The sequence below is a fragment of the Streptomyces sp. NPDC038707 genome, from assembly GCF_040636485.1.
GTDB lineage: Bacteria > Actinomycetota > Actinomycetes > Streptomycetales > Streptomycetaceae > Streptomyces.
Genome location: NZ_JBEZUP010000004.1, coordinates 70,240 through 298,866 on the forward strand (window position 1 = coordinate 70,240; position 228,627 = coordinate 298,866).

Annotated in this window: 196 protein-coding genes, 2 tRNA genes and 6 pseudogenes (1 of these 204 only partly in view); 109 read left to right on the forward strand and 95 right to left on the reverse strand. The window is 73.2% G+C overall.

The window, feature by feature from the left end; translation table 11 throughout:
• The first annotated feature begins 350 nt into the window (after positions 1-350).
• On the forward strand, positions 351-1,973 hold the full coding sequence (gene groL, locus AB0E62_RS07290; RefSeq protein ID WP_362189398.1) for a chaperonin GroEL: 1,623 nt from the start codon (positions 351-353) through the stop codon (positions 1,971-1,973).
• A 567-nt stretch (positions 1,974-2,540) separates the two neighbouring features.
• Here groL and AB0E62_RS07295 read toward each other — a convergent pair.
• From AB0E62_RS07295 to AB0E62_RS07310, 4 genes are all read right to left on the reverse strand, one after another.
• Positions 2,541-4,097, reverse strand: a complete 1,557-nt coding sequence (locus AB0E62_RS07295; protein ID WP_362189401.1) for a polysaccharide deacetylase family protein — start codon at positions 4,095-4,097, stop codon at positions 2,541-2,543.
• Positions 4,094-4,252 (reverse strand): hypothetical protein, encoded by a 159-nt coding sequence (locus AB0E62_RS07300; RefSeq protein ID WP_362189403.1) that lies wholly within the window; start codon positions 4,250-4,252, stop codon positions 4,094-4,096. Before AB0E62_RS07300 ends, AB0E62_RS07295 begins: the two co-directional genes overlap by 4 nt.
• On the reverse strand, positions 4,249-5,661 hold the full coding sequence (locus tag AB0E62_RS07305; protein ID WP_362190117.1) for a glycosyltransferase: 1,413 nt from the start codon (positions 5,659-5,661) through the stop codon (positions 4,249-4,251). Before AB0E62_RS07305 ends, AB0E62_RS07300 begins: the two co-directional genes overlap by 4 nt.
• A gap of 62 nt (positions 5,662-5,723) precedes the next feature.
• Positions 5,724-7,097 (reverse strand): nucleotide sugar dehydrogenase, encoded by a 1,374-nt coding sequence (locus tag AB0E62_RS07310; protein WP_362189406.1) that lies wholly within the window; start codon positions 7,095-7,097, stop codon positions 5,724-5,726.
• Positions 7,098-7,317: 220 nt separating this feature from the next.
• On the opposite strand from AB0E62_RS07310, the gene AB0E62_RS07315 reads away from it, so the two are divergent.
• The gene (locus tag AB0E62_RS07315; RefSeq protein ID WP_362189409.1) at positions 7,318-8,445 is read left to right on the forward strand and encodes an NADH:flavin oxidoreductase; all 1,128 of its coding nucleotides are present in this window, start codon (positions 7,318-7,320) and stop codon (positions 8,443-8,445) included.
• 7 nt (positions 8,446-8,452) lie between these two features.
• On the opposite strand, the gene AB0E62_RS07320 is transcribed toward AB0E62_RS07315, so the two are convergent.
• On the reverse strand, positions 8,453-9,025 hold the full coding sequence (locus tag AB0E62_RS07320) for a hypothetical protein (protein ID WP_362189411.1): 573 nt from the start codon (positions 9,023-9,025) through the stop codon (positions 8,453-8,455).
• An 89-nt stretch (positions 9,026-9,114) separates the two neighbouring features.
• On the opposite strand from AB0E62_RS07320, the gene AB0E62_RS07325 reads away from it, so the two are divergent.
• Complete coding sequence (locus AB0E62_RS07325) at positions 9,115-9,798, forward strand: class I SAM-dependent methyltransferase (protein ID WP_362189414.1); 684 nt, start codon at positions 9,115-9,117, stop codon at positions 9,796-9,798.
• Between the two features lie 370 nt (positions 9,799-10,168).
• Here AB0E62_RS07325 and murQ read toward each other — a convergent pair whose 3' ends face one another.
• Both murQ and AB0E62_RS07335 read right to left on the reverse strand, forming a co-directional pair.
• On the reverse strand, positions 10,169-11,092 hold the full coding sequence (murQ, locus tag AB0E62_RS07330) for an N-acetylmuramic acid 6-phosphate etherase (protein WP_362189417.1): 924 nt from the start codon (positions 11,090-11,092) through the stop codon (positions 10,169-10,171).
• Between the two features lie 46 nt (positions 11,093-11,138).
• A complete protein-coding gene (locus tag AB0E62_RS07335) occupies positions 11,139-12,044 on the reverse strand; it encodes a MurR/RpiR family transcriptional regulator (RefSeq protein WP_362189420.1) in 906 nt (301 codons plus the stop codon).
• A 55-nt stretch (positions 12,045-12,099) separates the two neighbouring features.
• On the opposite strand from AB0E62_RS07335, the gene AB0E62_RS07340 reads away from it, so the two are divergent.
• Positions 12,100-12,483 carry a hypothetical protein gene (locus AB0E62_RS07340; protein ID WP_362189423.1) on the forward strand — a complete coding sequence of 128 codons (384 nt, stop codon included), beginning with the start codon at positions 12,100-12,102 and terminating at the stop codon, positions 12,481-12,483.
• Positions 12,480-12,752 carry a DUF4031 domain-containing protein gene (locus AB0E62_RS07345; protein ID WP_362189426.1) on the forward strand — a complete coding sequence of 91 codons (273 nt, stop codon included), beginning with the start codon at positions 12,480-12,482 and terminating at the stop codon, positions 12,750-12,752. The genes AB0E62_RS07340 and AB0E62_RS07345 overlap by 4 nt, the downstream gene beginning before the upstream one ends.
• Before the next feature lie 16 nt (positions 12,753-12,768).
• On the opposite strand, the gene AB0E62_RS07350 is transcribed toward AB0E62_RS07345, so the two are convergent.
• Both AB0E62_RS07350 and AB0E62_RS07355 read right to left on the reverse strand, forming a co-directional pair.
• The gene (locus tag AB0E62_RS07350; RefSeq protein WP_362189429.1) at positions 12,769-13,872 is read right to left on the reverse strand and encodes a GNAT family N-acetyltransferase; all 1,104 of its coding nucleotides are present in this window, start codon (positions 13,870-13,872) and stop codon (positions 12,769-12,771) included.
• A gap of 26 nt (positions 13,873-13,898) precedes the next feature.
• Positions 13,899-14,543 (reverse strand): hypothetical protein, encoded by a 645-nt coding sequence (locus tag AB0E62_RS07355; RefSeq protein ID WP_362189432.1) that lies wholly within the window; start codon positions 14,541-14,543, stop codon positions 13,899-13,901.
• Between the two features lie 137 nt (positions 14,544-14,680).
• Between AB0E62_RS07355 and AB0E62_RS07360 the strand changes: the two genes are divergently transcribed.
• Positions 14,681-15,379: a copper homeostasis protein CutC gene (locus tag AB0E62_RS07360; protein WP_362189435.1), complete on the forward strand. Its 699-nt coding sequence runs from the start codon at positions 14,681-14,683 to the stop codon at positions 15,377-15,379.
• Here the strand turns inward: AB0E62_RS07360 and AB0E62_RS07365 are convergent.
• Positions 15,376-16,092, reverse strand: coding sequence for a hypothetical protein (locus tag AB0E62_RS07365; RefSeq protein WP_362189438.1), 717 nt, complete (start codon positions 16,090-16,092; stop codon positions 15,376-15,378). The genes AB0E62_RS07360 and AB0E62_RS07365 overlap by 4 nt on opposite strands.
• An 80-nt stretch (positions 16,093-16,172) precedes the next feature.
• The gene (locus tag AB0E62_RS07370; protein WP_362190119.1) at positions 16,173-18,149 is read right to left on the reverse strand and encodes a UvrD-helicase domain-containing protein; all 1,977 of its coding nucleotides are present in this window, start codon (positions 18,147-18,149) and stop codon (positions 16,173-16,175) included.
• Between the two features lie 467 nt (positions 18,150-18,616).
• Here AB0E62_RS07370 and AB0E62_RS07375 point away from each other — a divergent pair, with 467 nt between their 5' ends.
• Together AB0E62_RS07375 and AB0E62_RS07380 are read left to right on the forward strand one after the other, a co-directional pair.
• A complete protein-coding gene (locus AB0E62_RS07375; protein ID WP_362189441.1) occupies positions 18,617-18,826 on the forward strand; it encodes a hypothetical protein in 210 nt (69 codons plus the stop codon).
• Between the two features lie 99 nt (positions 18,827-18,925).
• Positions 18,926-20,002 carry a glycosyltransferase 87 family protein gene (locus AB0E62_RS07380; RefSeq protein WP_362190121.1) on the forward strand — a complete coding sequence of 359 codons (1,077 nt, stop codon included), beginning with the start codon at positions 18,926-18,928 and terminating at the stop codon, positions 20,000-20,002.
• Here AB0E62_RS07380 and AB0E62_RS07385 read toward each other — a convergent pair.
• The 4 genes from AB0E62_RS07385 to AB0E62_RS07400 form a co-directional block, all read right to left on the reverse strand.
• Positions 19,954-21,603 carry a DNA repair helicase XPB gene (locus tag AB0E62_RS07385; protein ID WP_362189443.1) on the reverse strand — a complete coding sequence of 550 codons (1,650 nt, stop codon included), beginning with the start codon at positions 21,601-21,603 and terminating at the stop codon, positions 19,954-19,956. The genes AB0E62_RS07380 and AB0E62_RS07385 overlap by 49 nt on opposite strands.
• A 96-nt stretch (positions 21,604-21,699) precedes the next feature.
• Positions 21,700-22,791, reverse strand: a complete 1,092-nt coding sequence (locus AB0E62_RS07390; RefSeq protein ID WP_362189446.1) for a hypothetical protein — start codon at positions 22,789-22,791, stop codon at positions 21,700-21,702.
• Positions 22,792-22,855: 64 nt separating this feature from the next.
• Positions 22,856-23,608: a CHAP domain-containing protein gene (locus tag AB0E62_RS07395; protein WP_362189449.1), complete on the reverse strand. Its 753-nt coding sequence runs from the start codon at positions 23,606-23,608 to the stop codon at positions 22,856-22,858.
• Positions 23,609-23,867: 259 nt separating this feature from the next.
• Positions 23,868-26,570 (reverse strand): helicase C-terminal domain-containing protein, encoded by a 2,703-nt coding sequence (locus AB0E62_RS07400; RefSeq protein WP_362189452.1) that lies wholly within the window; start codon positions 26,568-26,570, stop codon positions 23,868-23,870.
• Between the two features lie 98 nt (positions 26,571-26,668).
• On the opposite strand from AB0E62_RS07400, the gene AB0E62_RS07405 reads away from it, so the two are divergent.
• Positions 26,669-27,709 carry a hypothetical protein gene (locus AB0E62_RS07405; RefSeq protein ID WP_362189455.1) on the forward strand — a complete coding sequence of 347 codons (1,041 nt, stop codon included), beginning with the start codon at positions 26,669-26,671 and terminating at the stop codon, positions 27,707-27,709.
• A 669-nt stretch (positions 27,710-28,378) separates the two neighbouring features.
• Positions 28,379-29,014: an HAD family hydrolase gene (locus tag AB0E62_RS07410; protein ID WP_362189458.1), complete on the forward strand. Its 636-nt coding sequence runs from the start codon at positions 28,379-28,381 to the stop codon at positions 29,012-29,014.
• On the opposite strand, the gene AB0E62_RS07415 is transcribed toward AB0E62_RS07410, so the two are convergent.
• Positions 28,978-29,241 carry a hypothetical protein gene (locus tag AB0E62_RS07415; protein WP_362189461.1) on the reverse strand — a complete coding sequence of 88 codons (264 nt, stop codon included), beginning with the start codon at positions 29,239-29,241 and terminating at the stop codon, positions 28,978-28,980. The genes AB0E62_RS07410 and AB0E62_RS07415 overlap by 37 nt on opposite strands.
• 165 nt (positions 29,242-29,406) lie before the next feature.
• Between AB0E62_RS07415 and AB0E62_RS07420 the strand changes: the two genes are divergently transcribed.
• Positions 29,407-29,790, forward strand: coding sequence for a cold-shock protein (locus tag AB0E62_RS07420; RefSeq protein ID WP_362189464.1), 384 nt, complete (start codon positions 29,407-29,409; stop codon positions 29,788-29,790).
• 17 nt (positions 29,791-29,807) lie between these two features.
• On the opposite strand, the gene AB0E62_RS07425 is transcribed toward AB0E62_RS07420, so the two are convergent.
• The 4 genes from AB0E62_RS07425 to AB0E62_RS07440 form a co-directional block, all read right to left on the reverse strand.
• Positions 29,808-30,668, reverse strand: a complete 861-nt coding sequence (locus AB0E62_RS07425) for a 1,4-dihydroxy-6-naphthoate synthase (protein WP_362189467.1) — start codon at positions 30,666-30,668, stop codon at positions 29,808-29,810.
• Positions 30,655-31,359: a futalosine hydrolase gene (locus tag AB0E62_RS07430; protein WP_362189470.1), complete on the reverse strand. Its 705-nt coding sequence runs from the start codon at positions 31,357-31,359 to the stop codon at positions 30,655-30,657. Before AB0E62_RS07430 ends, AB0E62_RS07425 begins: the two co-directional genes overlap by 14 nt.
• Positions 31,360-31,376: 17 nt before the next feature.
• Positions 31,377-31,856 (reverse strand): DUF2771 domain-containing protein, encoded by a 480-nt coding sequence (locus AB0E62_RS07435; RefSeq protein ID WP_362189473.1) that lies wholly within the window; start codon positions 31,854-31,856, stop codon positions 31,377-31,379.
• Positions 31,857-31,918: 62 nt separating this feature from the next.
• Positions 31,919-33,307 carry an MFS transporter gene (locus AB0E62_RS07440; RefSeq protein ID WP_362189476.1) on the reverse strand — a complete coding sequence of 463 codons (1,389 nt, stop codon included), beginning with the start codon at positions 33,305-33,307 and terminating at the stop codon, positions 31,919-31,921.
• Between the two features lie 328 nt (positions 33,308-33,635).
• Between AB0E62_RS07440 and AB0E62_RS07445 the strand changes: the two genes are divergently transcribed.
• The gene (locus AB0E62_RS07445; RefSeq protein ID WP_362189479.1) at positions 33,636-34,562 is read left to right on the forward strand and encodes a DUF3027 domain-containing protein; all 927 of its coding nucleotides are present in this window, start codon (positions 33,636-33,638) and stop codon (positions 34,560-34,562) included.
• Positions 34,563-34,591: 29 nt separating this feature from the next.
• On the forward strand, positions 34,592-35,059 hold the full coding sequence (locus tag AB0E62_RS07450) for a GNAT family N-acetyltransferase (protein WP_362189480.1): 468 nt from the start codon (positions 34,592-34,594) through the stop codon (positions 35,057-35,059).
• Positions 35,060-35,065: 6 nt separating this feature from the next.
• Here the strand turns inward: AB0E62_RS07450 and AB0E62_RS07455 are convergent.
• Positions 35,066-35,461 (reverse strand): annotated as a pseudogene (locus tag AB0E62_RS07455) (ATP-binding protein); the annotation flags it as partial.
• A gap of 228 nt (positions 35,462-35,689) precedes the next feature.
• Between AB0E62_RS07455 and AB0E62_RS07460 the strand changes: the two are divergent.
• From AB0E62_RS07460 to AB0E62_RS07470, 3 genes are all read left to right on the forward strand, one after another.
• Entirely contained in the window at positions 35,690-38,818 is a 3,129-nt protein-coding gene (locus AB0E62_RS07460; RefSeq protein WP_362189483.1) for a molecular chaperone Hsp90, read from the forward strand.
• A 124-nt stretch (positions 38,819-38,942) separates the two neighbouring features.
• Positions 38,943-39,716 (forward strand): calcium-binding protein, encoded by a 774-nt coding sequence (locus AB0E62_RS07465; protein ID WP_362189486.1) that lies wholly within the window; start codon positions 38,943-38,945, stop codon positions 39,714-39,716.
• Positions 39,717-39,949: 233 nt separating this feature from the next.
• Positions 39,950-40,732 carry a hypothetical protein gene (locus tag AB0E62_RS07470; protein ID WP_362189489.1) on the forward strand — a complete coding sequence of 261 codons (783 nt, stop codon included), beginning with the start codon at positions 39,950-39,952 and terminating at the stop codon, positions 40,730-40,732.
• 196 nt (positions 40,733-40,928) lie between these two features.
• Here the strand turns inward: AB0E62_RS07470 and AB0E62_RS07475 are convergent.
• Positions 40,929-43,322 (reverse strand): annotated as a pseudogene (locus tag AB0E62_RS07475) (HAD-IC family P-type ATPase); the annotation flags it as partial.
• Between the two features lie 90 nt (positions 43,323-43,412).
• Entirely contained in the window at positions 43,413-43,679 is a 267-nt protein-coding gene (locus AB0E62_RS07480) for a DUF2530 domain-containing protein (RefSeq protein ID WP_362189492.1), read from the reverse strand.
• A gap of 150 nt (positions 43,680-43,829) precedes the next feature.
• On the opposite strand from AB0E62_RS07480, the gene AB0E62_RS07485 reads away from it, so the two are divergent.
• The 3 genes from AB0E62_RS07485 to AB0E62_RS07495 all read left to right on the forward strand — a co-directional run bounded on the left by AB0E62_RS07485 (position 43,830) and on the right by AB0E62_RS07495 (position 47,270).
• A complete protein-coding gene (locus AB0E62_RS07485) occupies positions 43,830-45,281 on the forward strand; it encodes an NCS2 family permease (RefSeq protein WP_362189495.1) in 1,452 nt (483 codons plus the stop codon).
• A gap of 174 nt (positions 45,282-45,455) precedes the next feature.
• The gene (locus AB0E62_RS07490; protein WP_362189498.1) at positions 45,456-45,893 is read left to right on the forward strand and encodes a MarR family transcriptional regulator; all 438 of its coding nucleotides are present in this window, start codon (positions 45,456-45,458) and stop codon (positions 45,891-45,893) included.
• A gap of 105 nt (positions 45,894-45,998) precedes the next feature.
• Positions 45,999-47,270: an MFS transporter gene (locus AB0E62_RS07495; protein ID WP_362189501.1), complete on the forward strand. Its 1,272-nt coding sequence runs from the start codon at positions 45,999-46,001 to the stop codon at positions 47,268-47,270.
• A gap of 82 nt (positions 47,271-47,352) precedes the next feature.
• Here AB0E62_RS07495 and AB0E62_RS07500 read toward each other — a convergent pair whose 3' ends face one another.
• Positions 47,353-47,874, reverse strand: a complete 522-nt coding sequence (locus AB0E62_RS07500; protein WP_362189504.1) for a GNAT family N-acetyltransferase — start codon at positions 47,872-47,874, stop codon at positions 47,353-47,355.
• Between the two features lie 40 nt (positions 47,875-47,914).
• Here AB0E62_RS07500 and thpR point away from each other — a divergent pair, with 40 nt between their 5' ends.
• Entirely contained in the window at positions 47,915-48,487 is a 573-nt protein-coding gene (gene thpR / locus AB0E62_RS07505; protein ID WP_362189507.1) for an RNA 2',3'-cyclic phosphodiesterase, read from the forward strand.
• 322 nt (positions 48,488-48,809) lie between these two features.
• Here thpR and AB0E62_RS07510 read toward each other — a convergent pair whose 3' ends face one another.
• From AB0E62_RS07510 to AB0E62_RS07525, 4 genes and pseudogenes are all read right to left on the reverse strand, one after another.
• A complete protein-coding gene (locus tag AB0E62_RS07510) occupies positions 48,810-49,805 on the reverse strand; it encodes an aldo/keto reductase (protein WP_362189508.1) in 996 nt (331 codons plus the stop codon).
• An 80-nt stretch (positions 49,806-49,885) separates the two neighbouring features.
• A complete protein-coding gene (locus AB0E62_RS07515; protein WP_362189509.1) occupies positions 49,886-50,377 on the reverse strand; it encodes a carboxymuconolactone decarboxylase family protein in 492 nt (163 codons plus the stop codon).
• Positions 50,378-50,538: 161 nt separating this feature from the next.
• A pseudogene (locus AB0E62_RS07520) lies at positions 50,539-50,769 on the reverse strand (Uma2 family endonuclease); the annotation flags it as partial.
• A gap of 102 nt (positions 50,770-50,871) precedes the next feature.
• The gene (locus tag AB0E62_RS07525; RefSeq protein WP_362189510.1) at positions 50,872-51,546 is read right to left on the reverse strand and encodes a GDSL-type esterase/lipase family protein; all 675 of its coding nucleotides are present in this window, start codon (positions 51,544-51,546) and stop codon (positions 50,872-50,874) included.
• Between the two features lie 98 nt (positions 51,547-51,644).
• Here AB0E62_RS07525 and AB0E62_RS07530 point away from each other — a divergent pair, with 98 nt between their 5' ends.
• Both AB0E62_RS07530 and AB0E62_RS07535 read left to right on the forward strand, forming a co-directional pair.
• A complete protein-coding gene (locus AB0E62_RS07530; RefSeq protein WP_362189512.1) occupies positions 51,645-52,622 on the forward strand; it encodes a WD40 repeat domain-containing protein in 978 nt (325 codons plus the stop codon).
• Positions 52,623-52,775: 153 nt separating this feature from the next.
• The gene (locus tag AB0E62_RS07535) at positions 52,776-54,323 is read left to right on the forward strand and encodes a cellulase family glycosylhydrolase (RefSeq protein ID WP_362189514.1); all 1,548 of its coding nucleotides are present in this window, start codon (positions 52,776-52,778) and stop codon (positions 54,321-54,323) included.
• A gap of 72 nt (positions 54,324-54,395) precedes the next feature.
• On the opposite strand, the gene AB0E62_RS07540 is transcribed toward AB0E62_RS07535, so the two are convergent.
• The 3 genes from AB0E62_RS07540 to AB0E62_RS07550 form a co-directional block, all read right to left on the reverse strand.
• Positions 54,396-55,136 (reverse strand): hypothetical protein, encoded by a 741-nt coding sequence (locus tag AB0E62_RS07540; RefSeq protein ID WP_362189517.1) that lies wholly within the window; start codon positions 55,134-55,136, stop codon positions 54,396-54,398.
• A 285-nt stretch (positions 55,137-55,421) separates the two neighbouring features.
• Complete coding sequence (locus AB0E62_RS07545) at positions 55,422-55,895, reverse strand: hypothetical protein (protein ID WP_362189520.1); 474 nt, start codon at positions 55,893-55,895, stop codon at positions 55,422-55,424.
• 107 nt (positions 55,896-56,002) lie between these two features.
• Positions 56,003-56,236, reverse strand: a complete 234-nt coding sequence (locus AB0E62_RS07550; protein ID WP_362189523.1) for a DUF397 domain-containing protein — start codon at positions 56,234-56,236, stop codon at positions 56,003-56,005.
• 215 nt (positions 56,237-56,451) lie between these two features.
• Here AB0E62_RS07550 and AB0E62_RS07555 point away from each other — a divergent pair, with 215 nt between their 5' ends.
• Both AB0E62_RS07555 and AB0E62_RS07560 read left to right on the forward strand, forming a co-directional pair.
• The gene (locus tag AB0E62_RS07555; protein WP_362189526.1) at positions 56,452-57,219 is read left to right on the forward strand and encodes a DUF6879 family protein; all 768 of its coding nucleotides are present in this window, start codon (positions 56,452-56,454) and stop codon (positions 57,217-57,219) included.
• An 18-nt stretch (positions 57,220-57,237) separates the two neighbouring features.
• Complete coding sequence (locus tag AB0E62_RS07560; protein WP_362189529.1) at positions 57,238-58,086, forward strand: helix-turn-helix transcriptional regulator; 849 nt, start codon at positions 57,238-57,240, stop codon at positions 58,084-58,086.
• Here the strand turns inward: AB0E62_RS07560 and AB0E62_RS07565 are convergent.
• Entirely contained in the window at positions 58,076-58,522 is a 447-nt protein-coding gene (locus AB0E62_RS07565; protein ID WP_362189532.1) for an ATP-binding protein, read from the reverse strand. The genes AB0E62_RS07560 and AB0E62_RS07565 overlap by 11 nt on opposite strands.
• A gap of 159 nt (positions 58,523-58,681) precedes the next feature.
• Here AB0E62_RS07565 and AB0E62_RS07570 point away from each other — a divergent pair, with 159 nt between their 5' ends.
• Together AB0E62_RS07570 and AB0E62_RS07575 are read left to right on the forward strand one after the other, a co-directional pair.
• On the forward strand, positions 58,682-59,464 hold the full coding sequence (locus AB0E62_RS07570; RefSeq protein WP_362189535.1) for a DUF5753 domain-containing protein: 783 nt from the start codon (positions 58,682-58,684) through the stop codon (positions 59,462-59,464).
• Complete coding sequence (locus AB0E62_RS07575; RefSeq protein WP_362189538.1) at positions 59,461-59,640, forward strand: DUF397 domain-containing protein; 180 nt, start codon at positions 59,461-59,463, stop codon at positions 59,638-59,640. The genes AB0E62_RS07570 and AB0E62_RS07575 overlap by 4 nt, the downstream gene beginning before the upstream one ends.
• Before the next feature lie 70 nt (positions 59,641-59,710).
• On the opposite strand, the gene serC is transcribed toward AB0E62_RS07575, so the two are convergent.
• The gene (serC, locus tag AB0E62_RS07580) at positions 59,711-60,829 is read right to left on the reverse strand and encodes a phosphoserine transaminase (RefSeq protein ID WP_362189541.1); all 1,119 of its coding nucleotides are present in this window, start codon (positions 60,827-60,829) and stop codon (positions 59,711-59,713) included.
• 156 nt (positions 60,830-60,985) lie between these two features.
• On the opposite strand from serC, the gene AB0E62_RS07585 reads away from it, so the two are divergent.
• From AB0E62_RS07585 to AB0E62_RS07640, 12 genes are all read left to right on the forward strand, one after another.
• A complete protein-coding gene (locus tag AB0E62_RS07585; RefSeq protein WP_362189543.1) occupies positions 60,986-64,036 on the forward strand; it encodes an FAD-binding and (Fe-S)-binding domain-containing protein in 3,051 nt (1,016 codons plus the stop codon).
• A gap of 158 nt (positions 64,037-64,194) precedes the next feature.
• Positions 64,195-65,154, forward strand: a complete 960-nt coding sequence (locus AB0E62_RS07590; RefSeq protein WP_362189546.1) for an EamA family transporter — start codon at positions 64,195-64,197, stop codon at positions 65,152-65,154.
• A gap of 68 nt (positions 65,155-65,222) precedes the next feature.
• Positions 65,223-66,902: an NAD-dependent malic enzyme gene (locus AB0E62_RS07595; RefSeq protein WP_362189549.1), complete on the forward strand. Its 1,680-nt coding sequence runs from the start codon at positions 65,223-65,225 to the stop codon at positions 66,900-66,902.
• An 82-nt stretch (positions 66,903-66,984) separates the two neighbouring features.
• Entirely contained in the window at positions 66,985-67,815 is an 831-nt protein-coding gene (locus AB0E62_RS07600; protein ID WP_362189552.1) for a TIGR03084 family metal-binding protein, read from the forward strand.
• Positions 67,812-69,488 (forward strand): acyclic terpene utilization AtuA family protein, encoded by a 1,677-nt coding sequence (locus tag AB0E62_RS07605; protein WP_362189555.1) that lies wholly within the window; start codon positions 67,812-67,814, stop codon positions 69,486-69,488. The genes AB0E62_RS07600 and AB0E62_RS07605 overlap by 4 nt, the downstream gene beginning before the upstream one ends.
• Entirely contained in the window at positions 69,485-71,083 is a 1,599-nt protein-coding gene (locus AB0E62_RS07610; RefSeq protein ID WP_362189558.1) for a carboxyl transferase domain-containing protein, read from the forward strand. Before AB0E62_RS07605 ends, AB0E62_RS07610 begins: the two co-directional genes overlap by 4 nt.
• A gap of 7 nt (positions 71,084-71,090) precedes the next feature.
• Entirely contained in the window at positions 71,091-72,944 is a 1,854-nt protein-coding gene (locus AB0E62_RS07615; RefSeq protein ID WP_362189561.1) for a biotin carboxylase N-terminal domain-containing protein, read from the forward strand.
• A 7-nt stretch (positions 72,945-72,951) separates the two neighbouring features.
• On the forward strand, positions 72,952-74,112 hold the full coding sequence (locus AB0E62_RS07620) for an acyl-CoA dehydrogenase family protein (protein WP_362189564.1): 1,161 nt from the start codon (positions 72,952-72,954) through the stop codon (positions 74,110-74,112).
• Positions 74,113-74,135: 23 nt separating this feature from the next.
• Entirely contained in the window at positions 74,136-75,725 is a 1,590-nt protein-coding gene (locus tag AB0E62_RS07625; RefSeq protein WP_362189567.1) for a 4-coumarate--CoA ligase family protein, read from the forward strand.
• Between the two features lie 25 nt (positions 75,726-75,750).
• Positions 75,751-76,497: an enoyl-CoA hydratase family protein gene (locus AB0E62_RS07630; RefSeq protein ID WP_362189570.1), complete on the forward strand. Its 747-nt coding sequence runs from the start codon at positions 75,751-75,753 to the stop codon at positions 76,495-76,497.
• A complete protein-coding gene (locus tag AB0E62_RS07635; protein ID WP_362189573.1) occupies positions 76,485-77,090 on the forward strand; it encodes a TetR/AcrR family transcriptional regulator in 606 nt (201 codons plus the stop codon). Before AB0E62_RS07630 ends, AB0E62_RS07635 begins: the two co-directional genes overlap by 13 nt.
• Before the next feature lie 227 nt (positions 77,091-77,317).
• A complete protein-coding gene (locus AB0E62_RS07640; protein ID WP_362189576.1) occupies positions 77,318-78,343 on the forward strand; it encodes a 2-oxoglutarate and iron-dependent oxygenase domain-containing protein in 1,026 nt (341 codons plus the stop codon).
• A 27-nt stretch (positions 78,344-78,370) separates the two neighbouring features.
• Here AB0E62_RS07640 and AB0E62_RS07645 read toward each other — a convergent pair whose 3' ends face one another.
• Positions 78,371-79,471, reverse strand: coding sequence for a citrate synthase 2 (locus AB0E62_RS07645; protein WP_362189579.1), 1,101 nt, complete (start codon positions 79,469-79,471; stop codon positions 78,371-78,373).
• A 176-nt stretch (positions 79,472-79,647) separates the two neighbouring features.
• Here AB0E62_RS07645 and pdxH point away from each other — a divergent pair, with 176 nt between their 5' ends.
• Together pdxH and AB0E62_RS07655 are read left to right on the forward strand one after the other, a co-directional pair.
• The gene (pdxH, locus tag AB0E62_RS07650) at positions 79,648-80,334 is read left to right on the forward strand and encodes a pyridoxamine 5'-phosphate oxidase (protein WP_362189582.1); all 687 of its coding nucleotides are present in this window, start codon (positions 79,648-79,650) and stop codon (positions 80,332-80,334) included.
• A gap of 398 nt (positions 80,335-80,732) precedes the next feature.
• Positions 80,733-82,142: a PAS domain-containing protein gene (locus tag AB0E62_RS07655; RefSeq protein ID WP_362189585.1), complete on the forward strand. Its 1,410-nt coding sequence runs from the start codon at positions 80,733-80,735 to the stop codon at positions 82,140-82,142.
• A 55-nt stretch (positions 82,143-82,197) separates the two neighbouring features.
• Here AB0E62_RS07655 and AB0E62_RS07660 read toward each other — a convergent pair whose 3' ends face one another.
• Positions 82,198-82,953 carry an SIS domain-containing protein gene (locus AB0E62_RS07660; RefSeq protein WP_362189588.1) on the reverse strand — a complete coding sequence of 252 codons (756 nt, stop codon included), beginning with the start codon at positions 82,951-82,953 and terminating at the stop codon, positions 82,198-82,200.
• Between the two features lie 942 nt (positions 82,954-83,895).
• Here AB0E62_RS07660 and AB0E62_RS07665 point away from each other — a divergent pair.
• The gene (locus AB0E62_RS07665; RefSeq protein ID WP_030611974.1) at positions 83,896-84,588 is read left to right on the forward strand and encodes a metal-dependent transcriptional regulator; all 693 of its coding nucleotides are present in this window, start codon (positions 83,896-83,898) and stop codon (positions 84,586-84,588) included.
• 257 nt (positions 84,589-84,845) lie between these two features.
• Here the strand turns inward: AB0E62_RS07665 and AB0E62_RS07670 are convergent, their stop codons facing one another.
• The gene (locus tag AB0E62_RS07670) at positions 84,846-85,511 is read right to left on the reverse strand and encodes a bifunctional DNA primase/polymerase (RefSeq protein ID WP_362189592.1); all 666 of its coding nucleotides are present in this window, start codon (positions 85,509-85,511) and stop codon (positions 84,846-84,848) included.
• A 304-nt stretch (positions 85,512-85,815) separates the two neighbouring features.
• Between AB0E62_RS07670 and AB0E62_RS07675 the strand changes: the two genes are divergently transcribed.
• Together AB0E62_RS07675 and AB0E62_RS07680 are read left to right on the forward strand one after the other, a co-directional pair.
• A complete protein-coding gene (locus tag AB0E62_RS07675; protein ID WP_362189595.1) occupies positions 85,816-87,201 on the forward strand; it encodes a transcriptional regulator in 1,386 nt (461 codons plus the stop codon).
• A gap of 200 nt (positions 87,202-87,401) precedes the next feature.
• A complete protein-coding gene (locus tag AB0E62_RS07680) occupies positions 87,402-89,183 on the forward strand; it encodes a hypothetical protein (RefSeq protein ID WP_362189598.1) in 1,782 nt (593 codons plus the stop codon).
• Positions 89,184-89,214: 31 nt separating this feature from the next.
• Here the strand turns inward: AB0E62_RS07680 and AB0E62_RS07685 are convergent, their stop codons facing one another.
• Positions 89,215-90,555 carry an ABC transporter substrate-binding protein gene (locus AB0E62_RS07685; protein ID WP_362189600.1) on the reverse strand — a complete coding sequence of 447 codons (1,341 nt, stop codon included), beginning with the start codon at positions 90,553-90,555 and terminating at the stop codon, positions 89,215-89,217.
• 117 nt (positions 90,556-90,672) lie between these two features.
• Here AB0E62_RS07685 and AB0E62_RS07690 point away from each other — a divergent pair, with 117 nt between their 5' ends.
• Both AB0E62_RS07690 and purU read left to right on the forward strand, forming a co-directional pair.
• Entirely contained in the window at positions 90,673-91,173 is a 501-nt protein-coding gene (locus AB0E62_RS07690) for a hypothetical protein (protein ID WP_362189603.1), read from the forward strand.
• A gap of 46 nt (positions 91,174-91,219) precedes the next feature.
• Positions 91,220-92,101, forward strand: coding sequence for a formyltetrahydrofolate deformylase (gene purU / locus AB0E62_RS07695; RefSeq protein WP_362189605.1), 882 nt, complete (start codon positions 91,220-91,222; stop codon positions 92,099-92,101).
• 67 nt (positions 92,102-92,168) lie between these two features.
• Here the strand turns inward: purU and AB0E62_RS07700 are convergent, their stop codons facing one another.
• Both AB0E62_RS07700 and AB0E62_RS07705 read right to left on the reverse strand, forming a co-directional pair.
• Positions 92,169-92,687, reverse strand: a complete 519-nt coding sequence (locus AB0E62_RS07700; RefSeq protein ID WP_362189608.1) for an EF-hand domain-containing protein — start codon at positions 92,685-92,687, stop codon at positions 92,169-92,171.
• A gap of 190 nt (positions 92,688-92,877) precedes the next feature.
• Positions 92,878-93,258 (reverse strand): STAS domain-containing protein, encoded by a 381-nt coding sequence (locus AB0E62_RS07705; RefSeq protein WP_362189610.1) that lies wholly within the window; start codon positions 93,256-93,258, stop codon positions 92,878-92,880.
• 343 nt (positions 93,259-93,601) lie between these two features.
• Here AB0E62_RS07705 and AB0E62_RS07710 point away from each other — a divergent pair, with 343 nt between their 5' ends.
• Positions 93,602-94,159 carry a sigma-70 family RNA polymerase sigma factor gene (locus tag AB0E62_RS07710; protein WP_362189613.1) on the forward strand — a complete coding sequence of 186 codons (558 nt, stop codon included), beginning with the start codon at positions 93,602-93,604 and terminating at the stop codon, positions 94,157-94,159.
• A gap of 158 nt (positions 94,160-94,317) precedes the next feature.
• Positions 94,318-95,595, forward strand: a complete 1,278-nt coding sequence (locus AB0E62_RS07715; protein WP_362190123.1) for a zf-HC2 domain-containing protein — start codon at positions 94,318-94,320, stop codon at positions 95,593-95,595.
• Between the two features lie 124 nt (positions 95,596-95,719).
• Here AB0E62_RS07715 and AB0E62_RS07720 read toward each other — a convergent pair whose 3' ends face one another.
• Positions 95,720-97,315, reverse strand: coding sequence for an alpha/beta hydrolase (locus AB0E62_RS07720; protein ID WP_362189616.1), 1,596 nt, complete (start codon positions 97,313-97,315; stop codon positions 95,720-95,722).
• A gap of 778 nt (positions 97,316-98,093) precedes the next feature.
• On the opposite strand from AB0E62_RS07720, the gene AB0E62_RS07725 reads away from it, so the two are divergent.
• Positions 98,094-98,567, forward strand: a complete 474-nt coding sequence (locus tag AB0E62_RS07725; RefSeq protein WP_362190125.1) for an ATP-binding protein — start codon at positions 98,094-98,096, stop codon at positions 98,565-98,567.
• Between the two features lie 79 nt (positions 98,568-98,646).
• Here the strand turns inward: AB0E62_RS07725 and AB0E62_RS07730 are convergent.
• Positions 98,647-98,759 (reverse strand): annotated as a pseudogene (locus AB0E62_RS07730) (cyclase family protein); the annotation flags it as partial.
• 235 nt (positions 98,760-98,994) lie between these two features.
• Here AB0E62_RS07730 and AB0E62_RS07735 point away from each other — a divergent pair.
• Positions 98,995-100,272, forward strand: coding sequence for an MFS transporter (locus AB0E62_RS07735; protein ID WP_362189618.1), 1,278 nt, complete (start codon positions 98,995-98,997; stop codon positions 100,270-100,272).
• Here the strand turns inward: AB0E62_RS07735 and AB0E62_RS07740 are convergent.
• Positions 100,159-100,798 (reverse strand): annotated as a pseudogene (locus tag AB0E62_RS07740) (helix-turn-helix domain-containing protein); the annotation flags it as partial. The gene AB0E62_RS07735 and the pseudogene AB0E62_RS07740 sit on opposite strands and share 114 nt — an antisense overlap.
• Positions 100,799-100,800: 2 nt before the next feature.
• Here AB0E62_RS07740 and AB0E62_RS07745 point away from each other — a divergent pair.
• Positions 100,801-101,079, forward strand: a pseudogene (locus AB0E62_RS07745) (MFS transporter); the annotation flags it as partial.
• A gap of 7 nt (positions 101,080-101,086) precedes the next feature.
• Here AB0E62_RS07745 and AB0E62_RS07750 read toward each other — a convergent pair.
• The 3 genes from AB0E62_RS07750 to AB0E62_RS07760 form a co-directional block, all read right to left on the reverse strand.
• Positions 101,087-102,301, reverse strand: a complete 1,215-nt coding sequence (locus AB0E62_RS07750) for an NAD(P)/FAD-dependent oxidoreductase (RefSeq protein WP_362189620.1) — start codon at positions 102,299-102,301, stop codon at positions 101,087-101,089.
• A gap of 174 nt (positions 102,302-102,475) precedes the next feature.
• Positions 102,476-103,144 carry a pyridoxal 5'-phosphate synthase gene (locus AB0E62_RS07755; RefSeq protein WP_362189622.1) on the reverse strand — a complete coding sequence of 223 codons (669 nt, stop codon included), beginning with the start codon at positions 103,142-103,144 and terminating at the stop codon, positions 102,476-102,478.
• Between the two features lie 118 nt (positions 103,145-103,262).
• A complete protein-coding gene (locus AB0E62_RS07760; protein WP_362189625.1) occupies positions 103,263-103,904 on the reverse strand; it encodes a LysE family translocator in 642 nt (213 codons plus the stop codon).
• Between the two features lie 82 nt (positions 103,905-103,986).
• Between AB0E62_RS07760 and AB0E62_RS07765 the strand changes: the two genes are divergently transcribed.
• Positions 103,987-104,439, forward strand: coding sequence for an Lrp/AsnC family transcriptional regulator (locus tag AB0E62_RS07765; protein ID WP_362189628.1), 453 nt, complete (start codon positions 103,987-103,989; stop codon positions 104,437-104,439).
• 74 nt (positions 104,440-104,513) lie between these two features.
• Here the strand turns inward: AB0E62_RS07765 and AB0E62_RS07770 are convergent, their stop codons facing one another.
• Positions 104,514-105,149, reverse strand: coding sequence for a TetR family transcriptional regulator (locus AB0E62_RS07770; protein WP_362190127.1), 636 nt, complete (start codon positions 105,147-105,149; stop codon positions 104,514-104,516).
• Positions 105,150-105,283: 134 nt separating this feature from the next.
• On the opposite strand from AB0E62_RS07770, the gene AB0E62_RS07775 reads away from it, so the two are divergent.
• Both AB0E62_RS07775 and AB0E62_RS07780 read left to right on the forward strand, forming a co-directional pair.
• A complete protein-coding gene (locus tag AB0E62_RS07775) occupies positions 105,284-106,018 on the forward strand; it encodes a VOC family protein (protein ID WP_362189631.1) in 735 nt (244 codons plus the stop codon).
• Between the two features lie 178 nt (positions 106,019-106,196).
• Entirely contained in the window at positions 106,197-108,608 is a 2,412-nt protein-coding gene (locus AB0E62_RS07780) for a serine/threonine-protein kinase (RefSeq protein ID WP_362189634.1), read from the forward strand.
• A gap of 269 nt (positions 108,609-108,877) precedes the next feature.
• Here AB0E62_RS07780 and AB0E62_RS07785 read toward each other — a convergent pair whose 3' ends face one another.
• The 3 genes from AB0E62_RS07785 to AB0E62_RS07795 all read right to left on the reverse strand — a co-directional run bounded on the left by AB0E62_RS07785 (position 108,878) and on the right by AB0E62_RS07795 (position 113,870).
• Positions 108,878-109,063, reverse strand: coding sequence for a sigma-like protein (locus tag AB0E62_RS07785; RefSeq protein WP_362189636.1), 186 nt, complete (start codon positions 109,061-109,063; stop codon positions 108,878-108,880).
• A gap of 206 nt (positions 109,064-109,269) precedes the next feature.
• The gene (locus AB0E62_RS07790; RefSeq protein ID WP_362189639.1) at positions 109,270-112,233 is read right to left on the reverse strand and encodes a BTAD domain-containing putative transcriptional regulator; all 2,964 of its coding nucleotides are present in this window, start codon (positions 112,231-112,233) and stop codon (positions 109,270-109,272) included.
• Positions 112,234-112,448: 215 nt separating this feature from the next.
• On the reverse strand, positions 112,449-113,870 hold the full coding sequence (locus AB0E62_RS07795; RefSeq protein WP_362189641.1) for a CehA/McbA family metallohydrolase: 1,422 nt from the start codon (positions 113,868-113,870) through the stop codon (positions 112,449-112,451).
• Positions 113,871-114,038: 168 nt separating this feature from the next.
• Between AB0E62_RS07795 and AB0E62_RS07800 the strand changes: the two genes are divergently transcribed.
• Together AB0E62_RS07800 and AB0E62_RS07805 are read left to right on the forward strand one after the other, a co-directional pair.
• Complete coding sequence (locus AB0E62_RS07800; RefSeq protein WP_362189644.1) at positions 114,039-116,624, forward strand: bifunctional FO biosynthesis protein CofGH; 2,586 nt, start codon at positions 114,039-114,041, stop codon at positions 116,622-116,624.
• Positions 116,625-116,673: 49 nt separating this feature from the next.
• A complete protein-coding gene (locus tag AB0E62_RS07805) occupies positions 116,674-117,249 on the forward strand; it encodes a hypothetical protein (protein ID WP_362189647.1) in 576 nt (191 codons plus the stop codon).
• Here AB0E62_RS07805 and AB0E62_RS07810 read toward each other — a convergent pair.
• Positions 117,246-117,773: a DUF2165 domain-containing protein gene (locus tag AB0E62_RS07810; protein ID WP_362189650.1), complete on the reverse strand. Its 528-nt coding sequence runs from the start codon at positions 117,771-117,773 to the stop codon at positions 117,246-117,248. The genes AB0E62_RS07805 and AB0E62_RS07810 overlap by 4 nt on opposite strands.
• Before the next feature lie 203 nt (positions 117,774-117,976).
• On the opposite strand from AB0E62_RS07810, the gene AB0E62_RS07815 reads away from it, so the two are divergent.
• Positions 117,977-119,092 (forward strand): ADP-ribosylglycohydrolase family protein, encoded by a 1,116-nt coding sequence (locus AB0E62_RS07815; protein ID WP_362189653.1) that lies wholly within the window; start codon positions 117,977-117,979, stop codon positions 119,090-119,092.
• A gap of 6 nt (positions 119,093-119,098) precedes the next feature.
• Here the strand turns inward: AB0E62_RS07815 and AB0E62_RS07820 are convergent, their stop codons facing one another.
• From AB0E62_RS07820 to AB0E62_RS07830, 3 genes are all read right to left on the reverse strand, one after another.
• Complete coding sequence (locus tag AB0E62_RS07820; protein ID WP_362189656.1) at positions 119,099-120,658, reverse strand: sodium:solute symporter family protein; 1,560 nt, start codon at positions 120,656-120,658, stop codon at positions 119,099-119,101.
• A gap of 209 nt (positions 120,659-120,867) precedes the next feature.
• A complete protein-coding gene (locus tag AB0E62_RS07825; protein WP_362189658.1) occupies positions 120,868-122,703 on the reverse strand; it encodes a glycosyltransferase family 87 protein in 1,836 nt (611 codons plus the stop codon).
• Positions 122,704-122,906: 203 nt separating this feature from the next.
• Entirely contained in the window at positions 122,907-125,465 is a 2,559-nt protein-coding gene (locus AB0E62_RS07830) for a D-alanyl-D-alanine carboxypeptidase (RefSeq protein WP_362189661.1), read from the reverse strand.
• Positions 125,466-125,644: 179 nt separating this feature from the next.
• Here AB0E62_RS07830 and AB0E62_RS07835 point away from each other — a divergent pair, with 179 nt between their 5' ends.
• From AB0E62_RS07835 to AB0E62_RS07845, 3 genes are all read left to right on the forward strand, one after another.
• Complete coding sequence (locus AB0E62_RS07835; RefSeq protein WP_362189664.1) at positions 125,645-126,400, forward strand: GPP34 family phosphoprotein; 756 nt, start codon at positions 125,645-125,647, stop codon at positions 126,398-126,400.
• Positions 126,401-126,649: 249 nt separating this feature from the next.
• A complete protein-coding gene (locus AB0E62_RS07840) occupies positions 126,650-127,507 on the forward strand; it encodes a helix-turn-helix transcriptional regulator (protein ID WP_362189666.1) in 858 nt (285 codons plus the stop codon).
• A 187-nt stretch (positions 127,508-127,694) separates the two neighbouring features.
• On the forward strand, positions 127,695-127,886 hold the full coding sequence (locus AB0E62_RS07845) for a DUF397 domain-containing protein (RefSeq protein WP_362189668.1): 192 nt from the start codon (positions 127,695-127,697) through the stop codon (positions 127,884-127,886).
• Between the two features lie 138 nt (positions 127,887-128,024).
• Here AB0E62_RS07845 and AB0E62_RS07850 read toward each other — a convergent pair whose 3' ends face one another.
• Positions 128,025-128,531, reverse strand: a complete 507-nt coding sequence (locus tag AB0E62_RS07850) for a glutathione peroxidase (protein WP_362189671.1) — start codon at positions 128,529-128,531, stop codon at positions 128,025-128,027.
• 214 nt (positions 128,532-128,745) lie between these two features.
• Positions 128,746-129,720: an ArsR family transcriptional regulator gene (locus AB0E62_RS07855; protein ID WP_362190129.1), complete on the reverse strand. Its 975-nt coding sequence runs from the start codon at positions 129,718-129,720 to the stop codon at positions 128,746-128,748.
• Positions 129,721-129,816: 96 nt separating this feature from the next.
• On the opposite strand from AB0E62_RS07855, the gene AB0E62_RS07860 reads away from it, so the two are divergent.
• Positions 129,817-131,076, forward strand: coding sequence for an MFS transporter (locus AB0E62_RS07860; RefSeq protein ID WP_362189673.1), 1,260 nt, complete (start codon positions 129,817-129,819; stop codon positions 131,074-131,076).
• An 889-nt stretch (positions 131,077-131,965) separates the two neighbouring features.
• Here the strand turns inward: AB0E62_RS07860 and AB0E62_RS07865 are convergent.
• The gene (locus tag AB0E62_RS07865) at positions 131,966-132,187 is read right to left on the reverse strand and encodes a hypothetical protein (protein ID WP_030615846.1); all 222 of its coding nucleotides are present in this window, start codon (positions 132,185-132,187) and stop codon (positions 131,966-131,968) included.
• Positions 132,188-132,836: 649 nt separating this feature from the next.
• Between AB0E62_RS07865 and AB0E62_RS07870 the strand changes: the two genes are divergently transcribed.
• Genes AB0E62_RS07870 through AB0E62_RS07880 form a run of 3 tightly spaced genes read left to right on the forward strand, consistent with a single transcriptional unit; the run spans position 132,837 to position 135,496 of the window.
• Positions 132,837-133,625, forward strand: a complete 789-nt coding sequence (locus AB0E62_RS07870; protein WP_362189676.1) for a hypothetical protein — start codon at positions 132,837-132,839, stop codon at positions 133,623-133,625.
• Between the two features lie 27 nt (positions 133,626-133,652).
• Positions 133,653-134,807, forward strand: a complete 1,155-nt coding sequence (locus tag AB0E62_RS07875) for a sensor histidine kinase (RefSeq protein ID WP_362189679.1) — start codon at positions 133,653-133,655, stop codon at positions 134,805-134,807.
• Positions 134,804-135,496 (forward strand): response regulator transcription factor, encoded by a 693-nt coding sequence (locus AB0E62_RS07880; RefSeq protein ID WP_362189682.1) that lies wholly within the window; start codon positions 134,804-134,806, stop codon positions 135,494-135,496. The genes AB0E62_RS07875 and AB0E62_RS07880 overlap by 4 nt, the downstream gene beginning before the upstream one ends.
• Positions 135,497-135,694: 198 nt before the next feature.
• Here the strand turns inward: AB0E62_RS07880 and AB0E62_RS07885 are convergent.
• The 3 genes from AB0E62_RS07885 to AB0E62_RS07895 form a co-directional block, all read right to left on the reverse strand.
• A tRNA-Arg gene (locus AB0E62_RS07885) sits at positions 135,695-135,767 on the reverse strand.
• Between the two features lie 311 nt (positions 135,768-136,078).
• Entirely contained in the window at positions 136,079-137,752 is a 1,674-nt protein-coding gene (locus AB0E62_RS07890) for an IclR family transcriptional regulator C-terminal domain-containing protein (protein WP_362189685.1), read from the reverse strand.
• 199 nt (positions 137,753-137,951) lie between these two features.
• Positions 137,952-139,256, reverse strand: coding sequence for a M6 family metalloprotease domain-containing protein (locus AB0E62_RS07895; RefSeq protein WP_362189687.1), 1,305 nt, complete (start codon positions 139,254-139,256; stop codon positions 137,952-137,954).
• Positions 139,257-139,532: 276 nt separating this feature from the next.
• On the opposite strand from AB0E62_RS07895, the gene AB0E62_RS07900 reads away from it, so the two are divergent.
• Both AB0E62_RS07900 and AB0E62_RS07905 read left to right on the forward strand, forming a co-directional pair.
• Complete coding sequence (locus AB0E62_RS07900; RefSeq protein WP_362189689.1) at positions 139,533-140,180, forward strand: TetR/AcrR family transcriptional regulator; 648 nt, start codon at positions 139,533-139,535, stop codon at positions 140,178-140,180.
• Between the two features lie 206 nt (positions 140,181-140,386).
• Positions 140,387-141,925 carry an MFS transporter gene (locus AB0E62_RS07905; protein ID WP_362189692.1) on the forward strand — a complete coding sequence of 513 codons (1,539 nt, stop codon included), beginning with the start codon at positions 140,387-140,389 and terminating at the stop codon, positions 141,923-141,925.
• Positions 141,926-141,953: 28 nt separating this feature from the next.
• On the opposite strand, the gene AB0E62_RS07910 is transcribed toward AB0E62_RS07905, so the two are convergent.
• Positions 141,954-142,463 carry a MarR family transcriptional regulator gene (locus AB0E62_RS07910; protein ID WP_362189695.1) on the reverse strand — a complete coding sequence of 170 codons (510 nt, stop codon included), beginning with the start codon at positions 142,461-142,463 and terminating at the stop codon, positions 141,954-141,956.
• 108 nt (positions 142,464-142,571) lie between these two features.
• On the opposite strand from AB0E62_RS07910, the gene AB0E62_RS07915 reads away from it, so the two are divergent.
• Complete coding sequence (locus AB0E62_RS07915; RefSeq protein ID WP_362189698.1) at positions 142,572-143,363, forward strand: class III extradiol ring-cleavage dioxygenase; 792 nt, start codon at positions 142,572-142,574, stop codon at positions 143,361-143,363.
• Positions 143,364-143,391: 28 nt separating this feature from the next.
• Here the strand turns inward: AB0E62_RS07915 and AB0E62_RS07920 are convergent, their stop codons facing one another.
• A complete protein-coding gene (locus AB0E62_RS07920) occupies positions 143,392-143,910 on the reverse strand; it encodes an N-acetyltransferase family protein (protein WP_362189701.1) in 519 nt (172 codons plus the stop codon).
• Between the two features lie 180 nt (positions 143,911-144,090).
• Here AB0E62_RS07920 and AB0E62_RS07925 point away from each other — a divergent pair, with 180 nt between their 5' ends.
• Both AB0E62_RS07925 and AB0E62_RS07930 read left to right on the forward strand, forming a co-directional pair.
• On the forward strand, positions 144,091-145,089 hold the full coding sequence (locus AB0E62_RS07925) for a sigma-70 family RNA polymerase sigma factor (protein ID WP_030779177.1): 999 nt from the start codon (positions 144,091-144,093) through the stop codon (positions 145,087-145,089).
• A 640-nt stretch (positions 145,090-145,729) separates the two neighbouring features.
• On the forward strand, positions 145,730-146,476 hold the full coding sequence (locus AB0E62_RS07930) for a TetR family transcriptional regulator (protein ID WP_362190131.1): 747 nt from the start codon (positions 145,730-145,732) through the stop codon (positions 146,474-146,476).
• A 209-nt stretch (positions 146,477-146,685) separates the two neighbouring features.
• Here AB0E62_RS07930 and AB0E62_RS07935 read toward each other — a convergent pair whose 3' ends face one another.
• Entirely contained in the window at positions 146,686-147,681 is a 996-nt protein-coding gene (locus tag AB0E62_RS07935; RefSeq protein WP_362189704.1) for a WYL domain-containing protein, read from the reverse strand.
• A gap of 62 nt (positions 147,682-147,743) precedes the next feature.
• On the opposite strand from AB0E62_RS07935, the gene AB0E62_RS07940 reads away from it, so the two are divergent.
• From AB0E62_RS07940 to AB0E62_RS07960, 5 genes are all read left to right on the forward strand, one after another.
• A complete protein-coding gene (locus AB0E62_RS07940) occupies positions 147,744-149,255 on the forward strand; it encodes an MFS transporter (RefSeq protein ID WP_362189707.1) in 1,512 nt (503 codons plus the stop codon).
• 158 nt (positions 149,256-149,413) lie between these two features.
• Positions 149,414-150,175 (forward strand): DeoR/GlpR family DNA-binding transcription regulator, encoded by a 762-nt coding sequence (locus AB0E62_RS07945; RefSeq protein ID WP_362189710.1) that lies wholly within the window; start codon positions 149,414-149,416, stop codon positions 150,173-150,175.
• Positions 150,172-151,119 carry a 1-phosphofructokinase gene (gene pfkB, locus AB0E62_RS07950; RefSeq protein WP_362189712.1) on the forward strand — a complete coding sequence of 316 codons (948 nt, stop codon included), beginning with the start codon at positions 150,172-150,174 and terminating at the stop codon, positions 151,117-151,119. Before AB0E62_RS07945 ends, pfkB begins: the two co-directional genes overlap by 4 nt.
• Positions 151,120-151,288: 169 nt before the next feature.
• Positions 151,289-153,466: a fructose-specific PTS transporter subunit EIIC gene (locus AB0E62_RS07955; RefSeq protein ID WP_362189714.1), complete on the forward strand. Its 2,178-nt coding sequence runs from the start codon at positions 151,289-151,291 to the stop codon at positions 153,464-153,466.
• Positions 153,467-153,613: 147 nt separating this feature from the next.
• Positions 153,614-153,889, forward strand: a complete 276-nt coding sequence (locus AB0E62_RS07960) for a hypothetical protein (protein ID WP_362189716.1) — start codon at positions 153,614-153,616, stop codon at positions 153,887-153,889.
• Between the two features lie 53 nt (positions 153,890-153,942).
• On the opposite strand, the gene AB0E62_RS07965 is transcribed toward AB0E62_RS07960, so the two are convergent.
• From AB0E62_RS07965 to AB0E62_RS07980, 4 genes are all read right to left on the reverse strand, one after another.
• Positions 153,943-154,689, reverse strand: coding sequence for a DUF6227 family protein (locus tag AB0E62_RS07965; protein WP_362189718.1), 747 nt, complete (start codon positions 154,687-154,689; stop codon positions 153,943-153,945).
• A gap of 157 nt (positions 154,690-154,846) precedes the next feature.
• Positions 154,847-156,061, reverse strand: coding sequence for an Ig-like domain-containing protein (locus AB0E62_RS07970; protein ID WP_362189720.1), 1,215 nt, complete (start codon positions 156,059-156,061; stop codon positions 154,847-154,849).
• Positions 156,062-156,197: 136 nt separating this feature from the next.
• Complete coding sequence (locus AB0E62_RS07975) at positions 156,198-157,223, reverse strand: P1 family peptidase (protein ID WP_362189723.1); 1,026 nt, start codon at positions 157,221-157,223, stop codon at positions 156,198-156,200.
• A 36-nt stretch (positions 157,224-157,259) separates the two neighbouring features.
• The gene (locus tag AB0E62_RS07980; protein ID WP_362189726.1) at positions 157,260-158,498 is read right to left on the reverse strand and encodes a low temperature requirement protein A; all 1,239 of its coding nucleotides are present in this window, start codon (positions 158,496-158,498) and stop codon (positions 157,260-157,262) included.
• Positions 158,499-158,637: 139 nt separating this feature from the next.
• Between AB0E62_RS07980 and AB0E62_RS07985 the strand changes: the two genes are divergently transcribed.
• Positions 158,638-158,832, forward strand: coding sequence for a hypothetical protein (locus tag AB0E62_RS07985; protein WP_362189729.1), 195 nt, complete (start codon positions 158,638-158,640; stop codon positions 158,830-158,832).
• Positions 158,833-158,893: 61 nt separating this feature from the next.
• On the opposite strand, the gene mscL is transcribed toward AB0E62_RS07985, so the two are convergent.
• The 6 genes from mscL to AB0E62_RS08015 all read right to left on the reverse strand — a co-directional run bounded on the left by mscL (position 158,894) and on the right by AB0E62_RS08015 (position 164,986).
• Positions 158,894-159,370, reverse strand: coding sequence for a large conductance mechanosensitive channel protein MscL (gene mscL, locus AB0E62_RS07990; RefSeq protein ID WP_362189732.1), 477 nt, complete (start codon positions 159,368-159,370; stop codon positions 158,894-158,896).
• A gap of 138 nt (positions 159,371-159,508) precedes the next feature.
• Positions 159,509-160,129: a hypothetical protein gene (locus AB0E62_RS07995; RefSeq protein WP_362189735.1), complete on the reverse strand. Its 621-nt coding sequence runs from the start codon at positions 160,127-160,129 to the stop codon at positions 159,509-159,511.
• Positions 160,130-160,483: 354 nt separating this feature from the next.
• Positions 160,484-161,317: an S-methyl-5'-thioadenosine phosphorylase gene (locus tag AB0E62_RS08000; protein ID WP_362189738.1), complete on the reverse strand. Its 834-nt coding sequence runs from the start codon at positions 161,315-161,317 to the stop codon at positions 160,484-160,486.
• Between the two features lie 118 nt (positions 161,318-161,435).
• Positions 161,436-161,741, reverse strand: a complete 306-nt coding sequence (locus AB0E62_RS08005) for an FmdB family zinc ribbon protein (protein WP_362189741.1) — start codon at positions 161,739-161,741, stop codon at positions 161,436-161,438.
• Positions 161,742-161,808: 67 nt separating this feature from the next.
• Positions 161,809-163,107: an MFS transporter gene (locus AB0E62_RS08010; RefSeq protein WP_362189744.1), complete on the reverse strand. Its 1,299-nt coding sequence runs from the start codon at positions 163,105-163,107 to the stop codon at positions 161,809-161,811.
• A 382-nt stretch (positions 163,108-163,489) separates the two neighbouring features.
• Positions 163,490-164,986 carry a potassium/proton antiporter gene (locus AB0E62_RS08015; RefSeq protein WP_362190133.1) on the reverse strand — a complete coding sequence of 499 codons (1,497 nt, stop codon included), beginning with the start codon at positions 164,984-164,986 and terminating at the stop codon, positions 163,490-163,492.
• A 236-nt stretch (positions 164,987-165,222) separates the two neighbouring features.
• Here AB0E62_RS08015 and AB0E62_RS08020 point away from each other — a divergent pair, with 236 nt between their 5' ends.
• Positions 165,223-168,162: a penicillin acylase family protein gene (locus tag AB0E62_RS08020; protein ID WP_362189747.1), complete on the forward strand. Its 2,940-nt coding sequence runs from the start codon at positions 165,223-165,225 to the stop codon at positions 168,160-168,162.
• 78 nt (positions 168,163-168,240) lie between these two features.
• On the opposite strand, the gene AB0E62_RS08025 is transcribed toward AB0E62_RS08020, so the two are convergent.
• On the reverse strand, positions 168,241-168,786 hold the full coding sequence (locus AB0E62_RS08025; protein ID WP_362189750.1) for a 5-formyltetrahydrofolate cyclo-ligase: 546 nt from the start codon (positions 168,784-168,786) through the stop codon (positions 168,241-168,243).
• Positions 168,787-168,956: 170 nt separating this feature from the next.
• Between AB0E62_RS08025 and galU the strand changes: the two genes are divergently transcribed.
• The 8 genes from galU to AB0E62_RS08065 all read left to right on the forward strand — a co-directional run bounded on the left by galU (position 168,957) and on the right by AB0E62_RS08065 (position 175,377).
• The gene (gene galU, locus AB0E62_RS08030; RefSeq protein WP_362189753.1) at positions 168,957-169,868 is read left to right on the forward strand and encodes a UTP--glucose-1-phosphate uridylyltransferase GalU; all 912 of its coding nucleotides are present in this window, start codon (positions 168,957-168,959) and stop codon (positions 169,866-169,868) included.
• The gene (gene glp / locus AB0E62_RS08035; RefSeq protein ID WP_362189757.1) at positions 169,865-171,187 is read left to right on the forward strand and encodes a gephyrin-like molybdotransferase Glp; all 1,323 of its coding nucleotides are present in this window, start codon (positions 169,865-169,867) and stop codon (positions 171,185-171,187) included. The genes galU and glp overlap by 4 nt, the downstream gene beginning before the upstream one ends.
• Positions 171,188-171,313: 126 nt before the next feature.
• On the forward strand, positions 171,314-171,793 hold the full coding sequence (moaC, locus tag AB0E62_RS08040; protein WP_030615946.1) for a cyclic pyranopterin monophosphate synthase MoaC: 480 nt from the start codon (positions 171,314-171,316) through the stop codon (positions 171,791-171,793).
• Positions 171,790-172,287 (forward strand): MogA/MoaB family molybdenum cofactor biosynthesis protein, encoded by a 498-nt coding sequence (locus AB0E62_RS08045; RefSeq protein ID WP_362189760.1) that lies wholly within the window; start codon positions 171,790-171,792, stop codon positions 172,285-172,287. Before moaC ends, AB0E62_RS08045 begins: the two co-directional genes overlap by 4 nt.
• A complete protein-coding gene (locus AB0E62_RS08050; RefSeq protein WP_362190135.1) occupies positions 172,284-172,922 on the forward strand; it encodes a GNAT family protein in 639 nt (212 codons plus the stop codon). Before AB0E62_RS08045 ends, AB0E62_RS08050 begins: the two co-directional genes overlap by 4 nt.
• Before the next feature lie 128 nt (positions 172,923-173,050).
• Positions 173,051-174,262 carry a gephyrin-like molybdotransferase receptor GlpR gene (gene glpR, locus AB0E62_RS08055; protein ID WP_362189763.1) on the forward strand — a complete coding sequence of 404 codons (1,212 nt, stop codon included), beginning with the start codon at positions 173,051-173,053 and terminating at the stop codon, positions 174,260-174,262.
• Between the two features lie 82 nt (positions 174,263-174,344).
• Positions 174,345-174,418 (forward strand) — tRNA-Ala (locus AB0E62_RS08060).
• A 263-nt stretch (positions 174,419-174,681) separates the two neighbouring features.
• A complete protein-coding gene (locus tag AB0E62_RS08065) occupies positions 174,682-175,377 on the forward strand; it encodes a response regulator transcription factor (protein WP_362189766.1) in 696 nt (231 codons plus the stop codon).
• A 30-nt stretch (positions 175,378-175,407) separates the two neighbouring features.
• Here AB0E62_RS08065 and AB0E62_RS08070 read toward each other — a convergent pair whose 3' ends face one another.
• The 6 genes from AB0E62_RS08070 to AB0E62_RS08095 form a co-directional block, all read right to left on the reverse strand.
• Positions 175,408-177,036 (reverse strand): ATP-binding protein, encoded by a 1,629-nt coding sequence (locus AB0E62_RS08070; RefSeq protein WP_362189769.1) that lies wholly within the window; start codon positions 177,034-177,036, stop codon positions 175,408-175,410.
• Between the two features lie 167 nt (positions 177,037-177,203).
• On the reverse strand, positions 177,204-178,517 hold the full coding sequence (locus AB0E62_RS08075; protein ID WP_362189772.1) for an ABC transporter permease: 1,314 nt from the start codon (positions 178,515-178,517) through the stop codon (positions 177,204-177,206).
• Complete coding sequence (locus tag AB0E62_RS08080) at positions 178,514-179,221, reverse strand: ABC transporter ATP-binding protein (RefSeq protein ID WP_362189775.1); 708 nt, start codon at positions 179,219-179,221, stop codon at positions 178,514-178,516. Before AB0E62_RS08080 ends, AB0E62_RS08075 begins: the two co-directional genes overlap by 4 nt.
• Positions 179,218-180,498, reverse strand: a complete 1,281-nt coding sequence (locus AB0E62_RS08085; protein ID WP_362189778.1) for a peptidoglycan-binding domain-containing protein — start codon at positions 180,496-180,498, stop codon at positions 179,218-179,220. The genes AB0E62_RS08080 and AB0E62_RS08085 overlap by 4 nt, the downstream gene beginning before the upstream one ends.
• Positions 180,499-180,500: 2 nt before the next feature.
• Positions 180,501-181,091, reverse strand: coding sequence for a hypothetical protein (locus tag AB0E62_RS08090; protein ID WP_362189780.1), 591 nt, complete (start codon positions 181,089-181,091; stop codon positions 180,501-180,503).
• Between the two features lie 187 nt (positions 181,092-181,278).
• Positions 181,279-181,755: a GNAT family N-acetyltransferase gene (locus AB0E62_RS08095; protein WP_362189783.1), complete on the reverse strand. Its 477-nt coding sequence runs from the start codon at positions 181,753-181,755 to the stop codon at positions 181,279-181,281.
• 80 nt (positions 181,756-181,835) lie between these two features.
• On the opposite strand from AB0E62_RS08095, the gene AB0E62_RS08100 reads away from it, so the two are divergent.
• Positions 181,836-182,639: an exodeoxyribonuclease III gene (locus tag AB0E62_RS08100; RefSeq protein WP_362189785.1), complete on the forward strand. Its 804-nt coding sequence runs from the start codon at positions 181,836-181,838 to the stop codon at positions 182,637-182,639.
• A gap of 17 nt (positions 182,640-182,656) precedes the next feature.
• Here AB0E62_RS08100 and AB0E62_RS08105 read toward each other — a convergent pair whose 3' ends face one another.
• Positions 182,657-183,277 (reverse strand): MerR family transcriptional regulator, encoded by a 621-nt coding sequence (locus tag AB0E62_RS08105; protein ID WP_362190137.1) that lies wholly within the window; start codon positions 183,275-183,277, stop codon positions 182,657-182,659.
• Between the two features lie 178 nt (positions 183,278-183,455).
• Here AB0E62_RS08105 and AB0E62_RS08110 point away from each other — a divergent pair, with 178 nt between their 5' ends.
• From AB0E62_RS08110 to AB0E62_RS08125, 4 genes are all read left to right on the forward strand, one after another.
• Positions 183,456-184,964, forward strand: a complete 1,509-nt coding sequence (locus AB0E62_RS08110) for an NAD(P)/FAD-dependent oxidoreductase (RefSeq protein WP_362189788.1) — start codon at positions 183,456-183,458, stop codon at positions 184,962-184,964.
• The gene (locus AB0E62_RS08115) at positions 184,961-185,896 is read left to right on the forward strand and encodes an alpha/beta hydrolase (RefSeq protein WP_362189791.1); all 936 of its coding nucleotides are present in this window, start codon (positions 184,961-184,963) and stop codon (positions 185,894-185,896) included. Before AB0E62_RS08110 ends, AB0E62_RS08115 begins: the two co-directional genes overlap by 4 nt.
• On the forward strand, positions 185,893-186,777 hold the full coding sequence (locus AB0E62_RS08120) for an SDR family oxidoreductase (protein WP_362189794.1): 885 nt from the start codon (positions 185,893-185,895) through the stop codon (positions 186,775-186,777). Before AB0E62_RS08115 ends, AB0E62_RS08120 begins: the two co-directional genes overlap by 4 nt.
• Before the next feature lie 87 nt (positions 186,778-186,864).
• Entirely contained in the window at positions 186,865-187,062 is a 198-nt protein-coding gene (locus AB0E62_RS08125; RefSeq protein WP_362189797.1) for a hypothetical protein, read from the forward strand.
• 50 nt (positions 187,063-187,112) lie between these two features.
• Here AB0E62_RS08125 and AB0E62_RS08130 read toward each other — a convergent pair whose 3' ends face one another.
• The gene (locus tag AB0E62_RS08130) at positions 187,113-190,376 is read right to left on the reverse strand and encodes a S41 family peptidase (protein WP_362189799.1); all 3,264 of its coding nucleotides are present in this window, start codon (positions 190,374-190,376) and stop codon (positions 187,113-187,115) included.
• Between the two features lie 222 nt (positions 190,377-190,598).
• On the opposite strand from AB0E62_RS08130, the gene AB0E62_RS08135 reads away from it, so the two are divergent.
• From AB0E62_RS08135 to AB0E62_RS08150, 4 genes are all read left to right on the forward strand, one after another.
• Entirely contained in the window at positions 190,599-191,192 is a 594-nt protein-coding gene (locus AB0E62_RS08135; protein WP_362189802.1) for a TetR/AcrR family transcriptional regulator, read from the forward strand.
• Between the two features lie 116 nt (positions 191,193-191,308).
• The gene (locus AB0E62_RS08140) at positions 191,309-193,513 is read left to right on the forward strand and encodes an MMPL family transporter (RefSeq protein ID WP_362189805.1); all 2,205 of its coding nucleotides are present in this window, start codon (positions 191,309-191,311) and stop codon (positions 193,511-193,513) included.
• Positions 193,514-193,726: 213 nt separating this feature from the next.
• Positions 193,727-194,233 carry a YbaK/EbsC family protein gene (locus AB0E62_RS08145; protein ID WP_362189808.1) on the forward strand — a complete coding sequence of 169 codons (507 nt, stop codon included), beginning with the start codon at positions 193,727-193,729 and terminating at the stop codon, positions 194,231-194,233.
• Between the two features lie 86 nt (positions 194,234-194,319).
• Complete coding sequence (locus AB0E62_RS08150; protein ID WP_362189811.1) at positions 194,320-194,598, forward strand: DUF1876 domain-containing protein; 279 nt, start codon at positions 194,320-194,322, stop codon at positions 194,596-194,598.
• Between the two features lie 54 nt (positions 194,599-194,652).
• On the opposite strand, the gene AB0E62_RS08155 is transcribed toward AB0E62_RS08150, so the two are convergent.
• The 4 genes from AB0E62_RS08155 to AB0E62_RS08170 all read right to left on the reverse strand — a co-directional run bounded on the left by AB0E62_RS08155 (position 194,653) and on the right by AB0E62_RS08170 (position 198,522).
• Entirely contained in the window at positions 194,653-195,843 is a 1,191-nt protein-coding gene (locus tag AB0E62_RS08155; protein WP_362190139.1) for a serine hydrolase domain-containing protein, read from the reverse strand.
• 114 nt (positions 195,844-195,957) lie between these two features.
• Positions 195,958-196,716: an ABC transporter ATP-binding protein gene (locus AB0E62_RS08160; RefSeq protein WP_362189814.1), complete on the reverse strand. Its 759-nt coding sequence runs from the start codon at positions 196,714-196,716 to the stop codon at positions 195,958-195,960.
• A complete protein-coding gene (gene cbiQ, locus AB0E62_RS08165; RefSeq protein ID WP_362189817.1) occupies positions 196,704-197,465 on the reverse strand; it encodes a cobalt ECF transporter T component CbiQ in 762 nt (253 codons plus the stop codon). Before cbiQ ends, AB0E62_RS08160 begins: the two co-directional genes overlap by 13 nt.
• Before the next feature lies 1 nt (position 197,466).
• The gene (locus AB0E62_RS08170; RefSeq protein ID WP_362189820.1) at positions 197,467-198,522 is read right to left on the reverse strand and encodes an energy-coupling factor ABC transporter permease; all 1,056 of its coding nucleotides are present in this window, start codon (positions 198,520-198,522) and stop codon (positions 197,467-197,469) included.
• A 148-nt stretch (positions 198,523-198,670) separates the two neighbouring features.
• On the opposite strand from AB0E62_RS08170, the gene AB0E62_RS08175 reads away from it, so the two are divergent.
• Positions 198,671-199,015 (forward strand): SsgA family sporulation/cell division regulator, encoded by a 345-nt coding sequence (locus AB0E62_RS08175; protein WP_362189823.1) that lies wholly within the window; start codon positions 198,671-198,673, stop codon positions 199,013-199,015.
• On the opposite strand, the gene AB0E62_RS08180 is transcribed toward AB0E62_RS08175, so the two are convergent.
• The 3 genes from AB0E62_RS08180 to AB0E62_RS08190 all read right to left on the reverse strand — a co-directional run bounded on the left by AB0E62_RS08180 (position 199,016) and on the right by AB0E62_RS08190 (position 204,284).
• Positions 199,016-200,683 carry a penicillin-binding transpeptidase domain-containing protein gene (locus AB0E62_RS08180; protein WP_362189825.1) on the reverse strand — a complete coding sequence of 556 codons (1,668 nt, stop codon included), beginning with the start codon at positions 200,681-200,683 and terminating at the stop codon, positions 199,016-199,018.
• An 83-nt stretch (positions 200,684-200,766) separates the two neighbouring features.
• Positions 200,767-202,416 (reverse strand): penicillin-binding transpeptidase domain-containing protein, encoded by a 1,650-nt coding sequence (locus AB0E62_RS08185; RefSeq protein ID WP_362189827.1) that lies wholly within the window; start codon positions 202,414-202,416, stop codon positions 200,767-200,769.
• 110 nt (positions 202,417-202,526) lie between these two features.
• Positions 202,527-204,284: a phospholipid carrier-dependent glycosyltransferase gene (locus AB0E62_RS08190; RefSeq protein ID WP_362189829.1), complete on the reverse strand. Its 1,758-nt coding sequence runs from the start codon at positions 204,282-204,284 to the stop codon at positions 202,527-202,529.
• Positions 204,285-204,389: 105 nt separating this feature from the next.
• Between AB0E62_RS08190 and rsmI the strand changes: the two genes are divergently transcribed.
• The 6 genes from rsmI to AB0E62_RS08220 all read left to right on the forward strand — a co-directional run bounded on the left by rsmI (position 204,390) and on the right by AB0E62_RS08220 (position 210,122).
• Positions 204,390-205,238, forward strand: a complete 849-nt coding sequence (gene rsmI, locus AB0E62_RS08195; RefSeq protein ID WP_362189832.1) for a 16S rRNA (cytidine(1402)-2'-O)-methyltransferase — start codon at positions 204,390-204,392, stop codon at positions 205,236-205,238.
• A gap of 219 nt (positions 205,239-205,457) precedes the next feature.
• Positions 205,458-205,880, forward strand: a complete 423-nt coding sequence (locus AB0E62_RS08200) for a hypothetical protein (protein ID WP_362189835.1) — start codon at positions 205,458-205,460, stop codon at positions 205,878-205,880.
• A gap of 47 nt (positions 205,881-205,927) precedes the next feature.
• Positions 205,928-206,827, forward strand: a complete 900-nt coding sequence (locus AB0E62_RS08205; protein ID WP_362189837.1) for a TatD family hydrolase — start codon at positions 205,928-205,930, stop codon at positions 206,825-206,827.
• Between the two features lie 122 nt (positions 206,828-206,949).
• Positions 206,950-208,305 (forward strand): ubiquitin-like domain-containing protein, encoded by a 1,356-nt coding sequence (locus AB0E62_RS08210; protein WP_362189840.1) that lies wholly within the window; start codon positions 206,950-206,952, stop codon positions 208,303-208,305.
• Between the two features lie 57 nt (positions 208,306-208,362).
• Positions 208,363-209,232 carry a 16S rRNA (adenine(1518)-N(6)/adenine(1519)-N(6))-dimethyltransferase RsmA gene (gene rsmA / locus AB0E62_RS08215; RefSeq protein ID WP_362189843.1) on the forward strand — a complete coding sequence of 290 codons (870 nt, stop codon included), beginning with the start codon at positions 208,363-208,365 and terminating at the stop codon, positions 209,230-209,232.
• Complete coding sequence (locus AB0E62_RS08220; protein WP_362189845.1) at positions 209,229-210,122, forward strand: 4-(cytidine 5'-diphospho)-2-C-methyl-D-erythritol kinase; 894 nt, start codon at positions 209,229-209,231, stop codon at positions 210,120-210,122. The genes rsmA and AB0E62_RS08220 overlap by 4 nt, the downstream gene beginning before the upstream one ends.
• A 3-nt stretch (positions 210,123-210,125) precedes the next feature.
• On the opposite strand, the gene AB0E62_RS08225 is transcribed toward AB0E62_RS08220, so the two are convergent.
• Positions 210,126-210,680, reverse strand: a complete 555-nt coding sequence (locus tag AB0E62_RS08225; protein WP_362189848.1) for a Uma2 family endonuclease — start codon at positions 210,678-210,680, stop codon at positions 210,126-210,128.
• A 219-nt stretch (positions 210,681-210,899) separates the two neighbouring features.
• On the opposite strand from AB0E62_RS08225, the gene AB0E62_RS08230 reads away from it, so the two are divergent.
• The 4 genes from AB0E62_RS08230 to AB0E62_RS08245 all read left to right on the forward strand — a co-directional run bounded on the left by AB0E62_RS08230 (position 210,900) and on the right by AB0E62_RS08245 (position 217,487).
• The gene (locus AB0E62_RS08230; protein WP_362189851.1) at positions 210,900-212,708 is read left to right on the forward strand and encodes an ABC-F family ATP-binding cassette domain-containing protein; all 1,809 of its coding nucleotides are present in this window, start codon (positions 210,900-210,902) and stop codon (positions 212,706-212,708) included.
• Between the two features lie 238 nt (positions 212,709-212,946).
• Positions 212,947-214,764 carry a PQQ-binding-like beta-propeller repeat protein gene (locus AB0E62_RS08235; protein ID WP_362189853.1) on the forward strand — a complete coding sequence of 606 codons (1,818 nt, stop codon included), beginning with the start codon at positions 212,947-212,949 and terminating at the stop codon, positions 214,762-214,764.
• Between the two features lie 95 nt (positions 214,765-214,859).
• A complete protein-coding gene (locus tag AB0E62_RS08240; protein ID WP_362189856.1) occupies positions 214,860-216,626 on the forward strand; it encodes a PQQ-binding-like beta-propeller repeat protein in 1,767 nt (588 codons plus the stop codon).
• 174 nt (positions 216,627-216,800) lie between these two features.
• Positions 216,801-217,487: a LuxR C-terminal-related transcriptional regulator gene (locus AB0E62_RS08245; protein ID WP_362189859.1), complete on the forward strand. Its 687-nt coding sequence runs from the start codon at positions 216,801-216,803 to the stop codon at positions 217,485-217,487.
• 105 nt (positions 217,488-217,592) lie between these two features.
• Here the strand turns inward: AB0E62_RS08245 and AB0E62_RS08250 are convergent, their stop codons facing one another.
• Both AB0E62_RS08250 and AB0E62_RS08255 read right to left on the reverse strand, forming a co-directional pair.
• Positions 217,593-217,922, reverse strand: a complete 330-nt coding sequence (locus tag AB0E62_RS08250; RefSeq protein WP_362189861.1) for a hypothetical protein — start codon at positions 217,920-217,922, stop codon at positions 217,593-217,595.
• Between the two features lie 21 nt (positions 217,923-217,943).
• Complete coding sequence (locus AB0E62_RS08255; RefSeq protein WP_362189864.1) at positions 217,944-219,635, reverse strand: sodium:solute symporter family protein; 1,692 nt, start codon at positions 219,633-219,635, stop codon at positions 217,944-217,946.
• Positions 219,636-219,814: 179 nt separating this feature from the next.
• Between AB0E62_RS08255 and galT the strand changes: the two genes are divergently transcribed.
• The 3 genes from galT to galK are packed head-to-tail and all read left to right on the forward strand — an operon-like array spanning position 219,815 to position 222,986.
• Positions 219,815-220,876 carry a galactose-1-phosphate uridylyltransferase gene (gene galT, locus AB0E62_RS08260; RefSeq protein ID WP_362189867.1) on the forward strand — a complete coding sequence of 354 codons (1,062 nt, stop codon included), beginning with the start codon at positions 219,815-219,817 and terminating at the stop codon, positions 220,874-220,876.
• The gene (gene galE / locus AB0E62_RS08265) at positions 220,873-221,835 is read left to right on the forward strand and encodes a UDP-glucose 4-epimerase GalE (protein WP_362189870.1); all 963 of its coding nucleotides are present in this window, start codon (positions 220,873-220,875) and stop codon (positions 221,833-221,835) included. The genes galT and galE overlap by 4 nt, the downstream gene beginning before the upstream one ends.
• Positions 221,835-222,986, forward strand: coding sequence for a galactokinase (gene galK / locus AB0E62_RS08270; RefSeq protein WP_362189873.1), 1,152 nt, complete (start codon positions 221,835-221,837; stop codon positions 222,984-222,986). The genes galE and galK overlap by 1 nt, the downstream gene beginning before the upstream one ends.
• 7 nt (positions 222,987-222,993) lie before the next feature.
• On the opposite strand, the gene AB0E62_RS08275 is transcribed toward galK, so the two are convergent.
• The gene (locus AB0E62_RS08275) at positions 222,994-223,446 is read right to left on the reverse strand and encodes a GNAT family N-acetyltransferase (RefSeq protein ID WP_362190141.1); all 453 of its coding nucleotides are present in this window, start codon (positions 223,444-223,446) and stop codon (positions 222,994-222,996) included.
• Positions 223,447-223,758: 312 nt separating this feature from the next.
• Between AB0E62_RS08275 and AB0E62_RS08280 the strand changes: the two genes are divergently transcribed.
• Positions 223,759-224,526 (forward strand): response regulator transcription factor, encoded by a 768-nt coding sequence (locus tag AB0E62_RS08280; RefSeq protein ID WP_362189876.1) that lies wholly within the window; start codon positions 223,759-223,761, stop codon positions 224,524-224,526.
• Here AB0E62_RS08280 and tamR read toward each other — a convergent pair.
• Complete coding sequence (gene tamR / locus AB0E62_RS08285; RefSeq protein ID WP_030616064.1) at positions 224,485-224,982, reverse strand: MarR family transcriptional regulator TamR; 498 nt, start codon at positions 224,980-224,982, stop codon at positions 224,485-224,487. The genes AB0E62_RS08280 and tamR overlap by 42 nt on opposite strands.
• A gap of 89 nt (positions 224,983-225,071) precedes the next feature.
• Here tamR and AB0E62_RS08290 point away from each other — a divergent pair, with 89 nt between their 5' ends.
• Positions 225,072-225,887 carry a trans-aconitate 2-methyltransferase gene (locus AB0E62_RS08290; RefSeq protein ID WP_362189880.1) on the forward strand — a complete coding sequence of 272 codons (816 nt, stop codon included), beginning with the start codon at positions 225,072-225,074 and terminating at the stop codon, positions 225,885-225,887.
• A 6-nt stretch (positions 225,888-225,893) separates the two neighbouring features.
• Here the strand turns inward: AB0E62_RS08290 and AB0E62_RS08295 are convergent, their stop codons facing one another.
• Positions 225,894-226,571, reverse strand: a complete 678-nt coding sequence (locus tag AB0E62_RS08295) for a TetR/AcrR family transcriptional regulator (RefSeq protein WP_362189883.1) — start codon at positions 226,569-226,571, stop codon at positions 225,894-225,896.
• The gene (locus AB0E62_RS08300; protein ID WP_362189885.1) at positions 226,568-227,575 is read right to left on the reverse strand and encodes an acyl-CoA desaturase; all 1,008 of its coding nucleotides are present in this window, start codon (positions 227,573-227,575) and stop codon (positions 226,568-226,570) included. The genes AB0E62_RS08295 and AB0E62_RS08300 overlap by 4 nt, the downstream gene beginning before the upstream one ends.
• Positions 227,576-227,882: 307 nt before the next feature.
• Here AB0E62_RS08300 and ppc point away from each other — a divergent pair, with 307 nt between their 5' ends.
• Positions 227,883-228,627, forward strand: partial view of a phosphoenolpyruvate carboxylase gene (gene ppc, locus AB0E62_RS08305; protein WP_362189887.1) — the 5' end (the start) only. The gene runs 1,988 nt beyond the window's last position; 745 of the gene's 2,733 nt are visible here — the first part of the coding sequence; the start codon lies at positions 227,883-227,885; its stop codon lies off the right edge, out of view.

Below are 228,627 nucleotides of genomic sequence, written 5' to 3' on the forward strand. Positions count from 1 at the left end.
CGCCGTGCCGCCGCCGTGCCGCCGCCGTGCCGCCGCCGTGCCGCCGCCGTGCCGCCGCCGTGCCGCCGCCGTGCCGCCGCCGTGCCGCCGCCGTGTCCCCGCCGGGTCCCGGTTCCGGCGTTCGCGGGCGGCTGACGGGCACCTGTCCACCCGGCCGGGCGCTTGCACTCGACCATGCCGAGTGCTAATCATTGCGTTAGCACTCTGAAGGTGAGAGTGACAGTGAAGGACCGGGTCGGTGAGGCCCGCGGGCCGGGTGGGGCAAGGAACCACGAGGCCGGCGAGCCGTCCGTCGCGGGCGCGGGCGCGGTCCGAAGGAATCACCCCCAGTCCTGGAGGGACCACTTCACATGGCCAAGATCATCGCGTTCGACGAGGAGGCGCGGCGCGGCCTCGAGCGCGGCATGAACCAGCTCGCGGACGCCGTGAAGGTGACGCTCGGCCCCAAGGGCCGCAACGTCGTCCTCGAGAAGAAGTGGGGCGCGCCCACGATCACCAACGACGGTGTCTCCATCGCCAAGGAGATCGAGCTCGAGGACCCGTACGAGAAGATCGGCGCCGAGCTGGTCAAGGAAGTCGCCAAGAAGACGGACGACGTCGCCGGTGACGGTACGACCACCGCGACCGTGCTCGCCCAGGCCCTGGTCAAGGAGGGCCTGCGCAACGTCGCCGCCGGTGCCAACCCGATGGCTCTGAAGCGCGGCATCGAGAAGGCCGTCGAGGCCGTCTCCGCCGCCCTGCTGGAGCAGGCGAAGGACGTCGAGACCAAGGAGCAGATCGCCTCCACCGCGTCCATCTCCGCCGCCGACACCCAGATCGGCGAGCTGATCGCCGAGGCCATGGACAAGGTCGGCAAGGAAGGCGTCATCACCGTCGAGGAGAGCAACACCTTCGGTCTGGAGCTCGAGCTCACCGAGGGCATGCGCTTCGACAAGGGCTACATCTCCGCCTACTTCGCGACCGACATGGAGCGCATGGAGGCGGTTCTCGAGGACCCGTACATCCTCATCGCCAACTCCAAGATCTCCGCGGTCAAGGACCTGCTCCCGCTGCTGGAGAAGGTCATGCAGTCGGGCAAGCCGCTGCTGATCATCGCCGAGGACGTCGAGGGCGAGGCCCTGTCGACCCTGGTCGTCAACAAGATCCGCGGCACCTTCAAGTCCGTCGCCGTCAAGGCCCCGGGCTTCGGCGACCGCCGCAAGGCCATGCTCGGCGACATCGCCATCCTCACGGGCGGCGAGGTCATCTCCGAGGAGGTCGGCCTCAAGCTGGAGAACGCGACCCTGGACCTCCTGGGCCGCGCCCGCAAGGTCGTCATCACCAAGGACGAGACCACCATCGTCGACGGTGCCGGCTCCTCCGACCAGGTCAACGGCCGGGTCAACCAGATCCGCGCCGAGATCGAGAACAGCGACTCGGACTACGACCGCGAGAAGCTCCAGGAGCGCCTGGCCAAGCTCGCGGGCGGCGTGGCCGTCATCAAGGCCGGTGCCGCGACCGAGGTGGAGCTCAAGGAGCGCAAGCACCGCATCGAGGACGCCGTCCGCAACGCGAAGGCCGCCGTCGAGGAGGGCATCGTCGCCGGTGGTGGCGTGGCCCTGCTGCAGGCCTCCCAGGTCTTCGAGAAGCTGGAGCTCGAGGGTGACGAGGCGACCGGCGCCAACGCCGTGCGCATCGCCCTGGAGGCCCCGCTGAAGCAGATCGCCGTGAACGCCGGCCTCGAGGGCGGTGTCGTGGTGGAGAAGGTGCGCAACCTGACCCCGGGCCACGGCCTGAACGCCGCGACCGGCGAGTACGTCGACCTGGTCGCCGAGGGCATCATCGACCCGGCGAAGGTGACGCGTTCCGCGCTGCAGAACGCCGCGTCGATCGCCGCGCTGTTCCTCACCACCGAGGCCGTCATCGCCGACAAGCCGGAGAAGGCCGCGGCCCCGGCCGGCGGCGGCATGCCGGGCGGTGACATGGACTTCTGATCGACCCGAGGGTTGATCGCCTGTCCTTCACACCGAGGGCGGTACTCCTGGCTTCCGGCCGGGGGTACCGCCCTCGGGCGTTCCCGGCGCTTGGACTCGACACACCTCGCTCCAGCACGGGGGAGAAGCGAGCGGGCGGCCGGGGGAAAGCGGCCGGCCGAACCTGGCCGGGCCCCGCTGCCGGCTGCGTTCGCGTCGTGGGTCGGGGATGCGCGCTCGCGCCTCGCCTGCTCGCCGGGCCGGTTCGGCGTCCGACGGCCGTCGCCCGACGAGTCGGCCAGGCGGCAGGTGGGTTGTTTTGGAATGACTGTTTTCCAACCAGGCCCCCCGCGACCAGCCCGAGCAGCGCGCCCGGCCGCCCTGCCCGTAGGTGCGACCGAGCCCGCCCCCCTCCCGCCGGCAGGCCGCTAAGCCGTCCCGGCGTGCTGGCGAGGCGCGAGTGCGCCCCCTGGCGACGGGCCTTCTTGGCCGAGAAGCGAGCGGCCCCGCGGTCACTGGAAAGCTCCGTCGCGCGCGTACGGAAGGCCGCCCACCGAGGAGGGGGGCGGCCTTCCGGGGACGACGGGGTCAGGGAGCGATGTGCAGCGCCGTGAAGCGCGGCCACGCCGCCTTGCCCGTCTCGTTGCGCACCGCCAGGGACACGCCCCCGCTGGTGCGCGCCGGGTCCAGTGTCTTCGTGGCGCGAGCCACCAGCGCCTGACCGCCGTCCACGGTGACGCGGACGCCGCCGGGGGAGACCTCCAGGTCCAGCCGGTGTGCCGACGCCGGGGTGAGTTTGCCGGTCGTGACGCGTTCCGTGCCGCCGGCCGGCCGCTCGGTCACCCGCATCCCCGTTTCCGAGACGGTGACGGTGACAGGCACCAGGCTGCCGTGCCCGACCTCCACCGACGCGCTGGTCTTGGTCCCGCTCAGCCCGGCGACGGTGGCGGTCACCCGGTAGGTGTTCCAGTCCGCCGTGCCCATGGGCAGGTGGACGGCCGACACGTAGGTGCCGTTCGGCACGCCCTTGCCGGTCAGCGCCGCGAGGCCGGTGCCCGACGGGCTGCCCGGGAACCGCCACTGCTCGGGGTTGCGCAGCGGCTCGGGGACCTCGGCGGGCGAGCGGGAGACCCACTCGTTGAGCCGCTTCACGAAGGTGTCGGTGGACGTCGTCCGCATCACCTCCAGGCGCTCCACCTGCCGGGCGGCGGCCGCGCGCGGACCGGCCGGCAGGGGGCGTGAGGAGACGTTGGTCAGCGACGCGGTGAACCGTTCCCGCAGCAGCCGTTCCAGCACGGAGGTGTTCCGGGCGGCGAGGTTGGTCGGCCCGGCCGTCTCCGAGAACGGGTAGGCGAACAGCTGGGGCGCCGGCAGGTGGTGGCCGGCGAACGCCCGCAGCGACTCGTCCAGGTCGGTGCGCACCCGGGTGCGGTACTCGTCCTCGGTCTCCAGCCGCTTCGACTCGGGCAGCCAGAGCCGGTTGGCGAGCACCGACCCCTGGTGCCCGGCCGCGTCGATCGCCGCCCGCTCGTGGCTCAGGTGCGTGTGGTCCTGGAAGTCCCAGCGGCCGGAGGCCTTCATCCGGTCGATCTCGGCCCAGGAGAGGTAGTAGGGGCGGTGGGTGCCGACGGCGCCGGTGATCAGGAAGGACGCCGCGCGCATCTTGTGCTTGGCGAGGACCTGGTCGGCGTGCGCCCACAGGCCCCGGGTGCCGTCGTCGAAGGTGAGGTAGACGGTCCGCGGCGCCGGTGACGTGCCCGTGGTCAGGTAGCGGGTGAACTCCTGGGTGCTCAGGGCGCGGTAGCCCGCCGCCGTCAGCTTGGCGAGCTGGGTGTCCAGCTGCTGCGGGGTGAGGGTGTACTCGTTGGTGGGCTCCGGGTTGATGTCGTGGTAGGCGAGCACGATCGGCGCGCTCGCGGCGGCCTTGACGATCTCCCCGGTCGACTGGCCCGACTCGGCGTAGGGCGCGTCGGCCTGCGCGGACACCGCGCGCCGGGCGCTGTCGTAGCTCCACGCGCCGAGGAACGGCGTCACCACCACCAGGGCGGCGAGGGCGGCCAGCGTGCCGCGTACCGCGGGGCCGCGCAGCCGGCGGCCCGTTCCGCGTCCGGCGGCGGCCGTACGGGAGGCGCCGCGCCGGGTCACCGGGAGCCTCCCCGGGTGAGGACGACGTAGTAGAGGGCGAGCACGGCGGCGGCGGAGAGCACGGCGACGGTGAGCCGGAACAGGTGGTCGATGCCCTTGCGGACCCGGCCGCGCCGGGGCGGACGCGGTGTCGACGGGGTTGCGGTGATGCTCATGCGGGAGTCCTCGTCCAGATTCCACGGCGGAGGGTGAGAGCGGCGTACGGCAGCAGCCACGCCAGGACACAGCAGGAGAGCAGGCTCATCAGGGGCCGGTAGCGCCAGCGCCGGTCGCCCGGGTTGTCGAACCGGAACGCCAGGCCCCAGATGCTGCCCTTGAACAGCATCCCGGCCACGTAGAGCGCGGTGAGCCCGGCCGCCCAGTGCAGCGGGGCCCACACCAGGTGCAGGAAGACCAGGGCGGGGGCGGCCAGGACCCACAGGGCGTGGCCGTAGTAGAGCAGGGCCGGGACCGGGCCCCGGCGCCACATGAAGCCGCCGGTGAAGAACAGGTTGCGGATGAAACTCTTCTTCCAGCGGACCTGCTGGTGGATGAAGGGGCGCCAGTGGGCGGGCACGTTGGTCCACACCCGGGCGGACTTGGTGTAGCCCACCAGCCAGCGCCGCTCGGGGTGGTCCTGTCCGGCGATGAACGGCGAGCCGGCGTGCCGTTGTTTGAGGGCGCGTCCGCGCCAGGCCTGGCCGAGCACGTACCCGGTCAGCTGCCGGTCGGTGGCGAACCGGAAGGGGGCGCCAGCGAACCGGTCCTCCGCCCAGGCGGGCAGGTAGTTGTAGACGGCCTCGCGGCGGAACGCGGCGAGCGGGCCGGAGACGCAGGAGACCGCCCCGTACGCCGCCTCGGCCGCCTTGGCGATCCGGAACTGCCCCTCGTACCAGACGTCCTGGATCCGGGTGAGCGCGCTGCTGTGCGGGTTGAGGGCGCGGCAGTGCCCGCTGACCGCGCCGAGGTCCGGATGGCGGACCATGGCCGTCACGCAGTGCCGGATCGCGTCCGGGGCGAGGACGCAGTCGGAGTCGGTGAACATGAGGATGTCGCCGTCGGCCAGCGCGCAGGCCCGCACCAGGGCGGCCTTCTTGCCGATGTTGCGGTCCAGCCGGATGACGGTGATGCCGAGTTCGGCCGCGAGTCCGTCGAGGACCGCGCCGGTGCCGTCCCGGGAGCCGTCGTCGACGACGATGATCTGGAGGTCGGGGTAGTCGGAGGCGGCCATGGAGCGGACGCAGGCCCCGACGTTGCCGACCTCGTCCTTGACCGCGAGCAGGAAGCTGACCCTGGGCCGCTCCGGCAGCGCCGGGAACGTCTCGTGGCCCGGCGCCCGGCGGCGCAGGGTGCGCACCGCCGGGTCGTCGTACTGGGTGTAGGCGAGGTAGAGCAGGCCCGCGGTGCCGGTCAGCACGGCCAGGCCGTAGCAGGTGACCAGGCTGGGTTCGTACGGCAGCCGGACCGAGCGCCGGGCGATCAGCAGCAGCACCGGCACCAGCGCGATCAGGCCGAACAGTCGTACGAGGGCGGCGCGTTCGCGCGGGTCCATCGTCTCCAGGGCCCCGCCCAGGCGGGCCCGCAGCCGGCGGCGGAGGGGGGAACCGGCCGCGGCGGGTGCCGTGGGCAGGGTGCCGAGTACGGCGCTCACCGGACCGCGGCGGGGCCGGCGGAGCGGATGCGGTGCCGGGTGTCCAGCACCCGCTCCACCGCGTCCAGCCAGCCGAGGTCGGTGCCGGGGTGCACGGTGTGCACGATCACCAGGTCCCAGGTCTCCTCGTGCGGGTCCGCCACGGACCGCAGCTCCCGCCCGTCCACCGTCAGGCGCGGCACGTGGCAGTCGCTGTAGTGGGCGTCGGCGCCCTGCTCGGCGAGCAGGGCGAGCAGCCGCAGCGCCGGGCTCTCCCGCACGTCCGACACGCCCGGTTTGTAGGCGGCCCCGAGGACCAGGACCCGGGCGCCGTCGAGCGGGCGGCCGTCGGCGCGCAGCCGCTCGGCGGCCTGCGCGGCGATCTGCGCGGGGCGCTCGCGCAGGGCGGTCATGGCGCGGCTCAGCACCGGGGCGGACGGTCCGCCGGGCGGCAGCTGGTGCAGCAGGTAGTACGGGTCGCAGGGGATGCAGTGGCCGCCGGCGCCGGGGCCCGGGTAGAACGGCATGAAGCCGTACGGCTTGGTGGCGGCGGCGTCGATGACCTCGACGGGCGCGAGGCCGAGGTGCGCGCAGGCCTCCGACAGCTCGTTGGCGAGCGCGATGTTGACCGCGCGGAAGATGTTCTCCCAGAGCTTGGCCATCTCGGCGGTCTCCGGGTCGGGCACCTGGTGGATGCGCGAGGCGGTGGCGCGCAGCACGAAGGCGGCGGCCCGGGAGCTGACCGGACCGGCGCCGCCGACGATCCGCGGGGTGGTCTCCGGGGTGTGGCGTTCGTTGCCCGGGTCGATGCGCTCGGGGGCGAAGGCGACGAGGACGTCCCGCTCCGCCGTCAGGCCGCGGGCGGCGAGCGGGGCCAGCAGCAGGTCCCGGGTGGTGCCGACGTGGCTGGTGGAGGTCAGCACGATCAGCTGGCCCGGTACGGCCCGCTCGACCACGGTGGCGCAGGCGCCGCGCAGGGCGCGCAGGTCGGGCCGGTGGTCCTCGGTGACCGGGGTCGGGACGCAGACGATGACGGCGTCCGCGCGGGGCAGGGCGTCGACGTCCGTGGTGAGCAGGAAGTCACCGGTGTTCTGGGTGCAGGCCAGGGCGGCGTGCTGGGCCGGCAGCAGGTCCACGTTGCCGGTGCGGATGTCCGTCAGCCGCTGCTCGCTGATGTCGATGCCGAGGACGGTGGCGCCGGTGTCCAGCAGGCCGAGGGCGGTGGGCAGGCCGACGTAGCCGAGGCCGACGACCGCGACGGTCAGTCCACGCAGGGGGGCGGGGTCAGTCTCGCCGGCCGCGTCGAGGCGGTCGGTCCACCGCGTGACTCCGGGGCCGGCGACGGGCGCCCAGGTCACTCCGCTGCTCGCGTTGTGTTGCGTAATAGTCACGCTGTGTTATTTAAGGCTCGTCGCCTGATCTTCCCAGCGGCGCGACAGGGGAGCCCGGCCAATTCACCCGTTCGCCGGTGGGCGTGGCTTATGGCGGGGGTCACAGGGGCGGCGGGCGCGGTCCGGGAATGGCGTACCGGGGCCTGGACATTGCTTAAGGAGCTGCAACAATGCGTACGCACATACCGGCTGGTAAGCCTGTAACCCGCGAGGAGCCCCCATGACCACCTCCACGCCCGCCGCCTCCCGCGCGGCCCGCGTCCTGTCCCGCCCCGTCCGGCTGAACGGCCTCACCGTCCCCAACCGGATCGTGATGGCGCCGATGACCCGGATGTTCTCCCCGGACGGCATCCCCGGCGACGACGTGCGCTCGTACTACGCCCGCCGTGCCGCCGCCGGCGTCGGCCTCATCGTCACCGAGGGCACCTACGTGGGGCACGAGTCGGCCGGCGACAGCGGCCGCGTGCCCCGCTTCCACGGCGAGGAGCAGCTGGCGGGCTGGGCGAAGGTCGCCGCGGACGTGCACGAGGCGGGCGGCACCATCGTCCCGCAGCTGTGGCACATCGGCACGGTCCGCAGGCAGGGCCGGGGGCCCTACCCGGACGCCCCCGCCCTCGGCCCCTCCGGCCTGGCCGCCGCGGACGCCGAGCCCACCGGCACGGCCATGACGCAGACGGACATCGACGACGTCATAGCCGCGTTCGCCCGGGCCGCCGCCGACGCCGAGCGCATCGGCTTCGACGGCGTGGAGATCCACGGCGCCCACGGCTATCTGCTGGACCAGTTCCTGTGGGCGGGCACCAACCGCCGTACCGACGCCTACGGCGGCGACCCGGTGGCCCGCACCCGGTTCTCGGCGGAGGTCGTCGCCGCCGTCCGCGCCGCCGTCTCCCCCGGGTTCCCCGTCATCTTCCGCTACTCGCAGTGGAAGCAGCAGGACTACAGCGCCCGCCTCGCCGAGACCCCCGGCGAGCTGGAAGCCGTCCTCACCCCGCTCGCCGAGGCCGGCGTCGACGTCTTCCACGCCTCCACCCGCCGCTACTGGCTGCCCGAGTTCGACGGCTCCGACCTGAACCTGGCCGGCTGGACCAAGAAGCTCACCGGCAAGCAGGTCATCACGGTCGGATCGGTCGGCCTCGACGGCGACTTCCTCAACGGATTCCAGGGCGAGGGCTCCCCGGTCAAGGGCATCGACAACCTGCTGGACCGGCTGGAGGCCGACGAGTTCGACCTGGTGGCCGTCGGCCGGGCGCTGCTCCAGGACCCCGAGTGGGCGGCCAAGGTCCTCGCCGACCGCTTCGACGAGCTGGAGCCGTACGACCCGTCGGCCGCCAAGACCCTCAGCTGAACCGCCGCTACAGATTGCCCAGCGGCTCGATGTCGACCCGCACCGGCGTTCCCCACACCCGCAGCACCTCGTAGTCGGTGAACTCGTGGACGAGCCGGTACGCCATCGCGGGCCGGGAGCCGCGCCGCTGGGCCGCGAGGTAGGCCTCCGCCTCCCGCCGGTCCCGGCGGGGCGTGCCGCACAGCTGCCACTCCTGCCCGTTCCACAGCTCCGGCAGCCACCGCTGCTGGGGCTGCGGGCGGTCCCCGCGCACGCCGTACCGGGAGGGCGCGGTGGGGACCGGCTCCGCCGGGCGCGGCCGGGCGCCCTGGTACTCCGAGCGGCGCGCGGCCCGGCGCCGGGTCTCGCACAGCAGGCACAGGTCGGGGGCGCTCTCGTCCACGGGGCCCTGCGGGTGCTCGGGACAGCGGGTGGCGGGCGCCCCCGTGGTCACGCTGTCCTCCAGCAGGTCCAGGGCGCGCCGCAGGTCGTCCTTGATCTCGTGCAGCCGGGCGTCCGGCGTGTCGGCGGTCAGGGCCTCGCCGTGCTCCCCGAGCAGCCGGAGAGCCCGTCCGAGGGCGGTGAGCTGGGCGTGGTTCATATCGGTCGGTCGCCTCCTCCCCTCCATGGTGCCCCGGCCCGCCCGGCACCGTTTCCCGGCCATGCGGACGCGTGATGGAGTCGGACGCCATGACCACGCCCCTTCCGGCCCGCCTCCTCGCCGCCCTGCACCGCTTCAACGCGGCCCACCCCTGGGACCACAACGCCCACTACCACCCCTGGCTGCTACGGCAATTGCCCCGCCGCTTCCCGGCCGCGCTGGACGTGGGCTGCGGCAGCGGGGAACTGGCGCGGCTGCTCGCCCGGCGCGCCCGGGAGGTGCACGCCGTCGACTCCGACGCCGAAATCCTGGCCCGCGCACGGGAGTCGACGCCCGCCGCGGCCCCGGTCGCCTACCGCCTCGCCGACGCCGCCCGCGAACTCCCCGCCGGGCCCTATGACGTGATCACCTGCGTCGCCGTGCTCCACCACCTCCCCCTCGCCGAGACCCTCGCCCGGCTGCGGGACCGGCTCGCGCCCGGCGGCACGCTGGTCGTCATCGGCTGCGCGCGGGCGTCCGGCCCCCTGGACCACGCGCTCGGGCTGGTCGCCGTACCGCTGAACGCGCTGACGGGCTGGGCGAAGAACCACGGCCGGCCGGCCCCACGGCCACCGTCCATGACGGCTCCCGTCCGGGACCCGCGCGAGACCTACGCCGAGATCTCCCGCACCGCCCGCCACCTCCTGCCCGGCGCCCGGCTACGGCGCCGCCTGTACTGGCGGTACACCCTGGTGTGGCGGGCCCCGACGGGGGGAGGACGGCGGGGCGGGTGAGCGGTGGGGGCGCGACCGCCGGATTCCGGCCGGGAGGGTGAGCGGTGCCGGGGGCCGGCGTCAGGGTGTGGCGGGGCGGGACGGGATGCCGGGTCCGCGGTCGGGTGGATGACCGGCGGTGGGACGCGCCCACGCCGATCCGCCGGTCCGGAGGCCGCCTCGCCGTCCCGGCGCGCTGCGCATCTCCGGCCGGGGCGTGAGCCGCGGGTCCTGCGCGGTGTGGGGTGCGTGCCTGTGGCCGGGCCGTGAGCTGTCGGTGCCGCCCGGTGCGCGGGCGCGGCGGCCGTACGGGCGGCCGGAACCGGATCCTCGCCCGCCGCTGCCGACGGCACCACGCGGCCGGCCCGGGGGCCGGTGCCCGTGGTGTGGGTCAGCGGTGTGCGTGGGCCAGGGCGGCGCGCAGGTGGCCGCCCGATTCCTCCAGCAGGCGGGTGGCCGTGGGGCCGTCGACGCCGGCCAGCAGGGCCAGGATCGCGTGCTTCACCTCGCCGCCGGTCTCCGTGAGGGCCCGGTCGATCTCGGTGTCGCCCGCGCCCGTGGCCAGGGCGACGATCCGGTGCGAGCGGGCCCGGAGCTTGGCGTTGGAGGCCCGCACGTCGACCATCAGGTTCCCGTACGTCTTGCCGAGCCGGATCATCGTGATCGTCGACAGCATGTTCAGCACCAGCTTCTGCGCCGTGCCCGCCTTCAGCCGGGTGGAGCCGGTGATCAGCTCCGGACCGACGACCACCTCGATGCGGTGCTCCGCGGCCGCGCCCAGCGCGCTGTGCTCGTTGCAGGCCAGGCCGACGGTCAGCGCGCCGAGGGCGCGGGCGTGCTCCACGGCGCCGATGGCGTACGGGGTGCGGCCGGAGGCGGAGACGCCGACCACGCTGTCGTCGGGGGAGATCTTCAGCGCGTCCAGGTCCCGGCGGGCCAGCTCCGCGGAGTCCTCCGCGCCCTCCACGGAGGTGACCATCGCCGCGGGGCCGCCCGCGATGAGCCCGACCACCTGGTCCGGGTCGGTGTTGAAGGTGGGCGGGCACTCGGAGGCGTCCAGCACGCCGAGCCGGCCGGCGGTGCCGGCCCCGGCGTAGACGAGCCGGCCGCCGCGGGCCATGCGCTCGGCCACGGCGTCGACGGCGGCGGCGATCCGCGGCAACTGCCCGGCCACGGCACCGGGCACGCCCGCGTCCTCGCCGTTCATCAGACGGGCGATCTCCAGGGTGGGCAGCCGGTCGATGCCGGCCAGTTCGGGCCGGAAGGCCTCGGTGGTCAGGGAGGCCAGCTGACTGCGCAGGTCATGAGAGGTCATAAGGGGGGTGGCTCTCTCCGGTACGGGGACGTGCTGTCCCTACGGTCTATCGCGAAGCGCTCCGGTGCCGGTGCGCCAGCGCCTCGTAGGACGCGGCCAGCGCCGGTGCCGCCGTCTCGTACGTCCGCTGCGCCACCCCGACGAACAGACAGTCCACCACCAGCAACTGGCTCGTCCGGGAGGACATCGCGGCGGGCCGCAGCTCCGTCTCGCGCGAGGTCGACGTGGTGAGCACGAGATCGGCGTACTGGGTGACCGGCGCGTCCGGCCGGCCGGTGACGGCCACCGTCGTCGCCCCGTGCTCGAAGGCGGCCCGCAGCGGCTCGATGACGTCCCCCGTCGTCCCGGAATGGGTGATCGCGATCGCCACATCACCCGAACGGAGCTGCACCGCGTTGGTCACCGCCAGATGCGGGTCGCTGTGCGCGTGGGCTATGAGACCTATCCGCAGCAGCTTCTGGGTGAGGTCCTGGGCGACCAGCCCGGACGCCCCCACGCCGTACACATCGGTGCGCCGGGCCGCGACCAGCGCGGAGACGGCCGCGCCGAGCTGCCCGGTGTCGAGTCCGGCGGCCGTGTCGGCGAGGGTCTGCTGCTCCTCGTAGGCCAGCTTGGCGACGACGTCGTCCAGGGAGTCGTCCACCGCGATGTCGGTGGTGATCGCGGGCGCGCGGCCGGACTGCTGCTGCGCGGCGAGTCCGGCCAGGGCGAGCCGCAGGTCGCGGTAGCCGGGGTAGCCGAGCAGCCGGGCCGTGCGCACGACGGTGGCCTCGCTGGTGCCGGTGAGTTCGGCGAGGCCGGTGACCGTGAGGGCGGCACAGCCGGCCGGGTCGTTCGCGACGGCCTCGGCGACCCGCTGCATGGACCGGGTCATGGAGGGGGCGAGCGTGCGCACCTTCGCGGCGAGGGAGCCGACCGGACTGCCGAAAATTTCCTTCACGTCCTGGGTCACACGTGAAAGATATTTTCGGTTCGGTGTCCCGGTCAAGACTGCGCACAATGGGTGCATGGACCCCATCAGCCCCCTGGAACAGGCGTTGCACGCCGCTCGCGCCCTCGTGCTCGCGGACCTGGTAGCGCGCGAGGTCGCCGAGGCCGACGTGGTCTCCCTGGTGGAGGAGTCCATCGCCCAGCGGCGCTGGTGGGTCGAGCAGTGGCCGGACGGCGCCGCCTTCGTCGCCGGACTGGTCGCCCAGGACGTGCAGGACGCGCTGCTGGAGCGGTACGGCCGCTGGCCGCTGTGCCCGGTGTGCGGCTCCGGCGACCCGCACGCCCTGGACGTGGAACCGGAACTGGGCCCCGACCCGCACTGGGTGTGCCACAAGGCGGGCGTGAAGGTCGCGTCGGTGGGCGCGCTCGGCTCGGCCACGGGCGGAACGGTCTCGTCGTGACCGTGTACGTCGACCCGCCCGCCTGGCCCGGCCACGGCCGCCTGTGGTCGCACCTGGTCAGCGACGCCTCCTACGACGAACTCCACGCCTTCGCCGCCCGGTTGAGCCTGCCGCGCCGGGCCTTCGACGGCGACCACTACGACCTTCCGGAGCACCGGTACGCGGACGCGGTGGCCGCCGGGGCGGTGCAGGTCAGCAGCCGGGAAGTGGTCCGGCTGCTGCGGGAGTCGGGGCTGCGCCGGCCCAAGGCGCCGCGGGCGCGGCCCTAGGTCCGGGCGAGCGGCGTCAGGAGCGGCGCAGATACAGCCCGAGCCCGGTGTCCATGTCATGCTCCTCGTGGGCCGTCCGCTCCTCCTCCACGGTCGCCCGGACGAAGCCCGCGCGGTCCGCGACGCTCCGGGAGCCGGTGTTGCCGTGCTCGATGGCCAGCAGCACCAGATCGACGTCCTCGCGGGCCAGCGCCCACTCGGTCAGCGCGCGCAGCGCCTCGGTCGCGTAACCCTGGCCGCGGGCCTCCTCGACGAGGTCGTAACCGATCTCCACTCGGCCCTCCTCGTCCGGGACGCCGTGGAAGCCGATGCCGCCGAGCGCGCGGCCGTCCTCCTTCCGGACCAGGGCGAAGACCCCGAACTCGGGCCGGTGCACGCCCGCTTGGTACGCCTTCACCAGATGACCGGATGCCTCCCGGGTGCCCGTGTACGGCTCACCGCCGAGCCAGTCGAAGCCGCCGTCGCCGCCGAGGCGCAGGTCGTGGGCGACGGCCGGGCGGACGCCGACGAGGTCGAGGCGCTCGGCGGGGATGACCAGATTGTTGCGCCAGCGCCACTCGGTGACCGGGGCCCGGCCGGGCAGTTCGCCGCGGCCGGTGGCCCACAGCAGGGTCGGCCAGGGCTCGGCGCCCGGCTGGACGTGCGGGAACAGCCAGGTCAGGACGGACTCGGCGAGGTCGGCGGGGGGTTCGTAGGGCAGACCCAGGCCCTGGGCCATGTCATGGGTGTGCAGCAGCACCTCGGCGACGCCCATCGCGGCGAAGCCCGCGCGGTCGGCGCTGCCGAACGGATAGGGGTGGAAGGCGCGCACCCCGGGCGGGGCGGTGGTGACGGCCGCCGCGAGCAGGCCGCCGGTCGCCTCGACGATCTGGAGCAGGTCCGCGTTGCCGGCGCCCTTGTCGGGGGTCAGCTCGAAGGGGACGTAGTCGTCCTGGGCGCGTGCGACCAGATTGGACGCGTAGGCCACCAGGTCGTCGGCGACGTGCACGGCGGTGGCGCGGCAGTCCCAGTCCAGTCTCCCGGCCGGGACGGCCGTCCAGTCGCGGTCCACCGCCGGGCGCAGGGCCGCGAGGCAGCCCGCGACGGCCTCGGTCACGTCATCACCGTTCATCGATCGCATGGGCGCACCCTAGGCGGCCGCCTCCCTCAGGTCGACAGCATTTCCAGCTCGGACGCGAGGTTGTGGCGGGCGGTGGCCTCCCAGTGCTCCCGGCCGTACGGGGTGTGGAACAGCCGGGGCAGGCCGAGGAGTTGGCGCAGGATCGCCGCACGTCCCTCGCGGAAGGCGTCGGCCGGGACGAAGTGGTACTCCTCGCGGACCCGGGCGGTGTAGGCGGCGTACGCGGACGGGGGCGAGGCCAGGACCGCCAGGTCGGCGTCGCACAGCACCTGGCCGTCGGGGTCGTCGCCGGCCGGGTCGTGGCCGGCGGTGAGCCGGACCAGCCGGGCCACCCCGGCCGTCTTCGCGTCCGGCAGGCCGGCCTCCGCCAGGGCGCGCTCGGCCAGCCGCGCGGACCGCTCCTCGTTCTCGGACCGCTCGGGGAGGTAGACGGCGTCGTGGAACCAGGCGGCCAGCCGGACCGTGTCCGGGTCGGCCGCGTACCGTTCCAGGGCGTCGACGTGGTCGAGTACGGCGGTGAGGTGCGTCACCGTGTGGTAGCGGCGCTGCGGCTCCTGCCAGCGGGCCAGCAGGTTGTCGGCGTAGGGGGCGGGGTCGGGGCCGCCGCCGGGGGCGCGGGCGGCCTCCAGGGCGCGGGTGAAGCGGAGACGCAGGGCGTCGAGGTCGGCCATGGTTCCCATTGTGTCGGCCGTGCCCCGGGTGTGTGCCGTCGCGGGCCCGGTGCGTACGGCTGGCGCTCGGGGACCGGCATACTCTTCAATTGGACTAGACCTGTAGTCGCCCGACGAATGCCGATGAATGGGGTGCCATGAGCAAGCGTGCAGTCCTGGAGGTGATCGCCCTCGGCCTCGAGGACGCGGTCGCCGCCCAGGCCGGAGGCGCGGACCGGCTGGAGCTGGTCACCGAGATGGCGGCCGACGGGCTCACCCCCGCGCCCGCCACCGTCGCCGCGATCCGCGCCGCCGTCGACCTCGATCTGCGCGTGATGCTCCGCATCGCGGACGGCTTCGCGGCCGGGGACCTGGACCGGCTGGTCGGCCTGGCCGGCGAACTGCGGGAGGCCGGCGCCGACCAGTTCGTGCTCGGGTTCCTCACCGAGGACGGCGGTGCCGACGTGGCCGCCGTGGAGCGGGTCGTCGGCGCGCTCGACGGCTGCCCGTGGACCTTCCACCGGGCGATCGACCGGGCCGCCGACCGGGACGCCCTGCGCAAGCAGCTCGCCGGCCTGCCCGGCCTGGACACCTACCTCACCGCCGGCGCCGCCACCGGCGTGGACGACGGACTGCCCACGCTGCTCGCCGAGGCCGCGCGCGACGGCGGTCCGGGCTACGAGCCGCAGATCATGGTCGGCGGCGGGCTGCGCCTCGACCACGTGCCCCGGCTCCGCGAGGGCGGGATCGAGGCGTTCCACATCGGCGGCGCGGCCCGCCCCGACGGCTGGCAGGGGCCGGTCTCGGCCGACGTGGTCGCCCAGTGGCGCACCGCGCTGGACGGGGACGCCGGCTAGCCGCGCACCGGGTGCAGGCACAGCGGGGTCGCGCCGTCCGCGCTGTACTGGAGGTAGGCGTAGTAATCGCCGTCCGCGCAGTACCCGTTGTGCTGCTCGGTGATCAGGTACTGGGCGTCCGGCGAGTCGCAGGGCACGTTCCTGAGGTCCTGGTGCGGCCACTCGCGGTCGTTGTGCGCGCACGCCCCGACCGAGAGCGGCTCGGTGTTCTTGCGGGGCTGGAAGCGCACCCGGGACGGCTCGTCGGACCCGCCGGCCGCGACCAGGACCGGTACGGCGATCACCAGCGCGGCCAGGACGGCGAGCGGGACCAGCCCGGCCGGTCGCCGCAGCAGCGGGCGGCCGGGGTCCAGCGGAGGGCGCCAGGCGGCCGTCGCCGGCGCCGGCCGCCGCCGGATCCGGGCCAGCGCACCGAGGTTGAGCAGCAGGGTGGCCGGCGTGATCAGCAGCGACAGCGGCCCCCACCAGCCCCGTACCAGGGTGTCCCGCTGCATCTGGCGGAACACGGCCAGCGCGCAGGTGCGGCACAGCGTCTGTCGCCGCCGCAGGAGCCGCATCATCACCACCATGCCCTGGTGCCCGCGCACCGTCACCGGCGCGGCGGGCAGCGCCCCGCACACCTCGCACCCCGGGCCGGGGGCGGGCGGGTACGGTGCCCCGGGCTGCTGGTACGGGTACGCGGGATACGGGGAGTGCGGATACGGCGTGCTCAACGGGGGCCTTTCCAGGGGGACATGCCGGAACGGCTCAGCACCCTACTCGGCGAGCCGCGGTGGCTTCCGTGTCGTACGCCTCACGCGGCCTGTCCGGCGAGCTGCCCGGGCAGGGGGGCCGCGTGGGTCACGATCAGGCCCGACACCGCACGGGTCAGCGCCACGTACAGCCGCCGCAGGCCGGTGCGTTCGTCCGGCTCGCCGTCCACCACGGCCCGCGGCTCGTCCAGCACCACGTAGTCGTACTCCAGGCCCTTGGCGAGCGAGGCCGGCACGAGGGTCAGCCGGGTCTCGCGCGTGGTCTCCTCACCCGGCGCCAAGTACGGGATGCCGGCCTCCTCCAGGGCCTCGGCCAGCACCGGGATCCGGGCGTCGGCGGCGATCAGGCCCGTCGAGCCCTCGTTGCGCAGCAACCGCGCGCAGGCGTCGACCACATCGGCCGGCCCGGCCGCCGTACGGACCTCGAAGAACCCCGGGTTCTCCCGGACCGAGGCGACCGGGGCGAGGCCGGGCGCGATGTGCGGCAGCAGCCGGGAGGCGTACGCGATGACGTCCGTCGGCACGCGGAAACCGGCGGTCAGCTCCTCCACCGCCCCGTCCGGCTTGCCCAGGTGCGCGAGCGCCTCCGCCCAGCTGCGGGTCGCCCACGGGGTGGTGCCCTGCGCGAGGTCGCCGAGCACGGTGGCGCTGCCGGTGGTGCAGCGACGGCCCACGGCCCGGTACTGCATGGGGGACAGGTCCTGCGCCTCGTCCAGCACCACGTGTCCCAGGGAGTGCGTGCGCTGGATCAGATCGGCCGCCTCGTCGATCAGCACGGCGTCCGCCGCCGACCACCTGGCCGACTTCACGCTGCGCGCCGGCCTGGCCCACAGGATGGTCTTCTGCTCGTCCTCGTCCAGGATCCCGGCGGCGTGCTCGGCGAGGAACTCCGCGTCCGACAGCAGCCGCAGCACCAGTTTCGCCGGGTCCACGGCCGGCCAGATCGCCTTCACGGCCGCCTTCACCGCGCTGTTGCGGGCCACCGCGTCCTGCACCCGGTCGTCCGGGGCCTCCCCGGACTGCTCCATGCGCACCAGCACCGCGTGCGCGATCCGCTGCGGCAGCGCCTCGCGGGCCGCGCCGTACCGGATGTCCCGGGCCAGCAACTCGGCGACGATCTCCTCCAGTTCGTACGCCGGGATCCGCCAGCGCCGCGATCCGCGCACCACCACCACCGGTTCGGCGGGCGGGGTCACGTGCGCGTACAGGGCCCGCCGGAGCACCTCGGCCATCCGGGCGTCGCCCTTGACGATCGCCGCGGCGGCCTCGTCCGTGCCGCGCACCTCCACATGGGCGACCAGGTCGTCCACCGTCGCCTGCCGCACGGACAGCTCGCCCAGCGCGGGCAGCACCTGCTCGATGTAGTGCAGGAAGGACCGGTTCGGGCCGATGACCAAAGTGCCGGTGCGGGCCAGCCGCTCCCGGTGGGCGTACAGCAGGTACGCGACCCGGTGCAGGCCGACCGCCGTCTTCCCGGTGCCCGGACCGCCCTGCACGCAGACCGTGCCGGACAGGCCGGACCGGACGATCTCGTCCTGCTCCGGCTGGATGGTGGCGACGATGTCCCGCATCGGGCCGACGCGCGGCCGTTCGATCTCCTGCTGGAGCAGCTTGCTGGTGGCGGCCGCCTCCGCCGGGTCGGACAGGTGCTCGTCCTCGTACGCGGTCAGGTCGCCGCCGGTGTAGCCGAAGCGCCGGCGCAGCCCGATGTCCATGGGGTTCTTCTTCGACGCCCGGTAGAACGGCTGCGACACCGGTGCGCGCCAGTCGATGACCATCGGGTCGCCGTCGGCGTCGTGCACATGCCGCCGCCCGATGTAGAACCGCTCGCCCTCGGCGCCCTCGGCCTGCTCGGCGCCCGGCGCGCGCAGGTAGTCCAGGCGGCCGAAGAACAGGGGGGTGTCGCTGAGGTCGGCCAGCGCCTTGATGCGCTCGTCGATCTGGCGGGAGAGGACCTGGGCGTTGACCCAGTTCGCGGCGACGTCCTGGATGTCGAGCGCCTCCACGTCCTCGCGCATGGCGCGCAGGGCGGCACGGGACGCGGCGAGGTGGGCGCGCTCCCGGGCCAGCGGGTCGTCGAGCGGGGCGTGCGGGCCGGCGGGGGCGGTGCGCGGATCGTGGGCGGGCGTGGACAAGGGGGTGCCTCCGGTGGGCCTGCTGCGTGGGCGTGGGCGTGGGCTTCGACGGTGTCGTCCGGTTTCCGGCCGGACGACGGCACTCCGGGAGGGAGGCCGGCAAGGGCGGAGATTTTAGGCGGGGGCTCCGGGAAACGTCCAATGAATTTCCGGCACCCGGTGTTCTCCGCTGTTCTGCGTGTTCTCCGCTGCTCTCGGGGCGTTCTCCGCTGCCCTTGGGGCCCTGACCCCTAGGGGACAGGGCCCGCTAGTCTCCGGGTCGGCGTCCACCCGAGGGCCTGCGCGCGGCGGTCCGGAACTGGACCCGGGGGCCGATGTGCGGGCGGTGCCGGGCGATCCACCATGGAGGCATGAGCGCAGCGACCATCACTTCCGCCCCCTTCCGGCCGTCGTCCGGCGCCACCGCCCTGGACGGTACGCACCACCACCCGCTGGGCATCGCCCTGCGCGCGGTCAAGGTCTTCGCCGAGGCCGCGTTCGCCGTCGTCATCCTCGGCGAGTACGCCGAGTACGCCGAGTACGGCGAGTACGGCGAGGAGGCGGGCATACGCCGCATATGACGGCATAGGGTCGGTTCCGTGCGGAAACGGACGGCCCTGCTCCTGCTCGCCCTCTCCCTCGCCTCCTTCGGCACGCTGTGCGCCCTGCGCGGCGCGCCCATGGCCGACCTCCTCGTCTACCGCGCCGAGGGCGCGGCCGTGGCCCACGGCACCGACCTGTACGGCTTCACCGTCACCGAGTGGCGGCTCCCGGCGACCTACCCGCCCTTCGCCGCGATCCTGTTCGTCCCGGCGGCCTGGCTCCCCGTCCCCGTCCTGAAGACCGCCTTCCTCGCGGGCAACGTCCTCCTGCTCGCCGCCCTCGTCGTCCTGTCCGCCCGCCTGGCCCGGCGCACTCCGGCCCCGCCCGTGGTCTGCGCCGCCACCGCCCTCGCCCTCTGGCTCGAACCGGTCTTCCAGACCCTCCTGTTCGGCCAGGTCAACCTGGCCGTAGCCTGCCTGACCCTGTGGGACCTGACCCGTCCTCCGCGCGCCCGGTGGACGGGAGCGGCCCTCGGGATCGCGGCCGGGATCAAGCTCACCCCGGCCGTGTTCCTCATCTGGCTGCTGCTGCGCGGCCGGACCCGGGAGGCGGCGACCGCGCTCGCGGCCTTCGCGGGGACGGCCGGGCTCGCCGCCGTGCTGCTGCCCTCTGCGACGGTCGCCTTCTGGACCCGTGAGCTGTGGGACACCGGCCGGGTCGGCAAGGCCTGGATCGTGGACAACCAGTCCCTCCAGGGGCTGATCGCCCGGCTGCTCGGCGATCCCGCGCCGGGTCCCGGCTGGGTGCTGCCGGCGGCGGTCACCGGTGCCGCCGGGCTGTGGCTCGCGGCCCGCGCCCGGCAGGAGCGGCACGGCATCCTGCTCATCGCGGGCACGGCCCTGCTGGTCTGCCCGATCAGCTGGTCCCATCACTGGGTGTGGTGCGTGCCGCTGCTCGCGGTACTGCTCGGCGACGGCCGGCGGTGGGCGGCGACGGCCACGGCGGTGGTCTTCACCGCCCGCACCCTGTGGCTCGTCCCGCACGCGGGCGACCGGGACCTGCACCTGCCGTGGTGGCAGCAGCCGGCGGCCTCGCCGTACCCGCTGCTGGTGCTGGCCCTGCTGGTCCTGCCGGCGGGGGCGGCGGCAGCGCGCCGCCCGCCGGGTCAGGCCGCGCCCTCCGCCAGGATCTCGTCGGCGTCCACGATCCGGTAGGCGTAGCCCTGCTCGGCCAGGAACCGCTGCCGGTGCGCGGCGAAGTCCTGGTCGATGGTGTCGCGGGCGACCACCGAGTAGAAGTGCGCCTGGTGGCCGTCGGCCTTGGGGCGCAGCACCCGGCCGAGCCGCTGGGCCTCCTCCTGCCGGGAGCCGAAGGTGCCGGACACCTGGATGGCGACCGTGGCCTCCGGCAGGTCGATGGAGAAGTTCGCGACCTTCGACACCACCAGCACGCTGATCTCGCCCTCACGGAAGGCGTCGAAAAGCTTCTCGCGCTGGGCGTTGGAGGTCTCCCCCTTGATGACAGGAGCGTTCAGATGCTCACCCAGCTCGTCCAGCTGGTCGATGTACTGGCCGATGACCAGGATCTGCTGCCCCGCGAACCGGCGGACGATCGCCTCGGTGACCTTCCGCTTGGTCGCGGTGGTCGCGCAGAAGCGGTACTTCTCCTCCGCCTCGGCCGTCGCGTACGCCAGCCGCTCGGAGTCGGTCAGGTTCACCCGGACCTCGACGCAGTCGGCGGGCGCGATGTAGCCCTGCGCCTCGATCTCCTTCCACGGCGCGTCGAACCGCTTGGGCCCGATGAGGGAGAACACGTCCGACTCCCGGCCGTCCTCGCGCACCAGGGTGGCCGTGAGCCCCAGCCGGCGGCGCGCCTGGAGGTCGGCGGTGAACTTGAACACGGGGGCGGGCAGCAGGTGCACCTCGTCGTAGACGATCAGCCCCCAGTCCCGGGAGTCGAACAGCTCCAGGTGCGGGTAGACGCCCTTCCGCTTGGTCGTCAGCACCTGGTAGGTGGCGATGGTGACCGGCCGGATCTCCTTCTTGGTGCCGCTGTACTCGCCGATCTCCTCCTCGGTCAGCGAGGTCCGCTTCACCAGCTCGTGCTTCCACTGCCGGGCGGAGACGGTGTTGGTGACGAGGATCAGCGTGGTCGACTTCGCCTGGGCCATCGACCCCGCGCCGACCAGCGTCTTCCCGGCGCCGCAGGGCAGCACGACCACGCCGCTGCCGCCGTGCCAGAAGTTCTCCACGGCCTGCTTCTGGTACGGGCGCAGCGTCCAGTCGTCCTCCAGCAGGTCGATCGGGTGCGCCTCGCCGTCCACGTACCCGGCGAGGTCCTCGGCCGGCCAGCCCAGCTTCAGCAGCATCTGCTTGATCTGGCCGCGCTCGGAGGGGTGCACGGCGACCGTGTCCGGGTCGATCCGGGCGCCGACCAGCGGGCTGATCCGCTTGGACTTCAGCACCTCCTCCAGCACCGGCCGGTCGGTCGTGGTCAGGACGAGTCCGTGCGCGGGGTGCTTGGAGAGGGTGAGCCGGCCGTAGCGGTCCATCGTCTCGGCGATGTCCACGAGCAGCGCGTGCGGCACGGGATAGCGGCTGTACTCCACCAGCGCGTCCACGACCTGCTCGGCGTCGTGCCCGGCGGCGCGCGCGTTCCACAGGCCGAGCGGGGTGACGCGGTAGGTGTGGATGTGCTCGGGCGCCCGCTCCAGCTCGGCGAAGGGCGCGATGGCCCGGCGGCAGTCGTCGGCCCGCTCGTGGTCGACTTCCAGCAGCAGGGTCTTGTCGGACTGGACGATCAGTGGACCATTCACGCGCGGCACACCCTTTCCACAACGGCCAAACGTCCAGTGTGCCTCATCGAGCGGGTTTGTCCGGAGGGCGCGGGACCGGCGGCCGGGGCGGCGCGCTCACAGCACGGCCTCGACGAGGAAAAGCTGGGTGTCGGCGCCGGTGCAGGGCTGGACGACGGCCTCGGTGCCCTCGTGGGCGCCGGCGCTCCTGATCCCGACGCACTTCCCGTCCGGTGTCCTGATCAGATAGGTCCGGCCGGCCGGCTTCTCCGCGCCTCCGGTCCGGTCCGCCTTCGCCGGCTCGGCCGGCGTGAACCGGAAGGCGGTGGTCCGCTCACAGGCGTCCCAGGGTTCGAGCAGTTCCTTGCCGGGTCCGGAGGTGAGCACCTTGAGGCAGCCCTTGCCCTGGTCGGGGTGGTACCAGGAGATCCGGTAGGCGTTCTCGCCCACGGGCTCCAGGGTCGTGGTCTGCGGCGCCGTCCGGTCGCAGGGGCGCTGGACGGCGACGACGGAGTGGTAGCGGCCGTCCGGCACCTGCCCGTCCGTCACGCACAGGCCGGGAGAGCCGAACGGCCGCAGGAGGACCTGCCCGCGCGGCAGCCGCACGGGCGCGGAGTCCGGCCGCCCCGAGTCACCGGAGAGCCACAGGAACCAGACGGCGCAGGAGACCAGCGCGACGGCGGCGAGGGAAGCGACGAGGAGGCGGGTGCGGCGCCCGCGCGACAGCGGCCGCCGTACCGGGTCCGGCGCTCCCGGGAGACGGTGCGCACCCCCGTCGTCCGCACCGCCCCCCGGGTTCCCGGGGCCCCCGGCGTCCCTGGAGCCCCCCGTGACCCCAGGGCCCCCGGGGCCCTCCGCCGCGGCCGGTCCCCCCGCCGCTTCCCCCGCCCGCCCCGCCCCCGCCGAGTCCCCCGGCCCCTGGCCCGGGGCCGGGTCCTCGGCGGCTCGCTGCCGTGCGGCCAGCCAGTCGTCCACGTACTCGCCCTCTCCGCACGCGCGGACGAACGCCGCCAGCAGTTCCTGCCGGGGCAGCGAACCGTTGCGCAGGACGTCGGCCAGCGTGCTGCGCGGCAGCAGCTCGCCCTTCTCGGCGGCGCGCTCCTCGAGCTGCCGGTAGGTCAGCCGGGAGCGCGCCTTCAGCTCGCGCAGCTCGGTGTTCAGGTCCGCCAGGGTCCGTAACTCCCGCAACGCAAGCACTCTGTCGTCCATGGCCCCCATCGTTGTTGTGCGGGCTGCCATGGAACAAAACCCTTTCCGGCCAACGTGGCCGGAGCTAGCGGGCCTTCGGTGCGGTGTAGCCGAGGACGCGGCCGGCCGTCGCGGACTGACTCTTCTTGTAGGTCAGCTGCTCCAGCGTGGTGTTGCCCTCCACCGAGTGGTAGACCTTCCGGGCGGTGTTGTACGAGGTCACGACGCCCAGGTGGTCGGCGCGGCCGTCACCGTTGTTGTCGTAGAGGACGGCGTCACCGGGCTTGGGCTTGTACCGGTTCGCCTTCACCTGGGCCTTGGTGTGCCAGGTGCCCTTGGACTTGCCGTACGTACGGAACGAGTCGGCCGACGCGGTCAGACCGCTGATGTCCGCCTTGCCCCAGTACCAGGCGTACTTCGCGAAGTCCGCGCACCAGGCCCGGGAGGTCCACTTGACGCTGGTCCACGTCTTCTTCCAGGCGCCGCCGACCTTGATGTACATGTAGCCCTTGCTGGTCCCGCACGCCTGGTGGTTGTTGATCGTGCCGGTGCGCGGAGCGCTGGTGTGGTCCCACTGGCGGTTGGCCTTGGCCGTCCAGAAACCGGTGTAGAAGTTGCAGTTGTTGCGCTCGCTGTCGCCGTCCTTGGCGTCTCCCTCGTACTTGCGCTTCTGCACCTCGGCGTTGTCGCTGGTGTACTGGCTCAGCGCCTGCTTGGCGATCAGCGGCCCGGGGGCGGCGGCCGCGTGGGCCGGGCCCGCCAGGACGAGGCTTCCCAGCGACATGGCCAGGACCGCCCCCGCGACGGCCGTGGTCCTCGCTGTGCGTATCGCGGACATCCCGTGCTTCCTTCCGTCGGATCGCTGCCGGGCCCGGGGCGGGACCGGCTGACGACCGAAAGACTGGCCGGGGGCTGCCGGGGCGGACAATGGGCTGAGGTGTCCAGGACATGTCCGGGACAGAGGGGGGCTGTCCGGCCTGGTCAGGGGCGTTGTCCGGGGAACAGGGGCACGTCCCGGACGGCACATCGGACACGGGAGACCGCGCAGCGCCTCCCCGGAAGGCCGGCTTCCGCCCGACGAGCCCGCCGGGGCCCCCTCAGTCGTCGGCCAGTTCGGCGACGCCGGTGATGCGGTGCAGCGGGAAGGTCCGGACCTCGTCCGCCGTGTGGTCGTAGCCCGTGACGAAGCCGCCCTCCACCCGGACCGGGGAGATGACCCGCTGACTGGCGGCGCCCTCGGCGTTGACGTAGCCGATCCACAGCGAGTCGCCGGTCAGGACGGCGGCCTGCATGGTGGCCAGCGTCTCGGCGGCCGAGGTGCGGGGCAGCTCGCCGCCCGCCGGGGGCTCGCCGACGGGCTTGCGCGGCGTGGTGGCGGCCAGATCACCGGCCCGGATCGCGCGGATCGCCGCCGCGAGCAGCGTCGCGTCGGGCGGCGGCGGACCGTCCGGCACCGGCTCGGGCGCGGTGCGCGGCGGGGTCCGGTGCGCCTGGGCGCGGGCGATCAGCACATCGCCCTCGGCGGACTCGGCGGCGGGCGCGTACCCCATCGCGCGCAGCCCCTCCAGCAGCGTCGCCGGGTCGGCCGGCGCGGCCAGCACCGTCGGGGCGAGGCGGCGCAGGCGCAGCGCGGCGGCGCGCTTGTCGGCGAGGATCTCGTTCAGCAGGGCGTCGTCGTCGCAGCGGACGTACGCCGAGGCGGCGCCGACCCGCAGCCGGCCGTGTCGGCGGGCCACGTCGTCGATCAGGTAGGCGAGCGGCTGCGGTACCGGGGTGCGGGAGTGCTCGGCGAGGAAGGTGTGCAGGTCGGCGGCGGTCCGGCCGGCGTCCAGGGCCCGGCGGACGGACGCCGGGGTGAACCGGTACACGGTCGCCCCGCCCTTGGACTCCACGTCCGCGAGCACGCCCAGGGCGTCCGCGAGCGGGCGCCGCAGCGGACCGGGGGCGACCGCCGTCAGGTCGGCCTGGAGCAGCACGTGGTCCAGGGGCTCGGGCAGCAACGGCGCGAGCAGCCGCGCGGCGGCGGCCCCGGCGACGTCCCGCTCGGGCCCGGAGAGCGGCACGAGCCGGTCGGGAACCCGGTGCCGGTGCACCGGGAGCTTGTCCCCGGGACCACCGGAGGCGGGGCCACCGGAGACGGGACCACCGGCGGCGGGGCCACCGGAGGCGGGGCCACCGGAGAGGGGGCCGCCCGAGGCGGGGCGGTCGCCGGTGGCGTGCCGGGTGCCGGGCGCGTCGGTGGGCGTGGCGTCGGTTCCGGGGCCGTCGGCCGGCGGGGAACCCGTTCCCGGCGCGGTGCCGGCGCCGGTGACAGGGGGTGCCCCCAAGAGGGCGCGGCCGTGGGCCGACAGGGCGCCCCGCCCGGTCAGGCCCAGCAGTTCCGCCTCTGACAGGGTCCAGCGGGCCAGCCGGGACCGCAGGTCCTCCTCGCCGTCCCGCCGGCCACCCCGCAGCGGGCGCTCCCAGCGCAGCCGGGCCAGCACCGACTCGGCGTCCGGCGCGGCGCCCGGCCCCAGCGCGGCCAGCAGGGACAGCACCCGGTGCCGTACCTCGGGCGCGGCGGAGCGGTCGAGTCCCGGGCCGAGCGCCGACAGCGTCCGGTCCTTGGCGTCCCGGCCGCCGATCAGCCCCGGCGTCCGGGTGGCAGCGAGCCACGCCTGGGCGAGCCGGACCCAGCGCTCGGCCGGCGGCTGCTCCAGCCACTCGTCGTAGGCGGGGGTGGCCGCGTACCGCTCGTCGGCCTCGCCGTCGGAGGCGACCAGGCCCGCCGCGTACGCCAGTTCCACCCAGAAGGCGGCGACCGGCTCGGCGACGTCCAGGGCCACGGCCGTCCGCTTCAGGTCGCGGACGCTCAGCCCGCCCGCCCGCAGCACGGCCGGACCGCCCTCGTCCCACTCCTTCAGCAGCTCCTCCACCGTGGCCAGCGCGGTGTACGCCTGCCCGGCCGCGGTGGCGTCCACCACCCGCGCGCTGTGCGTCGCGGCCGGTACCACGGCGGGCGGCAGCGGCTCGGGATCCCGGTGGGCGCGGCCCTCGCGCAGATGGAGCGCGACCTCGCGGGGCAGCACGACCGTGCCGGGCGCGGTCGGCAGCAGCAGGCCCCGGTCCAGCAGCCAGCGCAGATGCGCCGCCGGATCCGCGGTGACCTGCCCGTACGGCGGCCCCCACACCAGCCGGGACAGCACCTCGCGGGCGGCCTCGGGGGCCTGGGCGAGCAGCTTGGCCAGCTTCTTGCGGTGGGTGAACAGGGCGGTCAGCGCGGCCACGGCGGACACCGAGTCGTGCGTCGAGGGCAGCCCGGCCGTCGTCACGATCTCCTGGATCCGCCCCGGGGACATGCCCGCGGCGGCCTCCCGCACGGTCGGCCCGAGCCCGGTCGGCGACGGGTGCTGCGGCGAGGGCGCCAGCACCTCGCGGGCGGTGCGCACCAGCCGCAGCCGGTCGTCCCCGCCCCACACCAGCGCCTGCTCGCGCAGGGTGTGCAGGGCCCGGGGCAGCGCGCCGGCCACGGCCGGGTCGCCCGCGTCCCCGGCCATCAGCCCGAGCAGACTGTCGTACGACGCCGGGTCCGGGGCGACGGCCAGCGCCTCGGCCGTCTGCAGCGCGAACCGGTCCAGCCGCTCCAGGGCGCGCAGCACCGACGCACGGGTGCCGGCCCGCGTGGCGAGCTGGGTGAGATCGGTGGGCACGGGGGTGACGAGGTCCGGGCGGCTGCGCAGCAGCGCGGCGAGGGAGGAGTCGTCCCGCGCGCGCAGTGCCTCCGCGAGGGACCGAGGGGCTGAGTGGGCCTCGGGGCTCATCCGGTCAACGGTAGCGGACAACCATATGCCGAGGGCATCCACCGGGAAGCGGTACCGTCCCTCCCGGGGTTTCAGTCGGCGCACCCCGGAGGGGTTCCGTGGGGATCGAGAGCGACCAGGTCGTCTACGAGTATCTGAGCCGCGTCGGTGACATCGCCCAGCAGCGGCAGCTGCCGTCGGCGACACGCATGCGGCTCGTGTCCGAGCTGCGCAACGAGATCGACCGGCACCGGGCGAAGGCGACGGTGGACTCGCCCGCCGCCGTCCGCCGCATCCTGGACCGCCTGGGCAGCCCGGACGAGGTGGTCACGGCGGCGGACACCACCGGCGGCGCCCCGCAGCCGCCCGCCACCGCCGTACCGGCCCAGCCGTCGGCCGGGGAGCGGGCGGCGGAGCCGGAGCGGCAGCGGGAGCGGCCGAAGGGGCTGCGCCGGGCCGTACCGCGCCCGCGCCCCGCCGAACCGGAGCCGCCCGCGGCCCCGGCCGCCGCGGCCCCGCCGCACCTCGCGCCCGCGCACGAACTCGGCGAGAGCACGGCACCGCCCGACTGGTGGCGCGTCCAGGGTCCGGTGCCGGACGCCGACCCGGTGCCGGGGTTCGTCGGCGGCGTGGAGATCCCGGACCTGCTCAAGCGTCCCCCGAAGGAGACGGAGCCGGCCCCCGCCGAGGCCGAGACCGAGGCCGAGACCGCGACCGGGGAGGAGAGCGGAGCGGTGCCCGCCCCGCGGCGCCGGCTGCGCAAACTGCTCCCGGCCCGCGGCAAGGCCGCCCCCGCCGGGGCCCCCGCCGGCGGGCCGCTGTCCGGCTGGTCCCACCCGCTCCTGCTGCTGGCCGCCGCCGCGCTGGTCGCCGGCGCGGTCCTCGGCAACTGGTTCGCCCTGCTCCTCGGCTGGGCCGTCGCGTACGGTTCGCGCCGGCTGACCCCCGCGGAGACCCGGTGGGCCGTCATGGTCCTGCCCGGCGCGGCGGTCGCGGCGGGCGTGGTCTGGCTGTGGGGCCGCACCGACGGCCGCTGGGGCACGCCGATTGCCCAGGGCCACATGAGCGACGCGCTCGGCGAGACCTGGCCGTGGGTGGTCCGGGGCGCGGCGCTGGCCTCGGCCCTGTACCTGGTGTGGCGCTCCCGACGGAAGGCCTAGCACCGGCCCGGCCCCGCCCAGGCCACGGCCACCCGCCCGCCCCCGGCACCCGGTCCCGTACGGCCCGCCCGCCCCCGACAGCCGCTCCCACGGTCCACCGCCCCCTACGCGCGCGGACTCGCTCGGTCCTCACGCCCCCCCCCGTACCTGGCAGCCGCCCCGGCACCCGGTCTCGCCCGTCCCGCCCGCCCCCGACAGCCGCTCCCACGGTCCGCCGCCGTCCGCCCGCACCCGGCAGCCGCCCCTACGCGCGCGGACCTGCTCGGTCCTCCCGGCCCCCGGCCCCGCACACGGCAGCCGCCCCTACGCGCGCGGACCTGCTCGGTCCTCCCGGCCCCCGGCCCCGCACCCGGCAGCCGCCCCTACGCGCGCGGACCTGCTCGGTCCTCACGCCCCCCGGCCCCGCACACGGCAGCCGCCCCCGGTGCCCGGTTCCGGCCGGCCCGACCGCACCCGACAGCCGCCCCCGGCACCTGCCCCGCCCGCCGCCCCCGGCACCCGCCCCTACGCGCCCGTTCCCGTCCGGCCCGCCCGCACCCGGCAGCCGCCCCGCCCGCCGCACCCGGCAGTCGCTCCCCGTCCCCCGCCCCGCCGCCGACGGCCGTCCCTGCGCGCGGACCCGTGTGGGTCCCTCCCGTCCTCCCCGTCCGTACCCGGCAGAATGTGCCCATGGCCTCCACCCTGACCGTCGGTTTCGACCTGGACATGACCCTCATCGACTCCCGCCCGGGCATCCGCGCCTGCTACCGCGCCCTGGCGGAGCGAACCGGCGTGTTCATCGACGCCGATCTCGCGGTGACCCGGCTCGGCCCGCCGCTCGTGGAGGAGCTGGCCCACTGGTTCCCGCCGGAGCGGGTGCCGGAGGTGGCCGACATGTACCGGTCGATGTACCCCTCCATAGCCATCGCCGCCACGCCCGCGATGACCGGCGCCCGGGACGCGGTGGACGCGGTGCGCGCGGCCGGCGGGCGGACGATGGTGGTGACGGCGAAGTACGAGCCGAACGCCAAGCTGCACCTGACGCACCTCGGCATCGAGCCGGACGTGGTCGTCGGCGATCTGTGGGCCGAGCAGAAGGCGCAGGCGCTGCGCGAGCACGGCGCGTCCGTGTACGTCGGCGATCATGTCGGAGACGTCCGCGGGGCCCGCGCCGCGGGTGCGTTTTCGGTCGCCGTCGCGACCGGACCGTGCCCCGCCGAAGAACTGGACGCGGCCGGCGCGGACGTCGTCCTGACGGATCTGACCGGCTTCCCGGAATGGCTGAACGGTTACCGCGAGGCGTTCGGAGCGGCACCCCGCGTCTGACGCCGTCCGGCGGCCACCGAGCGCAGCACACCGGCGCCGGCCATGAGGAATCCGACGGCCATGAGCATGCTCAGACCGAACATGTAGGTCGGAAAAGGCTTCGCCCCCAGGAACAGCGGAGCCACCGTGACGAGGGTGGCCACCGCCCCGAGGAAGAAGACGACGGCACCGGCGCGGATCAGTCGGTCACCGGGCTCGGCGGAATTCGGTTGGGTTTTGTCACGCACCGGACCAGGGTAGTTCCCTGCGCGAGAGAACAACCGGGGAACGTCTTGTCACCCGCCCGAAGACCATTAGCCTTGGTATCGGCGGGTCATGGTCGACCCGCTCTAGTGCTGTCAAGAGCAGTTTCCGAAGTAGTTTTCCCAACGAGTACGAGGACGAGGACAGACGTGCCTACCGGCAAGGTCAAGTGGTTCAACAGCGAGAAGGGCTTCGGCTTCCTCTCCCGCGACGACGGCGGTGACGTCTTCGTCCATTCCTCGGTTCTCCCCGCCGGAGTCGAATCCCTCAAGCCGGGACAGCGCGTGGAGTTCGGGGTCGTCGCCGGTCAACGCGGTGACCAGGCGCTCTCGGTGAACGTGCTCGACCCGACGCCGTCGGTCGCCGCCGCCCAGCGCAAGAAACCGGACGAGCTGGCGTCGATCGTGCAGGATTTGACGACCCTTCTCGAGAACATCACCCCGATGCTGGAGAAGGGCCGTTACCCCGAGAAGGCCTCCGGCAAGAAGATCGCCGGCCTGCTCCGCGCGGTCGCCGACCAACTGGACGTCTGACGCGGCCCGGACGTCCCTCAGGGGAAGTCCAGGGCCTTCGGTCCGAGGGGCGGCAGCAGCCCCTCGGCCGCCGCACGGGTGAGCAGCCCCCGCACCGCCGCGTAGCCGTCCTCGCCGAGGTCGGCCGTGAACTCGTTGACGTACAGCCCGATGTGCTGGTCGGCCACGGCCGGGTCCATCTCCTGGGCGTGCGCCATGACGTACGGCCGGGAGGCCTCCGGGTCGTCCCAGGCCATGCGCACGGACGTACGGATGGACTCGGCCAGCCGGGTGAGCGTGTCCGCGCCCAGCGAGCGCCGGGCGATGATCGCGCCCAGCGGGATCGGCAGCCCGGTGGTCCGCTCCCAGTGCTCGCCCATGTCGGCGAGCTTGTGCAGCCCGTAGTTCCGGTAGGTGAACCGGGCCTCGTGGATGACCAGGCCCGCGTCCACCTTGCCGTCCCGCACGGCCGGCATGATCTCGTGGAACGGCATGACCACGATCTCGCCGACCCCGCCGGGCACGGTGTCCGCCGCCCAGAGCCGGAACAGCAGGTAGGCGGTCGACTTCTCGCTGGGCACCGCGACCGTACGGCCCGTGAGGTCGGCGCCCGCCTCCCGGGTGAGCACCAGCGGCCCGCAGCCCCGCCCCAGCGCGCCGCCGCACGGCAGCAGCGCGTACTCGTCGAGGACGTACGGCAGTACGGCGTACGACACCTTCAGCACATCCAGCTCGCCGCGCTCGGCCATGCCGTTGGTGACGTCGATGTCGGCGAACGTCACGTCCAGCGCGGGCGCGCCGGGCACCCGGCCGTGGGCGAGGGCGTCGAAGACGAAGGTGTCGTTCGGGCAGGGGGAGTACGCGATCGGCAGGGACCGCTGCTGCTCACTGGTGGTCATGCGGGTTCCAACTCTCCAAAGCGGGCGCGAGCTTCCCGAAGCCCTCGGTGAGGGCCGCGAGGGCGTCGGCGATGCGCCAGGCGGCGCGGTCCCGGGGCCCCACCGGGTTGGAGACGGCGCGGATCTCCAGCACGGGCACCCCGTGCGCGGCGGCGGCCTCCGCCACCCCGAACCCCTCCATGCCCTCGGCGAGCGCGCCGGGATGACGGGCCCGCAGGGCGGCGGCACGGCCGGCGGTGCCGGTCACCGTGGAGACGGTCAGGATCGTGCCGGTACGGGCACCGAGGGCCTCGGCGGCGACTCGTACGGCTGATTCCGGCGGGCGGTGGGTGACGGTCCCGAAGCCGAGTTCGGTGACCGGGACGAAGCCGTCGGCGGTCTCGGCGCCCAGGTCGGCGGCGGTGACGGCGTCGGCGACGACGAGCGAGCCGAGCGGCGCCTCCGGCTGGAAGCCGCCGCCGATCCCGGCCGACACGACCAGGCCGTAGGGCCGGCCGGTCAGCGCGGCGGCGGTCAGCGCGGCGGCGGTGGAGGCGGCGGCGAGCGCCGGTCCGACACCGGCGGCGAGCAGGTCCCAGCCGGCGCCGGTCCGGCACAGGACCGCGCCCGGCAGCCGGACCTCCTCGGCCGGCCCGGGCAGCGCCCGGGCCACCGCGTCCCGCTCGACGGGGACCGCGGTGGCGACGAGCACGGGGGCGGGGGGCGTGGTCAGTCCTCGGCCTTCTTCAGCTTGAAGGACCACATGCCCTTGTTCGCCTTCTCGCCCATCTGGACGGCGAGCGTGTTGGTGTTGCCCTCCGTGCCGAACTGGGCCTTGAAGAAGGCGTTGCCCGTGATCGTGCGGTACGTCTCGTGGCTGAGGTCGGTGGCCGGGCGGCCGTTGACCAGGACGAACCAGCCCTCGTCCGCGATCTTCGGGTCGACGCCGATGCGGACGGTGTCGTCCTGGCCGACCTCGATCGACTTCACGTCGTCGGCGTTCTTGACGCAGTCCTTCAGCGAGTCGGCGGACAGCTTGTCGCCGTCGTTGTAGCAGAGGGCCTCGGAGTTGACCGAGTTCCCGCCGACGGTGATCGTCGCGACGGGAGTCGGCTTGTCACAGGCCGACAGGACGAGCAGTCCGGCGGAAACGGCGCCGGCAACGGCGACGGCGCGGCGGCGTCGCACAGCGGATTGCAGCGTGGTCATGGCCGAAGGCTATCGGGCGCCCGGAGCCGCCCGCCCACGTGGGGTACGGCGTGCCCGGTTCGTTACGCCACGCGCGTGTGGCAGCCGCCGCCCCGGGCGGAGGCGAGCAGCCCGCGCAGGGTGGTCAGCCAGCCGGCGGCCACGAACACGGCGCCGACCAGCAGCCCCACCGTGCCGTCCAGCGGCATCACGATGCCGACCGCGCCGCCGAACACCCACGCCATCTGCAACAGCGTCTCCGAGCGGGCGAACGCCGAGCTGCGCACCGCCTCCGGCACGTCCCGCTGGATCAGCGCGTCCAGCGCCAGCTTGCCCAGCGCCTGCGCGCACCCGGCGACCGCCGCGAGACAGGCCACCGGGAACGTCCCGAAGAACACCCCGGCGACCAGCGCCACCCCGAGCACCACCGCGACGACGGTCACGATGATGACCTCCGGCGCGCGGGACCTGAGCCAGGCGCCCACGGCCGTCCCCAGCGCGTTGCCCGCGCCCGCCGCGACACCGACGATGCCCAGCGAGACCGCCGCGCTCTGCCCGGCCAGCGGGTGCTCGCGCAGCAGGAAGGCCAGGAAAAAGATCAGGAAACCGGACAGGCAGCGCAGGGCGGCGTTGGCACCGAGCGCGTAGGTGACGGCGGGTCCGACCGAGCGCAGCCCCGGCCGTCTGGCCCGCTCCTCGCGCGACCGCCCGGCGCCGGCCGCGAGCAGCGCCGTGTCCTCGCCCTTGGCCGAGTCCACCTCGGGCGGCAGGGAGAACGACAGGAACGTCCCGGCGGCGAAGATCACGAAGGCTCCGTACAGCGGCCACGGGTCGCCCAGCGTGTGCAGCCCGGCCGCCACCGGCGCGGCGGCCCCGGTGGCCAGCAGCCCGGCGAGGGTGACCCGGGAGTTGGCCTTCACCAGCGAGAACCCCCGCGGCAGCAGCCTCGGCACGACGGCGCTGCGCACCACGCCGTACGCCTTGGACGCCACCAGCACGCCCAACGCCGCCGGATACAGCTCCAGTCCGCCGCTCGCCACCGCCCCGGAGACGACCAGCGCGAGCAGCGCCCGCGCCAGCATCGCCGCCGCCATCGCGGCCCGCCGCCCGTGCGGCAACCGGTCCAGCAGCGGCCCGATGACGGGGGCGAGGACCGTGAACGGCGCCATGGTGATGGCGAGATACAGCGCGACCCGGCCGCGCGCCTCGTCGGTGGGCACGGAGAAGAACACGGTCGAGGCGAGCGCCACGGTGACCATGACGTCCCCGGCGCCGTTCACCGCGTGCAGCTCGATCAGCTTGCCGAGGCCCGACTCGCCCGCGCCGTGCGCGTGCGTGACCCTGCGGATACCGCGCGCCGTGCCGGTGACCGGGAGGCGCAGGGCACGGGCGACCGCGCGGACGGCCCCGCCCACCCGGCCCGGACCGCCGCCCCCACCACTCGCCCTGCCCGTGGCTGCCACGACGTTCATAGTGCCCCGGGATCCGGCCGGATAGTGCGGTACGGCACGGATGGCGGCGTACGGCACGACGGACCGGCACACGGGGGCGGGAGCGGTGTTCGACCGCCCGGACGCGGCTTACGGCCCCGCGGCCGGCGGCGGGTACGGCCCGGGTGGGAAAATCCACGAATCCCGCCCGGTGTAGCGTGCCTGTCTCAGCCATAACGCAGAATGGATGGCAGAGGTGCGCCCGGGCGCGCGGATGCAGACGTCGATGCGGTCCCCAGGTCCGCTCCGTAGGCGAAACCGCCGGAGGCAGCCGCACTCGACGAGACGGCGTAGGAGAGAAGCGATACCTGTGAGCGCAGCGACCACGCGAAGCCGCACCCCCGACCGCCTGTGCGCCGAGGCCGTCGACCTCGCCCGCGCCGCCGCCGAGGAGGCCGCCGCGCCCGGGGTGATCGGCGAGCACACGGGCCTGGTCTCGGAGGGTGACCGCGTCGTCACGCACTTCTTCGAGTGCAAGGAGCTGGGCTACCGGGGCTGGCGCTGGGCGGTGACCGTCGCCCGCGCCTCCCGCGCCAAGATCGTCACGCTCGACGAGGTGGTCCTCCTCCCCGGCCCCGACGCCCTCCTCGCCCCCGAGTGGGTCCCGTGGAGCGAGCGCCTGCGCCCCGGCGACCTCGGCCCCGGCGACCTGCTCCCCACCGACCAGGACGACCTGCGCCTGGAGCCCGGCTACACGGGCGAGGAGGAGCCGCCGCCCAACTCCGCGGTCTCCCTGGAGATGCGGGAACTGGCCGAGACGGAGGACGCCGACGTCACTCCGGGCACCCCCGCCGCCCAGCCGACGACGCCGTCCCGGGGCTCCATCGCGTCCGTCGCCGAGGAGCTGGGCCTGCGCCGCGCCCGCGTGCTCTCCCGCTACGGCCTGCGCGTCGCGGCCGACCGCTGGGAGGAGGCGTACGGCCCGAAGACCCCGATGGCCCAGGCGGCCCCCGCCACCTGCATCAGCTGCGGCTTCCTCGCCCGTATCGGCGGCTCCCTCGGGCAGGCCTTCGGCGTCTGCGCCAACGAGTTCTCGCCGGCGGACGGCCGGGTGGTCTCCCTCGCCTACGGCTGCGGTGGCCACTCGGAGGCGGCGGTCATGCCGAAGGCCCCGCAGCCCGCCCCGCCGGTCATCGACGAGACCCGGGTCGACCCCTTCCCGCTCCGCCCGGCCCGCGACTCCGGCTCGGTCCCGGAGGCCGGCGACGACGAGGCGGCGGAGCTGGGCCACTCCTGAACGCCGGGTTCCGCTGCCAGACTGCCCCGATGATCATCAGAACGGCGCGGGAGCGGGACGTGGCCGGCTTCCTCGGGCTGGCGGCCCAGGTGGAGCACTGGTTCGGCCCCATGGTGGCCGACCCCGGCTTCACCCGGGCGGTACGGAACGGCATCGGTCGGGGCACGGCGCTGGTCGCGTCGGAGGAGTCCGCCGACGGCCTCCTGGGCGCCCTCCTCTTCGGCGCCGCGCCACCGGTCCACCACGTGCACTGGCTGGTCGTCTCCGACGGCGCGCGGGGGCGGGGCGTCGGCCGTGCCCTGCTGGCGGACGCGCTGCGCAGATGGGTCCGGGGTCCGGCCACCGTCGAGGTGGTCACGTTCGGCGCCGACCACCCCGGTGCGGTGACCAGCGGAGCGCGCGTGTTCTACGAGCGTCTCGGCTTCAGCGCGGCCGAGCCGGCGGATCCCGGCCCGGAGGGCGGCTCCCGGCAGGTCTACCGCCGGTACGTCCCCTGAGCCGATGCGCACCTCGGCCCACACGGTCTTGCGGGGCGCGGGCCCCGGCGCCGTCCCCCAGCGGTGGGCGAGCGCGTCCACGAGCAGCAGCCCGCGCCCGGAGTCGGCGTCCGGCACGGGGCGGGCCCGCACCGGCAGCCGGTCACCGCGTGTGTCGGTCACCTCGATCCGCAGCACGTCCCCGACGGGACACAGCGTCAGCCGGAAGTCCCGCCCGGACGCGCGGCCGTGGACGACGGCGTTGGCGGCCAGCTCCGCGACGATCAGCGCGGCGGGCTCCATGGGCAGCCCCCAGGAGCGCAGTTGCTCCGTGGCGAGCAGCCGGGCCAGTCGGGCGCCTCGCGGGGTGGTCGACAGCTGCACCGAGAAGTTCGGGACAGGGGCGGAGCATTCGCGGTTCACATACACAGCGTCTCCGTGTACGCACCGGTTGAAGAGTGACGGGACGGTTGCGTAGAGTCACTGTCCGCGCGTGACCGGTGGTGTCCGCGAACTGTAGCCCGTACGCGACCCGGCGCGGACAGGGGCCGGAGGCGATCAGCCCCCCGAGCACCCCGCCCCGCCTCTCCCTTCGGCCCCCGCCGCCTCGGCGCTGTACCTTCGTCCTCACGCGGAGGATGGAGAGTGATCGTGAGCAAGTTCGTGCGGCCGGCGATGGAGGGGGCCGACCCGTTCGGAACGGCCCGGCTGCGGCGCGGGGTCCTCGACGCCTGGGCGACCAGCCCCGCCCGGTTCCGGGAGGACGCCAACGCCGAGGAGGACCTCGTCCTCGGCGGCTACCGCGACCGGCTCGTCGTGGAGTTGGCGCAGAACGCCGCCGACGCCGCCGCGCGGGCCGAGGTGGCCGGGCGGCTGCGGCTCACCCTCCGCGACGGCGTGCTCGTGGCCGCGAACACCGGCGCCCCGCTGGACGCGGCCGGCGTCGAGTCGCTGTCCACGCTCCGCGCCTCCGCGAAACGGGACGCCGAGGCCACCCACGGTGCCGTCGGCCGGTTCGGGGTCGGTTTCGCCGCCGTGCTCGCCGTGACCGACGAACCGGCGATCGTCGGCCGCCACGGAGGTGTGCGCTGGTCCCTCACCGAGGCCCGGGAACTGGCCCGCGAGGTCGCCCGGCACAGCCCGGGACTGGGCGACGAGGTGCGCCGCCGGGAGGGCCATGTGCCCCTGCTGCGGCTGCCGTTCGCCGCCGAGGGCACCGCCCCCGAGCCGTACGACACCGCCGTGATCCTCCCCCTGCGTGACGCGGCCGCCGCCGATCTCGCCGCGCGGCTGCTCGCCGGGGTGGACGACGCCCTGCTGCTCGCCCTGCCGGGGCTGGCCGAGGTCGTGGTCGAGATCGAGGGACAGGAGCCGCGCACCCTGAGCCGCCGTACCGACGGGGCCTTCACGGTCGTGGAGGACTCCCGGGACGGCGTCACCCACTGGCGCACCGCGTCCGCGCACGGCCCGCTGACCCCCGACCTGCTCGCCGACCGGCCCGTGGAGGAGCGGCTGCGCCCCCACTGGTCGGTGACCTGGGCCGTGCCCGTCGACCCGTACGGCGCCCCGGTCCGGCCCCGTACCAGCCCGGTCGTGCACGCGCCGACCCCGAGCGACGAGCCGCTGGGCGTGCCCGCGCTGCTCATCGCCTCCTTCCCGCTGGACACCACCCGCCGGCACGCGGCGCCCGGCCCGCTCACCGACTTCCTGGTGCAGCGCGCGGCCGACGCCTACGCCGCCCTGCTCGCCGAGTGGCGGCCGGTCGGGGAGGGGATCATCGACCTCGTGCCCGGGCCGCTCGGCAAGGGCGCGCTGGACGGGGCGCTGCGGCAGGCCGTGCTGGAGCGGCTGGCGCGCACCGCCTTCCTGCCGCCGGCCGTCGCGCCGAAGGGCGACGAGGAGCTGCCGGAGGCGCTGCGGCCCCGGGACGCCGAGGTCGTGGAGGGCGCCGGCGCCGACACCGTACGGGTGCTGGCCGAGGTGCTGCCCACCCTGCTGCCGGCGGGGCTGGAGCGCCGCGCCGAGCTGCGCACCCTCGGTGTCGCCCGGCTGCCGCTCGCCGACGCCGTCGACCGGCTCGCCGGGCTGGAGAAGGAGCCGCAGTGGTGGCGGCGGCTGTACGACAGCCTCGCCGGGGTCGACCCGGAGCGGCTGTCCGGGCTGCCGGTGCCGCTCGCCGACCACCGGACCGCCATCGGGCCCCGGCAGGTGCTGCTGCCCACCCCGGACGGCGCCCGGATCGACCCCGACGTGCTGGGCCGGCTCGGGCTGAAGGTCGCCCACCCGGAGGCCGCGCATCCGCTGCTGGAGAAGCTGGGCGCGCTGCCCGCGACCCCGCGCGCGGTGCTGACCACCCCGCAGGTGCGGGCCGCCGTGGCGGGCTCCCTGGAGGCGGACGGCGGCCTGGGCTGGGAGGAGGACGCGCCGGACGCCGAGGAACTGGCCGACACCGTGCTCGCCCTGGTCCGGGACGCGGGGCTGGAGCCGGGCGACGAGCCCTGGCTGGGCGCGCTCGCGCTGCCCGACGAGGACGGCGAACTCGCCCCCGCCGGCGAGCTGGTGTTCCCCGGCAGCCCCTTCGCCCGGGTCGTCCGGGAGGGGGAACTGGCCGCCGTGGACGCCGAGCTGGCCGAGCGGTGGGGGGAGCAGCCGCTCGCCGCGTGCGGGGTGCTGGCGGACTTCGCGCTGGTCCGCGCCACCGACGTCGTCCTGGACCCGGACGAACTGGAGCCCCGGGAGGGTGACTTCGCCGAGCCCGACGACGCGGGGCTGCTGGACGCCGTGGACGTGTGGTGCGAGGACGTCCTGGACCGGTTCCCGGACAGCCCGGTGCCGCCCGTCGCCACCGAACTCGTCGCGGTACGCGACCTGGAGCTGGTGGACGACGACCACTGGCCCGAGGCGCTCGCCCTGCTGGCCCGCCCGCCGCTGCGGGACGCCCTGACCCAGCCGGTGCGCGTCCTGTTGCCCGACGGCACCCACGAGGTCGTACGGCCGTACACCGCGTGGTGGCTGCGCGGGCACCCGGTGCTCGACGGGCGGCGCCCGGCCGGGCTGCTCGCGGCCGGCGGGGACCCGCTGCTGCGCGGGCTGTACGACGAGGCCGACGCGACCGGGTTCGAGGACGAGCAGGTCCTGCGGGCGCTCGGGGTGCGCACCTCCCTCGGCGCGCTGCTGGACGAGCCCGGCGGCGCCGCCGAGCTGCTGGACCGGCTCGCCGACCCGGACCGCCCGGTCACGCCCGCCCAACTGCACGGCCTGTACAGCGCGTTGGCGGAGCTGGACCCGGAGCGGGTGACCTTGCCGGACGAGCTGCGGGCCGTGGTCGACGGGCGGGTGGAGGTCGTGGACGCCGCCTCGGCCGTCGTGGTCGACTCGCCGGATCTGCTGCCGTTCGCCTCGGGGGTGCCGCTGCTGCCGGTGCGGCCCGCGCGCGCCGCCGAGCTGGCCGAGCTGTTCCAGGTGCGCCGGCTGAGCGAGTCCGTCACCGGCGAGGTGCACTCCGAGGGGACCGAGCACGACGTGCCGGACGCGGTACGGGTGCTGCTCGGCCCGCGCACGCCCCGGACCTATGTCGAGCACGGCGAACTCGTCGTGGACGGCGTGGAGATCGACTGGCGGCTGACCGGCGACGGCGTGCTGCACGCGGCCACCCTGGAGGGGGTCGCGGCGGGGCTGGCCTGGGCGGCGGGGCAGTGGCCGCGCCGGTTCGAGGTGGCCGCTCTGCTGGAGGACCCGTCGCGGACGGAGGAGCTGGCGCGGGACCGGTGGTTCGACTGACGCCGGGTGCGGCCCCGTCCCCGAAGTCCCCGGGCGGGGCGGGCCGGTAGTACAACTTTTCGCATCTGCCCCGGGTCGGATCAGTGGAGCCACCCGGCTCCCTGATCCGAACGTGGGGAAACACATGCGCATCCGTGCCTCTGTCGCCGTCGTGAGCGGCGCCCTGGCCCTGTCCGCCCTCGCCGTGCCGGCCGCGCAGGCCGACGGCAGCCGGGGGGACATCAAGATCACCAAGGTGGTCGTGGACGGCGACAACAAGGTGCAGCTCGGTATCCACGACCCGGTGACCATCAAGGTCAGCGTGACCGCGAGGGACGACTCGGGCATCAAGGGTACCGGCGGGCCGTTCCAGCTCCTGGGCGCGGACCACGGCATCGCCTCGTCCAGCAGGCCCCGCTGCGCCAAGGTCAGCGCCACCACCTCCACCTGCACCGCCTCGGTGAAGATCGACCCGAAGATGTACCCGAGGGACTACTACCTCACCAACAAGAGCGCCGGTGCCTGGTACGTGAATGCGTGGGTCGAAGCCAACGACCACGATTACATCTGGGGGGAGAAGGCCGGTTTCTTCTCCTTCCAGCGCAAAGCCAGGCTGAGCGTGAACGCCGCCCCGGAACCGGTGAAGAAGGGCAGGACGATCACCGTGACCGGTGCCCTCACCCGCGCCGACTGGGAGGCGCTGAAGTACGGCGGCTACGGCGCGCGGTCCGTGAAGCTCCAGTTCCGCAAGGCGGGCGGCAAGAGCTACACCACGCTCAGGACCGTCAAGGCCGACGCCGAGGGCAAGCTGAAGACGACGGCCAAGGCCACGGCAGACGGTTACTACCGCTTCTCCTACGCGGGCGACTCCACCACCGGCGCGGTCAACTCCGCGGCCGACTTCATCGACGTGAAGTAAGCCCCGAGCCCCCGTATCCCCGAGCCCCCGTACCCCCGAGCCCCCCGGACCGCGATACGCACCGTTCCGCGGTCCGGCCGGCCCGTTTCCCCGGGTTGGGCCACGCGGGGGTAATCAGTGGGCCAAATCCGGCCGAGAAGAGTCTTGCCCGTACAACCCGCGGGGTGCCAGGGGGATCTGATCGCGTGAGTCGACCGACTCCACGATCCACTTCTCCCTCCAGGGGAACACACATGCGCATCCGTGCCACCGTGGCCGCCGTCTCCGGCGCCCTGGCCCTCTCCGCCTTCGCCGTGCCCGCCGCCCACGCGGCCCCCGCGGCGCCGAACGTCACCTTCTCGAACATGAAGGTCAACGGCGGCAAGGCGATCACCCTCGGTGCCACCTCCACCGTGAAGGTCAAGGCGACCTACACCGTGACGCACCCCGCCACCGTGTCGATGTCCACCATCCTCACCGGCCCGGTGCTCTACCGCGGCACCTCGGCGAAGTACGCCGACACCCAGGTCGTCAGCGACGACCCGGGCACCTGCACCAAGGTGAACTCCACCACCGTGAGCTGCTCGGCCACGATCACCATCCCCGCCGGCGAGCTGTACAACTCCGACGCCGGCACCTGGAAGAAGGGCGGTGTCGCGGCCGACAGCAAGACCGGTGCGGACAAGTGGCAGAGCGACCTCGGCACCGTCCCGGTCCGCCGCGCCGCCAAGCTCACCACCGACGCCGCCCCGGAGCCGGTGAGCAAGGGCAAGGCGATCACCGTCACCGGCAAGCTGACCCGCGCCGACTGGTCGCACGGCACGTACGCCGCCTTCGGCGGCCAGTCCGTCAAGCTCCAGTTCCGCAAGGCGGGCAGCAGCACCTACACCACCGTCAAGACCGTCACCTCGTCCTCCACAGGCGCGCTGAAGACGACGGTCACGGCCGGCTCCGACGGCTACTACCGCTACAGCTTCGCCGGCACGTCCACCACCTCGGCCGTCAGCGCCACGGGTGACTACGTCGACGTGCGGTAAGCGGCAGCCGCCCACGCGGACGGGCACCCCCGGCGCCGACCGGGGCACCCGCCCGTACGCGCCGCACGGTGGCGGCGGTCCAGCCGACCGTCTCCGTCTCCGTGACGCGCCGGCCGCGTCACCCCTACGGCCGTCACCCTGACAGGTGATTTCGGTGAGGAGGTTTCCGGCCAGGGGCCGCCGGGTCCCCGGCCCGGGCCGGGAACCGGCGGTCGGCCCGCCGCCACAGGTACTCCAGGGCCGCCGACGCCACCGCGGCCACGCCGACCGCCGTCCAGGGCATCGTCACGCCGACCAGCCTCAGCGCGAAGAAGTCCTGGAACGCGGGGACGGCGAGGACCAGCAGGAAGGCCACGCCCATCGACACCACCAGGGCCACCCGCCACCAGGTGTAGGGGCGGGCGATGATCGCCAGGACCCACATGGAGACCAGGAACAGGGTCAGGGTGGCCGCGCTGGTCTCCGCGCCCAGCGCGCCCGGGCCGGCGTAGTGGTGCCGGGCGAGCAGATACGTCAGGAAGGTCGCCGCCCCGGCCACCACCCCGCCGGGGACCGCGTACCGCATCACCCGGCGCACGAACTGCGGTCTGGCCCGTTCCGTGTTGGGGGCGAGGGCCAGGAAGAAGGCCGGGACGCCGATGGTGAGCGTGGACAGCAGGGTCAGGTGCCGGGGCAGGAACGGGTACTCCACCCGCGCGCACACCACCAGCACCGCCAGCAGCACCGAGTAGACCGTCTTCACCAGGAACAGCGTCGCCACCCGCGTGATGTTGCCGATCACCCGGCGGCCCTCGGCGACCACCGACGGCAGGCTCGCGAAACTGTTGTCCAGCAGCACGATCTGCGCCACCGCCCGGGTGGCCTCGGACCCGGATCCCATGGCGACCCCGATGTCCGCGCTCTTCAGGGCCAGCACGTCGTTCACGCCGTCCCCGGTCATCGCGACGGTACGGCCACGGGACTGCAGCGCGTCCACCATGTCCCGCTTCTGCTGCGGGGTGACCCGCCCGAAGACCGTGCCCGCGTCCAGCGCCTCGGCCATCGCGGGCGGGTCGGCGGGCAGCCGCCGCGCGTCCACCGCCGCGCCCTCCAGGCCCAGCTTCGCGGCGACGGCGCCGACCGACACCGCGTTGTCCCCGGAGACGACCTTGGCGCGCACGTTCTGCTCGGCGAAGTAGCGCAGGGTGTCGGCGGCGTCCGGCCGCAGCCGCTGTTCCAGGACGACGAGGGCGGTGGGGCGGGCGCCCCGGGCCGGCTCGGGGTCGTCCAGGTCCCGGTGCGCCCGGGCCAGCAGCAGCACCCGCAGCCCCCGCTCGTTGAGGTGCTCGGTCTCGGCCAGCGCCGGGTCGCCGGGCCCGAGCAGCACGTCCGGGGCGCCCAGCAGCCAGGTGCTGGTCTCGCCGTCGCCCTCGCTGAACGCGGCCCCGCTGTACTTGCGGGCGGAGGAGAAGGGCAGCGACTCCACGCAGCGCCACTCCTCGGTGTCCGGACAGGCGTCGATGATCGCCCGGAGGGAGGCGTTCGGGCGCGGATCCGACTCGCCGAGCGCGCCCAGCACCTTGCGGACGTACCCCTCGTCCGCGCCGTTCAGCGGACGCAGCTCGGTGACGTCCATGCCGCCCTCGGTGAGGGTGCCGGTCTTGTCCAGGCAGACGGTGTCGACGCGGGCCAGGCCCTCGATGGCCGGCAGCTCCTGCACCAGGCACTGTCTGCGGCCCAGCCGGATGACACCGATCGCGAAGGCCACGGAGGTGAGCAGCACCAGCCCCTCGGGGACCATCGGCACGACCCCGCCGACCGTGCGGGCCACCGCGTCCTTGAGGTCGTCGCTCTTGACGACGAGCTGGGTGACGACGAGTCCGACGGCCGCCGGGACCATCATCCAGGTGACGTACTTGAGGATGGTGGAGATGCCGGAACGCAGCTCGGAGTGGACGAGCGTGAAGCGGGAGGCCTCCTCGGCGAGCTGGGCGGCGTAGGCTTCGCGGCCCACCTTGACGGCCTGGAAGGCGCCGCCGCCCGCGACCACGAAGCTGCCGGACATGACCTGGTCACCGGGGCGCTTGACGACGGGGTCGGCCTCGCCGGTGAGCAGGGACTCGTCGATCTCCAGCCCGTCCGCCTCGGCGCACACCCCGTCGACCACGATCTTGTCGCCGGGGCCGATCTCGATCAGGTCGTCCAGGACGATCTCGTGCGTGGCCAGCTCCGTCGCCACGCCGTCCCGCCGTACCGTCGGCCGGGCCTCCCCGATCACCGCGAGCGAGTCCAGGGTCTGCTTGGCCCGCCACTCCTGGACGATCCCGATGGCGGTGTTGGCGAGGATCACGAAGCCGAACAGGCTGTCCTGGACCGGCGCGACGAACAGCATGATCAGCCAGAGCACGCCGATGATCGCGTTGAACCGGGTGAGGACGTTCGCCCGGACGATCTCCCCCAGCGAGCGGCTGCTGCGCACCGGGATGTCGTTGACCTGGCCGCGCGCGACGCGCTCCGCCACTTCGGCGGGGCGGAGCCCGGCCGGGCGGGTCCTCGGCGACGGCACCGGACGTGCCGGATCGAGTTCCGCACCCGCGCGTATGTGGCTCATGCCTTCGACGGTACGTGCGCGGCCGCGCCCGCGCCCACCGGCGCGGCCGCCGTCCGCCGCCGGCGGCGCCTACGACCCGGCGGGGGGCGCCTACGACCCGGCGGGGGACGCCGGCGCGGCGGCCCGCTTGATCGCCGCGTCCCGCTTGCGGACGTACCAGACGCCGATCAGCCCCAGGCCGCCCCCGGCCAGGCAGGTCCACAGCCACCAGGTGTGGCCGTGCTCGTCGAACCAGCCGTAGAACGGCAGCTGGACCAGGAAGAGGACGAACCACACGATCGTGCCGCCGGTGATGGTGGCGACCACGGGGCCCTCCAGGGGCTCCGGCGCCTCGTGCTTGGGGGTCCACTTAGCCATGCGCACAGCTTATGCGGCTCCGCTGTCTACGCGCGGAGATAGCGATCTATGACTCATACGTTCATACTGGAGCCGTTTGTCTTTGGCCGTTTCCGCTCGTATGAAACTCCAATGGGGCTCGGGGGAACCCTGTTGGTGATGAGGTCACGCATGTCCACCTCGGCACCTGCCAAGGTCCCCACCCCCGGAACGCCGGGCGGCCCTCCCGCCTTCGGTTTCCTCGACCGCTACTTCCGGATCTCCGAGCGCGGCAGCTCCGTCGCCCGTGAGGTCCGGGGCGGTCTCGCCACCTTCTTCGCGATGGCGTACATCATCGTGCTGAACCCGATCATCCTCGGCAGCGCGAAGGACATGTACGGGCACCACCTGGACAACGGCCAGCTGGTGACGGCGACGACCCTGTCCGCCGCCTTCACCACGCTGCTGATGGGCGTCATCGGCAACGTGCCGATCGCGCTCGCCGCCGGCCTCGGCGTGAACTCGGTCGTCGCCCTCCAGCTCGCGCCGCGCATGACCTGGCCGGACGCCATGGGCATGGTGGTCCTGGCCGGTTTCGTGGTCATGCTGCTGGTCGCCACGGGGCTGCGCGAGCGCGTGATGAACGCCGTGCCGTTCGGCCTGCGCAAGGCGATCTCCATCGGTATCGGCCTGTTCATCATGCTGATCGGCCTGGTGGACTCCGGGTTCGTCACCCGGATGCCGGACGCTGCCCAGACCACCGTCCCGCTCCAGCTGGGCACCGGCGGTCACCTCACCGGCTGGCCGGTGCTGGTCTTCGTCCTCGGCGCGCTGCTCACCTTCGCGCTGATCGTCCGCAAGGTGCCGGGCGCGATCCTCGTCTCGATCATCGGCATGACCGTGGTCGCGATGATCATCAACGCGGTGGCCACCGTCCCGTCCTGGGGCCTGACGGTCCCGAAGTGGCCGGGCAACCCCGTCTCCACCCCCGACCTCGGCCTGGTCGGCCAGGTCAGCCTGTTCGGCGGCTTCCACAAGGTCGGCATCCTGACCGGCATCCTGTTCGTCTTCACGGTCCTGCTGTCGTGCTTCTTCGACGCGATGGGCACGATCATGGGCATCAGCGACGAGGCCAAGCTGACCGACGCCGAGGGCTACATGCCGGGCATCAACAAGGTCCTCTTCGTGGACGGCCTCGCCGTCGCGGCGGGCGGCGCCAGCTCCGCCTCGGCCACCACCGCCTTCGTGGAGTCCACGGCGGGCGTCGGCGAGGGAGCCCGCACCGGTCTCGCGAACATCGTCACGGGCGGCCTCTTCGCCGTCGCGCTGTTCCTCACGCCGATCGCCACGATGGTCCCCTCCCAGGCGGCCACCCCGGCGCTGCTCGCGGTGGGCTTCCTGATCCTGTCGAACTCCATCAAGGAGATCGACTGGGCGGACTACACCATCGCCATGCCGGCCTTCGTGACGATGCTGATGATGCCGTTCACCTACTCGATCACCAACGGCATCGGCATGGGCTTCATCACCTTCACCGTGCTGCGCCTGGCCGCCGGGCGGGCCCGGGAGATCCCGCCGGCGATGTACGTCGTCTCGGCCGTCTTCGCCTTCTACTACCTGATGCCGGCCCTCGGCCTCACCTGATCCCGCGCGGAGACCGCCCCGAACGAGCGCCCGGAGACCTGGTCCCGGGCGCTCGTTCCTTTTCCCGAGGAGTTCCCACGGGTTCCGCCGGGCGCCGGCGCAGTGGCGGGCGTCACGGGCGGTACGGCCCCCTCCGGTGGTCTTTAGTCAGAGTAATGAGTTACGCTAAAGAACATGCCGGACCTTACCCATGGCGACGACGCTGCCGCCGTGAACTCTCTCCGCTCCGCCGTGATGCGGCTGTCCCGTCGGCTCAAGCACCAGCGGGTGGACGAGTCGCTGAGCCCCACCGAGATGTCGGTGCTCGGCACCCTCGCCCGCTGCGGCTCGGCCACCCCGGGCGAACTGGCCCGCAAGGAGCACGTCCAGCCGCCGTCGATGACCCGCATCGTCGCGCTGCTCGAGGCCAAGGGGCTGGTCCGGCTGGAGCCGCACCCCGAGGACCGGCGCCAGAAGGTGGTCACCCAGACCGAACAGGCGGAGGCGATGCTCGAGGAGAGCCGCCGCAAGCGCAACGCCTTCCTGGCCGGCCTGGCCGAGGGCCTGGACGAGGACGAGTGGGCCGCCCTGCGCGCCGCCGCCCCCGTCCTGGAGAAACTCGCACACCTGTAAGCGCACCAGTCGAGGAGGCGAACCCTTTTGAGTACGGGATCCGGAATACCTTCCGCCCCCGCACCGACCCCTGCCACCCCCACACCCGCTTCCCGCAAGTCCTCGATGTTCAGCTCCCTGAGGATCCGGAACTACCGCCTGTTCTTCGCCGGCCAGGTCGTCTCCAACACCGGCACCTGGATGCAGCGCATCGCCCAGGACTGGCTGGTCCTCAGCCTCACCGGATCCTCGGCCGCCGTCGGCATCACCACGGCCCTGCAGTTCCTGCCGATGCTCCTGTTCGGCCTGTACGGCGGGGTCCTCGTGGACCGCCTGCCCAAGCGGCCCACCCTGCTGGTCACCCAGTCCGCGATGGCCGTCACCGGGCTCGCGCTCGCCGCGCTGACCCTCTCCGGACAGGTCCAGGTGTGGCACGTCTACGTCGCCGCCTTCGCCGTCGGCCTCGCCACGGTGGTGGACAATCCGGCCCGCCAGTCCTTCGTCTCCGAGATGGTCGGCCCCGGCCAGCTCCAGAACGCGGTCAGCCTGAACTCGGCGAACTTCCAGTCCGCCCGGCTCGTCGGCCCCGCCGTGGCCGGCCTGATGATCACCGGCGTGGGCACCGGCTGGGCGTTCCTCGCCAACGGCCTGTCCTTCGCCGCGCCGATCGCCAGTCTGCTGCTGATGCGCGCCCGCGAACTCCACGTGATCGAGCGCACCCCGCGCGGCAAGGGCCAGCTGCGCGAGGGCCTCAGCTACGTGGCCAAGCGGCCGGAGCTGATCTGGCCCATCGTCCTGGTCGGCTTCATCGGCACCTTCGGCTTCAACTTCCCGGTGTGGCTGACCGCCTACGCGGACGACGCATTCCACGCCGGCGCCGGCGCCTACAGCCTCTTCAACACCCTGATGGCCGTCGGCTCCCTGGTCGGCGCCCTGCTGGCCGCCCGGCGCGGCACGGCCCGGCTGCGCCTGCTGATCGCCGCCGCGCTGGCCTTCGGCACGCTGGAGACCGTCGCCTCGGTCGCGCCGTCGTACTGGTTGTTCGCGCTGCTCATGGTGCCGATCGGGGTGTTCGGCCTGACGGTGAACGTCACCGCGAACACGGCCGTGCAGATGGGCACCGACCCGGCCATGCGCGGCCGGGTGATGGCCCTGTTCATGATGGTGTTCATGGGCGGTACGCCGCTGGGCGCGCCGGTGGTCGGCTGGATCACCGACACCTACGGCCCCCGGATCGGCTTCGCCGCCGGCGGTGTGGTGTCGGCCCTCGCGGCCGGCGCGATCGGCCTGGTCCTGGCCCGCGTCGGCGGCCTGCGGCTGGCGGTGGGCTGGCACCACGGCCACCCGAGCGTCCGCTTCGTCCCGCGCGAGCGGGAGCGGCTCGCCACGGCCGCGTAGGCAGCCGGCGGTCCGCGGGTCCGGTCCATGGGTCCGGTCCATGGGTCCGGTCCATGGGTCCGGTCCATGGGTCCCGGAGGGTCTAGTCGACCCTCCGGGCCAGCACCTGTCCCGGCCAGGCGTCCGGACCGTGGGTGTAGGGGTGCGTCGGGGTGAAGCCGTTGGCCTCGTAGTAGGCGACCAGCTTGCGGTCGTCACCGGCGTAGCAGTCCACCCGCAGCAGGCCCACGCCCGCCCGCCGGGTCACCTCGGCGGCGTGCGCGAGCAGCGCGCTGCCCACGCCCCGGCCCCGGAAACGGCGGTCGGAGGCGAACCAGTGGATGTACCGCTCGGGCTCGCCGGGCGCCGGCAGGTGGGACAGATAGGCGCCGGGCCCGTCCGTGAGGGTGAGGGTGGCCGCCGGCTCCCCGTCGACCTCGGCGAGGTACGTGGTGCCCTGGGCCATGGTCCGCTCGACGGCCTCGGCGGTCCGGGTCCCCGACAGCGGCTCGGTGCCCCACTGGCGGGTACGGCCCTGTGAGACCAGCCACTCCACGCTGCTGTCGAGCATGCGGAGTATCGCGGGCAGATCGTCGGGGCCGCCTTCTCGGATGGTGATCGTCATCGACCCATCATGCCCGCCGGGGTCTGGGATCGTGAGGGCCATGAGACTCTTCGCCGCCGTACTGCCCCCGGAGCACATCGCGGACGAACTCGCCGCCGAGGCGGACCGGTTGCGGCAGCTCCCGGGCGCCGGCCGGCTGCGCTGGACGGGCCGCCCCGGCTGGCACTTCACGCTCGCCTTCTACGGCGAGGTCCCCGACGACGTCGTACCCGCGCTGGCGGACCGGCTGGCCCGCGCGGCCCGCCGGGCGGCGCCGTTCACCCTCGCCCTCGCGGGCGGCGGCCAGTTCGGCCGGGGCCGCGCGCTGTGGACGGGCGCCCGGGGGGATGTGGCGGAGCTGCGGCTGCTGGCCGGGCGCGCGGAGGCGGCGGGCCGGAAGGAGGGGCTGCCGATGGGGGAGCCCCGGCGCTACCAGGCCCACCTGACACTGGCCCGCGGCCGGCCCGAGCTGGACGTGCGGCCGTACGTCACCGCGCTCGCGGAGTTCGCCGGCGAGGCGTGGACGGTGGCCGACCTGGTGCTGATGCGCAGCCGGCTGCCCGTGGCCGGGGTACCGGGGGAGCAGCCGCGGTACGAGGTGGTCGGGCGGTGGGCGCTGGGCGGGGGCGGTTAGTCTCGAATACGTGGACCCGAAAACCCGGAACCGGATCATGGCCGGTGCGCTTGTGTTGATGTTCGTGGTGGTGGCTGTGGCGTCGGCCATGCGGTAGCCGTACGCCGACGGGGCGGCGGACCGTCGCCGACGGGGACGGGGACGGGGACGGCGGACCGTTCTCCGGCTGCGGGGCGGTTGTGGCTGGTCGCGCAGTTCTCCGCGCCCCTTGTGGGGCGCCTTTGGCGGGCGTGGGGGGAGAGGGGCGGGGAACCGTGGGGCCGTTTCCCGGTCACTGGCCGGATGTGATCGGCCGCGTGGTTCCCCGCGCCTTCAGGGCGTCCTACCAGGCGAAGGCCTCAGGGGACGGGCCCGGGCCCGGGAAGATCTCGTCGAGGGCGGTCAGCAGGTCGTCGCCGAGCTCCAGCTCGACGGCGCGCAGCGCGGACTCCAGCTGCGCCGCGGTGCGCGGGCCGACGATCGGGCCGGTGATGCCGGGACGGGTGAGCAGCCAGGCCAGGGCCACCTCACCGGGCTCCAGCCCGTGCTTGTCGAGCAGGTCCTCGTAGGCCTGGATCTGCGCGCGGGCCGCCGGGTCCTTCAGGGTGTCCGCGGCCCGGCCGGAGGCGCGGCGACCGCCCTGGACCTCCTTCTTGATGATCCCGCCGAGCAGACCGCCGTGCAGCGGCGACCACGGGATGACCCCGAGGCCGTAGTCCTGCGCGGCCGGGATGACCTCCATCTCGGCGCGCCGCTCGGCCAGGTTGTAGAGGCACTGCTCGCTGACCAGCCCGATGGTGCCGGCGCGGCGGGCGGCGGCCTCGTTGGCCTGGGCGATCTTGTAGCCGGGGAAGTTGCTCGAGCCGACGTACAGGATCTTGCCCTGCTGGACGAGGACGTCGATCGCCTGCCAGATCTCCTCGAACGGCGTGCTGCGGTCGATGTGGTGGAACTGGTAGAGGTCGATGTAGTCGGTCCCCAGGCGCTTCAGGCTGGCGTCCACCGCGCGCCGGATGTTCAGCGCCGAGAGCTTGTCGTGGTTGGGCCACACGTCCGCGCCGTCCGGGTCCATGTTGCCGTAGACCTTGGTGGCGATGACGGTCTTCTCGCGCCGGCCGCCGCCCTTGGCGAACCAGTTGCCGATGATGGACTCGGTCCGGCCCTTGTTCTCGCCCCAGCCGTACACATTGGCGGTGTCGAAGAAGTTGATGCCCGCGTCCAGCGCCGCGTCCATGATCGCGTGGCTGTCGGCTTCGTCGGTCTGCGGACCGAAGTTCATCGTCCCGAGGACGAGCCGGCTGACCTTGAGTCCCGTGCGTCCGAGCTGCGTGTACTCCATGGTCCACTAGACAACGGCCTGGAGTGCGCTCTAGGCAAGGCCCTGCCGTCGCGCGCGCCCGAACCGGGCGCGCGGTCCGGTCAGCTCGACAGCCGGGCGAACATGCCGGGCTCGTACGAGCCGCCGGGGTTGCGCGTGATCACGCCGAGCCGGTTGGCCGCGTTGATCAACGCGACCAGGTGGACGAGCGCCGTGGTCTGCTCCTCGTCGTAGTGCTCGCGGACCTGCCGCCAGGTCTCGTCGGACACGCCCTGGTGGGCGTCGGCGAGCCGGGTGCCCTCCTCGGCGAGCGCCAGCGCGGCCCGCTCGGCCCCGGTGAACACGGTGGAGTGACGCCAGACGGCCACCAGGTGCAGGCGTGCCGCGGTCTCGCCGGCCGCCGTCGCCTCCTTGGTGTGCAGGTCGGCGCAGAAACCGCAGCCGTTGATCTGGCTGGCGCGCAGCATCACCAGCTCCTGGGTGCTCCGGGGCAGCGTCGACTGCGTGATCCCGAGGCTGAGGCCGGCGAACCGCTTGCCGAGCCTGGCACCGAGGTCGTTGGCCGTCAGGTCGATACGGGGTTCCGTGGTCATGGGGGCGTCCTCACCGGGGTGTCGGTACCGCGCACGGCGTGGGCGCGGCGTCCTGTCGCCCACGAGACGCCGCCCGCCCCGCCGATGTGACAGGACGGGACGTGTGGCCCGCGTCACTCCGGGCCCGGCGGGTGACCGTGCCCCGCACGTCTGGGGCGGGGTCAGTCGCGGAGGAAGCCGTCCGTCTTGAGGACGAGGCCGACCACGGTGCCGGTCAGGTCGACGTCCTCGCCGAAGGCGACCTTGGTCCGCGTGATGTAGTCGCCTTCCTTGGGCTGGGTGTGGATGTGGCACATGCCCTTGCAGGGATCGGCGATCAGGTACAGGGGGACTTCGGCGGCGGCGCAGGCGGCCTTCTTGGGACCGTAGTCGTTCGCCGCGGTGCGCTTGGCGCCCCTCCCCGGCCGCCCCACGAACAGGTGCGGCCGCGCAGTACAACGGCAGTACGACGATGGGCACCACGCCCACGGAACGCCGGATTTCAGCCGACGTGATCAGTCCTCGTACGGCTGTCCGACCCCCCACGCCTCCCGCATCGCCCCCGCGAACGCCTCCGCGATCCGGTGCTCCCCGCTCGCGTTGGGATGCGTGCCGTCGTAGGTGTCGGTGTGGATGTCCCACCGCTCGGGCAGCGAGGCCAGCAGCAGCGGCGACCGTGCCTCGTCCAGGTCCGCGACCGTCTTGGCGAGCAGGTCGTTGAACCGGTCCACCTGCTCGGCGAAAGGCGCGTCCGACGCGGCCCGGACGTTGGGTATGACCGGCAGCAGGGCCATCCGTATCCGCGGCCGTGCCTCCCGCGCGGCCGCGACGAACGCCCGTACGTTCTCGTCCGTCTGCTCGGCGTTGGTGTAGAAGCCCAGGTCGATCAGGCCGAGGGAGACCAGCAGCACGTCGGCCCGGTGGACGCGCACCGCCTCGCCGATCAGCGGGGCCATGTGCAGCCAGCCCTCGCCCCAGCCCGCCAGGTGGCCGCGGGGAAAGCCGGGTTCGGCGTAGGCGAGAGACGTCGGGGCGCCGGCCTGCTGGTCGTAGAGCGTCTCGCGCGGGCCGACGAAGGTGAACGGGTCGCCGTACGTCTCGCACAGGTGCCGCCACAGCCGGTAACGCCACGTGTGTTCGCCCGCGCTCCCGATCGTCATGGAGTCGCCCACGGGCATGAACCTGAGCATGGGCTCATGATGGACGATGGCCGGGACCCGTGGAGCTCCGGGGTCCCCGAGTCCGACCACCTCCCCCGGACTCCCGCGGGGAATGGCAGGCTTGGGGCATGCGTCGATCGTTCGCCGTACTCGCCGGTGCTCTGCTCGCCGGTGCCTGCGCGCTGCCCGCCTCCGCCACCGGGACCGCCGAGGGAACGGGGGACAAGGGTTTCACCATCAAGGATCCGCGGATAACCGAGTCCAGCGGGCTCGCCGCCTCCCGGCAGCACCCAGGCGTCTACTGGACGCACAACGACAGCGACGACGGGCCTTATCTGTACGCCGTGGACAGCGCCACCGGCCGGACCGTCGCCCGGATCACCCTGCGCGGCATCGGCTCCCCGCGCGATGTCGAGGCCATCTCCATCGGGCCGGACAACCAGATCTACGTCGGCGACATCGGCGACAACTTCGGCGGCAAGTGGCCGTACGTGTGGATCTACAAGCTGCCCGAGCCGAAGCGGCTGACGGACCAGACGGTCACGGCCACGCAGTACGTGGTCAAGTACGCGGACGGCCCGCGCGACGCCGAGTCACTGCTCGTCCACCCCAGGACCGGGCGGGTCTACATCATCGACAAGAACGAGGAGGGCGGGCACCTGTACGAGGGCCCGGCCACCCTCTCCACGTCCGGCGCGAACGTCTTCCGCCGGGGCGCGTCCGTCGACCTGTGGGCCACCGACGCCGCCTTCTCCCCGGACGGCCGGCAGCTCGCCGTGCGCGGTTACTTCGGGGGCGTCTACTACGACTGGAACGACGGCCGGATCGAGCGGCGGGGGCGCCTGGACGTGCCGTTCCAGGGGCAGGGCGAGTCCGTGTCGTACTCCGCCGACGGCACGAAGCTGATGTACGGCAGCGAGGGCGCGGACAGCGCGGTGCAGGCGGCCGACGCCCCCGACCGCCCGGCCGGCGGGTCGCCGTCGGCCACGGCGGGTTCCGAGGGTCCGGGGGACGGGGACGGCACCCCGAGCCTGAAGGTGGGCGCCGTGATCCTCGCCGTCGGCGTGGCGGCGTTCCTGGGCCTGCGGTGGCTGCGGCGGGGGTGACCGGGCGGGCGCCGGCCGGGCGAGCGGTGTGTACCGAGGTGTGCCGCAGGTCTTGACGTGCTCATGTTGATCTGGGTTTCCTGTGCGGTGCGCGGCGCTTGGGAGCGCTCCCATTCAGGTTCGGCTGCCGCGCCTCCCGAGAGGAACCGACACATGTTCCGCACCCTCCGAAGAGCGCTGTGCACCGCTGCGGCGGCGCTCCTCCTGCCTCTGACCGGGGCCTACGCGGCACAGGCGGCCGACGCGCCCACGGCCGCCGCCGCCCCCGGCGCCGGGTACTGGCACACCAGCGGCCGGCAGATCCTGGACGCGGCCGGTCAGCCGGTGCGCATCGCCGGGATCAACTGGTTCGGCTTCGAGACCAGCAACCTGGTGGTCCACGGCCTGTGGACCCGCGACTACAAGAGCATGATCGACCAGGTGAGGTCGCTCGGCTACAACACCCTCCGGATCCCCTACAGCGACGACATCTTCAAGCCCGGCGCGACGCCCAGCGGCATCGACGTCTCCGCCGGCAAGAACGCCGACCTCCAGGGCCTGACCTCGCTCCAGGTGCTGGACCGGATCGTCGCGTACGCGGGCCAGGACGGGCTGAAGGTCATCCTGGACCGGCACCGCCCGGACTCGGCGGGGCAGTCGGCGCTCTGGTACACCGCGTCCGTCCCGGAATCGACGTGGATCGCCAACCTCAAGTCGCTGGCCGCCCGTTACCAGGGCCAGGACACGGTGATCGGCATCGACCTGCACAACGAGCCGCACGACCCGGCGTGCTGGGGCTGCGGCGACCAGGCCACCGACTGGCGCCTGGCGGCCCAGCGCGCCGGGAACGCGGTGCTCTCGGTCAACCCGGACCTGCTCGTCTTCGTGGAGGGCGTGCAGACGTACAACGGCGTGTCCGGCTGGTGGGGCGGCAACCTGATGGGCGTCGCCCAGTACCCCGTGCAGCTCAGCGTGCCGGGCCGGGTGGTCTACTCCGCCCACGACTATGCCACGAGCGTCGCCCAGCAGAGCTGGTTCAGCGACCCGTCCTTCCCGGCCAACATGCCGGGGGTCTGGGACAAGTACTGGGGCTACATCTTCAAGCAGAACATCGCTCCCGTGTGGGTGGGCGAGTTCGGCACGACGCTCCAGTCGGCCGTCGACCAGAAGTGGCTGGCCGCGCTGGCGGACTACCTGAGGCCGACCTCGACGTACGGCGCCGACTCCTTCCACTGGACCTACTGGTCGCTGAACCCCAACTCCGGTGACACCGGCGGCATCCTGAAGGACGACTGGACGACCGTCGACACGGTGAAGGACGGTTATCTGAAGGGCGTCAAGGCGCCGCTGTTCCCGGGCGGCGGGAGCGGTGACGGTGGCGGCGGCGGTGGCGGGGACAACGGCGGCGGGGGCGGCAGCGCGCCCGCGTGCAGCGCGTCCTACACCGTCAGCAGCGACTGGGGCGGCGGCTTCAACGCCGAGGTGAAGGTGACCAACACAGGCACGGCCGCCCTCAAGTCCTGGAAGGTCACGTGGACGTGGGGCGGTGCCCAGAAGATCTCGTCTATGTGGAACGCGAGTTACACCCAGAGCGGCGCGAGCGTGACGGTCGTGAACGCGGCTCACAACGGAAGCCTGGCGGCCGGCGGTTCGGCGGGCTTCGGCTTCGGGGCGGCGCCGGGCGGGGCGGCGACGCCGGCGCTCACCTGCACGGCGGCGTGAGGGAAGGGCGCCCGGTGCGGCACCGGGCGCCCTTCGTCGTCGCGGTTGGGACGTCGCTGTGGTCCTAAGCGGTTACTTCACGCACCCGGGAGCCGGGAACGGGGTGGTGGACGCGGGGTGGCCGCCGCCCTCCATGTTGGTGCGGAGCTTGGGAGCCGCGCCGTTGGGGTCGACGATCTCGGCCAGGAACCCGGCGCTCTTGGGCAGCGACGGGTGGGCGCGGTTGACGACTCCGGCGAAGCGCGTGCCGTCACCGGCGTCCTTGAAGAACGCCGACGGACCGTTGAGCCCGTTGCTCGTCACGGCGACCGTCCCGGCCCCGATGAAGTGCTCCGTGATGATCGTGCAGCCCCGTGCGTCGGGGGTGCCGGCCTTCGGGAGCGCGTAGGTGTGCGGGCCGCCCTTGGCGCCGGTCACCCGGAGCGCGGGCTTGGCGCCCTTGGCGTCGACCAGCCGCAGGGACAGTCCGTGCTGGGTGGCCGTGAGGTGGCCGCGGTCCAGCTCGGCCAGGACGCGGCCCATGTACGGGTCACCCGACCGCCAGTTCTTCGGAACGGTGCGGATCCAGGCCTCCGGGCCGCCCGCCTTGGGGTCGTTGCGCAGGACGGCCACCATGTCCTTGCCGATGGCGACGGCCTTGCCCGCGTAGCGGCCGGCGGGGTTCGGCTTGGGAGCGGCCTTGGCGGCCTTGGCGGCTTTGACGGTGGGGGCGGCGGAGGCGGTCGCCGCCGGCAGGACGGCGGCGGTGCCGACGGCGGTCAGCAGGACCGAGGCGGTCATGAGAGCGCGGCGGTGGCGTGCGAACACGGACATGGGAAATCTCCTCGAAGCGTGCGCGGAAAAAGAAGAAAAGGGTTCGCATGCCGCTCCACGACGGGCCGACGCCCGGGCGGCACCGCGGTGGGTGCCCGGTACACCGGTGTTCGGCGGGCTGGGGAGTGGCGACGTGAAAAAGATAAGTAACCGGATACGACATCGCTGTCTTGCTATTGTCACAGAATTTCGACAGGAAATGGAATCCTGATCTCCGCCGGTGGTGTGACGCAGAGGCGCGGTTAAATTCCAGTGAACACACGGAGAATACCCGTGCTCGCGCCCTTATGGGCCGCCGAGTGGGCAGGGCAGGGCGGGGCGTGCGCGATTGGGTGCGCAGCTCACCACGGCCACGGACAGGAACGCCGGCCGCTCGAGATAGAACCCGAGCGACACATCACCGCCTGACGCCAGCCGCTCGGCGGCGGAGGTGAGGAGGGCGGTGAGGCGACCCCGGTCGCGGTAGGCGTCGGCGGCGAACCGGGGCGCGTACTCGCTGAGCCGCTCCCCGAGCCAGCCGGCGGCGGCCGACGGTTCCTGCCAGGTTCCCTTGACGAGGGTGCGCGGCTTGACCAGCCAGTACGCGGTCTCCAGCGGCGGCAGGTCCGAGGCCGGGAACTCGACGGTGGCGAGGCGGTACCGCTGCATCAGCTCCGGGCCGCTGGTGGGCGGGGGCGGCTCGGGGTGGGGCGGGCGCCGCAGGGCTTCCTCGTCGAAGCGGGGCTTGGGACCGGTCCAGAGGTAGGCGTGGTGGTGCACCCGGGTCCTCTTCTGTGCGCTGTGCGGGCCGGTTCCGGGGGATTCCGGGGTGACGACAGCCCCGGGAATCACTCCGGAACCGGCTGGATTTCTGGGGGTGGGGAGGCTCAGAGGGCCAGACCGAAGCGGGCCGGGTCGATACCGGCGGCGCTCAGCTCGTGCGTGGTGAACCGCAGAGGTTCCGCGTCGGGCCGCTTGCTGTCCCCGAGCGCCCAGGCGTCCTCACCGATGCGGGCGAGGGTCACGCAGGACTCGCCGTCCGGGTGGGTGTTCCCGCCGCACGCCCTGAGGAACGAGGCGCCGCCGAGGTCGAGCGCGTACAGGTCAATTCCGTTCACCATCGCTGTACCTTCCTGCTCCGCTGTCACGGCCGCTGTCCGGCCGCCGCCGCCCTGGGTGGGCGGGAGGTGAGGCGACCGTAGGGGGCGGTCGCGGAGCAAGGTGGCGAATATTCTCAACTATTCTCCTGCGGTCACTCTGGATGCATGGCCATTCACTATCAGGCACCGAGATGCTGTGTGCACCAGCTTCGACGACACCCAGGGGGTGGTTGCGCATGGCGCGCAGGTTGCGGTTCAACGGGACGGGGAGTGGCGTCACTGGATGCCCGTCGGTGCATGAGGACCTGGACCGCGGGGAGGTGATCGTCCACGGTCCGCCGCTCACCGATTCGGAGGACGTCGCGCAGCTTCAGTACCTTTCCGAGGGTGAAGTTGCTGTGGTGGTGCCGCGGGACCTGCTGGTTGACTGGACCCCAAAGGAGCGGACGCGGCAGGTGCGGACGATCGACCTGGATGAGTTCAACAGCTTGTTCGAGAAGTTCGAGCACACGGCGTGGCGACTGGAGACGCGCCGCCGGTACGCGAGTGACGAAGAGGGCGACCGGTGGAGCCGGTTCATCAAGTACGGAACGATTGGCGAGGGCGAGGATTCGGACTCGCTCTACAACTGGTGGACCGAGACGATTCGCGCACACGCCGCACAGGGCAGGCGGGTCGAGCGGGTACGCGTCGTGGACCAGCCCGCCACCACCGGTCAGCGGTACCTCCTCGACAGCGCCAGGTGGAACGTGGGCCTTGGCGAGGACATCCGCAACATGTGGCGCACCGACGCGGACCGACTTCGTTTGCCCGCCGAGGACTTCTGGCTGTTCGACAGCCGCCTCATCGCGCTCCTGCGGTTCAATGACGACGATCAGCTCACGCACGTGGACTTGATCACCGAGCCGTCGGAGGTGGTGCGCTGCTGCATGGTGCGGGATGCTGCTTGGCACCACGCCGTACCGTGGAAGCAGTTCACGGCTGAGATGCAGAGCGACGCATAGGGGCAAGAGCGGATACCGGTGAGCACGGACTATCAGAGGGCACGTGAGGAACTTGGGCGCAGGCTCAGGGAACTGCGTATCGAAAGTCCTGATGGCCGGCTCACCGGCAGCCAGCTCGCTCAGCGGCTGGGGTGGCCTCAGTCGAAAGTCAGCAAGCTGGAGAACGGCAGGCAGACCCCCACGGACGACGACCTGCGGGCATGGGCCGATGCCGTAGGGCAGTCCACTGCGTTCGCCGAACTCCGAGCCCGGCTCAGGGGCTTCGAGAGCCATATCCGCTCCTGGCGACGCCAGCTAGTGGCGGGGCATCGTCCTGTGCAAGAGACCTGGAATGCGCTCGTTGCGGAGTCCCGGGTTTTGCATATGTGGGAGAACTGCTTGGTCAGTGGCATGCTCCAGACGGCCGATTACGCCCGGTATGTCTTCGAGCGCTACACGGACCTCCGGTCCTCTCCCCGGGATGTGGAAGAGGCCGTGCGGGCCCGCATGAAACGGCAGGAGTGGCTGTACCGGCCCAGTAAACGGCTGAACCTGATCATGTGGGAAGGTGCCCTGTGGGCCCGCGTGTGCCCGGCGGACGTGCTGGTCGCTCAATTGGACCGTCTGTTGGGCGTTGTGGGCATGGACACGGTGCGCCTCGGCATACTGCCGCTGGACGCAGAACTGCGAATCCCGCCGGGGAACCCCTTTTCCATGCTCGATGATCGCCTGGTCGTGGTCGAAGACTGGCACGCCGAACTCTGGCTGGACGATGCCGAAACGATCGCTCTCTACCGCCGCGTGTGGGACACCTTCGCGGAGTCGGCCGTCTTCGGTGCCGAGGCACAGCAGGTGATCGCCCGGGTGCGGCGGAGTATCAAGGTCTGAGGACGTACAGCCGTACGACGTCATCGGAGGTTTCCCACAGGGGCGTTCGTACGGGAGCCGGGGTCTGCCAGCACTCCTCGTCGCGGGGGAACGGGAGTCGGTGGCCGGCGGCGCGAGAGCGTTTGGCCCAGCGGCGCCAGCGGGCGTCATGGGGGTTCGGCAGGCACCAGGCGTACGGCGGTGCTCCCTTTGTTGTGTTACGGGTGGTCCAAAACATGGGGGGTCTCCGGGAGGGGAGGGTGAAGCGGGTCCAGACCGTCTTGGTGTATGGCCCCTGTCGATGCCCCCACGCGTCGGCCAGCGCGCCCACCAGGGCCAGTCCGCGGCCGCCTTCCTCGTCCAGGCCGGGGCGGCGGGGCAGGGGGAGCCGGTCCCGGTCCGGGTCGGAGACCTCCAGGACCAGTTCGCAGCGGCAGAGCACGAGCGTGACCCGCACCCGGGCGTCGGAACCCGGCAGTGGCTCACGGCGTTGGTGACGAGTTCGTTGGCCGACAGGGTGGCACGCTCGGCGAGTTCACCAGTGATTCCCCAGTCGGCGAGGGCCTTGCGGACGTAGTCCCGAGCGGTCGGGACGTGAGCCGCCAAGCTGGATCAGATGGAGTCCGCGGAAATCATCGCCGCGAGTCAAGCTCGGGTCAGTCGCCTGGAAAGCGGACACGTCACCGCGCGCGTTATCGAAGTGCGGTTGCTGCTGGATGCGTACGGCGTTACGGACCCGGAAGTGCGCGCCAAGCCGGAGGAGTTGGCCAAACACTCCAAGAACCGTGGCTGGTGGCTCGAACACGCCGAGCACCTTCGGCCGGACTACCTTGACCACATCGCGCTGGAGGACGACGCGACGTACATCCGCGAGTGGCAGCCGGTGCTGGTGCCCGGGCTGCTGCAAACCTCTGCGTACGCCGAAGCGGTCATCGGAGCGCCCCCTCACTACATCGCCCCGGAGCGCATCGCCCAGCTGGTGAAGGTGCGCGTGGCGCGGCAGGCGAAGATCGAGGAAGGTGGGGCGGCGTACACAGCCATCCTCTGGGAAGCGGTCATCACGCAGCCGATGGTGAGCGCCGAGACGCACCGTGAGCAGTTGTCAAAGATCCTTGAGGTGGGCACACGCAAGAACGTCACCATTCAGGTGTTGCCTTTCAGCGCGGGCGCGGTGGCCGGCTCGACGTACGCTTTCTCGTCCTTCAGCTTTGAGTCCGAGCCGACCGTCGAGGCTGTAACCATGGAGAACTTGCGAGGCACCTCTGTTCTGGAGGCTCCAGAGGGTCTTGCGGCTTACGCCAACGCGTTCGACCAACTACGATCGGCAGCACTGGGACCCGAGGCCAGTGCGCGGTTCATCCAGGACGCACTGCGAAGTAGCAAGGGAAACCCATCGTGACCGAGGTCGTAAGCACCTTCCGGAAGTCGTCGCACTCCGCCGGCGAGGGCAACTGCGTAGAGGTCGCCGACACCGCCCCCGGAGGCCGAGCCGTCCGCGACAGCAAGCAGGACGACGGCCCCCTCCTCACCGTCTCCCGTGACAGCTGGCAGTCCTTCATCCGGCAGTTCGCGTAGGACATCGCAGCGCACACACGAAGGGCGCCCGGCATGCACCGGGCGCCCTTCGTCGTCGTAGGACGAGAGGTCAGAGCTTCTCGATCACGTAGTCCACGCACTTCGTCAGCGCCTCGACGTCCGCCGGGTCGATCGCCGGGAACATCGCGATGCGCAGCTGGTTGCGGCCGAGCTTGCGGTACGGCTCGGTGTCCACGATGCCGTTCGCGCGCAGCACCTTGGCGACGGCGGCGGCGTCGATCTCGTCGGCGAAGTCGATCGTGCCGATGACCTGGGACCGCTTGGCCGGGTCGGAGACGAACGGGGTGGCGTACTTGGATTCTTCGGCCCAGGTGTACAGGCGGGTCGAGGAGTCCTTCGTGCGGGCCGTGGACCAGGCGAGGCCGCCCTGGCCGTTGAGCCACTCCAGCTGCTCGTTGAGGAGGAACAGGGTGGCGAGGGCCGGGGTGTTGTACGTCTGGTTCTTGCGGGAGTTGTCGATCGCCGTCGGGAGCGAGAAGAACTCCGGGATGTGGCGGCCGGACGCGTGGACGCGCTCGGCGCGCTCGATCGCGGCGGGGGAGAAGACGCCGATCCACAGGCCGCCGTCGGAGGCGAAGGACTTCTGCGGGGCGAAGTAGTAGACGTCGGTCTCGGCGATGTCGACCGGCAGGCCGCCCGCGCCGGAGGTGGCGTCCACGAGGACGAGCGCGCCCTCGTCGGCGCCGGCCACGCGCTTGATCGGCATGGCGACACCGGTGGAGGTCTCGTTGTGGGTGAGGGCGTAGACGTCGACGCCCGCCTCGGCCGTCGGCTCCGGGTGGGTGCCGGGGTCGGAGGCGATGACGGTCGGCTCGGCCAGCCAGGGCGCGAGCTTCGCGGCCTTGGCGAACTTGGAGGAGAACTCACCGAAGTTCAGGTGCTGGGACTTGTTCTCGATCAGGCCGTGCGTGGCGATGTCCCAGAAGGCGGTGGAGCCGCCGTTGCCGAGGACGACCTCGTAGCCCTCGGGCAGGGAGAACAGCTCGGAGATGCCCTCGCGGACCTTGCCGACCAGGTTCTTGACCGGCGCCTGACGGTGGGAGGTGCCCAGCAGGGACGTGCCGGTGGCGGCGAGGGCGTCCAGCGCCTCGGTCCGCACCTTGGAGGGGCCCGCGCCGAAACGTCCGTCGGCGGGCTTGATGTCAGCGGGAATCTGGATGTCGGCCACGGTAGGAGGTTAGCCGCTGGAGGAAGCGCGCACGGAATTCTGTCCGTTCGATGAGACGAGATCACCAGGTCGTGAACTTGTGAGGTCGTACGACTATTCAGGGGTGCCTGTGGAAAACTTTCCGTGACTGTGCGTGATCGGATGCATCCTGGACGCATGACGGATCGTGGGGATGTCGCAGGGGACAGCGGGCGCACGGGCACCGGAGTCACGGACTCGGCCGCGCTCGCGGGGGCGTTGCGCAAGGCTGTCAGGGGTGACGTCGGATTCGACGTGACCGCCCGGGCGCTGGTCACCATGGACGCGTCGAACTACCGGCGGGTCCCGCTGGGCGTCGTGGCGCCCAGAGACGCCGACGACGTGGCCGCCGTGCTGGAGGTGTGCCGGGAGCGCGGGGTGCCGGTGGTGGCGCGCGGCGGGGGCACGTCCATCGCGGGGCAGGCGACCGGCACCGGCGTGGTGCTGGACTTCACCCGGCACATGACCGCGCTGGTGGAGCTGGACCCGGGCAGCCGCACGGCCGTCGTGCAGCCGGGGCTGGTCCTCGACCGGCTCCAGGAGGCCGCCGCCCCGCACGGACTGCGGTTCGGCCCCGACCCCTCCACGCACAGCAGGTGCACGCTCGGCGGAATGATCGGCAACAACTCGTGCGGCTCCCACTCGGTCGCCTGGGGCACGACCGCGGACAGCGTGCGGGAGCTGTCCGTGATCACCGCGCGGGGGCGGCGGCTGCGGCTCGGGCAGGGGTGGGCGGGCGCCCCGGACGGGCTGCGCGAGCTGGCCGAGGGCGAGCTGGCCCGGCTGCGGACGGGCTTCCCGGACCTGCCCCGCCGCATCTCCGGGTACGCGCTGGACGCGTTGCTGCCGGAGAAGGGCGCGGATGTCGCCCGTTCCTTCTGTGGCTCCGAGGGCACCCTCGGGATCCTCACCGAGGCCGTGGTCCGCCTGGTCGACAACCCCCGCGCGAGGGCGCTGGCCGTGCTGGCGTACGCCGACGAGAGCGCCGCCGCCGAGGCCGCCGCGGGCCTGCTGCCGCTCGGGCCGCTCACGGTGGAGGGCATGGCCGCCGACCTGGTCCCGGCCGGGGCGGGGCTGCCCCGGGGCGGCGCCTGGCTGTTCGTGGAGACCGGCGGGGAGACGCCGGACGCCGCACGCGCGCGTGCGCGGGAGATCGTGCGCGCCGCCGATGTCGTGGACTCCCTGGTGGTCACCGACCCGGCCGCCCAGCGGGTGCTGTGGCGCATCCGGGAGGACGCGGCCGGCACGGCCACCCGGATGCCCGACGGCTCCGAGGCCTGGCCCGGCTGGGAGGACTGCGCGGTGCCGCCCGCCCGCCTCGGCGGCTACCTCCGCGACTTCCGCGCACTGCTGGCCGCCCACGGACTGCGCGGCACGCCGTACGGCCACTTCGGCGACGGCTGTATCCACGTCCGCATCGACTTCGACCTGCTGACCGAGGCGGGCGTCGGCCGCTTCCGCCGCTTCTCCGAGGAACTGGCCGACCTCGTCGTGGCCCACGGCGGCTCCCTGTCCGGCGAACACGGCGACGGCCAGGCCCGCGCGGAACTGCTGCCGCGGATGTACGGCGCCGAGACGGTACGGCTGTTCGAGCGGGCCAAGGCGGTGTGGGACCCGGACGACCTCCTCAACCCCGGCATGCTGGTCCGCCCGGCCCGGCTGGACGAGAACCTGCGCTTCGCGGTGCTGCCCCGCCGCCCGGTCGACGTGGCCTTCGCCTACCCGGACGACGGCGGCGACTTCCGCGCGGCCGTCCGCCGCTGCGTCGGCGTGGCCAAGTGCCGTACGGCGACCGCGGCCGGCCCCGCTGTGATGTGCCCCTCCTTCCGGGCGACCGGCGAGGAGGAGCACTCCACCCGGGGCCGGGCCCGGCTGCTGCACGAGATGCTCGCGGGCGACCTGGTCACCGACGGCTGGCGGTCCCCGGAGGTCCTGGACGCCCTGGACCTCTGCCTGTCCTGCAAGGGCTGCCGCTCGGACTGCCCCGCCGGTGTCGACATGGCCACGTACAAGGCCGAGTTCCTCCATCACCACTACGCCCACCGCAGCCGCCCCGCCGCCCACCACAGCATGGGCCGCCTCCCGGAATGGCTCCGCTGGGCGTCCCGCACCCACCTGGCCCCGCTGCTCAACACCCTCGCGTCCGTCCGCCCCCTGGCCGCCCTCGGCAAACACCTGGCCGGAATCGCGCCGGAACGGGACATCCCCCTCCTGGCGCCCCGCACGTTCACGACGTGGTGGCACAGACGAGACCGGACAACACCGGGCGCCACCACCCTCGGCCCCGCCTCCGGTCCCGCCCCCGTCGCGCATCCCACTGCCGCCTCCGCCTCCACTGACACCTCCGCCCCTACTGCCGCCCCCACCCCCGCTTCCGCCCCGCCCCCCGGCACCCTCGTCGTCCTGTGGCCCGACACCTTCACCGAGCACCTCTCTCCGTCCGTCGGCCGGGCCGCCGTCCGTGTGCTGGAGGCGGCCGGGCTGCGGGTGGCGCTTCCGCCGACGCTGCTGCCCCGCGGGGGAGCGATCGGCGACGGCCGGACCCGGTCGGCCGCCGCGCTGCTCACCGCCCGCCGGGCCCGGGTCTGCTGCGGCCTGACCTACGTCTCCACCGGCCAGCTCGACCGCGCCCGCACGGTGCTGCGACGCACCCTGGGCCTGATGGAACCGGTGCTGCGGGCCGGGGCCCCGGTCGTCGTCCTGGAACCGAGCTGTGCCGCCGCCCTGCGCACCGACCTCCCGGAACTCCTGCCCGACGACCCGCGGGCCGCCCGGCTGTCCGCCGCGGTCCTCACCCTCGCCGAAACCCTGGAGCGGCACGCGCCGCACTGGACCCCGCCCGCCGTCGACCGCCCGGTGGCCGGCCAGACCCACTGCCACCAGCACGCGGTGCTCGGCGACAGCCCCGACCGCCGGTTGCGCGCCGCCGCAGGCCTCACCGGCGAGCTGAGCGGGGGCTGCTGCGGCCTGGCCGGAAACTTCGGCTTCGAGAAGGGCCACTTCGAGGTCTCCCGGGCCTGCGCGGAGGACCAGCTCCTCCCCTCGGTCCGCCAGGCCGCCGAGGACACGGTGATCCTGGCCGACGGCTACTCCTGCCGCACCCAGCTGGACCAGCTCGCCGGCGTCCGGGGCCGCCACCTGGCGGAGGTACTGGCGCAGGCCCTGGACGGGACGGGCGGCGCCCGGTGAACGGGAGGCCGGTGGGCCGTCCGCCATCCGGGAGAGCCGTATCTCACCATCCAGGACAGCTCCATGAGGGGTTCACACTCCTGTCGAAGTCTATTACCCTGGACTTGGTAGTACATGGAGATGTACATGATCTGATTCGAGCCAGCACCGGGACCGCCGTGAGCACCGTCAACACCCCCCGCGCCACGAACTCGACGTCACAGGCGTCCGCCACATCACCTGCATCGCCGTCTCCGCGCACCCCGGGTCGTCTCACCGCTCTGGGGCCGGTCGGACTGGTACTGGCCGGCGGCATCTCGGTCCAGTTCGGCGGCGCGCTGGCGGTCACCCTGATGCCCCGCGCCGGCGCGCTCGGCGTGGTGACCCTGCGCCTCCTCGCGGCGGCGATCGTCCTCCTCCTGGTCTGCCGGCCCCGGCTGCGTGGTCACTCGCGCTCCGACTGGGGCACGGTGATCGCCTTCGGCGTCGCCATGGGCGCGATGAACGGCCTGTTCTACGAAGCGGTCGACCGCATCCCGCTGGGCCCGGCGGTCACCCTGGAAGTCCTCGGCCCGCTGGCCCTGTCCGTCCTCGCCTCGCGCCGCGCGCTCAACGCCCTGTGGGCCGGCCTCGCCCTCGCGGGGGTGTTCCTGCTCGGCGGGGGAGGCTTCGGCGATCTGGACCCCCTGGGTGTCGCTTTCGCCCTGGGCGCCGGCGCCATGTGGGCGACCTACATCGTCTTCAGCGCGCGCACGGGCCGCCGCTTCCCCCAGGCCGACGGCCTCGCGCTGGCCATGGCGGTGGCGGCCCTGCTCTTCCTCCCCCTCGGCATCGCCGACGCCGGCACCCGACTGCTGGACCCCACCACCATCGCCCTCGGCTCCGCCGTGGCCCTGCTCTCCTCGGTCCTGCCCTACACCCTCGAACTCCTGGCCCTGCGCCGCCTGCCGGCCTCCACCTTCGCCATCCTGATGAGCCTGGAGCCCGCCATCGCCGCCACGGCCGGCTTCCTCGTCCTGGGCCAGTCCCTCGCCCCCGCGGAGGCGGCGGCCATCGCCCTGGTCATCGCCGCGAGCATCGGCGCGGTCCGCACCCAGATAGGCCACGGCAAGGCCACCCTGCCGGCCGAGGGCGGGTAAGACCGGCCGTCACCGTGCGCAGTCATTCGCCTGCGCACCGCGCCTCGCCCTGTGCGAAGGTGGGGCACATGAAAGTCACCGCCCGTGGGCGCGCCGTGCTCGGCGACCCCCGGATCAACCGCGGTACGGCGTTCACGGAGGCGGAGCGCCGGGCCCTGGATCTGGTCGGGCTGGTTCCGCCGCGCGTGCTCACCCAGGACCAGCAGGCCGAACGTGCCTACGGCCAGTTCCGGGAGCAGCCGGACGACCTGGCCAAGAGCGTCAACCTGACCGCGCTGCACGACCGCAACGAGGTGCTGTTCTACCGCCTCGTGGGCGACCACCTGGAAGAGATGCTGCCCATCGTCTACACCCCCACCGTGGGCACGGCGATCCGGCACTACAGCACCGAATACCGCCGCCCGCGCGGCATCTACCTCTCCGTTGACGCCCCCGGCGACATCGAGCGCTCCCTGCGCGCGAGCGGCCTGGGCGCCGACGACGTCGACCTGATCGTGGCCACCGACGGCGAGGGCATCCTCGGCATCGGGGACTGGGGCGTCGGCGGCATCGACATCGCGGTCGGCAAGCTCGCCGTCTACACGGCCGCCGCCGGCATCGACCCGCGCCGCACCCTGCCCGTCATGCTCGACGTCGGCACCAACCGCCGCGAACTGCTCGACAACCCCCTCTACCTCGGCAACCGCCACCCCCGCGCCGACCGCGCCACCTACGACGCCTTCATCGACGCCTACGTCACCACCGCCACCCGGATCTTCCCCGGCGCCCTGCTGCACTGGGAGGACTTCGGCACCGCCAACGCCCGCCGCGTCCTCGACCGCTACCGCGACCGGGTCTGCACCTTCAACGACGACATCCAGGGCACCGGAGCCGTCAACCTCGCCGCCGTCCTGTCCGGCGTCCGCGCCACCGGCGTGCCCCTGACCGAGCACCGGATCGTCGTCTTCGGCGCGGGCACCGCCGGCATCGGCGTCGCCGACCAGCTGCGCGACGCCCTGATCGCCGAGGGTCTGTCCGAGGCCGAGGCACCGGCCCGCTTCTGGTGCGTCGACCGGTACGGCCTGCTCACCGACGACCAGGGTGACCGGCTCAGCGACGCCCAGAGGCCGTACGCACGGCCCGCCGCCGAAACCGACGGCTGGCGCCGGGACGCGGACCTGCCCGGCATCCCGCTCGCGGAAGTCGTCCACCGGGTCCGCCCGACCATCCTGATCGGCACCTCCGGGCAGGGCGGCGCGTTCTCCGAGGGCATCGTCCGCGAGATGGCCCGGCACACCCGGCGCCCGATCATCCTGCCGATGTCCAACCCGACCGACCTGGCTGAGGCCACCCCCGCCGACCTGCTCGACTGGACCGACGGCAGGGCACTGGTGGCCACCGGCAGCCCCTTCGACCCGGTGGAACGGGACGGGACGACGTACGAGATCGGCCAGGCCAACAACGCGCTGGTCTTCCCCGGCCTCGGACTCGGCACGATCGTCACCCGCGCCTCGCGGGTCACCGACCGCATGCTGCGCGCGGCGGCCGACGCCGTGGCCCGCCGGACCGCCGACGCGGAGGTCTCCCGGCTGGACGCGCCGGTCCTCCCGCCGATCCGCGAGCTGCGCGCCACCTCGGAGGCGGTGGCGGTGGCCGTGGCCCGCGCCGCCGTGGACGAGGGGGTCGCCCGGGCCGCCCCGGACGACATCGAGGCGGCGGTACGGGCGGCCCGGTGGGAGCCGGTCTACCCGCCTCTGGAAGCTGTATGACGGCCTGGCCGCCGGCCGGAAGGACGGCCTGATTCATGCAAGCACGCTTGATTGTTTCTGGTGCCGCTGCCATGCTCCCCCCATGGCCGACCCGACGCCCGTCATCGACGACCTGCGTGCCGAAAGCCGTGAACTCGACCTGCTGGTAGCCGAGTCCAGTCCGCCGCAGTGGGAGCTGCCGACTCCCGCGGCCGGCTGGACCGTCGCCCACCAGATCGCCCACCTCGCCTGGACCGACCGCTCGGCACTGCTCGCCGTCACCGACCCCGACGCCTTCCGCCCGCTGGTGGAGAAGGCGCTCGCCGCCCCCGGTTCCTTCGTGGACGAGGGAGCCGAGGAGGGCGCCGCGCTCCCGCCCGCCGACCTGCTGGCCACCTGGCGCGCCGGACGCACCGCCCTCGCCGAGGCCCTGCTCGGCGCCCCGCCCGGCGCCCGCTTCCCCTGGTACGGCCCGCCCATGTCGGCGGCCTCCATGGCCACGGCCCGGCTCATGGAGACCTGGGCCCATGGTCTGGACGTAGCCGACGCCCTGGGTGTGTTGCGCCCACCCACCGACCGGCTCCGGCATGTGGTCCGGCTCGGGGTGCGCACCCGGGACTTCGCCTTCGGGGTGCACGGACTGACCCCGCCGGCCGAGGAGTTCCGGGTCGAACTCGTCGCGCCCTCGGGCGAGGTGTGGGCGTACGGCCCCGAACGCGCCGCGCAACGCGTCACCGGCCCCGCTCTCGACTTCTGCCTCCTGGTCACCCAGCGCGCCCACCGCGCCGACCTCGCCCTGACGGCCACCGGCCCGGACGCCGACCGCTGGCTCGGCATCGCCCAGACCTTCGCCGGCCCACCCGGCACCGGCCGCCCACCGGGCACCGGCCGTCCGCATGGCCCCGGCCGCCCGACGCGAGGAGCCGGCCGGTGACACCGCTGCGCATCGGCAACTTCTCCGGTTTCTACGGCGACCGCTCCGACGCCCTGCGCGAGATGCTCACCGGCGGCGAGGTCGACGTCCTCACCGGTGACTACCTCGCCGAACTCACCATGCTCCTCCTCGCCCGCGACCGGCTGAAAGACCCGTCCGCCGGATACGCCCGCACCTTCCCGCGCCAACTGGAGGACTGCCTGGGCCTCGCCCACGAGCGCGGCGTGCGGATCGTCACCAACGCGGGCGGCCTCGACCCCGCCGGACTCGCCGGGGAGATACGGCGGCTGGCGGACCGGCTCGGCCTCCCGGTGCGGGTCGCGCATGTCGAGGGCGACGACCTGACCGCCGCCCACCCCGGCGCCCTCGCCGCCCACGCCTATCTCGGCGGCTTCGGCATCACCGCGTGCCTGCGGGCCGGCGCCGACGTGGTGGTCACCGGCCGGGTGACCGACGCGGCCCTGGTCACCGGGCCCGCCGCGGCGCACTTCGGCTGGACGCCCACGGAGTACGACCGGCTCGCCGGCGCCGTCGTCGCCGGACATGTGCTGGAGTGCGGTACCCAGGCGACCGGCGGGAACTACGCCTTCTTCCACGAGGGGGACGTACGCCGGCCCGGCTTCCCGCTCGCCGAGATCCACGCCGACGGCAGCAGCGTGATCACCAAGCACCCCGGCACGGGCGGCTTCGTGGACGTGGGCACGGTCACCGCCCAACTGCTGTACGAGACCGGCGGCGCCCGGTACGCCGGACCCGATGTCACGGCCCGGCTGGACACCGTACGGCTCGTCCGGCAGGGGCCGGACCGGGTGCGGATCGAGGGGGTGCGCGGGGAGGCGCCGCCGCCCACGCTCAAGGTCGGGATCAACCGGCTCGGCGGCTTCCGCAACGAGGTCGTCTTCGTGCTCACCGGGCTCGGCATCGAGGCCAAGGCGGCCCTGGTGCGGGAGCAGCTCGCGGGCGCGCTCGCCAAGTCGCCGCCCCAGGAGGTGCGGTGGGAGCTGGTGCGCACCGACCGGGCCGACGCGGACACCGAGGAGACGGCCAGCGCGCTGCTGCGGCTCGTCGTGCGCGACCCGGACCAGCAGGTCGTGGGGCGGGCGCTGAGCGGCGCCGCGGTGGAGCTGGCCCTGGCCAGTTACCCCGGCTTCCATGTGCTGGCCCCACCCGGAAAGGGCGCGCCGTATGGGATCTTCGAAGATGTGTACGTGCCCCATATGGGCGCCACACATGTGGCCGTCCTCCATGACGGCCGCCGTATCCCCGTGCCGCCGCCCCAGGAGACGCGCCCCCTGGCCGCTGTCCCGGACCCGCCCCTCCCGGAACCCCTCCCGCCCGGGCCGACCCGGCGGGCGCCCCTCGGCCTGGTCGCCGGTGCCCGCAGCGGGGACAAGGGCGGGAACGCCAACGTCGGGGTCTGGGCCCGGTCCGAGGACGGCTGGCGCTGGCTCGCCCACGCGCTGACGGCCGACACCTTCCGGCGGCTGGTCCCCGAGAGCCGGGACCTGCCCGTCACCCGGCACCTGCTTCCCCACCTGCGCGCCGTCAACTTCGTCGTGGAGGGCATCCTCGGCGCCGGCGTCGCCGCGCAAGCCCGCTTCGACCCGCAGGCCAAGGCCCTCGGCGAATGGCTGCGCTCCCGCCACCTGGACATCCCGGAGGCCCTGCTGTGACGGTCCTGCCAACCGCTGTCGACCCCACCGCCCCCGACCACCGGGCCCACCGCGAGGCGATGCTCGCCAAGCTCGCCGACCTGGAGGCCGAGCACGCCAAGGCGCTCGCGGGCGGCGGCGAGAAGTACGTCGCCCGGCACCGGGGGCGCGGCAAACTGCTCGCCCGCGAGCGGATCGAGCTGCTGCTCGACCCCGACACGCCGTTCCTGGAGCTGTCGCCGCTGGCCGCCTGGGGCAGCGAGTACCCCGTGGGCGCCTCCCTCGTCACCGGCATCGGCGTGGTCGAGGGCGTGGAGTGCCTGATCACCGCCAACGACCCGACCGTGCGCGGCGGCGCCAGCAACCCCTGGAGCCTGCGGAAGGCCCTGCGCGCGAACGACATCGCCCTGGCCAACCGGCTGCCCTGCATCAGCCTGGTGGAGTCCGGCGGCGCCGACCTGCCGTCCCAGAAGGAGATCTTCGTCCCCGGCGGGGCGATCTTCCGCGACCTCACCCGGCTGTCCGCCGCTGGCATCCCCACCCTCGCCGTCGTCTTCGGCAACTCCACCGCCGGCGGCGCGTACGTCCCCGGCATGTCCGACCACGTGATCATGGTCAAGGAGCGGGCGAAGGTGTTCCTCGGCGGGCCGCCGCTGGTGAAGATGGCCACCGGCGAGGAGAGCGACGACGAGTCGCTGGGCGGCGCCGAGATGCACGCGCGGGTGTCCGGCCTCGCCGACTACTTCGCGCTGGACGAGCCGGACGCGCTGCGCCGGGCGCGCCGCGTCGTGGCCCGCCTCAACCACCGCAAGGCCCACCCCGACCCCGGCCCGGCCGAGCCGCCGAGGTACGACCCCGAGGAACTGCTCGGCATCGTCCCGGACGACCTCAAGATCCCGTTCGACCCGCGCGAGGTGATCGCCCGGATCGTGGACGGCTCCGACTTCGACGAGTTCAAGCCGCTGTACGGCACCAGTCTGGTCACCGGCTGGGCCGCCCTGCACGGCTATCCGGTCGGCGTCCTGGCCAACGCCCAGGGCGTCCTGTTCAGCGCCGAGTCGCAGAAGGCCGCCCAGTTCATCCAGCTCGCCAACCAGCGCGACATCCCGCTGCTGTTCCTGCACAACACCACCGGCTACATGGTCGGCAAGGAGTACGAGCAGGGCGGGATCATCAAACACGGCTCGATGATGATCAACGCGGTCGCCAACAGCCGGGTGCCGCACCTCTCGGTGCTCATGGGCGCGTCGTACGGCGCCGGGCACTACGGCATGTGCGGCCGGGCCTACGACCCCCGGTTCCTGTTCGCCTGGCCCAGCGCCAAGTCCGCCGTGATGGGCCCGCAGCAGCTCGCCGGGGTGCTGTCGATCGTCACCCGGCAGTCGGCGGCCGCCAAGGGGCAGCCGTACGACGAGGACGCGGACGCGGCCCTGCGCGCGATGGTGGAGCGGCAGATCGAGGCCGAGTCGCTGCCGATGTTCCTGTCCGGGCGGCTGTACGACGACGGCGTCATCGACCCGCGCGACACCCGCACCGTCCTCGGCCTGTGCCTGTCCGCCCTGCACACCGCGCCCTACGAGGGCGCGCGCGGCGGCTTCGGCGTCTTCCGGATGTGAGGATCACATGATTTCCAGTGTGCTGGTCGCCAATCGGGGCGAGATCGCCTGCCGCGTCTTCCGCACCTGCCGTGAGCTGGGCATCGGGACGGTCGCGGTGCACTCCGACGCCGACGCGGAGGCGCTGCACGCGCGCGTGGCCGACACGGCGGTACGGCTGCCGGGCGCGGCACCCGCCGACACGTACCTGCGCGGCGACCTGGTGGTGCGGGCGGCGCTGGCCGCCGGGGCGGACGCCGTGCACCCGGGCTACGGCTTCCTCTCCGAGAACGCCGGCTTCGCCCGGGCCGTGCGGGACGCCGGGCTGGTGTGGATCGGTCCGCCGCCGGAGGCCATCGAGGCCATGGCGTCCAAGACCCGCGCCAAGCGGCTGATGGGCCTCGCCCCGCTGGACCCGGACGGGGTGACCGAGGCCGACCTGCCGGTCCTGGTGAAGGCGGCGGCGGGCGGCGGGGGGCGCGGGATGCGGATCGTGCGCCGCCTGGAGGAGCTGGGGAGCGCGCTGGAGGGCGCGCGCGCCGAGGCCGCGAGCGCCTTCGGCGACGGCGAGGTGTTCGTGGAGCCGTACCTGGAGCACGGCCGCCATGTGGAGGTGCAGATCCTCGCCGACACCCACGGCACCGTCTGGCCGCTCGGCACCCGCGACTGCTCCCTCCAGCGCCGCCACCAGAAGGTCGTCGAGGAGGCCCCGGCGCCCGGACTCACCCAGGGGCTCGCCGAGGAACTGCGGACGCTCGCCGTGCGCGCCGCCCGCGCCGTCTCGTACACCGGCGCCGGCACGGTCGAGTTCCTGGTCGCCGGCGGCCGCGCCCACTTCCTGGAGATGAACACCCGCCTCCAGGTGGAACACCCGGTCACGGAGGCCGTGTTCGGGCTCGACCTGGTCGCCGAGCAGATCCGGATCGCCGAGGGGCACGCCCTCGGAACCGAGCCCCCGCGCGCCCGGGGGCACGCCGTCGAGGCCCGCCTCTACGCCGAGGACCCGGCCCGTGACTGGGCCCCCCAGACCGGCACCCTGCACCGGCTCGCCGTACCGGACGGCGTCCGCCTGGACACCGGCTACGCCGACGGCGACACCATCGGCGTCCACTACGACGCCATGCTCGCCAAGGTCGTCGCCCACGCCCCCACCCGGGCCGAGGCGATCCGCCGGCTCGCCGGCGCGCTGGAGTCCGCCACGGTCCACGGCCCGGTGACCAACCGGGACCTGCTGGTGCGCTCGCTGCGGCACGAGGAGTTCACCGGGGCCCGCATGAACACCGGCTTCTACGACCGCCACCTCGGCGCGCTGACCACGCCCGCCCACGACCCGTACGCACCCCTGGCCGCCGCCCTCGCCGACGCCCACGGCCGTTCCCGGTTCGGCGGCTGGCGCAACCTCCCCTCGCAGCCGCAGGTGAAGCGGTACGAGCTGGGCGGCGAGGAGCACGAGGTCCGCTACCGGTACACCCGCGACGGCCTCGCCGCCGACGGCGTCCGGGTCGTGCACGCCGACGCGCGCCTGGTGGTCCTGGACATCGACGGGGTACGGCGGAAGTTCACCGTCGCCCGCTACGGCGACCAGGTCCACGTCAACGCCACCCGCCTGACCGCCCTGCCCCGTTTCCCCGACTCCGCCGACCGGCTCGCCCCCGGTTCGCTGGTGGCCCCGATGCCGGGCACGGTCGTCCGGCTCGCCGAGGGCCTGGCGGAAGGGGCAACGGTCCGGGCCGGTCAGGGACTCATATGGGTGGAGGCGATGAAGATGCAACACCTGATCTCGGCACCCGCCGCCGGAACCCTCACCGCCCTGCACGCCAGGCCCGGACAGCAGGTAGAGCCGGGCACGGTCCTCGCAGTGGTGCGGGAAACCTCTTCCTAGGAGCCCCATGACCGCCGTCATCGAGTCCGAAGAACACAAGGCCCTGCGGTCCGCCGTGGCCGCACTCGGCAAGCGCTACGGCCGTGACTACGTCACCCGCACGGTCGCCGCGGGCAAACCCCCCGCCGAACTCTGGTCCGACGCCGGCAAGCTCGGCTACCTCGGCGTCAACCTCCCCGAGGAGTACGGCGGCGGGGGCGGCGGCATAGCCGACCTCTCCATCGTCCTCGAAGAGTTGGGTGCCGCCGGCTCCCCGCTCCTCATGCTCATCGTGTCGCCCGCCATCTGCGGCACGGTGATCGCCCGCTTCGGCACCGAGGAGCAGAAGCGGCGCTGGCTGCCCGGCCTCGCCGACGGCACCCGCCTCATGGCCTTCGGCATCACCGAGCCCGACGCCGGCTCCAACAGCCACCGCATCACCACCACGGCCCGCCGCGACGGCACCGACTGGCTGCTCACCGGCCGCAAGGTCTTCATCTCCGGGGTCGACACGGCCGACGCCGTCCTCGTCGTCGGCCGCACCGAGGACGCCCGCACCGGCACCCTCAAGCCCTGCCTGTTCATCGTCCCCACGGACGCCGAGGGCTTCCACAAGCACCCCATCGCCATGGAACTCAACGCGGCGGAGAAGCAGTTCGAGCTGGTCCTGGACGACGTCCGGCTGCCCGCCGACGCGCTCGTGGGCGACGAGGACGCCGGGCTGCTGCAACTGTTCGCCGGACTGAACCCCGAGCGGATCATGACGGCCGCCTTCGCCATCGGCATGGGCCGCTACGCCCTCGCCAGGGCCGTCGAGTACGCCCGTGAGCGCACGGTCTGGAAAGCCCCCATCGGCGCCCACCAGGCCATCGCCCACCCGCTGGCGCAGGCCCACATCGAACTGGAGCTGGCCCGGCTGATGATGCAGAAAGCGGCACATCTCTACGACTCCGGGGACGACATCGGCGCCGGCGAGGCCGCCAACATGGCCAAGTACGCGGCGGGCGAGGCCTGTGTGCGCGCCGTCGACCAGGCCGTGCACACCCTCGGCGGCAACGGCCTCACCCGGGAGTTCGGGCTCGCCTCGCTGATAACCGCCGCCCGCGTGGCACGTATCGCCCCGGTGAGCCGGGAGATGATCCTCAACTACGTCTCCCACCAGAGCCTGGGCCTGCCCAAGTCGTACTGAGCGGCCCCGCGTGAGGAGGAACCGTGTTCCGCAGCGAGTACGCAGACGTCCCGCCCGTAGAACTCCCCATCCACGACGCCGTCCTGGGCCACGCCACCGCCTTCGGCGACCGGCCCGCCCTGATCGACGGCACGGACGGCACCACCCTCACGTACGAGCAGGTGGACCGGTTCCACCGGCGCCTCGCCGCCGCCCTCGCCGAGACCGGCGTACGCAAGGGCGACGTCCTCGCCCTGCACAGCCCCAACACGATCGCCTTCCCGACCGCGTTCTATGCCGCCACCCGAGCCGGTGCCACCGTCACCACCGCGCACCCGCTCGCCACCGCCGAGGAGTTCGCCCGGCAGCTGCGCGACAGCGCGGCCCGCTGGGTCGTCACCGTCTCCCCGCTGCTGGCCACCGCCCGCAGGGCCGCCGAACTCGCGGGCGGCGTCCGGGAGATCCTCGTGTGCGACAGCGCGCCCGGGCACCGCTCGCTGACCGGCCTGCTCGCCACCACCGCCCCCGAGCCACGGATCGCCATCGACCCGGCCGAGGACATCGCCGTGCTGCCGTACTCCTCCGGGACCACCGGCACCCCCAAGGGCGTGATGCTCACCCACCGGCAGATCGCCACCAACCTCGCCCAGCTGGAGTCGGCCGTCCCGGCCGGCCCCGGCGACCGCATCCTCGCCATCCTGCCCTTCTTCCACATCTACGGCCTCACCGCCCTGATGAACGCGCCCCTGCGCAAGGGCGCCACCGTGGTCGTCCTGCCCCGCTTCGAGCTGGAGACCTTCCTCGCCGCCATCGAGAAGCACCGCATCACCGGCCTGTACGTGGCGCCGCCGGTCGTCCTCGCCCTCGCCAAGCACCCGGCGGTCGGCCGCTACGACCTCTCCTGCCTCAAGTACGTCATCAGCGCCGCCGCCCCGCTGGACGCCCGGCTCGCCCGCGCCTGCTCCGAACGGCTCGGCCTGCCCCCGATCGGCCAGGCGTACGGCATGACGGAGCTGTCGCCCGGCACCCACGTCGTCCCCCTGGACCGGCTGCGCGAGGCGCCCGCCGGCACGGTCGGCCGGCTCCTCCCCGGCACCGAGATGCGGATCGTCTCCCTGGAGGACCCCGGCCGGGACCTCGGACCCGGCGAGTCCGGCGAGATCCTGATCCGCGGCCCCCAGGTGATGAAGGGCTACCTGGGCCGCCCCGACGCCACCGCCGCCCTGATCGACCCCGACGGCTGGCTGCACACCGGGGACGTCGGCCACGCCGACGAGGACGGCTGGCTGTTCGTCGTGGACCGGGTGAAGGAACTCATCAAGTACAAGGGCTACCAAGTGGCCCCCGCCGAACTGGAGGCCCTGCTGCTCACCCACCCCGGCATCGCCGACGCCGCCGTGATCGGCGCCCGCGACGAGGACGGCAACGAGATCCCGCACGCCTTCGTCGTCCGCCGGCCCGGCCCCGGCGGCCCGGCCGAGGACGAGATCCTGGGGTTCGTCGCCGAGCGCGTCGCCCCCTACAAACGCGTCCGCCGGATCACCTTCACCGACGCCGTCCCCCGTGCCGCCTCCGGCAAGATCCTGCGCCGGCGGCTCAGGGAGCACCCGGGACCGGCGGGGGAGCACACATGACCGGCCGACACCCCAGGGAGTGCCCATGACCGACCCCGCAGCGCCGATCGGCCGGACCCGCGTCCGTGGCGTCGAGACCCTCAGCCTCGACGCCACCGCCACCCGCAACGCCCTGTCCGCGGCCCTCGTCGCCCGGCTCGCCGACACCCTGGCCGACTGCGGGGCGGACCCGGACGTACGGGCCGTGGTCCTCACCCACACCGGGACGACGTTCTGCGCCGGCGCCGACCTGCGCGACCCGCCCGCCCCGGACGCCCTCGTGGCCCTGTTGCGGCAGATCGTGGAGCTGCCCCGGCCGGTCGTCGCCCGGGTCACCGGCCATGTCCGCGCCGGCGGCCTCGGTCTGCTCGCCGCCTGCGACATCGCCGCCGCCTCCGCCGGGGCCACGTTCGCCTTCACGGAGGTGCGCGTCGGGGTCGCCCCCGCCGTGATCTCCCTGCCCGTCCTGCCGCGCGCCGACCCCCGCGCCCTGGCCCGCTACTACCTCACCGGTGAACGCTTCGGCCCGTCCGAGGCCGTACGGCTGGGCCTGCTGACGGCGGCGGGGGACGACGTGGACGAGGCCCTCGCCCCCGTCCTGGACGGCCTGCGCCGCGCCTCCCCGGAGGCCCTGGCCGAGACCAAACGGCTGCTCACGGCTAGGGTGCTGGAGACATTCGACCGGGACGCGGCCGCGCTGACCGCGCTGACGGCCCGGCTGTTCTCCTCCGGCCACGCCCGGGAGGGGATGACGGCCTTCCTGGAAAGACGTGAGGCGGCATGGGTGGTGTGAGGACGACCGAACGCGAGCGCGTGCCCAAGCAGGACCGCAGCCGGGCCACCCGGCAGCGGCTCCTGGAGGCCGCCGTGGCCTGCCTCGCCGAGCGGGGGTGGGCGGGTTCCACGGTCGCCGTCGTCGCCGAACGCGCCGGCGTCTCCCGGGGCGCCGCCCAGCACCACTTCCCGACCCGGGAGGACCTCTTCACCGCGGCCGTCGAGTATGTCTCCGAGGAACGCTCGCTGGCGCTGCGGGCCCTGTTCCCGGACGGTCCCGCCGACCGCCGGGCCGTCGTGTCGGCCCTCGTGGACCTCTACACCGGCCCGCTCTTCCGCGCCGCCCTGCACCTGTGGGTCGCCGCCTCCGACGAGGAACAACTGCGCCCGCGCGTGACCGAGCTGGAGGCCCGGGTGGGCCGCGAGACCCACCGCATAGCCGTCGAACTCCTCGGCGCCGACGAGTCGCGCCCCGGCGTCCGCGAGACCGTCCAGGGCCTGCTCGACATGGCCCGCGGCCTGGGCCTGGCCAACCTCCTCACCGACGACACCGGCCGCCGCGAACGGGTCGTCGCCCAGTGGGCGGCGCTGCTGGACGGCGCGCTGGGCTGAGCGGGCCGCCCAGAGGGGTTTGTCACGCGGCGCGTTACCCTTGGCCCATGCTTCCGATGCTCGTCCGCCGCCGCCACGTGGACTACGTGCGCGTCACGAGCACGGGCTGTCGGCACCTCTCCGCCTGACAGCCCCCTGCATCTCCCTTTTTCTTTTCTTTTCCGGCACCCGGGGGCCGCCCTCACCCCTCGGCGGCCGCCCGTGCCCCGTACACCCGCGGACGCACCATGACCACGCACACAGTGACGTCGTACGACCAGCTTCCGATCATCGACCTGTCGGCCGCCGGCCGCGGTCCCCAGGCCCGTGCCCTGCTCCACGCCCAGCTGCACAGCGCCGCCCACGACGTCGGCTTCTTCCAGCTCGTCGGGCACGGCGTCACCCGGGCCGAGACGGACGCGCTGCTCAGTGCCATGCGCGCCTTCTTCGCCCTCCCCGAGGCCGACCGGCTCGCCCTCGACAACGTCAACTCGCCGCACTTCAGGGGCTACACCCGCACCGGCGACGAGCGCACCGGCGGCGCCCGCGACTGGCGCGACCAGCTCGACATCGGCGCCGAGCGCCCCGCCCGGATCCCCGGCCCCGGCGAGCCGCCGTACTGGTGGCTCCAGGGCCCCAACCAGTGGCCCGCCGCCCTGCCCCGGCTGCGCACCGCCGCCCTCGCCTGGATCGACCGGCTCAGCGCGGTCGCCCACCGTCTGCTGCGCGAACTGCTGACCGCGATCGGCGCCCCGGCCGGCTTCTACGACCCGGTCTTCGGCGAGCACGCCCACCCGCACCTCAAGCTCGTCCGCTACCCCGGCAGCGCCGCCGACGGCACCGGCCAGGGCGTGGGCGCCCACAAGGACTACGGCTTCCTGACCCTGCTCCTCCAGGACACGGTGGGCGGCCTCCAGGTCCAGCGCGAGGACGGCCGTTTCCACGACGTGCCCCCCATGGAGGGCGCCTTCGTGGTCAACCTCGGCGAGCTGCTGGAGGTGGCGACCAACGGCTATCTGCTGGCCACCAACCACCGCGTCGTCAGCCCGCCCGGCGCCACCGAGCGGTACTCGGTGCCGTTCTTCTACAACCCCCGCCTGGACGCCCGGATCGACCCGCTGCCCTTCCCGCACGCCGCCGAGGCCCCCGGCGTCACCACCGACCCGGCGAACCCGCTGTACGCCGAGTACGGCTACAACGAGCTGAAGGGCAAGCTGAGGGCCCACCCGCTGGTGGCGGAGCGGCACCACGGGAACTTGCTGACGCCTGCCTGACCGGTGCCCCGGGTACGGGGCCGCGGCTCAGGGGGCGATGTCCCCGTACCCCTGGATGTCCCGGGGGCTGCGCGGCCCCGGCCCCACGTACCGCGCCGACGGCCGCACCAGCCGGCCCGTGCGCTTCTGCTCCAGGATGTGCGCGGACCACCCGGCGGTGCGGGCGCACGTGAACATGGACGTGAACATGTGCGCCGGCACCTCGGCGAAGTCCAGCACGATCGCGGCCCAGAACTCCACGTTCGTGGCCAGCACCCGGTCCGGCCGCCGGTTGTGCAGCTCCTCCAGCGCGGCCTTCTCCAGCGCCTCGGCCACCTCGAAGCGCGGCGCCCCCAGCTCCCGGGCCGTGCGCCGCAGCACCCGGGCCCGCGGGTCCTCGGCGCGGTACACCCGGTGCCCGAAGCCCATCAGCCGCTCGCCCCGGTCCAGGGCCCCCTTGACGTACGCCTCCGCGTCGCCGGTGCGCTCGATCTCCTCGATCATCCCGAGCACCCGGGAGGGCGCGCCGCCGTGCAGCGGCCCGGACATGGCGCCCACCGCGCCGGACAGCGCGGCGGCGACGTCCGCGCCGGTGGAGGCGATGACCCGGGCGGTGAAGGTGGAGGCGTTCATGCCGTGCTCGGCGGCGGACGTCCAGTAGGCGTCGACGGCCGCGACGTGCTTGGGGTCCGGCTCGCCGCGCCAGCGGATCATGAACCGCTCGACCACCGAGTGCGCCTTGTCGATCTCCCGCTGCGGCACCATCGGCAGCCCCTGCCCGCGCGCGGACTGGGCGACGTAGGACAGGGCCATGACCGCGGCCCGGGCCAGGTCCTCGCGGGCCTGCCGCTCGTCGATGTCGAGCAGCGGCCGCAGCCCCCACACGGGGGCGAGCATGGCGAGCGCCGACTGCACGTCCACCCGGATGTCACCGGAGTGCACCGGGATCGGGAACGGCTCGGCGGGCGGCAGACCGGGGTTGAAGGCGCCGTCGACCAGCAGCCCCCACACGTTGCCGAACGAGACGTGACCGACCAGGTCCTCGATGTCGACGCCCCGGTAGCGCAGGGCACCGCCCTCCTTGTCCGGTTCGGCGATCTCCGTCTCGAACGCGACGACTCCTTCGAGTCCGGGTACGAAATCGGACATCAGGCGGCTCCTCGTGAGAAGTGGACGGCGGTCACCCCGGTGATGCCCCGATGCGCCGGCGGTCACCCATGGTCAACCCAACCGCAAAGGGAGCAGCACGATAACGCCCGGTGCCAGGGTTGGGGAGACCACACGACACCCCGTGCCATACCCGTTCTATACGGCAAGATGACCGCGTGACCGATCGCGACCCGCTTCCGGACCCCGTTCTCGACCCCGCTGCCATGCGCAAGCAGTACCGGGCCGACGGCCTCGCCGAGGAGGACCTCGCAAGCCACCCGATGGACCAGTTCGCCCGCTGGTTCGAGGATGCCGCCCGGGCCGCCCTGCACGGCACGCTCTACGAACCCAACGCCATGGTCGTCTCGACGGCGGACGCGGCCGGCCGCCCCAGCTCCCGCACGGTCCTGCTCAAGCAGTACGACACCGAGGGCTTCGTCTTCTACACCAACTACGGCTCCCGCAAGGCCCTCGACCTCGCGCGGAACCCGCACGTCTCGCTGCTCTTTCCCTGGCACCCGCTGGCCCGCCAGGTCATCGTGACCGGCACCGCCCGGCGCACCGGACGCGACGAGACCGCCGCCTACTTCCGCACCCGCCCGCACGGCTCCCAGCTGGGCGCCTGGGCCAGTGCCCAGTCCACCGTGATCGCCTCCCGCTCCGAACTCGACGCGGCCTACGCCGAACTGGAGGCCCGCTACCCGGAGGACGAACAGGTCCCGGTGCCGCCGCACTGGGGCGGCTTCCGGATCACCCCGGAGACGGTCGAGTTCTGGCAGGGCCGCGCCAACCGCCTCCACGACCGCCTGCGCTACGCCGCCCGGCCGGACGGCACCTGGACGGTCGAACGCCTCAGCCCCTGACACCCCGGGACACGCACGGGGAGGGTGCGGAGACGCAGACGACCCGCGGGCTGGGTTCCTCCGAGGAGGAGCCGGCCGGACGTACCGGCAGCCCGCGGGTCGGGTGACTGCTTGGGATTGGGCCGGCTGCGCGCATCTCTCACGCGCTGGTCCGGCACCGCACATGCTGTGGTGTCGGGCCGCTAGCCCGCAGCCACCTCACGCGTCCGGTTCTCATACATCTGCCGAACCACCTCCCTTCTCGTGTACCGACAGCCTAAGAAGCACCCGGGACGCACTCAACTGTTTTTTCTTGCGGGAACAGGGTGTGGGCTGGGTCACGTTCCAGTTGAATGAGGGCCAGTGAGGGAACCGGGCGCCGTATGCACAGGCGCGGACGCAGTCTCCAGGGGGTCGAGGTGAGTGCTTCGCGGCGGAGTGGGGCCACGGACGAGCTGGGGCCGGACGAGCCCGGTGAGCCGGGTTCCGATCTGCTGGCCGCACTGCTCGACGGGATGGACGCGGCGTTGTGCGCGTTCGACGCCGACGGGGTCGTCACGCACTGGAACCGCGAGGCCGAGCGGATCCTCGGCTGGACGGCCGCCGAGGCCGTCGGGCGGCACGGCTTCGCCGGCTGGGCGGTGCGCAGCGCCGACGCCGAGGAGGTGCAGGCCCGGCTGATGTCGGCGATGCACGCGCCGGGCCGCCAGGTGCACGAGTTCGCGCTGGTCACCAAGGACGGCGGGCGGATCCTCGTCCGCACCCAGTCGGCCGCCGTGCGCGGGCCCGACGGGAAACCGGCCGGGGTGTACTGCGCGTTCAGCGAGGTGCACGCGCAGATCGACCTGGAGCGGTCCATCGCGCTGAGCGAGGCGCTGTTCGAGGACGCCGCCTGGGGTGTCGTCCTCGTCGACGCCGATCTGCGGCCCGCCGTGGTCAACGCCTACGCGGCGCGGGCCCTGGGCGTCGGACGGGCCGCGGCGCTGGGCCGGCCGCTCGGCGAACTGCTCACGCAGGGCGCGGAGGAGCTGGAGGCCGCGCTGACGCACGTCCTGGCCGAGGGTGCGCCGCCCGCGCCCGCCGAGATGTGGGTGGCCGTGCGCACGCCCGAGGGCGAGCGGCGGCGCTGCTGGCGCAACGGGTTCCTGCGGCTGGCCTCGCCGCTCGCCGAGGAGCCGGTGCCGCTCGGCGTCGGCTGGCTGTTCCAGGACGTCACCGAGGCCCGGCAGGACCAGCAGGAGGCGGCCCTGCTGCGGTTCCGGTCGAACCAGCTGCACCGCGCGGCCCGGGCCGCCGCCGAGTACGAGGACCCGGCGGAGGCGGCCGTCGTCCATCTGGACTTCGCCCTCGCCGGGTTCGCCGACCACGCCCTGGTCGACCGGCTGGCGGGCGGCCCGCGCGCGGAGGGCGGGGACGGCCCGGAACCGGTACGGCTGGTCCGGCTCGCCGCGACGCCCGCCGGCGCGCCGGGGCCGAGCCTGCTGACGGGCGCGGCCGGACTGCCCGTGCGCTACCCGGACGGCCACCCGGCGCGGCAGTGCGTGCGGCGGGCCGGGACCGTGCGCGCGGACGCCGGCGACCTGCCGGCCGAGCGGGCGCGGGAGTGGGCGCTGGAGCGGCAGTGGCCCGGTGACGCGGTGTACGCGCTGTGCGCGGTGCTGCGCAGCCGGGGGCGGACGCTCGGCGTGCTGACCTTCCTGCGCGGCGCCGGCCGCAGCCGCTTCGAGCGCGCCGACACCGCCTACGCCGAGGACGTCGCCGTACGGATCGCGGCGGCCCTGGACCTGGCGGACGCCGTGCGCGGACGACAGGACCCCGGCGGGCGATGAGCCCCGGGCGGGTCGCGGGTCCCGGGCGGGTCGCGGGTCCCGGGGCGCGGTGCGGTCAGCGGCGGTAGAAGATCCGGTCGCCGTACTGCGTCATCACCCGGCCGTTCCACTCGTGGCCGCCGTCGACGTTGCCGGAGCGCAGCAGCGGCGGCTCGATGCCGCGGTCGGCGAGGGCGGCGGCGGTGGTCGCCATGACGGCCTGGAGCAGGGCGGTGGTGACGACCGTGGAGGCGGGAGCGAAGGGCGCCGGGATGGTGTCCAGGGTGAGTTCCGCGTCCCCTACGGCGATCTTGGAGTCCAGGACGATGTCGCAGTGGTCCTTCAGGAAGGTGCCGGAGGCGTGCCGGGACGTGGTCTGGGCGGCGTACGCCACCGAGGTCACGCCGATGACCTTCAGGCCGCGGGCGCGGGCGCCGAGGGCCATCTCCACGGGCAGGGCGTTGCGGCCGGACAGGGAGACGATCACCAGGGTGTCCCCGGCGCGGACCGGAGAGGTGTCCAGGACGGCGCCGGCCAGCCCGTCGACCCGTTCGAGGGCGGAACCGAGGGTGGCCGGGGTGACGTCGACGCCGACGACACCGGGGACGGCGAGCAGGTTCATCAGGGCCAGGCCGCCCGCGCGGTAGACGACGTCCTGGGCGGCCAGCGAGGAGTGCCCGGCGCCGAACGCGAACAGACGGCCGCCGGCCGCGACGGTGTCGGCGAGCAGGGCGCCGGCCGCGGCGATCGCGTCGGCCTCCTCGTCGCGGACCCGTTGCAGCAGGCCGATGGCGGCGTCGAAGAACAGGTCGGCAGGCGTGCCGTCGCTCATGCGGTGCCCCTTCGCAGCGTCTGTGTCGCGGATCACGGTGCGGTCTGGACCATCGCGGTGTCAATACGCCCGGACCCGTTCCCGGGCCTGCGGTGCGCACCGCAGGGGAGCGACGGGGCCCGTGCCCGCCCCGCACGCGGGTGCCCACCGGGACCCGTCTCCGACGGCCACCGGACGCGGGGCGGGGCCGGCTCCCGCGCGGAAGTGTTCGGTCCCGGCTCCTGCCCTCGGCGGCGGCTGCGGGTGGAGGTGGTCGGTCCTGTGCGGGCCCGTGCTCGTCGGCTGTCCCGTGGGGAGGCGTCCGGTTCGTGCGGTGCGCACCCCAGGGGGGCGACGGGGCCCGTGCCCGCCCCGCACGCGGGTGGTCACCGGGTCCCGTCTCCGACGGCCACCGGACGCGGGGCGGGGCCGGCTCCCGCGCGGAAGTGTTCGGTCCCGGCTCCTGCCCTCGGCGGCGGCTGCGGGTGGAGGTGGTCGGTCCTGTGCGGGCCCGTGCTCGTCGGCTGTCCCGTGGGGAGGCGTCCGGTTCGTGCGGTGCGCACCCCAGGGGGGCGACGGGGCCCGTGCCTGCCGTCGCACGCGGGTGGTCACCGGGTCCCGTCTCCGACGGCCACCGGACGCGGGGCGGGGCCGGGCCCTGCGGTGGCGCCGTCCGGCTGTCCCGTGCGGAGGCGACCGGTCGTGCGGTCCGCGCCGTCGGCTGCCCGGCCCGTGCCGTCTCGCCCGGTAATCGTGCGGCACGGCTGGGGCCGGTGCCGCGCTACGATCGCCCCGCGCGGGCGCGACCGCCCCGCGCACATGTCTGCGGCGACGGCCCGTAACCCCTTGCCAACGGCCCTGTTCCCCCGGTGCCGCCCGGTTGTCAGTGGGATCCGGCAGAATTGATGTACAGGGGGGCCGCGCACGCGCCGGGCTGCCGGCAGAGGTAATCGAGGGGCACGTATGTCCGGACTGATCGACACCACGGAGATGTATCTCCGCACCATCCTCGAACTCGAAGAGGAAGGCGTCGTCCCCATGCGCGCCCGCATCGCGGAGCGGCTGGACCAGAGCGGGCCGACGGTCAGCCAGACGGTGGCGCGCATGGAGCGTGACGGTCTGGTGTCCGTGGCCAGCGACCGGCACCTGGAGCTCACGGAGGAGGGGCGCCGGCTGGCCACGCGCGTGATGCGCAAGCACCGCCTGGCCGAGTGCCTGCTCGTCGACGTGATCGGGCTGGAGTGGGAGCAGGTGCACGCGGAGGCGTGCCGCTGGGAGCACGTGATGAGCGAGGCCGTGGAGCGGCGCGTGCTGGAGCTGCTGCGGCACCCCACCGAGTCGCCGTACGGCAACCCCATCCCGGGCCTGGAGGAGCTGGGCGAGAAGGACGGCGCGGACCCCTTCCTGGACGAGGGAATGGTCTCGCTGGCCGATCTGGACGCGGGGACGGACGGCAAGACGGTCGTCGTCCGCCGCATCGGGGAGCCGATCCAGACGGACGCGCAGCTGATGTACACGCTGCGGCGGGCGGGCGTGCAGCCCGGCTCGGTGGTGAGCGTGACCGAGTCGCCCGGCGGTGTGCTGGTGGGCAGTGGCGGCGAGGCCGCCGAACTGGAGGCGGACGTCGCCTCCCATGTGTTCGTGGCCAAGCGCTGAGCGGGGGACCGAGACGGGCAGGGGCCCCGGCGCCGCACGGCGCCGGGGCCTGTCCTCCCCTGTGCTGACCCGGAGCCCCGAGCTCTCAGGGTCATCCCCTCGGACCGGCTTTTCCCCGAGCGGTCCGCCTCCTGCCAGGAAGATCCCCCCACAGACGGCGATCATTCATCGCGCGCTGTCACTCGAAGGAGGGGTGTTGACGGGGAAAATGGAGCTTTAGGACGCCTGTTCGGCAAGGCTCGACGGCCAGGGACCGGCTAGCGGTCCCTCCCGCAGGCATAGGCCAGCGGCGAGATCAGCTCCTCCGCGTCCGGCAGCCAGCGGTTCGCCGGGGTCGGCCGTCGGGCCCACTGCACGGCGCCCCGGGCCCCGAACCGGGTGGGCGGCGCCGCCACGTACTGGCCCTCGCCCAGCGCCACCAGATCCAGGGACGGCGGCGACCAGCCCAGCTTCCGCACCAGCCCCGCCACCTTCGCCGAGGCCCCCGGCAGCACGAAGAACTGCATCCGCCGGTCCGGGGTCAGCGTGACCGGCCCGAGCGTCAGCTCCATCCGTTCCATCCGGGCGAGCGCCAGGAACCCGGCGCTCTCCGGGACGGACAGCGCCTCGAACGTCCGACCCGTCGGCAGCAGGATCGACGCCGCCGGCTGCTTCTGCCACATCCGGCGCGCGACGGTCGCACTGCCGGTCGCCTGGGTCGCCCAGTCGGGGCGCGCGGGGTGCGCGCCCGGCGCGGGGCAGTCGGCCTCACCACAGGAGCAGCGCTGCGTGCCGCCGGCGGTTTCCAGCCAGGTGCCCGGCACCACGTCCCAGTGCCGCTCCTCGGCGTAGCGTACGGCGGTCTCCAGCAGCGATGCCCCGCGCTGCTGCGGAATCTGACCGGCCATCTGAGTGTTCTGGGCGCCCGCGATCGTCTCTTCCACGCCCCACTCAACTCCCGTGCCCACCTGGAGTTACGGCCCCGGGCGCGCGCGGGGAGGAGCATCGATTCGGCGGCCGGGGCGCATGGAGGCACGGTCGGGGGCGCGCGCGAGGAAGCCGGGCGTGGACGGGGTAGCCAGGGAGTGGACCGGCATCCTCCATCACTTCCGGCAAACCGCATATGTCGCGCATTGACGGTATGTCTACTGGGCAGTGATCGTCCCGACCGGACCGACCGCGACGGAACCACCGGCTCCGCGGGGTCGGCGAAACGCTCCAGGGGATCGCAACGCAGGGGGTAAGCACATGGCCGCAAGGCCTCTCGTGGCGAGGCAGCCGAACGAACGGCTGCAGGCACTCATCCAGGAAGCGGGGTGCTCGAACGCCGGGCTGGCCCGGCGGGTCAACATGTGCGGCGCCGAGCACGGCCTCGACCTGCGCTACGACAAGACGTCCGTGGCCCGCTGGCTGCGGGGCCAGCAGCCGCGGGGCCGGGCCCCGGCGATCATCGCCGAGGCGCTCGGGCGCAAGCTCGGCCGTACGGTCACCATCGACGAGATCGGCATGGCCAACGGCAAGAACCTCGCCTCGGGGGTCGGCCTCCAGTTCTCGCCGACGGTACTGGGAGCCATCGAGCAGGTCTGCGAGCTGTGGCGCAGCGACGTGGGGCGCCGGGACTTCCTGTCCGGCTCCTCCGTCGCCGCCTCCGCGCTGGTCGAGCCCAGCCGGGACTGGCTGATCTCGGCGCCGGACACCCAGGTGGCCCGGCAGGCCGGTCCGCGCGTGGGCCAGTCCGACGTGGCCGCCGTACGGTCCATGACCCAGGCGCTGGTGGAGCTCGACCACCAGTACGGCAGCGGGCACGTCCGCCCGGTCGTCGTGCACTACCTCAACAGCGTGGTGTCCGGGCTGCTCGCGGGCTCCTACCGGGAGGCGGTCGGCCGCGAACTCTTCGCCACCGTGGCCCGGCTGACCGAACTGGCCGGGTACATGGCCGTGGACACCGGCCAGCCCGGCCTGGCCCAGCGGTACTACATCCAGTCGCTGCGCCTCGCCCAGGCCGCCGGTGACCGCGGGTACGGCGGTTACGTCCTGGCCGCCTCCATGAGCCACCTCGCCGCACAGCTCGGGAACCCGCGCGAGATCGCCCAGTTGGCGCGGGCGGCGCAGGAGGGCGCGCGCGGGCACGTCACCCCGCGCGCGGAGGCGATGTTCCACGCCGCCGAGGCGCGCGGACACGCCCTGCTCGGCGACGCGCGTGCGGCACAGGCGGCCGGCGGACGCGCGACGGCGGCGCTGGACCGCGCCGACGCCGCCGACGGGGACGACCCGGTGTGGATCGCGCACTTCGACCAGGCGTACCTGGCGGACGAGCTGGCGCACTGCCACCGCGACCTCGGGCAGCCCGAGCAGGCGGCGCGGTACGCGGAGCAGTCGCTGGCCGGGCACCCCGACGCCCGGGCCCGCCGCCGCGCCATCGGGTACGTGCTGCTCGCCACGGCCCAGGTGCAGCAGCGCGAGATCGAGCAGGCCTGCAACACCGGCCTGAAAGCGGTGGAGTTGCTGGAGACACTGCGCTCCAACCGGGGCGCCGAGTATCTGGACGACCTCCAGCAGCGCCTGGAACCGTTCCGGGAGGAGGCGGTGGTACGGGAGTTCGGCGCCCGGCTGGAACTCCAGCAGGCCGCGTGAACACCGGCCCCGCGGCCGGGTGAACGCACGGTGACGGCACCCGTCGGGCACCGGGTGCCGGCGTGCGGCGTACCGCGGGGCGGAGCTGTTGCCGCCGTCACAGCACGGCGGATCACGTCCTGAGCTGCGTGGCACCTGGCTCGGGGGACCCGGTAGCGTGTGCCGACGATTCACAAGGTCCCCCATTAGTAGGAGTCCCGGTGACGCAGAGTGGACAGGGCGAGGAGCCGTCGGCGCGGCCCGCGCGCGAAGGCATCGTGCTGCCCTCCGACGGAGGCGAGCCCCTGCTGCCGGGCATGACCGCGCCGCCCGAGCCCGCCGCCCCGGCCGGCGGACAGTCCTGGGACGGTTCCTGGGGGTCCGGGCAGCAGGCGCCCCGGCCGGGCGGGGACTGGCCCCCGGCGGCCCCGCAGTGGCCCGGCCCCGGGCAGCAGCCCCCGTCCGCCGCGGGCCCGGGTCCGCTGCCCCCGGAGGGCGCCCCGGCCCCGTCGTACGGCGGCCAGGCACCCGGCTACGGCGATTCCTACGGCGGCCGGCCCGGCCCCGGCGCCCACGGCACGCCCCCGCAGTCCGGCTACGGCGCACCCGGCCCGTACCAGCAGCCCCAGCAGCCGTATCCGGGACAGCAGCCCGGCCAGCCGTATCCGGGACAGCAGCCCGAGCAGCCGTACCAGGGACAGCAGCCCCACCAGCCGTACCAGGCGCAGCCGAACCAGCAGCCGTACCCCGGGCAGCAGCATCAGCAGCCGTATCCGGGGGCACCCGGCGCGCCGTTGCCGCCCGGCGCGGGCGCTGCGCTGCCCCCGCCGGCCGACGCCGCGACGCAGTACCTCCCGCCGGTCGCCGCCGGGAGCGGCGCCGACGAGGGCGCCACCCAGTACATACCGCCCGTGCAGGCCGCACCGGCCGACGGCGCCGCGCAGTACCTCCCGCCGGTCGGCGCGGGTCCGGCCGGCCGCGGTGACGAGGCGGCCACCCAGTACATCCCGCCGGTGGCCTCCGGCGCGCTGCCGCCGGAGTCGGGCGCGGAGGAGACCCGGTACCTCGGCCGGGCGTCCCGGCAGCCGGCGCCCGCGCCCTCGGACGCGGAGGCCACGCAGTACATCCCGCCCTACGCCGCCGAGACCCAGACCCAGCCGCAGGTGCCGGGCGCGGACCGGCAGCCGCCCGCCGAGTTCGACAACCTCTTCCGCGGCGGTCCGGCGGCCGGCGACGGCCCGGCCGGCTCCACCCAGCAGCTCCCGGTCGTCCAGCAGCCGGACGCCTACCCCGGCCCCGAGCCGTCCGCGTACCGCCCGGCGCCCCCGTCGTACGACCACGGGCCGGACGACGGCGGCGGGCGGCGCGGCGGCCGGTCGCGGGTGCCGCTGATCGCCGCGGCGGCCGTGGGCCTGATCGTGGTGGGCGTGGGCGCCGGCGCCCTGCTCAGCGCCGGCGGTGGCGACGGCAAGGACTCGGGCGGCGACGACACGCCGGTCGTGGCCTCGTCCCCGGCCGGCCCGGACTCCCCGTCGCCCAGCGTCGACCCCGCCCGGCAGCAGGCGGCCGAGCTGGACAAGCTGCTCGCGGACAGCGGCAGCAGCCGCGCCGCGGTGGTCCGGGCGGTGGCCGACGTCCGCAAGTGCGACAACCTCGGCCAGGCCGCCGCCGACCTGCGGGACGCGGCCCGGCAGCGCGGCGAGCTGGTCACCCGGCTGAACAAGCTGCCCACGGACAAGCTGCACGCCCAGGGCCGGCTCAGGGACGCGCTGACCCGGGCCTGGCAGGCGTCCGCGGCGGCCGACAACCATTACGCGGCCTGGGCCGACCAGGTCAAGGGGCGCAAGGGCTGCCACAAGGGGCAGGCACGCTCCACCGGCGAGACCCAGGCGGGCAACCGGGAGAGCAAGACGGCGACCGAGCAGAAGGGCAAGGCGGCCCCGCTGTGGAACGCGATCGCCCGCCAGTACGGCCTGACCCAGCGTCAGCCCACCCAGCTGTGACGCCCCCGGCGGGCCCCGGCTCCGGGGCCCGTCACGACACCTCCGCGCGCTCCAGGACCGAGGTCGTGTCGGCGACCCCGTGCCGGTCGCCTGCGTGCTGCCCGGCCGCGACCAGCCTGCCGCCCCGGACCACCTGGAGGGTGACGTCGGCGTTGACCAGCCGCGGGAAGCCGACCCCGGCGAGCCGGCCGGCGTAGGGCCAGCTCAGGGTCGGGGTGAGGCCGCCGGTGGAGACCCGCAGCCCGTCGTTGAGGGTGCGCCGCACGGTGTCGGGGGTCACCTCGCCGTCGCCGATCTTCTCCAGGACGGCCCGGAGCACGGTGTAGGCGATCCAGGTGGTCTGCACCCCGGCGTCGGCGGGATCGATGCGGTCGTCGTCGAAGGCCGCCTCGTTGATCACCTTCTTCATCGGGGCCCAGCGCGGATCGGACGCGGCCGGGTACCAGCCGGTGACGTACGCCCCCTCGTACGGCCCGGACGCCCCGCCCGTGGCGTTGATCACCGTCTGGTCGACGCTGCCGAGCACGGTCGCCGTGCGCACGTCCGGCCGGCTCGCGCGGACCCGCCGGAAGGAGTCCATGAAGGTGTCCGTGCGGTCGCCGAGCGCGGGCACCACGCAGCCCTGGCGGGCCGGGGCCGCGGTCGCGTAGCGCAGCGCCCGCTCGGCCTGGCCGCCGTACTCGGTGGCGTTCTCGGCGGCGAGCTGGTCACCGGCGTCCGCGTGCCCGCCGGCCTTCAGGCCCGCGTCGAGCAGCGCCGGGAGCTGGTCGCCGGCGATGCTGTCGGGGCGGACCAGGGCGACGTTGCCGCAGCCGGCCGCGAGGGCCTTGCCGAGGCCGGCCAGCAGGGCGGGCTGGCCGCCGTTGACCGGGTAGGACATGGTGCCGGTGAACTCGTCGTTGGTGACGCCGTAGCCGCCGATGTAGGGGATGCCGGCGCCCTCCAGCGGGGCGAGGAAGGAGTCGCCGAACTGGCTGTACGAGCCCACGACGGCGACCACGTCCTCGGCCGCGGCGCGCTTGGCGCACCTGGCGGCGCCCACGCTGTCGTTGTGGTCGTTGCAGGTGAGCACCTTCAGCTCGCGGCCGCCCACGCCGCCGTGCGCGTTGACCCACTTCGCGTAGGCGAGGGCCATCGCGGGCATGCCGGGCTTGTTGGTCGCGTCGGTGTCCTGCGGGGCCCAGGTCATCACCGTGACCGGATCGTCCCCGGAGCCCCCCGTGGCACCGGGGACGATCCCGCACGCGGCGGTGAGCGACGCGCACAGGGCCACCGCGCACGCGGCGAGGGCGGCGGCCCGGGCGGGGCGGGAAGAGGCGGAAGAGGCGGAAGAGGCGGAAGAGGTGGTGCGGGTGCGACGCCTGCCGGTCATGTACCCGCACGATTCCCTCACATCGCTAACCCGGGAGTGACCCGTGGTCGACGAGGGGTGACGCCCAGGTGAATTGCGGGGGCCGCTGGGCGGCGGGGAGCGAGGAACGTACGATCGGTGACCGTGCAAGGTTCGGAGAACACTTCCCGTCGCGGCCGTCGCTCCTCCACCATGGGCGGCATGCCCCTGAACGACATGCCGTGGTGGCGGTGGCGCAGCAACGTGCGCTCGGCGCTGCACATGCTCTCCGACCCGGTGTTCCAGCGCGAGGTCTGGCTGGCCGGTGTCGACGGCTACGGCGACGTCACGGACGCCGTGTACCGGCTGGTGGAGGACACCTGGCTGGACAACTGGTCGGCGGAGAAGTACGTCGGCACCATCTTCCGGGACTCGCAGGAGGCGGCGCTCGTCGACACCGCCGTGCTGCGGCTGCTGCGCATCATGCACGAGGTCGGCCCGGACGCGCCGGTCGCCGCGTACCTGGACCACCCCGGCTGGCCGGACGCGGTGCGGGCGGCGCGGGACGCGCACGTGCGGATGTCGGTGAGCGACGGGGACGACCCGGACGCGGCGCCCAGGAGTCTCGAGGTCCTGCGGATTCTGACCCGTTCCGCTTAGCGGACGGCGGCTCGCGCGGGGTGGCCGGTATGGGACCCTGTAGTGCATGACAGATCAGTCCGCATCCGCCGCCGCCCCGGCCGACCAGTACGTCCTCACGCTCTCCTGCCCGGACAAGCAGGGCATCGTGCACGCCGTGTCCAGCTACCTCTTCATGACCGGCTGCAACATCGAGGACAGCCAGCAGTTCGGCGACCACGACACGGGACTGTTCTTCATGCGCGTCCACTTCTCGGCCGAGGCGCCGGTGACGGTGGACAAGCTGCGGGCGAGCTTCGCCGCGGTCGGCGACTCCTTCCACATGGACTGGCAGATCCACCGGGCCGACGAGAAGATGCGCATCCTGCTCATGGTCAGCAAGTTCGGGCACTGCCTGAACGACCTGCTGTTCCGGGCGCGGACCGGCGCGCTCCCGGTGGAGATCGTCGGCGTGGTGTCCAATCACACCGACTTCGAGGAACTGGTGGGTTCGTACAACATTCCCTTCCACCACATCCCGGTCACCAAGGACACCAAGCCCGAGGCCGAGGCACGGCTGCTGGAGCTGGTGCGCGAGGAGCGGGTCGAACTGGTCGTCCTCGCCCGCTACATGCAGGTCCTCTCGGACGACCTGTGCAAGCAGCTCAGCGGCCGGATCATCAACATCCATCACTCGTTCCTGCCGAGCTTCAAGGGCGCGAAGCCGTACCACCAGGCGCACGCGCGGGGCGTGAAGCTGATCGGCGCGACGGCGCACTACGTCACCGCGGACCTGGACGAGGGACCGATCATCGAGCAGGAGGTCGAGCGGGTCGGGCACGGTGTGACGCCGGACCAGCTGGTGGCCATCGGGCGCGACGTGGAGTGCCAGGCGCTGGCGCGGGCCGTCAAGTGGCACGCCGAGCGGCGCATCCTGCTCAACGGCCGCCGGACCGTGGTGTTCGCCTGACCCCGGATGTCCGGGGTGCCCGGGTCTCCGGGGGTGTCCGGGGTACGCCGGTTGCCCCGGGTGGCCCTCACTCCCGTTCGGGCACCGTGAAGTAGCGGGCGAAGGCCGGTACGGCGTCCCGCTCGTCGATCCATCCGTCGCCGTCGGTGTCGAGCGCGGCGGCGGCCGCCTCGGCGGCCTCGGCCGGCACGCGCAGGGCGCGCAGGAGACGGGCGGCGTCGGGGACGGTGATCCGGCCGTCGGCGTCCGGGCCGGCCACCGCCAGGGCCGCGTGCAGGAAGGGGCGGGCGATCTCGGCGAACCGGCCGGGGCTGTCGCTCAGCCGCTTGACCGCGCCGGTGACGAACTCCTGGCGGGTGATGCGCTGGTCGCCGTCCCGGTCGGCGATGCCGGCCATGCCCTGCCAGAACGCCTCGGCGCCGGCGTACAGCGCCTGGCCCCGGGCGGAGCGGGCGGGCACGGCGAACTCGGTGAGCAGGGACTTGGCCGCCGCGCTGAAGTCCTCGCGGTCGATGTAGCCGTTGCCGTCCTGGTCGAAGGTGGCGAACCGGGCGGCGATCCGGCGCTCGTACTCGGTGCTGGCCATGGGGGGGGGCCGCCTTACGTGTGCGTCGTACATGAGGGGCCGCGGGATCGTGTGGGTCCCTGGGGCCTGGCTGGGAGCGTACGACGCGGGTGGCCGTCGGATGGCGGAAAACCGACGACTGTCCCAAGACCGGGGGAATTCCGCGACAACGCCGTGGCGCGGCCGGGACGTTGTCACGGCCGGCGGATGCTCACGCGGACAGCGGCCCCGCTTCGTCGGCGGTGGCGGAGTCGAGGTCGGGGTGGACGTCGAAGAGGCGGCGGACGCCGAGCGCGCCGAGCACGCGGTTGACGTGCGATCCGTCGTCGGCGCCCCGGTCCGGCAGGATCAGCCGCAGCCGGCCCTGGCAGGAGCGGATCAGCCGGCGGGCGGCGATGAGGACGCCGACCCCGCTGGAATCGCAGAAGAACACGTCGGAGAGGTCCACGACGAGGCTGTGGTGTCCCTCGGCGACGGCGTCGTGCACGCACTGGCGCAGCACCGGCGAGGTCATCAGGTCCAGCTCCCCGGACACCCGGAGCACGGCCCACCGGCCTTGTTCGACGCCGGTCACCTTGAATGCCACGGCCATGTCCTCCGCTCGCCGGATCTCCTGGAACCGCCCGGAAACGGAAGCAGTTCCTACGTTTCCTTTCGCGTGGCTGCCCAGCGGCCGTTCCCTGAAACGTGAGGCCGCAAACGACGGTTGATCAACAAGCGCCGACCAGGGACTTGTTTCGGTCATCAACGATCGTTTTCGATCAAGTGTGTACGCGGCTCGGGTGAAGGTTGTGTGAAGAGGGCACTATCACGGGAGGTGGCGTCAGGGGCGCACATTGGCATAAAGGGGCGTGCGCTGTCAGAGGGGCCGTCTACATTCGAGAGGGCAGGGCCGGCCGGCCCGGTGGCCGAGGACGGCGAGGGGAGGGGACCGCGTGGCCAGGAACGACCTGTCGCCCCGGTGGGACCGCAAGATGCAGCAGCGACTCGCCCGCGGCGAGGCGGCGGCCCTCGGCGAGATGTACGACCGGTTCGCCTCCCTCGTGCACCACCTCGCCCACCGCGTCCTGGACGACGAGCGGGCCGCCGACTCGGTCACCCGCGAGGTCTTCGCCCACGTCTGGGAGCACCCCGAGACCTACGACCCCGGGCAAGGCCCGCTGCGCTCCTGGCTCGCCGAGGTCACCCAGCGGATCGCCGTGCAGCGGCTGCGCGACCGGGAGGAACTGGAACAGCCGCTGCGCGAGGAACGGGAGAGCACCGTCCGCCGGGCCTCGGTCGCCGCCCGCGCCGACTACATCGTGCACTCCATGCCCGCCCCGCTGCGGGCCGCCCTCGACCTGGCCTACAACCAGCGCCGCGACTACCGCCAGGCCGCGGCCGACCTGAACGTCACCGAGGACGAGGCCCGCCGCCGGCTCCGCCTCGGCCTCCAGCTCCTGGCCACCGCCCACGACGCCCGCACCCCGCCGGGATACCGGGGCGCGGTGTGAACGGCCCGCACCGCTCCGAGGGGGCGCATGAGAACGCCCACGGCGCGGCCGACGGCCGCCGGGACGGCGAGGAGCCAGGGGAGGAGCACCGGGACGGCGGCACCGGTGGTCGGCGTGGCCCCGGTGGCCCCGGCGGTTCCGGCGGCCCCGGCGGTCGGTTGGGCCCGCCGGGCGGTGCCGCGGGAGGCCCCGGACGGTCCGGGGCCGTGCCCGCCCCGCGGATACCCACGCCCCGAACCTCCGTGGAGGACAGCGGACTCGCGCTGCCCGACCTCGCCGACCTGGGGGATCTCGCACCCGTGCCGCCGCCCGACCTGTCGCACGACGTCCTGAAGTCACTGCTCGGCGCCTGGGCGCTGACCGCCTGCTCGGCCGCGGAGACGGCGGCCGTCGAGGAGCACCTGGGCGACTGCGGCTCCTGCGCCGACGAGGCCCGCCGGCTGCGCGAAGCGGTCGGCCTGCTGCACCGGCCGGAGAGCCTCGACCTGGACCCCGGCCTGCGCACCCGCGTCCTGGAGAGCTGTCTGCGACGCCGGCCGCCGCGCATCCCGGTCCCCGGCTGGGCCGCGCCGTACGACGCCGAGACCGCGCGGCTGGACGCGCTGCTCCAGGACTTCAAGGCCGGCGAGTGGGAAGCGCCGGTGGAACTGCGCTGGTTCGAGAACGACATCGCGACCAGCCGGCGTACGACCGTCGCCGGGGTCATAGCGCACCTGCTCGCGGTGGACGGCCTGATCGGCGCCGCGCTCGGCCTGGCGGACCCGCTGACCGGGACCGCCGGCACGGCGGAACGGGGCGCCGCGGGACCGGCCGGCCGCACGGAGACCTACTGGCGGTCCGGGCAGCTGCCGCCGGCGCACGCGGTGCGCGGAGCCTGGCGGGAGCAGAGCCACGCCCTGGTGCGCACGGTGTCCTTCACCGGCGGCCGTACGGGCGGACTCCCGGTCTCCTACGGCGACTTCACGCTGCCGCTGCACGACGCGATGCTTGACCGCGCCTTCGAGTGCTGGGTGCACGCCGAGGACATCGCCCAGGCCGTGGACTACCCGTACGCGGTGCCGACGCCCCGGCACCTTCACCGGATGATCGACCTCGCGGCCCGGGTGCTGCCGTCGGTGCTCGCCGAGCGCCGACGCGCGGGACTGTCCGAACCGGCCCGCCACACCCCGCACCTCGTGCCGGCCGGCGCGCCCGGCCGCAGTCTGCGGCTGGAGATCGAGGGCGACGCCCCGGGCGAGTGGCTGATCCCGCTGGACTCACCGGCGGCCCAGGGCTCCGCGGACCTGGAGGTGGCCCGCGTGGTCCTCGACGGCGTCGAGTTCTGCAAGCTCGCGGCCGGTCATGTGTCCCCGGAGGACGCCGCGGCGGGCCAGGAGGGAGACCGCCGGGCGATCCGGGACGTGCTGTACGCGGCCGCGAGCCTCAGCCGGATGTGAACGGCGCGAGCCTCAGCCGGATGTGAACGGCGCGGGTCTCAGCCGGATGTGAACGGCGCGGGTCTCAGCCGGATGTGAACGGCGGGGGCCCCGGTGGCCCGGGACGTGCCCGCCGTGAACGGCCTCAGAAACGGCTGTCCGGTCCCGGCAGGCCCCGGGATCCGGGAAGCGGCAGCGGGAGCAGGCCGGCGCGCCCGGCCGCTTCCGGCGCGGCCTTGCAGGTGATGTCCTTAGACGGCAGCCTGCCGGTGGCCAGATAGGTCGTGGCCGTCTTGTCCGCGCACGACTTGGTGCCGTAGACGCCGTGTCCGGAGCCCCCCAGGACCGTGACCATCTTCGCCCCCTTCATGGCCCGGCGCAGCCCCTGACCGCTGGTCAGCGGCGTCTGGGGGTCCCACTCGTTCTGCAGGATCAGCGCGCGCACCTTGTTGTCGACCTTGGTGGTGCGCTCACCGCCGGTCTTCCAGAAGGCGCACGGCTTGATGGAGGACCCGAAGTCGCCGTACAGCGGGTACTTCTTCTTGTCCCGGATCGCGTCGGCGCGGTACCGCTCCGGGTCGCGCGGCCAGTCGCGCTGGTCGGCGCAGAGGACGGACCAGAAGGCGGCGTCGCCGTTGTCCTCGGGCGTGGTGCGGGCGAACGACGGCGGCAGGGGCGTCGGCGTCCTGAGCCCCCGGCCCGCCGGGGTGCCCGCGGCGGCCTTCTTCAGGGTGACGACCCACTCGGCGGCGTCCCGCACGCTGAAGAACGCGGCCCGGCTGGTGGCGCGGATGTCATCTCCGGTCATCCGCATGCCGTCGACGTCGATCGGCTTGCGGTCGGCCTGGGCCACCAGGTCGTAGAAGGTCTTGCGGACGGCCTGGGGGGTCGCCCCCAGCCGGTAGGCGGAGTTCCGCTCGGCGGTCCACTCGGTCCACCGGGCGAAGGCGGGCTCGGCACCCTCCGCCCAGACCTGGATCATGCCGCGCCAGATACGGGCCGGGTCGACGGCGCTGTCCAGGACGAACCGGTCGGCGCGGTGGGGGAACATCTGCGTGTAGACCGCGCCGAGATAGGTGCCGTACGAGTAGCCGAGGTAGGAGATCCTCTTCTCGCCGAGCACGGCACGGATGACGTCCATGTCGCGGGCCGTGTCACGGGTGGAGATGTGGCGGAGCTTGTCGCCCTGCCTGGCGTAGCACTTCACCGCGACGGTCCGGGCCCACGCCACGTCCTTGGCGAACGTCTCCTTCTTGTAGGGGCGTTGCCAGTTCTGTTCCCCGTCGGTCAGGCCGCAGCCGACGGGGGAGCTCTGGCCGACGCCGCGCGGGTCGAAGCCGACGAGGTCGTAGGTGTTCTTCACGGACGTGGGCAGTTCGCCGCCCAGGTACAGGGGCATGTCGAGGCCGGAGCCGCCCGGGCCGCCGGGGTTGAGCAGGAGCACGCCCCGGTGCTGCTTCTTTGTGCTCGTCTTCCACCTCGATATCGCGAGGTCGAGTTTCTTGCCGCCCGGGTGGCCGTAGTCGAGCGGCACCTTGATCGTGGCGCACTGGTAGGAGGCCGGGGTGTCCGGGTCGCAGCGGTGCCAGGCCGGCTTCTGCGTGAGGTACCGGGCGAGGGGGCCGGCCGTGGCGGTCGTCGGGGCGGGGGTGGTGGCGGAGGCCGTGGCCGGGAGGAGCACGGGCACCATGACGGCGGCGGCACCGGCCGCCAGCAGGGAGGCGGTTCTGCTGCTTCGCACGAAGGAAGTCCTTGGATCGGCGGACAGGGAACCCATCCACCCTTTCGTGTGCGGCAGTCGGGCGGATCCTCCCTGAAGGCGGGCTCGGCGGGCACCGCGGTGGGAGACACCGCACCGCGAATGGTCCCGGAGGAGGACAACCGCGGCCCGCTTCCCGCCGTCTTCCTCAAGACTGCGAAAACGGCTCCGCAGGACGGTACTTGAGCACCGTGCGCAGGAGGTCGTCGCGCGGGCCCGGTGACGCCTGCCGAGAGCGCCACCGACGCGTCCTCGGGCCGTGACCGTGACGAACGATGCTTACGGAGCGTCGATAACCGTGGGTGCCGCCGACCGGACTCGTCACGTTCCGCAACGACCCGGCCGTTCCGGTACCGTGGGAGAGCCGGCGAGGGACCGCGCGTCCGGGCCGGGCCGGTGCCGCCTCGGGGGCGATGCCGCTCCGGGCGGCGCCCGCCGCTGCTCGCACGGCGGTTGGGGATGCCGCTCCAGGTTTGTTCGACTCGGCGTCACGAGCGTCGCACAGTATCCCCTATACGTACTCCTTCGCGCGGGAATATGCCCGAAGCGCTTGTTGGCGTGACTGTCAGTCAACCATGCTGTGCTGCAAGGGAGTCACAGTCCGTGACTCCCGGCTCTGGTCGTTGTCCCGGCCATGCAGAGAATGGCTACGATCGTGGCCCTCGTCGTGATCGTCGCCGCGGCGGACGCCGTGGCGCACGGGCGGCGCGGGGTCATGTGTCCGCCGGTTCGGATGGTGTGAGCGGTGCAGGTGCTTCGAGTGCAGCTGGAGATCCGGCCCGACCCCGCGGAGGTGGGGCGGGCCAGGCGGTGGGCCCGCTCGCGGCTCGCCGGGTCGGGCATAACGGCCGACGAGCCGCTGGCCGAGACCCTGATCCTGCTCGTCTCCGAACTGGTGACGAACGCCGTGGTGCACACCGGCCGGCCGGCCGTGCTGCGACTGTGCCTGCCGGGCGCGGCGGCCGGGAACGGCGGCTCCGCCCCGGTGCGGGTGGAGGTCGCCGACACCAGCTCCCGGGCGCCCCAGCCCCGGTGCGCCGACGACGACGCGACCGGCGGGCGGGGCCTGGCCCTCGTGGAGTGCCTCGCCGACCGCTGGGGCTGGAGCCCCGAGGGCGTCGGCAAGAGCATCTGGTGCGAACTGGACCGCTGTTCACCGCCCCGGCAGAACGCGGCGCTGGCGTACGGGGGCGGTCTGCCCGCGTACGAGGGGTTCGCCTTCGAAGTGGTGTAGCGCGCCGCCGTTCCCGGGCCACCCGCGGTGCACCGGTGCCGCCGTTCACGAGACGGCCACGGTGCACCGGTGCCGCGGCTCACCGGACCGCCACCGGTGCCACCGGCGTTCCCGCCGCGCCGACACGAACGGCTCGGTCACCGCCGACAGCGGAAACGCGCTCCGGCCGGTTCCTCCACAGGCTGTGGACAACATTCCGGGCTTCCCGTTCCGCCCGTGCGGCAGCCCCCTCTCGGCCGGCCGGTCGACGCCCCGCCTGCCCGCCACGTCCGGCAGCACCCACGCGAGACCTGCCGCACCTTGTCGATGCTCCCTGGGCGGACCCAGGTGCGGTGCGTGCAGCGGCGGTTGGGACCGGCGGCGGAGTTATCCACAGGCTCCGGAAATGGGGGAGGCGGTTGTCGGCGCCGCCCCCTACCGTCGAGGCATGAGCTACCGCGATGTCGTTTCCCGGCGGGTCCTGACCTGGGCCCTGGTGGCCGTCGGCGCCCGGATGCCGGTGGCCATGGCCCCGCTCGCCCTGGTCTTCCTGGTCCGCGAGCGTCCCGGCGGCTATGCGCTGGGCGCGGCCCTGGCCGCCGCCTACGTCATCGGCGAGATCGTCGGCGCCCCCGTGCTCGGCATGCGGCTGGACCCCGGCCGGGCCCGTCCGCACCTGGCCGCGGGCCTGGTCGCGGGCGCCGCCGGCTTCACCGGCCTCGGAGTGTTCCCCGGCGCGTCCCCCGCGCTGCTCGCCGCCTCCGCCTTCCTCGCCGGGGCCGGTCCGGCCGCGGCGCCCGGCGGGCTGCGGGCCCTGCTCACCTCCCTGGTTCCCCGGCACGCGGCGGCCCAGGCGCTGTCCGTCGAGTCGATGCTCACCTTCGGCGTCTGGGCCGTCTCCCCGGCCGCCGTCACCGGACTCGCCCTCGGTGCCGGCCCGCGCTTCCCGCTGCTGCTCCAGGCCGCCCTGATGGCAGCCGCCGCCCTGGGCCTGTGGCTGCTGCCGGCCGGCTGGGCGGCGGATCCGGCCGGGCCCGGCACAGGGGGCGCCGCGCGACTGCGGGTGCTGGCCCGCGCCTGGCCGGTGTTCGTCACGGGCGCGGCCGGGCTGTCCCTGCTGTCCCTGGCCGAACTGGTCCTGCCCGCCCTGCTCGAACAGCGCGGCATCGGAGTCGGCTGGGCGGGCCCGCTGCTCACGGCGATGTCGGTGGCCTCCGCCGTGGGCGCGTTCGTGTACGGGCTGCGGTCCTGGCCGGGCCGGCTCGCCACCCGCAGCGTGGTGCTGATGGCGGGGATGTCCGCCGCGGTGTGCCTGGTCGCGCTGATACCGGCGGCGCCGGGCATGGCGGTGGCGCTGGCGGCGGCGGGGCTGCTCCAGTCCGGCGCGATGCTCACCCGCAATCTGTCGCTGCGCGAGGCCCTTCCGCCGCACGCCCTGGCGGCCGGCTATTCGGTCATGTACGCCGCGGTGGGCGCCGGTTACGCGGCCACCGGCTCGCTCGCCGGTGCCCTGCTGCCGCTCACCACGCCCTCGACGGCCATCCTGGCGGGCGTGGCCCTGACCCTGCTGCTGACGGCGGTCGGCTGGTGGGGCGAGATACGCACCGCCCGGTCAGCGCGGAGCGCCGGTGCCGGTGCCGGTGCTGATGTCGGCGTCGGTACCGGTGCCGCCGGTGCGGAAGGTGCGCCGGTAGGCAGTGGGGGTGATGCCCAGCGCGGCCTGTAGGTGCCGGCGCATCGACTGGGCCGTGCCGAAGCCGGACTCCCGGGCCGCCTGGTCCATCGACAGGTCCGTGGACTCCAGCAACCGCCGGGCCCGCTCCACGCGCTGCTGGGTGAGCCACTGACCGGGGCTGATGCCGGCCTCCTCGCGGAAGCGGCGGGTGAAGGTGCGCACCGACATCGCCTCCTGCGCGGCCATGTCCCGCGGTTGGATCGGCTCGTGCAGCCGGCCGAGCGCCCAGGCGCGGGCGGCGGCCGTCGTGGCGAGCCGGGAGCCGGGAGCCGGGGACCGGACGCCGGACGTACTGGGCCTGGCCGCCGTCGCGGTGGGGCGGTACGACGGTGACCCGGGCGACCTCGTTGGCGACGGCCGCGCCGAAGTCGCGGCGGACCAGGCGCAGGCACAGGTCGATCCCGGCGGCCACCCCGGCCGAGGTGAGCACGTCGCCGTCGTCGATGAACAGCACGTTGGCGTCCACCTCGACCTTCGCGAACAGCCGCTGGAACCGCTCGGAGTGCGCCCAGTGCGTGCGGACTGGACTGGGTGGCCACCGTTCCGCCCACCCTCGCCCTGTGCCGCGAGCGGTTCGGCGAGGACAGCGCCATCGTCTTCGGCTGGGTGCTCGCCGCCCGCCGCCCACCAGATCGGCGCGCGGTCCTCGTCGCCTACCTCGGCGGTGTCGCCCGGGACGCCTTCGGCTCCTACGGCCTGGTCTGGTACGCCTCCGGCGCGCTCCGTGCGGCGGCGGCCCTGATGTCCCTGGCCATCCGGCGCACCGCCCCGGCCGCAGGGGCACTCGCCACGACCTGATGAAACGTCAAAGCGTAACCGATGAGCGATGGTTGCCGGCCGGCTGCTCCGACTTCTTCGCGACCGCCTTGGCGATCCGCCCCGCGTCGAGCGCCAGCTCCCGCAGCATCCCGCTGATCGGGTTGGTGAACCCGGTGAAGTACAGGCCGGGCGCCCGTGGGGACGTACGGCCGCCGTGCACCACCGGCCGGCCGCGCCCGTCCAGCACCCCCAGCTGCCCGACCAGCCCCTCCAGTGCGCGGACGTATCCGGTGGCCGCGATCACCGCGTCCGGGGCGATGCGGCTGCCGTCGGCGAGGACCACCTTGCCGTCCTCGAACGCCTCCACGGCCGCCACCACCTCCACCCTGCCCGTGCGGACGGCGTCGACCAGGCCGGCGTCCTGCACCGGGATCGCACCCTGCTTCACCCTGCTGTACAGGCCGGTGTCCGGGCGCGTCAGCCCGTGCGCGGACAGGTCCGGGGTGCTCAGCCGTCCGACCGGCCCCGCGAGCCGGTCCACCAGCCACACCGGCAGCCGCCGGACCAGGACGCCGGTGTACTGGGCGGGCCAGCCGAGGGTGGAGCGGCGCAGGATGTGCGGGGGCGTGCGCACCGCGAGCCGCACCCGCGCGGCCCCGCCCTCCACCAGGTCCACGGCGATCTCCGCGCCCGTGTTGCCGACGCCGACGACGAGCACGTCCCGCCCCCGGTACGGAGCCGCGTTCCGGTAGCCGGCGGCGTGCAGCAGTTCGCCGCCGTACGCCTCGCGGCCCGGCCAGTCGGGCAGCCGCGGGGTGTGGTTGAAGCCGGTGGCGACGACCACCGCGCTGCCGGTCAGTTCCCGGCCGCCGGAGGCGCGCAGCAGCCAACCGGTGCCGTCCGCGGTCCGCTCGACGCGGTGCACCTCCACGCCGGTGACGATCTCCAGCCGGTGGTGTTCGGCGTACTTCTCCAGGTAGCGCACCACGTTGTCCCGGGACACCCAGCGTCCGAACCTGCGGGGCATGGGCAGGCCGGGCAGGGCGGACAGCCGCCGGGTGGTGTGCAGGCGCAGCCGGTCGTAGTGGCCGCGCCAGGAGGCGCCGACCCGGTCGGACTTCTCCAGGACCACCGCGCGTACGCCCCGTTCCCGCAGCTCCCGGGCGACGGCCAGACCGCCCGGTCCGGCGCCGATCACATAGACCGGGGGGTCGGCGGGGACCGGCGGGCGGCGGACGTCGGCGGGGCGGGAGGCGGCCATGAGCGGGAGCGTAATCACCCACCCGCTTGATGGGTCTCGGTCAAGACGGGAATTGGTTGCGGATTGATCACGGGTGTACGGAAACGGTGTGCATGCTGTCGGCTTCGGACGCGGAGCGGACTCCGAGGCGGTTGCTGTCCGTGAGTTGACGTACCGTCAGGAGCCCGGGCTCGATCAGGGCCACAACAGCGCCTTGCTCCAGCCGAATCCGGTGCTGCGGTACTCCAGGCGTACGTGCCGCCGCTCCGGGTCCCCCTGGAAGAACTCCACCGTGTCCGGGCGCAGCCGGTACAGCGTCCAGGTCGGCGACGGTTCCGCCGGGTTCTCCCGGGCCCGTTCCCAGGCCGCCTCCGAGGCCCGCCGCAGCTCCGCGAGCGAGTCCAGTTCCTCGCTCTGCCGCCCGGTCAGCGCGGCGGCCAGCGCGCCGGTGGACCGCGCGTGCAGGTCGGCCCGGCTCTCCTCGGCCGGTGCGGCGGTGACCGGTCCGCGCAGCCGTACCTGTCGGCCCAGCACCGGCCAGTAGAAGGCGAGGGCCGCCTGCGGCCGGGCGGCCAGCGCGCGGCCCTTGCGGCTCGTGGCGTGCGTGGCGAAGGACCAGCCGTCCGCGTCGGCGCCGTGCAGCATGACGATCCGCACGTCCGGCAGGCCCTCCTCGTCCGCGGTCGCCAGCGACATGGTGTGCGGCTCCGGCTGCCCGGCCGCCACCGCCTCCGCGAACCAGTCCGTGAACAGGGCGAGCGGAGTGGGCGGGGCGGTGTCCGGATCGAAGGGCGGCAACCGGGTGGCCTCGGGGTCCCAGACGCGCAGCGAGCGGAGCAGTTCGTGAAGATCGTGCTGTGCCATGGGGCGAGTATCACCACTGGGGCCGCGCTCAGTCCCGCCGCCACCGGTGGACCGCCTCACAGTCGCCGCCACCCGGGGCGGGACACCAGGGCCGTGCGGGCGCCGAGGTGCGGGAACCCTAGAGCGTCGCCAGGCGTTCCGCCAGCAGGAACGCTCCGATGCCGAGCATCGCCGCGCCCGACGTGCGGGTCACCGCGCGGGCCGCCGTCGGGCGGGCCGCGAGGAGGGTGCGGGCGAGGGTGCCGACCGTGAGGTAGACCGCCGCGCAGCACGCCATGTGGAGCAGGCCGAGCACCGCGGTCTGCGCGGGGACGGGGAGGTGGGCGCCGCGCAGGGTGAGGAACTGGGGGAGTACGGAGAGATAGAGGAGCAGCCCCTTGGGGTTCAGACCGCTGATCGTCGCACCGCGCAGGAAGGGCCGGCCGTCGGCCACCGGTGTGGCGTCCGTCCCCGCGGACGCCGCGTCCGACGGGCCCGGAACCGACGGCCGGCGCAGCACCCCCCAGCCCAGCCACAGCAGGTACGCCGCACCGGCCACCGTCACGGCGGTCAGCAGACCGGGGGAGCCCGCCACCAGGACCGCGAGGCCCGCTGTCGCCAGGGCGGTGTGGAGGGCGTAGCCGCAGACCAGGCCCGTCACCGCGCGCGGTACCCGGCTGCCGCGCAGGGCGGTCGTGATGACGTACGCCCAGTCGGCGCCCGGTACGCACACCAGCAGCAGGTCCACGGCGAGGAAGGAGAGGAGCAGTCCCGAGTCCATACCGGGCAGATTAGGCGCGAATTGCCCGAAAGTGTTTCTGAAGTTTGCTCATGATCACGAGTTGTGCGCAAAAATCTTCTTCATGGACGACGTAGACCGGAAAATCCTTGCCGAGCTCCAGCAGGACGGGCGGCTGACCGTGACCGAGCTGGCCGCGCGGGTGCGGCTCAGTGTCTCCCCCTGCCACCGGCGGCTGCGCGAGCTGGAGCGGGCCGGCGCCATCCGGGGCTACCGCGCGGTGGTGGACCCGGCCTCGCTCGGGCTGAACTTCGAGGCGCTGGTCTTCGTGTCGATGCGCCAGGAGGACCGGGACACGGTCGCCGGGTTCGAGCGGGCGGTCGGCGAGCTGGACCACGTGCTGGACGCGCAGCGGCTGTTCGGCGAGCCCGACTATCTGCTCCGGGTGGCCACCGCCGACCTGGCCGCCTTCCAGCGGCTGTACGACGAGCGGCTGGCGACCCTGCCGGGAGTGCAGCGGCTGACCTCGACGCTGGTGATGAAGCACGTGGTGCGGGACCGCCCGCTCCCCGCATAGGCGACGGGCGGTGGTTCAGGGGATGAACCACCGCCCGCCAGACAGGACGTGGAGTGCCGTAAAGGTGTGAGCGCCTACTTCGACGGCTTCTTGCCGGTGACACCCAGGTGCACCAACAGCGCCAGGTTCGGCTTGAGTTCGGCCTGCTTCACCCCCCAGGAGGTGAACCCCTTCTGGTGGGCCGCCACCGCCGCGAGCATCGCGACCAGCGAACCGGCCACCGCCGCCGGGTTCACGTCCTTGTCCACCCGGCCCTTGGCCTGGAGTTCCGCGATGGAGTCGGCCAGGGAGCTGTTGACCGTGTTCAGGATCCTCATGCGGATCTTGTAGAACCGTTTGTCCCCCTCGGCCGCGCCCAGGTCCACCACCCGCAGGATCGCGTCGTTGCGGCGCCAGAAGTCCAGGAACCCGTCCACGAGTTCCTGCGCGGTCTGCCAGCCCGACTTGCCGGCCCAGGTGCGCCCTTCGAGCAGCTCGGTCAGCCCCGCGCTCTCGGTCGCCATCTGCTCGGCGATCTCCAGGACGGCGCCCTCGACGTCGGGGAAGTACTGGTAGAAGGTCGCGGGCGACGTGCCCGCCCTCCGGGCGACATCGATGACCTTGACGTCCCGGTAGGGGGAGGAGCTGAGCATCTCGCTGAGGCAGTCGAGCAGCTTCTGCCGGGTCGCCTGCCCACGCCGGCCGGCCACGCGGCCGTCGACGGTACGCACTTGTCCTGTCATGCCGTCAGCTTACCGAGGGGTGATGGGAGCGCGATTCGGCCGACTGCAAATGGGGTGCGCGGGCGGATCGGGGGTGGTGTGCCTGGTCTGCGGCCTGCGCGCGTCCCGGTTACTTTTGCCGCATGGCCGAAAACAGGGCATCCACGAACGAAGAGACATACGGGGAGGGCGTCCCCTGCTGGGTCGACGCCCAGCTGCCCGACATCGAGGCGGGCAAGCGGTTCTACGGCGAGCTTTTCGGGTGGACCTTCCAGGAGGCGTACGGCACCTCGGTGTGGGCGCTGCTGGACGGCGACCGGGTCGCCGCGCTGGCCCCCAAGACGGACGGCCGCATGCCCACCGTCTGGACGGTCTCCTTCGCCACCCCGGACGCCGAGGCCCTCGCCCGGCGGATCACGGCGGCCGGCGGCGCGATGATCACCGACCCGTACCCGGTCGGCGACCTCGGCACGGCCGCCCTCGCCACCGACCCCGAGGGCGCGGTGTTCGGCCTGTGGCAGCCCGGCACCCACCGCGGCTTCGGGCGGCGGCGCGCGCCGGGCACCTTCGTCTGGGCCGAGCTGTACACCCGGGACACCTCAGCCGCCAACGCCTTCTACGGCGACCTCTTCCACGACGCCCTGTTCGGCTCCGGCGCCGCGCCCGACTTCGGCCGCGCGGACGTCACCGAGGTGTTCCCGGCCGAGATGCCCCCGCACTTCGTCGCACACTTCCGGGTCGCGGACCTGGCCGACGCCCTCGGCGCCGTCCAGCGGATCGGCGGCCGGGTGCAGGCGCCGCCCTTCGAGACGTCGTACGGCCGGGTGGCCGTCGTCACCGACAATCAGGGGGCGTCGTTCGCGCTGCTCCAACGGTGATCCATCCGTTTTTGGGATGAATTGATGTGAGACACCCCGACTGTCACCGGGTTCGCAACCAGCCGCCCGGCCAGGAAGAATCGGGGTGCGTGCCGCCATGGCGGTGCGGTGGTGAGACGCTGCACTTCGGTCGCGTACATATGGGGTGGCGCGGCTCGTACGGGGAGGTGGCAGGCAAGTGGTGGATCAGCTGACACAGCACGATCCGCGGCGGATCGGGCCGTTCGAGGTGCTGGGCCGGCTGGGGGCCGGCGGCATGGGGCTGGTCTATCTCGCGCGCTCGGCGTCCGGCCGGCGGGTGGCGATCAAGACGGTGCGCACCGAACTGGCCGAGGACCAGCTGTTCCGCGTCCGCTTCACCCGTGAGGTGGAGGCGGCCCGCGCGGTCTCCGGCTTCTACACCGCGGCCGTGGTCGACGCCGACCCGCGCGCCGCCGTGCCCTGGCTGGCCACCGCCTACGTCCCCGCGCCCTCGCTGGAAGAGATAGTGAACGAGTGCGGGCCGCTGCCGGCGCAGGCCGTGCGCTGGCTCGCGGCGGGCGTGGCCGAGGCCCTCCAGTCCATCCACGGCGCCGGGCTGGTCCACCGCGACCTGAAGCCGTCCAACGTGCTCGTGGTCGAGGACGGCCCCCGGGTGATCGACTTCGGTATCGCCTCCGGGGTCTCCAACACCCGGCTGACCATGACGAACGTCGCCGTCGGCGCCCCCGCCTACATGTCCCCGGAGCAGGCCAAGGACTCCCGCAGCGTCACCGGCGCCAGCGACGTCTTCTCCCTCGGCTCCACCCTCGTCTTCGCCGCCACCGGACACCCGCCCTTCCACGGCGCCAACCCGGTCGAGACCGTCTTCATGCTGCTGCGCGAGGGACCTGACCTCACCGGGCTGCCGGACGAGCTGCGCCCGCTGATCGAGGCGTGCATGCAGATGGAGGCCACCGCCCGGCCCACGCCGGCCGACCTCCAGGCCCAGCTCGCCCCGCACCTGTTCGGCTCCGGCTCCGACGACAGCGGCACCGCCTCCGCCTGGCTGCCGGAGAAGGCCGTCGCCCTGATCGAGGCCCGCCGCGGCGGCCGCCCCGCCGTACCGCCCGCCCCGGCCCCGACCGACGGCCCGCGCGCCGCCGTCCGGCAGACGGTGCCCCCGCCCCCGCCCTACGACCCCCCGGTCCCCGTACCGCCGTCGGCGCCCGTGTCCATGCCGGGCCCCGTGCCCCTGCCGCCGGCGCCCTCCGCCCCCGTGCCGATCACGGCCGGCGCCCCCGACACCGGCCCCGTCCGGCTGGCCGGCGCCCCGGTGCCCATCGGCCCCGGCCCCCGGGTCGCCGACGCCCGCGCCGCCGCCGTCAAGGCGCCGCCGCCCGAGGCCGGCCTGGTGGCCAGCTGGTCCCGGCCGCGCCCCGGCGTGGCCCTCGCCGACCCCGCCGTACCACCCGCCCCGCCCGTGCCCCCGGAGCCCGCGAGCGGCTGGCGGCCCTGGCGGTTCCGCATGTCGAACGACGTGTGGGGCACCCCGGCCGTGGCCGGCGACCTGGTCTACGTCACCTCCTTCGAGGTGCACGCCCTGGACGTGGCCACCGGCCGCCGGCGCTTCAAGACCCGGGACGTCGCCTGGTCCATGGCGGTGGCGGACGGCCGGGTCCACGCCTCCGACGGCCCCACCCTGTACGCCCTCGACGCCCGCGAGGGCACCGATCTGTGGCGGCTGTCCACGGACGCCTGGGTGTACTGCCTCCAGGCCGACCGGGGCACCGTCGTCACCGGCACCCGGGGCGGCGGCGTCCAGGCGTGGGAGGCCTCCAGCGGCCAGAAGCTGTGGGAGATCACCGGCTGCCAGACCGACTTCGAGTCCCCCGAGGCGGGCCCGGTCCTGCACGACGGCACGGTCTACGTCTGGCAGGACGCCCGGCTGCGCGCGCTGGAGGCCCGTACCGGCGAGGAGCGCTGGTCGTACCCCATCGGCGACGCGGCCTCCTGCGGCGGGGTGCCGGTGCGGCCGGCCCCGGCGCCCGACGGGTGCGTGTACGTGTCCGCCGGCACCCGGGTCCTCGCCGTCGACGCGGCGAGCGGCAGGGTCCGCTGGCACTTCGAGGCCCCGGCGGTCTTCCTGTGCCCGCCGGCCTTCGCCCCCGGCCCGGCCGTCACCGGCGGCGGGGTCTACCTCGCCGACTACCTGGGCACGGTCTACGCCCTGGACGCCGCCGACGGCCGCGACCGCTGGCGCATCGCCACGGAGGCCCGCTCCTCCGTGGAACCGGTGCTGGTCGCCGCCGGGCACGTGCACGTGGGCAGCGGCAAGGGGCTGTACACCCTGGACGCGGTCACCGGCACCCCCAAGTGGCGGTTCCAGGCGGGCGGCGACGTCGTGGGCGCGCCCGCCGTGGCCGAGGGCCGCATCCACTTCGGCTCCACCGACCACCTCCTGTACACCCTGAAGGCCGACGACGGCCGGCTGCGCTGGAAGCTTGCGACGGGCGGCGAGATCACCGGTTCCCCGGTGGTCAAGGACGGCGTGGTGTACGCGTGCAGCAAGGACCGGTGCGTGTACGCCCTGGACGCGGAGAAGGGCACGGGCACGGCACGGACGACGTGACGCGCCTGGCTGTTCCGCAGGAGCTGGCCATGCCGTACGTGGTGCGCGGGCCGAAGAGAACGGCCCTCGGGCCGGTGACGCCGGCACCGGCTCCTTCGATCGTGCCGGGGGTGAGGCGAAGGGGGCCGCGGTACGACCGCGGCCCCCGGAAGACGACATGGCCGAGGGGCCGGGTCCCCCGACCCGGCCCCTCGGTCCCCCCGTTCACACCCGGCCGCGGCGACTCCCCCTCCGCGCCACCGCGGCCGTTCCCCCGTCGGACTGGTGGCTTACTTGCCGGTCAGGTCCAGGGCGGGCGGAGCCGGCGCGTGGCTGTCCAGCGTCGTGATGGCGTCCTCACTCGGAGCGGATGCGTGGCCGTCGTCCGTGATGGGCAGCTTGTCCGAGATGGGCGGAGCCGGCGCGTGGCTGTCCAGCGTCGTGATGTCCGCTTCGGTGATCTTGGTTTCGCTCATGGCTGGGACCTCCCCAGAAGTTCGTGCACGGAGATTCGGGGAACGCTCACCCGGCAACTCCCCCGTGGGTCGCCGAGCGAGCGCTCTGGGCCGTTCACCATAGCCGTGAGGCCCATTCCGATCCGTCTGCCCCCCGACGCGACGGGTCGATGCAATGAGAGTGGCAGCACCTCATAAACGTTCGATGAACGTCATCGGCTGGCTGGTCAGGCCGTTGCCATGGGGTCGAGCAGGCGGCGGACTTCCATGGCCTCGGCCGCCTCCGACGCCTCGTGGATGCTGAGCGCTTCCCGCCAGCAGGCCCGGGCGCGGTCGACCTGACCGAGGGCGTCGAGTGACTTGCCCAGGAGAGTCAGGACGTTCGCGCGCATCCAGTCCCCGCCGATGCACCCGGTGCTGAGTGCCTGCTCCGCGTGCAGGGCCGCCTGGGTCGCTCTCTGTGCGGAGAGATGGACCTGGGCGATACGGAAGTGGGTCGTTCCCTCCCACAGGCGCTGGCGGTTCTCGACGAAGATACGAAGCGCTTCGTCGAGCTGTTCCAGCGCCTCCACGCTGCGGCCCGTATGACCCAGGGCAATACCCAAGGCGTACCGGGCGTTGGCCAGCCGCACGCTCAGCCCCAGCTCGTCGTATATGGCGATCCCCTGCTGGACCAGGTCGATGCCCGCAGAGACCCGGTCCATGGAGACGAGTACGCGCGAGAGGTTGCACAGGGCGCTGGCCTCTCCGGGGCGGTTGTCGTCCTCACGGAAGGCGCTGATGGCCCTGAGGAGATGTGCTTCACCGGCCGCGTGGTCGTTCCTGCAGATGGCGATGATGCCCAGCTCGTTCGGCGCGTTCGCACTCGTCCACGGGTCGTTCGCGGTCCGGCCCAGAGCGATGGCCTCCTGGGCCTCGACAGCCGCTTCGTCGAACTGTCCGGATTTGATGAGTACTTGCGTCAGTGTCACGCGAGCACGACCGGCCGCGAGGGCGTCACCCAGTGCGTCGGCGGCGTCGCGGGCCGCCCGGGTCGCCGTCTCGTAGTGAAGCGAGCTGGCACCCGACTCCGCCAGATCCTTGGCGGCCAGCAGGAGGTCGACCGCGCGCCGGAGGTTTCCCTGAGCGAGGGACTGCTGGACGCAGGCGAGTATGCACGCGGCCTCGCCGTGCAGCCAGTCCAGGGCCTTTCCGTCGTCGCTGAACGCCTGACCCGACTGCTCGGTCACCTGAAGGTGGTCCACCGTCCGGTCCCCCGGGCGTTCGATGGCGTACACCCGTGCCGCGGTCGCCAGATAGAAGTCCAGCAACCGCGACATCGCCGACTCCCGTTCGCTCGGTGGGTCCTCGTCGCGTTCTGCGCAGGCGCGGGCGTAGAGGCGGACCAGGTCGTGGAGGCGGTAGCGGTTGGGGGCCGCGGATTCGAGGAGGGACGTGTCGACCAGGGACTCGAGGAGTTCCTCGGTGTCCTCCGGGGGGAGGTCCAGGACCGCTGCCGCCGCGGCCAGGGAGATGTCGGGGCCGTCGGCCAGGCCGAGGAGGCGGAAGGCGCGGGCCTGGGCCGGCTCCAGCTGGCCGTAGCCGAGTTCGAACGTGGCCTTGACCGCGAGGTCGCCGGCCTGGAGTTCGTCCAGGCGCCGGCGCTCGTCCGCGAGCTTGGCCGCCAGCACCGACACCGTCCACGTACGGCGGGCCGCCAGGCGGGACGCGGCGATGCGGATGGCCAGGGGGAGGAAGCCGCACGCCGCCACGACGTCCAGCGCGGCCTCCCGCTCCGCCGCCACCCGCTCCTCGCCCACGATCTTCGTGAAGAGGCACAGCGCCTCGTCGGGGGACATCACGTCCAGGTCGACCAGATGGGCGCCCGCGAGGTCCAGCATGCGCACCCGGGAGGTGACCAGGGCCGCGCAGCCCTCGGTGCCGGGCAGCAGCGGCCGTACCTGGGCCGCGTCCTTCGCGTTGTCCAGCAGGACGAGGACCCGGCGGCCGTCCAGGACCGAGCGGTACAGCGCCGACCGCTCCTCCAGGGAGTCGGGGATCGCCGTGTCCGCCGTGCCCAGGGCCCGCAGGAAGGAGCCGAGCACCGTCTCCGGCTCCGCGGGGCGCGGGCCCGCGCCCTGGAGGTCGACGTACAGCTGCCCGTCGGGGAAGGCGGGCCGCGCGCGGTGGGCCACGTGCACCGCCAGCGTCGTCTTGCCGACGCCGCCGATCCCGGCCAGCGCGGACACCGCCATCACCCGGCCCTCCGTCTCGGACGCGGAGGACAGCACGGCGCACAGGTCGGCGACGAAGGACGCGCGGCCGGTGAAGTCGGGCACCGTGGCGGGCAGCTGGGCCGGGCGGACCGGCGCCGCCGCCTGTTCCGTGACCGGCGCCGAGGGCTCCGCCAGCGCCGGGTCCGCCCGCAGGATGCGCTGCTGGAGGTCGCTGAGACCGGGGCGCGGGTCCACGCCCAGCTCCTCGGCGAGCAAACGGCGGGTGTCCGCGTACACCGCGAGGGCCTCCGCCTGCCGGCCGCTGCGGTACAGCGCCAGCATGAGGAGTTCGCGCAGCCGCTCCCGCAGGGGGTGCGCCGCCGTCAGGGCGGTCAGTTCCGAGACCGCCTCGGCGTGGCAGCCCTGCTCCAGGTCCAGGTCCAGCCGCGACTCCAGCAGACCGAGCCGCCACTCCTCCAGGCGCGCCCGCTGGGCCTCGGCGTACGGGCCGGGCACCCCGGCCAGGGGTTCGCCGTCCCACAGCGCGAGCGCCTGCCGCAGCAGTTTGCGGGCCCTGCCGAGATCGCCGGCGGCCCGCGCCTTCTCCGCCTCCGCCGCCAGGTCCTGCGCCACCGTCACGTCCAGCGCGCCCTCGCGCAGCCCGCGCACCGCGTACCCGCCGGACTCGCTGACCAGGACCCCGGGGTCCAGGACCTTGCGCAGCCGGGACGCGTACGTGCGCACCGCCGCCAGCGCCTGGGGCGGCGGCTCGGATCCCCACAGCGCGTCGATCAGCTCGGCCGCCGTGGCCGTACGGCCCTCCCGCAGCAGCAGCGCGGCCAGCAGGGCGCGCTGCTGCGGGGAGCCCGTGCCGAGCGCCTCCTCGCCGCGCCAGGCCCGCACCGGACCGAGCACGCCGAAGCGCAGCGTGCCGGTTTCCGCGGTGGCCGCGGAGCCGGCGCGCCGCTGCTCGGGTACTCGCGGCCCACCGTCCATGCGTTCGTCCCCCTCGGCGTCACGAACAACCCCGTCAGTTTGCCTTGTTCGGTGCGGTTGCGTCAGCCGTGCGAGACGCCGATCACAGGGCGGCGGCCGCGGGACACAAGGCCCTCACGCGTTCCACAGCGTCCTCACACCCCTTTCGCGCCCCCTGTGAGAGCCCGTGTAACTGACGGACCATCAGGTTGACGCTGCCGGAACCCTCCAGGGGATCACCGCACCGCACCGGGCGGCCCCAGGAACACCGGGTTGGTGAACGCGGCCATCGCCCCCGGCACCGGGCCCAGCGCCGTCTCGTGCCGCACCTCGGCCCGTACGTAGGCCGCGCGGGCGGGGGAGGTGCGCCACTCCACGACCCCCGTGCCGGTCACCGGCAGCGGCTCGCCGGTGAACACCAGACCCTGGTCGGTGAGGAACCGCACCGCGCAGCGCGGCGCGCCGGACACCTCCAGCCGCACGGTCACCGGAGTGTCCGGGTCCACCGCCAGCCGCTCCCCGATCCCGGCCCGCTCCCCGATCCCGGCCCGCCCGCCGCCCTCCGCCGTGACGGAGAAGGCCAGCGAGACATGGCGCGACTCGGCGACGTAGGACCGCCCGGCGCGCAGCCCCTCCTGGATCGCCTCCCGGGTCAGCCCGTCGGCGAGGACGACCGTCTGAGGCAGCCCGACCACGTCCGGATCGCGGTGGGCGTCGCTGTTGCCCATGGCGGGCAGCCACGTCCGCTCGCCCCGCGCCGCCGCCACCAGCCGGGTGTCCCAGCCCGCCAGCGCCAGTTCGTCGTCGGGTGTCCACATCCCGTTCCACACCTCCACGGCGTCCGCCTCCGCGAACCCGAACCGCCAGGAGCAGCCCACGCAGTCGCCGTGCGGATGGGCCGGTACGACCAGCCCGCCGGCCCGCCGGATCGCCCGCGCGAAGTGCGCCCAGCGGTTGTCGCGGGCCCGGTAGCGCCAGTCCACGAAGGTGCCCGGGTCGGTGCCGAGCGCGAGCACGTGCCCGTTGCGGGTGGTGACCTCCTCGCCGAGCAGCACCAGCAGGTCGTCGCCGGCCGCGTCGGCCCAGTGCGGGTGCGAGGCGTTGGTGTTGTGGTCGGAGCTGTTGAGGAAGTCCAGCCCGGCGGCGCGGGCCAGCGCCGCGATCTCGGCCGGGGTACGGCGGCCGTCGGAGTGCCAGGAGTGGAGGTGGCAGTCGCCCCGGTACCAGTCGCGGCCCCGGCCCCGGGCCCGGTCCGGCGGGTACACCGGACCGGGTGGCGTTCCGGCCGGCCCCGGGGTCAGGGTGACGGTCACCTCGTAGGCAAGCCCCTGCGGGGCCACGGTGTAGGGGCCGAGGGCGATGTGCCAGGTACCGGGGGTGAGCGGTCCGGGAAGGTACCCGGGGGTCGCCGCGTCGGCCCGCACGGAGAACTCGCTGCGTGCCCCGCCCGACCAGCCCCGGAACCCCCGCCCGCCCAGCTCGGTCCCGCGCGGGTCGAACAGCCCGATGTCCAGCGCGTTGCCAGGGGTGCCGGGTGGGACCGGGGGCCTGTCGTAGGTGTAGGCGACTTTCAACTCTGCGGTTCCCGGCGGGACTTCGAAGGGCAGGTAGGCGAAGTCCGGGGAGTCCGGTGCGAAGGTGCCGCGCAAGGTCGTCACCCGTCCACGGTAGGCGCCCCGCAGGGGCGCGGGACAGTATCGATTGCGGCTCCGCCGCGCGGGCGCGACCGGCCGCGGACGACCCGCACACCACCACGGCGGACAACCAGCCCCGGCCCGGCACCCCGTACTCGCCGGCGGTGATCACGGCGACCGTATGCTCGAGAGATGACGACTTCCGCGACCTCCGGAACCGGCCCCACCGAGAACTCCATGCGTCGCGCCCTCAAACGTGCCCGGGACGGCGTCGCGCTCGACGTCGCCGAGGCGGCGGTGCTCCTCCAGGCGCGCGGTGCGGACCTGACGGACCTGGCCGCCTCCGCCGCCCGGGTGCGGGACGCGGGCCTGGAGGCGGCGGGCAGGCCCGGTGTCATCACGTACTCCAAGAGCGTCTTCGTCCCCCTCACCCGGCTGTGCCGGGACAAGTGCCATTACTGCACCTTCGTCACCGTCCCCGGCAAGCTGCGCCGCGCCGGGCACGGGATGTTCCTGTCCCCCGACGAGGTGCTGGACATCGCCCGCAAGGGTGCCGCCCTCGGCTGCAAGGAAGCCCTGATCACCCTCGGCGACAAGCCGGAGGACCGCTGGCCCGAGGCGCGCGAGTGGCTGGACGCGCACGGCTACGACGACACCATCGCCTACGTCCGCGCCATCTCCATCCGCATCCTGGAGGAGACCGGCCTGCTGCCCCACCTGAACCCGGGCGTCATGACGTGGACGGACTTCCAGCGGCTGAAGCCGGTCGCGCCGAGCATGGGCATGATGCTGGAGACCACCGCCACCCGGCTGTGGTCCGAGCCCGGCGGCCCGCACCACGGCTCCCCGGACAAGGAACCGGCGGTCCGGCTGCGCGTCCTGGAGGACGCCGGCCGCTCCTCCGTGCCGTTCACCTCGGGGCTGCTGATCGGCATCGGGGAGACGTACGAGGAGCGCGCGGAGTCGCTGTTCGCGCTGCGGAAGGTGGCCCGCGCCTACCACGGCATCCAGGAGCTGATCATCCAGAACTTCCGCGCCAAGCCGGACACGGCGATGCGCGGCATGCCGGACGCCGAACTGGACGAGCTGGTCGCCACGGTGGCCGTCGCCCGGCACATCATGGGCCCGGGCGCCTGCCTCCAGGCCCCGCCGAACCTGGTCGACGCGGAGTACGAGCGGCTGATCGGCGCCGGCATCGACGACTGGGGCGGGGTCTCCCCGCTGACCATCGACCACGTCAACCCCGAGCGCCCCTGGCCGCGGATCGAGGAACTCACCGAGCGGTCCCGGGCGGCCGGCTTCGAGCTGCGCGAACGCCTGTGCGTCTACCCGGAGTTCGTGCGCAGGGGTGAGCCCTGGCTGGATCCGCGGCTGCGCCCGCACGTGTCCGCCCTCGCCGACCCGGAGACGGGCCTCGCCCGCGCGGACGCGGTCGTCGAGGGCCGGCCCTGGCAGGAGCCGGACGAGGTGTTCACCGCCACCGGCCGCACCGACCTGCACACGGCCATCGACTCCGAGGGCCGCACCGGCGACCGGCGCGCCGACTTCGACGAGGTCTACGGCGACTGGGAGGCGCTGCGCGAGGCGGCGGCCCCCGGCATGGCCCCGGAGCGGATCGACGCCGATGTGCGCGAGGCGCTGCGCACGGCCGCCGACGACCCGGCCCGGCTGACCGACGCCGAGGCCCTGGCCCTGCTGCACGCGGACGGCCCGGCGCTGGACGCGCTGTGCAAGGTGGCCGACGACGTGCGCAGGTCGGCGGTCGGCGACGATGTCACCTACATCGTCACCCGCAACATCAACTTCACCAACGTCTGCTACACCGGCTGCCGGTTCTGCGCCTTCGCCCAGCGCCGCACGGACGCCGACGCCTACACGCTGTCCCTGGAGCAGGTGGCGGACCGCGCCCAGCAGGCGTGGGAGGTCGGCGCGGTCGAGGTGTGCATGCAGGGCGGTATCCACCCCGACCTGCCCGGGACGGCGTACTTCGACATCGCCAAGGCGGTCAAGGAACGCGTGCCGGGGATGCATGTGCACGCCTTCTCGCCGATGGAGGTGGTGAACGGGGCGACCCGCACCGGTCTGTCGATCCGCGAGTGGCTGACCGCCGCGAAGGAGGCCGGACTGGACTCCATCCCCGGCACGGCGGCGGAGATCCTGGACGACGAGGTCCGCTGGGTGCTCACCAAGGGCAAGCTGCCCGCGGCCACCTGGATCGAGGTGATCAGGACCGCGCACGAGCTGGGCATCCGCTCCTCGTCCACGATGATGTACGGCCATGTCGACCAGCCCCGGCACTGGCTCGGCCACCTGCGCACGCTGGCTGGGATCCAGCGGGAGACGGGCGGCTTCACCGAGTTCGTGACCCTGCCGTTCATCCACACCAACGCGCCGGTGTACCTCGCGGGGATCGCCCGCCCGGGCCCGACCCTGCGGGACAACCGGGCGGTGACGGCGATGGCCCGGCTCCTGCTGCACCCCTGGATCCCCAACATCCAGACGAGCTGGGTCAAACTGGGCACCGAAGGGGCGGCGGAGATGCTCCGCTCCGGGGCGAACGACCTCGGCGGCACCCTGATGGAGGAGACGATCTCCCGCATGGCGGGCTCCTCCTACGGCTCGTACAAGTCGATCCGCGACCTGATCGCGGTGGCCGAGGCCGCCGGCCGCCCGGCCAGGCCGCGCACCACCCTCTACGGCGAGGTCCCCGAGGAGCGGCAGCGGGTCGCCGAGGCCTCCGACGGGCACCTGCCGGAGCTGCTCCCGGTCCTGGACTGAGTACGATGATCCGACCCCCGATGCTGGACGGGGCCCCGTAGCGGAGGAGATGCGTCCCGTGGCTGCCCGACTGCCCTCGTGGGCCTGGGTCACCGGTCTGACGGCGGGGGCGACCGCGGTCGTCGTCGCCCTCGCCGTACAGGCGGAGGCCGGGCCGCACCCCAAGGCCGCCGCCGTGGCCCGGCCCGGCTCGTCGGCCTCGGCGAGCCCGCACCCGTCCGCCTCGGCGCACACTCCGCAGGCGCCGGAGCTGCCGGACGACTCGGGCGACGGCCGCCGGATCGTCTACTCGCTCGGGGCCGAGCGGGTGTGGCTGGTCGACGCGACCGGCAAGCCGATCCGCACCTTCCCGGTGTGGCCGGGCACGGTCGACCCGCGGCCCGGCCGCTACTCGATCACCCTGCGCACCCAGTCCCTCAAGGGCTCGGACGGCGTGCAGATCGAGCACGTCATGTACTTCACCAAGGCGGACGGCGTGAACGTCGCCTTCTCCAACGCGCTGGACGGTTCGTCCCCGCCCCCCGCGAACGGCCAGAAGCTGGGCGGCATCCGCCTGCACAAGGAGGACGGGGCCGCGCTGTGGTCCTTCGGCGACCAGGGCACGCGGGTCGCGGTCGTCGACTAGCCGTCCGTCCCCGTCCCGGTCTCCGTCCGCGGCTGCCGGGCGGGGAGCTGGTTGACGATCAGGGCGACCCCGCTGATCAGGAAGATCCGGGTCGCCGCCTCCAGCCCGTTCCACGACTTCGACTGCCACATGGCGAACCACTCCCCGCCGATGGCGATGAACCCGCCGCCGAACAGCAGCATCAGCATCAGCAGGCCGTAGGTGGACCAGCGCCGCGCGGCATCGTCCCTGCCGCGCGCCCACAGCGACGTCCCCCAGACCAGCAGCAGGGCCGCCGCGCTCTCCCAGACGATGATCAGTACGTACGCGGTGTCCTCCAGGGCCCTGTTCGTCACGGCCCGCCACATCAGCCGGTCGTCCTGGAACGTCGTGTCCATCGACAGCACGTGCCGGACGTACTGCTGGTTGGTCCCGAAGTCGGTGATGTTCCCGAGCGCGACCAGGGCGATGTAGAGGGCGAGTATGCCGGTGAGCACCCCGGCGGCAAGCCTGAGGCCGGTGGGGCGGATGGGAGTGGTGGTCATGGCTGGATTCTCTCCCGGCCAACACCGGCCTGACCGCAGGGTATTGAGCCAGAGGAACGGTGAACTCCGGGGAGTTGCGCGGCGAACGGGACCGGTCCGCCGGACAACGACCCGTGGGGGCGGTTTTGTCCCGCTGAACGGGCCGTTCCCGGTCGATTACAGTGCTGCGCGTCGTACAGGCGGGCGGTGCCAGGGGAGGTCTGGTGGGGTCGACGACCGGTGCCGTCTGGGGCCGAGCGGAACAGCAGGACTATCGCAGCAGGGTGCGCGGCACCCTGCTCGGCGTCGCGGTGGGCGACGCGCTCGGCGCGCCCGCCGACGCCCTCACCCTGGCGGAGATCCGGGCCGCGTACGGCGACGGGGGGCTGCTCGACCTGGCCGTCGCACGCGGCCGGCGCGGCGGCGTCACCCACCACACCCAGCTGACCCTGTTCACCGTGGACGGGCTGATACGCGCCCAGGTGCGGCGGGACACCGGCGCCTGGCACCCGCCGACCGATCTGCACCGGGCGTATCTGCGCTGGGCGGCCACCCAGCGGGACTGGGGTCCCGACGAGCGCCGCGCGGAGGACGGCTGGCTGGCCCGCGAGGAGTGGCTGTACGCCCGCCGCGACCCCACCCGCGCACTGCTCATCGGGCTGGGCGACCGGACCATGGGCACCCTGGAGTCCCCGAAGAACCCGGACGAGCCGGGCCCCGAGGCGGTCGCCCGCTCGGCACCCTTCGGACTGCTCGTCGGCTGGGAGCCGCAGCTCGTCGTGCAACTGGCCGTGGAGTGCGCGGCCCAGACCCACGGCCACCCCCTCGCCTGCCTCTCGGCGGGCGCGTACGCCGTGATCGTGCACGCCCTGGCCCGGGGCGACAGTCTGGACGGCGCCGTGCGGCGGGCCCTCGCCCTGCTCGCCGCCCGCCCCGGCCACCAGCCGGTCTCCGACGCCCTGCGGAACGCCCTCGGCGCGGTACGGCAGGGCATACCGACCCCGGCCCGGGTGGAGGAGCTGGCCGGCGACGGCACGGCGGACGGACTGCTGGCCGCGTCCGTGTACTGCGCGCTGGTGGGGGAGGACGTACGGCACGGGCTGTGCCTCGCGGTCAACCAGAGCGGCCCGTCGGCGGCGGCCGGCGCCCTCACCGGGGGCCTGCTGGGCGCCCTGCACGGCGAGACGGCCCTCCCGCCGGCCTGGCTGGCCGAACTGGAGGGCCGCCCGACGGTCCTGGAACTCGCCGACGACTTCGCGATGGAGATGACCCAGGGCCCCGCCCTGCACGGCCCCGCCGGGGCGTCCCCGGGGTGGCTCGCGCGGTACCCGCGGGCGTGAGAGCCGCTACGGTGCCCCGACCACGTCGTCCCCCGCCTTGGCCGGCACCGGGACCGCCGCCGCCCCGTCGCCGTCGGTGTTCACCTTCTCGATGACGGCCAGCCGCTCCGGGGTGTCCTCCGGCTTGAGGAAGCCGATCAGGATGTACAGGACCAGCGAGACCGCGAGCGGCACCGACACCTGGTACTGGAGCGGCACCCCGCCGTCCACGTTCCAGCTGATCGGGTAGTTCACCAGCCAGAAGGCCAGCAGACCCGCCGCCCAGCTGGTGAGCGCGGCCGTCGGCCCCGAGCGGCGGAACGCGCGCAGCAGCCCGAGCATCATCGGGATCGCGATCGGACCCATCAGACCGGCCACCCACTTGATGACGACCGTGATGATGTCCTTGAACGCGGGGGAGTTGACCTGGGTCGCGACCGCCATGGACAGTCCGAGGAAGACGACCGTGGTGACCCGGGCCGCGATCAGCCCCGAACGCTCCCCCCAGCCCCGCGCCCGGGCCGACAGCACCGGCGCGAGGTCCCGGGTGAAGACGGCCGCGATGGCGTTGGCGTCGGAGGAGCACATGGCCATGGTGTGGGAGAAGAACCCGACGATGACCAGGCCCAGCAGCCCGTGCGGGAGCAGCTGTTCGGTCATGAGCGCGTAGGAGTCGGAGCCGTCCGGCTTCTGCGCGTGCACCAGCAGCGGGGACATCCACATGGGGAAGAACAGCACGACCGGCCAGACCAGCCACAGGACGGCCGACAGCCGGGCCGAGCGCTCGGCCTGCCGGGCGCTGCCGGTGGCCATGTAGCGCTGGGCCTGGTTCAGCATGCCGCCGTTGTACTCGAACAGCTTGATGAACAGGAACGCCAGCAGGAACACCGTGCTGTACGGGCCGACCAGCGGTTTGCCGTGGCCGTGCAGCGCGGGCTCGTCCCAGGCCCCGAGGAAGCCGATGTTCTTGTCGTTCAGCTTCGCCACGACCGCGATGAACATGGACAGACCGGCCAGCAACTGGATGACGAACTGGCCGAGTTCGGTCAGCGCGTCCGCCCACAGGCCGCCGATCGTGCAGTAGACGGCGGTGATGGCGCCGGTGATGAGGATGCCCTGGTTCAGCGAGACCCCGGTGAACACCGACAGCAGCGTGGCGATGGCCGCCCACTTGGCGCCCACGTCCACGATCTTCAGCAGCATGCCGGACCAGGCGAGTGCCTGCTGGGTCGGCAGGTTGTAGCGGTTCTTCAGGTACTCCAGCGGGGAGGCCACGTGGAGCCGGGAGCGCAGCCGGTTGATGCGCGGCGCGAACAGCTTCGACCCGATGGCGATGCCGAGGGCGATGGGGAAGGACCAGGTGATGAAGGAGGTGACGCCGTAGGTGTAGGCGATGCCCGCGTACCCGGTGAACATCACGGCGCTGTAGCCCGACATGTGGTGCGAGATGCCGGACAGCCACCAGGGCATCTTGCCGCCGGCCGTGAAGAAGTCGGAGACGTTGTCCACGCGTTTGTGCGACCAGACACCGATCGCGACCATCACACCGAAGTAGCCGATGAGCACGGCCCAGTCGAGACTGTTCATGTGCCCGATCGTGAGTCCGCTCACATGAACGCGACAAGCGACGGGAAGGTCAAGTCGCGGTAAAATCGTTCGTTGTAGTGACCCTCGATCAGATATGTGAACCAGACGGGGTGGTCGCGCCCGGCCGGACCGGAGTGAACGGGTGGGGACCGTCCCTGCCGACGGTCCCGGACGCCCGGATCAGCGAGCGGCGCGACCGGCCGCCGCCGTCACTTCAGCTCGTCGGGGCACGGCGTACCGCGCGGCAGCTGGTACGGCGAGGCCAGCCGGTACGTCCCGGACTTCGGCGCCACCAGCACCGTCCACCGGTCCCCGTTCGCGTCCTCCTGTGTCTCCGTAAGACATCCGTTGACGTTCCGGTATGTCTTGGGCGCATCGGAGGACTCCTGCGGCGGCTTCAGGCTCTTGCCGTGCTCGTCGACGATGCTCAGCCACGGCGAGTACGGGATCCGCACCAGGACCCGGCCGGGCTTGCGCACCCGCAGGGTCATCTCCACCTCATCGGCGCGGTCCACCACCGCGTTCGGCTCGGCGAGCGGCGCCGGGTCGGTCACCTTGAACAGCTGCCAGTTCGCGTCGCCCCAGACCTGCTTCAGATACGGCATCCCGCTGCGCAGCAGCTCCCGCTCCCGCTGGCCGCCGGACCCGTCCAGATCGTCCTTGGGCAGCACCACGTAGTGCACGGCCCAGCGCTTGAGCCACTCGTGATAGTTCGCCGAGTTCAGCGTGTCGTCGTAGAAGAGCGGGTTGCGCTCCATGTCGGCCTGCCGGTTCCAGCCGCGGGCCAGGTTGACGTACGGAGCGAGCGCGGAGGCCTCGCGGTGCGAGCGCGCCGGGACCACCTCGACGCGGCCCTTCTCGGCGCCGCCCTTCTGCAGCTCGTTCACCAGCGGAGCCAGCTCCCGCGCCCAGGACGCGGCCGGGGTGGTGTGGATGATGTCGTCCACCGACTTGTAGCCGAGCCAGCCGACGAAGCCGAGGAAGGCCAGCACGGTCAGGTACCACTTGCGGGACTTCGGCACGGTGTACGGCAGCGCCGCGATCAGGGCCGCGCCCGCGAACAGCATCGGCAGCCGCGAGATGTTCGACCCGATCTGCGAGCTGATCAGCCACACCAGCACCACGGCGACGCTGTAGACGGCCGCCGTCAGCCGCACGGTCACCCACCCCTTGGGCACCAGGAACAGGCACAGCAGGCCGTACAGCAGGGGCATGACCACCGAGCCGAACCCCATCGGCTGGGTGCCGGAGAACGGGAACAGCCAGGCCGACACCGCGACCACCGCCGACGGCGCGAGCCCCAGCGCCCAGGCGCCAGGCCGCCGCTTCTGGAGGAACAGCGCGACCGCGACCAGCCCCACGAACAGCCCCGCCACCGGCGAGGCCATCGTGGCGAGCGCCGCCAGCGGGGCGGTGACCAGGGCCTTCGCCCAGCGCCTGGTCCGCCACCGGTGCGGCCAGCAGAACACCGCGGCGACCGCGCCGAGCGCGAACATGGTGCCGAGCCCGAAGGTCACCCGCCCGGAGATCGCGTTGCACAGCAGCGCGAAGACCCCGGCGAGCGAGACCCACAGCGGGTTCCTCACCACCCGGCTGCGGATCAGCACCAGCGTCAGCAGGCCCGCCGACACCGTGCCGGCGACCATCATCGTCGTACGCACGCCGAGGACCGACATCAGATACGGCGACACCACGCTGTACGACACCGGGTGCATGCCCCCGTACCAGGCGAGGTTGTACGCCGAGTCCGGGTGCCGGCCGACGAACTCCGCCCACGCGTCCTGCGCGGCGAGATCGCCACCGCTGTTCGCGAAGGTGAAGAACCAGATGATGTGCAGCACACCCGCGAGGGCCGTGATGGACAGCACGGGATGCCGCAGCAGCCGACGGCGCAGGGCCCCGAGCGCGGTGGGCGGCGCCCCGGAATCGCCGGCGGGCGTCTCGCGGGCGCGGCCGTCCGCGTCACTCGTGGTCGGACGTATTCGCGCACCGGCTCCCGGGCCCGGTTCGGCGTCGTCGGCGCGTGTCGGCTCCGCTGTGGCCACTGAAGGCACTCCCCGTGTCCCGTCTTCTGTTCTCGGCCGCTTCCACGGTGTATCCGGCCGCTTTCCGTTTTTGTCCAGTTCGCGGCCCTGTCTCGCGTGACCGGCGACCTGCCCCGATTCGTGACGCTAGCACGCACCCCGCCGCGGAGTTCCCGGGTGGGGCTCCGGCGACGGGGTGCGGGGGCGGGGCGGGCGGGCGGTGATCAGCCCAGACGGGTCAGCTTGGCGCCGAACCCGGGCTCGGCGAGATCCTTCCGCAGGGCGACCGGGACCTTGACCGCGGCGGCCGTGCCGTCACCCACGGTGAGCGTGCCGACCCGGGTGCCGGCCTTCGCGGTGTGCGGCACCGGCCCGGCGGTGAAGGACAGCCGCACCTTCAGGCCCGCCCAGCCGGCCGCGGTGACGTCCTCGGTGACCACGACCGGGGTGTGGCCGCCGAGCCGGTCGTCCACATAACCGACCACGTCGCCCTTTTTCAGGACCTTCGTGGAGGTCAGGGCCTTCTCGGCGGCGAGCAGCGCGGTCTTGCTGACCGCGTTGGCGGTGCCGAGGATCGGTGCCTTGTTCTGGCCGAGGATGGCGCCGACGATCGTGACCGTCTGCCCGCCGGTCTTCTTGCGGGAGGCGAAGAGCAGGTTGCCGCCGGCCTTGGTGGTGCTGCCGGTCTTGATGCCGATCGCGCCGATGCGGTACGGCAGCTCGTTGTAGTTGGGCCAGTTGTGACCGGAGGGGTCCGTCCAGCTCGCCGCGCTGGTGATGGCGACCAGGGCCGGGATCCTGACGACCGCGCGGCCGAGCTTCACCTGGTCCTCGGCCGTGGAGACGGTGGTCTCCTTCAGGCCCGAGGGGTCGGTGTACGTCGTCCCGGTCATCCCCAGCTCCTTGGCGGCGGCGTTCATCTTCTTCACGAACGCCGCCTCCGAGCCCGCGTCCCAGCGCGCGAGGAGCCGCGCGATGTTGTTGGCGGAGGGGATCATGACGGCGGACAGGGCCTGCTTCTCGGTGAGGTACTGGCCGGCCTTGATCGTGTTCAGCGTGGACTCGCCGTCCTTGTCGTAGCCGCCCTCCTTCTCCGCCTTCGGGTCCACCTTGATCTTCGGACCCTCCTCGCCCGGCTTCAGCGGGTGGTCGCGGAGGACGATGTACGCGGTCATGGTCTTGGCGACCGAGCCGATGGCCACGGGCTTCTGCTCGCCGAAGTGGCCCATCGTGCCGATGCCGTCGCCGTCCACCCAGCCCTGGCCCTCGTCCGGCCAGGGCAGCCGGGTCGCACCGCCGTCGAACGTGTAGGTGTCCTCGGCGGTGAGCGTGAGGGCGGGCGCCGGCAGCGGGCGGAAGGCCTGCACGACCGCGAAGACGATCACCAGGAGCAGGACCAGCGGGGTCCAGATCTTGATCCGGCGCATGAGCGTGCGGACCGGGGTCTCCGGGGGCGGCGGCGTGTTCGTCAGCTCCGCCAGCAGATCCAGCGGGGGCTTGGGCGGCAGCGGCTGCTGGGTGGTGCGCTCCGGGCCGACCTGCGGGACGGCGGTGGTGGCGTCGGACGCGGAGGCCTGGCCGGCCGGGCGCATGTCGTCCCTCAGCGCGACGAACTTGCTGGTGCGCTCGGACTCGGACTCGGCGGGCTTGGCGGACTCGGCGGGCTTGGCGCTGTCGCCGACCTTGAGCATGGTCGTGGGCTGGTCGACGGCGGGCTTCTCGGGCTGTACGGCCTTGAAGACGGTGGTCGGCTGATCGACCCCGGCGGCACCGGGCTCGGGGGCAGTGCCGGCCTCTTTCTTCGCGGCGTCCGCGGCGTCCGAGACCTCCGCGGCCTCGGCACCGGCGCCGGACTTTGCGTCCGCGTCTATGCCGGCCTCGGCGGCCGGGGCCGCACCGGCTCCTGCCTCGGGCGCCGACTCGTCCTCCGCGCCGGCGCCGGCGCCGGACTCGGTGTCGTCGTCCTCGGCGTCCGTACGGTCCTCTGCGTCCGTACGGGCCTCGGCCCCGCGCTCGGCGTCCGGCTCGTCCTCGGTGTCGGAGGCGGCCTTCGCGCCGGTGCCGGTGTTCTCGTCGGAGGTGGCCTCCGTGTCGGCCTCGGTGCCGTCGTCGGTGTCGGTGTCGGTGTCGGTGTCGGCCTTGGCGTCGGCGCGGTCGTCGGACTCGGCTCTCGCCGCTTCCGTTTCCCCCTCGTCCGACGCTTCCTCCGCCGTTTCCTCCGCACCCGCCTTCGCGTCCGCCTCGTCGCCGTCCCCGGCCGCAGCCTCCTCCGGTACCGCATCGGTGCTCCCCGCACCGGCAGCGGACGCACCCTCAGACGCGGCCCCCGCGCGGGAGCCGGACGTCCCCGCGTCCGTCGGCTTCCCGGCGGACGGGCCGTCGGCGGCGGCGTCGGCCACCGCGTCGGAGGAGCCCCCGGCCTTCGCCCCGGACTTCCCCCCGGCCGAACCCCCGTCCCGCTCCTCCCCGTTGGAGGACTCCTCGGCAGCGCCCCCCGCCGCACCGGTCCGCTTTGCAGTCGCGTCGGTTCCCGGCTCGCGGATCCACGCCGAGACGGCCGCGCGCAGCTCCGTGTCCCCGTCGGCCGGGGTCTTGGACCGTGCCGTCAGGACCCGCGTCGCCGAGTCCGTGGCGCCGGCCGGCGCGTCCTCCTCGCGGGCCACCGTCAGCCGGGGATCACGTGCCTCGGGAACCGAACCCGCGCTCTCGGACGTCGGTTCCGCCGACGACTCGCGCTGCTTCGACCTGTCGGGGGACTCGCCCGCCACCGATGCCTCCTCCATGCGCCGCACGCTCGCGCGCGCCCTGTCCGAACCATGTACCAGTGTCCTGTGTGAGGGCCTGGCCCCTGCGGTAGACGAGAACGACATACCTGCCGGTTCCCTTACGAACCGGTCACGCACCCTCGACAGACCAATGTGAGAGGGGTCACCCTGTCATTCATCCACGCGGGGAGGCATGGATGGGCAGGAGCCGCAGAACACTTCCGGAGGAGCTTCTGCTGCTGGCACTGGACCCGGCCACGGGTACCACTGCGCAGCCGCAGTCGCTCGACCTCGGTCTGGCCGGTGCACAGCTAGTGGAGCTGGCGCTGGCCGGACGGATAGCCCCAGACGGGGATCGTATCGCCGTGGTGGTGCCACGGCCGACAGGAGATCCGACTCTGGACTGCGCGTTGGAGTTGCTGCGAAGGCGTGGCGCTCCGGTGCGTGCCGTCCACTGGATCGGAGGGCCCCGGCTGGGGCTCAGGCAGACGTACCTCTCGCATCTGGAGCGGTGCGGCATGGTCGCCGCCGTGCCCGGCCAGATGTGCGGGGTGCTGCCGACCACGCGGTACCAGGCGACCGACACCGCCATCAGCCGGGAGATCCGGTCCCGGCTGGATTCCGCGATCCGCACCGGCGTACCGCCGGACCCGCGGACCGCGGCGCTCGCCGCCCTGGCGCACGCCGTCGGGCTCGGCAAGCACCTGTATCCGGGGAACGAGGGACGCTCGTCCCGCTCCCGGCTGCGGGACCTGATCCGGCACGACCCCATGGGCGGGCTCGTCGCGCACGCCGTCATGGACGTGCAGAACGGCGCGGCCGCCCAGCCGCGCCGGGGCCCGGCCGCGCCCGCCCGGCAGGCCGCGCCCGGTGCCAGGGCCGCGGCAGAACCCGCACGCGGGGTTCCGATGCAGCCGCACCGCGGTTCCATGGCCCGTGCGGTGGCCCACTGAGCCCTCGGCACGGCCGTAGGCCCGGGACACCGTCCCGGTCCGCACAGACCCGTTCGGGAGCCGCTGGTCGCAGCGGGGCGGTGAGACCGCTGTCGTGGTCTCGCCGTCCCGCTCGACTGCGTCCACCTGTTCGAGGGGCGGCGCATATCCGCCGTTTCCCAGCGGGGGCGAGCACCTTGGTGGCAGTCTGCTCAGCAGCAGATACGGAAAGTGTTGAGTCACAGGCAGGCTGCCGGAGGTGCACGTCCCGTGGCGTCCAATGTCAATCCCACCGTAAGGCGGCGCCGGCTGGGCCAGGAGCTGCGCAGACTCCGCGAGCTCAAGGGCATGACGGCCGAGGAGGTGGCGGAGCGGCTGCTGGTGTCGCAGTCGAAGATCAGCAGGCTGGAGAACGGCCGCAGGAGCATCAGCCAGCGCGATGTGCGCGACCTGTGCGGGGTGTACGAGGTCGAGGACAAGCGGATCGTCGACTCGCTGATGGAGATGGCCCGGGACTCGCGTCAGCAGGGCTGGTGGCACACCTTCGGGGACATCCCGTACAGCGTGTACATCGGCCTGGAGACCGACGCGGAGTCGCTGCGGGTGTACGAACCGCAGATCGTCACCGGCCTGTTGCAGACCCGTCCCTACGCCGAGGCGCTGGTGCGCGGCGCGCTGCCCGAGACCTCGGCGGAGGAGATCGAGAAGCGCGTCGAGGTGCGGATGCGGCGGCAGGAGCGCATCACCACCGAACGCAACCCGCTGCGGCTGTGGGTGGTGCTGGACGAGGCCGCGCTGCACCGGGTGGTGGGCAGCCGGCTGGTGATGCGCGAACAGCTGGAGCACCTCATCGAGCTGTCCGAACTGCCGCACGTCACGGTGCAGGTGCTGCCGTTCGAGGTGGGCGCCCACCCGGGCATCAACGGCCAGTACGCGATCCTGGAGTTCGCCGACGCGGCCGACTCCAGCGTGGTGTACCTGGAGGGCGTCACCAGCGACCTGTACCTGGAGAAGGCGCAGGACGTGCAGAAGTACGCCGTGATGTACGAGCACCTGCGGGCGCAGTCGCACAATGTGGAGGTGTCCCGGCAGTTCATCGCCGAAGCGGCGAAAAGGTACGCCGACTGAGGTGAGGGGGCACGGGCGCGGGATCGTACACCGCCGGTCCGCTTCAGTGGAAGGCTCGCCTGGAACATGCCATCCGGTCGAGTGAACGGCTCCTCCGGCGGGGGGAGTTGACCGCTAGCGTCGATCATGCCGATCGGTCGACACGGTTGGCGCGAACCGGACCACCGCAACCGCAACAGGAGTGGACATGGCACTGATTCAGGGCGCTTCGGAGACGTGGATGAAGTCGTCGTACTCCGGGGGCAACGGCGCTTGCGTCGAGGTCAAGGCGCCGACCGCCGTCGAGCTGGCCGTCCGTGACTCCAAGGACACCGAGGGCCCGGTGCTGGCCTTCCCCGCCGACGCCTGGAACGCCTTCGTGGCCTCCGTCAAGGCGTAAGGATCCTTCCGGGTCCCGCCCGGCACGACAACCGCACAAGCAGCACCAAGAGCCCTCTCGACCAGTCGCCGTCCTTGCCGAGAGGGCTCGCCGCTTGTCCCGGCCGGCCGGTACGGGACGCGGACGCGGGCAGCCGGGTCAGTCCAGCTGGGACTCGATCGCGGCGACGACCTCGGCCGAGTCCGGCACGGTCTGCGGCGAGAACCGGGCGACGACCCGGCCGTCCCGGCCGATCAGGAACTTCTCGAAGTTCCAGCGGATGTCCCCGCTGTGCCCCTCGGCGTCGGCGAACCCGACGAGCCGCTCGTACAGCGGGTGCCGGCCCGGGCCGTTCACCTCCACCTTCTCGGTCAGCGGGAAGGTCACGCCGTAGGTCGCCGAGCAGAACTGCGCGATCTCCTCGGCGCTGCCCGGCTCCTGCCCGAGGAACTGGTTGCAGGGCACGCCCAGCACGGTGAAGCCACGCGCCCCGTACCGCTTCTGCAGCTCCTCCAGCGCCGAGTACTGCGGGGTCAGGCCGCACTTGGAGGCCACGTTCACGACGAGGACGGCCTTGCCCGCCAGCCGCGACAGCTCCGCGGAGCCGCCCTGGAGGGCACCGATCTCGACGTCCAGCGGGGAGCCGCTGTGCTCAGTAGTCGTCATGCCACCGGATGCTAGCCCCACGGCCCGCCGTCTCCTGCGTCCGGTCCGGCCCCTCGGCCAGAGGGTCCGCCGTTGCCTCACGCGTCCGGTCCGTCGGCCTCGGCCAGAGGGTCCGCCGTTGCCTCACGCGTCCGGTCCGTCGGCCTCGGCCAGGGAGTCCGCCGCTGCCTCACGCGCCGGTCCACCTGCTTCGGCCGGGAGGTCTGTCACCGCCTCACGCGTCCGGTCCGCCCGCCTCGACCAGGACGTCCCCCGCCGCCGTCCGCGCGTACAGCACCGCCCGCCCGGCCCGGCGCCGCTCCACCAGCCCGGCCTCCCGCAGCACCTTCAGATGGCGCCCGACGGAGCCGAGGCCCTGACCGGTCACGGCGGTCAGCTGGGTCGTGCTCAGGGGCGAGCGGAGCAGGACGAGCACTCCGGCCCGGGCCGGCCCCAGCAGGGCGCTCAGCCCCGCCGGCACCGTACGGCCGCCGTCGCCGGCCAGCACACCGTCGCACGGGTAGACCACGGCGTACCGCTCCCCGTCCGCCCAGGACACCCAGCCCTGCCGCTGCGGGGTCACCGGCACGAAAATCAGGTCGGCGCCGGAGATGTCGCGCGGCGGATACTCGTGCAGATTGACCTGGAACCGGTTCTCCCCGAGCCAGCGCGTCCCGCCCGGCCGCAGCCCGCCCAGCGCACTCGCCCAGCCGTCCCGGCCCAGCCGCGCGGTCCGCGCCAGCACATCCGCCTCCAGCACCCGCCGGCGCCGCTCCCAGGAGGGCCGTACGGTCTCCTCCCACACCCACTCCAGCAGCGCGGCCGCCCGCTCGGGCAGGTCGTCCCGGTCGAGCACGGCGGGCAGCGGCCCGGCGAGCGAGCGCCGCAGATGGGCCCGGGCGGCGCCGGGACCGACCGCGCGCACCCGGGCGACCTCCGCGGCGAAGTCCTCCCCGGGGCGCGGGGTGGGCGTCAGGAAGTCCGCGATCCATTCCCGGCCCAGCCCCGCCCGCACCAGCCGAGCCGTCACCGGGTCCGCCGCGAGCCGGTCCCGGTAGGCGGGCAGATGGGTGCCCAGCCAGGCGTGCTCCCCGGGATGCGCCCCCTGCCCGGAGTGCAGCAGTTTCAGGCACCCGAAGGTCTCGGCGAGGGGAGAGACGACGAACCGGCTCCGGGCAAGCGTGTCCGCGTCGAGCTGCCACCACCCCACGAGCCGCACCTCCCCCGGGACTCCTCGCCGTACGACCTTTCGCGCGCGGGCGAAACGATAACGGGCCCCCGGCGGCCCGGCCGAGACTCCGGGACCATGACCGGCTACCGCTCCCTGTTCCGTACCCCCGAGTTCACCCCGCTCTTCCTCGGCACGGCCGCGCAGACCGCCGCCCAGACCGTCGGCGACCTCGCCCTGGGCACACTGGTGTTCCGGGCGACGGGCTCCCCGCTGCTGTCGGCGCTGAGCATGTTCGGCCAGTCGCTCGTCCAGGTGCTGGGTGCCACCGTGCTGCTCTCCGGCGCCGACCGGTTGCCTCCGCGTACCGCCATGACGACGGTCGCCCTGGCCCTGGCGGCTGGTACGGCGGTCCAGGCGCTGCCCGGTCTCCCGGCCGGCGCGCTCCTCGCCGTGCTCCTGCCGCTCGGCCTCGTCGCCTCGCTCGGCGGCGGGGTCCGCTGGGGTCTGCTGAACGAGATCCTCACCAAGGACGGCTATCTGCCCGGGCGTTCACTGTTCAACATGGTGAACGGTGTGACGCAGGTCGCCGGGTTCGCCGCCGGAGGCGCCCTGCTGACCGTGCTCTCCCCGCGCGCCTGCCTGCTGCTGGCGGCGGCCCTGTACCTGACGGCGGCGCTCGTCCTGCGGCACGGCCTGACCGCCCGTCCGCCCCGCACGGCCGGCCGCCCCTCGGCGTCGGCGACCTGGCGCGTCAACGCCGTGCTGTGGTCGTCCCGGCCGCGCCGCCTGACGTACCTGGGCCTGTGGCTGCCGAACGGCATGGTCGTCGGCTGCGAGTCGCTGTACGTGTCGTACGCCCCGCACGCGGCCGGCACCCTGTTCGCATGCGGGGCGCTCGGCATGTTCGCCGGGGACGTGACGGTCGGCCGCCTCCTCCCCGCCCCAGTCCGCGCCCGCCTGGCCACCCCCCTGCTGCTCCTGCTGGCGACCCCGTTCCTGGTGTTCTGCGCCCACCCGCCGCTACCGGTGGCGGCTGCCTGCGTGACCGTGGCGTCGGCCGGCTACGGGGCGGGGCTGATCCAGCAGGAACGGCTGATGCGGCTGACCCCGGACACCATGGCGGGCCAGGCCCTGGGACTGCACTCGGCGGGCATGCTGACCCTCCAGGGCATCAGCGCCACGACAGCGGGCACCCTGGCCCAGCTCACCTCACCCGCTGCGGCGATGACGGCGATGGCGGGGGGCTCGGTCTGCGTCACCCTGGCACTGGCCGCGGCAGCGCGGCACACCGGAACAGGACAGCGGGGCAGCTCTCTTCCTGTCCTGCGGACCACCGACTCTCCCGGCGTGGTGGAGAGCACGCTCGAGCGGAACGGCCGCACCCGTGAATTGTGAGGGAAGACATGAGCGACCGGTGAGCCGGATGACAGAGGAGACCGACGACAAGTTGCCGGCGTATCGGCATCCCCTCCGGAGGCCCGTCACCTCGGTCTGACCGCCTGTCCCTCCGTGCTCCGCAGGACAACCGTGGCCTTGTGGACCGCGCCGCGCTGCTGCTGTCCGTCGTCGTTGATGTCGGCTATGGATGTCCCCTCACAAAGGCTGGGATCACTTGCGACGCTTGCGTGCCTTCACCTTGCGTTCGGCTTCCTTGCGCTTCGCGATGGTGTACGACGACCACTCGCCACGGTGCAGATCGCATCGCGACGCGCCGACCATCGCCAGCCGCCGGCAGCGAGTGCCCTTCTCCGTGAGCGCTCCACACCTGGACTGCGTACGAGCCACGTCTCCCACCCCGGTCCCGACCATCGTGCGGACCAGTGCAGGATTGCCGGGCACATGTCGTCTGTGGAAGGCGCACTGCTCCGCGCAGCGGTGCACGGCGGGTCAGGGAGGTTGCTCGGCGGCGCACGCTTTCTCGTCCGAACGACGGTGAACAGGGCTGAACGAGACGGAGACTGAGGCGGCCACACTCTTCACCGCAGTCTGGGAGACGGCCCGCGGCCAGTTGCCGGAGCCGCCGTCAGTCGTGGACCCAGGCTGCCTTGGGCCGCGCCGAGCGTAGGTCCGAGGCGGGCTCCTGTGCTTCGAGTGGCAAGGTCTCGTCTTCCCCGAAGTCGGGGGCCTGGAAGGGGCTGGTCGTTGTCGGAGGCGGCGATGCTGCGGCGGAGCAGCGGGGTTGCCCTTCCAGGGCGGAAAACAGCGACGTCAGATCGATGAGAGGACTCTCTTCCGGTACAGGTCCCTGAAGGGGCCTGGTGTGCCGTGACCGGGCACAGCGGTCCTACAGCCTGGTCATCTTGCCGTACGGGCTCAAGATCCGCATTTGCGCCGAGCCGAAATCTACGAGCGCCGCGATTCCGTCCTCGATGCCGATGACTCGGCCGAGGCCGTACATGTCGTGTGTGACCTGGTCGCCCACGGCGAAGTGCTTGGGAGCCGGTGTGACCGGAGCCTTGAAGGGGCTGGTAGGCAGATGACGCTTCGGCGCAGCAGGCTTTGTCATGACTCAGTATGCGCCTACGTGTAGCCCGTTTCGCTGTGGCCATCGGCACAGATCCGGACGGAAGCGACCGCTTCATGCCACTGACCTGCGGTTTCGAGACCTGGTGAGCTCGAAACTAAACCGTAGGTTCCCACTCACTGACCATGGTTGACCCCTGCAGTCAGCCACATGGCACCCAGTCACGCTATCGGCTCGTGTCGAGGCGGAGGAGAAGCGGCAGGACGCCGACTACGTCTTCGCCACCCGGACTCCGCGTCATCAGGCTGCACGATGCCCGGCACGGCCACCCCTTCTCACTGCGGCCGGAGTCGCGCCCCGCGTCGTGATGAAGATCCTGGATCACCGCCCTGGTCGTCAGTGACCGCCCGCGTTGATGTCAGAAGTGGATGTCAGAGGGGCCTCACATACGGAAATCCGTTGTGAGGCCCCTCTGACCTGGCGCCCCCGGCAGGATTCGAACCTGCGACACCCGCGTGTGTGCCGAATGTGTTCCGCAGGGATGCCTTCCTGGTAAGGCGTCAGTTGCTCATGCGGAGGGCTGGACGCGGTGCCTGTTCAGGCGGCGCGACGGGTCAGACCCAGGTATGACCCTGCAGTTCAGCTCCTGGTCCGATGCCCTGCAGGGGACGGCGAAGGCATCGTCGTCAGCATGACGAACCCGACGACGTCCATGGCCGCCCCGGTCACGACGATCGGCGCCCGACTGCGTGGCGCGCTGCCTGTGGAGCGGTGGGAGGCCACCGGCTTCCCCGGGCGCTGGGTGGGCGGCACGGCCATGGTGGTCGGCCCACTCCTGATGCTGACCGGCGCGTTGCTGCGGGCACGCTTCCACTTCTTCTTCCCTGACCAACTCGCCGCGTACGAGCGGCGCCCCTCCCTGATGGCCACCGCATACGGCCTCTTTGCCGCGGGCAGCCTGCTGCTCTGGCCCGCTGTGGCGGTGTTAGCCGCACGGATCGGGGCGCGGAGTGCCGGCTGGGGCCTGTGGGGCGGGGTCCTGGTGATGTTCGGGCTTTTCGCCCGCGCTTTCCACGCGGGGGTGGACCATCTGGCCTTTCAGCTGGTGCGTTCCCAAGGGGTCGGGCCCGCCACCGAAGCGGTCTCCGCCGGCTACGGTGCCTTCCACGTCTTCGCCACGCTGAACCTCGCCATTCTCACCGGGTGGATTGTCCTTGCCCTCGGCGCCTGGCGCACCCGGGTGCTCGGCCCGGCCCGCGCTGCCGCGCTCGGCCTCACCGCGGCACTGCCCCTCGGCGTGCTCAAGGGGACGACCCCTCTGTCGCTGGTGGCCCTGGCCGGACTGTGCGCCGCACTGGTGCCGCTGGGGCTGGCGCTGCTGTGCGCGGCACCCCGTCCCAGCCGGGCGGCGGTGCTGCGCTGGGTACCGCTGACCCTGGTGACGCTTGGGCTGATGGTGCTGCTGGGACAGGCCGGCTGAGTGCACACGTCCAAGTACGGTCGGGCCATGAAGCCCAAGCGGCAGCGCCATCTCTACGCCCTCGACCTCGGCGCGGCTCTGGCCCTGACCGCCGTGTACATCGGCTTCGCCCGGCTGACTGCCGACGACGGCCAGCCCGTCTACACAGGACCGTTCTGGCTCGGCTGTCTGATCGCAGCCATGGTCGGCCTGCCGGTCGCCGTACGCCGCCGATGGCCGCTCGCCGTCCTGGTGGCCGTACTGGCCGCCCTAGCCGTGGCATCGCTCCTCGACATCCCCCGTGAGCCATTTGCCGCCGCCGGGCTTGCGGCCTACCTCGTCGGACTGGCCGAGCCCATCCGCCGGTCCGTGCCCGCACTCGCGGTGTCGCTGCCGGTGGCGTGCGGTGCTGTCTACATCGGGGAAGCGGTGGTCACTCCCGCCGAGGACTGGCGGGGCGCCGTAGGGGTGGCCGGGCTCGTGTTCCTGGCGATCGGCGGGGCCTGGGGCGTCGGGTTCACCGTGCGCGGCCGCCGGGCCGAGGCCGCCCGTGAACAGCGGCGCCGGTCGGAGCGCGCACTGGACGAGGAACGTCTGCGGATCGCCCGCGAGCTGCACGACATCGTCTCGCACAACCTCAGCCTGATCGCCGTCAAGGCGGGCGTCGCCGGGCATGTGGCGGAGGCCGACCCGCGGGAGGCACGTGCTGCCCTCAAGGTTATCGAGGAGACGAGCCGTTCCGCGCTGGCCGAGATGCGGCGCACGCTCGGCGTGCTGCGCACTGAGGGCGCACCCCTGGGACCCGTACCGGATCTCGACCGACTCGACTTGCTTGCCGAGGAGGCACACCAGGCGGGGGTGGACGTCGATCTGACTGTGCACGCCGTGGAGGGCCTGGCCGAGGGGACACAGTTGACCATCTACCGGATCGTCCAGGAGGCCATCACCAACGTGGTCCGGCACGCAGCACCGACCGACTGCCAGGTGACAGTCGAGGCGGACGCGCGAGAGGTCCGCATCGACATCATGGACGAGGGGCCACCGTCCGCACTCAGACAGGCGGTCCACGGACTTCCAGGCGGGCATGGCCTTCTGGGGATGCGGGAGCGCGCGATGATGTACGGCGGCAGCTTCGAGGCGGGCCCCCGGCCGGAGGGTGGCTTCGCGGTGTCCGTCCGCCTGCCGGCCGAAGGGAACCAATGACCACGACCGACGTGACCCCCGTCCGGGTACTGATCGCCGACGACCAGGCGATGGTGCGCGGCAGCTTCCGGGTCCTCGTCGATCACACTCCTGGTATGACGGCCGTGGGCGAGGCCGTGAACGGAGCGGAAGCCGTCGAACTCGCCCGCCGCGAACGGCCGGACGTCGTGCTGATGGACATACGTATGCCGGACCTCGACGGCATCGAGGCGACCCGGCAGATCTGCTCCGACCCGGCCCTGCCCGGCGTCCGTGTCCTCATCCTCACCACCTTCGACCTGGACGAGTACGTCTACGCCGCCCTACGCGCGGGCGCCGCGGGCTTCCTGCTCAAGGACACCCCGCCGCCCGAGGTCCTCACCGCCATCGGCGTCGTCGCCTCGGGCGAGGCGCTGCTCGCTCCCTCGGTGACCCGCCGCCTGATCGCGGAGTTCGCCCGCCGTCCGGAGCCTGCGCGGCCGCCCAGCCGCTCGCTGGACGGGATCACCGACCGGGAGTTGGAGGTGCTCGGCTTGATCGCGCGGGGTTTGTCCAACCCAGAAATCGCAGAACATCTCCACCTGAGCCTGGCCACGGTCAAGACCCATATCGGACGCTTGCTCACCAAGCTGCGTGCGCGTGACCGTGCCCAGCTCGTAATCGTCGCCTACGAGACCGGGCTGGTGGGCGACCGCCGACGTGGAGCGTGAGGAGGCACGGGACAGACGGCTCTCATCACAGCCCCGAGACGGTCGGTCGATCATGTTGTCGTACGTGCGGCAGGTCGGCGCGTCCTGCAGGAGAGTCGCGTCACAGCTGCCCACCGACGCGCACCTCATGTGTGCTGCAAGCCTCAGAGGCCCTGCCGCCAACTGGGACGGCAGGGCCTCTGACCAGGTGTTTCTCTGTGCCCCCGGCAGGATTCGAACCTGCGACACCCGCTTTAGGAGAGCGGTGCTCTATCCCCTGAGCTACGAAGGCGGGGTGGTGATCGACCGGTGTGGGTCTGGTCGCCGTCGTCAGTGTAGCGGGTGGTGTGCTCGGTGTACCGGGGGTGCGGCCGGGCGGGGGCGGGGCGCCGTGGGTGTGTGGAAGCGTGGGCATCAGGTGGGCGTGGCGGAGGCCGCCCTGCGGGAGGCCCGGGGCGCCGGCCGGCCGCTGCCGGCGGCGCTGGTCGAGGTGGAGTTGCTCACCGTCGCGGCCGTGCGGGACCGCGGCCCCGAGGTGCTGCGCGGCTCGGCCCGTCCTTCGCCGGTGGCCGCTCTCCGGGTTGAAGAGGCCCGGTACGGGAGTCAGGTCGTGGGGACCTGGGTGAAGCGGGACGCGCGGTGGAGGTCCCGCTGGATGTCGTCGGCCGTCGCGCGTAGCGCGGGGAGGAGGTGCCGGACGCAGTCCTCCAGGGTGCGGCGGGCCGCGTGGGTGGCCACGTTCACGGCGGCGACCGCGCGGCCCGTCCGGTCCCGGACCGGTACGGCGACCGACCGCAGGCCCGACTCCAGTTCCTCGTCGGCCAGGGCGTATCCCTGAGCCCTGATCCCGGCCAGTTTCGGGGACAGGGCATCGTCGGTGTCCGCCAGGAGGACGCGGCCCAGGGAGGTCGCGGCGGCCGGCAGGCGCGCGCCCACCGGTATGCGCACGGTCAGGACACGGCTCGTGGCCGCGCCCGCCGTGTACTGGATCTCCGTACCGTCGGCTGTCAGCACCGCCAGCGCCGTCGGCTCGTGCACCCGCTCCGCCAGCGCCCGCAGGTGCGGTTCGGCCAGGCGGGGGAGCGAGGTCCGGGTCAGGGGCGGGAAGCCGAGATCCAGGACGCGCGGGGTGAGGGCGTAGGCGCGGTCCTCGTGGGCGGCGGTGGTCACCAGGCCCAGGTGCTCGTGGGTGAGCAGGGCCCGGCGGGCGGTCGCCCGGGACAGGCCGGTCGCCCGGGCCACGTCCGTCAGGGACAGCGCCGAGCGGCCCGCGCCGAACGCCGTCAGCACCGTCAGGCCCCGGGCCAGCGACTCCACGAAGTCCCGGCCCAGTTCCTGCTTGGACGCCGTCGTCCAGGTCGCGAGTCCGGCGGGCGCGGGCCCCGGCTCGGGCGGGGGCGCGGTGCGCAGGTCGGCCTCCATCGCCGCCACCGCCTTACGCAGCCGGGGCAGGAGGGTGGTGGGCAGGTCCGCCGCAGGGTGCCGGCTGGTGTGGCTGACCACGCTCGCCACGCATGCCACGCGGCCGGTACGGGGGTCGTGCACCGGGGCGGAGACCGCGACCAGGCCCGGCTCGATCAGCTGGTCGTCCAGGGCCCAGCCGTCCCGGCGGGCCGCCCGCACCCGGTCCGCGAAGGCCGCGTCGACGGTCGCGTCGACGGCCGCGTCCATGGCTTCGGTGGTGTCATGTGACATGGCGGGTTCCGGGCGCGGGGGTACGGCCGGGAACGCCGTGTCACGGGGGTCCCCGGTCCGGCGGGTCCGCCAGTGGGCCCAGTCGCGTTCCGTCCACTCGGTGGCGAACAGCGCGCCGGGCGCGGTCCGTTCGGCCGGAAGCAGGTCGCCGATGCGGAAGCTGACGGACAGCGCGCGGCGGCGGGTGGCCTGGTGGATGAAGCGGATGCCGTCGCGGTCGGCGACCGCCAGCGACACCGACTCGTCCAGTTCGTCGGCGAGGGCGTCGGCGCGGGCGCCGAGCAGGGCGGGCAGGCGCAGGGCGGCCAGGTAGGCGTTGCCCAGGTCCATGACACCGGGGGTGAGGACGACGTCCCGGCCGTCCAGGCGTACGTAGTCCATGCGGGCCAGGGTCGCGGTGATCCGGTCCACCGTGGAGCGGGCGAGGCCGGTGGCCCGTTCCAGCGCGCTCGGGCTCAGCGTGCCGCCCGCCCCGGACAGCCGGCGCAGCACCCCCACCCCGCGCACCAGCGGCCCGACCGCCTCCGCCGGCTCCCCGGCCCCGGCGCGTGCGTCGGCATCCACTGCGGTCATCGCGGGCATCGTCTCTCCGGTACGGCGTCGGGGCACGCCTACGGTAAACCCCGTGGGGGAGCGGGCGACGGGGCCGGCGGTCCCGTACGGGTCGGTGCGGGGGCCGTGCGCCGCCCGCGCGCCCCACCCCCCTCACGACTCGTCCGCCACGTGCGTCACCGCCCCGCCCCTCACGACTCGTCCGCCACCTGCGTCACCGCCCCGCCCCTCAAGACTCGTCCGCCACCTGCATCACCCCTCCGCCCCGGCTCACCCGGACCCGGTAGTTGCCCTCCGCGTCGGTCGAGAGCACCCGCACGCTGATCCCGTGCCGTGGGTCCTTGAAGGTCTCGCCCGGGACGAAGGGGGCGTCGGAGAGTTCGGCGTGGACGTTGGGGCTGCGGGTGCAGCCGCCGCTGCCGCGGTGGCTGTCGAAGACGGTGACCGGACCGCGGCCGGTGTCCACCGCCGCGTCGATCCGGTAGACGAGGACGCCGGGGCGGCACACCGCCTCGTCGTTGCCGCCCTGGGCGCGGACCTCCAGCGCGTAGGTGGTGCGCGCGGTGACCGGGATGAGGACCAGCTTGCCGCCGCCCTGCTGGTACAGGGGGGAGAGGGTGAACTCGGCGCTGCCCCCTCCCGCCGCGCAGCCGACCTGGCCGCCGTCCAGCCAGCCCAGCTTCCACTTGTGCCAGCCGAGCAGGTCGTTGTTGGCCCCCCAGTCCTCGCTCATGATGTCCCAGTGCCCGACCGCGCCCCCGCCGTCCTGCGTGTACAGGTCGGGCAGGCCGAAGGTGTGGCCGTTCTCGTGCGGCAGCACCCGGTAGCCGGTGCGGTCGTAGGAGCCGGAGCCGTCGTCCTGGCGGGAGTAGACGAAGGAGGCGTTGGAGATGCGCACGCCGTCGGCGACCGGGGCGTCGTCGTTGCCGGCGAAGGTCACGGACAGCACGGTGTCCAGGGCGGAGGGGCCGGCGTTCGGGGTGACGAGCACGTTCAGCAGGTCGTAGTCGCGGAAGTCCACCTTCGGGTCGGCGGCGGCCACGAGGTCCTGCACCAGACTGCGGTAGCCGGGGTCGAAGGGCGCGCCGCGCTCTATGCCGTACTCCTGGAAGGGCTTCGGCATGCGCAGCCAGCCGGCGACGGGTGTTTCGGGGCGGTAGTCGAGACGGCCGTACGACGAGGTGTGGAACCAGTCCTGGGTGCGCGGGAAGAACTCGTGGAAGCGGTCCATGGCGTCGCCCTCGCCGACCGCGTCGGAGAAGTCGACCATCAGGGTCAGGGCGTGGACCGTGCCGGTGGAGCGGGAGTAGCCGGGCGGGGTGGGCAGGCCCTCGGTCATCTGCACGTCCAGACCGCCACGGATCATGCAGGGGACCAGCGCGGAGGAGCGGGCCGGGCCGGCGGGCCCGGAGGCGGTGGGCGCCGTCAGGTGTCCGGTCCCGGCCGAGGTGCCGACCGCGAGGGTCAGTGCGGTCACCAGGGTCAGGGCGGCCACCCGGCGCGGGCGTATGCGGCGGCGGGGCTGCGGCTGCATGCAGGGACCTTTCGCGCCACGGCAGCCGCCGGTCTCCGGCTGCACCCTTGCGCTCACCCTGGGGCGGCGGGGCGGCGGGCGCGCGCTGGAGGAGACCGGTGGTGGGAAACCGGGTCCGCGGACGGGTGAAACCGGGCGGTCGGTGATTGTGTCCCAGGTCACAGCATTTCTCCCGGCGAGCGGGAAATAACCGGGGATGCTTTCCCCGTTTAGCCCTGTGTCCGAGCGAAACGGGGAGCCGGTCCCCGGTTCGCCCCTCGATCCAAGGAGTACTCCGTGACCGCCGCCACCGCCCCCGCCGAGCGCAAGGTGACCCGGCCGCGCGCCGACGCCCTGCGCAACCGGGAGCGGATCGTCGCCGCCGCCCGGGAGATGCTCGTCGAAGACGGCCCGGACGTGCCGATCGACGAGATCGCCCGCCGGGCCGGCGTCGGCAACGCCACGGTGTACCGCAACTTCCCCGACCGGGACGCCCTCGTCCGCGAGGTCGTCTGCTCCGTCATGAACCGCACGGCCGAGGTGGCCGAGCAGGCTCTCGCGGAGGGCGGGGACGCCTTCGCCGCCCTGGAGCACTTCGTGCACGCCGCCGCCGACGAGCGGATCGGTGCGCTGTGCCCCATGGTGTCCGGCACGTTCGACCAGCACCATCCCGACCTGGAGGCCTCCCGTGAGCGCGTCGAGCGGCTCATCGAGGAGGTCATGGGCCGGGCCAAGGCGGCGGGGCAGCTCAGGCCGGACGTCGGCGTGGGCGATCTGACCGTCGCCGTGGGCCAGTTGAGCCGGCCCCCGGCCGGCACGGACTGCCCGCGCGGTGACCGCTTCGTCCACCGCCTGCTGCAGTTGTTCCTCGACGGCCTGCGGGCGCCCGCCCGCTCCGCCCTGCCGGGCGAGGCCATCAGCATCAGGGAGTTGCGCGCCTCCTGACCGATCAGTTCAGCTCCCGCGCCCGGTCCACCGACAGTACGGCGGTTCGAACGATCGTTTCCTTTCTGTTCACCGTTCCGCCTTGTTCCGTTTTCTCGTCATTTTTCATGCTGTAGACGTCACCAAGCCGTCCGTCACCTCGCCGTCCGTCACCAGCCCTGAGTGCCGAAGCTCCGAGGCTCTGAAGTCCTGAAGTGGGTATCTCCATGTCCGAAACAGCCCGCAAGGCTGCCGGCGTCGCCGCCCCGAGCGGTGACGCCAACCGCTGGAAGGCGCTCGTCTTCATCGCGCTCGCCCAGCTGATGGTCGTCCTCGACGCCACCATCGTGAACATCGCCCTGCCCGCCGCCCAGGAGGACCTGGGGATATCCGACGGCAACAAGCAGTGGGTGATCACCGCCTACGCGCTCGCCTTCGGCGGTCTGCTGCTGTTCGGCGGCCGGGTCGCCGACCTGTGGGGCCGCAAGCGCACCTTCGTGCTGGGCCTGGCCGGCTTCGCCGCCGCCTCCGCGCTCGGCGGTGCCGCCACCACCGGCCCGCTGATGTTCGGCGCCCGCGCCCTCCAGGGCGTGTTCGGCGCGCTGCTCGCCCCGGCCGCGCTGTCCCTGCTCGCCGTGATGTTCACGGACGCCCGGGAGCGCGCCAAGGCGTTCGGCATCTACGGCGCCATCGCGGGCGGCGGCGGTGCCGTCGGCCTGATCCTCGGCGGCTTCCTCACCGAGTACCTGAACTGGCGCTGGACCTTCTTCGTGAACGTCCCGTTCGCCGTGGTCGCCGCGGCCGGCGCCTACTTCGTCATCCGCGAGCCGGAGGGCGGCCGCAACCGCAACCCGCTCGACATCCCGGGCGTCCTGCTGTCCACCCTCGGCCTGGTCGCGCTCGTCTACGGCTTCACCCGCGCCGAGTCCGACGGCTGGAGCGACACCGTGACCGTGACGATGTTCGTCGCGTCCGTCGTGCTGCTGCTCGCGTTCGTGCTGGTCGAGGCCAAGGTCAAGGCCCCGTTGCTGCCGCTGCGCGTGGTGACCGACCGCAACCGCGGCGGCATCTACCTCTCGCTGGGCCTCGCGATCATCGGCATGTTCGGCCTGTTCCTCTTCCTGACCTACTACCTGCAGATCGTGAAGGGCTACTCGCCGGTCAAGACCGGTTTCGCCTTCCTGCCGATGGTGGTCGGCATGATCACCGGTTCCACCCAGATCGGCACCCGGCTGATGACCCGGCTGCCGGCCCGGCTGCTGATGGGCCCCGGCTTCCTGGTGGCCGGCGTCGGCATGCTGCTGCTGACCCAGCTGGAGATCGACTCCTCGTACCCGGCGCTGCTGCTGCCCGCCATGCTGCTGCTCGGCCTCGGCATGGGCACGGCGTTCATGCCGGCGATGTCCCTGGCCACCCAGGGCGTCCAGCCCCGGGACGCCGGTGTCGCCTCCGCGATGGTCAACACCTCGCAGCAGGTGGGCGGCGCGATCGGCACCGCCCTGCTGAACACCATCGCCTCCTCGGCGACCACCTCGTACGTCAAGGACCACATCGCCACCGCCACCGGCAAGCCGCAGCAGCAACTGGTGGGGCTCCAGGGCATGGTGCACGGCTACACCGCGGCGATCTGGGTCGCCGTCGGCATCCTGGCGCTCGCCTCGCTGATCGCCTTCACCTTCGTCAACGCCGGCCGTCCGAACATGACGGCCGTGATGACGGGCGAGGGTGCCGAGGACGAGGTGCCGGTGCCGGTGGTGGCCCACTGACCGCCGCTGCGGTGAGCCGCCCGGCGGTCTAACGGAGCCAGGGCAGGTCCGCACCCGCTTCCTCGGGCTGGAGGCCCTCGGCGACGATCTCCATGATCTCGCCGAGGGCCTTCTGCTGTTCCGGGCTCAGCCGGTCGAACAGCGCCTGGCGGACGGCGCTCACATGGCCGGGAGCGGTGCGCCGCAGCACCTCGAAGCCTTCGTCGGTGAGCACGGCGAACTGGCCGCGCTTGTCGGCGGGGCAGTCCTCCCGGCGGACCCAGCCGTTCTTCTCCAGCCGGGCCACGGCGTGCGAGAGCCGGGAGCGGGTGATCTTCGCCTGCATCGCCAGCTCGGTCATCCGCAGCCGGCGGCGCGGTGCCTCGGCGAGGCCTACGAGCAGGCCGTAGTAGACGTGCGGCATGCCCGCGTCGCGCTGGAGCTGCCGGTCCAGGTGGTCCTCGAGGAGCATGGTGGCGTGCAGGTAGGCGCGCCAGACGTACTGTTCCTCGGCGGTCAGCCAGCGGGGTGCCGCGGCGGAGTCCGGTGCCTTGTTCATGTGTCCCACTCTACGAGGCGTCTTCTTGAAAGTTGAACAAGCGACGGGTAGGGTTCCGGGCTGAAACTTGAGAATTCAAGCAAGGTCTTACCCCGGGAGCCGCCGCGCATGTCCGCCACCGCCCAGCAGCGCATGCCCGCCCTGTACCTCAGCCACGGCGCCCCGCCGCTCGCCGACGACCCGGTCTGGCCCGGCCAGCTCGCCGCCTGGTCCGCCGCCCTGCCCCGCCCGCGCGCCGTCCTCATGGTCTCCGCGCACTGGGAGGAGGCCCCGCTCGCCCTCGGCGCGGTCGAGACCGTCCCGCTGGTGTACGACTTCTGGGGCTTCCCCGAGCACTACTACCGGGTCCGCTACGCCGCCCCGGGCGCCCCCGCGCTCGCCGACGCCGTCCGCAAGCTGCTGCGCGCCCCCGGGCTCCCCGTGCAGGACATTCCCGACCGGGGCCTCGACCACGGCGCCTACGTCCCGCTCGTCGAGATGTACCCGGACGCCGATATCCCCGTCCTGCAGATCTCCCTGCCCACCCTCGACCCGGTCCGCCTGATGGACCTCGGCCGCCGGCTCGCCCCGCTGCGCGACGAGGGGGTGCTGATCGTCGGCTCCGGCTTCTTCACCCACAACCTCGCCGCCCTGCGCCACACCGGACCGGGCGTGCCGAGCTGGTCGGCGGAGTTCGACGACTGGGGCAGGCGGGCGCTGGAGGCCCGCGACTGGGACGCCCTGCTGGACTTCCTGGACAAGGCCCCGGCCGGCCGCTACGCCCATCCGCGCACCGAGCACTTCGCCCCGCTCTTCGTCGCCATGGGCGCGGCGGAGTCCGGCGGCGGGCCGGACGCGCCGGAGTCGGTGATCGACGGTTTCTGGATGGGAATGGCGAAGCGGTCCGTGCAGTTCGGATGAGAAGCGGTCCGGACCGGACGCGCCCCGCTCAGAGCCTCTTCTCGTACCAGGCCACGTCCCAGTAGCGGCCGAACTTGCGGCCGACCTCGTGGAACGTGCCGACGTGCCGGAAGCCGAAGCGGGCGTGCAGCCGCTCGGAGGGCTCATTGGGCTGGGCGATCCCGGCGTAGGCCCGGTGGACGTCCTCCCGGGCCAGCGCCTTGAACAGGGCCTCGTAGAGCAGGGTGCCGGTGCCGCGCCGGCCCGCCTCCGGGGCGACGTACACCGAGGTCTCCACGGACGTCCCGTAGGCCGGCTTCGGTCGGTGGGGGCTGGAGGTGGCGTACCCCAGGATCCGCCGCGAGCCGGCGTCCGTGGCAACCATCAGCCGGTGCGGGCCGTCTTCCGGGTGGGAGAGCAGCCAGGGGCGGCGCTCCGAAGGGGTGAAGACGGTCGTGTCGAATGTGATGGCCGTCTCACGGACGTAGTGGTTGTAGATCGCCGTCAGGGCGTCGAGGTCTGCCTCGATTCCCGGTCTGACCTGCACTTCGGCATGCTCCGGCGGCATCTGGCCTCCCTGTGTGGCGGACAGGGTACTGCATGATCAGAAAATTTGCGGGGCGGGTTGGGAATTCTGTCCGGATTCCAGTCGTTGTTTCCCTCGGATGCAGGGCACTCGGAGAGAGTCCCTTCAGTGCCGCGCGTTCGCCAGGACCACCCGCCCGACCACCATCGCAAGGGAGCACGCATGGCAACCCGTGCCGTCGCCCGTCGTCAGTCCGCCACCGGCGAGACGGCCGACTCGGCAAGCAGTGTTCGCGCTCATGGCGGCGAGATCGCAGACCGCGACCTGGTCGGCATGTACCTCGACGAGATCGCGCGTACGCCGCTGCTCGACGCCGCCAAGGAAGTCGAGCTGTCCCAGACCATCGAAGCGGGTGTCTTCGCGCAGCAGGTGCTCGACGGCGAGGAGGAGTCCCGGACGGACGCCACCCGCGAGGAGCTCGAGGCCCTGGTCGCCGCCGGTGAGCGCGCCAAGGACGTCTTCATCCGCTCCAACCTCCGACTGGTCGTCGCGGTCGCCCGGCGGTACCCGCGCAGCGGCCTGCCCCTGCTGGACCTGATCCAGGAGGGCAACGCCGGCCTGGTGCGCGCCGTGGAGAAGTTCGACTACCGCAAGGGCTTCAAGTTCTCCACGTACGCCACCTGGTGGATCCGCCAGGCCATCACCCGCTCCATCGCCGACCAGTCCCGCACGATCCGGCTCCCCGTCCACCTGGTGGAGGAGCTGGGCCGCATCCGCCGGGTGCAGCGCGAGTTCAACCGCGAGCACGGCCGCGACCCCGAGCCCGCGGAGATCGCCGCGGAGCTGGGCTCGACGCCGGAGCGCGTCGTCGACGTCCTGGACTGGGCCCGCGACCCGGTCTCGCTGAACATGTCGGTGGACGACGAGGGCGAGACCCAGTTCGGCGACCTGCTGGAGGACACCTCGGCGGTCTCCCCGGAGCAGTCGGTCCTCACCCTGCTGCGCAGCGAGGAACTGGACGACCTGATCGGCCGCCTGGACCAGCGCACGGCCTCCATCATCAAGATGCGGTACGGCATCGAGGACGGCCGCGAGCGCACGCTGACCGAGGTCGGCAAGGAGCACGGCCTCACCCGTGAGCGCATCCGGCAGATCGAGAAGCACGCCCTGCTGGAGCTGAAGAAGCTGGCCCGCGACACGGGGTTCGACGCGGCGGCGTGACGGCGGCGAGACAGCAGCGGCGTGACGGCGGCGCGGCGGACGGCCCCGGGGGGAGCCCCGTCAGCGGCGTGGCGGACGGCCCCGGGGGAGCCCCCGTAGGGGAACCGCCACCGGCGCACTGCCCCGTCTGGTGCGCGCCGGGCGGCTCGGGTGGCGAAAGACGGCGCAAACATGGCGCGGTCCCGCCGCTTCAACCGCCGGGCCCGAGGGAACAACCCTTCCGGGCCCGCAAGCGGGGCCCGGGGCCGGCACTCCCCACCCGCCACACCCCCACACCGCACCACCGGCCGACGACGACGCCGGCCGACCCACGCGAGCCACGTCCCGACGCACATCCCCCCGGCGGCGGGACCTCCCGAGCCGGGCTCCGGCGCCTATCCCCCCCCAGGCGCCGGGGCCCGGCCTTCACGGTGGGCGTGTCCGGCACGTGCGGCGCGGGTGTCGCCGCGTCCCGCAGGCGTGGGAGAACTGGAACGGCGGCCCACCCCGTACCTGAACCCCGGGGTGGACCGCCGGATGGCAGATTCTGCCACACGGGCATAGCCTGCCGGGCATGAGCACCACCCAAAGCACCGCCCACCAGCCGTTTTACGCCTCCGCGCCGGTGTCCCTCACCGAACGCCGGAAGGCCGAGACACGGATGGAGATCGCCCGGGCGGCGGCGGCCCTGTTCGTCCGGCAGGGCCTGCGGGCGACCCGCGCCGAGGACATCGCCCAGGCCGCGGGCGTCGCCCCGCGCACGTTCTACCGCTACTTCGCCACCAAGGAGGAGGCGGTCGCCCCCCTCTATGCCGCCGGTGCCCAGCGCTGGATCGAGGCGGTCCGCACGGCCCCGGCCGACCTGCCCGTTCCGCAGGCCCTGGAACACGCGGTCCGGCACACCCTGACCCCCGGCCTCGGCGTCTCGGCCGCGTCCTGGGAGTGGCTGCGCACCCTGGTCCGCCTGGCCGGCACCAGTCCCGCCCTGCGCAAGGTCTGGGCGGAGGTGTGCCAGGCGTCGGAGGGCGCGCTGGCGGAGATCCTCGCGTCCCGGACGGCCGGCCCGACGCCCCCGGCACCCCACGAGCCCCCGCGGCCCGGCCCGGAGTGCGGCACGCCGGGCCCGGCTCGGTCCGGCCCCGAGTGCGGCGCCGCGGATTCCGCGCGGGTTCCGGAGTGCGGCACCGCGGAACCGGTACGGCTCACCCCGCGGCTCCGGTTCGCGGCGGCCGTGGCAGGGGCCGCCGTACGCGTCGCCGTCGAGGCCTGGGCCGCCACGGCGACCCACCCCACCGGATCCGAGGGCCCCGCGGCCCTGGCCGTGCGGAATCTGCGCGCGCTGCGGGATTTCGCGTGGGGTGAGGATCCGGAGGAGGGCCGGTCCGGAAGTGCCGTGCTAGGTCCCTGAGGCCTCTGCGGTTCCCTGCCCGGCCTCGGCCGCCCTGCTCAGGCGGTCGCCCAGCCGTCGTACGCAGTCCACCAGTCCGGCCGGCCCGCGCACCGCGAACTCCGCCCCCGGTCACCGTCACCGCGGTCCTGGCCGTGCGGAATCTGCGCGCGCTGCGGGACTTCGCGTGGGGTGAGGATCCGGAGGAGGGCCGGTCCGGAAGTGCCGTGCTAGGTCCCTGAGGCCTCCGCGGTTCCCTGCCCGGCCTCGGCCGCCCTGCTCAGGCGGTCGCCCAGCCGTCGTACGCAGTCCACCAGTCCGGCCGGCCCGCGCACCGCGAACTCCGCCCCCGTCATCGCCAGCCGCACCGCCAGCCACTCCATCGGATCGCCCGTGGTGCCCCGCAGGACACAGCCGCCCGCGCCGTCGTCCTGGGGCACCCCGACCCAGGCCGGGACCCGCGCGGAGATCCGGTCGGCCGGCGCGGCGAACCGCACCTCGAAGGCGTACGTCTCCCGCTGCCGGTGGATGGACTGCCGCAGGTACTCCGCGGCGCTCCCCGTCGGCAGCTCCCGCGGCGCGAACCGGACGCCGGTCGCGAACGGCTCGCTCACCCGGTCGACCCGGAAGGTACGCCAGTCCGCCCGGTCGACGTCGTAGGCGACCAGATACCAGCGCCGCCCCGTCGACACCAGCCGGTGCGGCTCGGTCAGCCGGCGGGAGGCGCTGCCGTCCTTGTCGCGGTAGGCGAACCGCAGCCGCTCGTGCCCGGCCACCGTGGACGCCATCACGGTCAGCGTCTCCGGCGCGATGCTCGGCCCGTCGCCGAGGGTCAGCGGGGTCGTCGCGGCCTGGAGCGTGGACACCCGGTGGCGCAGCCGGGACGGCAGCACCTGCTCCAGCTTGGCCAGCGCCCGTACGGCCGCCTCGTCCACCCCCTCGATGGCGTGCCCGGCACCGGCCCGCAGCCCCACCGCGATGGCCACGGCCTCCTCGTCGTCCAGCACCAGCGGCGGCATCGCCTTGCCCGCGACCAGCCGGTACCCGCCGTCCGTGCCCCGCGTCGCCCGCACCGGATAGCCCAGCTCCCGCAGCCGGTCGACGTCCCGCCGCACGGTCCGCCGGGACACCCCCAGCCGGCCGGCCAGCTCACCCCCGGGCCATTCACGGGGCGTCTGGAGCAGGGACAGCAGCTGGAGCAGCCGGGCCGGCGTGTCGGTCGTCATGGCGACGAGCATGCCGCACCTTCAGGACAGGATCTGACCTATCGGCGCCCTAGGTTCGTCCCATGACCACCACCCCTACGTCGCTCGCGGCCCCCGCCGACCGCACCCGCTGGCTCGCCCTGGCCATCGTCATGACCGCGGCCTTCATGGACCTCGTGGATGTGACGATCGTCAACATCGCCATCCCGTCCATCCAGCGCACCGAACACGCCTCGGTCGGGCAGATCCAGTGGATAACCGCCGGCTACGCCCTCGCCTTCGCCGCCGGACTGATCACCGGCGGCCGGCTCGGTGACATCCACGGCCGCAAGCGGCTGTTCCTCGTCGGCATCGGCGGCTTCACCCTCGCCTCCGCCCTGTGCGGCTTCGCGGCGAACCCGGAGATGCTCGTCGCCTCCCGCTTCCTCCAGGGCGGCATGGCCGCGCTGATGGTGCCGCAGGTGCTCTCGATCGTGCACGCCACCTTCCCGGCCCACGAACGCGGCAAGGTCTTCGGCCTGTTCGGCGCGATCGTCGGCCTCGGCGCGGTCTCCGGCCCGCTGCTCGGCGCGCTGCTGACGGAGTGGAACCTGTTCGGCCTGGAGTGGCGGCCCATCTTCCTCATCAACCTGCCCGTCGGTGTCCTCGCCTGGTTGCTGGGCCGCCGGTTCATCAGCGAGTCCCGGGCCCCCAAGGCGCTGAAGCTGGACCTCGTCGGGGTCGCACTGGTCACGCTGGGCCTGCTCATGCTGCTCTACCCGCTCATCCGCGGCCGCGAGCTGGGCTGGCCGCTGTGGGGACACGGCTCGATGGCCGGCGCCCTCGTCGTCTTCGCGGGACTGGTGGCGTACGAGCGGCGCAAGGCGGCGCGGGACGGCTCCCCGCTGGTCGAGCTGTCGTTGTTCCGGGTGAAGAGTTTCGCCGCCGGGATCGCCGTACAGACGGTGTTCGGGGTCGCGCTCGGCATCTTCTTCCTGGTCTGGACGCTGTACATGCAGATCGGCCTGGGCTGGAGCCCGCTGCGGGCCGGGCTGACCGGGGTGCCGTTCTCGCTCGCGGTGTCCACGGCGGCCGGGCTGTCGGTGCAGCGGCTGGTCCCGCGGTTCGGCCGGAAGGTGCTCCGGACGGGCGCGCTGGTGATGGGCGCGGGCGTGCTGCTCTACCTGTGGGAGGCCGGCCGCTACGGCCTCGCCATCGCGCCCTGGCAGATGGCCCTGCCGCTGGTCGTGATGGGGCTCGGCATGGGTCTGATCGTCGCGCCGCTGACCGACGCGGTGCTCTCGGAGGTGCCGCGCGAGCACGCCGGTTCCGCGTCCGGGCTGATCAACACCGTGCAGCAGATGGGCAACGCGCTCGGGCTGGGACTGGTGTCGGTGGTCTTCTACGGACGGATCGGCGACCGGCTCGCCCTGGACCGGATCGGCCCGGCCTTCGTGGCCGCCTTCCAGCACGCGCTGTGGTACGTCGCCGGGATCATGGGCGTGATCTTCCTGTTGATGTCCGCCCTGCCCAAGCGCCCGGCCCAGCACGTGGAGGGCGCGGGGGAGGAGGCACCGGCGGGGGAGCGGGAGGCTGAGCCGGAGCTGGTGCACTGACGACGTACGGCCGTGCGGGCCCGGCACCGTTCAGGTGCCGGGCCGTTGCGTTGTCCGTTCATGCCCGATGTGGATCCGAATCTGTTTACTTTCCGAGGCGCCGGACGTAACCTCCCGGGGAAACCACACGTTCGGGCATGCGGCGGAGGCGAACGGACATGTACGCACCGGAGCGGCAGCAGGAGATCCTCCGGCTCGCCCGGGACGGCGGCCGGGTGGACGTCCTCTCGCTGGCCGAGGAGTTCCAGGTCACCGCGGAGACGATCCGCCGCGATCTGAAGGCCCTCGCCCGCGCCGGACTCGTCCGCCGCGTGCACGGCGGTGCCATCCCCGTCGGCCGCCTCGACTTCGAGCCGGACCTCGCCGAGCGCGAGACCACCGCCGCCGACGAGAAGGACCGCATCGCCAGGGCGGCCCTCGCCGAACTGCCCCCCGAGGGCACGGTGATCCTCGACGCCGGTACGACGGTGGCCCGCCTCGCGGCGGCCGTCCCGCTGGAGGCGTCCCTCACCGTCGTCACACACAGCCTGCCCATCGCCGCCCGGCTGGCCGACCACCCGGGCATCCAGCTGCACCTGGTCGGCGGCCGGGTACGGCACCGCACGCGCGCCGCCGTGGACGCCTGGGCGCTGCGCGCGTACGGCGAGATCCGCGCCGACGTGCTGTTCGTCGCCGCCAACGGCTTCTCCGCGGAGCACGGTCTGACCACCCCCGACCTCGCCGAGGCCGCGGTGAAGCGGGCCGCGGTCGGCGCCGCCCGGCGGGTGGTGCTGCTGGCCGACTCCGGCAAGCACGGCCAGGAGCACTTCGCCCGCTTCGGCGGCCTCGGCGAGGTGGACCTGCTGGTCACCGACAGCGGGCTGAGCCCCCAGGACGCCGCCGCCATCGAGCGCGGCGGCACGGAAGTGGTGCGCGCGTGATCCTCACCGTCACTCCGAACCCGTCCCTCGACCGCACCTACGAGGTGCCCGCCCTGGAGCGGGGCGAGGTCGTCCGCGCCGACGGCGAGCGCGTGGACCCCGGCGGCAAGGGCGTGAACGTCTCCCGGGCCGTCGCCGCCGCCGGCCGGCGCACGGTCGCGGTCCTGCCCCTGGGCGGGGCGCCGGGCGCGCTCGTCGCCGAGCTGCTGGACGCGCAGGGCATCGAGGTCGCGCCGGTCCCGGTGGCCGGCGCCACCCGCTCCAACATCGCGCTCGCGGAAGCCGACGGGGTGCTCACGAAGATCAACGCGCCGGGCCCGGAACTGTCGGCGGCCGAACAGGAACTCCTGCTGGACACCGTACGGTCGCACTCCCGCGCCGCCGACTGGATCGCCTGCTGCGGCAGCCTGCCCCGGGGGCTCGCGCCCTCCTGGTACGCCGACGTCGTCACGCGGGCGCACGCCGCGGGGGCACGGATCGCGCTGGACACCTCGGGTCCCGCCCTCCTGGAGGCGCTGCGGGCGCGGCCCGACGTGGTGAAGCCGAACGCGGAGGAACTGGCGGAAGCCGTCGCGCGCCCCCTGGCCACCGTGGGCGACGTGCTGAAGGCGGCCGAGGAGGTGCGCGCGCTGGGTGCGCGCGCCGTCCTGGCCAGCCTGGGCGCCGACGGCCAGCTCCTGGTGTCGGACGCCGGCGCCTGGTTCGGCAGCGCGCGCGTGCCCGCCGTCCGCAGCAACGTCGGCGCCGGGGACGCCTCCCTGGCCGGCTTCCTCATCGCCGGCGGCACCGGCCCCGAGGCCCTGGCCTGTGCTGTCGCGTACGGTGCGGCGGCGGTCGGGCTTCCGGGGAGTGTGATGCCGGTGCCGGCCGACCTGGATCCGGCGGCGGTGACCGTGACGGCGGAGGTTCCGCTGGGCCGGGAGCTGAGGGAGCAGGTGTCATGACGCCGCTCGTCCGGCGCGGCGCCCGCCCGGGCCTTCGCCGGTCGTGCTTCCACCGGCCGGGCGGACAGGCCGGTTCCGTGTTCCGTACCGCCCCATCCCCTCACCGCACCCCCGTCCCCACCCCCGCCCGCCCCGGCCCCCGGGCGGCCCGCGCGCAGAGGAGCCCGCGATGAGCGACATGATCAGCGCGGACCTGGTCGACCTCGACCTGTCCGCCGACACCAAGGAGGCGGCGGCCCGCGCCCTCGCCGCACGCATGGTGGCCCGGGGCCGGGTGACCGACCTGGAGGGGTTCCTCGCCGACGTGGCCGCCCGCGAGGCTCAGCTGCCGACCGGGCTCGAGGGCGGCATCGGCATCCCGCACTGCCGCAGCGTCCATGTCACCGAGCCCACCCTCGCCTTCGGCCGCAGCACCGCCGGCATCGACTTCGGCGCGACGGACGGCCCGGCCGACCTGGTCTTCCTGATCGCGGCGCCCGCCGGTGCCGACGACGCCCACCTCACGATCCTCTCCTCCCTCGCCCGCAAGCTGATGAACGCCGAGTTCACGGCCGCGCTCCGGGCAGCGGACGACACCGAGACGGCGGCGGCACTGATCCGCGGCGACGAGCCGCCGGCCCGGCCCGAGGCACGGGCGGCCGCTCCTGCCACCGCCCCCGAGAACACCCCGAGTGCCCCTGAAGACACCGCTGTGGCTCCGGCGGCGGCCTCCGCCGGAGCCACAGCGGGCAGCACGGCCCGTACGGGCGTGGAGCGTGCCGACGGGTCCGACGCGCCCTCCGCCGCAGCGGCCACAGCGGCCGCAGCCGCCCCCACCGCTCCCGGTTCCGGCGGGCCCCGGCCCTTCCGGGTCGTGGCCGTCACCTCCTGTCCCACCGGCATCGCCCACACGTACATGGCGGCCGAGTCCCTGGAGAACGCCGGCCGGGAGGCGGGTGTCGAGCTGGCCGTCGAGACGCAGGGGTCGGCCGGTTTCACCCGGCTGGACCCGGCGGTGATCGAGGCGGCGGACGGCGTGATCCTCGCCCACGACGTCCCCGTACGCGACAAGGACCGTTTCGCGGGCAAACCCACCGTCGACGTGGGCGTGAAGGCGGGCATCAACCGCCCCGCCGAACTCATCGCCGAGGTCCGCGAGAAGGCGGCGCGCGGCGAGGTGAGCACTCCGGCGCACGCCCCGGCGGGCACACCGGTCGAGCGCGCGGGTGACGCCACCGAGGGGTACGGCACCAAGCTCCGCACCTGGCTGATGTCCGGCGTCAGCTACATGGTCCCGTTCGTCGCCGCCGGCGGTCTCCTCATCGCCCTCGGCTTCGCGGTCGGCGGCTGGCACGTCGACAAGGCGCCGTCGGTCATGGACCACTTCCTGTGGACCCGGGCCGACAGCTGGGGCGCGCTGCTCTTCCAGATCGGCGGCGTCGCCTTCACGTTCCTCGTCCCGGTCCTGGCCGGCTACATCGCCTACGGCATGGCCGACCGGCCCGGCCTCGTCCCCGGCTTCGTCGGCGGCGCGATAGCGCTGGACGCGGGCGCGGGCTTCCTCGGCGGCCTGGCGGCCGGTCTCCTCGCCGGTGGGGTGGTGAGGGCGATCCAGCGGGTGCGGATCCCGCCGGTGCTGCGCGGCATCATGCCGGTGGTGGTGATCCCGCTGCTCTCCTCGGCGGTCACCGGCTTCCTGATGCTGGTCGTGATCGGCAAGCCGGTCGCCTCCGCGCAGAAGGGCCTCACCGACTGGCTGAGCGGGCTCACCGGCACCCACGCCGTGCTGCTCGGCGCCCTGCTCGGCCTGATGATGTGCTTCGACCTGGGCGGACCGGTCAACAAGGTCGCCTACGCCTTCGCCACCGCCGGCATCGCCGTCGCCGACCCCAGCGACTCGGCGATGCGGATCATGGCGGCGGTGATGGCGGCCGGCATGGTCCCGCCGCTGGCGATGGCCCTGGCCACCACCGTGCGCGGCCGGCTGTTCACCCCGGCCGAGCGCGAGAACGGCAAGGCCGCCTGGGTGCTCGGCGCGTCCTTCATCTCCGAGGGGGCGATCCCGTTCGCGGCGGCCGACCCGCTGCGGGTCATCCCGTCCGCGATGGCGGGCGGCGCGCTCACCGGCGCCCTGTCGATGGCCTTCGGCGCCACCCTGCGCGCCCCGCACGGCGGCGTCTTCGTGGTCCCGCTGATCGGCAGCCCGCTGCTGTACCTGGTGGCCGTCGCGGCCGGGGTGTGCGTCAGCGCGGCCCTGGTGGTCCTGCTGAAGGGAATGCGCGGGCCGGTCACCGGGTCCGGGACCACCGGCCCCGCCGACCACCCGGCCGGAACGCCGGAGGGCACCGAACAGCCGGTGGCCGCCTGACCGCCGTAGCCCCGGCCCTGGCCCCGACCCCGGTCCCGGCCCTTCACGGCGTCTTGTCCCTTTGCTCCGCTGTGAGTTGTTCACGGCACCTGCGAGATACATCACGGTCCGGGCTCGAAGTCCCGGACCGTGGTGTGTACTGGGTGTATGCCTGAGCACGCCCCGACTCTCCAGCTGATCGGCGTGACCGTCCTCGCGGTGGCGGCCGTCGTGTGGGCCGGCGTCCTGCTGCGCCTGCTGCGCCGCGCGGGCCTCGGCGCCGGGGCGGCCGGCGCCCGGCGCCGCACCGTGCCGCTGCCCGCCCTGCCGCTGCCCGCCGTGCCGCGCCAGACCCGGGTCGGCCCGCCGAGGGAGTCCGTCGAGCTGACCCCCGCCGAACAGGACGCCTTCGCCGGGCTGGTACGGCACCTCGCCAACGGCTGACCCTCAGGGCCGTCCGGCCTGCCCGCGCCCGGCGGACACCGGGGCCGCCCGCGTCACCCCTGCCGTGCCGCGCGCCGCTCCATCGCCTCCCGGGCCGCCTCCCGCGACATGTACACCTCGCACATGTGCCGCCCGTCAGGCGTCGCCGTGTGCTCCACCTCCCAGAGGGAGACCTCGGTGCCGTCCGGCAGCAGGAAGGCGTGTTCGTACAGCGCGTAGCTCAGACCCGTGCGGCCGGCCCGCCCCGGGCGGCCGAACGCCTGGGTGATCTCGTGCGCGGTCGCCGTCGCCAGCAGCGCCGCCGTGTCGGCGCCGGGACGGTCGGGGTTCTCCGCGCGGCGCAGCAGCCGGCGCGCGTGGTCCGCCGAGTCGTCCGGCGCGAACACGTGCCGGGGCTCGGGGACCGCCCACAGTCGCATCAGCGCGGGCAGTTCCGCCTCCTCGGTGTCCGGCGGCAGCCCGAGCCGCGCCGTGGCGGTCCGCAGCTCCTCCTCGTCCAGATACACCTCGTGCTCCGGCGCGCTGCCCGGGGTGGGGTTGTGCACCAGCTCCCACAACGTGACCGCCGAGCCGTCGGCGAGCAGCCAGGTGTGCCGGTACGTCTCCCGGTGCAGCCCCGAGCTGTGGTAGGCGGAGTGCAGCGAACTGTCGTGCGCCAGCGCGCGGTCCAGCAGCAGTATCACCTCGTCCGGCAGCTCGAAGGAGTTCAGGGCACGGCCGAGGAGTCGCGCGAGATGCTCCTCCGGAGACTCGGGCGACTCGGCTGGTTCGTACGCTTCGGTCTCGTACGGAACGCTCAAGGCTTCTCCCGGCGTTGCTGCATGTCACCTTGTGGGTGCATACCGTAGCCCCTCGGTCGGACATCGTGCCCGGGAACCGGGAAAACGTACGCCGGGAAAACGCGCGGGCCGCGCGAAGAGTTCCCGCGCGGCCCGCCGCTGAGTCAAGAACCGCCGGTCAGGCGGCACTTCCCGCGGTCCAGGCGCTCCACGACATGTTCCAGCCGTTGAGGCCGTTGTCGGGGGAGACCGTGGTGTCCGGGGAGTTCTTCACGATCACGACGTCCCCGACGAGCGAGTTGTCGAAGAACCACTTGGCCGTCGTGGCGCCCTGGGCGCCCTGCACGTCCGCGAGACCCACGCAGCCGTGGCTGGTGCCCGTCCGGCCGAACGGCGGGTTGCCCTTGTTGTACCAGTAGTTGCCGTGGATGAACGTCCCCGACGTCGTCAGCCGCATCGCGTGCGGCACGTCCGGTATGTCGTACTCCCCGCCGAAGCCGACCGTCGAGCCGTTCATACGGGTCTGCGTGAACTTCTCGGAGATCACCATCTGCCCGTTGTACGTGGTGTGCTCCGGGCTGCCCGCCGAGATCGGCACCGACTTGAGGGTCTGCCCGTCCCGCACGACCGTCATGGTCTGCGTGTTGACGTCGACCGTGGAGACCTGCGACCGCCCGACGGTGAAGGAGACCGTCTTCTTCTGCACGCCGTAGACGCCCTGCGCGCCCTGCACGCCGTCCAGGTCGATGTTCATCGTGACCTTGGAGCCGGCCTTCCAGTACTCCTGCGGCCGGAAGTCCAGCCGCCGGTCCCCGAACCAGTGCCCGGCCACCTGCTGGCCGCTGCTGGTGTTGACCGTGATGTGCGACTGCACGGCCTTCTTGTCGCTGATCGACTTGTCGAAGGTGAACGACACCGGCATGCCCACCCCGACCGTCGCGCCGTTGTCCGGCGTGTAGGTGCCGATGAAGCTGTTCGCCGGGCTGACGGTGGTGAAGATGGAGTTCGCCGCGGCCGTGCGGCCGTCGGCGTCCTTGGCGGTCGCGTTGATCTCGTACTTCGTCGCGCGCTCCAGCTGCTGCTTCGGCTTCCAGGTGTGCCCGTCCGCCGATATCGCCCCGGGCACGGCCTGCCCCGAGCCCGCCACGGTCATCTTCACCTCGGTCAGCCTGCCGTCGCTGACCTTCACTCCGGTGGCGTTGATGGACGCCCCGGTCGAACCGTCCTTGGCCGATATCGCGATCTTCGCCGTCGACGTCTTGGGGGAGTCACCGCCCTTGTCGTCGTTCTTGGCGTTGGCGCTGCCGCCGCAGGCGGTCAGGGTGAGGGCGCCGACCATCAGGGCGGCACAGGCCCCCAGTGCGCGCCGCGCTGCAATGTCCGGCGTTGTCACGGGCTGCTCCAGGTTCGTGTGATGTGCGGGATCCGTTGCGGTCGTGGGGGAAGAGTGCGCGGGTGCCGGAGAAGGTTCCCGCCCGTCCCCGCTGACGCCATCACGTGACAGAACCGCGACAATCCAGCCCCCCGCGTCACTCCTTCCCGTACAACTCCGCGTACGACGGCCACACTCCGCCGGGACCGTCGACCGTCCCGGCGGCCCGCACCCCCCGGACGATCGCCCGCGTCACCAGGTCCGCGCCGGCCGCCAGGACGTCGTTCAGCGCCAACGGGTGCGTGTCCAGCGGGCGGTCGCCGGTCGCCAGCGCGAACACCGTGTCCCCGTCGTGCAGGAGGTGCACCGGCCGCACCGCCCTGGCGATCCCGTCGTGCGCCGTGCCGGCCAGCTTCTGTGCCTGCGCCTTGGTCAGCGCGGCGTCCGTCGCGACCACCGCCAGCGTCGTGTTGAGGGGCGGCGGCGCGTTGCCCGCGGCGGCCTCGGCCAGGCGCCGCCGCGCCGCCTCGTGCACCCGCTCGTCCGGGTACGCCACCCGCCCCTGGAACAGCTCCCCGTACAGCACCCCCGTCTCCGGATCCAGCACCGCTCCCGCCGCGTTGACGACGGCCAGTGCCGCCACGGTGATCCCCGAGCCGAGGACCGTGCTCGCGGTGCCCACGCCGCCCTTGAGCAGCCCGGCGACGGCACCCGTGCCGGCGCCCACGCACCCCTGTGGCACCCGCGCGCCCGGTGCGCTCGCCGCCGCGGCCTCCACCGCCGCCCGGCCCGTCGCCGCGTCCGGGCGGGCCTGGAAGTCCCCGCCGCGCCCCAGGTCGAAGACGCACGCGGCGGGCACCACCGGCACCACATGCGCCGGATCCGGGCCCACGGGCACCCCGCGGCCCCGCTCCTCCAGCCAGGCCATCACCCCGGACGCCGCGTCGAGCCCGTACGCGCTGCCCCCGGTCAGCACCACGGCGTCGACCCTCCGGACCACGTTGCGCGGGTCGAGCGCGTCGGTCTCCTTGGTGCCGGGCCCGCCGCCGCGCACGTCCACGGCGGCGACGGCACCGCCCTCGGGCGCGAGGACCACCGTCGTCCCGGTGAGCCAGCCGTCGCCGGTCCGGGTGGCATGGCCCACCCGCAGTCCGGCGACATCCGTCAATGCGTCAGCTGTCATGGACGCCAGTCTGTCGGAGGAACCCCGCCCGGGGGCTCAGCCGGCCGGTGCGGTGGCGCCCGGCCGGCCTTCCCGGGCGGCCGTGCGCGCCGTCAGCACCACCCCGGTCGCCACCGCGGCCGCGGACACCGCTCCCGCCGCGAGCACCGCCCAGTCGCCCAGGAACGTGCAGCAGATCACCAGCAGGGCCGTGACCGGCAGCACCAGTTGCTGGGCCAGACCCACCTTGAAATGCCGGGAGTGCAGCGCCCACACCGTCAGCAGATACAGCGCCGTCGGGAGGGTGACGGCCGCCGACGCGGCCAGCGTGGAGATGTGCGCCTTGCCGGTCGCCTGCTCCACGGCCACCTCCAGCCCCGCGCCGACGGCCGCCGCCGAGGCGAACACCAGGTAGTGGCCGTAGCCCCAGACGAACGCCCGTCTGCTGGAGCGCAGATGACCGTGGATGGGCACGACGAAGTAGATCCACCACGCCGAGAAGACGACCAGCAGCCCGCCCGCCGCGATGGGCAGCAGCTCGGCCGGCGCACTGTGCTCGGCCATGGCCGACTTCACGGCGACCGTGGCCGCGGCGATCGTCTCGCCGAGCACGATGATCGTGAACAGTCCGTACCGCTCGGCGATGTGGTGCGGGTGCCACGCGGACCGCCGGTTCCGCTCGGCGTACAGCGGCACGCACAGTTCCGCGAGCGCCATCACCAGGAACACCCAGGGGCGCGCCGGCTCCGGCAGTACCACCAGTCCGAGCCAGCCCACCTGGCACAGCAGCACACCGCCCGCGTACCGCACGGCCATGGTCCGCTCCGCGCCCTCGGCCGACCGCGCGGCTCTCAGCCACTGCCAGACCATCGCCAGCCGCATGATCACATAGCCGACCCAGACCAGCAGGAAGTCGTGGTGCCCGAAGGCCCGGGAGACACCGGCCGCCAGGACCAGCACGCCGGCGATCTGCACCAGGGTGACGAGCCGGTAGAGCACGTCGTCGTTGTCGTACGCCGAGGCGAACCAGGTGAAGTTCATCCAGGCCCACCAGATCGCGTAGAACGCCATCGCGTAGTCCAGGATCCCGGTGCCCGCGTGTCCTCCGGCGACGGCGTGCACCAGCTGGACGCCCGCCTGCGCGACCGCCACGACGAAGCACAGGTCGAAGAACAGCTCCAGCGGGGAGGCGACGCGGTGTGCCTCGCCCCGCCCGCGCGCGGTGAGCCGTCGCAGGGGGACCGGGTGCTGTGGTGCGCCGGAGGGGGTGGGCGGGGGAACGGAACTCGATGTCATGATCCCCAGGACAGCAGAAACCGGCCGCGAAATCCTGTTCACGATCTTGTTCATGTGTTCACAAGGGGTGGGCCGGTCGTCCGGCACCGCGGGCGGGCACCCCGCCGGTACGTCGGTACGGGAGCCGTACCCTGGAGGCATGAGCACCGCCCCCGAACCCGCTCCCGAGCCCGAGTCCGAGCCGCGCGCTCCGAAGCCCGCGCTGGTCTTCGACGACCCGCTGGACCAGCAGTCCTCGGACGACACCGACCGCGGGTGGGGCGAGCGGGGCGACGGCGACAGCGCCGCCGACCTCAGGCGCTTCCTGGACGAAAAGCCGCCCCACCACCTCTGAGTGCCCCACCACCTCTGACTGCCCCACCATCTCTGAGCGGGCCGCTGCCGCCGAGGGGGCGCTAACGCTCGTCGTGACCCGAGCCGCGCTGGGCGACCAGGGCGTCGCGGATCTCCTTGAGCACCTCCAGCTCGCTCACCTCCACGACCTCCTTGGTGCCCTCGCGCGCCGCCTTCCGGTCCGCCTGCCGGGCCAGGTACTTCGACATGGGCAGGACCATCAGGAAGTAGACCACCGCCGCGGTGATCACGAAGGTGAGCGTGGCGCCCAGGACCGAGCCCCACAGGATCGGCACACCGCTTTGGACCGTGCCGTCCGGGGCCACCTTGCACGGGTCCTTCAGGCAGGAGCTGTAGTGGTCGAGGTTCTGCGTGCCGATCGCGCCGACCAGCGGGTTGATGACCCCCTTCACCACCGAGTTGACGATGTTGGTGAAGGCCGCGCCGATGACCACCGCGACTGCCAGATCGACGACGTTGCCGCGCATCAGGAAGGCCTTGAAGCCCTGCCAGACGCTCGGTTCCTTCTTCGCGCTCACCTCGGGGACTCTCCTCGCATGCACAGGGTGTGGAACGAAACGCTCCGCAACCTACGGCAGGGTGCGGCCCCGGTGTCCACTTCGGTAACTCGATCGAGCGACTTGACAGGAAGACGCCGACGGGCACCGCGCTTTGGTTCAGCACAGTGTCACCGCCAGGCGCGTGGTGGCGCTCACGCCGACCAGCCGGGCGGCCATGGCCCGGGGGACCGACAGCACGACCAGGGCCCCGCTCTCGGCGGCGCCGTCCGGCGGCTCGGGCACCCTCGTCACCCGCACGCCGCGCGCGAGCACCCGGGCGCCGCCGGCGGTGGGGTCCTGGGCGGCGATGACGTCGACGCGGTCGCCGGGCCGCAGCAGCCGCACCGTGGCGGCGTCGGCGATCCGCACCGGGGCCGTCACCGACTCCACCGCCCGGTGCGGTCGTTGCGGGGCGGCGACCGGGTGTCCGCGGGGTCGCTGCGGGCCGTGCGGCGCCGGTCCGGCCCCCGGGCCCGCGGCCACCAGCGCCGCCGCGGTCACCGCGAGGCCGACGGCCAGGGCACGCCCGCGGTGCCGATACCGGCCGCCGCGCACCCGCACCGGTTCGAAGGGGGGCACCTCACAGGTGGCCGGGGCGTCCGTGCCCAGCGGGCGCGGCAGCCGGAAGGGAGGCGGGAAGGAGGACCGGGCGGGCGGCTGCGGCCGGGGAGGCAGCGGGAGCGGGGAGTACGGGGGCGGGGGCGGGGGCGGGGACAGCGGAGGTACGGGCGAGGGCATGGGATCACCGCCTGCGGCGAGGGATTTCGGCTTGCGCTGCCACGATGACGGCTCGCGCCGGATCCCGCCGGGACCGGTGGACGACGAACGGCTTGTGGACAACTCGCTCACCCGAACGAGAGATTCCGCCCACGGCGCCCACGGCGCCCACGCCGACGCGGCCAAGCGGCGTCCCGGCACCCCGGCCCAGCTCAGCCCAGTCAGCCCGGGCCGGGACAGTCCAGCTCAGTGCCCCGGCTCGCACGCCCACAGCAGCCAAGCCCCCGCCGCCGGCGAACCCCGGCCGGCCCCAGGCCCCGGCACCCCAGGCCCCGGCACCCCAAGTCCCGCGCCCCAGTCCTCCCGCGCCCCGCCCTACGGCAGTGCGAACCCCGGGTCCATCCCGCCGAGGGCGTTCACGCACAGGCAGTCCCGGGCGTCGGTGTCCGGCAGGGCCGCCACCGCGTCGAACAGGACGCCCCGCAGGCGGTCGACGTTGGCCGAGAAGACCCGCAGGACCTCCTCGTGCGAGACACCCTCGCCGGTCTCGGCGCCCGCGTCCAGGTCGGTGACCAGGGTCAGCGAGGTGTAGCAGAGTTCCAGTTCCCGGGCGAGCGCCGCTTCGGGGTGGCCGGTCATGCCCACCACCGACCAGCCCTGAGCCTGGTGCCACACGGACTCGGCGCGCGTCGAGAAGCGCGGCCCCTCCACCACGACCAGCGTGCCGCCGTCCACCGGCTCCCAGTCCCGGCCGCGGGCCGCCTTCAGCGCCACGGCCCGGCCGGTGGGGCAGTAGGGGTCGGCCATGGACACGTGGACCACGTTCGGCACGGTGCCGTCGGGCAGCGGCAGCCCGTCGAAGTAGGTCTGCGCCCTCGACTTCGTACGGTCCACCAGCTGGTCCGGGACCAGCAGGGTGCCCGGGCCGTACTCGGGGCGCAGCCCGCCCACCGCGCACGGGCCGAGGACCTGCCGGACACCGACCGAACGCAGCGCCCAGAGGTTGGCGCGGTAGTTGATGCGGTGCGGCGGCAGGTGGTGGCCGCGGCCGTGCCGGGGCAGGAAGGCGACCCGCCGGCCGGCGACCTCGCCGAGGAAGAGGGAGTCGCTGGGCGCTCCGTAAGGGGTGTCCACCTGGATCTCGGTGACGTCGTCCAGGAAGGAGTAGAAGCCCGAGCCGCCGATTACGCCGATCTCTGCGTTCGCCATGCCCAGCACACTAGCGGGACCCCGAACCGCGGGGCAGCCGGTGCGTGGACGGCGGAGCCGGTACCGGGACGCCGAAGACCCCGCCGTCGGGCGACGGCAGGGTCAGGGACGGGAGACCTCAGGCGGCGGAGCTGCCGGCCGAGCTCGACGAGGACGACGACGAAGACGAGGCGGACGACGTCGAAGAGGACGACGACGAGGACGTCTTCGAGTCGGACTTCGCCGCCGGGCTGCTGCTCGACGTGGAGCCGCGGGAGTCGTTGCGGTAGAACCCGGAGCCCTTGAAGACGATGCCGACCGCGGAGAACACCTTCTTCAGGCGCCCCTTGCAGCTCGGGCACTCGGTCAGGGCGTCGTCGGTGAACTTCTGCACCGCCTCGAGGCCCTCGCCGCACTCGGTGCACTGGTACTGGTAGGTCGGCACTGTCTTCCTCCTGGCACTCTCACTCAATGAGTGCTAACGACGGTCCATAGTGACGCATTCCCCGGGATCAGTCCACCGCTACCGGGGCGCGGTGACCCACGCCACGTGCCACGGTGCGGTTCCGGTCCGGCGCGGCCAGCCGCGAACGCAGGGCCACCAGGGTGATCAGCGCGAGCACGGTGCCGCCGAGGGGCACCAGGAACCCGGCGCCGTCCCACAGCCGGTCCTCCAGCTGTCCCGCGACCGTCACGGCGGCGGCCTGGCCGAGCGCGACCGCGCCGGTCAGCCAGGTGAAGGCCTCGGTGCGGGCGCCGGCCGGAACCAGGCCCTCGACCAGGGTGTAGCCGGTGATCAGGGACGGGGCGATGCACATGCCGACCAGCAGGCCGAGCGCGGCGAGCAGCGGCACGGAGTGCGCCGTCCACAGCGCGGACGCCGCCACGGCGAGTGCCGTGTAACCGATCAGCAGACGCTTCTGGGGGGCGGCCTTCCAGGCGATGGCGCCGCAGACGATGCCGGACAGCATGTTGCCGGCGGCGAAGACGCCGTACAGGACGCCGTTCATGCCGGGCTCGCCGATCGACTCCGTGAAGGCCGCGAGCGAGACCTGCATGCCGCCGAAGACCGACCCGATGCCCAGGAAGGTCACGGCCAGCACGCGCACGCCCGGGACGCGCAGGGCCGAGGTGTGCCGCACGCGCGCGTGCCCGCTCTCCTGGGACACCGGCGGCTGCGTGCTCCTCTGGGCGGCGAAGAGGAGACCGCCGACGAGGGTCAGCGCGCCCTCCGTGACCAGACCGGCGGCCGGGGTCACGGCGGTGCACAGCGCGGTCGCCAAGAGGGGACCGAAGACGAACGTCAGCTCGTCGGTGACCGACTCGAAGGCCGCCGCGGTGGTCATCAGGGGCGAGCCCTGGAGCTTGACCCCCCAGCGCGCCCGCACCATGGGGCCGACCTGCGGCACCGACGCACCGGTCGGGACGGCCGCGACGAACAGCGCCCACAGCGGGGCGTGCGCCAGCGCGAGCGCGGTGAGGGAGAGGCCGGAGACCGTGTGGATCAGCACGCCGGGCACCAGGACCGCGCGCTGGCCGTAGCGGTCGGCCAGCCGGCCGCTGTAGGGCGCGAACAGCGCCATGGAGACGCCGGTGGCCGCGGCGGCGGCACCCGCGGCGCCGTAGGAGCCGGTGGTGTGCTGGACGAGCAGCACGATGGAGATGGTGAGCATCGCGAACGGCTGGCGCGCCGCGAAGCCGGGCAGCAGGAACGTCCAGGCGCCGCGGGTACGCAGCAGCTGTCCGTATCCGGGGCGGGAGGACGCCGGCGAGGTCTTCTCCGGTTCGGTGGTGGTGACCGTGGATCCCACGGCCCGTGCCTTTCTGCCGCCTGGTAGCGCGCGGATCCCGTGCGGGCCGGGCGCCGAGAGCTGTCCTCTTGCGCGGACTGCGGTAGATGCCGGTGCCCACTCGGGTGGGGGCGACCCGGCCGCCATACGGTCGCGCCAGCTCTGCGTCAGGCAGAGTTGGTTCGATCAGGGTGCGCCGCAATCGTACAGGGAGCACCGCTTGCGCGTCTGTGAAAACGAGCACCATCCGGGCGGCCACCTGGGATTCCATGGGGCACGCCTCGGGCGGGCACCTGGGAATCCATGGGGCACCACCTGGACGGCCGCCTGGGATTCCACGGGCATCATCCTGGGCGGCCGCCTGGGATTCCAGGGCAAGAGGACGCCAGGGGGCGCGCGTCGCTCAGCGCGAGCCGTCCGTACCCAGCCATCCCGCCAGCTTGCCGCCGTGGGCGACGGCGCGCAGCCGCCGTTCCGCCGCGTCGCGGACCGGGTCGGTGGCGACGACCAGCAGCTCGTCGCCGCGTCGCAGCACCGTCGTGGGCAGCGGCACAAACGATTCTTCTTCGCGGACGACCAGCGTGACCGCCGCGCCCGGCGGCAGCCGCAGCTCGCTGACCTCCACGCCGTGCATCCGCGAGCCCTCGGGGACGGTGACGGACAGCAGGTGCCCGCGCAGCCGCTCCAGGGGCGCCGACTCGATGCCGAGGTCGGACGCCTCGCCCTGCTCGCCCAGCCGCAGCAGGCGCGCCAGCCAGGGCAGGGTCGGCCCCTGGACCAGGGTGTAGACGACGACCAGCACGAAGACGATGTTGAAGATGCGGCGGCTGGCGTCGACGCCGTTCACCATGGGGATGGTGGCCAGGATGATGGGCACGGCGCCGCGCAGCCCCGCCCACGACATCAGCGCCTGCTCCCGCCACGGCACCCGGAACGGCGTCAGGCTGCCCAGGACGCTCAGCGGGCGGGCCACCATGGTCAGGACCAGCCCGATGATCACGGCGGGCCAGATGTCGTCGCCCAGCTCGTGCGGGGTGACCAGCAGGCCGAGGACGACGAACATGCCGATCTGGGCGATCCAGCCGAGCCCCTCGGCGAACCCGCGGGTGGCCGGCCAGTGCGGCAGGCGCGCGTTGCCGAGCATCATCGAGGCCAGGTAGACGGCGAGGAAACCGCTGCCGTGCCCCAGGGCGCCGGCGGCGTACGCGGTGAGGGCGATGGCGAACACGGCGATCGGGTAGAGGCCGGACGCCGGCAGCGCCACGTGCCGGAGCCCCCAGGACCCGAACCAGCCGACGGCGATCCCGATGGCCGCGCCGATGGCCAGTTCCAGGACTATCTCGCCGAGCAGCACGTACCAGTGCTCGACCGGGCCAGCCGTGGAGAAGGCGACGACCAGGATGACCACCGGGGCGTCGTTGAAGCCGGACTCCGCCTCCAGCGTGCCTGTCACGCGCGCGGGGAGGGGAATTCTGCGCAGGACCGAGAAGACCGCCGCCGCGTCCGTCGACGACACCACCGCGCCGATGATGAGCGCCTGCCGCCATTCCAGCCCCACCAGGTAGTGCGCGCCCGCCGCGGTGACCCCGACGCTGATCGCGACGCCCGCCGTCGCGAGCACGGAGGCGGACGACAGGACCGGCCGGACCTCCTTCCACTTCGTGCCCAGGCCGCCCTCGGCCAGGATCACGACCAGGGCCGCGTACCCCATGACCTGGGTCACCTCGGCGCTGTCGAAGTGGATGCCGCCGATGCCGTCCTGGCCCATGAGGACGCCGATGGCCAGGTAGACGAGCAGGCTGGGGAGCCCGCTGCGGGAGGAGATCCGGACGGCCGCGACGGCGACGAGCAGGACGGCGGAGCAGACGAGCAGGAGCTGGTTGAGGTGGTGAACAGTCAGCGGGCGTTCCTCCTCGGAAGCGGAGCCGGGGCCTGGTGCGGGCCCCCCTGTTACTTCGTTACCTTACCTAACTCTTGACGCTTTCTTGACGATCGGCAGGGCAAGATCGAACGCTCGTACGCGCTGGTTCCCGACTCCGCGTCAAGCGGGACGGGGCCCTGCGCCTATGGTTGCTCCAGCGCTCATTCAAAGTCACAGCCCGACCTGCCGCTCGCGTTAGGACAGCAAGGACAGCGATGCCCCCCAACACCACCGCCACAACGGGTGACACCGCCACCACGGGTGCCACGTCCGTCAAGTCCGGCAGGAAGAAGGGGCGCAAAGCCCGACTGATCGTGCTGGTGCTGGTCCTGGCCGTCATCGCAGGCATCGCCTACGGGTCGTACTGGTCGGTCAGCACCGTGCGCGCCTCCTTCCCGCAGACCACCGGCACGCTCCGGCTGGACGGCCTGTCCGGCCCGGTCGACGTGAAGCGGGACGGCTACGGCATCCCGCAGGTCTACGCCTCCTCGGACGAGGACCTGTTCATGGCGCAGGGCTACGTCCAGGCGCAGGACCGCTTCTACGAGATGGACGTGCGCCGGCACATGACCTCCGGGCGCCTGTCGGAGATGTTCGGCAAGAGCCAGGTCGAGAACGACGAGTTCCTGCGCACCCTCGGCTGGGACCGGATCGCCGAGAAGGAGTACGACACCAAGCTGTCGGCCGCCACGAAGAAGTACCTCCAGGCCTATGCCAAGGGCGTCAACGCCTACCTCCAGGGCAAGAACGGCAAGGACATCTCCCTGGAGTACGCGGCCCTGGGCCTCACCAACGACTACAAGCCGCAGAAGTGGACCCCGGTCGACTCCGTCTCGTGGCTGAAGGCGATGGCCTGGGACCTGCGCGGCAACATGCGCGACGAGATCGACCGCGCCCTGATGACCAGCCGCCTCGGCCCGCAGCAGATCCAGGACCTGTACCCGGCCTACCCGGCCGGCCGCAACAAGCCGATCGTGCAGGAGGGCCAGTACGACGAACTGACCCGGGCCTTCCAGCAGAGCGGCGCCGCGGGCACGGCCGGCAGCACGGGCACGACCGGCACCGGCACGGCGGGCACCACGGGTTCGACCGGCACCACCGGCACCACGGGCACCACGGGCACCACAGGTTCGACGGGCACCACAGGCAGCACCGGCGCCTCCGGTGCGACCGGCACCACCGGCGGCCTCACCGGCTCCTCCCAGGGCACGGCGGGCACCTCCGGCTCCTCCACCGCCACCGGCGGCGGCCCGGCGCTCAGCGGCCAGCTGGAGGGCCTCACCGAGGTCCTGGACGACCTGCCCACCGCCGTCGGCGTGAACGGCCAGGGCATCGGCTCCAACTCCTGGGTGGTCGCCGGGAAGTACACCATCACCGGCAAGCCGCTGCTCGCCAACGACCCGCACCTGTCGGCGTCCCTGCCGTCCGTCTGGTACCAGATGGGCCTGCACTGCCGGAGCGTCTCCGACAAGTGCCAGTACGACGTCTCGGGCTACACCTTCGCCGGCATGCCCGGTGTGGTCATCGGCCACAACGGCAAGATCGCCTGGGGCCTGACCAACTCCGGTGTCGACGTCACCGACCTGTACCTGGAGAAGGTCAGCGCGAACGGCTACCTCTACGACGGCAAGGTCCGCCCGTTCAGGACCCGCGAGGAGACGATCAAGGTCGCCGGCGGCTCGTCCAAGACGATCGTCGTCCGCCAGACCCAGGACGGCATGCCGCTGCTGTCCGACCGTGACGACGAACTCGTCGAGGTCGGCAAGAAGGCCACCGTGAACACCGCCGCGCCCGACCGCGGAGACGGCTACGGCATCGCGCTGCGCTGGACCGCGCTCGACCCGGGCACCACCATGGACGCCGTGTTCGCGCTGGACAAGGCGGCCGACTGGAGCGAGTTCCGCGCGGCGGCGGCCCTGTTCGACGTGCCCTCCCAGAACCTGGTCTACGCCAGCACCGACAATCACATCGGCTACACGCTGCCCGGCAGGATCCCCACCCGCTCCGAGAAGGACACCGGCGCCCTCCCGGCACCGGGCTGGGACCCGGAGTACCGCTGGACGGGCTTCGTCGAGCAGGACGAACTGCCCTACGAGTACGACCCCGAGCGCGGCTACATCGTCACCGCCAACCAGGCCGTGATCGACCCGGAGAAGTACCCGTACACGCTGACCGCCGACTGGGGCTACGGCACCCGCAGCCAGCGCATCACCGACCTGATCGAGTCGAAGATCAAGGGCGGCGGCAAGATCTCCACCGACGACATGCGGCAGATGCAGCTGGACAACAGCAGCGAGATCGCCAAGCTGCTGGTGCCCAAGCTGCTGAAGATCAACCTGTCCGACCCGGACGTCCGCCAGGCACAGAAGCTGCTGGAGGGCTGGGACTACACCCAGGACGCCGACTCGGCGGCGGCGGCGTACTTCAACGCCGTCTGGCGCAACGTCCTCAAGCTGGCCTTCGGCAACAAGATGCCCAAGGAACTGCGGGTCAAGGGGCAGTGCCTGTGGGTCGACAAGATCGACAGCACCGGCCCGGTGGACGACGACACCAAGGTGCGCGAGTGCGGCCGGCGCGATGCCGACCAGGCACAGCCGGACGGCGGCGACCGCTGGTTCGAGGTCGTGCGCACCCTGCTGGACAAGCCGGACAGCGACTGGTGGAAGGCGCCCAAGTCGGGCACCCGCCCCGGCGCCTCCGACCGTGACGAGCTCTTCGCCCGGGCCATGATCGACGCCCGCTGGGAGCTGACCGCCAAGCTCGGCAAGGACATCGACACCTGGAGCTGGGGCCGGCTGCACCGGCTGTTCCTGAAGAACCAGACGCTCGGCACCGAGGGCCCCAAGGTCGTGCAGCTCCTGCTGAACCGCGGCCCCTGGAAGCTCAGCGGCGGCGAGGCCGCGGTGAACGCGACCGGCTGGAACGCGGCCGGCGGCTACGACGTGGTCTGGGTGCCGTCCATGCGGATGGTCGTCAACCTCGCCGACCTGGACAAGTCGAAGTGGATCAACCTGGCCGGCGCCTCCGGGCACGCGTTCAGCGCGCACTACACCGACCAGACCGGCAAGTGGGCCGACGGCGAGCTGCTGCCCTGGTCGTTCTCGGGCAAGGCGGTGGACAAGAGCACGAGCGACACCCTCGTCCTCAAGCCCTGACCCCGCGGCACTTCACTGAAACGGCCCTCCACGCGCGCGTGGAGGGCCGTTTTCCGTCCAGGAGGGGCGAGGCCCGGGTCAGGGAACCGGGAAGCGGCGCACGCCCGACGGCGTCACCACCGCGTGCACCGGCCTGTCGTGCGCCTCGGCCGGGACGCGCGTGACGACCTCCGTGTCGTACAGCAGCACCACCAGCCGGGGGCGCGCGCCCGCGCGCTCCAGGCGGGCCAGCACCCGGTCGTAGGACCCTCCGCCGCGGCCCAGGCGCATCCCCCGCGCGTCCACCGCGAGACCGGGCAGCAGGACGACGTCCGCGGCGGTCACCGCGTCCGGGCCCAGACGCGGGCCGGAGGGTTCGGAAAGCGCCATCTTCCCGCCGTGCCGGACCTGTTCGAGACAGTCCGGTCCGGTGTACTCGCCCCAGTCCAGGTCGTTGTCGGGCAGCAGCGCGGGGAGCAGCACCCGCACCCCGCGCGTGCGCAGTGCCTCCAGCAGCGGGAGGGTGGCCGGTTCGGTGCCCACGGAGACGTACGCGGCCACCGTCCGCCCCGCGGTCAGCCCGGGCAGTTCCAGGGCGTGCTCCGCCAGCGCGCGGCCCGTCTCCTGGATGTCGGCTGCCGTCAATCTGTTCCTTACGTTTAGGAACTCCCGCCGCAACGCACGCTTGTCAGGGTGGGCCGTAGATCCGTCGTGTTCCACTGGTCGTCCTCGCACCCTTCGTAATGTGGTTTATATGAGGGGTAATCCACCGGAGTCACAGTTTCCGCACAAAAGCTCCGGTTATGGTGGCGGGCATGACTCAGTCCCACTCCAGGATCAGTAAGGCTGTCATTCCCGCGGCCGGTCTCGGTACCCGGTTCCTGCCGGCCACCAAGGCCACTCCGAAGGAGATGCTGCCCGTCGTCGACAAGCCGGCGATCCAGTACGTGGTCGAGGAGGCCGTGTCGGCGGGGCTCGACGACGTCCTCATGGTCACGGGGCGCAACAAGCGCCCGCTGGAGGACCACTTCGACCGGAACTACGAGCTGGAATCGGCCCTGGACAAGAAGGGCGACGCCCAGCGGCTCGCGAAGGTGCGGGAGTCCAGCGACCTCGCCACCATGCACTACGTCCGCCAGGGCGACCCCAGGGGACTCGGTCACGCCGTGCTGTGCGCCGCCCCGCACGTCGGCGACGAACCCTTCGCCGTCCTCCTCGGCGACGACCTGATCGACCCCCGCGACCCGCTGCTGCGGCGCATGATCGAGGTCCAGGAGCGGCACGGCGGCAGCGTGGTCGCCCTCATGGAGGTCGCCCCCGAGCAGATCCACCTCTACGGCTGCGCCGCCGTGGAGGCCACCGCCGACGGCGACGTGGTGAAGGTCACGGGACTGGTCGAGAAGCCGGATGCGGCCGACGCCCCGTCCAACTACGCGATCATCGGCCGCTATGTCCTGGACCCGAACATCTTCGGTGTCCTGCGCGAGACCGAGCCGGGCCGCGGCGGCGAGATCCAGCTGACCGACGCCCTCCAGCAGCTCGCCCAGGACGAGAAGGTCGGCGGCCCCGTGCACGGCGTCGTCTTCAAGGGCCGCCGCTACGACACCGGCGACCGTGGCGACTATCTGCGTGCCATTGTCAGACTCGCGTGCGAACGTGAAGACCTGGGCCCGGACTTCCGGGCCTGGCTCCGCAGTTACGTAGCCGAGGAGATGCAGCAGTCTTGAGCAGCGCCGCGACCCGCCCCGCCGGCCCGGACGACCTGTGGTCGGTGGACGAGCACCTGGAGGACATCCTCGCCACGGTCCGCCCCCTGGAGCCCATCGAGCTGCAACTGCTCGACGCCCAGGGGTGCGTCCTGGTGGAGAACGTCACGGTGCCCGTCTCCCTGCCGCCGTTCGACAACAGCTCCATGGACGGGTACGCGGTACGGGTCGCGGACGTCGCCGGCGCGAGCGAGGAGTTCCCGGCGGCCCTGGAGGTCGTCGGGGACGTCGCGGCCGGCGCCGCCGATCCGGTGCGGGTGGGCCCCGGGCAGGCCGCGCGCATCATGACCGGCGCCCCGCTGCCGCCCGGCGCCGAGGCCGTCGTCCCCGTCGAGTGGACCGACGGCGGGCTCGGCGAGGGCCCGGCGAGCGGCATGCGGGCGCGCAGCCTGGCCCCCGAGGGCGCCGAGGGCCAGGTGCACGTGTACCGGTCCGTCGAGGCACGCGCGCACGTGCGCGCCGAGGGCAGCGACGTACGGGCCGGCGAGCTCGCCCTGGAGGCCGGTACGGTCCTCGGCCCGCCGCAGATCGCGCTGCTCGCCGCGATCGGCCGCGGCACGGTCCGGGTGCGCCCGCGCCCGCGCGTGGTCGTGCTCTCCACCGGTAGCGAACTCGTCCAGCCCGGCGAGTCACTGGCGCCCGGGCAGATCCACGACTCCAACAGCTTCGCCCTCACCGCCGCCGCGCGGGACGCGGGCGCCATCGCCTACCGGGTGGGCGCCGTCGCCGACGACGCCGAGACGCTCCGCACCACCATCGAGGACCAGCTCATCCGCGCCGACCTGATGGTGACCACCGGCGGGGTCAGCGTGGGCGCCTACGACGTCGTCAAGGAGGCGCTGTCCTCCGTCGGCGACGAGGACGAGGCGGGCGGCGGCGTGGAGTTCCGCAAGCTCGCCATGCAGCCCGGCAAGCCGCAGGGCTTCGGCACCATCGGCCCCGACCACACCCCGCTGCTGGCCCTGCCCGGCAACCCCGTGTCGTCGTACGTCTCCTTCGAACTGTTCGTCCGCCCCGCCATCCGCGCCCTGATGGGCCTGACCGACCTCCACCGGCCGCGCACCCGGGCCACGCTCGAGGCGGACGCGGCGCTGCGCTCGCCCCGGGGCCGCCGCCAGTTCCTGCGCGGCCGCCGTGCCGGCGGTGAGGTGAGACCCGTGGGCGGAGCCGGATCCCACCTGATCGCGGCCCTCGCACAGGCGGACGCGCTGATCGTCGTCCCCGAGGACGTGGAGTCCGTCGAGCCCGGCAGCGAGGTCGAGGTCGTACTGCTCGGCTGAGGCACGCGCGCGTGCCCGTCCGCGGGGCGGTCCTGGTCCGCTGTCCGGCCCGGCTTGGCGGTACCGTTGCGCGCACAGCAGGCCCGCGCTCCGCACCGCGCGGGCCCGGACCGGGAGCGCCACAGCATGAGTACGCAGGAACGGCTGACGCACATCGACGAGGCGGGTGCGGCCCGCATGGTCGACGTATCCGGGAAGGACGTGACCGCGCGCACCGCCCGTGCCAGCGGCCGGGTCCTCGTGGCACCGCGCGTGGTCGAGCTGCTGCGCGGCGAGGGGATGCCCAAGGGCGACGCCCTGGCCACCGCGCGCATCGCCGGGATCATGGGGGCCAAGCGGACCCCCGACCTCATCCCGCTGTGCCACCCGTTGTCGGTGTCCGGTGTGACACTGGACCTGTCGGTCGCGGACGACGCCGTGGAGATCCGGGCCACCGTGAAGACCACGGACCGCACGGGCGTCGAGATGGAGGCCCTCACCGCGGTGACGGTCGCCGCGCTCACCGTGGTCGACATGGTCAAGGCGGTCGACAAGGGGGCGGTCATCACGGACGTGCGCGTGGAGGAGAAGACGGGCGGCAAGTCGGGCGACTGGAGCCGGGCATGAGCTACCGCGCCCTGGTGATCACCGCCTCCAACCGGGCCGCCGCGGGTGTCTACGCGGACAAGGGAGGCCCGCTGGTCGCCGACGGCCTACGCGCCCTCGGACTCGACGTGGACGGCCCCCGGGTGGTCCCCGACGGCGCCCCCGTGGAGGAGGCCCTGCGCGCGGCCGTGGCGGCCGGGTACGACGTCGTGGTCACCACCGGCGGCACCGGCATCTCGCCCACCGACCGCACTCCGGAGGCCACCCGCGCGGTGCTCGACCGCGAGGTGCCGGGCATCGCCGAGGCCATCCGCGCCCACGGGCGGGAGAAGGTGCCGACCGCCGCGCTGTCCCGGGGCCTGGCGGGCGTGGCCGGCCGGACGCTGATCGTGAACCTGCCGGGGTCCACCGGCGGGGTGCGCGACGGCCTCGCCGTGCTGGAGCCGCTGCTGGTGCACGCCGTCGACCAGATCCGCGGCGGCGACCACCCCGGACCCGGTGGGGGTGCGAGCTGAACAGCCCTTCCTGGCCCGTCGAGCTGGCGGACGGCGAAGTCGTCCTCCGGCCGATAAAGCTGCGCGACCAGCGGGCCTGGCGCGAGGTCAACCGGCGCAACCGCGACTGGCTGCGCCCCTGGGAGGCGACCATCCCGCCGCCCGCGCCGAGCGGTCCGGTCGCGCACCGGCCGACCTACCGCCAGATGGTCCGGCACCTGCGCTCCGAGGCCGGCGCGGGCCGGATGCTGCCGTTCGTCATCGAGTACGAGGGGCGGCTGGCCGGGCAGTTGACGGTCGCCGGAATCACCTGGGGCTCGATGTGCTCCGGGCACATCGGGTACTGGGTGGACGAGGCGGTGGCCGGGCGCGGGGTGGTGCCGACGGCGGTCGCGCTCGCGGTCGACCACTGCTTCCGCACCGTCGGACTGCACCGCATCGAGGTCTGCATCCGCCCCGAGAACCGGCCGAGCCGGCGCGTGGTGGAGAAACTCGGATTCCGCGAGGAGGGGCTGCGGCCGCGCTATCTGCACATCGACGGCGCCTGGCGCGACCACCTGGTCTACGCGCTCACCGCCGAAGAGGTGCCCGACGGGCTGCTCACCCGGTGGCACCGGGCGCGCTCGCAGCGGGCCCAGCGCACCGAAAGCCCGTGAATTGAAAATATGTTCGATTATTGAAAATCGCATCGGTCGCAAAAAATGCTGGAAATATCAGCCAGATCGTGCGACACACCGGCCCAATTGGCGGATGGCCTCACGCAAACCCCTCTACCGTGTGAGGCGTGAGCAGCAGCGGCCTCATCTACGCAGTCATTGTCGGGGCCTGGGCCGCCTACTTGGTGCCGATGTGGCTCCGTAGGCAGGACGAGCTGAACGAGGCCCGTCCGACGGAACGCTTCAGCACCGCCATCCGGCTGCTTTCCGGACGGGCGGGCATGGAGCGCCGGTACGCCAGGGACCTGCGGGCGCGCTCCGCCCAGGAGGGGGAGCCGGACGCCGTCGACCCGGACGCCGTCACCGACTCGGTGGACGTCCGGGCCTTCGCCGTGCCTCCGGCCCGCCGTCGGACGGGCCCGGACGCCGAGCCGGCGGACGACGGCCCGGAGGCCCCCGCGGGTGCCGGACCGGTCCCGGAGCAGCCCCCCGCGCCGGCGCCCGACCCCGTCTCCGCGCCCACACCGCAGCGTGAACCGGTGGCACGGCGCGCGCCCTCGGCGCAGACGGCCGCCGCGCGCGCCCAGCGCTCGAAGGTGCTCGCGCGCCGCCGGCGCACCACGGTGATGCTCTTCGTCGCCTTCACCCTGGGCACGGTCATCGCGGCCGTCGGCGGACTCGCCTTCCTGTGGGCACCCGGCGTCCCGGCCGTGCTGCTCAGCGCCTACATCGCGTACCTGCGGGTGCAGGAACGGCGCCGCTTCGCCTACCAGATGGACCGCCGCCGTGCCGAGGCCGCCGCCCAGCGCCTGCGCGAACACCGCCCGCGCCCGCGCGCGTCCACGGCGGAGGACACGGGCGCGGACGAGGCAGGCCAGGGCCAGGACACCGGCGCGGACGACGCGGGGCTCTCCGCCCTCGCCGCCGACCGGCGCGCCCTCGTGGAGCAGACCGACCACGCCGAGTGGGTCGACCAGCAGCGTGAGCGGCAGCGGCGGCCCGGGCACGGGGAGAGCTGGGACCCGGTGCCGGTGCCCCTGCCGACCTACGTCACCGCGCCCGTCGCCCCGCGCGCCACCTCCGACGTGGACCTCGGGGCGCCCGACACCTGGAGCTCGGCGCGGTCCAGCGCGGTCGTTCCGGAGCAGGAGGCGGGCCGTACGCCGGAGACCGACGCGGCGGACCGGCGGGCGGACGCGCGCGGGGACGCCCGCCCGCAGTCGCGGACCCGCTCGCGCGGCGCCGGCCCCGCCTCGGCCCGCCGGGCCCGGGAGCGCGGCCGCACTCCCCTGTTCGACCAGTACGAGGACGGCGACCGGCCGCGCGCCGCCAACGAGTGACCCCGGTCACCCCCGCCCTGACCAGTCAGGGAACGGATTTCCAAGCACCCGGATCGGGATGCTAGAGTTTCACTCGTTGCAAGGGCCTGTGGCGCAGTCCGGTAGCGCACCTCGTTCGCATCGAGGGGGCCAGGGGTTCAAATCCCCTCAGGTCCACTGCACGATGAGATCCCGTCCGATCGTAAGATCGGGCGGGATCTTCGTCGTTCCGAGGGTCGTGCGATGCCGGTTCGGGGTGGTGGATGGCGGCCGTCAGTGCGCTCGTAGAGCCCGCTCCGAGGCGGGTCGGAGGCGGTCGGTCGGCACGGTGGTGATCCGGTGCGGCCCTCGCTCGAACGCGTGCTCCTCCAAGCAACAAGTGCTCGGCAGGTTCTGTATTACGGTGCTGGAACTCGCAGGGTCGCGTTGGGGGAGAAGCGTTGAGCGCTCGAATTCTGGTCGCCGAGGACGACGGGAAACAGTCTCGGCTGATCCGGATCTATCTGGAACGGGAGGGCAACGCGGTGCAGGTCGTGGCCGACGGTCGCGCCGCTCTGGAGAAGGCGCGGTCGATCCGGCCCGATCTGATCGTGCTTGACGTGATGCTGCCGTACGTCGACGGATTCGACGTGTGCCGCATCCTGAGAACCGAGCCGGGCACCGCGGACGTCCCCATCCTGCTGCTCACTGCCCGCACGACCGAGGAGGACATGCTCCTCGGGCTCGACCTCGGCGCAGACGACTACCTCGCCAAGCCTTACAGCCCGCGCGAACTGACCGCGCGGGTACGGGCGCTGCTGCGGCGGGCCGGGAAGTCGGCGTCGGCCGGGACGACACTGCTGCGGGTCGGCGAGGTGGAGCTGGACACCGCGCGGTTCGAGGCCCGGGTCGCGGGCCGGCCGGTGACGCTGACCGCGAGGGAGTTCGCCGTCCTGGAGGCACTGGCCCGCGAGCCCGGGCGGGTCTTCACCCGGGCACAGATCATCGAGCGGGTCTTCGGCTTCGATCAGGACGTGCTGGAGCGGACGGTCGACGCGCACGTGATGAACCTGCGGCGGAAGCTGGAGGTGCCGGGGGGCCCGAGGCTGCTGGAGACGGTGTACGGACGGGGTTACCGGCTCGCGGAGGGAACCTGAGCGGCTCCGGGGCGCCGGGACCTGAGTGGTTCAGAGGGGCGCAACCGGGCGCGCGCCCAGGGTGATGGTGAACGTCGTGCCCACCCCGACCGTGCTCGCCACGCCGATGGTGCCCCGGTGGTCGGTCACGATCTGCCGGGCGATCGACAGGCCGAGGCCGCTGCCGCCTGTCGCCCGCCCCCGTGACGCGTCCGCCCGCCAGAAGCGGTCGAAGAGGTGCGGCAGGTGTTCCACCGGTATCCCGTTGCCGGTGTCCCGCACCTCGACGACTGCCAGCTCGCCGTGCGGGACGAGGGCCAGTGTCACGCGCCCGCCGGACGGCGTGGCGCGCAGCGCGTTGCCGACGAGGTTGCCGACGACCTGGCGGAGCCGGTCCGCGTCGGCGTTCACGTACACCGGGTGCGGGGCCTCCACCTCCAACGCCACGCCCGCCGTCCCGGCGTGGGCGCGGTACGCGGTGCGGGTGGCTTCGAGGAGATCCCGCAGGTTGACCTCGGAGCGGTGGTACGTGAGCGCGCCGGCCTCGGCGAGCGCGAGGTCGTGGAGGTCGTCCACGATCCGCTGCTGGAGGAGCGCCTCCTCGTGGAGCGAGTCGAGCAGTTCGGGCGTCGGCTCGACGACCCCGTCCCGCAGGGCCTCCAGGTAGCCACGCAGGTTGGCGAGCGGAGTGCGCAGCTCGTGCGCGATGTCGCCGGTGAGACGGCGCTGGCGGTCCTCACCGGCCTGGATGGAGTCCGCCATGCGGTTGAACGCTCTGCCGAGGTGGGCGATCTCGTCCCGCCCGGTGACCGGAACGCGTCGCTCCAGATCCCCCTCGCCGAGCCCCTCGGCGGCGAGCGTCATGGCCCGCACGGGCCGCAGCACGGCCCGGCTCAGCAGCAGCGCCCCGAGGATCGCGGCGAGCGCGACCCCGACGGCTACGGCGACGGCGGGGGCGGCGGCGATCGTGGGCGGTGACTCGTCCTGGTATCCGAGGCGCACCTCGAGACGGGCCGGGGCGACGGACGCGGTGCGCTCGTTGAAGACACGTCGGAGGCAGGGGACGAGCGGCTGGTCGGCCTCGCACGCCCTGGCCGCGGCCAGATCCTGGGCGCGCTGGGGATCGAGGCCGGGCCGCGGCTCCACGCACTGGGTCGGCCGGCGCTCGACGGTGACCACCGGGACGCCCATGCGGTTGGGCCGGACCGTCATCTCCGCCCCCGCCCGGGTCAGGCATGCCGCGTCGGCCACCGCCGCACGGTATTCGACGATCGCCACCACGGCCAGCTTCTCGACCGTGCTCGGCACCAGATTCCGGTCGAATCGCAGCACCGGGCGCGGGTCCACCAGAACCGGGGGCTGACTGCCCGGCGGCCGCGGCCCGCGGCCCGCGAGGGTGTCGGAGTCGGCGAGCAGGACGCCGGTCTCCGTGGTGACCAGAACGCGCTGCCCGGTGTCCTTCGACAGCGCGCCGACCACCGGTGCGAGATCCTCCCAGGTGCCATGCGCGAAGCCGTAGGCGCGCAGCTCGCCGATGACCTGGGAGACCTCCTTCTGGCCGGCCGCGACGGCCTCCCGTACCTGTCGGTTGGCCTGCCGCAGGGTGAGCCAGCTGGTGGCGGCCGTGGCGGTGACGGCGATCAGCATCAGCACACCGAGCACCCGGAGCCGCAAGCTCATCGCGCCCCTCCCGTCACGGAATACGGGACCTGTGCGCTCACCAGGACTCCTTCGGAGTGACGAATCGGCATCAGTGAGGCTTCCATGACGAAGCGGTGGAGAATCGGCTCGCGGCGGTTCGACTGCGGCACCGGCGCCTTGCGGTCCCGCCCCGGACGTTGTCCGGCTCATGTGCCGGACAGCGCCTCTGTCGGTGACAGCCGGCTCGCCCGGACGGCCGGGTACAGACCGGCGATCACGCCGATGAGCAGCGTCGAGCCGACGCCGGCCGCGCTCGCCCAGACGGGGACGACCGTCGGCCAGTCCCGGCTGAACGCGTACCCGGCCGTGATCAGCGTGCCGAGCACGGTTCCGCCGAGGCCGCCGATCAGCGACAGCAGCAGGGACTCCGTCACGAACTGGGTGCGGATCCGGCCCTTCGTCGCCCCGAGGGCCCGGCGCAGACCGATCTCCGGCCGGCGTTCCAGGACCGAGATGACCATGGTGTTGCCGACGCCGACCCCGCCGACCAGGAGTGCGACGCCGCCGAGGCCGAGCAGCAGCCCGGTGAGTGCCGACCGGGTCGCCTCACGGGCCGCGAGCGCGTCGGAGGGCCGGGAGATCCGCACCTCACCGGGTTTCGCGGGATTGGCCGTGGCCGGGAGCACCGCCCGGACCGACGTGACCTGGCTGTCCTCCGCCCGGATGTAGATCGTCGACGGATGCCCGTCGAAGCGGAGGTACGTCCTGGCCGCGGGCCAGCCGACCAGCGCGGCGCTGTCGAGTTCCGGCGCGAGCTGCACCTGATCGAGGACGCCCACCAGCGAGAACCAGCGGCCGCCCAGCCAGACCCGGGTGCCCGGGGTGTACACGTCGAGCCGCTGGGCGGCGGTCGCGCCGAGCACGACGGCCGGGTACTCCTGCGTCGCGGAGTCCAGCCAGCGGCCCTTGCTGACGTGACCGCCGACGGCCGGGAGCAGGCCGGAGCCGACCGCGAGGACGTCGAGGGAGCCGGTGCGGCCGACGGCGATGCGGTCATTGCGGTAGACGTGCGCCCCTGTCGACCCGGTGGCGGCGACCTGCTGCACGGGTGGGATCCGCCCGATCATCGCCACGGACTCCACGGGGAGCTCGGCCGCGGCGCCGTCGAGAGTCTCTCCCGGGGCGACCCGCAGCAGGTTCGTGCCGAGTACGTCCAGCCGACGGTCCACCTCCGCCTGTCCGGAACCCGAGATCCCGACCACCGCGATCATGGCGGCGACGCCGATGGCGATGCCGAGGGCGGACAGGAACACCCGCAGCGGGCGGGTCCGCAGGCCGGTCCCGCCGAGCCGGATGACGTCCGCGGGGCCGAGCCGGGCGGCGCGCAGACCGGCCCGCGGCTGTGACGGTTCCCGGGCCCCGTCCGCCGGGAACGAGGGCGCCCCTGCCCGGACGCGGACGGCCTCGGGGTCCGCCTTCCGGCCGTCCTGCCAGGAGGAGCCGGTCGTGTGGTCCGTCATCGGGGCGCCCCGATCGTCGTGCTCCGCTCGATGTCGGCGACCAGGCGGCCGTCACGCATTTCGATGCGGCGTGGCAGCTCGGCGGCGATCTCACGGTCGTGGGTGATGACGACGACGGTCGTGCCCGCGGCGTTCAGCTCGCGCAGCAGGGTCAGCACCGCCGCGCCCGACGTCGAGTCGAGGTTGCCGGTCGGCTCGTCCGCCAGCAGCACCGACGGGCCGCCGACCACGGCACGGGCCACGGCGACGCGCTGGCGCTCGCCGCCGGAGAGCTGATGCGGGAGGTGGTGGACGCGGTGGCTGAGCCCGACCCGTTCCAGGGCGGCCGACGCCTCGGCCCGGCGCCGGCGCATGGGCACGCCCGCGTAGAGCAGTCCGTCCGCGACCGAGTCCAGTACGGGGACGCCCACGGCCAGGTGGAACTGCTGGAAGACGAAGCCGATCCGGGTGGCCCGCAGGGCGGAGACCTCCCGGTCCGACAGGCTCGCGACGTCGTGGCCGTCGACGAGGACCCGGCCCGCGGACGGTCGGTCGAGGCTGCCCATGAGGTTGAGCATGCTCGACTTGCCCGAGCCGGAGGGGCCGACGATCGCGACCAGTTCGCCCCGCCCGATGCGCAGGCTCACGTCGCGTACGGCGGCCACGCCGCCCGGATAGGTCTTGGAGACCGCGTCGAACTCCACAACCGTCGTCGCGCCGCTCACTCGGGGATCCTCACCTTCATGCCCTCGCGGACCGCGGCGCCACTGACCTCGACATCGCCGTCTGCGAACAGCCCGGTCCGCACGGCGACGAATCGGCCGTCCGCGGTCTCCAGGCCGTGTCCGCCCTCGGCGAGGGCGACGAGCGCGGAGACAGGGACGGTCAGCACGTCCCTGACCTCCTTGCCCACGTACTCGACCGTGACGGGCCCGCTCTCCAACCGGCCGACGGCCCTCTGGTCCTCGAGGGTGACGGTCACGGGGATCGTGGCGGGCCGGCCCGTCCCGCCGCCCTCGCCTCCGCCTCCCTCGGGTGCGGTCGCCTGCTTGCCGATCGCCGCCACCTCGCCCTGCACGGGGTCGCCGTCGGGCAGCCTGACCGTGACGCGAGCGCCACGGACGGCCCAGGCGGCTTCTGCCGCGGAGGCGTTGACGGTCACCTTACGAGTCGTTCCGGTGTAGGTGAGGGTGTTCTCCCCGACGGCGGAGCCGAGCCGAGTGCCGGGCTGACCGATCCGTACCTTGCTCGCGGAGTAGATGACGTCGCCCACGCCGACCGTGCCGGTCTGGGGCACACCGAGCGACTTCTGCCAACGCCTGACGGCGGCGGCCGTGAGGTCCGTGAACCTCTCGTCCACGGTGAAGCCGGTGTAGCCCAGGGCGGCGAGGTTGGTCTCGAACTGCATGACGTCCATGCCCTTCAGCTCGCGCGGCGCCTGCGAGGAGCCGGGGCCACTGTCGGTTCCCGCGCCCCCCGGCGCCGCCGACCCGGAGGGGTCCGGGGACTCGCCGGCTCCTCCTCCGTCATCCTGCTGTTGTCTGTCCGGGTTCTGGTCGCCGGACCCCTGCTCGTTCTCCTGGGCCGTCAGCCCCAGGGACCGGTACATCGGCAGGTTCCCGTACATCAGGATCACCGGCCGGTCGTCGACCCGGAGCAGTTCGTCGCCGCGCTCGACCGTGGCGCCCGTCCCGGGCAGCCAGGTCACGGTCCCCTGTGCCTTCACGGGCAGCGGAAGCTCCATGCCGTATCCCAACTGGCCTTCCACCGACGTGCGCTCGGCCAGCGTCGCCCGGGTCACCGGGACGACGGAGCCGGCTCGGGGCGGGGCGCCCGGTTCTCCGTCGTCCCCGCCGCCGAGTCCCAGCGCGCCGGCCACGGCGACCACCGCCGCCACGACCACGGCGGAGGCGATCAGCGCCGTACGCCGGCCCCGCCTGCCGCGCGGCGGCGTGGGCGCCTTCGGGGGCTCGTCATCGATGTGCGTCACCGTCTCGGTCATCGTCAGCCCTTGCCCGCCGGCGGGTCGGTCGGACCGCCGATGACGGGGGCGCAGACGCGCGTCGCCCGCTGCGCACCGGCCGAGCTCTGATCCCACTCCGGCGCACCGGAGTTGTTGTCGCCGCCGTAGCCGTCGGGGCCCGGGTCGGGGAAGTCCTGGGCGCCGTTCTTCTGCATGCACTCGGCGTATTCGCGCTTGGTCTTGATCTGCTCAGGGGTGAGCTTGGGCCGGTTGGCCGCCTCGACACTCTCGGGGACGGCGGGCTTCTTCGCGGAGCACTTCTTCGACGCATCGATGAACTTCGGGTTCTTCTTGAGGGCGAGACCCTGCCCGGAGAGGTCGACCTGCCCGGACTCATCCGGGTCGGGGACATCGATGCCGTTGTCGCGCATGCACTTCACCCACTCGCGCTGGCCTTGCACGTACACGGCCAGTTCATCCTCCGCACCGCCCCCGTTCGCCCTCTCCGAGGCGGACGTGCCGGCACCGCCCGCCGAAGGGACCTTCGCACCGCCGTCATCACTGCCACAGCCGCCCAGCGCGAAGGCCAAGACCGATGCCACCGAAGCCAGTAATGCCCGGTTCGTCCTCATTGACTCTCCCACTCCTCCTGTACCGCCCGGCCGCGGATGCGGCAGACGGGGTGACGGTAGGGCGGGAACGATGAAGAACTTTTGAAGAACCTGTCACGCGATCATGTGGTCCCCCGGCGCTTCGGGCCGGCGGGGCCGTCGCCGTTCCCGGGCGGGGTGCCGGGCGGCGCCCCCGGGGGGCCGGGGCTCACAGGTGCTTGGCGTAGCAGAGGCTGTCCTCGTAGTGGCGGTAGTAGCCGAACTTGGGGCACGGGGCGTAGCCGCTGGAGGTGTACAGGGCGATGGCCTCCGGCTGCTTGGTGCCCGTCTCCAGGACCATGCGGATGCGGCCGGCCGCGCGGGCGTCCTCCTCCAGCTCTGCGAGGATGCGGCGGGCCAGGCCCCGGCCGCGCATCTGCTCGATCACGTACATGCGCTTCAGCTCCGCGTCGCCGTCCTCGTTGCCCTCGGCGTTGCGGTCCTGGCCGCGCCAGCCGCCGGTCGCCACCGGGCGGTCCCGCTCGTCGTAGGCGATCAGGAACACGCCCCGGGGCGGATCGAAGTCCTCGGGCGCCAGGACCGTGGCGTCGCCCCCGTCGCCGTAGCGCAGGTGGTACTCGGTCTGGACCTCGTCGTTGAGCTTGACGGCGTCGGGGTGATCGAAGCGAACGCGACGTATATTCATGCGGAGTATCGTACTTCTATGCGGTCGGGGGTGGTCCCGGAGTTTTCGGACCCCGACCAGTGTGCCGGTATCGTGCCGGGGTGCTGACTGTGACCACCGTGAACGTGAACGGGCTGCGCGCCGCCGCGAAGAAGGGCTTCGTGGAGTGGCTCGCCGCGACCGACGCGGACGTCGTCTGCCTCCAGGAGGTGCGGGCCGAGCCGCACCAGCTGCCCGAGGAGGTCCGGCAGCCTGACGGCTGGCACGTGGTGCACGCCCCGGCCGCCGCCAAGGGCCGCGCGGGCGTCTCCCTCTACACCCGGCGCGAGCCCGACCGGATCCGGGTCGGCTTCGGCTCCGCCGAGTTCGACGGCAGCGGCCGGTACGCGGAGGCCGAGCTGCCCGGCGTCACCGTCGCCTCCCTCTACCTGCCCTCCGGTGAGGTCGGCACGGAACGGCAGGACGAGAAGGTCCGCTTCATGGCCGAGTTCCTCGTCCACCTGAAGGAGCTGCGCGAGCGCGCCGCCGCCGACGGGCGCGACGTGCTGGTGTGCGGTGACTGGAACATCGCCCACCGCGAGGCCGACCTGAAGAACTGGCGCGGCAACACGAAGAACTCCGGCTTCCTGCCCGAGGAGCGGGACTGGCTCGGCCGGGTGTTCGCGGCGGAGGAGGGCGGGTACGTCGACGTCGTGCGCGCGCTGCACCCGGACACCGAGGGGCCGTACAGCTGGTGGTCGTACCGTGGGCGGGCCTTCGACAACGACTCCGGCTGGCGCATCGACTACCACGTGGCCACCCCCGGACTCGCCGGCCGGGCGGTCAAGGGGTTCGTGGAGCGGGCCGCCACGCACGCCGAGCGCTGGTCGGACCACGCGCCGGTGACCGTCGTCTACGACCTCTGAGCGACACGGGGGCCGGCTCAGTCCCGTTTGTTCAGCCGGCGGTCCAGGGCCAGGGAGAGTTCCGCCTCCACCACGCTGCGGGCCAGCGGGCGCAGTCGGCGCAGGTCGTCCTCGGGGGCGTGGCGCGTGATCACGTCGGCGAACAGACCGGCCAGCGCCTCGGCGTGCTCGCGGACGCGCGCGGCGGCGGCCAGCACCTCGGCGAGCGGGATGCCCTCGCGCACCAGCGCCGAGGAGACGTCCAGCAGCCGACGGCTGATGTGCACGATCTCGTCGCCGTCGGTGCCGAGATAGCCCAGCTCCATCGCCGCGGCCAGGTTCTCGGGCGTCACCTCGCCCTCGAAGCGCGCGGCGAGTTCCTCGGGGGTGAGGCGGACCGGCTCCTCCTCGGTGGGCGGGCCCACGCCCAGCAGGTCGGCGACATCTCGGCCCTGGTCCAGGGCCTCGGCGAGTTCCGCTATGCCGCTGAGGGTGTGGCCGCGTTCCAGCAGGGCCGCGATGGTGCGCAGCCGGGCCAGGTGGTGGTCGTCGTACCAGGCGATGCGGCCCTCGCGGCGGGGCGGGGCGAGCAGCCCCCGCTCGCGGTAGAAGCGCAGGGTGCGCACGGTGATGCCGGCCAGCCGGGCCAGTTCCTCCATGCGGTACTCGCGCGGGCCTGCCCTGTGCTCTGCGTCCTCTGCCACGTCCGCAGCCTATGGCGTACCGTCGGTAACTTTCCCTTCCCCGCCCCCTACCGCTCGGTACGGAGCTGCTCTACAGTCCCATTGCGCCAGTGTTCACTGGCACAGTTCCTAGGTGATGCGTGGAGGCTTCGGGATGGCCGAGCACGAGCATGTACGGGTGGCGGTGATCGGGTCCGGGTTCGGCGGGCTGGGGGCCGCCGTGCGGCTGCGCCGCGAGGGAGTCACCGACTTCGTCGTCCTGGAGCGGGCCGGCAGTGTCGGCGGCACCTGGCGGGACAACAGTTATCCGGGGTGCGCCTGCGACGTGCCCTCGCACCTGTACTCCTTCTCCTTCGCGCCCAACCCCGACTGGCCGCGGACCTTCTCCGGGCAGCGGCACATCCGCGCCTACCTGGAGCACGTCACCGACCTGTTCGGACTGCGCCCGCACCTCCGGTTCGACTCCGAGGTCAAGCTGATGACCTGGGACAACGACAACCTGTGGTGGACCGTCGAGACCACCCGCGGCACGCTGCGCGCCGATGTCGTCGTCTCCGCCACCGGGCCGCTGTCCGACCCGAAGATCCCCGAGATCCCGGGCCTGGACTCCTTCCCGGGCAAGGTGTTCCACTCCGCCCGCTGGGACCACGACTACGACCTGCGCGGCAAGCGGGTCGCCATGGTCGGCACCGGCGCCTCCGCGATCCAGATCGTGCCCGCCATCCAGCCGCGGGTCGGCCGGCTCACCCTCTTCCAGCGCACCCCGCCGTGGGTGATGCCCCGCGTGGACCGTGCCATCAGCGGGGCCGAACGCTGGCTGCACCGGCGGCTGCCGGTCACCGCGCAGGCCCGCCGCGGACTGCTGTGGGGCATCCGGGAACTCCAGGTGCAGGCGTTCACCAAGCACCCCGACGAACTCGGGCTCGTCGAGCAGCTCGCCAAGCGGAACATGGCACGCGCCGTCAAGGACCCCGCGCTGCGCGCCAAGCTCACCCCGGACTACCGCATCGGCTGCAAGCGGATCCTGCTGTCCAGCGAGTACTACCCGGCGCTGGCCCGGCCCAACGTGGACGTCGTCGCCAGCGGGCTCACCGAGATCCGCGGCTCCACGGTCGTGGCGGCCGACGGCAGCGAGGCCGAGGTCGACGCGATCATCTTCGGCACCGGGTTCCACGTGACGGACATGCCCATCGCCGAGCGGGTGGTCGGCGCGGACGGGACCACGCTCGCACAGTCCTGGAAGAACGGCATGCGGGCGCTGCGCGGCGCCGCGGCGGCCGGGTTCCCGAACTGGATGACGATCATCGGACCCAACACCGGCCTGGGCAACTCCTCCATGATCCTGATGATCGAGTCCCAGCTGAACTACCTGGCCGACTATCTGCGCCAGCTCGACGTCCTCGGCGGCCGCACCGCCCTGGACGCCCGGCCCGCCGCCGTGGACGCCTGGAACGAGCGGGTCCAGGAGCGCATGAGGCGGACCGTGTGGAACACCGGCGGCTGCACCAGCTGGTACCTGGACCCGAGCGGCCGCAACACCACCATCTGGCCCGGCACGACCACCGAGTTCCGGCGCGCGACCCGGCGGGTGGACCTGGCGGAGTACGAGGTGATCCGCAAGCCCGCGCCGGTGGCCGGGCGGAAGACCGGGGCCCTCGCGTGAGCCGCCGCGCCCCGGCCGCCCCCGGCCCCTTCGCCCCGCCGGTCCCCGGCCGGACGCTGACCGCCGTCTCCGCCGACGGCGCCCGGCTGCACGTCGAGGTCCACGGCCCCAAGGACGCGCCCGCCGTCGTGCTCTCCCACGGCTGGACCTGCTCGACGGCGTTCTGGGCGGCGCAGATACGGGACCTGGCCGCCGATCACCGGGTGATCGCCTACGACCAGCGGGGGCACGGGCGCAGTCCGGCCAGTCCCGTGTGCACCACCGAGGCCCTCGCGGACGACCTGGAGGCGGTGCTCGCGTCGGCCCTCGCGCCCGGGGAACGGGCGGTGATCGCCGGCCACTCCATGGGCGGCATGACGGTCATGGCCGCCGCCGGGCGCCCCGGCTTCCGGGCGCACGCCGCGGCCGTCCTGCTGTGCAGCACGGGCAGTTCGCGGCTGGTCGCCGAGTCACGCGTGGTGCCGTTGCGCGCCGGACGCGTGCGCACCTGGCTCACCGCACGCGTCCTCGGTTCGCGCGCCCCGCTCGGACCGGTCACGCCGGTGGCGAAGGGCATCCTCAAGTACGCCACCATGGGCCCCGGTTCGGCTCCGGAGCGGGTGGAGGCGTGCGCGCGGATCGTGCACGCCTGTCCGCGCGCGGTGCGCCACGCGTGGTCGACGGTGCTGGCCACGCTCGATCTCGACCACGGCGTACGGGGATTGGCCGTGCCCACCGCGGTGCTGTGCGGCACGGCCGACCGGCTCACGCCCCCGGTGCACGCCCGCGCGCTGGCGGACGCGCTGCCGCACTGCGCCGGTCTCACCGAGCTGACCGGAGTCGGCCACATGACCCCCGTCGAGGCGCCGGAGTCGGTCACCGCGCGCATCCGGGACCTCGTCGGTACGCATGTCACGGGGGCCGCCCCCGTGCGGATCAAGGAGGGCGCATGAGCAGGGTCAGCCTCGAAGGGCAGGTCGCGGTCGTCACGGGAGCGGCGCGCGGCGTCGGTGCGCTGCTGGCGCGCAAACTGTCCGCGCGCGGGGCGAAGGTGGCGCTGGTCGGGCTGGAGGAGGAGGCGCTCAAGGAGGTCTCCGGGCGGCTGCACCACGAGAGCGCCCACTGGTACGCCGATGTCACCGACCACGAGACCATGAGCCGGGTCGCGCGGGAGGTGAAGGAGCGCTTCGGCAAGGTCGACATCGTGGTGGCCAACGCCGGGGTGGCGACCGGCGGTCCGTTCGCGGACTCCGATCCGGTGGCCTGGCGGCGGGTGATCGAGGTGAACCTGATCGGTTCGGCGGTGACCGCGCGCGCCTTCCTGCCGGTGCTGGCGGAGAGCCGGGGCTATCTGCTGCAGATCGCCTCGCTGGCCGCGCTCACGCCCGCGCCGATGATGACGGCGTACTGCGCGTCCAAGGCGGGCGTGGAGGCGTACGCGCACAGCCTGCGCGCCGAGGTCGGCCACCAGGGCGTGCGCGTCGGCGTGGCCTATCTGTCCTGGACCGACACGGACATGGTGCGCGGAGCCGACCAGGACGAGGTGATGCGCGAGCTGCGGCAGCGGCTGCCCTGGCCGTCGAACAAGACCTACCCGCTGGGCCCGGCGGTGGACCGGCTGGCCGACGGGATCGAGCGGCGCTCGGCGCATGTGTACGGGCAGTGGTGGCTGCGCGGCATGCAGGGCGTGCGCGGGTATCTGCCGGCGCTCATCGGGACGGTCGGGCAGCGGGAGATGAAGCGGTTCGCGCCCCGGCTGCGGGGGATGTCCTCCGGGCTCGTCGGCGCAGGTGGCGCGGCCGACGAGGCGGCGCGCGCCACGCACCGTAACTGATCGACATGCGGCGCGTGTTGGCCCGTGTGAATCTGGTCGAGGCCCCACCGAGGGGCCAATCCCCACCCACCACGGGAGTGAACCCACATGGGTATGAAGGACCAGGCGCAGGACAAGGCCCGCCAGGCCAAGGAGAAGGCCCAGGAGAAGGCGGGACAGGCCCGTCAGAAGACCGGTCAGCAGGGCCGGCCGGGCCAGCCGCAGCGCGGCACCCAGAACCACCGTGACATCGAGGACACGGAGCAGCAGGTGCGGGACCGGTTCAACCAGGACTACGACGCCTAGCCGGACCGATGACGCGGGGTGCCCTCTCTGGGGGCACCCCGTTCCGCTGTCTACCCGGCCGTGCGCGGGGGCAGCTTCGGCCGGGACCGGTCGGGCACGCCGGAGCGGTCCGGGGGGACCGCGGCCGGGTGGCTCTCCAGCAGCCGGAGGGCCCGCCGGACGGCCTCGCCCAGCACCGGGTAGCGGCCCTCGGCCCAGTCCACGGGGGTGCGCAGGACCTCCACGTCCGGGGCGACGCCGTGGTTCTCCACGGACCAGCCGTAGGCGTCGAACCAGGCCGCGTTCATCGGCACGGTGATGACCGTGCCGTCGCCGAGCCGGTGCCGCCCGGTCATGCCGACGACTCCGCCCCAGGTCCGCTGGCCGACGACCGGTCCCAGCTCCAGCAGCTTGAAGGCGGCGGTGATCATGTCGCCGTCGGAGGAGGTCGCCTCGTCGGCCAGGGCCACCACCGGCCCGCGCGGGGCGTTGGAGGCGTACGACACCGGTTGCGCGTCCCGGGTCAGGTCCCAGCCCAGGATCGTACGGGTCAGCTTCTCCACGACGAGTTCGCTGATGTGCCCGCCCGCGTTGCCCCGCACGTCCACGATCAGCGCGGGCCGGGACATCTCCATGCGCAGGTCGCGGTTGAACTGGGCCCAGCCGGAGCCGCCCATGTCGGGGATGTGCAGATAGCCGCACTTCCCCTCGCTCAACTCGCGTACCACGTCCCGGCGTTTGGCCACCCAGTCCTGGTAGCGCAGCGGCCGTTCGTCGACGAGCGGGACGACGGCGACCCGCCGGGGTCCGCCGGGCTCGCCGTCCGGCGGGGTGAACGTCAGCTCCACGGTCGTACCGCCGGAACCGGCCAGGAGCGGGTAGGGACCGGTCACCGGGTCCACCGGGCGGCCGTCGACATGGGTGAGCACGGCGCCCTCGCGGATGCCCGTACCGGCCAGCGGGGAGCGCGCCCGGGAGTCGGAGGAGTCGCCGGCCAGGATCCGCCGCACCAGCCAGCGGCCGTCGTGCCGGGCGAAGTTGGCGCCGAGGAGGCCCTGCCAGCGCTGGTAGTGGGGCGGGCCCTCGTTGCGGCGGGCCGCGGTGACGTAGGCGTGCGAGGTGCCCAGTTCGCCGAGGACCTCGCGCAGCAGATCGGCGAACTCGTCGGGAGAGGCGACCCGTTCGACCAGCGGACGGTACTGGTCGAGGACCGCGTCCCAGTCGATCCCGCACATGCCCGGGTCCCAGAAGTAGGCGCGGATCAGCCGGCCCGCCTCGTCGTACGCCTGGCGCCACTCGGCGGGCGGGTCCACCTCGTGCTTGATCCGGCGCACGTCGATCCACACGGTCGTGTCGCCGTCGCCCGCCTCGGTCGACGGCACCGCCCGCAGGTCGCCCTCGTCCACCACGACCAGCCGGGAGCCGTCGCCGCTGACCGAGAACCAGTCCAGGTGGTCGACCAGTTCGGACTTCTTCGCCTTGGTGAGGTTGAAGTACTCCAGGGTGGGGCGGCCGCTGACGTCGGCCGGGTTGACGAAGGTCTCGCCGAGCGCGCCGGAGATCGGCCAGCGCAGCCAGACCAGGCCGCCGCCCGCCACCGGGCACAGCCCGGAGTACTTGGAGGCGATCACCGGGAACGGCGTGACCCGGCTCGCCAGCCCCTCCACCTCGACCGTGACCGTGCCGGCCTCGCCGCTTCCCTCGTCCTCCAGCGGGTCCAGCCCGCCGGCGGCCGGCCGGCCCTCCGGGCTGAGGGCGAAGGGGGAGGGGGTGGCCGAGGACAGCGGGACCAGATAGGGGCGGCAGCCGAGCGGGAAGGACAGGTCGCCGGTGTGCACGTCGTAGACCGGGTCGAAGCCGCGCCAGGACAGGAAGGCGAGATAGCGGCCGTCGCGGGTGAAGACCGGGTTCTCGTCCTCGAAACGCCCGTTGGTCACGTCCACGATCAGCCGGTCCTTGATGCGGGCCAGCTTGATCTGCCTGAGCGAGCGGCCGATCCCGGGGTGCGACCAGGCGAGCCAGGCGCCGTCCGGGGAGAACGCGAGGTCGCGCACGGGCCCGTTGCCGGAGCGGACCAGCTCGGTGACCGCGCCGGCGCCGTCCGCGGCCGGCTCCCCGGTGTCTTCGGGCACGTCGATGAGCAGCAGCCGCCCGTCGTGCGAGGCGGCCGCCAGCCGTTCGCCCAGCGGGTCCGAGGCCAGTTCCAGGACGCGGCCCAGGGCGCCGGGGGCGAGCCGGCGGGGGGCGCGGCCGCCGGTGGCGCGGGGCAGCTGGGCGATCTCGACGGCGTCGGCGCCCTCGGCGTCGGTGACGTAGGCGACCTGGCCGGTGGAGCCCAGCATCTCCGGCAGCCGGACCCGGACGCCGGGCGTCTCGGTGATGGTGCGGGCGGGGCCGTCGCGGTGGGTGAGCCAGTACAGGCTGCCCCGGACCACGACCGCGCTGGCCCGGCCGGTCTCGTCCACGGAGATGCCGTCGACGTGCTGCGCGGCCGGTACCTGGTAGGGGCGGCGGCCGGTGCGCGGGCCGGCCAGCCGGACGTCGAGCCGGCGCGGACCGGCGCCGGGGGAGAGGTCGTCCACCAGCCACAGGTCGCCCGCGCACTGGTACACCACCCGGCTGCCGTCGCTCGCGGCGTGCCGGGCGTAGAAGGCGTCGTGATCGGTGTGGCGGCGCAGACCGGTGCCGTCGGGGGCGCAGGAGTAGAGGTTGCCGACGCCCTCGTGGTCGGAGAGGAAGGCGATCCGGCCGGCGACGAACATGGGGCAGGCCAGATGGCCGTCGAGGTCCGGCAGCAGCCGCTGTCCGTGCAGCCACAGGCGGCCGGTGGCGCCGCCGCGGTAGCGCTTCCAGGAGGCGGGTTCGTGCGGCGGGGTGCCGGTGAGCAGCAGGGTCCGGCGCTCGCCGCCGAGGCCGGTGACCTGGATGTCGGAGACCGGGCCCCAGGGCAGCCGGCCGCCCGGGTCGCCGTCGGGCGGCACCTTGTAGGCCCAGGTGAAGTGGGAGAAGGGCTGGCCGTGGGAGGCGACGGCCAGGATGTCGCCGTCCGGGGTCCAGCCGCACACCTGGGTGTCGACGCTGCCCCAGTACGTCAGCCGGCGCGCGGGTCCGCCGCCGTCGACGTCGACCAGGTGGATCTCCGGGACGAGGCTGCGCCAGGAGGTGTAGGCGATGTGGCGGCCGTCGGGGGAGAAGCGCGGATGGCCGGCCTTGGTGCGGTCCGCGGTGAGCCGCCAGGCGCGGTCCGGGGCGCCGAGGCGGGTCAGCCAGAGGTCGTCCTCGGCCACGAAGCACAGCAGGTCGCCGCTGAGGTGGGGAAGGCGCAGATAGCTCACCCTCCCCATGCTTTTCCGGGCGTCCGGGCCCGGCAACTCGTGGCCCGGGGCCCCCGCGCCGGGCGCCCTCCTCGTCGGGCCTTCGCCGGGTCTCTGCCGGGTCTTCTTATCGGGTCTTCACCTTCGTGACCGAGCCCACGTACGAAACGGTTTCGTTTCGTAGAACGTCCCGGGTATCTTCAGTGGTACGAAGACGGAGGACCCGGAGCGGAGGTGAGGGGCATGACCGAAGGCGTCGCGACGACGCGCCGCAGCCGGATCACGCCCGAGCGCGAGGCCGAGCTGTACGAGGCCGTGCTCGACCTGCTCCGGGAGGTCGGCTACGACGCCCTCACCATGGACGCCGTGGCCGCCCGCACCCGCTCCAGCAAGGCCACGCTCTACCGCCAGTGGGGCGGCAAGGCCGAACTGGTCGCGAAAGCCGTCCGGCACCACAAGCCGGGCCGCGCCGCGGCGGTCGACACCGGGTCGCTCCGGGGCGACCTGCACGCCCTCGTCCTGCACGCCGACGACTGCGAGATGGAGCAGAACTCCGCGCTGATGCGGGGCCTGGCCATGGCGGTGCACGGCAACCCGGACCTGCTCCAGGCGTTCCGGGAGCACCTCATCGAGCCCGAGATGGCCGACTACCGCCGGGTGCTCCAGCGGGCGGTCGAGCGGGGCGAGGTCCGTGCGGACAACCCCGCGACCGGGTTCGTGCTCCACATGATGGTCGGCGCGTTCGCCGCCCGCACCCTGATCGACGAACAGCCGCCGACGCAGGAGTTCCTCCTCTCGTACATCGACGCCGTGGTCCTCCCCGCCCTCGGCGTCTGAAACCGACCGACACTCCACTTCCCCAGCAAGCCCTCCACCTGACGTCACCGCTCACGTCGTCGGGCTGATCACCCCTGCCCAGCTGAACCCACGACCTGACCGGGAGAACGCCCCAAGTGGCAACGTTCCTCTACAAACTCGGCCGCCTCGCCTTCAGGCGACGGCACTTCGCCGCCCTGATATGGGTCGCGCTGCTCACCCTCGCCGGGGTGGGCGCGGCCTCCGCGCCCACCCCTGGCAACACCTCCTTCTCCATCCCCGGCACGGAGGCCCAGAAGGCCTTCGACCTGCTGGAACAGCGCTTCCCCGGGATGAGCGCCGACGGCGCCACCGCCCGGGTCGTCTTCAAGGCCCCGAGCGGCGAGAAGATGACGGACGCCGGCCACAAGGCGGCCGTCGAGAAGACCGTCAAGGAGCTGGGCGGCGGCCCCGAGGTCGCCTCCGTCGCCGACCCCTACACCGGGCACGCCGTCAGCAAGAACGGCACCGTCGCGTACGCGTCGGTGAAGTACAAGGTCTCCGGCATGGAGCTGGCCGACGCCACCCGCGACGACCTGAAGGAGGCCGCGCAGCACGCGCGGGACGCCGGGCTGACCGTCGAGATCGGCGGTGACGCGCTGAACGCGACGCCGGAGACCGGCTCCAGCGAGATCATCGGCATCGCGATCGCCGCCGTCGTCCTCGTCATCACCTTCGGCTCGCTGCTCGCCGCCGGGCTGCCGCTGCTGACCGCGATCATCGGCGTCGGCATCGGCGTCGCCTCGATCACCGCGCTGGCCTCCGCCCTGGACCTGGGCTCCACCACCTCCACCCTGGCCACGATGATCGGCCTCGCGGTCGGCATCGACTACGCGCTGTTCATCGTCTCCCGCTACCGCGCCGAACTCGCCGAGGGCCGCGAACGCGAGGAAGCCGCCGGACGCGCCGTCGGCACGGCGGGCTCCGCGGTGGTCTTCGCCGGTCTGACCGTCGTCATCGCCCTGGTCGGCCTGTCCGTCGTCAACATCCCGATGCTGACGAAGATGGGCGTCGCCGCGGCGGGCACGGTCGCCATCGCCGTCCTCATCGCCCTGACCATGATCCCGGCGCTCCTCGGCTACGCCGGCCGCAGGATCAAGCCGGCCGGCGAGAAGAGCAGGCTGCTCGGCGGCGGCCGTACGCCCAGGAACCCGGGCCGCCCCAACATGGGCACCCGCTGGGCCCGGCTCGTCGTGCGCCGCCCGGTCACCGTGCTGCTGCTCGGCGTGCTCGGCCTCGGCGCGGCCGCGCTCCCGGCCGCCTCCCTGGAACTGGGCCTGCCCGACGACGGCTCCCAGCCCGTCTCCACCACCCAGCGCCGCGCCTATGACCTGCTCTCCGAGGGCTTCGGCCCCGGCTTCAACGGCCCGCTGATGGTCGTCGTCGACGCCAAGGACAGCGCGCGGCCGAAGGACGCGTTCGCCGAGGTCGGCAAGGAGATCAAGGGCCTGAAGGACGTCGTCACGGTCACCCCGGCCGCGCCCAACAAGGCCGGCGACACCGCGACGATCACCGTGGTGCCGAACTCCAAGCCGTCCTCCGTCACCACCGAGGACCTGGTGCACGCCATCCGCGACAAGGGCGCGGAGATCACCCGGGACACCGGCGCCAAGGTGCTGGTCACCGGCTCCACGGCGATGAACATCGACGTCTCGCAGAAGCTGAACGACGCGCTGCTGCCCTACCTGGCCCTCGTGGTCGGCCTCGCGTTCCTGCTGCTGATCGTGGTGTTCCGCTCGGTGCTGGTCCCGCTGAAGGCGGCCCTCGGCTTCCTGCTGTCGGTGCTCGCCGCGCTCGGCGCCGTCGTCGCGGTCTTCCAGTGGGGCTGGCTGTCCGGCCTGATGGGCGTCGAGCAGACCGGCCCGGTGATGTCGATGATGCCGATCTTCATGGTGGGCGTCGTCTTCGGCCTCGCGATGGACTACGAGGTGTTCCTCGTGACCCGGATGCGGGAGGCGTACGTGCACGGCGAGACGCCCGGCCAGGCCGTGGTGACCGGCTTCCGGCACGGCGCCCGGGTCGTGACCGCCGCCGCCGTCATCATGATCGCCGTCTTCTCCGGCTTCATCGGCTCCAGCGAGTCGATGGTCAAGATGATCGGCTTCGGCCTCGCCATCGCCGTCTTCTTCGACGCGTTCCTCGTCCGCATGGCCATCGTCCCGGCGGTCCTCGCGCTGCTCGGCAAGCGGGCCTGGTGGCTGCCGAAGTGGCTGGACCGCGCGCTGCCCAACGTGGACGTAGAGGGCGAGGGCCTGCGCGCCCTGGCCGACCCGGAGGAGGAGAGGGAACTGGTACGCGCCTGACGTACCGCTTCCCCGGCTGAGCGGCCGGTGAGGGTGCCCGTGGGGACGGGGACGCGCCCTCACCGGCTTTCCGCCGTCCGGGGCCGGTCGGGTGCGCCGCAGGCGGAACACCGGGCGCACGCCGGCATCATGCTGACCAGCCCGCGGGCCGCCTGCGGTGCCGGGGCGGAAAACCCCGTGAGGGCCGGCCGGGCCTGTCGTAGCGTGCCCCGCATGACGACGACAGACTCCGCGGACTCCGCGGCCCACCCCCGGTTCGCCGAAGCGCTGCGGGCGCTCGGGCTGGACGATGTCCTCGCGCGCACCCGCCGCTTCCCGGAGGCCACCCGGACCGCGGCCGAGGCCGCCGCCGCGATCGGGTGCGGGCTGAGCCAGATCTGCAAGTCGCTGGTCTTCGCCGCCGACGGGGTGCCGGTGCTGGTGCTGATGGACGGCGCCTCGCGGGTGGACGTGGAGCGGGTGCGGCGGGAACTGGGCGCCGGGAAGGTGGGCCGGGCCGACGCGCGAGTGGTGCGGGACACCACCGGGTACGCCATCGGCGGTGTGCCGCCGTTCGGGCACCGGACCCGCACCCGGGTCCTCGCCGACCGCGCGCTGCTGGAGCACGACCTGGTGTGGGCGGCGGCCGGGACGCCGTACACCGTCTTCCCCATGGCGCCCGAGGACCTCGCGGCGCACGCGGGCGCCACCGTCGCGGACGTACGCGAACGCTCCGCCTGAGCCGCCTGAGCCGCCTGAGCCGCCGACATGGCGGGCCGGGGGGACAGGGCGCACCCTGGAAGGAGCGATTCTCGGAGGTGGTCGTGATGACGCACACCCCTGTCGGCTGGCACGTCGAGCTGGAGTTCAGGGAGGACGACGACCAGCACACGCGCGCGGCGGCCCTCGTGCGCCTGCCCGACGGCAGCGAGGTCCGGGCGCACGGCCGGGCCAGCAGGCACCAGGTCGACGCCCACCAGCCCCGGGTCGGCGAGGAGATCGCCGGCGCCCGCGCCCTGAACGAACTGGCCATGCAGCTGCTGTCCAAGGCGCACGAGGAGATCGACTCGGCGTCCGGGCGCACCTCGCACCCGATCCACGTCTGATCCGCGCCCGGCGTGCGCCGGGCGCGGTCACGGTTCGGCCGGGCGCGGCAACGTTCAGCCGAGCGCCGCCGCGGTTCGGCCGAGCGCGCTGCGGACCGCGCGGACCAGCGCCTGTGCCCTCGGGTCCGCCGTCACGCTGGTGCCGAAGCCGTTGGTGACATAGCCGAAGGCGATGCCGGACTCCGGGTCGGCGAAGGCGAGGGCGCCGCCGCGGCCGGGGTGGCCGAAGGAGCCGGGGGAGAGCAGCGGGGACGCGGCGCTGTGCAGCATGTAGCCGAGGCCGAAGCGAGTGGTGACCACCAGCACCCGGTCCGGCCCGGCGGACCGCTCGGCGCGGGCCAGTTCCATGGTCCCGGGGGTGAACAGCCGGGTGCCGCCGTCCACCTCGCCGATCAGCGCGGCGTAGAAGCGGGCCAGTCCGTCGGCCGTGGCGACGCCGGTGGAGGCGGGCAGGACGGCGGCGCGGTAGGCGGGGTCGTTCTCGTCCGGCGGCGGGCTGATCGCGGCGAAGGCGCGGCGGGTGAGGGAGTCCGCGTCGGCGTAGGCCTCGGCGACCGCGCGCTTGGGGCGCATCCGCAGTCCGCCCGCCGTCTCGGGCGGCTCCACCGGGCCGACCCGGCCCACGCGCCCCCGTTCCGCCTCCGGCAGTCCGAGCCACAGGTCCGCGCCGACGGGCCCGGCGAGTTCCTCGGCGATCCACCGGTCCACCGGGCGGCCGGTGATCCGGCGCACCAGTTCGCCGATGAGCCAGCTGTAGGTGTGGGCGTGGTAGCCGTGGTCGGTGCCCGGCTCCCACACCGGCGCCTGGACGGCCACGGCGGCGGCGCCGAGGTCGGGGTCGGCGGCCTCGGCGAGGGTCAGCGGGCGGTCCAGCACCGGCACGCCCGCCCGGTGCGCGAGCAGGTGCCACACCCGGGTGCGGTCCTTGCCGGCCGCCTTGAACTCCGGCCAGTACGCGCCGACGGGGGCGTCCAGGTCCAGTTCCCCGCGCTGGTGCAGGAGCAGCAGCGCGGCGGCGGCCACGCCCTTGGTGACCGAGCGCACGATCTGCGCGGTGCCTGCCTCCCAGGGCGCCGTACCGGGCGTGCCGTCGATGTCCCGGCTGCCGGCCCACAGGTGCGCCACGCGGTGTCCGTCACGGTAGACCGCGAGGCCCGCGCCGCGCTCGCCGCGCCGCGTGAAGTTCTCGGCGAAGGCCTCCCTGACCGGCTCGAAGCCCTCGGCCACTGTGCCGTGCACGTCCACGTCCACGTCCGCCATCCCTCCCGGTTTCCTGCGACAGTGGGTGCAACCGGGGGCGTGCGGCTGTGATTCCTCGGTGGGACCGGCCCTGCGGAATCGTTACCCAAGTGTGGGGCGTCAGGCGCCCAGGGCCACGGACTTCGGGTCGAAGCCGAACGGCAGCTCCAGCCGGTGCGCCCGCATCAGCTCCTCGTCGGACAGCAGCGTGCCGGTGGGGCCGTCCGCCGCGATCACGCCGTCACTGAGGATCAGGGAGCGCGGGCACAACTCCAGGGCGTACGGCAGGTCGTGCGTGACCATGAGGACCGTCACGTCCAGCGAGCGCAGGATGTCGGCCAGCTCGCGGCGCGAGGCCGGGTCCAGGTTGGACGACGGCTCGTCCAGGACCAGGATCTCCGGCTCCATGGCGAGCACGGTGGCCACCGCGACCCGGCGGCGCTGCCCGAAGGACAGGTGGTGCGGCGGCCGGTCGGCGAAGTCCCGCATCCCGACCCGGTCCAGCGCGGTGTGCACCCGCTCCTCCAGCGCGGCCCCCTTGATCCCGGCGGCGGCCGGGCCGAACGCCACGTCCTCGCGCACGGTCGGCATGAACAGCTGGTCGTCCGGGTCCTGGAAGACGATGCCGACCTTCTGCCGGATCGCGGCCATGTGCTGCTTGCCGACCGGCAGCCCGGCCACGGTCACCGTGCCGGTGCCGCCGCCCAGGATGCCGTTCAGGTGCAGCACCAGGGTGGTCTTGCCGGCGCCGTTGGGACCGAGCAGGGCGACCCGCTCGCCGCGCGCGATGCTGAAGTCCACGCCGAACAGCGCCTGGTGTCCGTCGGGGTAGGCGAAGGCGAGGCCGGAGACCTCCAGAGAAGCAGTCACAGGAACCATCCCAGCAGACAGATGACGAGGGCGGCGCAGGGGAGGGTGAGGGCGTGCCGCCACTGGGCACCGGAGGCGGTCACCTCGTCGATGACCGGCATCGACCCGGCGTAGCCCCGGCTCACCATGGCCAGGTGGACCCGCTCCCCGCGTTCGTAGGAGCGGATGAACAGCGCGCCGGCGGACTTGGCGAGCACGCCCCAGTGCCGCACGCCCCTCGCCTCGAAGCCGCGCGACTCCCGGGCGATCCGCATCCGGCGCATCTCGTCGGTGATGACGTCGCCGTAGCGGATCATGAAGGAGGCGATCTGCACGAGCAGCGGCGGCAGCCTCAGCCGCTGCAGGCCGAGCAGGAGTTCGCGCAGCTCGGTGGTGGCGGCCAGCAGCACGGAGGCGGCGACGCCGAGGGTGCCCTTGGCGAGCACGTTCCAGGCGCCCCACAGCCCGTTCACGCTGAGCGAGAGTCCGAGGACGTGCACCCGCTCGCCCTCCGCGACGAACGGCATGAGCACCGCGAACGCCACGAACGGCACCTCGATCAGCAGCCGCCGCAGCAGGAATCCGGCGGGCACGCGCGCGTGGTACGCGACCGACGCGAGCAGCACGGCGTACACCGCGAACGCCCACATCGCCTCGCGCGGGGTCGACACCACGACCACCACGAACAGGAACGCGGCGGCGAGCTTGGTGTGCGGCGGCAGCCCGTGCACGGGCGAGTGCCCGTGCCGGTACAGCCGGTGCGCGTGTCCGGCCCCCATGTCAGACGCCCGTGTTCACGGGGGAGACGTCGTCGGTGCGCCGCCGGCGCAGCGCCCAGAACACCGCGCTGCCCGCGACGACGGTGACGCCGACGCCGATGACGCCCGCGAGACCGCCCGACAGCCGGGCGTCGGAGATGTCCTTGACGCCGTAGTCGGCCAGCGGGGAGTCCGCCGCGGCGTGCTCCTTCTCCGTCTTGTCGATCCCCTTGTCGTGGGCGACCTTCTCCAGGCCGTCGGGGTTCGCGGAGGCGTAGAAGCTGACGAAGCCGGCCAGGACCAGGGAGGTGACCAGGCCGGTCACCCACAGGGTGCGCCGCGAGGTGCGGGCCGCCGCGGGCGCCGGGGCGGCGGGCCCGGCCGCGGGGGCGTCCACCAGGGTGCCGTTCACCCGCAGCTGGAGCCGCTGGCGCAGGCCGCGCGCGCCGTGCACCAGGTCGGGGCGGACGGCGACGACGGCGCCGACCGTGAGCGCGGTGATGACCGCCTCGCCGATGCCGATCAGCACGTGCACGCCGATCATCGCGGTGGCGACCTTGCCGATGGCGACGTCCGTGGTGCCGCCGATCGCGTAGATCAGGGTGAAGGCGACCGCGGCGGCGGGCACGGAGACCAGCGCGGCGACGAAGGAGGCCACCGTCACCGAGCGCCGCTTGCGGGGCAGCACGGCGAGCAGGCCGCGGAAGACGGCGTACGACACGACGGTGGTGACGAGCGCCATGTCGGTGATGTTCACGCCGAGCGCGGTCAGCCCGCCGTCGGCGAACAGCACGCCCTGCATCAGGAGCACCACCGACACGCACAGCACGGCCGTGTACGGTCCGACGAGTATCGCCGCCAGGGCTCCGCCCAGCAGGTGTCCGCTGGTCCCGGCCGCGACCGGGAAGTTGAGCATCTGCACGGCGAAGATGAACGCCGCGACCAGGCCGGCCAGGGGCGCGGTGCGCTCGTCCAGCTCGCGGCGGGCACCGCGCAGGCTCACCGCCAGGGCGCCGGCGGCGACCACTGCGGTGACCGCGGAGGTCGGGGCGTCTATGAATCCGTCAGGTACATGCACCCGACGATTTTAGGCCCTTGTTGCGAACCTCTTGCAAGAGAGACAGAGTCTCGTCTCCCACCGGGGCGCGAACCGGAAAGTGTGCCACCCTGGATGGAAGCGGAAGAACAGCTCTCACCTTGGTCACGGTGCGTGAAAGGGCGGTCCGATGTCTGTGGTCGAACAGTACGCACGCGCTCATATCGTCACGGACGAGGACGAGGAGGACCCGGGGGCCGTACCCGTCGTGCTGCGCTACGACCCCGACCGCGATCCCCGCTCCGTCCGCATCGGGCTGCCCGGTCCGCACGAGCGGACCTTCTCCCGCGCCCTGCTCGAACGGGGGCTGCGCGCGCCGGCCGGGACCGGCGACGTCCGGGTGTGGCCCTGCGGGCGGGTCCAGGCCGTCGTCGAGTTCCACACCGGGGACGGCGTGGAGGTCGTGCAGTTCGACTCCAAGACCCTGCTGCGGTTCCTGCGCCGCACCTACACCGCCGAGCCGGTACGCGGCTGATCAGCCCCCGAGCTTCAGCAGCTCCGCCACGATCGGGCCGGCCGTGTCACCGCCGTGACCGCCCGCCTGGACCACGCCCGCCGCGGCGAGATCGCCCCGGTACGCGCTGAACCAGCCGTTCGGCTTCTTCTGGCCGTCGACCTCCGCCGAACCGGTCTTCGCGCCGTAGTCCGGACCGAGCCCCGCCATCGCCTCCGCCGCCGTGCCCGAGGCGGCCGTGTACCGCATCAGCTCGCGCAGCTGGGAGAGGGTCTTCGGGGACAGGGTGCGCGCCGCGGTGGCCAGGCGCCGGTGGTCGACGGACGGCGCGACCAGGTACGGCTGGTGGAAGGAGCCCGCCTTCACGGTGGCCGCGACCGAGGCCATGTTCAGCGGGTTCATCCGCACCCCGCCCTGCCCGATCAGCTCGGCCGCCATCTGCGCCGCCGACTGCACCGGCACCGAGCCGTCGACGCTGGGCACGCCGATCGCCCAGTTGTTCATCGACAGCCCGAAGACCTGCTGGGCCTGCTTGGTCAGGTCGTCGTCGTCCAGCTTCTTCGCCTGGCTGATGAAGGCGGTGTTGCAGGAGCGGGCGAAGCTCGCCTTGAACGTGCCGCCCTTGATCTCGAAGTCGTCGTCGTTGTGGAACTTCCAGCCGCCGTAGGTGAACGTCTTCGGGCAGGGGTGCGGCTTGTCCGCCGAGGCCAGGCCCTTGTCGATGAGCAGCGACGCCGTGATGATCTTCATGGTGGAGCCGGGCGCCAGGGAGCCCTGGAAGGCGGTGTTGAAGCCGTGCCCGCTGTTGGCGACCGCGAGGATCTCGCCGGTGGAGGGCCGCAGCACCACCACCGAGGCCTTCGCCCGCTTGTCCACCTGCCGCTCGGCCGCCGCCTGGAGCGCCGGGCTGAGCGTCGTCCGCACCGTGCCGGGGGTGCCCTCGCTCAGCTCCGCCAGCGTCTTGTCGGACAGCCCCGCGGCCTTGGACTCCTTGCCGCGCACCACGCGCAGCTCGATGCCCGCCGTGCCGCCGGCCGTCTTGCCGTACTTCTCCCGCAGCCCGTCCAGCACCGTGCCCAGTGACGGGAACCGGGCGGCGGTGATCTCGCCGCCGTCGCGGTCCAGCGCCTTGACCGGCGGGGTGCCGGAGGCGCCGGTCACCAGCCGGTCGCCGTCCCTCAGGTCCGGGTGGACGACGGCCGGGTGCCAGTCGACCCGCGGCTCGCCGTCCTCCGCGCGGCGCACGACGGTGAGCGAGCTGCCGTAGGCCAGCGGCTTGCTGACGCCCTTGTAGGCCAGGGTGGCGCGCACGTCGAACGGCACCGTGGCGCCCTTGGCGGGCTTGGGGACGAGGGTGACGTCCACCAGGTGGGCGTCCTTCGCGTAGCCGGTGAGCAGCGGGGTCGCCGCCGTGGGGTCGTCGGTGGCGGCGGCGGCCTCGGCGGCCTTGCCGTGCTGCCAGGCGGTGAGGAAGCGGGTGGTGGCCGTGCGGACCTCGGCGGCGGTGAGCGGGCCGGTCTTCACGGCCTTGCGGCCGGCCGTGGCGGCGGTGCCCTCGTCGGCCGCGGCCCCGCCGTCGTACAGCGCGTACAGGCCGGCCCCGGCGCCGCCGACGACCACGGCCAGCATCCCGCCGAGCACGGCGGGACGGGTCTTCCGTCGCTCGGTGACGCGCCTTCTCTTGCCCACAGCCTCAGTTCCTCCGCGCGCTCTCCAGGCTCTCCTAAGCCCTCACACTCCCAACGACCGCTTTCACCTTAAGGTCCCCGTCTTCACGAGTGATCTTCACCGGCGTTCCGTAGCACGGTTGCGACAATCGGTCCGGCGGCGTCGATGCCGTGCCCGCCGTCCTGGACCATGGCCGCCGCCGCGACATCGCCCCGGTAACCGGTGAACCAGCTGTCCGACCCGGCCGTGTCGTCGGCCTCGGCGGAGCCGGTCTTCGCGCCGACGTCCCCGCTCAGCCCGGCCATCACCCCGGCCGCGGTGCCGGAGCGCGCGGTGCGCCGCATCATCGCCCGCAGCTGCCGGACGGTGCCCGGCGCGAGGCCGCGCGCGCGTGCCGGTTCGCGGCCGTCCAGGCTCAGCGGGACGATCACCGGCTGGCGGAAGGCGCCGGTCATCGCGGTCGCCGTCACGGAGGCCATGTTCAGCGGGCTCAGCTGCACCCGGCCCTGGCCGATCAGGCTCGCCGCGTTGTCCGGGCCGTCCGAGGCCGGGACCCGCCCGTCGAAGGTGGGCACGCCGGCCTGCCAGTCGTTGCGGCCCAGCCCGAACCGCTCCTCGGCCTCCCGGGTGAGGGAGCCGGGCTTCAGCTCGTCGGCGAACTTGATGAACGCCGTGTTGCAGGAGCGGGCGAAGCTGTCGGCGAGGGTGGCGTGCTCGTCGGGCGCCAGTCCCTCGAGGTTCCGGAAGGTCTGGCTCTCCGAGACGGCCGAGGGCGGGCAGGGCGCCGGGCCGTCCGCCGTGGTCAGGCCGTTGTCGATGAGGGCCGCCGCGCTGACGATCTTCATGGTGGAGCCGGGGGCGCGTTCGCCGAGGAGGGCCGCGTCGAAGCCGTCCTTGCGGTTGTTGGCGACGGCCAGGATCTCCCCGGTGCTCGGCTCGACGGCGACCACGGAGGACTCGGGATACCGCAGCACGGCCGCCTCGGCCGCCGCCTGGACGCTCGCGCCGATCGTCGTCGGGAGCCTGCCCGGTCTGCCCTTGGCCAGGGTGACCAGCGGGGTGTCCGCGGCCTGGCTGCCGTCCGGTGCGGCCTGGTGGCGGATCACCAGCTCCACACCGGACCTGCCGCCGGCCTTGTCGCCGTACCGGTCGCGCAGCTCGTCCAGCAGGGGGCCGAGCGAGGGGTACCTGTCCCGCGTCAGCACCTTCCCGGCGCGGTCCACGGGCTCGATCCCGGGGGCGGACGACTTCCCGGTGGTCAGCGTGTCGCCCTGGCGCAGCCGCGGGTGGACGACGGAGGGCCGCCAGTCGACCAGCGCCCGGTGCGAGGTCACCCCGCGGACGACGGTGAGCGTGCCGCGGTAGGACAGCGGTTTGGACAGGCCGTCGTAGGACACGGTCGCGGACACCGCGAAGGGCACCGTGTCGCCGCTGGGCGTGCCCGGTGTGATCCGCACCTTGCCTATGTGCGCGTCCTGGCCGTAGGCCGTCAGCAGCGCCTCGGCGGCCTCCGGGTAGTTCGTGTAGGAGGCCGCGGTCGCCGCGTCGCCCTTCTCCCAGGCGCCGAAGAACGCCTTGGCCGTCTCCTGCACCTCCGTGCCGCTGGGCGGCCCGGTCCGCGGGGGCGCCACGCCGGCCGCCGTGCCGCTGTCCCCGCTCATGGCGGACGCGAAGGTGTAGAGCCCGTACCCGGCGCCGCTCAGCAGTGTGACGCACATCCCGCCCACCACGGCCGCCTTGACCCCGTTGCGCATGACGCGGTCCCCCCTCCCGTTCAGCCTGTTGAACATGTTCAAATCAACTTGGGGGAGCACTGTAAGCGGTTGCGGTGCCCGTGGGGCGGGAGTTGTTCGAACCGTGACGGCTAAACCCACGTATCCAGCCACATCCGCGACCGCCACGAGTCGATCGGGATGGCCTGGCCCGTGTACAGGGGCCAGAAGTAGATGAAGTTCCAGGCGATCAGCAGGACCAGGACGCCCGCCGCCGTCGCGCCGATCACCCGGCGGGTGTCCGTGGAGCGCGCCGGGCCGATGACCGCGCCGGTCATCATCGCCACCGCGAGGCACAGGAACGGCAGGAAGACGACCGCGTAGAAGAGGAAGATCGTCCGCTCCTGGTAGTGGAACCACGGCAGATAGCCCGCCGCGACGCCGCAGGCGATGGCGCCGGCCCGCCAGTCACGGCGGAAGGCCCAGCGCCACAGCACATAGGCGAGGGCGAAGCAGGCCGCCCACCACAGCAGCGGCGTGCCGATCGCCAGCACCTCCCGGGCGCACTTCTCCGTCGCGTCCGCCGGGCAGCCGTCGTTGCCGGGGCCGGGGGACTCGTAGAAGTACGACACCGGGCGGCCCAGCACGAGCCAGCTCCACGGGTTGGACTGGTACGTGTGCGGCTGGTCGAGGTGGACGTGGAAGGTGTACACCTCGTGCTCGTAGTGCCACAGGCTGCGCAGCCAGTCCGGCAGGAACGACCAGGTGCCGCCCTTGCCGTCGGTGGCCGCCCAGTCGCGGTAGTAGCCGCCCGTGCCGTCGGTGGGGGAGAGGATCCAGCCCGTCCAGGAGGCCACGTACACCACCAGCGCCACCGGGACCGTCGCCACGAAGGCGGCACCGGTGTCGTACTTGAGGACCGCGAGGTACGGGTGCCGGGCACCGGCCACCTTGCGGGTGCCCACGTCCCACAGGACCGTCAGCACGCAGAACGCCGCCAGGACGTACAGGCCGTTCCACTTCGTGCCCGCCGCCAGGCCCAGCATCACGCCCGCGCCCCAGCGCCAGGGCCGCCAGCCGAACCGGAAGGCGTCGGCGACGGACGCGTCCGGCCGTACCCGGCCGTCCGGCCCCGCCGGCAGCGCGGCGGCCAGCTGCTCCCGCGCCCGGTCCCGGTCGACCACCAGACAGCCGAACGCGGCCAGCACGAAGAACATCAGCACGCCGTCCAGCAGCGACGTCCGGCTCATCACGAAGTGCAGCCCGTCCACCGCCATCAGCGCGCCCGCCAGGCAGCCGAGGAACGTCGAGCGGAACATCCGGCGCCCGATCCGGCACAGCAGCAGCACGCTCAGCGTCCCGAGCAGCGCCGTCATGAACCGCCAGCCGAACGGGTCGAACCCGAACAGCAGCTCGCCGAGCCCGATCACGTACTTGCCGACCGGCGGGTGCACGACGTACGCCGCGTCCGTCGGCACCGCCAGATGGCCGTGCTGCTGGAGCACCATGTCGTTGGCGTTCTTGCCGTACTGGTCCCAGCTGACCTCGAAACCGCGGTGGACGAGCGCCCAGGCGTCCTTGGCGTAGTACGTCTCGTCGAATATCACCGCCCGCGGACTGCCCAGGTGCCAGAACCGCAGCAGACCCGCCAGCAGCGTCACCAGCAGCGGCCCGCCCCAGCCCGACCAGCGCGTCAGCCGCCCGGCCAGGACCGGCGAGGCGCCCAGCGCCCGCCACAGCCGGGGGCTCGGCTGCGCGTACGGCGGCACCAGCCGGTCGCGTACGTCGCCCGCCGGCGCGTCCGCGGCCGGCGCGTACCCGAATCGGCGCAGCCGCCGCTGCCACGACGGCCGCCGGTCGTGCGGTGCCTGGCCCTGCCGGTGGTCCATGGAGGACGCGGTACTGGTCACCGCGCCATCGTAGGGAACCGGCCTGTGCGAGTCCCGTGCCTGGGCGCCACCGGTCGTCGCGCAGGCGTTTTCCTCCCCCGGCGCGAGCCCTGGGAGGATGGGGGGGTGACTGGAACCCTTGTCCTGGCAGGTACCCCCATCGGCGACATCGCGGACGCGCCGCCCCGGCTGGCCGAGGAGCTGGCCGCGGCCGACGTGGTCGCCGCCGAGGACACCCGGCGGCTGCGCCGGCTCACCCAGGCGCTGGGCGTCACCCCCAAGGGCCGCGTGATCTCCTACTTCGAGGGCAACGAGTCCGCCCGCACCCCCGAGCTGGTCGCCGAACTCCTCGGCGGCGCGCGTGTGCTCCTGGTGACCGACGCGGGCATGCCGTCCGTCTCCGACCCCGGGTACCGGCTGGTCGCCGCCGCCGTGGAGCAGGACGTCCGGGTCACCGCCGTCCCCGGTCCGTCCGCCGTGCTCACCGCGCTCGCCCTGTCCGGGCTGCCCGTGGACCGGTTCTGCTTCGAGGGCTTCCTGCCGCGCAAGGCCGGCGAGCGGCTGTCCCGGCTGCGCGAGGTGGCGGCCGAGCGGCGCACCCTCGTCTACTTCGAGGCCCCGCACCGGCTCGACGACACCCTCGCCGCGATGGCCGAGGTCTTCGGCGCGGGCCGGCGGGCCGCCGTCTGCCGCGAGCTGACCAAGACGTACGAGGAGGTGCGGCGCGGCCCGCTGGCCGAGCTGGCGCGGTGGGCCGCGGAGGGCGTGCGCGGGGAGATCACCGTGGTGGTCGAGGGCGCGCCCGAGACCGGGCCGGAGGAGCTGGACGCGGCGGAGCTGGTGCGCCGGGTCCGGGTGCGGGAGGAGGCCGGGGAGCGGCGCAAGGAGGCGATCGCGGCGGTGGCGGTGGAGGCGGGGCTGCCCAAGCGGGTCGTCTTCGACGCCGTCGTCGCCGCCAAGCGCGTCGGTGAGTGACGTCCGCTCCGCCTGACGGGGCCGCGGCCCCCCATACGCCGGCAAAAGGCCGCCCTCGTCGGCAAAGCCCAGCCGTCCCAATCGGCTCGCTCGGGCAAGGGGCGGCCAAATCGGGGCCAACAGTCGGCAGGTCGGATGCTTTCGCGCCAGCCGAGGCGTCCACTGGGTGACGGGACGCACCCGTCCAACAGGGACGCACCCGGGCAAGAGGGAGCTGGCATGAGTGACATAGCAGGGCAGACCGGTCTCCGCGGTTCGGCCACCGGCGCCGGTCCGGCCGCCGGCGTCGTGCACGAGTCGTACGCCTTCGCCTGCATGCGCTGCGGGCACGGCTGGGAGCAGTCGTACGCGATCGAGCACCACACGAACGCCGAGGGGGAGCAGTTCGTGCGGTACGTGGCCGACGGCCGGGTGGTGCCGTCGCCGCTGAGCCGGCCGGTCTGCCAGAACTGTGACGGTCACCTCGTGCGGATCATGCGCGCGGGTCAGGTGGCCTCGGTGCGCGCCGCCGCCGGCGGCCGGCCTGACCCGGTGCCGGCCGCGGGCCCGGTCGAGGTGCCGCGGGTGCCGGGGCAGACCAGGGAGCCGCACCACTGGCACCTGTCCGACCTGCTGCACCCGTTCCACCGCAAGGCCGGCTGAGCGGAGCACCGGCCGGCCCGGGCATGCCCCTTTCGTAGGATCGGGGCATGCCTTCGAACGCCGGCCACAGCCCCAAGGGCGACGACAAGAACGCGGCCCCGCCGCTCCCGGCACCCCTCGCGGTGCCCGTCGCCGACTCCCACACCCACCTCGACATGCAGTCCGGCACGGTGGAGGAGGGCCTGGCGAAGGCCGCCTCGGTGGGCGTCACGACGGTCGTCCAGGTCGGCTGCGACATCGAGGGGTCGCGGTGGGCGGCCGAGACCGCCGCCGCGCACGAGAGCGTCCACGCGGCCGTCGCCCTGCACCCCAACGAGGCCCCGCGCATCGTCCACGGGGACCCCGACGGATGGTCACGGCAGGGGGCCCGGGCGGCGGGCGGGGACGCGGCGCTGGACGAGGCCCTCGCCGAGATCGACCGGCTGGCCGCGCTGCCGCAGGTCAAGGGCGTCGGCGAGACGGGCCTGGACCACTTCCGCACCGGCCCCGAGGGCAAGGCCGCCCAGGAACGGTCCTTCCGGGCCCACATCGAGATCGCCAAGCGGCACGGCAAGGCGCTCGTCATCCACGACCGCGACGCGCACGCCGACGTGCTGCGGATCCTGAAGGAGGAGGGCGCCCCCGAGCGCACCGTCTTCCACTGCTACTCCGGCGACGCCGAGATGGCCGGGATCTGCGCCCGCGAGGGCTACTTCATGTCCTTCGCCGGCAACGTCACCTTCAAGAACGCCCAGAACCTGCGGGACGCCCTCGCCGTCGCCCCGCTGGAACTGGTCCTGGTGGAGACCGACGCGCCGTTCCTGACCCCGGCGCCGTACCGCGGACGGCCGAACGCGCCGTATCTCGTCCCGGTGACGGTCCGCGCGATGGCCGCCGTGCGCGGCATCGACGAGGACACGCTGGCGAAGGCCCTGGCCGCGAACACCGCCCGCGCCTTCGGCTACTGACCGTCACCACCGCGCCGTACGTCGCACCGCTGCGTAGTCGCGCCGCTTTGGAGAGTGACCGGCGCTCCGCTAGGTTCTGGGGGCCCGATCCGGACCCCTCTGGCCCTCTGGAGCGTGTCGGCGTGAGCAAGTCGCAGTACGAGGCGTACCAGGCGTACGAGACGTACCAGGCGTACGGCCCCGGTGCCGCACCGCCGGCGCACGCGCGGACGAGCGAGCCGCCGGTCCTGCCGCGGCAGGGCACGAGCGCACCGCCGCGGGACGGGGCACGCGCACACGGCTGCGACGCCCTCCCGGCGGACGGCGCGGGCGGCGCGGATGGCGCGGGCGGCGCACCGGACGGGCGGGCCGTGCGCCGGCGCGGGAGCCGCGGTGCCGACCGCCCGGAGTCCGCCGTGCGCCGGCTGCTGCCGCAGGCGCTGGTCGTGGCCTTCCTCGCCGGCGGCACCAGCGCCTTCGTCGCCGAGGACAAGGCGGTCGAGCTGAGCGTCGACGGCAGCCGGCGCACCCTGCACACCTTCGCCGACGACGTGGGCGAACTCCTCGCCGAGGAGGGCGTACGGGTGGGCGCCCACGACATGGTCGCGCCCGCCCCCGGCACCGGACTCGCCAGCGGCGACGAGGTCGCGGTGCGCTACGGCCGCCCTCTGCGGCTCACCCTGGACGGCCACCGGCAGGAGGTGTGGACGACGGCGCACACCGTGGCGGACGCGCTGGACCAGCTGGGCGTCCGCGCCGAGGGCGCCTATCTGTCCGCCTCCCGCTCCCGGCGCATCTCCCGTGCCGGGCTCGCGCTCGACGTGCGCACCGAGCGGGCCGTCACCGTCCTGGCGGACGGCCGGACCCGCACCGTCCGCACCAACGCGGCAACCGTCCGCGAGGTGGTCGAGGAGGCCGGGATCACCCTGCACGGCCAGGACACCCTCTCCGTCCCCGGGGACAGCTTCCCGCGCGACGGGCAGACCGTGACCGTGCTGCGGGTGACCGGCCGCCGGGAGGTCCACGAGGAGCAGATCCCGTTCCCGGCCGTACGGATCACCGACCCCACCCTCTTCCGGGGCACCGAGGTCGTCACCCGGCCCGGCCGGCCCGGACTGCGCCGCACCGTCTACTACGTGCGCACCGTCAACGGGGTCCGGCAGCGCCCGCGCCCGGAGAGCACCGAGCTGGTCCGCGCGCCCCGCACCCAGGTGGTGAAGGTCGGCACCCGGCCGCGGCCCGCCTCCGTGCACGACACCGGCCACCTGGACTGGCACGCCCTCGCCGTCTGCGAGTCCGGCGCCCGCCCGGACGCCGTCGACCCCTCCGGCACCTACGGCGGCCTCTACCAGTTCGACACCCGCACCTGGCACAGCCTCGGCGGCAGGGGCCGCCCCCAGGACGCCTCCCCGCAGGAGCAGACGCTGCGCGCGAAGAAGCTGTACGTACGGCGCGGGGCGAGCCCCTGGCCGCTCTGCGGCGCGAGGCTGCGGGGATAGTCCCGCCGGGCCGGGTACCTGGCACCCCGGCCCTCCGCGCCCCCGTACCCTTGTCCCGTGACCAGCCCCACCCCCGACGCCCTCCTCGGCCCCGCCGACATCCGTGAGCTCGCCGCGGCGCTCGGCGTCCGCCCGACCAAGCAGCGCGGCCAGAACTTCGTGATCGACGCCAACACGGTCCGCCGGATCGTCCGCACCGCCGAGGTCTGCCCCGACGACGTGGTGGTGGAGGTCGGTCCCGGGCTCGGCTCGCTCACCCTCGCGCTGCTGGAGGTCGCCGACCGGGTCACCGCCGTCGAGATCGACGACGTCCTGGCCGCGGCCCTGCCCGCCACCGTCGCCGCGCGCATGCCCGGGCGCGCCGACCGGTTCGCGCTGGTCCACTCCGACGCGATGCACGTCACCGGACTGCCCGGTCCCGCGCCGACGGCCCTGGTGGCGAACCTGCCGTACAACGTCGCCGTGCCGGTGCTGCTGCACATGCTCGACACCTTCCCGAGCATCGAGCGGACGCTGGTGATGGTGCAGTCCGAGGTCGCCGACCGGCTCGCCGCCGGGCCCGGCAACAAGGTGTACGGCGTGCCGTCCGTGAAGGCCAACTGGTACGCCGAGGTGAAGCGGGCCGGGGCCATCGGCCGGAACGTGTTCTGGCCCGCGCCCAACGTCGACAGCGGACTGGTGTCCCTGGTCCGGCGGACGGAGCCGATCAAGACGACCGCCTCGAAGAAGGAGGTCTTCGCGGTGGTCGACGCGGCGTTCGCACAGCGCCGCAAGACCCTGCGGGCCGCGCTCGCCGGCTGGGCCGGCTCCGCCGCGGCGGCCGAGGCGGCGCTGGTCGCGGCCGGGGTCTCGCCGCAGGCGCGCGGGGAGTCCCTGACGGTCGAGGAGTTCGCGCGGATCGCCGAGCACAAGGAGAGCGGCAAGTGAGCGTCACGGTACGCGTGCCGGCCAAGGTCAACGTCCAGCTCGCGGTGGGCGCCGCCCGCCCCGACGGGTTCCACGACCTGGCCAACGTCTTCCTCGCCGTCGGCCTGTACGACGAGGTGACGGTGACCCCGGCGGACGAGCTGCGGATCACCTGTGACGGCCCGGACGCCGGCCAGGTCCCCCTGGACCGCACCAACCTCGCCGCGCGCGCGGCGATCGCCCTCGCCGGGCGCCGGGGCATCGAGCCGCACGTGCACCTCCACATCGCCAAGGACATCCCGGTCGCCGGCGGCATGGCGGGCGGCAGCGCGGACGGCGCGGGCGCGCTGCTCGCGTGCGACGCGCTGTGGGGCACGGGTGCCTCGCGCGACGAACTCCTGGAGATCTGCGCCGAGCTGGGCAGTGACGTGCCGTTCAGCCTGGTCGGCGGCGCGGCGCTCGGGGTCGGGCGCGGTGAGCGGCTGACGGAGCTGGAGGTGGGCGGCACCTTCCACTGGGTGTTCGCGATGGCCGGGCGCGGGCTGTCCACCCCGGCGGTGTTCCGCGAGTTCGACCGGCTGGCCGAGGGCCGGGAGGTCCCGGAGCCGGTGGCCTCCCCGGACCTGCTGGCGGCGCTCGCGAAGGGGGACGCGGACGCGCTGGCGGCGACCGTCTCCAACGACCTCCAGCCGGCGGCCCTGTCCCTGTTCCCGGAACTGGCGGACACGCTGGCGGCGGGGCGCGGCGCGGGGGCGCTGGCCGCGCTGGTCTCCGGGTCCGGTCCCACGACGGCGTTCCTCACGCGGGACGCCGGGGCGGCGGAGACGGTGGCCGAGGCGTTGCGGGCGTCGGGGACGTGCGGGGCGGTACGGACGGCGGCGGGGCCGGTGGCGGGGGCTACGGTTCTCTGAGGTTCAGAGGTTGTCGATGGCGGTCAGGTCGATGTCGATGGGGTAGGGCTTGTCGACCTTGACGCGGTCCCGGCAGGTGCCGATCGACTGGTACGTGCCTGTGACCTCCGACAACTCGAAGATCTCGACGGCGGGATGCCCTTCCGGCTCGGTCATCTCGACCAGCCAGTAATAGCGGATGCCCGCTGCCGCATACTTGTGCGTCTTCGTGAGCCGGTCGCGGGCCTCGGACTCCGGGGAGACGACCTCGATGGCGAGTACGACGTCCTTCCCCTCGAAGTACGTCTGCCTCAGCCCCTTCCTGGCCTCCGCCTTGATCACGGAGATGTCAGGCTCAGGCCCGTTACGCCTGTCCAGTACCACCGTCATCTCGCGTGCCACCTTCAGATCGGACGGTACGGTGCTGCGCAGGCCGGTCACCAGCAGGTCGATCGTGGCGGAGCGGAAGTAGCGCTGTGGGCTCACGAGGACCAGGCTCCCGTCGATCAGCTCGGTGTGCGGCGGGAGATCAGGCAGGGTGAGCAGGTCGTCGATGGTGTAGTCGTCCAGCGGGGGCATTCACCATCCCGACTGCTCATCAGGCTGGGCTGTCATGGTTCCTCCCATGGACAAGATCCTGGTGGCCTGCCCTCCACCGTAGCGGCCCCATCCCGATCACGTCATCACAAAGAGTGACAACCCCCTCGCGCCCCGCCCCACACCCCCGAAGCCCTACGCTAGAAGGCTGACCCACACGGTGGAGCCGCATGTCGATACCGCCCCGCGCACAGGAGTGAAATGGCCGTCAACCTGGTCAATGTCGAGAACGTCAGCAAGGTCTACGGCACCCGTGCCCTGCTGGACGGCGTCTCGCTCGGCGTGTCGGAAGGGGACCGGATCGGGGTCGTCGGACGCAACGGCGACGGGAAGACCACCCTCATCCGGATGCTCGCCAAGCTGGAGGAGGCGGACACCGGAAGGGTCACGCACTCCGGCGGGCTGCGGCTCGGCGTGCTCACCCAGCACGACTCCCTCGACCCCGCCGCCACCGTCCGCCACGAGGTGATCGGCGACATGGCCGACCACGAGTGGGCCGGCAACGCCAAGGTCCGGGACGTGCTGACCGGACTGTTCGGCGGGCTGGACCTGCCGGGCTTCCCCAAGGGGCTGGACACCGTCATCGGACCGCTCTCCGGCGGCGAGCGGCGCCGGATCGCGCTGGCCAAGCTGCTCATCGAGGAACAGGACCTGATCGTCCTGGACGAGCCCACCAACCACCTCGACGTCGAGGGCATCGCCTGGCTCGCCGAGCACCTGCGCAACCGTCGCTCGGCGCTGGTGTGCGTCACCCACGACCGCTGGTTCCTGGACCAGGTCTGCACCCGCATGTGGGACGTGCAGCGCGGTGACGTGTACGAGTACGAGGGCGGCTACTCGGACTACGTCTTCGCGCGCGCCGAACGCGAGCGGATCGCCGCCACCGAGGAGGCCAAGCGGCAGAACCTGATCCGCAAGGAGCTGGCCTGGCTGCGGCGGGGCGCGCCCGCGCGGACCTCCAAGCCGCGCTTCCGGGTGGAGGCCGCCAACGAGCTGATCGCGGACGTGCCGCCGCCCCGGGACAGCAGCGAGCTGATGAAGTTCGCCTCCTCCCGGCTCGGCAAGACGGTCTTCGACCTGGAGGACATCACCCTCCAGGCGGGGCCGAAGGTGCTGCTCAAGCACGTCACCTGGCAGCTCGGGCCGGGCGACCGCATCGGCCTGGTGGGCGTCAACGGCGCCGGGAAGACCTCGCTGCTGCGCGCCATGGCCGCCGCCGCCCGCACCGACGGAGAGGAGCAGCCCGCCGGGGGCCGGATCTCCGTCGGCAGGACCGTCAAGCTCGCCTACCTCTCCCAGGAGGTGGCCGAGCTCGACCCGGCCTGGCGGGTGCTGGAGGCCGTGCAGCAGGTCCGCGAGCGCGTCGACCTCGGCAAGGGGCGCGAGATGACGGCCGGGCAGCTGTGCGAGACGTTCGGCTTCGGCAAGGAGAAGCAGTGGACGCCGGTCGGGGACCTCTCCGGCGGTGAGCGGCGCCGGCTCCAGCTGCTGCGGCTGCTCATGGACGAGCCCAACGTCCTCTTCCTGGACGAGCCCACCAACGACCTGGACATCGAGACCCTGACCCAGCTGGAGGACGTCCTCGACGGCTGGCCCGGTTCGATGGTCGTCATCTCCCACGACCGGTTCTTCGTGGAGCGCACGACGGACCGGGTGTTCGCCCTGCTCGGCGACGGCACCCTGCGGATGCTGCCGCGCGGCATCGACGAGTACCTGGAGCGGCGCCGGCACATGGAGGAGGCGGTCGCCGAGCGCGGCGCCGCCGCGGCACCCAAGCCGGCCACGACCGAGAAGAGCGCCGCCGACCAGCGCGCCGCGAAGAAGGAACTCCAGAAGATCGAGCGCCAGTTGGACAAGATCTCCGAGAAGGAGACGAAGCTGCACGCGCAGATCGCCGACAACGCCACCGACTTCGCGAAGGTGGCCGAACTGGACGCGCAGCTGCGGGACCTGGCCGGGGAGCGCGAGGAACTGGAGCTGCGCTGGCTGGAACTGGCGGAGGACGCCTGATCCCCGGCCCGGCGTGCACGGGGGGCGCGTGCGCCGGGTGAAGGGGGCGTGAAGACGCGTAACAACGGCATCACGGGCCGGTCCTCCCTTGGGCACAGGGGAGGGCGCGGCCCGCTGTCCTGTCGGTTCCGGGTGATAGAAAGAGCCGTCTGAAAACCGTCTGAGCAACGGCCGTGGGCCGTCCGTCGCGTGCTTCGGGGCGTGGCTAGAAATCAGTGAACGAGGGGGAAGCGCGCTGATGACCCAGCCGCCCGACCAGCCGCCGCAGGGCGGATTCGGAACACCACAGGACCAGCCGCCGCGGCCGGACGGCTTCGGCGCCCCGCAACCCCCGCCCGCCCAGGGCGGCTTCGGCGCACCCCAGCAGCCCCCCGCCCCGCCCGGACAGCCCCAGCCCCAGCCCGGCTACGGCTACCCGCCCCAGCCGGGCCCCTACGGCGGTACCCCGGGCCCCTACGCCGGCACCCCGGGCCCCTACGCCGGCACCCCGGGCCCCTACGGCCAGCCGCAGCCGGGCCCCTACGGGTACCCGCAGCAGGCCCCGCCCCCGCCGGGCCCGTACGGCGCCCCGCAGCCCGCCTACGGCGCCCCGCAGCCGCCGCCGTACCCCGGCATACCCGGGGCCGCGCCCGGCGGGCCGGCTGCCAGGAAGAAGACGGCGCTGGTCATCGGGGCCGCGGTCGCCGCGCTGCTCGTCATAGGCGGCACGGTGTTCGCGGTCACCTCCGGAGGCGACGACAAGGGCGGCGGCAAGAAGCCCGTCGCCCACGGCAGCGACGGTCCCGTGCGCTCCGCCACCGCCTCGCCGACGGCCTCCGGCGGCGCGGACCCGGACCACCTCAACGACGGGCGCGGCCCGGGCGAGGCCAAGGTGCTCTGGTACGCGCCGGCGCCCGATGCCCCCGCGTCCGGCGCCGACGCGCCCGGCATGTGGGTCACCGGCGACACGGTGGTCAAGGCCGCGTACCAGCAGGTCTTCGCCTTCGGTGCCGCGGACGGCCACACCGCCTGGGGGCCGGTCGCCCTCCCGCAGAAGATCTGCGCGGTGACCCCGGTGAAGTCGGACGACGACAAGGTCGTCGTGGCCTACATGAGCGGGGCCGGCGAGCACGCCAAGTGCAACCGGCTCCAGCAGCTCGACCTGCGCACCGGCGCGAAGGGCTGGAGCGGCGAGGTCGCCGACGGCGGCCTGTTCGACAGCGCCCTCACCATCGAGCTGACGGTCAGCGGCAGGACGCTGATGGTGGGCCGTTCGCAGTCGGGCACGGCGTACGACATCGGCAGCGGCAAGAAGCTGTACGACAAGAAGCGGTACGGCGCGGCCTGCTTCCCGGCCGCCTACGCGGGCGGCACCGACCGGCTGATCCAGGTGTCCTCCTGCGGCGTCGGCGGCTCCGAGGAGCACGAGGAGCTGCAGGAGCTGGACCCGGCGAACGGGAAGGTGCGCTGGACGCAGAAGCTCAAGAAGGGCTGGGAGGTCAGCCGTACCTACTCGGTCGACCCGCTCGTGGTCTATCTGACCAACCGCGAGAAGAAGACCTGGAACATCTCCGCCTTCACCGCGAACGGAAAAATCCGGTCGCAGGTCGCGGTGGACGAGAAGTTCGCCCCCCGCTGCGGCTGGGCGATCCTGGAGCGCGAGCTGCAGGGGTGCCAGGGGGTCGCGGTCGACGCCGACACGCTGTACCTGCCCACCGACGCCACCGTCAGCGCCAACGAGATCGTCGCCGTCGGCCTCGCCGACGGCAAGGAGAAGTGGCGGGTGAAGTCCCCGGGCGACCGGCCGATGTACCCGGTGAAGACCGAGGGCGGCAGGCTCATCGCGTACGTGCAGCCGTCGTACGACAGCGGCGGCCAGGTGGTGGCGGTGCCGGCGGCCGGTTCCGCCCACCGGACGACCACGCTGCTGCACAACCCGCGCGGGGCCGCCGGCGTCGAGGGCGCCTTTTACGACGGTGTCCTCGACTGGTCCGGCGGGCGGCTGTTCGTCTCCGCGGGCCGGCTGTCCGGCGACGACGACTCCAAGGAGAAGCTGATCATGGCCTTCGGCGACTGAGCCGGAGCCGGATCCCGCCTTCCCCCGTTCCCTCCGCCGTCCGCCGTCCGCCGTCCGCCGTCCGCCCGCAGAGCGTCACCGAGGTACCCGTCGCCATGACCCAGCCGCCCCCGCCGCCCCCCAACCAGCCCCCGCAGCCGGGCTACGGCTACCCGCCGCCGCCCCCGGGCCCCGGCTACGGCCCACCCGGCGCCCCGCCCAACCCGTACGCCCAGCAGCCCCCGGCGTACGGCGCCCAGCAGCCGCCCGCCGGGTATGCCCCCCAGCCGCAGAATCCCTACGCCCAGCCCACCCAGCCGATGCAGGGGCCGCCGCCGGGCTACGGCTATCCGGGCCAGGGGCAGCCGCCGACCGCGCCGATGACGCCCGGGCCGGTGCCGGGCGGCGGCCGGCGGAACACCACCCTGTTCATCGTGGTGGCCGCGGTCGCCGCCATCGCGCTGATCGTCGGCGGCGGCGTCTGGTACGCCAAGTCCGCCGGGAACGACGGCCACTCCCACGACCCCGTCTCCTCCGCCGGCCAGACCGCCGGCCGGACCGGCTCCGCGGGCGGCGGCTCCGGGGGCGGCGGCTCCGGGGGCGGCGGCACGGGCGGCGGGGGCGGCAAGGAGAAGGCGCCGGACGATCCGGCCGCCAAGGTGCTCTTCAAGGTGCCGCTGCCCGAGACGGACGAGTCGGTCGTCACCTCCGGCTCCTGGCTGACGGACACGGTCTACGCCAAGAGCGGCATCGCGAAGATCGTCGGCTACGACCCGGCCAAGGGCACCGAGCTGTGGACGGTCAAGCTCCCCGGCCCGATCTGCGCGGCCAGCGACCACGTGAACGAGGACGGCCGGACGGCGGTCACCTTCCAGCCGAAGATGCCCCCGAAGGACTCCACCGCGGGGTGCAGCCAGGTCGCCGCGATCGACCTCACCGCCGGAAAGCGGCTGTGGACGAAGTCGATCAACTCCGGTGACTACCCGGTCACCTTCCAGAATGTGACGGTCGCCCAGCACACGGTCGCGGTCGGCAGCTCCGACGGCGGTGCCGCGTTCGACATCGACTCCGGCAAGGCGCTGTGGCAGCCGAAGGCGGCCGACACCTGCTCCGACGCGGGGTACGGCGGCGGCGCCCGGCTGGTCGCGGTCCGCAAGTGCGGCGCGTACGACAGCCGGAAGCTGCACATCCAGAGCATCGACCCGAAGACCGGCAAGGTGCTCTCCGAGTACCGGATGCCCGACGGCGTCGACTACGCGTCCGTCGTCTCCACCGACCCGCTGGTGGTCGCCGCGGACGTCGGTGACGCCGCCGGCGACGGAAGCGGCGTCTCGGACTACTTCTCCATCGACGGCCGCACCGGCAAGCTGCTCGCCCGCATCGCCGCGCCCGGCGACACCTACGGGGGCCGCTGCGACGGCATCACCCGGATCGAGGGCTGCAACCAGGTCGTCGCCGGCAACGGCAGGCTGTACCTGATGACCGAGCCGCACGACGGGCGGGCCGAGTACAGCAGGACGAACGAGATCGTCGCCTTCGACCTCGGGACCGGCAAGCCGACCGGGCAGCGCGCCGAGGCCGGCGACGGCTACACGATCTCCCCGCTGCGCATGGACGGCGGCAACCTGCTGGCCTACAAGGCGCCGCCGTACGACAAGGGCGGCCAGGTCGTCAGCGTCGACGGCGGTACGTTCGAGGCGACCAAGCTGCTGGAGAACCCGGCCGAGCGCAGCGTGCACACGGCGGAGACCAGCCTGCTGCCCGAGTACGCCGAGCTGCTCTTCGGCAAGGGCCGCCTGTACATGTCGGCCCAGTTCGCCCACAAGCGCAACCGGACCTACGACCAGGAGTACCTGGTGATGGCGTTCGGCACGGCCGGCTGACCGGCCGCCGACGCCGTCGCCGGACTCGCCCGAAGGAGTGAACTGCCGTGTGGTGCCCCGGATTTCATCGATCCGGGGCACTTCTCACCGGGAGGGGCAGCGCGACGTCGAACAAGCGTGTAGCTTCCGGGGGCATGAAGCGCGGGGGTGCGGTGGGGACTGGGGGGTTGCTCAATGGGAGTGCGGCTCGTGGTCGTCGACGACCATCGCCTGCTCGCGGAGGCGCTGGCGTCGGCGCTCAAGCTGCGCGGGCACCGGGTGGTCGCCGCGACGGCACCGTCCGCGGGCGCGGCGGACCTGGTGATCGCGCGGGCGCCCGAGGTGTGCCTGCTGGGCACGGCGGCCCCGGCCGAGCCGGGCGTCTTCGACCCGGTGGTCAAGATCAAGCGGGAGCGCCCGCAGGTGGCGGTGGTGGTGCTGGGCCCGGTGCCGTCGCCGCGCGGCATCGCGGCGGCCTTCGCGTCGGGCGCGTCGGGGTACGTCCGGCACGACGAGCGGATCGAGGGCGTGGAGCGGGCCATGATGAAGGCCCGCGCCGGGGAGGCGGCCGTGGCCCCGCAGCTGCTCCAGGGCGCGTTCGGCGAGCTGCTGAACCCGGCCGCGCAGCCCGATGACGAGGCCCAGCGGCTGCTGGAGATGCTGACCCCGCGCGAGGTGGAGGTCCTGGTCCGGGTCGCCGACGGTGAGGACACCCGGCTGATCGCGGCGGGCATGGGCATCGCCCCCAGCACGGCCCGTACCCATGTCCAACGGGTCCTGATGAAACTGGGCGTGGGCTCGAGACTGGAGGCGGCGGCCCTGGCCGCGCGGACGGGATTACTGGAACGGGCGGGCCCGCGCGGGAACATGGGCCTGGGGTAGACGGGCTGTCAGGCGGCACCGCGGAAGCCGACGGGACCGCGATTCCCCAAGGGCGCGGGGAACTGCGCGACCAGTCCCCCGCTCACCCGCAGCCGGCGTACGGCCTCAGGCCTCCCGGCGCTCCTCCGCCTGCTCCTCCGCCGGAGGCACCGGCCGCAGCTTCAGCCACACCAGGAAGAAGATCCCCAGCAGCAGCATGCCGATCCCGGTCCACAGGTTGATGTTGACGCCCTCGGCCTTGTCGATCGCGGCCTGGGAGTCGGTGATCCCGGTGACCGTGACGATGACGCCGTAGACCACGAACAGGCCGCCGATGATGCGGCGCAGGTCGAAGATGCGGGCCGCCGTGGCGGACTTGGTCTCCAGCTCGGAGACCTCCCGCTGGACGTCGTGCTCGGTGTAGTGCGGCGGACGGTGCTCAGGACGCTCGGTCATGGTTTCCTCGATCCTCCCGCGTCAGAACGAGAACGGGACGTAGCAGGCGGCGGCCAGGACGACCGCGCCCCAGCCCAGCAGGGCCGGCTTGCGGTACCAGGCGTCGTCGCCCTCGGCGGGCGGTTCGGACATGCCCGGGGACCGGGTGCCGTAGACCAGGCCCTGGAGCTCCTCCACCGGCTTCGGCCTGGTGAACAGGGACACCGCGATCATCACGACCGCGCCGGCGATGAAGCCCGCGATGGCGGAGACGAAGTTGGCGCCCTGGTCGGAGGGGATGGAGATGACGCCCTGCTTGTAGAAGACGAAGTAGTTGACCATCGCCGCGGTGGTGCCGGCGAGCAGGCCCCAGAAGCCGGACCTGGCGGAGGCGCGCTTCCAGAACATGCCGACGATGAAGACGACGAACATCGGCACGTTGAAGAAGGAGAACAGCGTCTGGAGGTAGCTCATGATGTTCGAGAACGAGGACGCCAGGAAGGCCGTGCCGACGGAGGCGCAGACGCCGATCACGGTGATCAGCCGGCCGAACCGCACGTAGTAGCCGTCCTCGCGGCCCGGCACCACGTACTTCGCCCAGATGTCGGTGGTGAACACCGTGTTGAACGAGGACACGTTCGCCGCCATGCCCGCCATGAAGGCCGCCAGCAGACCGGTGACGGCGATGCCGAGCACGCCGTTGGGCAGCAGTTCCTGCATCAGGTAGGGGATGGCGTCGTTGTACTGGAGCCCGGACTTCTTGCTGCCGATGTCCGGTACGAGCGCGGCGGCGACCAGGCCCGGGATCATCACCAGGAAGACGATGAAGATCTTCGGGAAGGCGGCGATGAGCGGGGTGCGCTGCCCGGCGGAGAGGTTCTTCGCGGACAGGGCGCGCTGCACCTCGGCGAAGTTGGTGGTCCAGTAGCCGAACGAGAGCACGAAGCCGAGGCCGAGGACGATGGTGAGCCAGTTGGCGCCGAGCGGGTTGGCGTGCCCGATGCCGGTGCCGCCCCAGGCCGTGGTGAAGTCGGCGCCGTGCTGCGCGGTGAGCTTGTCGGTCAGGCCGCCCCAGCCGCCGGTCTTCTTCAGGCCGAGCACGGTGATGGGGATGAGCGCGGCGAGGATCACGAAGAACTGCAGCACCTCGTTGTAGATCGCCGAGGACAGGCCGCCCAGGGTGATGTACGCGAGCACGAAGGCGCCGGCGACGACGATGGCGACCCACTGCGGCCAGCCGAGCAGGGCCTCGACGACGAGCGCGAGGGCGTAGAGGTTGACGCCCGCGATGAGGACCGCGGCGAACGCGAAGAGAATCGAGCTGAGCAGGTGGGCGGCCTTGTCGAAGCGCAGCAGGAGGAACTCCGGGACCGAGCGGACCTTGCTGCCGTAGTAGAAGGGCATCATCACCAGGCCGAGGAAGACCATGGCGGGGATGGCGCCGACCCAGTACCAGTGGACGGTGTAGGCGCCGTACTGGGCGCTGTTGGCGGCCATGCCGAGGATCTCGGTGGCCGCCAGGTTCGCCGAGATGAAGGCGAGGCCGGTGATCCAGGCGGGCAGCGAGCGTCCGGAGAGGAAGAAGTCGAGGCTGGTCCTGACCGAGCGGCGGGCGGCGAGGCCGATCCCGAGGACGACGACGAAGTAGATCGCCAGGATCGTGTAGTCCAGCCAGTTGGTGGGGAGCCGTAGCTCCGCCGCCAGATACGTGGGGGCGTATGTGGGGGTTTGCATGAGCACTCGCTTCGTTGCGCGAACTGATCCAAGCGGAACCTACGCCGCCATGTTCGATATTTGAACACTTTGCCTGGTGTTCTTTGTTTGATTGTGATCGAGCGGAGTCGTTGTCGAGTTGTGGTCTGTTATGTTTGATTGTGTTGAGTGAGGGAGTTGGGGACGTGGAGGAGTCCGGCGTGAAGAAGACCTCGACCCGGCTGGCCGACGGTCGTGAGCTGATCTACTACGACCTTCGGGACGACACCGTGCGCGACGCGGTGGACCGGCGCCCGCTGGACCGTACGGTCACCACGTCCGAGATCCGGCGCGACCCGCTGCTCGGCGACAGCGTCGCCGTCGCCTCGCACCGCCAGGGCCGCACCTACCACCCGCCGGCCGACGAGTGCCCCCTGTGCCCGACGCACGGCGACCGGCTCAGCGAGATCCCGGACTCCTCGTACGACGTCGTCGTCTTCGAGAACCGCTTCCCCTCGCTCGCCGGTGACTCCGGCCGCTGCGAGGTCGTCTGCTTCACCTCGGACCACGACGCCTCCTTCGCCGGCCTCACCCCCGAGCAGGCCCGCCTGGTGCTGGACGCGTGGACGGACCGCACCTCGGAGCTGTCCCAGCTGCCCTCCGTCGAGCAGGTGTTCTGCTTCGAGAACCGCGGAGCCGAGATCGGCGTGACCCTGGGCCACCCGCACGGGCAGATCTACGCCTACCCCTTCACCACCCCGCGCACCGCGCTGATGCTCCGCTCGCTCGCCGCCCACAAGGAGGCCACCGGCGGGGAGAACCTGTTCGACGCGGTCGTGGAGGGTGAACTGGCCGGGGAGCGGGTCGTCCTTGAGGGTGAACACTGGGTCGCCTTCGTGCCCTACGCGGCCCACTGGCCGTACGAGGTCCACCTGTACCCGAGGCGCCGGGTGCCCGACCTGCTCGCGCTGGACGAGGCCGCGCGCACAGAGTTTCCCCAGGTGTATCTGGAACTGTTGAAGCGGTTCGACCGGATCTTCGGCGATGGTGAGCCTCCGACGCCGTACATCGCGGCCTGGCACCAGGCCCCGTTCGGGACGCTGGAGGAGTTCGACGGCGTGACGCGCGACGACTTCGCGCTCCACCTCGAGCTTTTCACCATCCGCCGTACTTCCGGCAAGCTGAAGTTTCTCGCGGGTTCCGAGTCCGGCATGAGCGTGTTCATCAACGACGTGCCGCCGGAGCGCGCGGCCGAGCGACTGCGAGAGGTAGCGAGTTCATGAAGTACCTGGTGACGGGTGGCGCCGGATACGTCGGCAGTGTCGTGGCCCAGCACCTGCTGGAGGCCGGGCACGAGGTCACCGTCCTCGACAACCTCTCCACCGGCTTCCGCGCGGGCGTGCCCGCCGGTGCCGCCTTCGTCGAGGGCGACATCCGCGACGCCGCCAAGTGGCTCGACCCCTCCTTCGACGGCGTGCTGCACTTCGCGGCGTTCTCGCAGGTCGGCGAGTCGGTCCTGAAGCCGGAGAAGTACTGGGACAACAACGTCGGCGGCACCATCGCGCTGCTCGCCGCGATGCGCGAGGCCGGCGTGCGCAGGCTGGTGTTCTCCTCCACCGCCGCCACCTACGGCGAGCCCGAGCAGACCCCCATCCGGGAGACCGCCCCGACGCGGCCCACCAGCCCCTACGGAGCCTCCAAGCTCGCCGTCGACCACATGATCACCGGCGAGGCGGGCGCCCACGGCCTGGCCGCGGTCTCGCTGCGCTACTTCAACGTGGCCGGCGCCTACGGCGCGTACGGCGAGCGCCACGACCCCGAGTCGCACCTGATCCCGCTGGTCCTCCAGGTCGCCCAGGGCCGCCGCGAGGCCATCTCGGTCTACGGCGACGACTACCCGACCCCCGACGGCACCTGCGTCCGCGACTACATCCACGTGGCGGACCTCGCCGAGGCCCACCTGCTGGCCCTCGGCGCGGCCGCCCCCGGCGAGCACCTGATCTGCAACCTCGGCAACGGCAACGGCTTCTCCGTCCGCGAGGTCATCGAGACCGTCCGCGAGGTCACCGGCCACCCGGTCCCCGAGGTCGCCGCCCCGCGCCGGGGCGGCGATCCGGCGGTCCTGGTCGCCGCCGCGGACACCGCCCGCGAGAAGCTGGGCTGGAACCCGACCCGCGCGGACCTCGCGGGCATCGTCGCGGACGCCTGGGAGTTCGCGCAGAGCATCACAAGGGAGCACTAGTGGGGGCACAGCAGGTCGCGGACCGCTTCGCCGAGCTGTACGGCGCCGGGCCGGAGGGCGTCTGGGCGGCGCCGGGCCGGGTCAACCTGATCGGCGAGCACACCGACTACAACGACGGCTTCGTCATGCCGTTCGCCCTGCCGCACCAGGCGGTCGCGGCCGTCTCCCGCCGCACCGACGGCGTGCTGCGCCTGCACTCGGCGGACATCGGGGACTCGGTCGCCGAGCTGCGCGTGGACGACCTCGCGCCCGGCGGCGACCACGACTGGACGGCCTATCCGGCGGGCGTGGTCTGGGCGCTGCGCGAGGCCGGCCACGCGATCACCGGCGCCGACGTCCACCTGGCCTCCACGGTCCCCACGGGCGCGGGCCTGTCCTCCTCCGCCGCCCTGGAGGTCGTGATCGCGCTCGCCCTCGACGACCTGTACGGCCTGGGCCTGAGGCGCTGGCAGCTGGCCCGGCTGTGCCAGCGCGCCGAGAACGTCTACGTCGGCGCGCCCACCGGCATCATGGACCAGACGGCGTCGGCCTGCTGCGAGGCCGGCCACGCGCTGTTCCTGGACACCCGCGACCTGTCCCAGCGGCAGATCCCCTTCGACCTCGCGGCCGGGGGCCTGCGGCTGCTGGTGGTGGACACCCAGGTCAAGCACGCCCACAGCGGCGGCGAGTACGGCAAGCGCCGGGCCGGCTGCGAGAAGGGCGCGGCCCTGCTCGGTGTCGACGCCCTGCGCGACATCCCGTACGACGGCCTGGACGCGGCCCTCGCCCGCCTCGGCGACGAGGAGGTCGTCCCCCTGGTCCGCCATGTCGTGACGGAGAACGAGCGGGTCGAACGCACGGTCGCCCTGCTGCGGGCCGGCGACCCCCGCGCCATCGGCCCGGTCCTCACCGAGGGCCACGCCTCGCTGCGCGACGACTTCCGCATCTCCTGCCCGGAACTGGACCTGGTGGTCGACACCGCCCTGGCCGGCGGCGCCCTGGGCGCCCGGATGACCGGCGGCGGCTTCGGCGGCTCGGCGATCGTCCTGGCGGAGGCGACGGACGTGGAGACCCTGACGAAGGCCGTCGAAGAGGCCTTCGCGGCCGCCGGGTTCACGGCCCCCCGCGTCTTCGAGGCGGTCCCGTCGGCGGGCGCCCGGCGGCTCGCCTGAGCTGCCGTCAGCCCAGGCGTTTGGTCAGGGTGTACTCCGTGATCCCCGGCGGGTAGTCGGGGATCACGCACACCACGTCGTAGCCCTGTCTGCGGTAGAAGCCGGGGGCCTGGAAGTCCCAGGTCTCCAGGCGGGCGGAGGTGCAGCCGCGGGCGGTGGCCAGGCGCTCCGCCTCGGCGAGGAGGCGGGAGCCGAGGCCCGCGCCGCGGTGCCGGGTGTCCACCCACAGGTAGGTGACGTGCAGCCAGGCCGTCCAGGTGTGGCCGACCAGGCCGCCCGCCAGGTCGCCGGCGGCGTCCAGCGCCCACACGTGCAGCGGGGCCTCGCGCTCGCCGGGGGTGCCGCGCAGCGCGGCCAGCACCGGGGACGCCGTTGTGTTGGTGTCCCGCAGCCGCGAGCGGAGCAGATCACGTCGTGCCTTGTCGACTTCCGTCTCGATACGAAACATGCGGCACACCATAAACGTGCCGGACGGCCAGTTCTGCAAATCTCCTTCCGCTGCGTGCCTGCATCCGTACTCTGAGGGACAGCACCGGTGGGGGCCGGTGCCGCTCAGGGGGCGAGACGCGCGGGTTCGGCGCCCGCGGTGGGGCAGCAGTCTCCGCGACGGCGGCGGCCGTGCGGCGCGTTGTCCCCGACCGTGGGCGCCGTACCCGCACCCCGTCGTCGTTCCCCGGACGTTTTCCGGGTATTTCCGAAAACCTGCCTGTTCCGGAGTCTTCCGGACCTTGGACATCCCCTGCTCCACGCGGAGCCCGGGGAAGGGGGTTACGTGGTTCGTATCCGAGTCCTGGTCGTCGACGACCACCGGATCTTCGCCGAGTCGCTGGCCGCCGCCCTGGCCGCCGAGCCGGACGTCGACGTCTTCGCCGCCGGCAGCGGCCCGGCCGCGCTGCGCTGCCTGGAACGGGCGGCAGGCGAGGGGCGCCGTTACGACGTGCTGCTGGTCGACGCCGACCTGGGCGGCCCCCCGCCCGGCGCCCGCCCGGCCGTACCGGTGCGGGACGGCAACGAGGAGGGCCTGGTCGACGGCATCTCCCTGGTCGCCGGGGTGCGCACCGCCCAGCCCGGCGTCCGCAGCGTCGTCCTCGCCGAGAAGGACGACCCGCGCCGCGCGGCCCTCGCCCTCCAGGCCGGCGCCTCCGGCTGGGTCGCCAAGGACTGCTCGCTGTCCCGGCTGCTGACGGTGATACGGGGCGTGCTGCGCGACGAGACGCATCTGCCGCCCGCGCTGCTCACCGGGGTGCTGAAGGAGCTGACGGCGGCCCGCCGGCACCGCACCGAGAGCGAGCGGCTGGTGGAGTCCCTCACCCCCAGGGAGCGGGAGGTGCTGCGCTGCATGGTCGCCGGGCTGGGCCGCAAGGCCGTCGCCGAGCGGCTGTTCCTCTCCCCGCACACCGTCCGCACCCATATGCAGAACGTCCTCGGCAAGCTGGGCGTCCACTCCACGCTGGCGGCCGTGGCGCTCGCCCGGCGGGCCGGGGTGGGGCCGGTGGACCTAGCCGGGGATGTTGTCGAACGGGGCGGTCAGCTGGCGTAGCAGCCCGGCCAGTTCCGCCCGCTGGGCGCGGGACAGCTCGGCGAGGATCGCCCGCTCCTGCTCCAGCAGGCCCGCCAGCGCCTGGTCCGCGCGGTCCCGGCCCTCGTCGGTCAGCCGGACCAGCACGCCCCGCCGGTCGCTGGGGTCCGGCAACCGCTCCACCAGGCCCTTCTTCGCCAGCCGGTCGATGCGGTTGGTCATCGTGCCCGAGGTGACCAGGGTCTGCGTCAGCAACTGGCCGGGGGAGAGCTGGTACGGCGTGCCCGCGCGCCGCAGCGCGGTCAGCACGTCGAACTCCCAGGGCTCCAGCTGGTGCTCGGAGAAGGCGAGCCGGCGCGCGCGGTCCAGGTGCCGGGCGAGCCGGCTCACCCGGCTCAGTACTTCCAGCGGCTCCACGTCGAGGTCCGGGCGCTCCCGGCGCCACGCTGCGACCAGCCGATCGACCTCGTCCTCCATGGAGATCAGTGTAGTGGTTGTGTCGACGTGAAGTCTCTTGATATCGACTCTCTTGACGTCGAGAGAAATGAGGGGGGAAGGTGGAGCGCATGACCACACCCCGCTGGGACCCCGCCCAGTACCTGCGCCACGCCGGCCACCGCGCCCGCGCCTTCACCGATCTCCTCGCCCGCGTCCCGGACCCGCCCCGCGACCGGCCCCGCGTCGCCGACCTCGGCTGCGGCCCCGGCAACGTCACCGCCCTGCTCGCCGCACGCCTGCCCACCGCCCGCATCACCGGCTACGACAACTCCCCGGAGATGCTCGACCGGGCCCGCACCGACCACGAGGGGCCGACGGCGGGCGGCGGCCGGCTGGACTTCGCCCACGCCGACGTGCGCACCTGGTCGCCCGGGGAGCCGTACGACCTGATCGTCTCCAACGCCACCCTGCAGTGGGTGCCGGGCCACGCCGGCCGGTTCGCCGACTGGACCGCCGCCCTGGCACCCGGCGGCACCTTCGCCTTCCAGGTCCCCGACAACCTCGACGCCCCGCTGCACGTCCTGCTGCGCGAACTCGCCGCCGCCCCCCGCTGGCGCTCCCGCCTCGCCGGCCTGCCGCGCGCCACCGACTCCGTGCACACCCCCGGGTTCTACCTGGACCGCCTCGCCCGGCTGGGCTGCGCGGCCGACGTGTGGCAGACCACGTACCAGCACGTCCTCACGGGCGAGGACCCGGTGCTCGACTGGGTGAAGGGCACCGGGCTGCGGCCGGTGCTGACCGCGCTCGCCGACGATCCCGGGGCACGCGAGGCGTTCCTCGCCGAGTACCGGGACCTGCTGCGCACCGCCTACCCGAGCGCCCCCTACGGCACGGTCCTGCCGTTCCGCCGCCTGTTCGCGGTCGCGGTGAAACCGGCGCCGTGAAGCGCCCTACGCCTTCCGGTGCCCTATCAACCGCGGCTTCGGCTCCAGCCCGTCCAGGCCGTGCCACGCCAGGTTCACCAGATGCGCCGCCACCTCCGCCTTCTTCGGCCGGCGCACATCCAGCCACCACTGCCCGGTCAGCGCCACCATCCCCACCAGCGCCTGGGCGTACAGCGGGGCGAGCTTCGGATCGAAGCCCCGCGACTTGAACTCCCGGCCCAGAATGTCCTCCACCTGGGTCGCGATGTCCGAGATCAGCGACGCGAAGGACCCCGTGGACTGAGGGATGGGCGAGTCCCGGACCAGGATGCGGAACCCGTCCGTGTACTCCTCGATGTAGTCCAGCAGCGCGAACGCCGCCTGCTCGCACAGCTCACGCGGATGACCGGCGGTCAGCGAGCTGGTGACCATGTCCAGCAGGCGGCGCATCTCCCGGTCCACCACCACCGCGTACAGCCCCTCCTTCCCGCCGAAGTGCTCGTACACCACCGGCTTGGACACCCCGGCCTTCGCCGCGATCTCCTCCACCGACGTGCCCTCGAAGCCCTTCGCCGCGAAAAGGGTGCGACCGATCTCCAGCAGCTGCTGGCGGCGCTCGGCACCGGTCATACGGGTCCGGCGGGTCCGCCGCTGCTTGTCGTTGCCTGGAGTGCTGCTGGAGTCGGTCGCCACGGCGTCAATCATGCCGCCTCGGCGGGCTCCCTCCGGCGCCGGGAGCCGCCTTCCTCGGTGTTCCGCCGGGAATCGATACGCGAGCGTGACGGCCAGCGCACGTCATACGCCCAGCCCAGCCGCTCGAACCAGCGGATGAACCGCGCCGAGGAGTCCAGCTGCCCGCGCATCACCCCGTGCCGCGCCGAGGTCGGGTCGGCGTGGTGCAGGTTGTGCCACGACTCGCCGCACGACAGGATCGCCAGCCACCACACATTGCCCGAACGGTCCCGCGACTTGAACGGCCGCTTGCCCACCGCGTGACAGATCGAGTTGATCGACCACGTCACATGGTGCAACAGCGCCACCCGGACGAGTGAACCCCAGAAGAACGCGGTGAACGCGCCCCACCACGACATCGTCGCCAGCCCGCCGATCAGCGGCGGCAGCAGCAGCGAGACCAGCGTCCACAGCACGAACTGCCGGGAGATCGCCCGCATCGCCGGGTCCTTGATCAGATCCGGGGCGTACTTGTCCTGCGGGGTCTGCTCCTCGTCGAACATCCAGCCGATGTGCGCCCACCACAGGCCCTTCATCAGCGCCGGAACCGTCTCCCCGAACCGCCACGGAGAGTGCGGGTCGCCCTCGGCGTCGGAGAACTTGTGATGCTTGCGGTGATCGGCCACCCACCGCACCAGCGGTCCCTCCACCGCCATCGACCCCATGATCGCCAGCGCGATCCGCAGCGGCCGCTTCGCCTTGAACGAACCATGGGTGAAGTACCGGTGGAAACCGATCGTGATGCCGTGGCACCCGAGGAAGTAGAAGAACACCAGCAGGCCCAGATCGAGCCAGCTCACCCCCCATCCCCAGGCCAGCGGCACCGCCGCCAGCAGCGCCAGGAACGGCACGGTGATGAAGAGCAGCAGCGTGATCTGTTCGATCGAACGCTTCTGCTCACCGCCCAGCGTGGCGGAAGGAGCGGGTGTGTCGGTGGCCTCGCGGGCCTCGTCGATCACATCGGAGCTTGAGGTCATACGCGTCCCCTGTGGGGTCGAGGGTCGAGTCGGGATGCCGGGGGCCGCCGGGACCGGACGGGACTCGACGGTACTTCCCTACGGTTCCGTAACCTACGGCATCGTAAGTATGGCAGCGCGTCACGCGGCGGCAAGAGCCCCAGAGCCTGCGCGTCCACATCGCCACCTATCCTTGGAACCGGTCGGACAGCGCGGTCCGCTGAAGTTTCCTTCCCGGACGCCCCGGCCCGTATGCGGCGCCCCGCCGCGTGGAGGCCGGCCGGGTTCCCCGCCAGCCGAGCTTCAACACTGCAAGGAGCCGCAACCCGTGAGCAGTGCCGACGACCAGACCACCACAACCAGCAGCGAGCTGCGCGCCGACATCCGCCGGCTGGGCGACCTGCTGGGCGAGACCCTCGTCCGGCAGGAGGGCCCCGAACTCCTCGAACTGGTCGAGAAGGTCCGCCGCCTCACCCGAGAGGACGGCGAAGCCGCCGCCGAGCTGCTGCGCGGCACCGAACTGGAGACCGCGGCCAAGCTGGTCCGCGCCTTCTCCACCTACTTCCACCTCGCCAACGTCACCGAACAGGTGCACCGCGGCCGCGAGCTGCGCGCCCGCCGCGCCGCCGAGGGCGGCCTGCTCTCCCGCACCGCCGACCGGCTCAAGGACGCCGACCCCGAGCACCTGCGCCAGACCGTGCAGAACCTCAACGTCCGCCCGGTCTTCACCGCCCACCCCACCGAGGCCGCCCGCCGCTCCGTCCTCAACAAGCTGCGGCGCATCGCGGCCCTCCTGGACACCCCCGTCCTCGACAGCGACCGCCGCCGCCACGACGTCCGCCTCGCCGAGAACATCGACCTCGTCTGGCAGACCGACGAGCTGCGCGTCGTACGCCCCGAACCCGCCGACGAGGCCCGCAACGCCATCTACTACCTGGACGAACTGCACGCCGGCGCCGTCGGCGACGTCCTGGAGGACCTCACCGCCGAACTCGAGCGCGTCGGCGTCAAGCTCCCCGACGACACCCGCCCGCTCACCTTCGGCACCTGGATCGGCGGCGACCGCGACGGCA

Bases quoted from the DNA above. Each gene is read 5' to 3' on its own strand.
- groL (WP_362189398.1), top strand. From the start codon at position 351: ATGGCCAAGATCATCGCGTTCGACGAGGAGGCGCGGCGCGGCCTCGAG.
- AB0E62_RS07300 (WP_362189403.1), bottom strand. From the start codon at position 4,252: ATGAGCATCACCGCAACCCCGTCGACACCGCGTCCGCCCCGGCGCGGC.
- AB0E62_RS07315 (WP_362189409.1), top strand. From the start codon at position 7,318: ATGACCACCTCCACGCCCGCCGCCTCCCGCGCGGCCCGCGTCCTGTCC.
- AB0E62_RS07320 (WP_362189411.1), bottom strand. From the start codon at position 9,025: ATGAACCACGCCCAGCTCACCGCCCTCGGACGGGCTCTCCGGCTGCTC.
- AB0E62_RS07325 (WP_362189414.1), top strand. From the start codon at position 9,115: ATGACCACGCCCCTTCCGGCCCGCCTCCTCGCCGCCCTGCACCGCTTC.
- murQ (WP_362189417.1), bottom strand. From the start codon at position 11,092: ATGACCTCTCATGACCTGCGCAGTCAGCTGGCCTCCCTGACCACCGAG.
- AB0E62_RS07340 (WP_362189423.1), top strand. From the start codon at position 12,100: ATGGACCCCATCAGCCCCCTGGAACAGGCGTTGCACGCCGCTCGCGCC.
- AB0E62_RS07350 (WP_362189429.1), bottom strand. From the start codon at position 13,872: ATGCGATCGATGAACGGTGATGACGTGACCGAGGCCGTCGCGGGCTGC.
- AB0E62_RS07355 (WP_362189432.1), bottom strand. From the start codon at position 14,543: ATGGCCGACCTCGACGCCCTGCGTCTCCGCTTCACCCGCGCCCTGGAG.
- AB0E62_RS07360 (WP_362189435.1), top strand. From the start codon at position 14,681: ATGAGCAAGCGTGCAGTCCTGGAGGTGATCGCCCTCGGCCTCGAGGAC.
- AB0E62_RS07370 (WP_362190119.1), bottom strand. From the start codon at position 18,149: ATGCGCGAGGACGTGGAGGCGCTCGACATCCAGGACGTCGCCGCGAAC.
- AB0E62_RS07375 (WP_362189441.1), top strand. From the start codon at position 18,617: ATGAGCGCAGCGACCATCACTTCCGCCCCCTTCCGGCCGTCGTCCGGC.
- AB0E62_RS07380 (WP_362190121.1), top strand. From the start codon at position 18,926: ATGGCCGACCTCCTCGTCTACCGCGCCGAGGGCGCGGCCGTGGCCCAC.
- AB0E62_RS07390 (WP_362189446.1), bottom strand. From the start codon at position 22,791: ATGGACGACAGAGTGCTTGCGTTGCGGGAGTTACGGACCCTGGCGGAC.
- AB0E62_RS07395 (WP_362189449.1), bottom strand. From the start codon at position 23,608: ATGTCCGCGATACGCACAGCGAGGACCACGGCCGTCGCGGGGGCGGTC.
- AB0E62_RS07400 (WP_362189452.1), bottom strand. From the start codon at position 26,570: ATGAGCCCCGAGGCCCACTCAGCCCCTCGGTCCCTCGCGGAGGCACTG.
- AB0E62_RS07410 (WP_362189458.1), top strand. From the start codon at position 28,379: ATGGCCTCCACCCTGACCGTCGGTTTCGACCTGGACATGACCCTCATC.
- AB0E62_RS07425 (WP_362189467.1), bottom strand. From the start codon at position 30,668: ATGACCACCAGTGAGCAGCAGCGGTCCCTGCCGATCGCGTACTCCCCC.
- AB0E62_RS07435 (WP_362189473.1), bottom strand. From the start codon at position 31,856: ATGACCACGCTGCAATCCGCTGTGCGACGCCGCCGCGCCGTCGCCGTT.
- AB0E62_RS07440 (WP_362189476.1), bottom strand. From the start codon at position 33,307: ATGAACGTCGTGGCAGCCACGGGCAGGGCGAGTGGTGGGGGCGGCGGT.
- AB0E62_RS07450 (WP_362189480.1), top strand. From the start codon at position 34,592: ATGATCATCAGAACGGCGCGGGAGCGGGACGTGGCCGGCTTCCTCGGG.
- AB0E62_RS07465 (WP_362189486.1), top strand. From the start codon at position 38,943: ATGCGCATCCGTGCCTCTGTCGCCGTCGTGAGCGGCGCCCTGGCCCTG.
- AB0E62_RS07470 (WP_362189489.1), top strand. From the start codon at position 39,950: ATGCGCATCCGTGCCACCGTGGCCGCCGTCTCCGGCGCCCTGGCCCTC.
- AB0E62_RS07480 (WP_362189492.1), bottom strand. From the start codon at position 43,679: ATGGCTAAGTGGACCCCCAAGCACGAGGCGCCGGAGCCCCTGGAGGGC.
- AB0E62_RS07485 (WP_362189495.1), top strand. From the start codon at position 43,830: ATGTCCACCTCGGCACCTGCCAAGGTCCCCACCCCCGGAACGCCGGGC.
- AB0E62_RS07490 (WP_362189498.1), top strand. From the start codon at position 45,456: ATGCCGGACCTTACCCATGGCGACGACGCTGCCGCCGTGAACTCTCTC.
- AB0E62_RS07495 (WP_362189501.1), top strand. From the start codon at position 45,999: ATGTTCAGCTCCCTGAGGATCCGGAACTACCGCCTGTTCTTCGCCGGC.
- AB0E62_RS07500 (WP_362189504.1), bottom strand. From the start codon at position 47,874: ATGACGATCACCATCCGAGAAGGCGGCCCCGACGATCTGCCCGCGATA.
- thpR (WP_362189507.1), top strand. From the start codon at position 47,915: ATGAGACTCTTCGCCGCCGTACTGCCCCCGGAGCACATCGCGGACGAA.
- AB0E62_RS07510 (WP_362189508.1), bottom strand. From the start codon at position 49,805: ATGGAGTACACGCAGCTCGGACGCACGGGACTCAAGGTCAGCCGGCTC.
- AB0E62_RS07515 (WP_362189509.1), bottom strand. From the start codon at position 50,377: ATGACCACGGAACCCCGTATCGACCTGACGGCCAACGACCTCGGTGCC.
- AB0E62_RS07525 (WP_362189510.1), bottom strand. From the start codon at position 51,546: ATGCTCAGGTTCATGCCCGTGGGCGACTCCATGACGATCGGGAGCGCG.
- AB0E62_RS07530 (WP_362189512.1), top strand. From the start codon at position 51,645: ATGCGTCGATCGTTCGCCGTACTCGCCGGTGCTCTGCTCGCCGGTGCC.
- AB0E62_RS07535 (WP_362189514.1), top strand. From the start codon at position 52,776: ATGTTCCGCACCCTCCGAAGAGCGCTGTGCACCGCTGCGGCGGCGCTC.
- AB0E62_RS07540 (WP_362189517.1), bottom strand. From the start codon at position 55,136: ATGTCCGTGTTCGCACGCCACCGCCGCGCTCTCATGACCGCCTCGGTC.
- AB0E62_RS07550 (WP_362189523.1), bottom strand. From the start codon at position 56,236: ATGGTGAACGGAATTGACCTGTACGCGCTCGACCTCGGCGGCGCCTCG.
- AB0E62_RS07555 (WP_362189526.1), top strand. From the start codon at position 56,452: ATGGCGCGCAGGTTGCGGTTCAACGGGACGGGGAGTGGCGTCACTGGA.
- AB0E62_RS07570 (WP_362189535.1), top strand. From the start codon at position 58,682: ATGGAGTCCGCGGAAATCATCGCCGCGAGTCAAGCTCGGGTCAGTCGC.
- AB0E62_RS07585 (WP_362189543.1), top strand. From the start codon at position 60,986: ATGACGGATCGTGGGGATGTCGCAGGGGACAGCGGGCGCACGGGCACC.
- AB0E62_RS07595 (WP_362189549.1), top strand. From the start codon at position 65,223: ATGAAAGTCACCGCCCGTGGGCGCGCCGTGCTCGGCGACCCCCGGATC.
- AB0E62_RS07600 (WP_362189552.1), top strand. From the start codon at position 66,985: ATGGCCGACCCGACGCCCGTCATCGACGACCTGCGTGCCGAAAGCCGT.
- AB0E62_RS07615 (WP_362189561.1), top strand. From the start codon at position 71,091: ATGATTTCCAGTGTGCTGGTCGCCAATCGGGGCGAGATCGCCTGCCGC.
- AB0E62_RS07620 (WP_362189564.1), top strand. From the start codon at position 72,952: ATGACCGCCGTCATCGAGTCCGAAGAACACAAGGCCCTGCGGTCCGCC.
- AB0E62_RS07630 (WP_362189570.1), top strand. From the start codon at position 75,751: ATGACCGACCCCGCAGCGCCGATCGGCCGGACCCGCGTCCGTGGCGTC.
- AB0E62_RS07635 (WP_362189573.1), top strand. From the start codon at position 76,485: ATGGGTGGTGTGAGGACGACCGAACGCGAGCGCGTGCCCAAGCAGGAC.
- AB0E62_RS07640 (WP_362189576.1), top strand. From the start codon at position 77,318: ATGACCACGCACACAGTGACGTCGTACGACCAGCTTCCGATCATCGAC.
- AB0E62_RS07645 (WP_362189579.1), bottom strand. From the start codon at position 79,471: ATGTCCGATTTCGTACCCGGACTCGAAGGAGTCGTCGCGTTCGAGACG.
- AB0E62_RS07660 (WP_362189588.1), bottom strand. From the start codon at position 82,953: ATGAGCGACGGCACGCCTGCCGACCTGTTCTTCGACGCCGCCATCGGC.
- AB0E62_RS07665 (WP_030611974.1), top strand. From the start codon at position 83,896: ATGTCCGGACTGATCGACACCACGGAGATGTATCTCCGCACCATCCTC.
- AB0E62_RS07675 (WP_362189595.1), top strand. From the start codon at position 85,816: ATGGCCGCAAGGCCTCTCGTGGCGAGGCAGCCGAACGAACGGCTGCAG.
- AB0E62_RS07685 (WP_362189600.1), bottom strand. From the start codon at position 90,555: ATGACCGGCAGGCGTCGCACCCGCACCACCTCTTCCGCCTCTTCCGCC.
- purU (WP_362189605.1), top strand. From the start codon at position 91,220: ATGACAGATCAGTCCGCATCCGCCGCCGCCCCGGCCGACCAGTACGTC.
- AB0E62_RS07700 (WP_362189608.1), bottom strand. From the start codon at position 92,687: ATGGCCAGCACCGAGTACGAGCGCCGGATCGCCGCCCGGTTCGCCACC.
- AB0E62_RS07705 (WP_362189610.1), bottom strand. From the start codon at position 93,258: ATGGCCGTGGCATTCAAGGTGACCGGCGTCGAACAAGGCCGGTGGGCC.
- AB0E62_RS07735 (WP_362189618.1), top strand. From the start codon at position 98,995: ATGAGCTACCGCGATGTCGTTTCCCGGCGGGTCCTGACCTGGGCCCTG.
- AB0E62_RS07750 (WP_362189620.1), bottom strand. From the start codon at position 102,301: ATGGCCGCCTCCCGCCCCGCCGACGTCCGCCGCCCGCCGGTCCCCGCC.
- AB0E62_RS07755 (WP_362189622.1), bottom strand. From the start codon at position 103,144: ATGGCACAGCACGATCTTCACGAACTGCTCCGCTCGCTGCGCGTCTGG.
- AB0E62_RS07760 (WP_362189625.1), bottom strand. From the start codon at position 103,904: ATGGACTCGGGACTGCTCCTCTCCTTCCTCGCCGTGGACCTGCTGCTG.
- AB0E62_RS07765 (WP_362189628.1), top strand. From the start codon at position 103,987: ATGGACGACGTAGACCGGAAAATCCTTGCCGAGCTCCAGCAGGACGGG.
- AB0E62_RS07775 (WP_362189631.1), top strand. From the start codon at position 105,284: ATGGCCGAAAACAGGGCATCCACGAACGAAGAGACATACGGGGAGGGC.
- AB0E62_RS07785 (WP_362189636.1), bottom strand. From the start codon at position 109,063: ATGAGCGAAACCAAGATCACCGAAGCGGACATCACGACGCTGGACAGC.
- AB0E62_RS07790 (WP_362189639.1), bottom strand. From the start codon at position 112,233: ATGGACGGTGGGCCGCGAGTACCCGAGCAGCGGCGCGCCGGCTCCGCG.
- AB0E62_RS07800 (WP_362189644.1), top strand. From the start codon at position 114,039: ATGACGACTTCCGCGACCTCCGGAACCGGCCCCACCGAGAACTCCATG.
- AB0E62_RS07805 (WP_362189647.1), top strand. From the start codon at position 116,674: ATGCGTCCCGTGGCTGCCCGACTGCCCTCGTGGGCCTGGGTCACCGGT.
- AB0E62_RS07810 (WP_362189650.1), bottom strand. From the start codon at position 117,773: ATGACCACCACTCCCATCCGCCCCACCGGCCTCAGGCTTGCCGCCGGG.
- AB0E62_RS07820 (WP_362189656.1), bottom strand. From the start codon at position 120,658: ATGAACAGTCTCGACTGGGCCGTGCTCATCGGCTACTTCGGTGTGATG.
- AB0E62_RS07830 (WP_362189661.1), bottom strand. From the start codon at position 125,465: ATGGAGGAGGCATCGGTGGCGGGCGAGTCCCCCGACAGGTCGAAGCAG.
- AB0E62_RS07835 (WP_362189664.1), top strand. From the start codon at position 125,645: ATGGGCAGGAGCCGCAGAACACTTCCGGAGGAGCTTCTGCTGCTGGCA.
- AB0E62_RS07845 (WP_362189668.1), top strand. From the start codon at position 127,695: ATGGCACTGATTCAGGGCGCTTCGGAGACGTGGATGAAGTCGTCGTAC.
- AB0E62_RS07850 (WP_362189671.1), bottom strand. From the start codon at position 128,531: ATGACGACTACTGAGCACAGCGGCTCCCCGCTGGACGTCGAGATCGGT.
- AB0E62_RS07860 (WP_362189673.1), top strand. From the start codon at position 129,817: ATGACCGGCTACCGCTCCCTGTTCCGTACCCCCGAGTTCACCCCGCTC.
- AB0E62_RS07865 (WP_030615846.1), bottom strand. From the start codon at position 132,187: ATGACAAAGCCTGCTGCGCCGAAGCGTCATCTGCCTACCAGCCCCTTC.
- AB0E62_RS07870 (WP_362189676.1), top strand. From the start codon at position 132,837: ATGACGAACCCGACGACGTCCATGGCCGCCCCGGTCACGACGATCGGC.
- AB0E62_RS07875 (WP_362189679.1), top strand. From the start codon at position 133,653: ATGAAGCCCAAGCGGCAGCGCCATCTCTACGCCCTCGACCTCGGCGCG.
- AB0E62_RS07880 (WP_362189682.1), top strand. From the start codon at position 134,804: ATGACCACGACCGACGTGACCCCCGTCCGGGTACTGATCGCCGACGAC.
- AB0E62_RS07890 (WP_362189685.1), bottom strand. From the start codon at position 137,752: ATGCCCGCGATGACCGCAGTGGATGCCGACGCACGCGCCGGGGCCGGG.
- AB0E62_RS07895 (WP_362189687.1), bottom strand. From the start codon at position 139,256: ATGCAGCCGCAGCCCCGCCGCCGCATACGCCCGCGCCGGGTGGCCGCC.
- AB0E62_RS07905 (WP_362189692.1), top strand. From the start codon at position 140,387: ATGTCCGAAACAGCCCGCAAGGCTGCCGGCGTCGCCGCCCCGAGCGGT.
- AB0E62_RS07910 (WP_362189695.1), bottom strand. From the start codon at position 142,463: ATGAACAAGGCACCGGACTCCGCCGCGGCACCCCGCTGGCTGACCGCC.
- AB0E62_RS07915 (WP_362189698.1), top strand. From the start codon at position 142,572: ATGTCCGCCACCGCCCAGCAGCGCATGCCCGCCCTGTACCTCAGCCAC.
- AB0E62_RS07920 (WP_362189701.1), bottom strand. From the start codon at position 143,910: ATGCCGCCGGAGCATGCCGAAGTGCAGGTCAGACCGGGAATCGAGGCA.
- AB0E62_RS07925 (WP_030779177.1), top strand. From the start codon at position 144,091: ATGGCAACCCGTGCCGTCGCCCGTCGTCAGTCCGCCACCGGCGAGACG.
- AB0E62_RS07930 (WP_362190131.1), top strand. From the start codon at position 145,730: ATGGAGATCGCCCGGGCGGCGGCGGCCCTGTTCGTCCGGCAGGGCCTG.
- AB0E62_RS07935 (WP_362189704.1), bottom strand. From the start codon at position 147,681: ATGACGACCGACACGCCGGCCCGGCTGCTCCAGCTGCTGTCCCTGCTC.
- AB0E62_RS07940 (WP_362189707.1), top strand. From the start codon at position 147,744: ATGACCACCACCCCTACGTCGCTCGCGGCCCCCGCCGACCGCACCCGC.
- AB0E62_RS07945 (WP_362189710.1), top strand. From the start codon at position 149,414: ATGTACGCACCGGAGCGGCAGCAGGAGATCCTCCGGCTCGCCCGGGAC.
- AB0E62_RS07955 (WP_362189714.1), top strand. From the start codon at position 151,289: ATGAGCGACATGATCAGCGCGGACCTGGTCGACCTCGACCTGTCCGCC.
- AB0E62_RS07960 (WP_362189716.1), top strand. From the start codon at position 153,614: ATGCCTGAGCACGCCCCGACTCTCCAGCTGATCGGCGTGACCGTCCTC.
- AB0E62_RS07975 (WP_362189723.1), bottom strand. From the start codon at position 157,223: ATGACAGCTGACGCATTGACGGATGTCGCCGGACTGCGGGTGGGCCAT.
- AB0E62_RS07980 (WP_362189726.1), bottom strand. From the start codon at position 158,498: ATGACATCGAGTTCCGTTCCCCCGCCCACCCCCTCCGGCGCACCACAG.
- AB0E62_RS07985 (WP_362189729.1), top strand. From the start codon at position 158,638: ATGAGCACCGCCCCCGAACCCGCTCCCGAGCCCGAGTCCGAGCCGCGC.
- AB0E62_RS07995 (WP_362189735.1), bottom strand. From the start codon at position 160,129: ATGCCCTCGCCCGTACCTCCGCTGTCCCCGCCCCCGCCCCCGCCCCCG.
- AB0E62_RS08000 (WP_362189738.1), bottom strand. From the start codon at position 161,317: ATGGCGAACGCAGAGATCGGCGTAATCGGCGGCTCGGGCTTCTACTCC.
- AB0E62_RS08020 (WP_362189747.1), top strand. From the start codon at position 165,223: ATGCCCCCCAACACCACCGCCACAACGGGTGACACCGCCACCACGGGT.
- galU (WP_362189753.1), top strand. From the start codon at position 168,957: ATGACTCAGTCCCACTCCAGGATCAGTAAGGCTGTCATTCCCGCGGCC.
- moaC (WP_030615946.1), top strand. From the start codon at position 171,314: ATGAGTACGCAGGAACGGCTGACGCACATCGACGAGGCGGGTGCGGCC.
- AB0E62_RS08045 (WP_362189760.1), top strand. From the start codon at position 171,790: ATGAGCTACCGCGCCCTGGTGATCACCGCCTCCAACCGGGCCGCCGCG.
- AB0E62_RS08070 (WP_362189769.1), bottom strand. From the start codon at position 177,036: ATGAGCTTGCGGCTCCGGGTGCTCGGTGTGCTGATGCTGATCGCCGTC.
- AB0E62_RS08075 (WP_362189772.1), bottom strand. From the start codon at position 178,517: ATGACGGACCACACGACCGGCTCCTCCTGGCAGGACGGCCGGAAGGCG.
- AB0E62_RS08085 (WP_362189778.1), bottom strand. From the start codon at position 180,498: ATGACCGAGACGGTGACGCACATCGATGACGAGCCCCCGAAGGCGCCC.
- AB0E62_RS08090 (WP_362189780.1), bottom strand. From the start codon at position 181,091: ATGAGGACGAACCGGGCATTACTGGCTTCGGTGGCATCGGTCTTGGCC.
- AB0E62_RS08095 (WP_362189783.1), bottom strand. From the start codon at position 181,755: ATGAATATACGTCGCGTTCGCTTCGATCACCCCGACGCCGTCAAGCTC.
- AB0E62_RS08105 (WP_362190137.1), bottom strand. From the start codon at position 183,277: ATGGAGGAACTGGCCCGGCTGGCCGGCATCACCGTGCGCACCCTGCGC.
- AB0E62_RS08110 (WP_362189788.1), top strand. From the start codon at position 183,456: ATGGCCGAGCACGAGCATGTACGGGTGGCGGTGATCGGGTCCGGGTTC.
- AB0E62_RS08120 (WP_362189794.1), top strand. From the start codon at position 185,893: ATGAGCAGGGTCAGCCTCGAAGGGCAGGTCGCGGTCGTCACGGGAGCG.
- AB0E62_RS08125 (WP_362189797.1), top strand. From the start codon at position 186,865: ATGGGTATGAAGGACCAGGCGCAGGACAAGGCCCGCCAGGCCAAGGAG.
- AB0E62_RS08135 (WP_362189802.1), top strand. From the start codon at position 190,599: ATGACCGAAGGCGTCGCGACGACGCGCCGCAGCCGGATCACGCCCGAG.
- AB0E62_RS08145 (WP_362189808.1), top strand. From the start codon at position 193,727: ATGACGACGACAGACTCCGCGGACTCCGCGGCCCACCCCCGGTTCGCC.
- AB0E62_RS08150 (WP_362189811.1), top strand. From the start codon at position 194,320: ATGACGCACACCCCTGTCGGCTGGCACGTCGAGCTGGAGTTCAGGGAG.
- AB0E62_RS08160 (WP_362189814.1), bottom strand. From the start codon at position 196,716: ATGGTTCCTGTGACTGCTTCTCTGGAGGTCTCCGGCCTCGCCTTCGCC.
- cbiQ (WP_362189817.1), bottom strand. From the start codon at position 197,465: ATGGGGGCCGGACACGCGCACCGGCTGTACCGGCACGGGCACTCGCCC.
- AB0E62_RS08175 (WP_362189823.1), top strand. From the start codon at position 198,671: ATGTCTGTGGTCGAACAGTACGCACGCGCTCATATCGTCACGGACGAG.
- AB0E62_RS08185 (WP_362189827.1), bottom strand. From the start codon at position 202,416: ATGCGCAACGGGGTCAAGGCGGCCGTGGTGGGCGGGATGTGCGTCACA.
- AB0E62_RS08200 (WP_362189835.1), top strand. From the start codon at position 205,458: ATGAGTGACATAGCAGGGCAGACCGGTCTCCGCGGTTCGGCCACCGGC.
- AB0E62_RS08205 (WP_362189837.1), top strand. From the start codon at position 205,928: ATGCCTTCGAACGCCGGCCACAGCCCCAAGGGCGACGACAAGAACGCG.
- AB0E62_RS08225 (WP_362189848.1), bottom strand. From the start codon at position 210,680: ATGCCCCCGCTGGACGACTACACCATCGACGACCTGCTCACCCTGCCT.
- AB0E62_RS08230 (WP_362189851.1), top strand. From the start codon at position 210,900: ATGGCCGTCAACCTGGTCAATGTCGAGAACGTCAGCAAGGTCTACGGC.
- AB0E62_RS08235 (WP_362189853.1), top strand. From the start codon at position 212,947: ATGACCCAGCCGCCCGACCAGCCGCCGCAGGGCGGATTCGGAACACCA.
- AB0E62_RS08240 (WP_362189856.1), top strand. From the start codon at position 214,860: ATGACCCAGCCGCCCCCGCCGCCCCCCAACCAGCCCCCGCAGCCGGGC.
- AB0E62_RS08245 (WP_362189859.1), top strand. From the start codon at position 216,801: ATGGGAGTGCGGCTCGTGGTCGTCGACGACCATCGCCTGCTCGCGGAG.
- AB0E62_RS08250 (WP_362189861.1), bottom strand. From the start codon at position 217,922: ATGACCGAGCGTCCTGAGCACCGTCCGCCGCACTACACCGAGCACGAC.
- AB0E62_RS08255 (WP_362189864.1), bottom strand. From the start codon at position 219,635: ATGCAAACCCCCACATACGCCCCCACGTATCTGGCGGCGGAGCTACGG.
- galE (WP_362189870.1), top strand. From the start codon at position 220,873: ATGAAGTACCTGGTGACGGGTGGCGCCGGATACGTCGGCAGTGTCGTG.
- AB0E62_RS08275 (WP_362190141.1), bottom strand. From the start codon at position 223,446: ATGGTGTGCCGCATGTTTCGTATCGAGACGGAAGTCGACAAGGCACGA.
- tamR (WP_030616064.1), bottom strand. From the start codon at position 224,982: ATGGAGGACGAGGTCGATCGGCTGGTCGCAGCGTGGCGCCGGGAGCGC.
- AB0E62_RS08290 (WP_362189880.1), top strand. From the start codon at position 225,072: ATGACCACACCCCGCTGGGACCCCGCCCAGTACCTGCGCCACGCCGGC.
- AB0E62_RS08295 (WP_362189883.1), bottom strand. From the start codon at position 226,571: ATGATTGACGCCGTGGCGACCGACTCCAGCAGCACTCCAGGCAACGAC.
- AB0E62_RS08300 (WP_362189885.1), bottom strand. From the start codon at position 227,575: ATGACCTCAAGCTCCGATGTGATCGACGAGGCCCGCGAGGCCACCGAC.